219 protein-coding genes, 1 other RNA gene and 2 pseudogenes (1 of these 222 only partly in view) are annotated in these 222,843 nt (G+C 61.2%); 100 read left to right on the plus strand and 122 right to left on the minus strand.

Annotation, left to right across the window (positions count from 1 at the left end):
• Positions 1-406: 406 nt before the first annotated feature.
• The 4 genes from glnK (at position 407) to sutA (ending at position 3,167) form a co-directional block, all read left to right on the plus strand.
• Complete coding sequence (gene glnK / locus BMY45_RS04490; protein ID WP_002555808.1) at positions 407-745, plus strand: P-II family nitrogen regulator; 339 nt, start codon at positions 407-409, stop codon at positions 743-745.
• Positions 746-778: 33 nt separating this feature from the next.
• Entirely contained in the window at positions 779-2,104 is a 1,326-nt protein-coding gene (locus BMY45_RS04495; protein ID WP_092395063.1) for an ammonium transporter, read from the plus strand.
• A 212-nt stretch (positions 2,105-2,316) separates the two neighbouring features.
• Complete coding sequence (locus BMY45_RS04500; RefSeq protein ID WP_092395986.1) at positions 2,317-2,742, plus strand: secondary thiamine-phosphate synthase enzyme YjbQ; 426 nt, start codon at positions 2,317-2,319, stop codon at positions 2,740-2,742.
• 101 nt (positions 2,743-2,843) lie between these two features.
• Positions 2,844-3,167 (plus strand): transcriptional regulator SutA, encoded by a 324-nt coding sequence (sutA, locus tag BMY45_RS04505; protein ID WP_092395066.1) that lies wholly within the window; start codon positions 2,844-2,846, stop codon positions 3,165-3,167.
• A gap of 209 nt (positions 3,168-3,376) precedes the next feature.
• Here sutA and BMY45_RS04510 read toward each other — a convergent pair whose 3' ends face one another.
• The 6 genes from BMY45_RS04510 to BMY45_RS04535 are packed head-to-tail and all read right to left on the minus strand — an operon-like array spanning position 3,377 to position 7,978.
• A complete protein-coding gene (locus BMY45_RS04510; protein WP_092395069.1) occupies positions 3,377-4,081 on the minus strand; it encodes an HAD family hydrolase in 705 nt (234 codons plus the stop codon).
• Complete coding sequence (gene xerC, locus BMY45_RS04515; protein ID WP_076383081.1) at positions 4,078-4,977, minus strand: tyrosine recombinase XerC; 900 nt, start codon at positions 4,975-4,977, stop codon at positions 4,078-4,080. Before xerC ends, BMY45_RS04510 begins: the two co-directional genes overlap by 4 nt.
• A gap of 2 nt (positions 4,978-4,979) precedes the next feature.
• A complete protein-coding gene (locus BMY45_RS04520) occupies positions 4,980-5,702 on the minus strand; it encodes a DUF484 family protein (RefSeq protein WP_092395072.1) in 723 nt (240 codons plus the stop codon).
• A 13-nt stretch (positions 5,703-5,715) separates the two neighbouring features.
• Positions 5,716-6,546 (minus strand): diaminopimelate epimerase, encoded by an 831-nt coding sequence (gene dapF / locus BMY45_RS04525; RefSeq protein WP_092395075.1) that lies wholly within the window; start codon positions 6,544-6,546, stop codon positions 5,716-5,718.
• Between the two features lie 4 nt (positions 6,547-6,550).
• Entirely contained in the window at positions 6,551-7,798 is a 1,248-nt protein-coding gene (gene lysA, locus BMY45_RS04530) for a diaminopimelate decarboxylase (RefSeq protein WP_092395078.1), read from the minus strand.
• Between the two features lie 9 nt (positions 7,799-7,807).
• On the minus strand, positions 7,808-7,978 hold the full coding sequence (locus BMY45_RS04535; protein ID WP_047226132.1) for an LPS translocon maturation chaperone LptM: 171 nt from the start codon (positions 7,976-7,978) through the stop codon (positions 7,808-7,810).
• A 202-nt stretch (positions 7,979-8,180) separates the two neighbouring features.
• Between BMY45_RS04535 and cyaY the strand changes: the two genes are divergently transcribed.
• The 3 genes from cyaY to rnk all read left to right on the plus strand — a co-directional run bounded on the left by cyaY (position 8,181) and on the right by rnk (position 9,365).
• On the plus strand, positions 8,181-8,513 hold the full coding sequence (gene cyaY, locus BMY45_RS04540; protein ID WP_092395081.1) for an iron donor protein CyaY: 333 nt from the start codon (positions 8,181-8,183) through the stop codon (positions 8,511-8,513).
• Positions 8,514-8,517: 4 nt separating this feature from the next.
• On the plus strand, positions 8,518-8,733 hold the full coding sequence (locus BMY45_RS04545) for a DUF1289 domain-containing protein (protein WP_092395084.1): 216 nt from the start codon (positions 8,518-8,520) through the stop codon (positions 8,731-8,733).
• Positions 8,734-8,954: 221 nt separating this feature from the next.
• Positions 8,955-9,365 (plus strand): nucleoside diphosphate kinase regulator, encoded by a 411-nt coding sequence (rnk, locus tag BMY45_RS04550; RefSeq protein ID WP_047226129.1) that lies wholly within the window; start codon positions 8,955-8,957, stop codon positions 9,363-9,365.
• A 5-nt stretch (positions 9,366-9,370) separates the two neighbouring features.
• Here the strand turns inward: rnk and BMY45_RS04555 are convergent, their stop codons facing one another.
• The 3 genes from BMY45_RS04555 to BMY45_RS04565 form a co-directional block, all read right to left on the minus strand.
• Positions 9,371-12,214: a class I adenylate cyclase gene (locus tag BMY45_RS04555; RefSeq protein WP_092395087.1), complete on the minus strand. Its 2,844-nt coding sequence runs from the start codon at positions 12,212-12,214 to the stop codon at positions 9,371-9,373.
• 179 nt (positions 12,215-12,393) lie between these two features.
• Positions 12,394-12,642 (minus strand): TIGR02647 family protein, encoded by a 249-nt coding sequence (locus BMY45_RS04560; RefSeq protein ID WP_047226127.1) that lies wholly within the window; start codon positions 12,640-12,642, stop codon positions 12,394-12,396.
• 279 nt (positions 12,643-12,921) lie between these two features.
• Positions 12,922-13,206, minus strand: coding sequence for a hypothetical protein (locus BMY45_RS04565; protein WP_092395090.1), 285 nt, complete (start codon positions 13,204-13,206; stop codon positions 12,922-12,924).
• 124 nt (positions 13,207-13,330) lie between these two features.
• On the opposite strand from BMY45_RS04565, the gene BMY45_RS04570 reads away from it, so the two are divergent.
• Complete coding sequence (locus tag BMY45_RS04570) at positions 13,331-13,990, plus strand: glutathione S-transferase family protein (RefSeq protein WP_092395093.1); 660 nt, start codon at positions 13,331-13,333, stop codon at positions 13,988-13,990.
• 129 nt (positions 13,991-14,119) lie between these two features.
• Here the strand turns inward: BMY45_RS04570 and argH are convergent, their stop codons facing one another.
• Entirely contained in the window at positions 14,120-15,514 is a 1,395-nt protein-coding gene (gene argH, locus BMY45_RS04575; protein WP_092395096.1) for an argininosuccinate lyase, read from the minus strand.
• Between the two features lie 458 nt (positions 15,515-15,972).
• Between argH and BMY45_RS04585 the strand changes: the two genes are divergently transcribed.
• The 7 genes and pseudogenes from BMY45_RS04585 to BMY45_RS04610 all read left to right on the plus strand — a co-directional run bounded on the left by BMY45_RS04585 (position 15,973) and on the right by BMY45_RS04610 (position 22,393).
• Entirely contained in the window at positions 15,973-16,719 is a 747-nt protein-coding gene (locus BMY45_RS04585; RefSeq protein ID WP_092395102.1) for a LytR/AlgR family response regulator transcription factor, read from the plus strand.
• A 145-nt stretch (positions 16,720-16,864) separates the two neighbouring features.
• Positions 16,865-17,806, plus strand: a complete 942-nt coding sequence (gene hemC, locus BMY45_RS04590) for a hydroxymethylbilane synthase (protein WP_092395105.1) — start codon at positions 16,865-16,867, stop codon at positions 17,804-17,806.
• Positions 17,803-18,549: pseudogene (locus BMY45_RS28315) on the plus strand (uroporphyrinogen-III synthase); the annotation flags it as partial. The gene hemC and the pseudogene BMY45_RS28315, both read left to right, overlap by 4 nt.
• A gap of 36 nt (positions 18,550-18,585) precedes the next feature.
• Positions 18,586-19,716 carry a uroporphyrinogen-III C-methyltransferase gene (locus BMY45_RS28320; protein ID WP_256573627.1) on the plus strand — a complete coding sequence of 377 codons (1,131 nt, stop codon included), beginning with the start codon at positions 18,586-18,588 and terminating at the stop codon, positions 19,714-19,716.
• Positions 19,713-20,960: a heme biosynthesis protein HemY gene (locus tag BMY45_RS04600; RefSeq protein WP_092395111.1), complete on the plus strand. Its 1,248-nt coding sequence runs from the start codon at positions 19,713-19,715 to the stop codon at positions 20,958-20,960. The genes BMY45_RS28320 and BMY45_RS04600 overlap by 4 nt, the downstream gene beginning before the upstream one ends.
• Before the next feature lie 253 nt (positions 20,961-21,213).
• On the plus strand, positions 21,214-21,756 hold the full coding sequence (locus BMY45_RS04605) for a disulfide bond formation protein B (protein ID WP_092395114.1): 543 nt from the start codon (positions 21,214-21,216) through the stop codon (positions 21,754-21,756).
• A 178-nt stretch (positions 21,757-21,934) separates the two neighbouring features.
• Positions 21,935-22,393, plus strand: a complete 459-nt coding sequence (locus BMY45_RS04610; RefSeq protein ID WP_047226119.1) for an Rsd/AlgQ family anti-sigma factor — start codon at positions 21,935-21,937, stop codon at positions 22,391-22,393.
• 61 nt (positions 22,394-22,454) lie between these two features.
• On the opposite strand, the gene BMY45_RS04615 is transcribed toward BMY45_RS04610, so the two are convergent.
• A complete protein-coding gene (locus BMY45_RS04615; protein WP_092395117.1) occupies positions 22,455-23,120 on the minus strand; it encodes an FKBP-type peptidyl-prolyl cis-trans isomerase in 666 nt (221 codons plus the stop codon).
• A gap of 193 nt (positions 23,121-23,313) precedes the next feature.
• Between BMY45_RS04615 and BMY45_RS04625 the strand changes: the two genes are divergently transcribed.
• The gene (locus BMY45_RS04625) at positions 23,314-24,444 is read left to right on the plus strand and encodes an AlgP family protein (protein WP_092395122.1); all 1,131 of its coding nucleotides are present in this window, start codon (positions 23,314-23,316) and stop codon (positions 24,442-24,444) included.
• Here BMY45_RS04625 and BMY45_RS04630 read toward each other — a convergent pair.
• The gene (locus BMY45_RS04630; RefSeq protein ID WP_092395124.1) at positions 24,441-24,905 is read right to left on the minus strand and encodes a TIGR02444 family protein; all 465 of its coding nucleotides are present in this window, start codon (positions 24,903-24,905) and stop codon (positions 24,441-24,443) included. The two genes, BMY45_RS04625 and BMY45_RS04630, sit on opposite strands and share 4 nt — an antisense overlap.
• A 50-nt stretch (positions 24,906-24,955) precedes the next feature.
• Between BMY45_RS04630 and BMY45_RS04635 the strand changes: the two genes are divergently transcribed.
• The 3 genes from BMY45_RS04635 (at position 24,956) to rhtB (ending at position 28,167) form a co-directional block, all read left to right on the plus strand.
• Positions 24,956-26,866, plus strand: coding sequence for an ATP-binding cassette domain-containing protein (locus BMY45_RS04635; RefSeq protein ID WP_092395127.1), 1,911 nt, complete (start codon positions 24,956-24,958; stop codon positions 26,864-26,866).
• A complete protein-coding gene (locus BMY45_RS04640; protein WP_092395129.1) occupies positions 26,866-27,447 on the plus strand; it encodes a mechanosensitive ion channel family protein in 582 nt (193 codons plus the stop codon). Before BMY45_RS04635 ends, BMY45_RS04640 begins: the two co-directional genes overlap by 1 nt.
• A gap of 87 nt (positions 27,448-27,534) precedes the next feature.
• Positions 27,535-28,167 (plus strand): homoserine/homoserine lactone efflux protein, encoded by a 633-nt coding sequence (rhtB, locus tag BMY45_RS04645; protein WP_092395132.1) that lies wholly within the window; start codon positions 27,535-27,537, stop codon positions 28,165-28,167.
• Between the two features lie 58 nt (positions 28,168-28,225).
• Here the strand turns inward: rhtB and BMY45_RS04650 are convergent, their stop codons facing one another.
• From BMY45_RS04650 to BMY45_RS04665, 4 genes are all read right to left on the minus strand, one after another.
• Positions 28,226-28,969, minus strand: coding sequence for a penicillin-binding protein activator LpoB (locus BMY45_RS04650; protein WP_092395135.1), 744 nt, complete (start codon positions 28,967-28,969; stop codon positions 28,226-28,228).
• 3 nt (positions 28,970-28,972) lie between these two features.
• Positions 28,973-29,560 carry a penicillin-binding protein activator LpoB gene (gene lpoB, locus BMY45_RS04655; RefSeq protein ID WP_092395138.1) on the minus strand — a complete coding sequence of 196 codons (588 nt, stop codon included), beginning with the start codon at positions 29,558-29,560 and terminating at the stop codon, positions 28,973-28,975.
• Between the two features lie 197 nt (positions 29,561-29,757).
• On the minus strand, positions 29,758-30,129 hold the full coding sequence (locus BMY45_RS04660) for a YcfL family putative periplasmic lipoprotein (protein ID WP_092395141.1): 372 nt from the start codon (positions 30,127-30,129) through the stop codon (positions 29,758-29,760).
• Positions 30,130-30,147: 18 nt separating this feature from the next.
• Complete coding sequence (locus BMY45_RS04665; protein WP_092395144.1) at positions 30,148-31,545, minus strand: COG3014 family protein; 1,398 nt, start codon at positions 31,543-31,545, stop codon at positions 30,148-30,150.
• A 312-nt stretch (positions 31,546-31,857) separates the two neighbouring features.
• Between BMY45_RS04665 and BMY45_RS04670 the strand changes: the two genes are divergently transcribed.
• Both BMY45_RS04670 and BMY45_RS04675 read left to right on the plus strand, forming a co-directional pair.
• Positions 31,858-33,756, plus strand: coding sequence for an FTR1 family protein (locus BMY45_RS04670; protein WP_092395147.1), 1,899 nt, complete (start codon positions 31,858-31,860; stop codon positions 33,754-33,756).
• 108 nt (positions 33,757-33,864) lie between these two features.
• On the plus strand, positions 33,865-34,320 hold the full coding sequence (locus BMY45_RS04675; RefSeq protein WP_092395150.1) for a YaiI/YqxD family protein: 456 nt from the start codon (positions 33,865-33,867) through the stop codon (positions 34,318-34,320).
• Between the two features lie 126 nt (positions 34,321-34,446).
• On the opposite strand, the gene elbB is transcribed toward BMY45_RS04675, so the two are convergent.
• Positions 34,447-35,115: an isoprenoid biosynthesis glyoxalase ElbB gene (gene elbB, locus BMY45_RS04680; protein ID WP_092395153.1), complete on the minus strand. Its 669-nt coding sequence runs from the start codon at positions 35,113-35,115 to the stop codon at positions 34,447-34,449.
• Positions 35,116-35,238: 123 nt separating this feature from the next.
• On the opposite strand from elbB, the gene BMY45_RS04685 reads away from it, so the two are divergent.
• Positions 35,239-36,474 (plus strand): sterol desaturase family protein, encoded by a 1,236-nt coding sequence (locus tag BMY45_RS04685; RefSeq protein ID WP_092395156.1) that lies wholly within the window; start codon positions 35,239-35,241, stop codon positions 36,472-36,474.
• On the opposite strand, the gene BMY45_RS04690 is transcribed toward BMY45_RS04685, so the two are convergent.
• A complete protein-coding gene (locus BMY45_RS04690; RefSeq protein ID WP_092395159.1) occupies positions 36,455-37,078 on the minus strand; it encodes a DedA family protein in 624 nt (207 codons plus the stop codon). The two genes, BMY45_RS04685 and BMY45_RS04690, sit on opposite strands and share 20 nt — an antisense overlap.
• A gap of 205 nt (positions 37,079-37,283) precedes the next feature.
• Here BMY45_RS04690 and hemB point away from each other — a divergent pair, with 205 nt between their 5' ends.
• Complete coding sequence (gene hemB / locus BMY45_RS04695) at positions 37,284-38,297, plus strand: porphobilinogen synthase (protein WP_092395162.1); 1,014 nt, start codon at positions 37,284-37,286, stop codon at positions 38,295-38,297.
• A 17-nt stretch (positions 38,298-38,314) separates the two neighbouring features.
• Entirely contained in the window at positions 38,315-40,537 is a 2,223-nt protein-coding gene (ppk1, locus tag BMY45_RS04700; protein ID WP_076383067.1) for a polyphosphate kinase 1, read from the plus strand.
• A 191-nt stretch (positions 40,538-40,728) separates the two neighbouring features.
• Here the strand turns inward: ppk1 and ppx are convergent, their stop codons facing one another.
• The 5 genes from ppx to BMY45_RS04725 form a co-directional block, all read right to left on the minus strand.
• Entirely contained in the window at positions 40,729-42,231 is a 1,503-nt protein-coding gene (ppx, locus tag BMY45_RS04705) for an exopolyphosphatase (RefSeq protein ID WP_092395165.1), read from the minus strand.
• A gap of 260 nt (positions 42,232-42,491) precedes the next feature.
• A complete protein-coding gene (locus BMY45_RS04710; protein ID WP_092395170.1) occupies positions 42,492-43,226 on the minus strand; it encodes an amino acid ABC transporter ATP-binding protein in 735 nt (244 codons plus the stop codon).
• Complete coding sequence (locus tag BMY45_RS04715; RefSeq protein WP_092395173.1) at positions 43,213-43,863, minus strand: amino acid ABC transporter permease; 651 nt, start codon at positions 43,861-43,863, stop codon at positions 43,213-43,215. The genes BMY45_RS04710 and BMY45_RS04715 overlap by 14 nt, the downstream gene beginning before the upstream one ends.
• Complete coding sequence (locus BMY45_RS04720; RefSeq protein ID WP_092395176.1) at positions 43,860-44,528, minus strand: amino acid ABC transporter permease; 669 nt, start codon at positions 44,526-44,528, stop codon at positions 43,860-43,862. The genes BMY45_RS04715 and BMY45_RS04720 overlap by 4 nt, the downstream gene beginning before the upstream one ends.
• A 21-nt stretch (positions 44,529-44,549) precedes the next feature.
• Positions 44,550-45,335: a transporter substrate-binding domain-containing protein gene (locus BMY45_RS04725; protein WP_092395179.1), complete on the minus strand. Its 786-nt coding sequence runs from the start codon at positions 45,333-45,335 to the stop codon at positions 44,550-44,552.
• A 255-nt stretch (positions 45,336-45,590) separates the two neighbouring features.
• Between BMY45_RS04725 and BMY45_RS04730 the strand changes: the two genes are divergently transcribed.
• The 6 genes from BMY45_RS04730 to BMY45_RS04755 all read left to right on the plus strand — a co-directional run bounded on the left by BMY45_RS04730 (position 45,591) and on the right by BMY45_RS04755 (position 51,639).
• Positions 45,591-46,298, plus strand: a complete 708-nt coding sequence (locus BMY45_RS04730; RefSeq protein WP_092395182.1) for a FadR/GntR family transcriptional regulator — start codon at positions 45,591-45,593, stop codon at positions 46,296-46,298.
• Positions 46,299-46,419: 121 nt separating this feature from the next.
• Entirely contained in the window at positions 46,420-46,749 is a 330-nt protein-coding gene (gene trxA / locus BMY45_RS04735) for a thioredoxin TrxA (RefSeq protein ID WP_092395185.1), read from the plus strand.
• Positions 46,750-46,991: 242 nt separating this feature from the next.
• Positions 46,992-48,251, plus strand: coding sequence for a transcription termination factor Rho (gene rho / locus BMY45_RS04740; RefSeq protein WP_025216061.1), 1,260 nt, complete (start codon positions 46,992-46,994; stop codon positions 48,249-48,251).
• Positions 48,252-48,372: 121 nt separating this feature from the next.
• The gene (ubiD, locus tag BMY45_RS04745) at positions 48,373-49,839 is read left to right on the plus strand and encodes a 4-hydroxy-3-polyprenylbenzoate decarboxylase (protein WP_092395188.1); all 1,467 of its coding nucleotides are present in this window, start codon (positions 48,373-48,375) and stop codon (positions 49,837-49,839) included.
• A complete protein-coding gene (locus BMY45_RS04750) occupies positions 49,839-50,807 on the plus strand; it encodes a CDP-6-deoxy-delta-3,4-glucoseen reductase (RefSeq protein ID WP_092395192.1) in 969 nt (322 codons plus the stop codon). Before ubiD ends, BMY45_RS04750 begins: the two co-directional genes overlap by 1 nt.
• Positions 50,808-50,970: 163 nt before the next feature.
• Complete coding sequence (locus BMY45_RS04755) at positions 50,971-51,639, plus strand: gamma-glutamylcyclotransferase (protein WP_092395195.1); 669 nt, start codon at positions 50,971-50,973, stop codon at positions 51,637-51,639.
• On the opposite strand, the gene glpT is transcribed toward BMY45_RS04755, so the two are convergent.
• A complete protein-coding gene (gene glpT, locus BMY45_RS04760; protein ID WP_092395198.1) occupies positions 51,615-52,964 on the minus strand; it encodes a glycerol-3-phosphate transporter in 1,350 nt (449 codons plus the stop codon). The genes BMY45_RS04755 and glpT overlap by 25 nt on opposite strands.
• A gap of 243 nt (positions 52,965-53,207) precedes the next feature.
• Positions 53,208-54,185, minus strand: a complete 978-nt coding sequence (locus tag BMY45_RS04765) for an NADPH:quinone oxidoreductase family protein (RefSeq protein WP_092395201.1) — start codon at positions 54,183-54,185, stop codon at positions 53,208-53,210.
• 150 nt (positions 54,186-54,335) lie between these two features.
• Between BMY45_RS04765 and BMY45_RS04770 the strand changes: the two genes are divergently transcribed.
• On the plus strand, positions 54,336-54,743 hold the full coding sequence (locus BMY45_RS04770) for a flagellar basal body-associated protein FliL (protein ID WP_092395988.1): 408 nt from the start codon (positions 54,336-54,338) through the stop codon (positions 54,741-54,743).
• 64 nt (positions 54,744-54,807) lie between these two features.
• Here the strand turns inward: BMY45_RS04770 and BMY45_RS04775 are convergent, their stop codons facing one another.
• The 4 genes from BMY45_RS04775 to BMY45_RS04790 all read right to left on the minus strand — a co-directional run bounded on the left by BMY45_RS04775 (position 54,808) and on the right by BMY45_RS04790 (position 60,142).
• Positions 54,808-55,926: an ABC transporter permease gene (locus BMY45_RS04775; RefSeq protein ID WP_092395206.1), complete on the minus strand. Its 1,119-nt coding sequence runs from the start codon at positions 55,924-55,926 to the stop codon at positions 54,808-54,810.
• Positions 55,926-58,649 carry a ribosome-associated ATPase/putative transporter RbbA gene (gene rbbA, locus BMY45_RS04780; RefSeq protein WP_092395209.1) on the minus strand — a complete coding sequence of 908 codons (2,724 nt, stop codon included), beginning with the start codon at positions 58,647-58,649 and terminating at the stop codon, positions 55,926-55,928. Before rbbA ends, BMY45_RS04775 begins: the two co-directional genes overlap by 1 nt.
• The gene (locus BMY45_RS04785; protein WP_092395211.1) at positions 58,646-59,611 is read right to left on the minus strand and encodes an HlyD family secretion protein; all 966 of its coding nucleotides are present in this window, start codon (positions 59,609-59,611) and stop codon (positions 58,646-58,648) included. The genes rbbA and BMY45_RS04785 overlap by 4 nt, the downstream gene beginning before the upstream one ends.
• Before the next feature lie 81 nt (positions 59,612-59,692).
• A complete protein-coding gene (locus tag BMY45_RS04790; protein ID WP_092395214.1) occupies positions 59,693-60,142 on the minus strand; it encodes an EVE domain-containing protein in 450 nt (149 codons plus the stop codon).
• A gap of 195 nt (positions 60,143-60,337) precedes the next feature.
• Between BMY45_RS04790 and BMY45_RS28110 the strand changes: the two genes are divergently transcribed.
• On the plus strand, positions 60,338-60,484 hold the full coding sequence (locus BMY45_RS28110; protein WP_092395219.1) for a hypothetical protein: 147 nt from the start codon (positions 60,338-60,340) through the stop codon (positions 60,482-60,484).
• Between the two features lie 36 nt (positions 60,485-60,520).
• Here the strand turns inward: BMY45_RS28110 and BMY45_RS04800 are convergent, their stop codons facing one another.
• The 4 genes from BMY45_RS04800 to BMY45_RS04815 form a co-directional block, all read right to left on the minus strand.
• Positions 60,521-61,126 (minus strand): 5-formyltetrahydrofolate cyclo-ligase, encoded by a 606-nt coding sequence (locus BMY45_RS04800; RefSeq protein ID WP_092395222.1) that lies wholly within the window; start codon positions 61,124-61,126, stop codon positions 60,521-60,523.
• Positions 61,127-61,243: 117 nt separating this feature from the next.
• Positions 61,244-61,423, minus strand: a non-coding RNA gene (ssrS, locus tag BMY45_RS04805) — 6S RNA.
• A 30-nt stretch (positions 61,424-61,453) separates the two neighbouring features.
• Entirely contained in the window at positions 61,454-61,771 is a 318-nt protein-coding gene (locus BMY45_RS04810) for a cell division protein ZapA (protein ID WP_047226084.1), read from the minus strand.
• The gene (locus tag BMY45_RS04815) at positions 61,768-61,977 is read right to left on the minus strand and encodes a TIGR02449 family protein (protein WP_030138125.1); all 210 of its coding nucleotides are present in this window, start codon (positions 61,975-61,977) and stop codon (positions 61,768-61,770) included. Before BMY45_RS04815 ends, BMY45_RS04810 begins: the two co-directional genes overlap by 4 nt.
• A 127-nt stretch (positions 61,978-62,104) precedes the next feature.
• Between BMY45_RS04815 and BMY45_RS04820 the strand changes: the two genes are divergently transcribed.
• The 8 genes from BMY45_RS04820 (at position 62,105) to gcvH (ending at position 71,134) form a co-directional block, all read left to right on the plus strand.
• On the plus strand, positions 62,105-62,659 hold the full coding sequence (locus tag BMY45_RS04820; RefSeq protein WP_047226083.1) for a YecA/YgfB family protein: 555 nt from the start codon (positions 62,105-62,107) through the stop codon (positions 62,657-62,659).
• Positions 62,660-62,686: 27 nt separating this feature from the next.
• Entirely contained in the window at positions 62,687-64,021 is a 1,335-nt protein-coding gene (gene pepP, locus BMY45_RS04825) for a Xaa-Pro aminopeptidase (RefSeq protein WP_092395225.1), read from the plus strand.
• The gene (gene ubiH / locus BMY45_RS04830; RefSeq protein ID WP_092395228.1) at positions 64,018-65,205 is read left to right on the plus strand and encodes a 2-octaprenyl-6-methoxyphenyl hydroxylase; all 1,188 of its coding nucleotides are present in this window, start codon (positions 64,018-64,020) and stop codon (positions 65,203-65,205) included. Before pepP ends, ubiH begins: the two co-directional genes overlap by 4 nt.
• Before the next feature lie 67 nt (positions 65,206-65,272).
• Complete coding sequence (locus BMY45_RS04835; protein WP_177193307.1) at positions 65,273-66,490, plus strand: 2-octaprenyl-3-methyl-6-methoxy-1,4-benzoquinol hydroxylase; 1,218 nt, start codon at positions 65,273-65,275, stop codon at positions 66,488-66,490.
• A 225-nt stretch (positions 66,491-66,715) separates the two neighbouring features.
• Complete coding sequence (locus BMY45_RS04840; RefSeq protein WP_092395234.1) at positions 66,716-67,720, plus strand: extracellular solute-binding protein; 1,005 nt, start codon at positions 66,716-66,718, stop codon at positions 67,718-67,720.
• A gap of 129 nt (positions 67,721-67,849) precedes the next feature.
• On the plus strand, positions 67,850-69,466 hold the full coding sequence (locus tag BMY45_RS04845; RefSeq protein ID WP_092395237.1) for an ABC transporter permease: 1,617 nt from the start codon (positions 67,850-67,852) through the stop codon (positions 69,464-69,466).
• 150 nt (positions 69,467-69,616) lie between these two features.
• Positions 69,617-70,699 (plus strand): glycine cleavage system aminomethyltransferase GcvT, encoded by a 1,083-nt coding sequence (gene gcvT / locus BMY45_RS04850; RefSeq protein WP_092395240.1) that lies wholly within the window; start codon positions 69,617-69,619, stop codon positions 70,697-70,699.
• A 51-nt stretch (positions 70,700-70,750) separates the two neighbouring features.
• A complete protein-coding gene (gene gcvH, locus BMY45_RS04855) occupies positions 70,751-71,134 on the plus strand; it encodes a glycine cleavage system protein GcvH (protein WP_092395243.1) in 384 nt (127 codons plus the stop codon).
• Between the two features lie 123 nt (positions 71,135-71,257).
• Here gcvH and BMY45_RS04860 read toward each other — a convergent pair whose 3' ends face one another.
• The 5 genes from BMY45_RS04860 to BMY45_RS04880 form a co-directional block, all read right to left on the minus strand.
• Entirely contained in the window at positions 71,258-71,578 is a 321-nt protein-coding gene (locus tag BMY45_RS04860; protein WP_172436019.1) for a DUF2388 domain-containing protein, read from the minus strand.
• Between the two features lie 65 nt (positions 71,579-71,643).
• Positions 71,644-72,093, minus strand: coding sequence for an NfeD family protein (locus BMY45_RS04865; RefSeq protein WP_092395246.1), 450 nt, complete (start codon positions 72,091-72,093; stop codon positions 71,644-71,646).
• Between the two features lie 9 nt (positions 72,094-72,102).
• Positions 72,103-73,023 carry an SPFH domain-containing protein gene (locus BMY45_RS04870; RefSeq protein ID WP_092395249.1) on the minus strand — a complete coding sequence of 307 codons (921 nt, stop codon included), beginning with the start codon at positions 73,021-73,023 and terminating at the stop codon, positions 72,103-72,105.
• Positions 73,024-73,211: 188 nt separating this feature from the next.
• Positions 73,212-74,996 (minus strand): type IV pilus assembly ATPase TfpB, encoded by a 1,785-nt coding sequence (locus BMY45_RS04875; RefSeq protein ID WP_092395252.1) that lies wholly within the window; start codon positions 74,994-74,996, stop codon positions 73,212-73,214.
• A gap of 144 nt (positions 74,997-75,140) precedes the next feature.
• Positions 75,141-75,473, minus strand: coding sequence for a hypothetical protein (locus tag BMY45_RS04880; RefSeq protein ID WP_092395255.1), 333 nt, complete (start codon positions 75,471-75,473; stop codon positions 75,141-75,143).
• 125 nt (positions 75,474-75,598) lie between these two features.
• Between BMY45_RS04880 and BMY45_RS04885 the strand changes: the two genes are divergently transcribed.
• A complete protein-coding gene (locus tag BMY45_RS04885; RefSeq protein ID WP_092395258.1) occupies positions 75,599-76,069 on the plus strand; it encodes an Lrp/AsnC family transcriptional regulator in 471 nt (156 codons plus the stop codon).
• A 154-nt stretch (positions 76,070-76,223) separates the two neighbouring features.
• Here the strand turns inward: BMY45_RS04885 and BMY45_RS04890 are convergent, their stop codons facing one another.
• Complete coding sequence (locus BMY45_RS04890; protein ID WP_092395261.1) at positions 76,224-77,591, minus strand: CYTH domain-containing protein; 1,368 nt, start codon at positions 77,589-77,591, stop codon at positions 76,224-76,226.
• A 158-nt stretch (positions 77,592-77,749) separates the two neighbouring features.
• On the opposite strand from BMY45_RS04890, the gene argE reads away from it, so the two are divergent.
• From argE to BMY45_RS04905, 3 genes are all read left to right on the plus strand, one after another.
• A complete protein-coding gene (gene argE, locus BMY45_RS04895; protein WP_092395264.1) occupies positions 77,750-78,907 on the plus strand; it encodes an acetylornithine deacetylase in 1,158 nt (385 codons plus the stop codon).
• Positions 78,908-79,039: 132 nt separating this feature from the next.
• Positions 79,040-80,338, plus strand: coding sequence for an amino-acid N-acetyltransferase (argA, locus tag BMY45_RS04900; RefSeq protein WP_092395267.1), 1,299 nt, complete (start codon positions 79,040-79,042; stop codon positions 80,336-80,338).
• Between the two features lie 487 nt (positions 80,339-80,825).
• Positions 80,826-82,154, plus strand: a complete 1,329-nt coding sequence (locus BMY45_RS04905) for an OprD family outer membrane porin (protein WP_092395270.1) — start codon at positions 80,826-80,828, stop codon at positions 82,152-82,154.
• Positions 82,155-82,225: 71 nt separating this feature from the next.
• Here the strand turns inward: BMY45_RS04905 and BMY45_RS04910 are convergent, their stop codons facing one another.
• Both BMY45_RS04910 and BMY45_RS04915 read right to left on the minus strand, forming a co-directional pair.
• Entirely contained in the window at positions 82,226-82,654 is a 429-nt protein-coding gene (locus BMY45_RS04910) for a type VII toxin-antitoxin system HepT family RNase toxin (protein WP_092395272.1), read from the minus strand.
• Entirely contained in the window at positions 82,644-83,039 is a 396-nt protein-coding gene (locus tag BMY45_RS04915) for a type VII toxin-antitoxin system MntA family adenylyltransferase antitoxin (protein WP_092395275.1), read from the minus strand. The genes BMY45_RS04910 and BMY45_RS04915 overlap by 11 nt, the downstream gene beginning before the upstream one ends.
• Before the next feature lie 344 nt (positions 83,040-83,383).
• On the opposite strand from BMY45_RS04915, the gene BMY45_RS04920 reads away from it, so the two are divergent.
• A complete protein-coding gene (locus BMY45_RS04920; RefSeq protein WP_092395278.1) occupies positions 83,384-84,022 on the plus strand; it encodes a peroxiredoxin in 639 nt (212 codons plus the stop codon).
• A 112-nt stretch (positions 84,023-84,134) separates the two neighbouring features.
• Here BMY45_RS04920 and BMY45_RS04925 read toward each other — a convergent pair whose 3' ends face one another.
• Entirely contained in the window at positions 84,135-84,770 is a 636-nt protein-coding gene (locus BMY45_RS04925) for a TetR/AcrR family transcriptional regulator (protein ID WP_092395281.1), read from the minus strand.
• 287 nt (positions 84,771-85,057) lie between these two features.
• A complete protein-coding gene (locus BMY45_RS04930) occupies positions 85,058-86,434 on the minus strand; it encodes a glutamine synthetase family protein (RefSeq protein ID WP_047226058.1) in 1,377 nt (458 codons plus the stop codon).
• A 278-nt stretch (positions 86,435-86,712) separates the two neighbouring features.
• Here BMY45_RS04930 and BMY45_RS04935 point away from each other — a divergent pair, with 278 nt between their 5' ends.
• The 8 genes from BMY45_RS04935 to BMY45_RS04970 all read left to right on the plus strand — a co-directional run bounded on the left by BMY45_RS04935 (position 86,713) and on the right by BMY45_RS04970 (position 95,905).
• Positions 86,713-87,489, plus strand: coding sequence for a gamma-glutamyl-gamma-aminobutyrate hydrolase family protein (locus tag BMY45_RS04935; protein ID WP_092395284.1), 777 nt, complete (start codon positions 86,713-86,715; stop codon positions 87,487-87,489).
• Positions 87,490-87,530: 41 nt separating this feature from the next.
• Entirely contained in the window at positions 87,531-88,889 is a 1,359-nt protein-coding gene (locus tag BMY45_RS04940) for a glutamine synthetase family protein (RefSeq protein WP_047226056.1), read from the plus strand.
• Between the two features lie 60 nt (positions 88,890-88,949).
• Entirely contained in the window at positions 88,950-90,314 is a 1,365-nt protein-coding gene (locus BMY45_RS04945) for an aspartate aminotransferase family protein (RefSeq protein ID WP_092395287.1), read from the plus strand.
• Positions 90,315-90,495: 181 nt separating this feature from the next.
• On the plus strand, positions 90,496-91,608 hold the full coding sequence (locus BMY45_RS04950) for a polyamine ABC transporter substrate-binding protein (RefSeq protein ID WP_076386499.1): 1,113 nt from the start codon (positions 90,496-90,498) through the stop codon (positions 91,606-91,608).
• Positions 91,609-91,822: 214 nt separating this feature from the next.
• Positions 91,823-92,890 (plus strand): polyamine ABC transporter substrate-binding protein, encoded by a 1,068-nt coding sequence (locus tag BMY45_RS04955; RefSeq protein WP_092395990.1) that lies wholly within the window; start codon positions 91,823-91,825, stop codon positions 92,888-92,890.
• Between the two features lie 71 nt (positions 92,891-92,961).
• The gene (locus BMY45_RS04960; protein WP_092395290.1) at positions 92,962-94,104 is read left to right on the plus strand and encodes an ABC transporter ATP-binding protein; all 1,143 of its coding nucleotides are present in this window, start codon (positions 92,962-92,964) and stop codon (positions 94,102-94,104) included.
• Positions 94,101-95,021, plus strand: coding sequence for an ABC transporter permease subunit (locus BMY45_RS04965; RefSeq protein WP_092395293.1), 921 nt, complete (start codon positions 94,101-94,103; stop codon positions 95,019-95,021). Before BMY45_RS04960 ends, BMY45_RS04965 begins: the two co-directional genes overlap by 4 nt.
• Positions 95,018-95,905, plus strand: coding sequence for an ABC transporter permease subunit (locus BMY45_RS04970; protein WP_092395296.1), 888 nt, complete (start codon positions 95,018-95,020; stop codon positions 95,903-95,905). The genes BMY45_RS04965 and BMY45_RS04970 overlap by 4 nt, the downstream gene beginning before the upstream one ends.
• A 345-nt stretch (positions 95,906-96,250) precedes the next feature.
• On the opposite strand, the gene BMY45_RS04975 is transcribed toward BMY45_RS04970, so the two are convergent.
• From BMY45_RS04975 to BMY45_RS04990, 4 genes are all read right to left on the minus strand, one after another.
• The gene (locus tag BMY45_RS04975) at positions 96,251-96,592 is read right to left on the minus strand and encodes a carboxymuconolactone decarboxylase family protein (protein WP_092395299.1); all 342 of its coding nucleotides are present in this window, start codon (positions 96,590-96,592) and stop codon (positions 96,251-96,253) included.
• Between the two features lie 103 nt (positions 96,593-96,695).
• A complete protein-coding gene (locus tag BMY45_RS04980; protein ID WP_092395302.1) occupies positions 96,696-99,104 on the minus strand; it encodes a penicillin acylase family protein in 2,409 nt (802 codons plus the stop codon).
• A 356-nt stretch (positions 99,105-99,460) separates the two neighbouring features.
• Complete coding sequence (locus tag BMY45_RS04985) at positions 99,461-101,581, minus strand: type III effector (protein WP_092395306.1); 2,121 nt, start codon at positions 101,579-101,581, stop codon at positions 99,461-99,463.
• An 11-nt stretch (positions 101,582-101,592) separates the two neighbouring features.
• Positions 101,593-102,081 carry a CesT family type III secretion system chaperone gene (locus BMY45_RS04990; RefSeq protein WP_092395309.1) on the minus strand — a complete coding sequence of 163 codons (489 nt, stop codon included), beginning with the start codon at positions 102,079-102,081 and terminating at the stop codon, positions 101,593-101,595.
• Positions 102,082-102,232: 151 nt separating this feature from the next.
• Between BMY45_RS04990 and BMY45_RS04995 the strand changes: the two genes are divergently transcribed.
• On the plus strand, positions 102,233-103,351 hold the full coding sequence (locus tag BMY45_RS04995; protein WP_092395312.1) for a transglycosylase SLT domain-containing protein: 1,119 nt from the start codon (positions 102,233-102,235) through the stop codon (positions 103,349-103,351).
• Positions 103,352-103,555: 204 nt separating this feature from the next.
• Here the strand turns inward: BMY45_RS04995 and BMY45_RS05000 are convergent, their stop codons facing one another.
• Positions 103,556-104,713 carry a serine hydrolase domain-containing protein gene (locus tag BMY45_RS05000; RefSeq protein WP_092395315.1) on the minus strand — a complete coding sequence of 386 codons (1,158 nt, stop codon included), beginning with the start codon at positions 104,711-104,713 and terminating at the stop codon, positions 103,556-103,558.
• A gap of 144 nt (positions 104,714-104,857) precedes the next feature.
• Between BMY45_RS05000 and BMY45_RS05005 the strand changes: the two genes are divergently transcribed.
• Positions 104,858-106,072: a cytochrome P450 family protein gene (locus BMY45_RS05005; protein ID WP_092395318.1), complete on the plus strand. Its 1,215-nt coding sequence runs from the start codon at positions 104,858-104,860 to the stop codon at positions 106,070-106,072.
• A 98-nt stretch (positions 106,073-106,170) separates the two neighbouring features.
• Here the strand turns inward: BMY45_RS05005 and BMY45_RS05010 are convergent, their stop codons facing one another.
• Positions 106,171-106,767: a GNAT family N-acetyltransferase gene (locus tag BMY45_RS05010; RefSeq protein ID WP_092395321.1), complete on the minus strand. Its 597-nt coding sequence runs from the start codon at positions 106,765-106,767 to the stop codon at positions 106,171-106,173.
• Positions 106,764-107,318, minus strand: coding sequence for an RNA polymerase sigma factor (locus tag BMY45_RS05015; protein ID WP_092395324.1), 555 nt, complete (start codon positions 107,316-107,318; stop codon positions 106,764-106,766). The genes BMY45_RS05010 and BMY45_RS05015 overlap by 4 nt, the downstream gene beginning before the upstream one ends.
• Positions 107,319-107,575: 257 nt before the next feature.
• Here BMY45_RS05015 and BMY45_RS05020 point away from each other — a divergent pair, with 257 nt between their 5' ends.
• From BMY45_RS05020 to BMY45_RS28115, 12 genes are all read left to right on the plus strand, one after another.
• The gene (locus BMY45_RS05020) at positions 107,576-108,766 is read left to right on the plus strand and encodes a TyeA family type III secretion system gatekeeper subunit (protein WP_256573621.1); all 1,191 of its coding nucleotides are present in this window, start codon (positions 107,576-107,578) and stop codon (positions 108,764-108,766) included.
• Positions 108,763-110,850, plus strand: a complete 2,088-nt coding sequence (sctV, locus tag BMY45_RS05025; RefSeq protein WP_092395327.1) for a type III secretion system export apparatus subunit SctV — start codon at positions 108,763-108,765, stop codon at positions 110,848-110,850. The genes BMY45_RS05020 and sctV overlap by 4 nt, the downstream gene beginning before the upstream one ends.
• A gap of 157 nt (positions 110,851-111,007) precedes the next feature.
• Positions 111,008-111,904 (plus strand): FHA domain-containing protein, encoded by an 897-nt coding sequence (locus BMY45_RS05030; RefSeq protein WP_092395329.1) that lies wholly within the window; start codon positions 111,008-111,010, stop codon positions 111,902-111,904.
• Positions 111,904-113,262, plus strand: coding sequence for a FliI/YscN family ATPase (locus BMY45_RS05035; protein WP_092395332.1), 1,359 nt, complete (start codon positions 111,904-111,906; stop codon positions 113,260-113,262). Before BMY45_RS05030 ends, BMY45_RS05035 begins: the two co-directional genes overlap by 1 nt.
• Positions 113,249-113,668: a YscO family type III secretion system apparatus protein gene (locus BMY45_RS05040; protein WP_092395336.1), complete on the plus strand. Its 420-nt coding sequence runs from the start codon at positions 113,249-113,251 to the stop codon at positions 113,666-113,668. The genes BMY45_RS05035 and BMY45_RS05040 overlap by 14 nt, the downstream gene beginning before the upstream one ends.
• Complete coding sequence (locus BMY45_RS05045) at positions 113,661-114,230, plus strand: type III secretion system HrpP C-terminal domain-containing protein (RefSeq protein ID WP_256573622.1); 570 nt, start codon at positions 113,661-113,663, stop codon at positions 114,228-114,230. Before BMY45_RS05040 ends, BMY45_RS05045 begins: the two co-directional genes overlap by 8 nt.
• The gene (gene sctQ / locus BMY45_RS05050) at positions 114,227-115,333 is read left to right on the plus strand and encodes a type III secretion system cytoplasmic ring protein SctQ (protein WP_092395339.1); all 1,107 of its coding nucleotides are present in this window, start codon (positions 114,227-114,229) and stop codon (positions 115,331-115,333) included. The genes BMY45_RS05045 and sctQ overlap by 4 nt, the downstream gene beginning before the upstream one ends.
• Positions 115,330-115,983: a type III secretion system export apparatus subunit SctR gene (sctR, locus tag BMY45_RS05055; protein ID WP_092395342.1), complete on the plus strand. Its 654-nt coding sequence runs from the start codon at positions 115,330-115,332 to the stop codon at positions 115,981-115,983. Before sctQ ends, sctR begins: the two co-directional genes overlap by 4 nt.
• A gap of 9 nt (positions 115,984-115,992) precedes the next feature.
• Positions 115,993-116,247, plus strand: a complete 255-nt coding sequence (sctS, locus tag BMY45_RS05060; protein WP_092395344.1) for a type III secretion system export apparatus subunit SctS — start codon at positions 115,993-115,995, stop codon at positions 116,245-116,247.
• Complete coding sequence (sctT, locus tag BMY45_RS05065; protein WP_092395347.1) at positions 116,247-117,044, plus strand: type III secretion system export apparatus subunit SctT; 798 nt, start codon at positions 116,247-116,249, stop codon at positions 117,042-117,044. Before sctS ends, sctT begins: the two co-directional genes overlap by 1 nt.
• Before the next feature lie 15 nt (positions 117,045-117,059).
• Complete coding sequence (gene sctU, locus BMY45_RS05070; protein WP_092395350.1) at positions 117,060-118,160, plus strand: type III secretion system export apparatus subunit SctU; 1,101 nt, start codon at positions 117,060-117,062, stop codon at positions 118,158-118,160.
• 114 nt (positions 118,161-118,274) lie between these two features.
• Positions 118,275-118,790 (plus strand): type III effector, encoded by a 516-nt coding sequence (locus BMY45_RS28115; RefSeq protein ID WP_177193305.1) that lies wholly within the window; start codon positions 118,275-118,277, stop codon positions 118,788-118,790.
• Positions 118,791-118,914: 124 nt separating this feature from the next.
• On the opposite strand, the gene BMY45_RS05080 is transcribed toward BMY45_RS28115, so the two are convergent.
• From BMY45_RS05080 to BMY45_RS05145, 14 genes are all read right to left on the minus strand, one after another.
• A complete protein-coding gene (locus BMY45_RS05080) occupies positions 118,915-119,364 on the minus strand; it encodes a type III secretion system chaperone (protein ID WP_092395356.1) in 450 nt (149 codons plus the stop codon).
• Positions 119,365-119,376: 12 nt separating this feature from the next.
• Entirely contained in the window at positions 119,377-119,754 is a 378-nt protein-coding gene (locus BMY45_RS05085) for a transcriptional regulator (protein WP_092395359.1), read from the minus strand.
• 5 nt (positions 119,755-119,759) lie between these two features.
• Entirely contained in the window at positions 119,760-119,969 is a 210-nt protein-coding gene (gene hrpT, locus BMY45_RS05090; protein ID WP_092395362.1) for an HrpT family type III secretion system protein, read from the minus strand.
• A complete protein-coding gene (gene sctC, locus BMY45_RS05095; protein ID WP_092395365.1) occupies positions 119,966-122,104 on the minus strand; it encodes a type III secretion system outer membrane ring subunit SctC in 2,139 nt (712 codons plus the stop codon). The genes hrpT and sctC overlap by 4 nt, the downstream gene beginning before the upstream one ends.
• The gene (locus BMY45_RS05100; protein WP_092395368.1) at positions 122,097-122,522 is read right to left on the minus strand and encodes a type III secretion system chaperone; all 426 of its coding nucleotides are present in this window, start codon (positions 122,520-122,522) and stop codon (positions 122,097-122,099) included. Before BMY45_RS05100 ends, sctC begins: the two co-directional genes overlap by 8 nt.
• Positions 122,509-122,733, minus strand: coding sequence for a type III secretion protein (locus tag BMY45_RS05105; protein WP_092395371.1), 225 nt, complete (start codon positions 122,731-122,733; stop codon positions 122,509-122,511). Before BMY45_RS05105 ends, BMY45_RS05100 begins: the two co-directional genes overlap by 14 nt.
• A 112-nt stretch (positions 122,734-122,845) precedes the next feature.
• Positions 122,846-123,418, minus strand: a complete 573-nt coding sequence (sctL, locus tag BMY45_RS05110) for a type III secretion system stator protein SctL (RefSeq protein ID WP_092395374.1) — start codon at positions 123,416-123,418, stop codon at positions 122,846-122,848.
• Positions 123,396-123,986 carry a type III secretion protein gene (locus BMY45_RS05115; RefSeq protein ID WP_092395377.1) on the minus strand — a complete coding sequence of 197 codons (591 nt, stop codon included), beginning with the start codon at positions 123,984-123,986 and terminating at the stop codon, positions 123,396-123,398. The genes sctL and BMY45_RS05115 overlap by 23 nt, the downstream gene beginning before the upstream one ends.
• Positions 123,983-124,858 carry a type III secretion system inner membrane ring lipoprotein SctJ gene (gene sctJ, locus BMY45_RS05120; RefSeq protein WP_092395380.1) on the minus strand — a complete coding sequence of 292 codons (876 nt, stop codon included), beginning with the start codon at positions 124,856-124,858 and terminating at the stop codon, positions 123,983-123,985. Before sctJ ends, BMY45_RS05115 begins: the two co-directional genes overlap by 4 nt.
• 14 nt (positions 124,859-124,872) lie before the next feature.
• Positions 124,873-125,247, minus strand: coding sequence for a type III secretion system inner rod subunit SctI (gene sctI, locus BMY45_RS05125; RefSeq protein WP_092395383.1), 375 nt, complete (start codon positions 125,245-125,247; stop codon positions 124,873-124,875).
• Positions 125,248-125,277: 30 nt separating this feature from the next.
• Positions 125,278-126,222 (minus strand): harpin HrpZ family protein, encoded by a 945-nt coding sequence (locus BMY45_RS05130; protein WP_256573623.1) that lies wholly within the window; start codon positions 126,220-126,222, stop codon positions 125,278-125,280.
• Positions 126,223-126,264: 42 nt separating this feature from the next.
• Entirely contained in the window at positions 126,265-126,474 is a 210-nt protein-coding gene (locus tag BMY45_RS05135; RefSeq protein ID WP_092395386.1) for a type III secretion system major pilin HrpA, read from the minus strand.
• Between the two features lie 92 nt (positions 126,475-126,566).
• Positions 126,567-127,490: a sigma 54-interacting transcriptional regulator gene (locus tag BMY45_RS05140; protein ID WP_092395389.1), complete on the minus strand. Its 924-nt coding sequence runs from the start codon at positions 127,488-127,490 to the stop codon at positions 126,567-126,569.
• A 406-nt stretch (positions 127,491-127,896) separates the two neighbouring features.
• Complete coding sequence (locus BMY45_RS05145; RefSeq protein WP_092395392.1) at positions 127,897-128,472, minus strand: DUF6436 domain-containing protein; 576 nt, start codon at positions 128,470-128,472, stop codon at positions 127,897-127,899.
• Between the two features lie 107 nt (positions 128,473-128,579).
• Between BMY45_RS05145 and BMY45_RS05150 the strand changes: the two genes are divergently transcribed.
• Positions 128,580-129,527: a phospholipase BipL gene (locus tag BMY45_RS05150; protein ID WP_092395394.1), complete on the plus strand. Its 948-nt coding sequence runs from the start codon at positions 128,580-128,582 to the stop codon at positions 129,525-129,527.
• Positions 129,528-129,660: 133 nt separating this feature from the next.
• Here the strand turns inward: BMY45_RS05150 and BMY45_RS05155 are convergent, their stop codons facing one another.
• Positions 129,661-130,404: a DUF2059 domain-containing protein gene (locus BMY45_RS05155; RefSeq protein WP_047226045.1), complete on the minus strand. Its 744-nt coding sequence runs from the start codon at positions 130,402-130,404 to the stop codon at positions 129,661-129,663.
• Positions 130,405-130,544: 140 nt separating this feature from the next.
• Here BMY45_RS05155 and BMY45_RS05160 point away from each other — a divergent pair, with 140 nt between their 5' ends.
• Positions 130,545-131,177 carry a 2OG-Fe(II) oxygenase gene (locus BMY45_RS05160; RefSeq protein WP_092395396.1) on the plus strand — a complete coding sequence of 211 codons (633 nt, stop codon included), beginning with the start codon at positions 130,545-130,547 and terminating at the stop codon, positions 131,175-131,177.
• 2 nt (positions 131,178-131,179) lie between these two features.
• Complete coding sequence (locus BMY45_RS05165) at positions 131,180-131,671, plus strand: 2-thiouracil desulfurase family protein (protein ID WP_092395398.1); 492 nt, start codon at positions 131,180-131,182, stop codon at positions 131,669-131,671.
• Between the two features lie 193 nt (positions 131,672-131,864).
• Here the strand turns inward: BMY45_RS05165 and BMY45_RS05170 are convergent, their stop codons facing one another.
• Together BMY45_RS05170 and BMY45_RS05175 are read right to left on the minus strand one after the other, a co-directional pair.
• Positions 131,865-133,238: a GTPase/DUF3482 domain-containing protein gene (locus BMY45_RS05170; protein ID WP_092395400.1), complete on the minus strand. Its 1,374-nt coding sequence runs from the start codon at positions 133,236-133,238 to the stop codon at positions 131,865-131,867.
• On the minus strand, positions 133,231-134,598 hold the full coding sequence (locus tag BMY45_RS05175) for a DUF2868 domain-containing protein (protein ID WP_092395998.1): 1,368 nt from the start codon (positions 134,596-134,598) through the stop codon (positions 133,231-133,233). The genes BMY45_RS05170 and BMY45_RS05175 overlap by 8 nt, the downstream gene beginning before the upstream one ends.
• Positions 134,599-134,673: 75 nt before the next feature.
• Here BMY45_RS05175 and BMY45_RS05180 point away from each other — a divergent pair, with 75 nt between their 5' ends.
• Positions 134,674-135,186, plus strand: coding sequence for a dihydrofolate reductase (locus BMY45_RS05180; protein WP_092395402.1), 513 nt, complete (start codon positions 134,674-134,676; stop codon positions 135,184-135,186).
• A gap of 107 nt (positions 135,187-135,293) precedes the next feature.
• Here BMY45_RS05180 and BMY45_RS05185 read toward each other — a convergent pair whose 3' ends face one another.
• Positions 135,294-136,685, minus strand: a complete 1,392-nt coding sequence (locus BMY45_RS05185; protein ID WP_092395404.1) for an L-cystine transporter — start codon at positions 136,683-136,685, stop codon at positions 135,294-135,296.
• A 242-nt stretch (positions 136,686-136,927) separates the two neighbouring features.
• Between BMY45_RS05185 and BMY45_RS05190 the strand changes: the two genes are divergently transcribed.
• Entirely contained in the window at positions 136,928-137,983 is a 1,056-nt protein-coding gene (locus BMY45_RS05190; RefSeq protein WP_092395406.1) for an HAD family hydrolase, read from the plus strand.
• Between the two features lie 198 nt (positions 137,984-138,181).
• Here the strand turns inward: BMY45_RS05190 and BMY45_RS05195 are convergent, their stop codons facing one another.
• The 6 genes from BMY45_RS05195 to BMY45_RS05220 form a co-directional block, all read right to left on the minus strand.
• Positions 138,182-138,922: a carbonic anhydrase gene (locus tag BMY45_RS05195; protein WP_092395408.1), complete on the minus strand. Its 741-nt coding sequence runs from the start codon at positions 138,920-138,922 to the stop codon at positions 138,182-138,184.
• 230 nt (positions 138,923-139,152) lie between these two features.
• Positions 139,153-140,994: a dihydroxy-acid dehydratase gene (ilvD, locus tag BMY45_RS05200; protein ID WP_092395410.1), complete on the minus strand. Its 1,842-nt coding sequence runs from the start codon at positions 140,992-140,994 to the stop codon at positions 139,153-139,155.
• A gap of 267 nt (positions 140,995-141,261) precedes the next feature.
• Positions 141,262-142,464, minus strand: coding sequence for an MFS transporter (locus BMY45_RS05205; protein WP_092395412.1), 1,203 nt, complete (start codon positions 142,462-142,464; stop codon positions 141,262-141,264).
• On the minus strand, positions 142,457-143,410 hold the full coding sequence (locus BMY45_RS05210) for a diiron oxygenase (RefSeq protein WP_092395414.1): 954 nt from the start codon (positions 143,408-143,410) through the stop codon (positions 142,457-142,459). The genes BMY45_RS05205 and BMY45_RS05210 overlap by 8 nt, the downstream gene beginning before the upstream one ends.
• A complete protein-coding gene (locus tag BMY45_RS05215; RefSeq protein ID WP_092395416.1) occupies positions 143,407-144,489 on the minus strand; it encodes a SagB family peptide dehydrogenase in 1,083 nt (360 codons plus the stop codon). Before BMY45_RS05215 ends, BMY45_RS05210 begins: the two co-directional genes overlap by 4 nt.
• 440 nt (positions 144,490-144,929) lie before the next feature.
• Positions 144,930-146,126 carry a class I SAM-dependent rRNA methyltransferase gene (locus BMY45_RS05220; RefSeq protein WP_092395418.1) on the minus strand — a complete coding sequence of 399 codons (1,197 nt, stop codon included), beginning with the start codon at positions 146,124-146,126 and terminating at the stop codon, positions 144,930-144,932.
• 199 nt (positions 146,127-146,325) lie between these two features.
• Between BMY45_RS05220 and BMY45_RS05225 the strand changes: the two genes are divergently transcribed.
• The 3 genes from BMY45_RS05225 to BMY45_RS05235 are packed head-to-tail and all read left to right on the plus strand — an operon-like array spanning position 146,326 to position 148,373.
• Positions 146,326-147,141 (plus strand): HDOD domain-containing protein, encoded by an 816-nt coding sequence (locus BMY45_RS05225; protein WP_177193308.1) that lies wholly within the window; start codon positions 146,326-146,328, stop codon positions 147,139-147,141.
• 44 nt (positions 147,142-147,185) lie between these two features.
• The gene (gene mutM, locus BMY45_RS05230; protein WP_047226033.1) at positions 147,186-147,998 is read left to right on the plus strand and encodes a bifunctional DNA-formamidopyrimidine glycosylase/DNA-(apurinic or apyrimidinic site) lyase; all 813 of its coding nucleotides are present in this window, start codon (positions 147,186-147,188) and stop codon (positions 147,996-147,998) included.
• 54 nt (positions 147,999-148,052) lie between these two features.
• Positions 148,053-148,373: a multidrug transporter gene (locus tag BMY45_RS05235; protein WP_092395422.1), complete on the plus strand. Its 321-nt coding sequence runs from the start codon at positions 148,053-148,055 to the stop codon at positions 148,371-148,373.
• A gap of 162 nt (positions 148,374-148,535) precedes the next feature.
• Here BMY45_RS05235 and BMY45_RS05240 read toward each other — a convergent pair whose 3' ends face one another.
• From BMY45_RS05240 to BMY45_RS05260, 5 genes are all read right to left on the minus strand, one after another.
• Positions 148,536-148,787 (minus strand): YfhL family 4Fe-4S dicluster ferredoxin, encoded by a 252-nt coding sequence (locus tag BMY45_RS05240; RefSeq protein WP_003206534.1) that lies wholly within the window; start codon positions 148,785-148,787, stop codon positions 148,536-148,538.
• Between the two features lie 132 nt (positions 148,788-148,919).
• A complete protein-coding gene (coaD, locus tag BMY45_RS05245) occupies positions 148,920-149,399 on the minus strand; it encodes a pantetheine-phosphate adenylyltransferase (RefSeq protein WP_007897855.1) in 480 nt (159 codons plus the stop codon).
• A 118-nt stretch (positions 149,400-149,517) separates the two neighbouring features.
• A complete protein-coding gene (locus tag BMY45_RS05250; protein ID WP_092395424.1) occupies positions 149,518-151,113 on the minus strand; it encodes a GMC family oxidoreductase in 1,596 nt (531 codons plus the stop codon).
• A gap of 143 nt (positions 151,114-151,256) precedes the next feature.
• Positions 151,257-151,802 carry a twin-arginine translocation pathway signal protein gene (locus BMY45_RS05255; RefSeq protein ID WP_092395426.1) on the minus strand — a complete coding sequence of 182 codons (546 nt, stop codon included), beginning with the start codon at positions 151,800-151,802 and terminating at the stop codon, positions 151,257-151,259.
• 27 nt (positions 151,803-151,829) lie between these two features.
• The gene (locus BMY45_RS05260; protein ID WP_092395428.1) at positions 151,830-153,260 is read right to left on the minus strand and encodes a coniferyl aldehyde dehydrogenase; all 1,431 of its coding nucleotides are present in this window, start codon (positions 153,258-153,260) and stop codon (positions 151,830-151,832) included.
• Between the two features lie 148 nt (positions 153,261-153,408).
• Here BMY45_RS05260 and BMY45_RS05265 point away from each other — a divergent pair, with 148 nt between their 5' ends.
• A complete protein-coding gene (locus BMY45_RS05265) occupies positions 153,409-154,080 on the plus strand; it encodes a TetR/AcrR family transcriptional regulator (protein WP_047226027.1) in 672 nt (223 codons plus the stop codon).
• 33 nt (positions 154,081-154,113) lie between these two features.
• Entirely contained in the window at positions 154,114-154,968 is an 855-nt protein-coding gene (locus BMY45_RS05270) for a sulfurtransferase (RefSeq protein ID WP_092395430.1), read from the plus strand.
• A gap of 119 nt (positions 154,969-155,087) precedes the next feature.
• Here BMY45_RS05270 and BMY45_RS05275 read toward each other — a convergent pair whose 3' ends face one another.
• The 4 genes from BMY45_RS05275 to BMY45_RS05290 are packed head-to-tail and all read right to left on the minus strand — an operon-like array spanning position 155,088 to position 159,565.
• Positions 155,088-156,086, minus strand: coding sequence for a hydrolase (locus BMY45_RS05275; RefSeq protein ID WP_092396000.1), 999 nt, complete (start codon positions 156,084-156,086; stop codon positions 155,088-155,090).
• A 29-nt stretch (positions 156,087-156,115) separates the two neighbouring features.
• A complete protein-coding gene (gene rsmD, locus BMY45_RS05280) occupies positions 156,116-156,727 on the minus strand; it encodes a 16S rRNA (guanine(966)-N(2))-methyltransferase RsmD (RefSeq protein ID WP_092395432.1) in 612 nt (203 codons plus the stop codon).
• A complete protein-coding gene (locus BMY45_RS05285; RefSeq protein WP_092395434.1) occupies positions 156,727-158,217 on the minus strand; it encodes a M16 family metallopeptidase in 1,491 nt (496 codons plus the stop codon). Before BMY45_RS05285 ends, rsmD begins: the two co-directional genes overlap by 1 nt.
• Positions 158,210-159,565 (minus strand): M16 family metallopeptidase, encoded by a 1,356-nt coding sequence (locus tag BMY45_RS05290; RefSeq protein WP_092395436.1) that lies wholly within the window; start codon positions 159,563-159,565, stop codon positions 158,210-158,212. The genes BMY45_RS05285 and BMY45_RS05290 overlap by 8 nt, the downstream gene beginning before the upstream one ends.
• A gap of 344 nt (positions 159,566-159,909) precedes the next feature.
• On the opposite strand from BMY45_RS05290, the gene ftsY reads away from it, so the two are divergent.
• The 4 genes from ftsY to rpoH all read left to right on the plus strand — a co-directional run bounded on the left by ftsY (position 159,910) and on the right by rpoH (position 164,006).
• The gene (gene ftsY / locus BMY45_RS05295; protein ID WP_092395438.1) at positions 159,910-161,352 is read left to right on the plus strand and encodes a signal recognition particle-docking protein FtsY; all 1,443 of its coding nucleotides are present in this window, start codon (positions 159,910-159,912) and stop codon (positions 161,350-161,352) included.
• A complete protein-coding gene (gene ftsE, locus BMY45_RS05300; protein WP_030137923.1) occupies positions 161,349-162,020 on the plus strand; it encodes a cell division ATP-binding protein FtsE in 672 nt (223 codons plus the stop codon). Before ftsY ends, ftsE begins: the two co-directional genes overlap by 4 nt.
• Positions 162,017-163,039: a permease-like cell division protein FtsX gene (gene ftsX, locus BMY45_RS05305; protein WP_092395440.1), complete on the plus strand. Its 1,023-nt coding sequence runs from the start codon at positions 162,017-162,019 to the stop codon at positions 163,037-163,039. The genes ftsE and ftsX overlap by 4 nt, the downstream gene beginning before the upstream one ends.
• A 112-nt stretch (positions 163,040-163,151) precedes the next feature.
• Positions 163,152-164,006: an RNA polymerase sigma factor RpoH gene (gene rpoH, locus BMY45_RS05310; protein ID WP_092395442.1), complete on the plus strand. Its 855-nt coding sequence runs from the start codon at positions 163,152-163,154 to the stop codon at positions 164,004-164,006.
• A gap of 181 nt (positions 164,007-164,187) precedes the next feature.
• Here the strand turns inward: rpoH and mtgA are convergent, their stop codons facing one another.
• The gene (gene mtgA / locus BMY45_RS05315; protein WP_092395444.1) at positions 164,188-164,910 is read right to left on the minus strand and encodes a monofunctional biosynthetic peptidoglycan transglycosylase; all 723 of its coding nucleotides are present in this window, start codon (positions 164,908-164,910) and stop codon (positions 164,188-164,190) included.
• A gap of 73 nt (positions 164,911-164,983) precedes the next feature.
• Between mtgA and BMY45_RS05320 the strand changes: the two genes are divergently transcribed.
• The 4 genes from BMY45_RS05320 to trmB all read left to right on the plus strand — a co-directional run bounded on the left by BMY45_RS05320 (position 164,984) and on the right by trmB (position 167,230).
• On the plus strand, positions 164,984-165,355 hold the full coding sequence (locus BMY45_RS05320; protein ID WP_092395446.1) for a DUF423 domain-containing protein: 372 nt from the start codon (positions 164,984-164,986) through the stop codon (positions 165,353-165,355).
• A 90-nt stretch (positions 165,356-165,445) separates the two neighbouring features.
• Positions 165,446-165,646 carry a sulfur carrier protein ThiS gene (gene thiS / locus BMY45_RS05325; RefSeq protein ID WP_160893822.1) on the plus strand — a complete coding sequence of 67 codons (201 nt, stop codon included), beginning with the start codon at positions 165,446-165,448 and terminating at the stop codon, positions 165,644-165,646.
• A 54-nt stretch (positions 165,647-165,700) separates the two neighbouring features.
• On the plus strand, positions 165,701-166,495 hold the full coding sequence (locus BMY45_RS05330; protein ID WP_003177480.1) for a thiazole synthase: 795 nt from the start codon (positions 165,701-165,703) through the stop codon (positions 166,493-166,495).
• A 9-nt stretch (positions 166,496-166,504) separates the two neighbouring features.
• Positions 166,505-167,230 carry a tRNA (guanosine(46)-N7)-methyltransferase TrmB gene (gene trmB, locus BMY45_RS05335; protein ID WP_092395448.1) on the plus strand — a complete coding sequence of 242 codons (726 nt, stop codon included), beginning with the start codon at positions 166,505-166,507 and terminating at the stop codon, positions 167,228-167,230.
• 161 nt (positions 167,231-167,391) lie between these two features.
• On the opposite strand, the gene BMY45_RS05340 is transcribed toward trmB, so the two are convergent.
• The 9 genes from BMY45_RS05340 to BMY45_RS05380 all read right to left on the minus strand — a co-directional run bounded on the left by BMY45_RS05340 (position 167,392) and on the right by BMY45_RS05380 (position 174,136).
• Positions 167,392-167,715 carry a DUF3392 domain-containing protein gene (locus BMY45_RS05340; protein ID WP_092395450.1) on the minus strand — a complete coding sequence of 108 codons (324 nt, stop codon included), beginning with the start codon at positions 167,713-167,715 and terminating at the stop codon, positions 167,392-167,394.
• Positions 167,716-167,732: 17 nt separating this feature from the next.
• A complete protein-coding gene (gene hemW, locus BMY45_RS05345; RefSeq protein ID WP_092395452.1) occupies positions 167,733-168,932 on the minus strand; it encodes a radical SAM family heme chaperone HemW in 1,200 nt (399 codons plus the stop codon).
• The gene (gene rdgB / locus BMY45_RS05350) at positions 168,929-169,525 is read right to left on the minus strand and encodes an RdgB/HAM1 family non-canonical purine NTP pyrophosphatase (RefSeq protein ID WP_092395454.1); all 597 of its coding nucleotides are present in this window, start codon (positions 169,523-169,525) and stop codon (positions 168,929-168,931) included. Before rdgB ends, hemW begins: the two co-directional genes overlap by 4 nt.
• Positions 169,522-169,956, minus strand: coding sequence for a DUF4426 domain-containing protein (locus tag BMY45_RS05355; protein ID WP_092395456.1), 435 nt, complete (start codon positions 169,954-169,956; stop codon positions 169,522-169,524). The genes rdgB and BMY45_RS05355 overlap by 4 nt, the downstream gene beginning before the upstream one ends.
• Positions 169,957-169,981: 25 nt before the next feature.
• Positions 169,982-170,602 (minus strand): methionine biosynthesis protein MetW, encoded by a 621-nt coding sequence (gene metW, locus BMY45_RS05360; protein WP_047226012.1) that lies wholly within the window; start codon positions 170,600-170,602, stop codon positions 169,982-169,984.
• A 7-nt stretch (positions 170,603-170,609) separates the two neighbouring features.
• Entirely contained in the window at positions 170,610-171,749 is a 1,140-nt protein-coding gene (locus tag BMY45_RS05365; protein WP_092395458.1) for a homoserine O-succinyltransferase MetX, read from the minus strand.
• Between the two features lie 238 nt (positions 171,750-171,987).
• On the minus strand, positions 171,988-172,578 hold the full coding sequence (locus BMY45_RS05370) for a YggT family protein (protein ID WP_092395460.1): 591 nt from the start codon (positions 172,576-172,578) through the stop codon (positions 171,988-171,990).
• 10 nt (positions 172,579-172,588) lie between these two features.
• Complete coding sequence (gene proC, locus BMY45_RS05375) at positions 172,589-173,407, minus strand: pyrroline-5-carboxylate reductase (protein WP_092395462.1); 819 nt, start codon at positions 173,405-173,407, stop codon at positions 172,589-172,591.
• Between the two features lie 42 nt (positions 173,408-173,449).
• On the minus strand, positions 173,450-174,136 hold the full coding sequence (locus tag BMY45_RS05380; protein ID WP_047226008.1) for a YggS family pyridoxal phosphate-dependent enzyme: 687 nt from the start codon (positions 174,134-174,136) through the stop codon (positions 173,450-173,452).
• A gap of 53 nt (positions 174,137-174,189) precedes the next feature.
• Between BMY45_RS05380 and BMY45_RS05385 the strand changes: the two genes are divergently transcribed.
• Positions 174,190-175,224, plus strand: coding sequence for a type IV pilus twitching motility protein PilT (locus BMY45_RS05385; protein WP_092395464.1), 1,035 nt, complete (start codon positions 174,190-174,192; stop codon positions 175,222-175,224).
• A 155-nt stretch (positions 175,225-175,379) separates the two neighbouring features.
• Here BMY45_RS05385 and BMY45_RS05390 read toward each other — a convergent pair whose 3' ends face one another.
• Complete coding sequence (locus tag BMY45_RS05390) at positions 175,380-175,991, minus strand: C40 family peptidase (RefSeq protein ID WP_092395466.1); 612 nt, start codon at positions 175,989-175,991, stop codon at positions 175,380-175,382.
• A 249-nt stretch (positions 175,992-176,240) separates the two neighbouring features.
• Here BMY45_RS05390 and BMY45_RS05395 point away from each other — a divergent pair, with 249 nt between their 5' ends.
• On the plus strand, positions 176,241-176,669 hold the full coding sequence (locus BMY45_RS05395) for an NINE protein (RefSeq protein WP_047226005.1): 429 nt from the start codon (positions 176,241-176,243) through the stop codon (positions 176,667-176,669).
• Between the two features lie 129 nt (positions 176,670-176,798).
• On the opposite strand, the gene BMY45_RS05400 is transcribed toward BMY45_RS05395, so the two are convergent.
• From BMY45_RS05400 to gshB, 7 genes are all read right to left on the minus strand, one after another.
• Positions 176,799-178,070 (minus strand): dihydroorotase, encoded by a 1,272-nt coding sequence (locus tag BMY45_RS05400; RefSeq protein ID WP_092395468.1) that lies wholly within the window; start codon positions 178,068-178,070, stop codon positions 176,799-176,801.
• A complete protein-coding gene (locus tag BMY45_RS05405; protein WP_047226003.1) occupies positions 178,067-179,071 on the minus strand; it encodes an aspartate carbamoyltransferase catalytic subunit in 1,005 nt (334 codons plus the stop codon). The genes BMY45_RS05400 and BMY45_RS05405 overlap by 4 nt, the downstream gene beginning before the upstream one ends.
• A gap of 24 nt (positions 179,072-179,095) precedes the next feature.
• Complete coding sequence (gene pyrR, locus BMY45_RS05410) at positions 179,096-179,602, minus strand: bifunctional pyr operon transcriptional regulator/uracil phosphoribosyltransferase PyrR (protein ID WP_047226002.1); 507 nt, start codon at positions 179,600-179,602, stop codon at positions 179,096-179,098.
• Between the two features lie 85 nt (positions 179,603-179,687).
• The gene (gene ruvX / locus BMY45_RS05415) at positions 179,688-180,125 is read right to left on the minus strand and encodes a Holliday junction resolvase RuvX (RefSeq protein ID WP_092395470.1); all 438 of its coding nucleotides are present in this window, start codon (positions 180,123-180,125) and stop codon (positions 179,688-179,690) included.
• A complete protein-coding gene (locus BMY45_RS05420; protein ID WP_047226000.1) occupies positions 180,125-180,694 on the minus strand; it encodes a YqgE/AlgH family protein in 570 nt (189 codons plus the stop codon). Before BMY45_RS05420 ends, ruvX begins: the two co-directional genes overlap by 1 nt.
• 196 nt (positions 180,695-180,890) lie before the next feature.
• Entirely contained in the window at positions 180,891-181,787 is an 897-nt protein-coding gene (locus tag BMY45_RS05425) for an energy transducer TonB (RefSeq protein WP_047225999.1), read from the minus strand.
• Positions 181,788-181,864: 77 nt separating this feature from the next.
• The gene (gene gshB / locus BMY45_RS05430; protein ID WP_092395472.1) at positions 181,865-182,818 is read right to left on the minus strand and encodes a glutathione synthase; all 954 of its coding nucleotides are present in this window, start codon (positions 182,816-182,818) and stop codon (positions 181,865-181,867) included.
• Positions 182,819-183,041: 223 nt separating this feature from the next.
• On the opposite strand from gshB, the gene BMY45_RS05435 reads away from it, so the two are divergent.
• From BMY45_RS05435 to BMY45_RS05460, 6 genes are all read left to right on the plus strand, one after another.
• Complete coding sequence (locus BMY45_RS05435) at positions 183,042-183,470, plus strand: response regulator (RefSeq protein ID WP_047225997.1); 429 nt, start codon at positions 183,042-183,044, stop codon at positions 183,468-183,470.
• A 48-nt stretch (positions 183,471-183,518) separates the two neighbouring features.
• Positions 183,519-183,884, plus strand: a complete 366-nt coding sequence (pilH, locus tag BMY45_RS05440; RefSeq protein ID WP_047226188.1) for a twitching motility response regulator PilH — start codon at positions 183,519-183,521, stop codon at positions 183,882-183,884.
• A gap of 10 nt (positions 183,885-183,894) precedes the next feature.
• Positions 183,895-184,434, plus strand: a complete 540-nt coding sequence (locus BMY45_RS05445) for a chemotaxis protein CheW (RefSeq protein ID WP_092395474.1) — start codon at positions 183,895-183,897, stop codon at positions 184,432-184,434.
• A gap of 172 nt (positions 184,435-184,606) precedes the next feature.
• Positions 184,607-186,667: a methyl-accepting chemotaxis protein gene (locus tag BMY45_RS05450; protein ID WP_092395476.1), complete on the plus strand. Its 2,061-nt coding sequence runs from the start codon at positions 184,607-184,609 to the stop codon at positions 186,665-186,667.
• A 177-nt stretch (positions 186,668-186,844) separates the two neighbouring features.
• Positions 186,845-192,763, plus strand: a complete 5,919-nt coding sequence (locus tag BMY45_RS05455; protein WP_092395478.1) for an Hpt domain-containing protein — start codon at positions 186,845-186,847, stop codon at positions 192,761-192,763.
• Positions 192,756-193,223, plus strand: a complete 468-nt coding sequence (locus tag BMY45_RS05460; RefSeq protein ID WP_092395480.1) for a chemotaxis protein CheW — start codon at positions 192,756-192,758, stop codon at positions 193,221-193,223. The genes BMY45_RS05455 and BMY45_RS05460 overlap by 8 nt, the downstream gene beginning before the upstream one ends.
• Before the next feature lie 162 nt (positions 193,224-193,385).
• Here the strand turns inward: BMY45_RS05460 and BMY45_RS05465 are convergent, their stop codons facing one another.
• The 10 genes and pseudogenes from BMY45_RS05465 to ubiE form a co-directional block, all read right to left on the minus strand.
• Complete coding sequence (locus BMY45_RS05465) at positions 193,386-195,293, minus strand: methyl-accepting chemotaxis protein (RefSeq protein WP_371264089.1); 1,908 nt, start codon at positions 195,291-195,293, stop codon at positions 193,386-193,388.
• Positions 195,294-195,562: 269 nt separating this feature from the next.
• Positions 195,563-196,270, minus strand: a complete 708-nt coding sequence (locus tag BMY45_RS05470; protein ID WP_092395484.1) for a 16S rRNA (uracil(1498)-N(3))-methyltransferase — start codon at positions 196,268-196,270, stop codon at positions 195,563-195,565.
• Complete coding sequence (gene tatC / locus BMY45_RS05475) at positions 196,267-197,061, minus strand: twin-arginine translocase subunit TatC (RefSeq protein ID WP_092395486.1); 795 nt, start codon at positions 197,059-197,061, stop codon at positions 196,267-196,269. Before tatC ends, BMY45_RS05470 begins: the two co-directional genes overlap by 4 nt.
• Positions 197,058-197,477, minus strand: coding sequence for a Sec-independent protein translocase protein TatB (tatB, locus tag BMY45_RS05480; protein ID WP_092395488.1), 420 nt, complete (start codon positions 197,475-197,477; stop codon positions 197,058-197,060). Before tatB ends, tatC begins: the two co-directional genes overlap by 4 nt.
• Before the next feature lie 10 nt (positions 197,478-197,487).
• Positions 197,488-197,775 carry a twin-arginine translocase TatA/TatE family subunit gene (locus BMY45_RS05485; protein ID WP_047225988.1) on the minus strand — a complete coding sequence of 96 codons (288 nt, stop codon included), beginning with the start codon at positions 197,773-197,775 and terminating at the stop codon, positions 197,488-197,490.
• Positions 197,776-197,799: 24 nt separating this feature from the next.
• On the minus strand, positions 197,800-198,132 hold the full coding sequence (locus BMY45_RS05490) for a phosphoribosyl-ATP diphosphatase (protein WP_003186671.1): 333 nt from the start codon (positions 198,130-198,132) through the stop codon (positions 197,800-197,802).
• Positions 198,125-198,523, minus strand: a complete 399-nt coding sequence (gene hisI / locus BMY45_RS05495; protein WP_003196931.1) for a phosphoribosyl-AMP cyclohydrolase — start codon at positions 198,521-198,523, stop codon at positions 198,125-198,127. The genes BMY45_RS05490 and hisI overlap by 8 nt, the downstream gene beginning before the upstream one ends.
• Positions 198,524-198,658: 135 nt before the next feature.
• Positions 198,659-200,263 (minus strand): ubiquinone biosynthesis regulatory protein kinase UbiB, encoded by a 1,605-nt coding sequence (gene ubiB, locus BMY45_RS05500; RefSeq protein ID WP_092395490.1) that lies wholly within the window; start codon positions 200,261-200,263, stop codon positions 198,659-198,661.
• A pseudogene (locus BMY45_RS05505) lies at positions 200,260-200,884 on the minus strand (SCP2 domain-containing protein). Before BMY45_RS05505 ends, ubiB begins: the two are co-directional and overlap by 4 nt.
• Positions 200,884-201,654, minus strand: coding sequence for a bifunctional demethylmenaquinone methyltransferase/2-methoxy-6-polyprenyl-1,4-benzoquinol methylase UbiE (gene ubiE, locus BMY45_RS05510; protein WP_047225985.1), 771 nt, complete (start codon positions 201,652-201,654; stop codon positions 200,884-200,886). Before ubiE ends, BMY45_RS05505 begins: the two are co-directional and overlap by 1 nt.
• Before the next feature lie 155 nt (positions 201,655-201,809).
• On the opposite strand from ubiE, the gene BMY45_RS05515 reads away from it, so the two are divergent.
• The 3 genes from BMY45_RS05515 to BMY45_RS05525 all read left to right on the plus strand — a co-directional run bounded on the left by BMY45_RS05515 (position 201,810) and on the right by BMY45_RS05525 (position 203,594).
• Positions 201,810-202,085: a polyhydroxyalkanoic acid system family protein gene (locus tag BMY45_RS05515; RefSeq protein WP_092395494.1), complete on the plus strand. Its 276-nt coding sequence runs from the start codon at positions 201,810-201,812 to the stop codon at positions 202,083-202,085.
• A gap of 203 nt (positions 202,086-202,288) precedes the next feature.
• The gene (locus BMY45_RS05520) at positions 202,289-202,711 is read left to right on the plus strand and encodes a phasin family protein (protein ID WP_092395496.1); all 423 of its coding nucleotides are present in this window, start codon (positions 202,289-202,291) and stop codon (positions 202,709-202,711) included.
• 10 nt (positions 202,712-202,721) lie between these two features.
• Complete coding sequence (locus tag BMY45_RS05525) at positions 202,722-203,594, plus strand: phasin family protein (RefSeq protein WP_092395498.1); 873 nt, start codon at positions 202,722-202,724, stop codon at positions 203,592-203,594.
• 142 nt (positions 203,595-203,736) lie between these two features.
• On the opposite strand, the gene BMY45_RS05530 is transcribed toward BMY45_RS05525, so the two are convergent.
• The 10 genes from BMY45_RS05530 to BMY45_RS05575 form a co-directional block, all read right to left on the minus strand.
• Positions 203,737-204,354 (minus strand): TetR/AcrR family transcriptional regulator, encoded by a 618-nt coding sequence (locus tag BMY45_RS05530; protein WP_092395500.1) that lies wholly within the window; start codon positions 204,352-204,354, stop codon positions 203,737-203,739.
• 60 nt (positions 204,355-204,414) lie between these two features.
• Complete coding sequence (gene phaC / locus BMY45_RS05535; protein ID WP_092395502.1) at positions 204,415-206,097, minus strand: class II poly(R)-hydroxyalkanoic acid synthase; 1,683 nt, start codon at positions 206,095-206,097, stop codon at positions 204,415-204,417.
• Between the two features lie 112 nt (positions 206,098-206,209).
• Positions 206,210-207,067: a poly(3-hydroxyalkanoate) depolymerase gene (gene phaZ / locus BMY45_RS05540; protein ID WP_047225979.1), complete on the minus strand. Its 858-nt coding sequence runs from the start codon at positions 207,065-207,067 to the stop codon at positions 206,210-206,212.
• A 243-nt stretch (positions 207,068-207,310) separates the two neighbouring features.
• Positions 207,311-208,990: a class II poly(R)-hydroxyalkanoic acid synthase gene (phaC, locus tag BMY45_RS05545; RefSeq protein ID WP_092395504.1), complete on the minus strand. Its 1,680-nt coding sequence runs from the start codon at positions 208,988-208,990 to the stop codon at positions 207,311-207,313.
• 275 nt (positions 208,991-209,265) lie between these two features.
• On the minus strand, positions 209,266-209,643 hold the full coding sequence (locus tag BMY45_RS05550) for a gamma-butyrobetaine hydroxylase family protein (RefSeq protein WP_092395506.1): 378 nt from the start codon (positions 209,641-209,643) through the stop codon (positions 209,266-209,268).
• Positions 209,644-209,871: 228 nt separating this feature from the next.
• Positions 209,872-211,209 (minus strand): ATP-dependent protease ATPase subunit HslU, encoded by a 1,338-nt coding sequence (gene hslU, locus BMY45_RS05555; protein WP_092395508.1) that lies wholly within the window; start codon positions 211,207-211,209, stop codon positions 209,872-209,874.
• A gap of 37 nt (positions 211,210-211,246) precedes the next feature.
• Positions 211,247-211,777: an ATP-dependent protease subunit HslV gene (gene hslV, locus BMY45_RS05560; protein ID WP_003186641.1), complete on the minus strand. Its 531-nt coding sequence runs from the start codon at positions 211,775-211,777 to the stop codon at positions 211,247-211,249.
• A gap of 286 nt (positions 211,778-212,063) precedes the next feature.
• Complete coding sequence (locus BMY45_RS05565; protein ID WP_092395510.1) at positions 212,064-212,759, minus strand: SPOR domain-containing protein; 696 nt, start codon at positions 212,757-212,759, stop codon at positions 212,064-212,066.
• Position 212,760: 1 nt separating this feature from the next.
• Entirely contained in the window at positions 212,761-214,497 is a 1,737-nt protein-coding gene (argS, locus tag BMY45_RS05570; protein ID WP_092395512.1) for an arginine--tRNA ligase, read from the minus strand.
• A 209-nt stretch (positions 214,498-214,706) separates the two neighbouring features.
• Complete coding sequence (locus BMY45_RS05575) at positions 214,707-216,926, minus strand: primosomal protein N' (RefSeq protein WP_092395514.1); 2,220 nt, start codon at positions 216,924-216,926, stop codon at positions 214,707-214,709.
• A gap of 289 nt (positions 216,927-217,215) precedes the next feature.
• On the opposite strand from BMY45_RS05575, the gene rpmE reads away from it, so the two are divergent.
• From rpmE to BMY45_RS05590, 3 genes are all read left to right on the plus strand, one after another.
• Positions 217,216-217,437, plus strand: a complete 222-nt coding sequence (gene rpmE / locus BMY45_RS05580) for a 50S ribosomal protein L31 (protein ID WP_092395516.1) — start codon at positions 217,216-217,218, stop codon at positions 217,435-217,437.
• A 41-nt stretch (positions 217,438-217,478) separates the two neighbouring features.
• Entirely contained in the window at positions 217,479-218,264 is a 786-nt protein-coding gene (locus BMY45_RS05585; RefSeq protein ID WP_092395518.1) for a thermonuclease family protein, read from the plus strand.
• Positions 218,265-218,445: 181 nt separating this feature from the next.
• Positions 218,446-219,714: a malic enzyme-like NAD(P)-binding protein gene (locus BMY45_RS05590; RefSeq protein WP_092395520.1), complete on the plus strand. Its 1,269-nt coding sequence runs from the start codon at positions 218,446-218,448 to the stop codon at positions 219,712-219,714.
• Positions 219,715-219,971: 257 nt separating this feature from the next.
• Here the strand turns inward: BMY45_RS05590 and BMY45_RS05595 are convergent, their stop codons facing one another.
• Positions 219,972-222,416, minus strand: coding sequence for a penicillin-binding protein 1A (locus BMY45_RS05595; protein WP_177193310.1), 2,445 nt, complete (start codon positions 222,414-222,416; stop codon positions 219,972-219,974).
• A gap of 206 nt (positions 222,417-222,622) precedes the next feature.
• On the opposite strand from BMY45_RS05595, the gene BMY45_RS05600 reads away from it, so the two are divergent.
• A protein-coding gene (locus tag BMY45_RS05600; protein ID WP_047225968.1) for a pilus assembly protein PilM crosses the window boundary here: on the plus strand, positions 222,623-222,843 show its 5' end (the start). The gene runs 844 nt beyond the window's last position; the window shows 221 of its 1,065 coding nt (coding positions 1-221); the start codon lies at positions 222,623-222,625; its stop codon lies beyond the right edge, outside the window.

A 222,843-nucleotide genomic window follows, 5' to 3' on the forward strand; every position in this document is an offset into this window, starting at 1 on the left:
GTCCTGAAAACGATGGAGGGCAGTGTATCACGCAGCGTCTATATTCAATTGGCGAGCAAGGAGTGCACGCTTTTCGCGCACGGGACCGGGCATCGCCGCACTGTTGTTGTGCGTATTGTTCCGGTTCGGGGTGCGGCATAAGCCGGCACAGTGGGTAAGAGACTGAAATCAGAAGGTTTGGGCACAGATGGCAAGGTTTCTGCTTAGTGGCTGATGACCCATGCACTGATGCAGTCGCTGTGACGAATGCAGTGCAGCCGACGAGGCGGGGAGCTTCGTCAGAGTGGTTAGCTGGCACCGGTCGGGCAACTTGGGCCGACGATGCGTTACAAAGCCAGGCACTGCGCTTAGACTTGAGTCGGGTTTGTTTTCCTGGGGCAAGTCCACCAATTCGGGAGAAAGTTTCATGAAGCTAGTCACTGCCATCATCAAGCCGTTCAAGTTGGACGACGTGCGCGAGTCGCTGTCCGAAATCGGCGTGCAGGGCATTACCGTTACTGAGGTCAAAGGCTTCGGTCGGCAGAAAGGTCACACCGAGCTGTATCGCGGCGCGGAATACGTGGTTGATTTCCTGCCTAAGGTGAAGATCGATGTCGCCATTGACGACAAGGATCTGGACCGGGTTATCGAGGCGATCACCAAGGCCGCCAATACCGGCAAGATCGGTGACGGCAAGATCTTTGTGGTCAATCTGGAACAGGCTATTCGCATCCGTACCGGCGAAACCGATACCGACGCAATCTAAGCCGCCAAACCCAACGCCCCAGGAGAAAACAATATGACTCTGCGTAAATTCGCAGGGCTAGGAGCCCTGTTGTCCTTCGTAACGCCTGGCCTGGCCATGGCAGAAGAAGCGGCAGCCCCAGTCCTGAACTCCGGCGACACAGCCTGGATGCTCACTGCCACAATTCTTGTACTGTTCATGACCATTCCCGGCCTGGCGCTGTTCTACGGCGGTATGGTTCGGTCGAAAAACATTCTGTCGGTGATGATGCAATGCTTTGCCATTACCGGCCTGATCAGCATCCTGTGGGTCATTTATGGCTACAGCATTGCGTTCGACACCACGGGGATGGAGCAGGGCGTCGTCAACTTCAATTCGTTCGTCGGCGGTCTGAACAAGGCATTCCTGGCGGGTCTCACCCCCGATAGCCTGACGGGCCTGTTCCCTGAAGCGGTGTTCATCACCTTCCAGATGACGTTCGCCATCATCACCCCGGCGCTGATCGTCGGTGCGTTCGCCGAGCGGATGAAGTTTTCCGCGATGCTGATCTTCATGGGCGTGTGGTTCACCCTGGTTTATGCACCGATTGCACACATGGTCTGGTCCGGCAACGGCGGCCTGATGTGGGACTGGGGTGTGCTGGACTTCGCTGGCGGCACGGTGGTGCACATCAACGCCGGTATTGCTGGTCTGGTGGCGTGCCTGGTACTGGGCAAGCGCAAAGGCTTCCCAACTACGCCGATGGCGCCGCATAACCTGGGTTACACCCTGATGGGCGCGGCCATGCTGTGGGTTGGCTGGTTCGGCTTCAACGCCGGTTCTGCCATCGCGGCCAACGGCACCGCCGGTATGGCAATGCTGGTGACCCAGATTGCAACCGCTGCGGCGGCGTTGGGCTGGATGTTCGCCGAGTGGATCACCCACGGTAAGCCAAGCGCACTGGGCATTGCCTCGGGTGTGGTGGCGGGTCTGGTTGCGATTACGCCGGCTGCCGGCACCGTGGGCCCGATGGGCGCCCTGGTCATCGGCTTGGCGGCGGGCGTGGTGTGCTTCTTCTGCGCCACTACCCTCAAGCGCAAAATGGGCTATGACGACTCCCTGGACGCCTTCGGCGTGCACGGCATCGGCGGTATCCTGGGCGCGATCCTGACCGGTGTGTTCGCAGCGCCGGCCCTGGGTGGCTTCGGCACCGTGACTGATATCGGCGCGCAAGTGTGGATTCAGCTCAAGGGTGTAGGCTTCACGGTGATCTACACCGCGATCGTCACCTTCATCATCCTCAAGGTCCTGGACGCTGTCATGGGCCTGCGTGTCTCCGAGGAAGAAGAGGCGGTCGGCCTGGATCTGGCCCAGCACAACGAACGTGGCTACAATCTGTAAGCACACGCAATAAAAAATGCCCGGTTCGCCGGGCATTTTTTTGTCTGGAATTTGTCATTGCTCACAGGATGGGTCGGTTTTTCCGACGTCTTTTGTTATGGACGCGACATGGGTTTTTCTACGGCCATAGGCTTACACCAAAGCAGGCGTATTAGGCCCTTTGTTTTTTCCCAGAGCGCGCTAGAATGCGCGCCGAACGTGCGGAGATCTGTATGTGGCAACAGACGCTGATAACCCTGCGGGCAAGGCCTCGGGGCTTTCATCTGGTAACGGACGAGTTGCTCGCCGGCCTGCCTGAACTCCGGGCATGTCGTGTCGGTCTGTTGCATCTGTGGCTGCAGCATACCTCGGCCTCGTTGACCATCAACGAGAACGCCGATCCGGCGGTACGTCGAGACTTCGAACGATTTTTCAATCGGCTGATCCCACAAGGAACCGCCGATTATGAGCACAACGACGAAGGCCTGGACGACCTCCCGGCGCACTTCAAGGCCAGCGTGCTGGGGTGTCAGCTTAGTCTGCCGGTCACGGCGGGACGGTTGGCATTGGGTACCTGGCAAGGTGTTTATCTGGGCGAGCACCGTGATCATGGCGGTGCTCGTAAGGTCCTCGCCACTTTGTACGGTGATGGGGCGTAACCGCTGATTGCCGGCGGATGTTGAATTTTTTCTGGCAGCCTTCGACAGACGGCGAAGCTGGGCTATAACTAATCTGCTTTTCGCAAGTCATGAGGTAGAACATGAGCGACGATGATCTGGAAAACGACGACCTCGAAGTAGGTGACGAAGACGAGGCCGAAGAAGGCCTGGAAGCGGCGGCTGAAGACGTCGCCGACGATGATGGGGCCGATGTACCGGCGCCAACCGCCAAAGGCAAGGCCAAAGCGGCGGTGTCGGTCGACGAGTTGCCGAGCGTAGAGGCCAAGAACAAGGAGCGTGATGCGCTCGCCAAGGCCATGGAGGAGTTCCTGGCCAGAGGCGGTAAAGTGCAGGAAGTGGAGGCCAACGTTGTTGCGGATCCGCCCAAGAAACCGGACAACAAGTACGGCAGCCGCCCGATCTGAGCATCTGCTTCTTGCTTGCTGAAAAAGCCCGCCGTCGCTGCGGGCTTTTTCATGGGCGTGATTCTATTTCCAAGCCAGACACGGTTCTTGTGGGAGCGAGCCTGCTCGCGATAGCGATCCATCTGTCACATTGATGCTGGATGTGCCATTGCTATCGCGAGCAGGCTCGCTCCCACAATTTGAGTTTTGGTGGCCACAAAACAGGCGGTTCAGGATTGGCTATGCCAGCCCGCCAGCAACCCTGGCAGCTCGGTCAGGCTGCGAATCTCTGCATCCGGTGCATGCTCGGCATCCCAGGCTTTACCCGCCGGGTTGAACCAGATGGCCCGCAAGCCGGCCTGTTGGGCGCCGGCGATGTCGTCACCTGGATGATCGCCAATGTGCACGGCGGTTTGCGCCGTGGCGCCGCCGCGTTGCAAGGCTTCGTGGAACAGCCTGGCGTCAGGCTTGGCGATGCCGATGTCCTCGGCGCACAGGGCGAACTTGAAATAATCCGCCAGTCCCAGGCGGCGTACATCGGCGTTGCCATTGGTGACCACGCCGAGGGCGAAATGGTTGGCCAGAATTTCCAGGGTAGGCTGCACCTCGGGAAAGATTTCCAATTGGTGACGGGCGTGCAGGAATGTTTCGAACGCTTCGTCCGCCAGCTCCGAGGCTTGCCACTGGTCATAACCGGCGTCCTGCAAGGCACGGAACAGCACTCGTCGGCGCAGTGCGCTGATGCGGTGCTTCAGGCCGGGCTCCTCGCGCAACACTTGCTCGCGAATGGTAAAAAGATGCTCCACCGGCACGCTGCCCAGGTTCGGGGCGTTGTCGGTCAGCCACTGGCGTAATATGGCTTCGGCACTGGCGATCACCGGGGCGGTGTCCCATAGGGTGTCGTCGAGGTCGAAAGTGATGAGCTCGATGGTCATGATTCGTCGCCCTTGATTCGTTTGGCCCTGGGGTGGGCACTGTCATAGACCGTCGCCAGGTGCTGGAAGTCCAGGTGGGTATAGATCTGTGTGGTCTTGATGTCCGAGTGGCCGAGCAGTTCCTGGACAGCGCGCAGGTCCTGGGAAGACTCCAGCAGATGGCTGGCGAAGGAATGCCTGAGCATGTGGGGATGCAGGTTCTGTCCCAGCTCGCGTTCTCCGGCGGCCTTGACCCGCACCTGGATCGCCCGCGGGCCGAGGCGCCGGCCTTGCTGGCTGACAAATACCGCGTCGTCGGCCGGGTTGGTCAGCGCCCGCAACGGCAGCCATAGCTCCAGGGCCTCACGGGCTTTGCGGCCAACGGGCAGCAAACGTGTCTTGCTGCCCTTGCCCAGCACCTGGACCATGCCATCGGCCAGGTCCAGTTGATCCAGGTTAAGCCCCGTCAGTTCGGAAAGCCGCAGGCCGGAGGAATAGAACAATTCGAGAATCGCCTGGTCCCTTCGTGCCAGGAAGTCATCCTCGACAGCGCCTTCCAGCAATTGCAGGGCCCGATCGGTGTCCAGGGTCTTGGGCAGCCGGCGTTCGCCCTTGGGCGGTGCCAGGCCGGTGGCCGGGTCGTGATCGCACAGCCCTTCGCGGTTGAGGTAGTGGTACAGGCCTCGCACGGCTGACAACAGTCGCGCCAGGCTGCGGGAAGATTGCCCTTGTTGATGAAGGCGGGCGACCAGGCTGCGCAGGCGCTGGATGTCCAAGGCTGCCCAACTGCCGATGTTTTGCTTCTGGCACCAGGCCAACACTTTTTCCAGGTCGCGGCGATAGGCCGACAGCGTGTGGGGCGACACCTGGCGCTCACTGCGCAGGTGTTCGCAGTAGGCGTCCAGTTGCCGTTCCATCATCAGCGTACCGAGCGCAGCGAACCAGTCATGCGCGGCAGGACCCGGCCGGTGACTTCGGCGATGTAGCTTAAAAACAACGTGCCCACCGAGCTCTTGTAGTGTTGCGGATCGCGACTGGCAATGGCCAGCACGCCATGTACGCCCTGGTGGGCGATGGCGACGACAGCAGTGGAGCCGATCTGCTTGCGCTGTTCTTCGCCGAAGAGGAAGTCCAGCTCATGTTCGCGCAGGCTGCCGCTGACGCTCTTGTTTTCCGTGAGCAAGCCGCCGATGGCTGTCTGTGCGTCGGCGTGGGTGACCCAGCGCCCCACTGGCATGGCGTTATCGCCAAACAGGATCAGGCTGACAAAAGGCACCTGGAAATCCTGACGCAGACTGTCTTCGACACTCATCACCAGGTCTTCAAGGGTGTTGGCATCCATTAGCGCCAGGATCAAGCGACGGGTCTTGTCGAAGAGCCGATCGTTATCCCGGGCTACGTCCATCAGGTGCGAAAGGCGATGACGCATGTCGATGTTGCGCTCGCGCAGAATCTTCATCTGATGCTCGACCAGCGACACGGTATCGCCGCGGCGGTGGGGGATGCGCATTGTCGCCAGCAGTTCTTCATGCTCGACGAAGAAGTCCGGGTGAGCCTCCAGGTACGCAGCCACGGCTGCGGCGTCCGGATGACTGGGGGATTCGTCGGGCTGCGGGGCTGGAACCTGTGGCTTGTCGGTCATGGGTTTGACTCACTCAAAGACGAACTTGTCCTTCGTATACGCGTACTGCCGGGCCGGTCATCAGCACCGGTTGGCCGGGGCCTGCCCATTCGATGGACAAGCGTCCGCCGGGCAGGTCGATCAGCAAAGGTGAATCCATCCATCCCTGACTGATCGCGGCGACGGCCGCTGCGCAGGCGCCGGTGCCGCAAGCCTGGGTTTCCCCGGCACCGCGTTCCCAGACGCGCAATTGCGCACGGTGGCGATCGATGACCTGCAGGAAACCGACATTCACCCGCGCGGGAAAGCGCGGATGATTTTCGATCTTCGGCCCCAGCTCATGCACTGGCGCGCTGTTGATATCGCTGACTCGCAAGACGGCATGGGGGTTGCCCATGGATACTGCCGCCAGTTCCACCGTGGTGCCGTCGACCTCCAACTGATAGCTCAAGGCCTGGGCCGGCGCTTGGAACGGGATGTCCTTCGGTGCCAGGCGCGGGGCGCCCATGTTGACGCCGATCTGGCCGTCGTTGCGCACATCCAGTTCGATGATGCCGCTTTTAGTCTCGACGCGAATCTGCCGTTTGGCGGTCAGGCGCTTGTCCAGCACGAAGCGGGCGAAGCAGCGGGCGCCGTTGCCGCACTGCTCGACTTCCGAACCATCGGCGTTGAAAATCCTGTAGCGGAAGTCCACGTCCGGGTTGTTGGGCGCCTCGACGATCAGCAACTGATCGAAACCGATACCGGTGTGCCGGTCGCCCCATTGTTTGGCATGCTTGGGCAGGATGTGCGCGTGCTGGCTGACCAGGTCGAGGACCATGAAGTCGTTGCCCAGGCCGTGCATCTTGGTAAAACGCAGCAGCATGGTTTTACTCCGGCAGCAGGCTTTCGCCGGCAAACAACTCGGCTACCGTCTCGCGGCGACGCACTTCAAACGCCTGATCACCGTCCACCAACACCTCGGCGCAGCGGCCGCGAGTGTTGTAGTTGGAACTCATGACAAACCCGTAGGCCCCGGCCGAATGCACAGCCAGCAGATCGCCTTCTTCCAGCGCCAGCTCCCGGCCCTTGGCCAGGAAGTCGCCGGTTTCGCAGATAGGGCCGACAATATCGTAGCTGCGGGCGGCGGTATCACGAGGACGCACCGCAGTGACGTCCATCCAGGCCTGGTACAGCGCCGGGCGGATCAGGTCGTTCATCGCCGCATCGACGATGGCGAAATCCTTGTGCTCGGTGTGCTTGAGGTATTCGACCCGGGTCAACAGCACACCGGCATTGGCAACGATGTAGCGGCCCGGCTCGAACATCAGGGCCAGGTCGCGACCGTCGAGGCGTTCACGCACAGCCTTGATGTAGTCGGCCACCAGTGGCGGCTCTTCGTCGCGGTAGCGCACGCCGACGCCGCCGCCCAGGTCGATGTGGCGCAGGTAGATGCCGCAGTCGCCGAGGCGGTCAACCAGCGCCAGCAGGCGGTCAAGGGCATCGATGAAAGGTTCTAGGGTGGTCAGTTGCGAGCCGATGTGGCAATCCACACCCAGCACTTCCAGGTTCGGCAGTTGGGCCGCGCGTACGTACACATCCTCGGCGTCGGCAATGGCGATGCCGAACTTGTTTTCTTTGAGACCGGTGGAAATGTACGGGTGCGTGCCGGCGTCAACGTCCGGGTTCACGCGCAAAGAGATCGGCGCGCGGACACCCATTTCGGCGGCGACCAGTTGCAGGCGCTCCAGCTCATCGGTCGATTCGACGTTGAAGCAGTGCACCCCCACTTCCAGGGCGCGGCGCATGTCTTCACGGGTCTTGCCGACGCCGGAAAAAACGATCTTGTCGGCGCTGCCGCCGGCGGCCAGCACGCGTTCGAGCTCACCACCGGAAACGATGTCAAAGCCGGCGCCCAGGCGTGCCAGGACGTTGAGCACACCGAGGTTGGAGTTGGCTTTTACGGCGAAACACACCAGGTGCGGCATGCCGGCCAGAGCATCGGCGAAGGCCAGATACTGGGCTTCGATGTGTGCACGGGAATAAACGTAGGTTGGCGTGCCGAAACGTTCCGCGAGCGCGGACAAGGCAACTCCTTCCGCGAACAGCTCCCCGCCACGGTAGTTAAAAGCGTCCATGGCGTTCCCTTAATAAGTGGTGTGGGTATCGTGCGCGTGGGACTTGGATTGCGACGATTTGGCCTGTTCTTCAGGGGATTTGCTGTCGTCGGGCAGGTACAGCGGACCTTTTTGACCACAGGCTGTCACAAGGCAAGCAACCGCGACGAGCGCAGCAAGGGAAGAGATCAGGCGCTTCATGGCGAAATCCTTGAAAATGCGTTAATTGCGCCGGAGTATACCGGCCACCCGGCAGCTTGCCTATGCAACGGGGTTCCCGTCCGGCGCCGGGGGGCTTTTCCCAAGGCCGGCTGTCGTCGGTCGGTATATCCTTTGCAATCGCTGGGAAGCGTCCGTATCTTGCGGCGCTTGAGCATGAGCAGACATTTTCGAGGTTGCCGCAATGAGTTTGACTGAAGCCCGTTTCCACGATCTGGTCGATGCGACCCAGCAAACGCTGGAGGATGTATTCGACGAAAGCGAGCTGGACATCGACCTAGAAAGCTCCGCCGGGGTGCTGACCGTCAAGTTCGAAAACGGCAGCCAGTTGATTTTCAGCCGCCAGGAGCCGTTGCGCCAGTTGTGGCTGGCAGCGGTGTCCGGCGGTTTCCACTTCGACTACAACGAGGAAAGCGAGCGCTGGATGTGCGACAAGAGCGAAGAGCAACTGGGTGAGATGCTCGAGCGCATCGTCATGCAGCAGGCCGGGGTGGGACTGGATTTCGAAGGCCTTTGACAGCGTGAGCCAGAACACCCCGGCGCGGCCGGCCAAGCCGCTCTACAGCAACGTCAGCCCCGCCGTGCCGTCGCCTTGCACTGGCGTGTGCAAACTCGATGAGCAGAAAGTCTGCCTCGGCTGTTTCCGACATGTGGAAGATATTCGCCAATGGCGTTCGGCCGATGATGAGCGCAGGCGGGTGATCTGTGCCCAAGCGCTCAAGCGTAGATCCCCGTAGAAGTTGCCGAGGGCTCCGGCCGCGTTCGGATCTTTTGATCTTGACCTTGGGGCTTTCGTTTAAGACTCAATTGCCTGGGGCAAGATCGCAGCCTCGTTGCACTCGTCAGCTCCTACTGATAGTGTCCAGATACGCCTCAACTCATCGAGGCCCGTGAAACCCCGTCTTTTTGTGGCGGGGTTTTGCTTTTTTCGTGCAGAACAAAGGAGTCTGCCTGAATCATGACCGTACCTTCCATCACCCTTACACGTCTGGACGTACAACGTCTGGAGCGCCTGATCGATAGCCTTGATGAAACGCTGCCGGGCGTGATTGCGTTGCAAACCGAACTGGATCGTGCCGACACCGTGGTAGGCCACGATGAAGTGCCCGCCGATGTCGTGACCATGAATTCGCGTGTGCACTGCCGCGAAGAAAGCAGCGGCAAGGACTATCACCTGACCCTGGTTTATCCACAGGACGCGAATGCCGACGAAGGCAAGATCTCCATCCTTGCCCCGGTAGGCAGCGCACTGTTGGGCCTGAAGGTTGGCCAGCACATCGACTGGCCGGCGCCGGGCGGCAAGACGCTGAAACTGACGTTGCTGGCCGTGGAATACCAGCCGGAAGCGGGCGGCGATTTCCACCTCTAAGCGCATCAGACCAAGGCCAGCGCCTCGTTCAGGGCGCGTTCCAGGTCAGCCTTGTAGCGCAGGTACAAATTACTTGAGCAGGCCCCATCACCCACAAGACCCGAGAGATCCAGGTCGGTGATGTAGCAGCGATAGCGTTCGGCCTCACGGCGCTGTTCGACGATCTCCCTGGCGACCACGCGGAACAACTGGTCGCCATGTTCCAACTCCGAAAATTCCCGCTGATCGCAATACAGGGTGACGTGCACCTGCCCATGGGTGGCTTTGCCGATGATTGCCTGCACGTCATAGAACGGCTTGTTCACTGGCGTTTGCGGTGCTTGCCGCGCCTCGATCCGCCGTGCCCGCCCGCTGCCCGAGGGCAGGAGCTGGTAGTACAGGGTTTCCAGGGGCAGTGGCTGGGTGGCATCCATCGGCAGTAACGCGTCGCGGCGGTACAGCACCGATTGCAAGAAGCGCTGCAATGGCACCAGCAGGCTGTGGTCGTCGTGATAGGGCAAGCGCTGTTGCCACAGGGCATTGAGCTCATCGAGCACGTACAGCTCAGCGTCGTCCTCGTTGACCCGGTAGAACACCTGAATGCACTCGGGCTGCCCCATGGGCAGGATCAGCGCCAGGTCATGGTCCTCCAGAGCCATCGGGTCCAGGTGCAGCGGGCTGTAGGCCGTCAGCTCCTCGCCCAGGTAATCCATCAGCGCCGACAGGCTGCCCAGGACCACGTGATTGACCTGGCCCGGCACCAGCTCCAGTACGTGGTAGTGCTGCTGGACCTGGAGCAGATAGCGGTGGTTGAGCCTGCTTAGTAATAAGGTCTGCGCCGTTTCGATGACTTCCTCGACCCGGCGGGCAATGAACTGCGCGCGGTTGTGGCAGAAACAGCGTACCTGCAAACGCGGCTGGCGCTGCGTCACGGGCAAGTCGTTGAGGTAATCGCGCAGACAGTCGAGCAGGGCATGCTCGCCGTCGAAGCGGTTGACCAACACTTCGTTCCAACTGTTGAGCGTGACCTGGTCCAGGGTCAGCACCAGGTTCTCCCGAACCCCGGCGTAGCTCAGGGAGTCCGTGCGCTCGGTGGTCATCAGGATATTGAGGTCGCGATGATGCTTGAGCGGATCGACGCCGACGTTAACCAGTATCAGCACTTCGCTGGGCACGCTGGCGCGCAACAGCTGTTCTTCATCTACCGTGCTCAGCGGCAGGGCGATGGACTGTTGCAGGCTGCCCAGCAGGTTGAACAGTTCGAACTCACTCAGGTCGCTGCTACCAGGGTGCAGCGCCAGGCGCGTACTGCTGTCGATCACACCGTTGCGATGGCACCAGGTCAGCAACTCCAGCAACTCGCGGCAGCGTTTGATCGGTGCGAAGTTTTCCCACTCCAGGGCGTTGAGGCTGCCGTTGTACAGGCCCCACTGGTTCTGCCCAGGTTCTTTCTTGTTCGGTGACTGCACCAGCGTCAGGGTGTCTTCGGCCAGGTCCGGGGCAATGCCGGGGTTGATGAACTCGACTTTGTCGGCCTTGCGCTCGAATGCGGCATACAACCGCCGGCCCAGGACGTTGAGGTCGCGCCTGTTGATCAGGCTGACGGTTTTTTCGGTGCGGGCGAACTGGGTCAGGAAGCGGTAGCTGTAGGTCAGTTCGTTGACCAGCGCACGCCGTTCGTTGCTGACCTGACGCACTTTCCACTGGCTGCGGCTGTCCAGCAGCGCCAGTTGCCGTGGGTCCCAGCCCCATTCCCGGGCCAGACGCTCAAGCAGAACCCGTTGCCAGCCGGAGCTGCGCCCCTGGCCGGTCAGCTTGCGATTGACCTTCAGGTAAAGCGCCCTTCGCACCAGTTCCAGGCGTTCGGATTCACCCCGGGCGTTGAGGTATTCCTCGATGCGACGGTAAACCACCATGTATGGATCGAGCTCTTCCAGGTCCAGGCGGTTGGCGAACACCGCCTGTTTGAAGCGCAGGCTCAGGCAGCGAACGTTCGGGTGTTCGCTGGCGTAGACTTCGATCAATAGCAGCTTGAGCACTGATTTGTAGGGCGACTCGATGCCCTTGAACAATTGCCAGAGGCCGGCGCCGATGAATTCTCCCGGCGGGATATAGGCCAGGTGCCCCAGGTTGAGCGTTTCATCGGCGCGGATGAAGCGTTTGGAAATCAGCGTGTGGGTGTACTGCTCATAGTTTTCTTCTTCATACACCGGCACCAGCCACCAGATCGGCGTGCGTCCGGCCAGCCAGATCGCCGTGCGGTAGAACTCGTCCAGCAGCAGGTAATGCTGGGTTGTACCGCAATCGTCGGAACTGAGCTGAGTGTCCCGATCGCCGCGGACAAAGCGTGCCGGGTCGATCAGGAAAAAATGCGCTTCAGCGCCCTGGGTCGCCGCCCAGGTTTCCAGCAGCAGACATTTTTTGCGCAATTCGGCCAGTTCGTCCTCGCTCAGGTCCGGACCATGGCAGACCCACACATCCATGTCGCTTTGATCCGCTTGGGCGAGGGTGCCGAGGCTGCCCATCAAAAACAGACCCAGAATCGGTCGTGGCGGATTGCTGCCGTGGCGCGGCTTGTAGGAGAACGAGCGGGTCAGCCGCTGGGCTTCAGCGAGGACGCTGGCGTCGGGCTCGTAGTTGGACAGCCCGGCAGGTGTGCTGCCCGAGACATAGCCGGGCAGTAGCGGGTGGTTGACGTGGAAAAACAACGGCAGCAGCGTCAGTACGCTTTGCTGGCGGGTCGACAGACCTTCCAGGGCGCGATCCATCCGTACGCTGTTGAGCTTGAGAAAACGTGCGCGCAACTGGCTCAGGACCTTGCGGTCGATTCCCTCGTCCAGATCGGGGCGTATTTCGTGATTGCGGGTCATGTCAGCTCAAACCGGCTCGCGGCGTCGAACGTGGGAGATCACAGGTGGTGGCAGTTTAGCGCCCGAACCCCGGATTTCTTAAGCTGAAAGTATGTTTTTGACGTCAGAATTTTTACACAGTGCGCCAGGGCGCCTGCGGAAACCTCGATGAAGGAGATTTCCGTGGGCGACGGGAGGAATCAGGCGGCTTCTTTTACGACGTTGAGAATGGTCAGCAGGCTTTGCACATGCTCGGCGGCATCCCGGCCCAGGCTGGTCAGGTAACCACCGTCGGACTGGGTTATCAGGTCTTTTTCGAACAGGCGTTTGGCGGCAGCGATGGCAGAGGGGGCAGCGGTCTGATGGATTTTCAGGCCTTCCTGGGAACTGTCCAGGTTGAAGAGTGCAAGGATTTCCAGTTCGGCAACCAGCTCAGGGGTAAGCGACATAAGGACTCCAGACTTTCTAGGAATTTGGTCGACAGCGTCACTAAAGTGAGCGCACTCGGCCGAGCTGTCCAGTGTCAGCGTCATGCTTTTTTTATTTTGGAGGGGGCAGAGCCACCCTGATCGGTGATGGCCGGTGCAGGCAAGCCCCTGTGGCGAGGGGATTTATCCCCGTTGGACTGCGCAGCAGGCCCAGAAACCACATATCACTACTCTTTTGGGCCGCTTCGCAGCCCAGCGGGGATAAATCCCCTCGCCACAGGAGCAACTTCGCCTCACGGTTTAGTTCTTTTCCGGCGGCAACTCGGGAAGAGCGCGCAACGCCGTTTCGTACCACTGGGTATCGAACGCTCGGTCCTCTTCCAGGATCGCGTCAATTTCCACTGCCAGCACATGGGCCATCAGGTTGAGAATTTCTTCGCGCTCGTAACCCACCAGGGTCAATTTATTGAAAATGGCCTTGGCCGCTGGTGGGTTGTCATTTTCGATCTGGTTTTCGATGGCCTGGATCAGCGTGTTCTCGACGAACTCTTCTTCGTCGTTGTCGATATCGGTTGGCTCGCTCATGGCAGGCTCCTTGGAGAAAGGTTGCCAGTTTACCCGCATTCAGCGCAGTGATGCGTCTGGCAGGAAACGGCTCGACGGTCTATAACGCAAGGCTGCCAACCCCGCACGGCCTGGAGGCTTTGTCATGCTCAAGCTTTATGGTTTTTCCGTCAGCAATTATTACAACATGGTCAAGCTGGCGCTGCTGGAGAAGGGCTTGCCCTTCGAAGAGGTGCCGTTCTACGGCGCTCAGACCCCCGATGTGCTGGCCATCAGTCCGCGGGGCAAGGTGCCGGTGCTCAAGACCGAGCAAGGTTTTATCAACGAAACCAGCGTGATCCTCGAATACATCGAGCAAACCCAACCCGGTAAAGCCCTGCTGCCCAGCGAGCCGTTCGAGCGTGCCCAGGTGCTGGCTTTGTGCAGGGAGATTGAGCTGTACATCGAGCTGCCGGGGCGGGCCTGCTACGCCGAGGCGTTTTTCGGCATGTCGGTACCTGATGCCATCAAGGAAAAGTCCAAGGCCGAATTACTGCTGGGGTTCGCCTCGCTCGGCCGTCACGGCAAATTCTCGCCCTACGTGGCGGGTGAAAGTCTGAGCCTGGCTGATCTGTATTTCCTCTACAGCGTATCGCTGGCGTGCCAGGTGGGCCGGAAGGTGTTCGATATCGACTTGCTGGCGGATATGCCGGCGGCCAAGGGGCTGATGGAGCGACTGGAGCAGAACCCGCACGTGCAGCGGATTGCGGCCGACAAGGAGGCAGAGATGCCAGCGTTTTTGGCGATGATTGCTGCCAAGAAGTGAGTTTTTTGGTGTTTTGAAGTGAGTCATCGCGAGCAGGCTCGCTCCCACATTTGATCTCGATGTGTTCACAAATGTGCGTTCACTGGAGATCCACTGGGGGAGCGAGCCTGCTCGCGATGCTTTCGGCTTTTAGCGGCTGGCGAGCAACGCCTGGCCACGCACCACGGCGGCCTTGACCTGGGCAGGCGCTGTGCCGCCGATGTGGTCGCGGGCATTGACCGAACCTTCCAGAGTCAGCACAGCAAACACGTCCTGCTCGATCTGGTCACTGAACTGGCGTAGTTCGTCCAAGCTCATTTCTGCCAGGTCCTTGCCGTTGTCCACGCCGTACTTCACGGCATGGCCGACGATTTCGTGGCAGTCACGAAACGGCAGGCCACGGCGTACGAGGTAATCAGCGAGGTCGGTGGCGGTGGAGAAGCCGCGCAAGGCCGCTTCGCGCATCACTGCATGCTTGGGCTTGATCGCCGGGATCATGTCGGCAAAGGCCCGCAGCGAATCACGCAGAGTGTCGGCGGCGTCGAACAGCGGCTCCTTGTCTTCCTGGTTGTCCTTGTTGTAGGCCAGCGGCTGGCCTTTCATCAGGGTCAGCAGACCCATCAGCGCGCCGAACACCCGACCACTCTTGCCGCGTACCAGCTCCGGTACGTCGGGGTTTTTCTTTTGCGGCATGATCGAACTGCCGGTGCAGAAGCGATCAGGCAGGTCAATGAACTGGAATTGCGCGCTGGTCCACAGCACCAGTTCTTCGGAGAAGCGCGACAGGTGCATCATCGCAATGCTCGCGGCGGCGCAGAATTCGATGGCGAAATCGCGGTCCGAAACGTTATCCAGCGAGTTGCCGCCCACGGCGTCGAAACCCAGCAACTGTGCGGTGTATTCACGATCGATAGGGTACGTGGTGCCGGCCAGCGCGGCGCTGCCCAGGGGCATGCGGTTGGTGCGCTTGCGGCAGTCCACCAGGCGCTCGTAGTCGCGGCTGAGCATTTCGAACCAGGCCAGCATGTGATGCCCAAACGTTACAGGTTGAGCGGTTTGCAAGTGCGTGAAGCCCGGCATGATGCTCTCGGCTTCGCGCTCGGCCTGTTCCAGCAAGCCTTTTTGCAGGCGGGTGATTTCGCCCAGGATCAGGTCAATTTCATCGCGCAGCCACAGGCGAATGTCGGTGGCCACCTGGTCGTTCCGGCTGCGGCCGGTGTGCAGTTTCTTGCCGGTCACGCCGATGCGATCGGTCAGGCGCGCTTCAATGTTCATGTGCACGTCTTCGAGATCAACGCGCCAGTCGAACTGGCCGGCCTCGATTTCAGTCTGGATGGTCTTCAGGCCATCGATGATGCTGTCGCGCTCGGCATCGGTCAGTACGCCGACCTTGGCCAGCATGGTGGCGTGGGCGATCGAGCCCATGATGTCGTGGCGATACAGGCGCTGGTCGAAGTTGACGGAGGCGGTGAAGCGGGCGACGAAGGCGTCGACGGGTTCACTGAAGCGGCCGCCCCAGGACTGATTGGTCTTGTCAGTGCTCATGAATTCGCTCGTGATCGGCTGTGGAAAAAGTAGCGGTTAAGGCTGCGGCGGATGATAGCAGGGTTGCCGGGACTGGCGCTGGCACTGGTCGGCAGGTTTTTTGCGCACCTCCCGAGTTTTTAATGGGGTTTTCGCACAACGATATTTTCCGATTGAGCAATATCGGCGCGGCAACCGTCTACAGTGGACTGTAGGACTTTTACTTTTTCATCCACGGAGCATTGGACGAATAGAAGAGGGGGGCTCGTATTGGTCAGATGGAGTGTTAACAATTCCTACGACGACGCCGTGCGACAACAGGCCTCGAGCATCGATCGGCAGGCGCGGGTAAAGATAGACAACCGCCTCGCGGCACTTTTTGGCCCTCGAACGAGTCTTAGCGTGGATCGCGGTGACGGATGTCACTTCCCCTGTCTACGCTATCCTTGTGCGAGACTCACGCAGGAATCCAGCGCAATATGAATGTCCTGATCGTTGATGACGAACCACTGGCCCGTGAGCGCCTGAGCCGAATGGTTGGCGAACTCGAGGGTTACAGTGTCCTGGAGCCGAGCGCCACCAATGGCGAAGAGGCGTTGGCCCTTATTGACAGCCACAAGCCGGATGTCGTGCTGCTCGACATTCGCATGCCTGGCCTGGACGGTTTGCAGGTCGCGGCGAAGTTGTGCGAGCGCGAGTCACCGCCCGCGGTGGTGTTCTGCACCACTCGGGACGACTTCCCGCCGGAGGTGCTGCAAGCCGGCGCCGTGGGCTATCTGATCAAACCGGTCAGTGCCGAGGCGCTGGTCGAGGCCTTGCGCAAGGCCGAGCGGCCCAACCGCGTGCAACTGGCGGCGTTGACCCGTCCGGCGGCCGAAAGCGGCAGCGGCCCGCGCAGCCACATCAGTGCGCGCACTCGCAAAGGCATCGAACTGATCCCATTGAATCAGGTGGTCTATTTTATCGCCGACCATAAATACGTGACCTTGCGTCACGAGAGCGGCGAGGTGCTGCTGGACGAGCCACTCAAGGCCCTTGAAGACGAGTTCGGTGAACGCTTCGTGCGCATCCACCGCAACGCCTTGGTGGCTCGCGAGCGTATCGAGCGTTTGCAGCGCACACCCCTTGGGCATTTCCAGCTGTTTCTCAAAGGCCTCAATGGCGACGCGCTGATTGTCAGCCGGCGGCACGTGGCCGGTGTGCGCAAGATGATGCAACAGCTTTAGCTTGAGGTTCCAAGGCGTCCAAGCCGTTAGCGCGTTCATTTCCAGGACATTGACGGCCAGGGAGGCCTTGGGGTCGTGATTCAAGTCAAAGCGAATTTGGCTGAGCTGTTATTATCCGCCGTATCTTTTAAGTACGGATTGATCCATGTCCCCTCGCGAGATCCGCATCGCCACCCGTAAAAGTGCCTTGGCCCTCTGGCAGGCCGAATACGTCAAAGCCCGTTTGGAAGAGGCCCATCCCGGCCTGATCGTGACGCTGGTGCCCATGGTCAGTCGCGGCGACAAGCTGCTGGACTCGCCGCTGTCGAAAATCGGCGGCAAGGGTCTGTTCGTCAAGGAGCTGGAAACCGCGCTGCTGGACAACAAAGCCGATATTGCCGTGCACTCGATGAAAGATGTGCCCATGGACTTTCCGGAAGGTCTGGGCCTGTTTTGCATCTGCGAGCGAGAAGATCCACGCGATGCGTTCGTTTCCAATACGTATGCAAGCCTCGACTCGCTGCCCGCCGGGAGCGTGGTCGGCACCTCCAGCCTGCGTCGTCAGGCGCAGTTGCTGACCCGCCGCCCAGACCTGCAGATCCGCTTTCTGCGGGGCAACGTCAACACCCGCCTGGCCAAACTCGATGCCGGTGAGTACGACGCAATTATCCTTGCCGCCGCCGGCCTGATCCGCCTCGGTTTTGAAGATCGCATCACGTCGGCCATCAGCGTCGATGACAGCCTGCCGGCCGGTGGGCAGGGGGCGGTGGGTATCGAATGTCGCAGCGTCGACAGCGAAATCCATGCCCTGCTGGCGCCACTGCATCACGACGACACCGCCACCCGGGTCTTCGCCGAGCGCGCCCTCAACAAACACCTCAATGGCGGTTGCCAAGTGCCGATCGCCTGTTACGCCGTACTCGAAGGCGATCAGGTCTGGTTGCGCGGTCTGGTGGGTGATCCGAACGGTGGCCGACTGCTCAGTGCCGAGGCCCGGGCGCCGCGCCGCGATGCCGAAGCGCTGGGTGTCCGGGTAGCCGAAGACCTGCTCAACCAGGGCGCTGACGACATTCTCAAGAAGGTCTACGGCGAGGCGGGCCACGCGTGACGGGCTGGCGGCTGCTGCTGACCCGGCCGGTTGACGAGTCGTCGGCCCTGGCGGCTGTCCTGGCCGAGGCCGGGGTGTACAGCAGCAGCCTGCCGTTGCTGGATATCGAGCCGGTCCCCCTGTCCGATTCCGGGCGGGCTATCTTTCAAAGTCTGGACCAGTACTGTGCCGTGATTGTGGTCAGCAAGCCTGCTGCACGTTTGTGTGTGGAACTGCTGCGCCAATATTGGCCTCAGCCCCCAGACCAGCCCTGGTTCAGCGTGGGGGCGGCGACCGGGCAGATTCTTATCGATGCCGGCCTCACTGTGTTTTATCCCGACAACGGCGACGACAGCGAAGCCTTGCTGGAGCATCTGGTGTTACGCCAGGCTATCACCCGACCCAATCCCAAGGTTTTGATTGTGCGCGGCGAGGGCGGGCGCGGTTTGCTGGCGGAGCGCTTGCGCGAGCAAGGTGCTAGTGTCGATTATCTGGAACTGTACCGACGCAGCCTGCCGCATTACCGGGAAGGTGAGTTGGCGGCAAGAGTCAAAGCGGAACGCTTGAACGCGCTGGTGGTCAGCAGTGGGCAGAGCTTCGAGCATCTGCAGCGGTTGGCCGGCGACGCATGGCCTGCGTTGGCACGGTTACCGTTGTTCGTTCCAAGCCCAAGGGTTGCTGAGATGGCCCGTGCCGCCGGAGCCCTGACAGTTGTGGATTGCCGTGGCGCCAGTGCCGCGGCTTTGCTGACGGCGTTACGGAATCAGTCCGTGCCGTTTTCTAATGCAAAGGATGGATACGTGAGCGAAACAGCCTTGCCAAAAGATCAAGACCAACCAGCGATCGATACGCCGGTTGAAACCCCGGCTCCGAAGGCGCCGCGTCGCGGCAACGGGCTGGCCATTGTCGCGTTGTTGTTGGGCGCCGCCGGCGTGGCCGTTGGTGGGTGGGGCGTGTGGCAGGTGCGCCATCTGCAAGCCAATAACCAGCAGCAGTCCACCCAGGTTCAGGCGCTCAACGATCAGGCCCAGGCCCTCAAGCTCAACGAGCAACGCCTCAGTGAGCGTCTGGCGCAGTTGCCACCGGCACAAGAGTTGGAAGAGCGTCGGCGTCAGGTCGCCCAGTTGCAGGGTGATCAACAGCGACTGAACCAGCGCCTGGAAACCGTGCTCGGTGCCAGTCGCAAGGACTGGCGCCTGGCCGAAGCCGAACACCTGCTGCGCCTGGCCAGCCTGCGTCTTTCCGCCCTGCAGGACATCAGCAGTGCCCAGGCGCTGGTGCAGGGCGCTGACGAAATCCTGCGCGAGCAAAACGACCCCGGTTCGTTCGCCGCTCGCGAACAACTGGCCAAGACCCTTGCGGCGTTGCGCAGTACCGAGCAGCCGGATCGCACCGGGCTGTTCCTGCAATTGGGTGCCCTGCGTGACCAGGTGCTGCAACTCACCGAGCTGGCGCCCGAATACAAGGACCGTGGTGAATCCCTGCTGGGCCTGACCGCCGACGGCGATGGTGCCAGTCGCTGGGCACAGTGGTGGGACCAGATATCGCGCTATATCCGTATCGATTTCAACGCGGACGAGAATGTCCGTCCGCTCCTGGCCGGGCAGAGTCTGGTGCAGGTGCGCCTGGCCTTGAGCCTGGCCCTGGAGCAGGCGCAATGGGCCGCTCTCAACGGTCAGGCCCCGGTGTACACCCAGGCACTGGCTCAAGCGCAGGACGTGCTCAAGAACAGCTTCAATCAGGACAATCCGCAAAGCAAAGTCATGCTCGAACGCGTGGCCGAGCTGGCCGAACAGCCGGTGACGGTCGTCACGCCGGACCTGACCGGGACCCTGAGCAGCGTTCAGGCCTATCTGGAACGCCGCAACCTGAACGCCGAAGAGTCGGTCAAGCCGCTGGCCAAACCTGATGAGCAGGAGGCCACGCCATGAAACGCCTCTACGTGATTATGTTCGTGGTCATCGCCGTTGCTGCCGTGCTGGGCGTGGCGATCGCCGAACATTCGGGTTACGTGCTGGTGGCTTATAAAAACTTCCGATACGAGGCCGGCCTTTGGGTCACCCTGGCGCTGGTGGCGGTGCTCTGGCTGGTGTGGCGGGGCATGAGCGCCTTGATCGGGCTGGTGACCACCTCCACTGGCGTGGTCAACCCATGGTCGCGACGCAACCGCAGCCGACGGGTGCAGGTGGCAATCGAGCACGGACAATTGGACCTGGCCGAAGGTCGCTGGGCCAGTGCCCAGCGTCACTTGCATCGCGCGGCCGAAGCCGAGCGCCAACCGCTGCTGTACTACCTCGGCGCTGCCCGTGCGGCCAATGAGCAAGGCCTTTACGAACAGTGCGACAGCCTGTTGGAACGTGCCCTCGAACGCCAGCCTCAGGCCGAGCTGGCGATTGCCCTGACGCACGCACAATTGCAGATGGACCGCGGCGACACTGACGGCGCGCTGAGTACGCTGCAAGCCATGCATGATCGCCATCCACATAACGCCCAGACCCTGCGTCAATTGCAACGTCTGCATCAGCAGCGCGGGGATTGGTCGGCGGTGGTTCGGTTGTTGCCGGAGCTGCGCAAGGACAAAGTCCTGCCGCCGGCTGAGCTGGCTGAACTGGAGCGTCGGGCCTGGGGCGAAAACCTCACCCTGGCAGCCCACCGTGACGAAGACGGCAGTGTCGGGTTGCAATCGCTTAACCGTGCCTGGCAACAACTGTCGTCCGCACAACGCCAGGAATCGGCGCTGGTGCTGGCCTATGCCGAGCAACTGCGGCAACTCGGGGCGCAGGCCGAGGCCGAAGAGGTGCTGCGGGCGGCGCTCAAACGTCACTATGACAGTCACCTGGCGCGCCTGTACGGGTTGGTCCGCGGCAATGATCCAGGCCGCCAACTGCAAGCGGCAGAAGGCTGGCTCAAGGATCACCCGAGCGACCCTGGCCTGTTGCTGACGCTGGGCCGCCTGTGCCTGCAAAACAGTTTGTGGGGCAAGGCACGGGATTATCTGGAAAGCAGTTTGCGCCTGCAGCGCAATCCCGAGGCCTGCGCCGAACTGGCGCGATTGTTGGCGCAATTGGGGGATGCCGAGCGCAGCAACCAGCTCTTCCAGGAAGGGTTGGGGTTACTGGATGAGCGCTTGCTGGCCGCGCCGCTGCCGGTCCCGGCTCAGGTCCTGACCACTTGAGAGAGTGAGTCGTTCTTGAGGGTTGTATGAATCATTGTGGCGAGGGAGCAAGCTCCCTCGCCACGTGTTTATTGACGCCCCTAAAGGCGTTACCAATGCCTTCGGTAAAGTCCTACAGCAAACTGCGCTTAATCTTCTCTTGCTTGTCGGGAATTCCCTACACCCCTGGTGAAGTGTCTGCACGGCCCCGCCTTGAAAGGCCGGCGGGCTTTCCTCTACCGTAACAGCCTGTCTCTTCTGTTACGGAACTGCCATGTCTTTGGCTTGCTCACGCTTCTTGTTTTTCATGGCTTTCATCGCCGCCGCTCTGGTTTTTGGTATCGCCAATTACCTTGAATATGCGGTAGGTCTGACGCCTTGCAGCCTGTGTGTTTTGCAACGGTTGTGCCTGATGCTGTTTTTGATGAACTGTCTCGCCGCATGCCTGCATGGTCCCGCTCAGAAGGGCAGCATCTTCTACGGGGCGATGGGGCTGGTTTTCGCGTCGAGCGGATTGACGTTGGCGTGGCGTCAGGTTCTGGTGCAAGGCGATTCGCTGGAGCAGTTGCCCGATTGTATCGATCACCTCAAGGCAGTGAGTTCGTGGTGGGGCGCTGTACATCGTGTACTCGAGGGTGCGATCGACTGCGCGAGCATCACATGGACCCTGTTCGATCTGAGTCTTCCCGAATGGAGCCTGTTGTTTTTTCTCGCCGTGTCTTTTGTGATGTCCTATCTGCTGCTGCGCCTTGTCTGGAACGCCCTGATACGACCGCTCAGCGGCACAACGTCGCAACTGGTCCGGGTCATGGATTAAACACTTGTATGAACTTTATCTCCTGCGTACCTTGAAGCGGTTGTCGTGCGGGCATAATCTGGCCCGCACGTGTTATCGGATTTATGCCGCTCGATCATGTTGTGTCTGGCCTTGTCCCTGATCATTTCAGGCGGTGCGCAGGCTGCGAGGGGCATGACTCACAAGGGAAGAAATCACCATGCTCGAAAGTTGTCAGAATGCTCAGGAACGCTGGGGTGGGGTGCATCTGCTGATCGACCGCTGGTTGCAGGAGCGTCACGAACTGGTTCGGGCCTATGATGCTCTCGGCGACAGGCCTGAAGCGCTGAGTGAAAGCCGCAAGCCGTTGCAGGAGTTCTGCGGTGTGCTGGTCGACTACGTGTCTGCCGGTCATTTCGAGATATACGAACAACTGACGAGCGAGGCCAAGGCCTTCAACGATAAGCGTGGCCTGGAGCTCGCCGAGCAAATCTACCCGCGTATCGACGTCATCACCGAAAAACTGCTGGCCTTCAATGACCTGTGTGATGAAGGCAAATGCGTCGCGGAAAAATTCAAGGAGCTGGGTGGCTTGCTGCACGAGCGTTTCGAACTGGAAGACTGCCTGATCGAAGTGCTGCACAACTCCCACAAGGAAGAAGCGCCGGCCCAGGCTTGACGTCTTTTGCAGAATCAAAAAAACGGTGCGCATTGCGCACCGTTTTTTTTGGGAGTCAGCTTCAGGTCGTCGCGCCCAGTAACTCGATTTCAAACACCAGCGGCGTGAACGGGGGGATGACATCCCCGGCTCCTTCGGCACCGTAGGCCAGGGTCGAAGGAATTACCAATCGCCATTTTGCGCCTACCGGCATTTGTGGCAATGCACTGCGCCAACCGTCAATCACGCTGTCGAGACTGAACCACTGCGCTTGTCCGTTGGAATCAAATACGGTGCCGTCTGGTAATCGACCGACATACAACACCTGGACCTTGCCGTGAGGGCCGGCCTTGGCGCCATGGCCGGGTTTGAGTTCGGTCAGCAGAATGCCATCTGCCAGCTGTTGCGCGCCGGGCCGGGCTTTTTCCTCATCAAGAAATTTCTGCTCGGTTTTCAGTGCCGCTTCGATTTGCGGCGTCTCCGGTGACGACGTCAGCCGTGCCTGATGGTCGGCCAGTAGCTGTTCGATGCGCTCATCCTTCAGGGCCAGCGGTTTGCCCAGATAGGCCTGTTGCAGACCCTCGACCAACGCCTGGATCTGCAGGTCGGGCACATCCTGGCGCAGGCGTTCACCCAGGCTTGCCCCCAGGCTGTACGCCAGGTCATGAGCGTCGTTTGCGCTGGTTTTTTCTGCGGCCTGAGCCATGGAGCAAACCATGCACAGGAATAAAAACAAGTGACGCGACATGTAGTGTTCTCCGGCCTCGAATCGAGGGGATTATGCCAGTGCCGATATCCGCAAAGCTGGTTTGCCCCGGCAGTGGGGTAGAAGATTTTTCGTACCTTGCAACGCAACGTCTTGTGTACTGTCAACATGCCCTAGCGGCGGTTGCAGCAGAGGTCTAGTATGAGCCGCACTCACGTCAGTCAGGAGGTAAACCATGTCGGCCACCAAGAAGCCAGTAAACACTCCGTTGCACTTGCTCCAACAACTTTCGGGCAGTCTGCTCGAGCATCTGGAAAACGCCTGCTCCCAAGCCCTGGCTGATGCTGAAAAACTGCTCGCCAAACTGGAAAAACAACGCGGCAAAGCGCAGGAAAAACTGCACAAGTCGCGCACCAAACTGCAAGACGCAGCCACCGCTGGCAAGGCCAAGGCACAAGCCAAGGCCAAAGAGGCTGTGAAGGAACTCGAAGACCTGCTCGATGCCTTGAAGGATCGTCAGTCCGAAACCCGCGCCTATATTCTGCAACTCAAGCGTGATGCCCAGGAAAGTCTGAAACTGGCCCAAGGCGTCGGTCGTGTGCAAGAAGCCGTGGGCAAAGCATTGAGCCTTCGTGCTGCCAAGCCTGCCGCTGCCGCTGTATCGGCCAGAAAACCGGCCGCTAAACCTGTCGCGACAAAAACACCGACCAAAGTAGCTGCCAAACCGGCCGCAAAAGCGCCGGCCAAAGCAGCGAGCAAACCAGCTGCTAAACCGGCTGCGAAAAAACCGGTTGCTGCCAGCGCTGCCAAACCCGCTGCGAAAGCAACTGCAGTCAAAGCTGTCGCCAAGCCGGCGGCCAAAGTGGCTGCCAAGCCAGCCGCTAAACCTGTTGCCAAGAGCGTCGCCAAGCCAGCCGCTAAAACCGCCGCCGCCAAACCCGCAGCGACAAAACCCGCCGCGGCTAAACCGGCTGCCAAGCCAGCTGCTACAAAAACGGCGGCTGCCAAGCCCGCCGCTGCCAAAGCGCCCGCTAAAGTTGCAGCTAAACCGGCTGCCAAGCCAGCCGCTGTCAAAGCGCCCGCCAAAGCTGCGGCTAAACCGGCTGCCAAACCGGCTGCTGCCAAACCCGCCGCCAAGCCTGCCGCCGCCAAGCCTGTGGCCAAGCCCGCTGCGAAACCTGCTGCGAAACCCGCCGTGAAAAAGCCTGCTGCCGCAAAACCTTCGACTGCTCCGGCGGCCAAGCCTGCGACATCGACTCCGGCTCCTGCAGCGACCCCTGCGCCAACCGCCAGCACTATGACCCCGGCGCTGAGCCCGAGCGCCACCCCGGCACCGAGCAGCAACACCCCACCCCGCGCTTCCTAAGTGCCGGACGCCGCGACGCGCAGCTGATGCAGCGCGTCGCGGTTCCCTTGGTCGGAGCCCGCCACTAATCCTTGCAGCCATTGCGCTGAATCTTTGGGTTGTTCCCCAGGCCAGTCCTTGGTCGCAGTCTCCAGTCGCTCCAGCAATCTTCGCTCGGCTTCCAGTTCCAGTCGCTTGACCTGCTCGCGAAGGCTATCGAGTGCCGTGTCTTGAAGGGCGCGGACTTTCCATTGGCTACGAAGCGTGCGCAAGGGCTGTACGACGTCCGTGTCCCATGGGCCGACCCATTGCTGAAGTTGTTGCAGTCTTTGTTCCGTGCAGGCAACCCCGCGCTGTTCCAGCCATAGCCCGCAAAGCAGCAGGCAGACATTGGCGCCGGCGCTCTGCAGCGCCAGGCAGGCTTGCTCCACGCCAGGCTTGGCGTAGAGGTCGAGGGAAAAGCTCCATAGATCAGAGGACATCGTGCTACTCGCGCCAGTTGCGAGCGAAGCTGGTAGACTCCGCCGCCATTATGATTCGACTTCAGAACCTGACTTTACAGCGTGGCCCGCAACGTCTGCTAGAAGACGCCGAGCTGACCCTGCACGCCGGCCACAAAGCTGGCCTCATCGGTGCCAACGGCGCTGGCAAATCGAGCCTGTTCGCCCTGCTTCGAGGTGAACTGCACCCCGACTCGGGTGATTGCCTGCTGCCCGCCGATTGGCGTATCGCCCACATGCGCCAGGAGGTCGACACCCTTGAGCGCCTGGCGGTGGATTACGTGCTTGACGGCGACCTGCGCCTTCGTCAGGTCCAACGCGACCTGGCGGCGGCCGAGGCGGCCCACGACGGCGCCGCCCAGGCCCGTCTGCACGCGGAGCTCGACAGCGCCGACGGCTACACCGCCGATGCCCGCGCACGCAAACTGCTGGCAGGCCTTGGGTTTACCAACGAGCAGATGGACCGAGAGGTCGGGGCCTTCTCTGGTGGCTGGCGGATGCGCTTGAACCTGGCTCAGGCCCTGATGTGCCCCTCGGACCTGCTGCTGCTCGATGAGCCCACCAACCACCTGGACCTCGACGCCATCATCTGGCTCGAAGACTGGCTCAAGAGCTATCCCGGCACATTGCTGCTGATTTCCCATGACCGCGATTTCCTCGACGCGGTGGTGGATCATGTCGCCCATGTCGACCAGCGTAAGCTCACCTTGTACCGCGGTGGCTACAGTGCCTTCGAGCGGGCCCGTGCCGAACGTCTGGCCCAGCAACAGCAGGCCTACGAGAAGCAGCAGGCGCAACGTGCGCACATGGAAAGCTACATCGCCCGCTTCAAGGCCCAGGCTACCAAGGCCCGTCAGGCCCAGAGCCGGATCAAGGCACTGGAGCGGATGGAAGAACTGTCTGCGGCCCACGTTGATTCGCCGTTTGATTTTGTTTTCCGCGAGTCGAGCAAGATTTCCAGCCCACTGATCGACCTGTCCGACGCGCGTCTGGGTTATGGCGACAAGACCGTGCTGGAAAAGGTCAAGCTGCAGTTGACCCCTGGCGCGCGCATTGGCCTGTTGGGCCCGAACGGTGCCGGTAAGTCGACCCTGATCAAAAACCTCTCCGGCGAGCTCGAACCCCTGGCCGGGCGTCTGACCCGGGGCGAGAACACCGTGGTCGGTTACTTCGCCCAACATCAGCTCGATTCTCTCGACGCCAAGGCCAGCCCGCTGCTGCATTTGCAGCGTCTGGCACCGAACGAGCGCGAGCAGACCCTGCGTGATTTCCTCGGTGGTTTCGACTTTCGCGGTGCGCGCATCGACGAGCCGGTGCTGAATTTTTCCGGCGGCGAAAAGGCCCGCCTGGCGCTGGCATTGATCGCCTGGGGCCGACCGAACCTGTTGCTGCTCGACGAACCGACCAACCACCTCGATCTGGAAATGCGCCTGGCCCTCACCATGGCCTTGCAGGAATTCAGCGGCGCGGTGCTGGTGGTGTCCCACGACCGGCATTTGCTCAAGAGCACCACGGACAATTTTTTCCTGGTGGCCGACGGCAAGGTCGAAGAGTTCGACGGTGACCTGGAAGACTATGCCCGTTGGCTGGTGGAGTACCGTCAGCGCAACGCACCGGTCAGTACCACGCCGGTTAACCCGGACAAGACCGACAAGAAGGCCCAGCGCCAGGCCGCCGCCGCATTGCGCCAGCAGCTGGCGCCTCACAAGCGCGAGGCCGACAAGCTCGAAGTCGAACTGGGCAAGCTGCATGAAAAACTGCAAAAGATCGAAACCAGCCTCGGCGACAGCGGTCTCTACGAAGCGGCGCGCAAGGATGAGTTGCGCGATCTGCTGGCCGAACAGGCCAGGCTGAAGGTTCGGGAAGCGGAGCTTGAGGAGGCGTGGATGCAAGCCCTGGAACTGCTGGAAAACCTGCAAGCGGAGCTGGAGGCACTGTCCTGATGGAAGCCTTGGCCCTGCCTATACCCGTCATGTGGGTCGAGCCGATCTGGCTCGGTGTGCAAATACTGCTGATCCTGCTGGCCGGCTACATCGCACAGCGTTGCGTGGCGCGGGCCCTCACGGACCTTGCCGAGCGCTACCCATTACCGTCCCAGTTGGTGATCATCCTGAGGGGTGTGCTGCGCTGGCTGATCATGGGCAGCGCGGTGCTGGTGGTGCTCGAACGCCTGGGCGTCTCGGCCACGGTGCTGTGGACCGCGCTGTCGGGGTTCGTCGCGGTGGCGGCGGTGGCGTTCTTCGCCATCTGGAGCGTGCTGTCGAATCTGTTGTGCGCCATCCTGATCTACACCGTCGGGCCGTTTCGTCTGGGCGATGTGGTTGAGCTGGTGGAGTCCACCGACAAGCCCGGCATCAAGGGGCGGGTGGTGGCCATCAACCTGCTTTACACCACCCTGATCGAACCCGAGGAGCTCGGCACGGGCAGTTCCATGGTGCAAGTGCCCAACAGCCTGTTCTTCCAGCGTTCAGTTCGACGCTGGCGCGGCAACGAGGCGTTTCCGGTCGGCGGGTTCGTCGAGTAAGCGGGTCTCGATTGTTAAATATCTGTGGTCAACCGTCCGGCGGCGCATTAGCTTAGTGACTTCAACGAATCTGAGCCGAGGTGTGCAATGCTGCTGGAAACATGGCTGGCGTTTTTCGCCGCTTGCTGGGTGATCAGTCTTTCGCCGGGCGCCGGTGCCATCGCATCGATGTCCAGCGGTCTGCAATACGGTTTCTGGCGCGGCTACTGGAATGCCCTGGGCCTGCAATTGGGCCTGGCGTTGCAAATCGTGATTGTCGCCGCCGGTGTCGGCGCGATCCTCACCGCATCGGCGACCGCGTTTTATGCGATCAAATGGTTTGGTGTGGCCTATCTGGTTTATCTGGGCGTCAAGCAGTGGCGAGCCATCCCGGGCGATCTCAGTGATGACGCGGCCGTGCGGCCTATCGGCAAGCCTCTGGCGCTGGTGTTTCGCGGTTTTCTGGTCAACATCAGCAACCCCAAGGCATTGGTGTTCATGCTTGCGGTGTTGCCTCAATTCATCGACCCCCATGCCCCGCTGATCAAGCAATACCTGATCCTGGGCGTGACTATGGTTTGCGTCGACCTCATCGTCATGGCCGGGTACACCGGGCTGGCATCCAAAGTCCTGCGCCTGCTGCGCACTCCGAAACAGCAGCGTCGAATGAATCGCACCTTTGCCGGGTTGTTCATTGGTGCGGCGGGGTTGCTGGCGACGATTCGCAAAGCCTCGGTGTAACCAGGCTGTTCTGATGTGGCGGGGAAATTCCCTCGCCACACAATAATCGCTGAACCGCTTAGCGCAAAATGACCGGCGCGGTATCCCGTGGCAGGTTGTTGCGCGGCGCCGGCTCGCCGGCTTGTTCGTAGTTAGGCCCGCCAAGTTGTTCGCTCAGTTGCCGTGCCACGTCCTCACCCAGGGCCTTGGACACCTCGCGCACGACCCGCGGGCGGTTGAGGTTGATGCGCACGTCCCGGTGGTTCAGCAGCTTGGTGTCCTGGCCTTCACCCATGGCGGTGAAGGCCGAGGTGATTTCGTAGGTCTTGGTGTTGATCAGGCTGAAGTCCGCCACCAGGGTCAAGGCGAGCACGGCCGAGTAGCTGTTGGTATTGGCCAGTTCATTGATGTCGCGGGTGAAGTCGATGTCCGATACGGTGCCGAACAGCACGTAATCGGCGCCCTTGAAGTGCCCGGCCTTGATTCGCTTGATCACGTCATAGACGTCGCCCGTGGACGAAGCGGTGTGGGGCGTGCCTTGCACGAGCTGGAACATCCCGCTGCGCAGGATTTCGCCCTTGATGTCGCCGGTGAACTTGCGCAGTTCGCCCTGCTCGATGTAGCTGGTGGTGGCTTCCATCTCGTCGTAGCTCGACGAAGCGCTGGCGCTGTAAGGGTTCGCCTGGAAGTTACTCTGGGCCGAAACGATGTGGATGTATTCCTCCACCCGTTGCTGGTACGCGAGGTCAGTGACCGCGACTTTCGGGGCCGCCTGCGCGCTGAACGCGCAGGCCAGGGCCATGATGCCAATCCATGTGCGCATGGCTTAGCGCTCCGTGGTCTTGCGGATTTCTTTCTCGTCCATCCACTCGGCCAGACCGCTTTCGACGTCGATCAATTGCAGGCTGAATTTGTAGAAGACGTCCTTGTAGTCGCTGCTGCGCTTGACGATCGAGCTGATGGAGCCTTCGAGGCGGTATTTGGCGGCAATCATGTTGCCGGTCTTGGCCACGGTGCTTTTCTTGTACAGGCCGCTCTGGTTTTGCAGCTTGAGCTGGTCGACCTGGCTGTCCATGGCGTTGTTGTCGCTGGCGAACCGCGCCGCACCGGTCTTCATCAATTGAGTCTTGATGCTGGTGGTGATCTCGCGGGTATCGATGTACTCGCTGGTCTTGTTCTTCACGTCATAGACCTGAACCACCGGGCGGCCCTGCAAAATGCCGGACTGGGCCAGGGAGCGGGTCATGGATTCGGCGATCATTTGCAGGTCGGTGGAACCGAATTCGTTGGTCACGGTTTCCACGGCCTTGGTGTCGCCGTAGCTGATGTTCTTGTTGCCCAGGACCGGAGAGTTGTTGGCGCAGCCGCTGACCAGCAGGGCGGCCAGGGCGATGGACGAAATGCGTACGAACATGTGGGGACTCTCAAATTGCTGCATAAAGGGTTTTTGTGGCGAGGGGATTTATCCCCTTTGGGCTGCGCACTGTAGGAGCTGCCGAAGGCTGCGATCTTTTGATTTTTCGCTTGCGACTCAATTGTCTAGGACAAGATCGCAGCCTCGTTGCACTCGTCAGCTCCTACATCAGCGTCTATGGCCCAGCGGTGCGTGGCTCAAGGCGTATTGATTTCCAATCGGAAATCCACAGCCTTGGGTGTCGGTGCGATGGCCGGCAGGAAACTGGTTTGTTCGCCATACAGCGTCAGGCTTTTCCAGGTTTCTTCCTCGGCAACCGGAAAGCCTTCCGGTCCTAGCCAGGCAAAGCGGTAGTACATCGTCTTGTTGTTGAAGCTGGTGTTGCTCAACTGCACATTGACGGTCATGTAGCCGTTTTCCCGGGCTACGCGCATGGCGCCGACCACGATGTTTTTCTGTTTGCCCATGGCCACGACTTTGCTGGCGGCGCTGCCCGGCTCCGGCGGCGGTGGGGTGGCGCAACCGGCCAGCAAGGCCAGGACACCGACGGCGATCAGTTTTAAACGCATTTGAACAAGACTCCGTTCTTAAGGTTGCTTGATGCTGGCGACGGCGGTCGGGTGGGTGCTTGGGATCACTTGGGCGGCCAAGCCGCCGGCGAAGACCTGATTGCCCACCGCCCGCAGGCTGATGACCTGGTAGCGCTGATCGACGGTGACCTTGACCACCGAACCGCCTACTGCACTCGGCAAGGTGACCTGGTGTTCACCTTTTTTCAGGCGCAGACGCACCACCTGGGTGTAGTCCGGCAGGGTGCGCCAGGTCCGGGTGTCCGCGCCTTCGAGCACGGCCGAGGTCAGGCCCACCGCGAGGCCGGCCAGGGGGTTGGTTTCGTTGATCTGTTTTTGCGCCACGCCACGGGTGATCGCCCGCACGGTCGTGCGCAGGATGATGCCGGGCATGTCGTCACGCAGGGCGCGGCGGGACATGGCTGTGGTGCTGTTGAGTTGGGTCAGGTCCAATTGACGACCGTCGACACCGATTTGGGTGAACGTAGCAGTGGAGGTGTCAGGCTTGATCAGGGGGAATGAAAGTGGCGTGATCACTACATTGCCGCTGATGGGCAAGGGCAGGGGAATGCGGATCGAGTCCCGGGACGGCGCCAGGCCGCTCTGCACCACAATCAGGATGTCGCTTTCATCCTTCTTGTCGGCAGGCTTGTCGAGATTGATCAGTGCCTGCTCCAGCAAAGGCGTGTTCGGACGCAGCTCGGCGGCTTTGCGATAGCCCGGCGCGGCCAGGTCTTTTTCGCCCAAGGCTTCATAGACGAACCCGGCCAGGTAATGGCTGAACGCACTCTGATAGCTGTTTTTCAGGCTGACCACTTCCGGCGCGTCGAGGCTGGCCACCGGGTAACCCTGCAGGTCCTTGTACTCGGTCTTGACCCCTTGCTTCTCGGCGTCTTCCTCACGCTTGAGGTATTCCTTGTCCCGCAGGTCGGCAATTACCGCTTCGCGCTCGTGGGTTTTCTTGATCTGCATCCGCGCGCCGTCGAAGTCGTTCACGGCCAGCAGGTTCAGGGCCATCTGCGTGGTGAGCATGACCTTTTCGTAGTCATAGCCTTCGTAGCGCCGAACTTTATCGTTGACCAGAAAACTGCCGAACTGTGCGAGATACTTGCCTGTGTCGAGCTTGACCGCATCTTCCCACTGGCCCACTTGCTGGTCAGCGCTGGTCCAAGCCGCCTGGCTGCCGGGCAGATCGCCCTTGGCACGCAACAGCTCACCTTTTTCGAAGAAATACAGCAGGTCTTTGTCTTGGCTGGTGTTGTTCTTCTCCAGCAGGGTCAACGCCGCGTCGACGTTGCCGGAAGCCAGTTGCTGATTGGTCTGGGCCAATTCGCTGTCGTAGTTGCGAAACGCAGAGCAGCCAGACAACAAGGTGATCGCGCCGAGGGCGATCGAAAGAGCGGCGCGGGATGCCATGAATACTTCTTCCCTGAGGTATCAGCCGGGGGGGCGGGTCGGGCTGGGACGATCCACGGACGAGCGCCGGGCGCTGTCGGTTCCTCATAACCGGAGGAGCTTTTATGCCATCGAACAATAAGAGGGCGGCGCGATTATAAACATGGCCGTTCGCTATGTAATGGCTTTTTAATCTCGTAATGCGGTTTTTGTGACATCACTTCCAAAGCGTGAAGATCCGATGAAATCTGCTCCTGAAACACATCAGCCCTTGAGCCCAGGTCATTGGAAGTGAACAATGTGTTACTTCTTATTTCCAACTGAGAGTCATTCATGTCTGCCCCGTACCGTTTTCTGGCCTGGCTTGCACTGCCGTTGTTTGCCCTGTGCAGCGCCAATCTGTTGGCCGAGACCCTTGAGGGCGCCCCCCAGGCGCTGCATTTACTGGATTACATTGGGGCGGATTATCCGGCGACAGTGCAGGCGGGCAAGGTTGTTGACGAGTCTGAATACCGTGAGCAACTGGAATTTACCCAGCTTCTGGAAGGGCTGATCGTTGCGCTGCCAGCCAAACCTGAGAAAGCAGAACTGACACAAGGCGTCGGCGCCTTGCGCAGCGCCATCACCGAGCATCAGGATGGCGATGAGGTCGCTCGCCTGGCGCGGCAACTGGGGGCCAGACTGGCGGTGGCGTATGAGGTCAGTCAGGCGCCGGTCATCACCCCGGACCCGGCCCGCGGAGCGCCACTGTATGCGCAGAATTGCTCGGTGTGCCACGGTGACAGTGGAGCCGGCGACGGTCCCGCCGGTGTCGGTCTGGAACCTGCGCCCGCCAACCTGCGCGATGGGGCGCGGCTGGATCATCTGAGTCTCTACGCGATCTACAACACGCTTGGCATGGGCGTCGAAGGCACTGACATGCCGGCCTTCGCCGATCAGCTCGACGACCGTCAGCGCTGGGACCTGGCGACGTACATTGCCAGCTTCAGCGCCGATCCGGCGGCCGCTAAAAGCGCACAGACCTTCAACCTCGCTGATCTGGCGCGCCAGACTCCGGCCGAAATCCTCGCGGCGCAGGGCCCTGAAGCGGCTGCCACCTTTCGCGCCCAGCGTGCCCAGCCGCCACAGGTGCAGCGTGGCCCGGCGCAGTTGCTCGACTACACCGCCAGCACCCTGGACAAGAGCATCGCGGCGTATCGCGCCGGTGATCACGACCAAGCCTATGACTTGTCGGTAGCGGCTTATCTGGAAGGCTTCGAACTGGTGGAAAGTTCGCTCGATAACGTCGATGCCAATGTGCGCAAGGACACTGAAAAGGCGCTGATGGCCTACCGTCAGTCCTTGCAGGATGGCTTGCCGGTCGAGCAGGCCGTACAGCGCCTGGACGCGGCCAAGGCCAAGCTGACGGAGTCGGCGGGGTTGCTGGGTGGCGACGGTTTGAGCTGGTCGCTGAGCTACATCTCGGGCTTGCTGATTCTGTTGCGCGAAGGGCTGGAAGCGATTCTGGTGCTGGCGGCGATCCTGGCGTTCCTGCGCAATACCGGTCAACAGTCAGCGGTTCGCAGCGTCAACGTCGGTTGGGGGCTGGCGTTGCTGGCTGGCCTGGCGACCTGGGGGCTGGCCGCCTATGTGATTGATGTCAGCGGCGCCCAGCGCGAATTGCTCGAAGGGGCAACGGCATTGTTCGCCAGCGTGATGGTGCTGTGGCTGGGAGTGTGGATGCACGACCGGCGTCACGCGGCGGCCTGGCAGGATTACATCAAGAGCAGTCTGGTGGGCGGCGGCGGACGTTTCGGTTTTGCGATCCTGGCGTTTTTCTCGGTCTATCGCGAGCTGTTCGAAGTGATCCTGTTCTACGAAACACTGTGGCTGCAAGCCGGCCCCGCCGGGCATGATGCCGTGTTGGCGGGCGGTGCCACGGCGCTGGTGCTGTTGGTCGGATTGGCCTGGGTGATTCTGCGCGGCTCGGCAAAACTGCCTCTGGCGCTGTTTTTCAGCATCAATGCCGGCCTGCTCTGCGCGCTGTCGGTGGTTTTCGCCGGTCATGGCGTGAAGGCGCTGCAAGAGGCCGGGATTTTCGGAACCCGTCCGGTGGCGTTCTTCGATTTCGATTGGCTGGGCATTCATGCCGATGCTTATTCCTTGGCCGCCCAAGTGGTGGCGATCGCGGCGATTGTGGTGTTGTACGGGCGCAGTTGGGTGGCGGAGAAGCGTAGGGTCCAGGTTTCCTGAACAGCCTTCGCTGCGCTCATAATCGCGGGCAAGCCATGCTCCCACAGTCAGTATTCGCCTGTGGGAGCAAGGCTTGCCCGCGATGCTTTTAATTAGAGGAAAAACTCAATGCGTGTATGGATCGACGCCGACGCCTGTCCCAAGGCCGCGAAGGAACTGGTGGTCAAGTTCGCTTTGAAACGTCGCTTCGAAGTGGTGCTGGTGGCCGGCCAACCGCAGATCAAGCCGGCCTTGGCCTGCGTGAAGTTGATCGTGGTGCCCAGCGGGCCTGACGCGGCGGACGATTACCTGGTGGAGCATGCCGTACCGGGTGAGCTGGTGATCTGCAGCGACGTACCGTTGGCTGACCGGCTGGTGAAGAAGGGGGTTGCGGCACTGGATCCGCGGGGCAAGGAGTTCGATGCGCAGAACATGGGCGATCGGCTGGCGGTGCGCAACCTGTTCACCGACCTGCGTGAGCAGGGCCACGTGGGCGGCGGGCCGGCAGCGTACAGCGAGCGGGACAAGCAGGGGTTCGCCAATGCGCTGGATCGGATACTGACGCGGTTGGCTCGAACCTCCTGATTCTTGCCCGCACCCCTGTGGGAGCGAGCTTGCTCGCGATGGCGGTGTGTCAGCCAATAGATATGCCAATTGAACCGACGCTATCGCGAGCAGGCTCGCTCCCACATGGGGTGGGCGGTGTTGCGGTTACTCATCGTTTTCGTGAGTCAACTCCAATACCCGGTCCACCAGTTTGTTGATCCCCGAAGCCGCTTCACTGATGTTCTGCGCCAGCATGTAGGCCGGAGTACTGACCAGCTTGCGTGCAGTGTCTTCGACGATATCGGTGACAGCGCAGTCTTCGTGGATGCCGCCCATTTTGGTTACGGCGGCGGCAGTGTCGGTATCTGTGCCAATGGTGCAGGTCACCCCCGGACCATAGATTTTTGCCGCCAGGGCCGGGGAAATGCAGATCAGCCCCACCGGTTTTCCCGCTTCGGCAAAGGCTTCGGTCAGCGCCAGAACCTGCGGCTGGACGGTGCAACCCGCGCCTTCAACGGCAAAGTTGGACAGGTTCTTCGCCGCGCCGAAACCGCCAGGCACGATCAGCGCGTCGAAGTCCTCGACGTTGGCTTCGCGCAAATCTTTTACGTTGCCCCGGGCGATCCGGGCGGACTCCACCAAAACGTTGCGGCTCTCGGGCATTTGCTCGCCGGTCAGGTGATTGATGACCTGCAACTGCGCGATGTCGGGGGCGAAACACTGCACCTGTGCGCCGCGCTGGTCGAGGCGCAGCAAGGTGATCACGCTTTCGTGGATTTCTGCACCGTCATACACGCCACAGCCGGAAAGGATCACTGCAACTTTTTTGCTCATGGGCTTTTCTCCAGATTCATGGCGTTAAATGTCCACTAATTTGTCACTCGTTGCCATAGGGTTATCGAGCAGCTACACCTAATCTGCCGACTATCTCCCTGCTTTGTCTGCTCGGGTTGCGTCATGAATTTCATTCTGTATGCCGTGCCGTTTTTCTTTGTGCTGATTGCCTTGGAGTTGCTGGCCGATCGCTGGCGGGGTGTGAGCCACTACCGCGTGGCAGACGCCATCAACAGCCTGAGCACCGGCGTGCTCTCCACCACCACCGGTTTGCTGACCAAGGGCGTGGGGTTGGTGACCTACGCGTTTGCCTTGGAACATCTGGCCGTTATCCACTTGTCTGCCGACCAGGCCTGGGTCTGGGTATTTGCTTTCGTGTTCTATGACTTCTGTTATTACTGGCTGCACCGCATGGGCCATGAGCGCAACATCCTCTGGGCGGCCCATTCGGTGCATCATCAGAGCGAGGACTACAACCTCTCCACTGCGTTGCGTCAGACCAGCACCGGGTTTGTGTTGAGCTGGGTTTTCTACTTGCCGCTGGCTGTGGCCGGCGTGCCGCTGGTGGTGTTCATCAGCGTGGCGGCGTTGAATCTGCTGTATCAGTTCTGGGTCCACACCCAACACATCCCCAAGCTCGGCTGGCTGGAGTGGTGTTTCGTCACGCCGTCCAATCATCGCGCCCACCATGCACAGAACCCTCTTTACATGGATCGCAATTACGGCGGGGTGTTCATTATTTGGGACCGTCTGTTTCGCACCTTTCAGGAAGAAGACGATAACGAGCCGGTGATTTTTGGCGTGACCACGCCGCTGGCGAGCTGGAATCCGTTGTGGGCCAACCTGCAGTTCTATGCGCAATTGTGGGCGGATGCGCGACGGGCAGAGCGCTGGCCAGACAAGCTGCGGATCTGGTTTATGCCCACCGGTTGGCGGCCGGCGGACGTGGCGGGGCGATACCCACTGAACAAACCGGACCTGAGTCAGTTCCGCAAATTCGAGGTGCCGCTGGACGGCCGCCAGCAGTGGTACGTGGCGTTGCAGTTCTGTACCTACATTGCGTTGGGCAGTTACTTGATGAATCTGGAGAGCAGCCTGTCGGTTGCTGCCTTGGTGTTGGGTTGGGGCGCGGTGGCGCTGGGTTTGTTTGTCTTGGGCGTGGCCCTGGAGAATCGCCCGTGGGCCCTGAGGCTGGAGCTGTTACGGCTGGTCCTGAATTTACCGCTGGTGTGGCTGGCGCCGCTGGCGGGGTTGTGGCCGGCAAGCCCCGTGGCCTGGGTCGGGTTGCTCAGCTACAGCCTGCTCAGTGGCATCGGGCTGTATTGCTGTCGCAGTCGAGTCACTCGGTTGGCGTCGTAGGCTCGTGGGGCCTGGCTTGTTCCAGCCGTTCGGCTTCGAGGACTTTCCTGGCCAAGCGTGCATTCTTGATACGCCGACGCAGCCACAGGCACAGCCCCAGCACCAGCAGGGCACCGAGTACCCACAATTCATATTTCTTGATGCTGCCCAGCATGCCTTCGAGCACCGCGCCGAAGTGGTACGCGGCGGCGGCCAGGGCAGTGGCCCAGATCGCCGCGCCGATGCCATTGAGCAACAGATAGCGGCCCGGTGGATAGCCTGACAGCCCGATGGCCACCGGCATTACTGTGCGCAAGCCGTAGACGAAGCGAAAACTCAGGACCCAGATGTCCGGATGCCGGCGAATGTGTTCCAGCGCCCGATCGCCCATCAACTGCCAGCGAGGTTTTCGCGCCAGTAGCCTGCGGCCGTGCTTGCGCCCCATGAAATACCACAATTGATCGCCCGCATAGCTGCCGCAGAACGCCACCACCACCACCAGATTGATGTCCATGTAGCCACGGAACGCCAGGAAGCCTGCGAGCACGAGGATGGTTTCGCCTTCGAAGAACGTGCCAATAAACAAGGCCAGGTAGCCGAAGTCATGGAGAAATTGCTGGAGCATTGTCTGGGTGCTGGCGAAATGAACGCGCAGCCTACCCCTTCAGGCACATTCAGGAAAGTATCGAGATGTGTCTCGACGTGAACATTTCCTGCAACGACAATGACTGCGACGACGGGACGCAGGTGCACATATCTGTCATCTGTTCGTCATAATGGCCGTCTATAACTGTCACGCTCGCCCGTCAGCGCGGGCTCAGGAGTCTGCCGTGAGCTTTACCCCCGCCAATCGTCTGTTCCCCGCTACCCGTCTGCGTCGCAATCGCCGTGATGAGTTCTCTCGTCGGCTGGTACGTGAAAACGTGCTGACCACCGATGACCTGATCCTGCCGGTGTTCGTGCTGGACGGTGAGAACCGTCGCGAGGCCGTGTCATCGATGCCCGGGGTAGAGCGCCTGACCATCGACCTGTTGCTTGAAGAAGCCGCCAAGTGGGTCGAGCTGGGCATTCCGGCGCTGGCGCTGTTCCCGGTGACGCCTGCCGGGCTCAAGTCCCTGGACGCCGCCGAAGCCTGGAACCCCGATGGCATCGCCCAGCGCGCGACCCGTGCCCTGCGTGCCCGCTTCCCGGAGCTGGGCGTGATCACCGACGTTGCGCTGGACCCGTTCACTACGCATGGGCAGGACGGCATTCTCGATGAAGAAGGCTATGTGCAGAACGACATTACCGTCGATGCCCTGGTCCGGCAGGCGCTGTCTCATGCCGAGGCCGGTGCTCAGGTGGTGGCGCCGTCGGACATGATGGATGGCCGGATCCAGGCGATCCGTGAAGCGCTGGAGGTGGCCGGTCATGTCAATGTGCGGATCATGGCCTACTCGGCCAAGTACGCCAGTGCCTATTACGGCCCGTTCCGTGATGCGGTCGGCTCGGCGCTGAACCTGGGCAAGGCCAACAAGGCCTCTTATCAGATGGACCCGGCCAACAGCGAGGAAGCCTTGCACGAAGTGGCGGCGGACTTGTCAGAAGGGGCTGATATGGTGATGGTCAAGCCGGGCATGCCTTACCTCGACATTCTTTGCCGGGTCAAAGACGAATTCAAAGTCCCGACCTTTGTCTATCAGGTCAGCGGCGAGTACGCCATGCACATGGCGGCCATCCAGAACGGCTGGTTGGGCGAAGGCGTGATCCTTGAGTCCTTGACCGCTTTCAAACGTGCAGGAGCTGATGGCATCCTGACTTACTTTGCTGTGCGCGCCGCCCAATTGTTACGAGAGCAGAAATAGCCTCCCAGGAACTTGCGATGAATACCGAAGGACTTTCTGAAGTTGCCGTAAAAGACGCTCAGCCCGTGGTCGAGCAGGTCGCCGAAACACCGCCGGAGCATGAGGCTGTGCCTACGCCGCCGGTGGTGCCCGAGGCCCCAGTGGCGCCTGCGATTGTCATTCCGAACCTGGATGACAGCAGCCTGTACATCCATCGCGAGCTGTCGCAACTGCAGTTCAACATCCGCGTGCTGGAGCAGGCGCTGGACGAGTCCTACCCGCTGCTGGAGCGGCTCAAGTTCCTGCTGATCTTTTCCAGCAACCTGGACGAGTTCTTCGAAATCCGCGTCGCCGGCTTGAAGAAGCAGATCACCTTTGCCCGCGAGCAGGCCGGTGCCGATGGCTTGCAACCGCATCAGGCCCTGGCACGGATCAGTGAGCTGGTCCACGGTCACGTTGACCGCCAGTACGCGATTCTCAATGACATTCTGTTGCCCGAGCTGGAAAAACATCAGGTTCGCTTCATTCGTCGGCGCAACTGGAACACCAAGCTCAAGACCTGGGTTCGCCGCTATTTCCGCGACGAGATCGCACCGATCATCACCCCGATCGGCCTCGACCCGACGCACCCGTTCCCGCTGCTGGTCAACAAGAGCCTGAACTTCATTGTCGAGCTTGAAGGTATCGACGCCTTCGGTCGCGACTCCGGCCTGGCGATTATCCCCGCGCCGCGCCTGTTGCCGCGCATCATTCGCGTGCCCGAGGACGTCGGCGGCCCCGGTGACAATTATGTGTTCCTGTCGTCGATGATCCACGCCCATGCCGATGACCTGTTCCAGGGCATGAAGGTGAAGGGTTGCTACCAGTTCCGCCTGACCCGCAACGCCGACCTGTCGGTAGACACCGAAGACGTCGAAGACCTGGCCCGCGCCCTGCGCGGCGAGCTGTTCTCGCGCCGCTACGGTGATGCGGTGCGTCTGGAAGTGGCCGACACGTGCCCCAAACACCTGTCCGACTACCTGCTCAAGCAGTTCAACCTGCATGAGACCGAGCTGTATCAGGTCAACGGTCCGGTCAACCTGACCCGACTGTTCAGCATCACCGGTCTGGACAGCCATCCAGAACTGCAATATTTGCCGTTCACGCCGCAGATCCCGAAGTTGCTGCAAAACAGCGAGAACATCTTCAGCGTGATCAGCAAGCAGGACATTCTGCTGCTGCACCCTTTCGAGTCGTTCACGCCGGTGGTCGACCTGCTGCGCCAGGCAGCCAAGGATCCCCACGTATTGGCGGTGCGCCAGACCCTGTATCGCAGCGGCGCCAACTCGGAAATCGTCGACGCCCTGGTGGACGCAGCGCGTAACGGCAAAGAGGTCACGGCGGTGATTGAGTTGCGGGCGCGCTTCGATGAAGAGTCCAACCTGCAACTGGCCAGTCGTCTGCAAGCGGCCGGTGCGGTGGTGATTTATGGTGTGGTCGGCTTCAAGACCCACGCCAAGATGATGCTGATCCTGCGGCGCGAGGCCGGCGAAATCGTGCGTTACGCCCACCTGGGCACCGGCAACTATCACGCCGCCAACGCCCGTCTGTACACCGACTACAGCCTGCTGACCTCCGACGATGCCTTGTGCGAAGACGTCGGCAAACTGTTCAGCCAGTTGATCGGCATGGGCAAGACCCTGCGCATGAAAAAGCTGCTGCACGCTCCCTTCACTTTGAAGAAGGGCATGCTCGACATGATCGCTCGGGAGACGCAGTTCGCCCTGGACGGTAAACCGGCGCACATCATCGCCAAATTCAACTCGCTGACCGATCCGAAGATCATCCGTGCGTTGTACAAGGCCAGCCAGTCGGGCGTGCGTATCGACCTGGTGGTGCGCGGCATGTGCTGCCTGCGGCCGGGCATCCCGGGGGTTTCCCATAACATCCACGTGCGCTCGATCATCGGCCGCTTCCTGGAACATACGCGGGTGTTCTACTTCCTCAACGGTGGGGAGGAGCAGATGTTCCTGTCCAGCGCCGACTGGATGGAGCGCAACCTCGACAAGCGCGTCGAGACCTGCTTCCCGGTGGAAGGCAAGAAGCTGATCCTGCGGGTCAAGAAGGAGCTGGAAAGCTACCTCACCGACAACACCCACAGCTGGAGCCTGCAATCGGACGGTCGCTACATCCGCAACACGCCGACCGGCAACCAGAATGCACGCAGCGCCCAGGCGACATTGCTGGAGCGCTTGGGCAGCCCGTTGCTGACGGTTCGTTAAGAGGGGGAGGCAGGCTCGGCTTTTGTGGCAAATGGGCTTGCTCTCTCTGAGCCCGTAGGAGCTGTCGAGCGAAGCGAGGCTGCGATCTTTTGATTTTCGCTTGATATTCAAACGTCAGGAAAAGATCGCAGCCTCGCTTCGCTCGACAGCTCCTACGGATCCAGCGGGATTGCAGTCACTGCAGCAAACAATCAGTGGATGTTCAGCGCAATCCCGACCCGGGTGAGCCATTCGGCTTCCTGGGCGAAGTCAGCCTGGGTCAGTTGGTTCTCTTGCAGCCAGCCTTCGGGAAACAGCACATCCAGCTCAGCTCCATCGGCGCGCAGGACCACCTGGGGCATTTCCTGGGTACCGCGGATGTGGTGGAACAGAATCGCAAAGCGCAGCAGCACGCACAAACGAATCAGCTTGATGCCGTCATTACCGAACTCAGCGAATTTATCCCTGGGAATATTGCGCCGGTGGCCACGCACCAATAGCGCGAGCATCTGCTGGTCTTCGCGGGAGAAGCCCGCCAGGTCCGAATGTTCGATCAGATAGGCGCCGTGCTTGTGGTAGTGATAGTGGGCGATGTCCAGGCCCACCTCATGCACCTTCGCAGCCCAGCCCAGCAGTTCGCGCCAGACCCCGTCGTTCAGGTCCCAATCGTCGGCCACCTGGTCGAAAGCGTGCAGCGCCTTGCGCTCGACCCGTGCGGCCTGTTCCTGATCGACGTGGTAACGCTCCATGAGCGAGCCCAGGGTGCGCTCACGGACGTCTTCATGGTGATGGCGCCCGAGTAGGTCATAGAGCACGCCTTCGCGCAGGGCGCCCTCGCAGTGGTCCATGCGTTGCAGTTCGAGGGCGTCGAAAATCGCTTCGAGGATCGCCAGGCCCGCCGGGAAAATCGCCCGGCGGTCGGGCTTGATGCCTTCGAAATCGATTTTGTCCGAGTCGCCGAGCTTGAACACCCTGCGCTTGAGCCAGGCCAGGCCTTCGGCGTTGACCTCGCCAGTGCCATGGCCGCCGGCCTTGAGGGCCAGGCCAATGGCGCGAATGGTGCCCGAGGAGCCGATGGCTTCATCCCAGGTCAGGCGGTGCAGGGCATGTTCGATGCTCATGATTTCCAAGCGCGCCGCCGTATAGGCCTGGGCGTAGCGCGCCGGAGTGATCTTGCCGTCGCGGAAATAACGCTGGGTGTAGCTGACACAACCCATTTGCAGGCTTTCGCGCAGCAGCGGCTCGAAGCGCTGGCCAATGATGAATTCGGTACTGCCGCCCCCGATGTCCGCCACCAGGCGTTTGCCCGGGGTGTCGGCCAGCGTATGGGAGACGCCGAGGTAGATCAGACGGGCCTCTTCACGCCCGGAAATGACTTCCACCGGATGGCCGAGGATCTCTTCGGCGCGGTGGATGAATTCGCCCCGGTTGCGCGCCTCGCGCAATGCGTTGGTACCCACGATCCGCACCGCGCCCAGGGGCATGCCGTTGATCAGTTGGGCGAACCGCTTGAGGCAATCGAGCCCGCGCTGGATGGATTCTTCGCTCAGTTGGCGCTCTTCGTCGATGCCAGCGGCCAGTTGGACCTTCTCGCCGAGCCGCTCAAGAATTCGGATTTCCCCGTTCTGGGCCTTGGCGACGACCATGTGGAAGCTGTTGGAGCCCAGGTCTATGGCAGCGATCAGGGACAGATTCTTGGCTTGGGATGGCGGCATGGTCAAAAAGTCTCGGTCGATAACCTCGCCATCCTGCCACGATCAACCGCTTACGCCAACGCACCTGATCCAAACCCTTGAGCCAGAGCAGCTTGCAGGGTGCCCTTGTGGCGAGGGGATTTATCCCCGCTGGGCTGCGCAGCAGCCCTAAAGCTGTGAACTCAATCATCCTGGCACGCCGAGTTGCCTGGTTTGGGGGCCGCTTCGCAGCCCAACGGGGATAAATCCCCTCGCCACAGAGTGTTCCTTGGCTGAGAAAATCAGGCGGGCTCGACCGTCCCAATGAAATTCGCCAGCTCTACGGTCTGCGGATCGGCGAACAACACCTTGGGATCCCCCACCTCGTGCACTTTGCCCTGGTGCATGAACACCAGTTTGTCCCCGACTTCCCGGGCAAAGCGCATTTCGTGGGTGACCATGATCAGGGTCATGCCGTCCTTGGCCAGCTGGCGCACCACGCCGAGCACTTCATTGACCAGTTCCGGGTCCAGGGCGGAGGTGATTTCGTCGCACAGCAGCACCTTTGGCGACATCGCCAGGGCGCGGGCGATGGCGACCCTCTGTTGCTGGCCGCCGGACAGGCGGTCTGGAAAGGCGTCGAATTTCTCCCCGAGTCCGACTCGCTCCAGCATCTGGCGTGCCAGTTCAGCCGCTTTGGCCTTGGGTACTTTTTGAACAACCTGCGGCGCGAGCATCACGTTCTCACCGACGGTCAGGTGCGGGAACAGGTTGAATTGCTGGAACACCATCCCGACTTTCTGCCGCAGGCTGCGCAGGTCGGCGCGGGCGGCGTCGAGGTATTCACCGTCGACTTCAATCACGCCGTCGTTGATCGACTCCAAACCATTGAGGGTGCGCAACAGGGTGGATTTGCCCGAACCGCTGCGGCCGATGATCGCCACGACCTGGCCCTCCTCGACGCTCAGGTCGATGCCTTTAAGCACGTGGTGATCGCCGTAGTATTTATGCAGGGCGGAAATTCTAAGCAGAGGCATGCAGTCTCCTTTCCAGGTAGCGCGCACTGAGGGACAAGGGGTAGCAAAGCAGGAAGTAACCGAGGGCCACCAGGCCATACACCATGAACGGCTCGAACGTGGCGTTGGCGAGCATGCCGCCGGTCTTGGTCAGTTCGGTAAAGCCAATGATCGAGGTCACGGCTGTGCCTTTGACCACCTGCACGGAAAAGCCCACGGTCGGGGCCACGGCGATGCGCAAGGCCTGGGGCAGGATCACGTAGCGCAACTGCTCCAGCGGGCTGAGGGCCAGGCTCGCCGAGGCTTCCCATTGGCCGTTGGAAATCGAGTCGACACAACCGCGCCAGATCTCCGCCAGGTAGGCGCTGGTAAACAGCGTCAAGGCAATCGCCGCGGCCATCCACGGGGAAATCTCCACCCCAGCCAAGGCTACGCCGAAGAACACCAGAAACAGCTGCATCAACAGCGGCGTGCCCTGGAACAGCTCGATGTAAGTACGGGCAATGTTGCGGGGCAGGGCGCTTTTGGAAATGCGCAGCACCATCACCAGCAAGCCGATCACGCCGCCCCCGATAAACGCCACCAGCGACAAGGCCAGGGTCCATTGCAGGCCCGTGAGCAGGTTGCGCACCACGTCCCAGAAAGTGAAATCGCTCATTGGCGGCTCCTGGCAATGTAGCGGCGCCCCACCCAGTTCAGGAACTGGCGGATCAACAGCGCCATGCACAAGTAGATCAGCGTGGTCAGTGCATAGGTCTCGAACGCGCGGAAATTACGCGACTGAATGAAGTTGGCGGCAAAGCTCAGCTCTTCGGTAGCGATCTGCGAGCAGACCGCCGAGCCGAGCATCACGATGATGATCTGGCTGCTCAGGGCCGGCCAGACCTTGCCCAGCGCCGGCAGCAGCACCACATGACGAAAGGCTTCAAAACGGCTCATCGCCAGGGCCGCGGCGGCTTCCAGTTGCCCGCGCGGGATGGCCTGGATGCCGGCGCGGATGATCTCGGTGGAGTAGGCGCCGAGGTTGATCACCATGGCCAGTACCGCTGCCTGCCATTCGGATATCTGCAAACCCAGGGACGGCAGGCCGAAGAAAATGAAAAACAGCTGCACCAGGAATGGCGTGTTGCGGATCAGCTCCACGTACACGCCGAAGATCGCCGCGAACGGACGAATATGCCACGCCCGCACCACGGCCCCGACGATGCCCAGGCCAACCCCGAGCAGCGCGCCGATGGCCGTCAACTCCAAGGTGAACAAGGCACCGCGCAGCAGCAGCTCGGTGTTCTGCACCACCGGCATAAAATCGAACTGATAAGCCATGCTCAACCTCTCAAGCGACGGTCAGAGATCGGCTGGCAGCGGCTGCTTGAGCCAGGTCTGGGAGTTTTTCTCCAGGCTGCCATCGGTTTTGGCAGAGGCCAGGATCTGGTTGACCTTGTCCAGCAGCGCCGGCTCGTTCTTGTTCACGCCCACATACACTGGCGAATCCTTGAGTTTTACTTTCAGCGCCGGGACGCGCTTGGGGTTGCGTTCGCTGATCGCGACCATGACCACGTTGCCGCTGGCGATCAGGTCTACCTGGCCGGCCAGATAGGCGGCGATGGTCGAGTTGTTGTCTTCAAAGCGCTTGATCGTGGCGCCCTGGGGAGCAACCTTGGTCAGCTCGATGTCTTCGATGGAGCCACGGGTGACGCTGATGGTCTTGCCCTTGAGGTCGTCCAAGCCGTTGATGGCGGCGTCGGGCGGGCCGAATACAGCGAGGTAGAACGGCGCGTAGGCACTGGAGAAATCGATGACTTTTTCACGCTCGGGGTTTTTGCCCAGGCTGGAGATCACCAGGTCGACCTTGCCGGTGGTCAGGAACGGAATGCGGTTGGTGCTGTTGACGGGGGTCAGTTCAAGCTTGACCTTGAGCTGGTCGGCCAGCAGCTGCGCGGTGTCGATGTCCAGGCCGCGAGGTTTCATGTCCGGGCCTACCGAGCCGAACGGTGGGAAGTCCTGGGGCACTGCGACCTTGAGGGTGCCGCGCTTGACCACGTCTTCCAGGCCGTCTGCTTGAGCAGGCAGATGAGTGAGCATCAGGCTGGCGAACAGGGCGGTAAGCAGGGCGCTGCAACGCTTAATCATGGCAAATCTCCGCATCGGTGATGTGATTTCTGCGTTCGGACAGAGCACAGGCCATGCCAAGCTGGTTTTTAATCTGCCAAAGCCACGGTTTTACTGGCGGGATGAGGTCTTACTGGTCTGAACAGTTGCGCCGCGTTTCGCACCGTTATCGGGCGTTGCTATTTGCCGCCGAACCCAACTGGAGCACGACTTGCCGGGCGCGGCGTTTAGCTTTACAACTAGCCGCTCACTGGCCCGGTTCATCTGAAAAAAATCATGAATTCCATCGCTCGCGCCGTTCCCGAAGTGGCCCTGCAAGCCATCCGTAAACTGATCGTCGATGAAGGCTTCGCTCCCGGGGATGCGCTGCCGTCACAACGGGACCTGGCGCTGCAACTGGGGGTGAGTCGAGCCTCGTTGCGTGAGGCGCTTTCATCGTTGAGTGCGCTGGGCGTCATCAGCGTACAGCCGGGCAAGGGTGTGTTCGTGCAGTCGGCGGTGGAGGTTTCGCGCAGCGAGCTGGCCCCGGGTTGGCCGTTCGCGGCCCAGGCTTCGCCGGTGGATATCTTCCAGCTGCGTTATGCCCTGGAAGGTTTCGCGGCCGGGTTGGCGGCGGTGACGCTGAGCGCCGATGAACTCGACACACTGGAGGACAACGTCGAGGCCATGCGCCGGGAGCTCAAGTCAGGGGATTTCGATGCCGCAGCGCGGCTGGATTTCGAGTTCCATCGGCGCATCCTGCAGGCCAGCGGTAACCAGGCGATGCTGAGTATTCTCACCGCCAGCGCCGACATCTTTCTGGAAAGCCAGAAACTACCGTTCATCCGAGCGGAACGGGCGATGGAAACGTGGCAGGAGCATCGCAAGATCCTTCGGGCCCTGGCCCGTCGCGCTTCGGCTGGCGCGCAAAAAGCCATGCAGGAACATGTGCGTAACGCCGCGCTGCGCACCGGAATTTCCTTCGTGGCCCCGGCTGCTCCATGAGGCGCGTCATACCCAAATACATCGGACACCATAGCGAGACTCAATCAACTGCGGCTTCCTGAACCCGGTAAGGGCCGCTATGATGGGCCACGTTTTTTTGCTGACAATCCCGGAGATTTCAATGAGCAGCGATCTGATCAAACACGTTACCGACGCTAGCTTCGACGAAGAAGTACTTAAGTCCGAAGGCCCGGTACTGGTCGACTATTGGGCTGAGTGGTGCGGTCCGTGCAAGATGATCGCGCCGGTCCTGGACGAAATTGCCCAGACCTACGAGGGTAAGCTGACCGTCGCCAAGCTGAACATCGACGAGAACCAGGACACCCCGCCCAAGTATGGCGTGCGTGGTATCCCGACGCTGATGCTGTTCAAGAACGGCAACGTCGAAGCCACCAAGGTGGGTGCGCTGTCGAAGTCGCAACTGGCCGCGTTCCTCGACGCCAACATCTAAGCGCCGAATGCTGTTGAAAAAGCCCCGCTAATCGCGGGGCTTTTTTCGTTACTCGGGGCTAGACGCTCGCAAACCCAGGTGTTACATTCGGCCCCGCACTGGTTTCTCCTTTGCCCCCTGCAAGCCGTCGCCGACGCACTCCTTTCGAATAAGTACGCGATCCTGTCGCCTTCTCCGCGGCGCGGCCTCATTAAGCCAAAAGCTTAATTTCCCCCCTCCATAAATGATTACGTCATTCCTATATGAATCTGACTGAACTCAAGCAAAAGCCGATTACCGAACTGCTCGAATTGGCCGAACAGATGGGCATAGAAAATATGGCCCGTTCGCGCAAGCAGGACGTGATTTTCTCCCTGCTCAAAAAGCACGCGAAAAGCGGCGAGGAAATCTCCGGTGATGGCGTGCTGGAGATTCTCCAGGACGGCTTCGGCTTTCTCCGCTCCGCAGACGCTTCCTATCTTGCCGGCCCAGACGATATCTACGTCTCGCCGAGCCAGATCCGTCGTTTCAACTTGCGCACCGGTGACACCATCGTTGGCAAGATCCGCCCTCCGAAGGAAGGCGAGCGTTACTTCGCACTGCTCAAGGTCGACACGATCAACTTCGACCGTCCGGAAAACGCGAAGAACAAGATTCTCTTCGAGAACCTGACCCCGCTGTTCCCGACCGTGCGCATGAAGATGGAGGCCGGTAACGGTTCCACCGAAGACCTCACCGGTCGGGTCATCGATTTGTGCGCACCTATCGGCAAAGGCCAGCGCGGTCTGATCGTGGCGCCGCCGAAAGCGGGCAAGACGATCATGCTGCAGAACATCGCGGCCAACATCGCTCGTAACAACCCTGAAGTTCATCTGATCGTGCTGCTGATCGACGAGCGTCCGGAAGAAGTGACCGAGATGCAGCGCACCGTGCGCGGCGAAGTGGTTGCCTCGACGTTCGACGAGCCGCCGACCCGCCACGTGCAGGTTGCCGAAATGGTGATCGAGAAGGCCAAGCGCCTGGTCGAGCACAAGAAGGACGTGGTGATCCTGCTGGACTCCATCACTCGTCTGGCCCGTGCCTACAACACTGTGATCCCGAGCTCCGGCAAGGTGCTGACCGGTGGTGTCGATGCCCACGCCCTGGAGAAACCGAAACGTTTCTTCGGTGCTGCGCGTAACATCGAAGAAGGCGGCTCGCTGACCATCATCGCCACCGCGCTGGTTGAAACCGGCTCGAAGATGGACGAAGTGATCTACGAGGAATTCAAAGGCACCGGTAACATGGAACTGCCTCTGGATCGCAAGATCGCTGAAAAGCGCGTCTTCCCGGCCATCAACATCAACCGTTCCGGCACCCGCCGCGAAGAGTTGCTGACCGCCGACGACGAGCTGCAGCGTATGTGGATCCTGCGCAAGCTCCTGCATCCTATGGATGAAGTCGCTGCCATCGAGTTTCTGGTCGACAAGTTGAAGCAGACCAAGACCAACGATGAGTTCTTCCTGTCGATGAAACGCAAGTAATCGATCAGGCAGGGCAGCAAAGCCGGGGAAACCCGGCTTTTTGCTATCCGTGCATTCACTATTTTGAACGGGCGGCGTTAAACTCGGGCCCCCGACGCCCCGGCTACCATGAGGCTTTTGCATGCAGTATCGCGACTTGCGCGACTTTATCAGCGGTCTGGAACAGCGCGGCGAACTCAAGCGCATCCAGGTGCCGGTGTCCCCCGTACTGGAAATGACCGAGGTCTGCGACCGTACGCTGCGAGCCAAAGGCCCGGCGCTATTGTTTGAAAACCCGACCGGTTATGACATCCCGGTGCTGGGCAACTTGTTCGGCACGCCACATCGCGTGGCCTTGGGCATGGGCGCCGAAGCCGTCAGCGAATTGCGCGAAATCGGCAAGCTGCTGGCGTTTCTCAAGGAGCCTGAGCCGCCCAAAGGTCTGAAGGATGCGTGGTCCAAGCTGCCGATTTTCCGCAAGATCATTTCCATGGCGCCGAAAGTCGTCAAGGACGCCATCTGCCAGGAAGTGGTGATCGAAGGTGACGATGTCGACCTGGCGATGTTACCGGTGCAGACCTGCTGGCCGGGCGACGTGGGGCCGCTGATTACCTGGGGCCTGACCGTCACCAAAGGTCCGAACAAGGATCGTCAGAACCTCGGTATCTACCGTCAGCAGGTCATTGGCCGGAACAAGGTCATCATGCGCTGGCTGAGCCACCGTGGCGGTGCGCTGGATTACCGGGAATGGTGTGAAAAACATCCTGGGCAACCGTTTCCGGTGTCCGTGGCCCTGGGCGCGGACCCGGCGACCATCCTCGGTGCTGTCACGCCAGTGCCTGACAGCCTTTCCGAATACGCATTCGCCGGGCTGTTGCGCGGCAACCGCACCGAACTGGTGAAATGCCGCGGCAACGATCTGCAAGTCCCGGCCACCGCCGAGATTATTCTTGAAGGCGTGATCCATCCCGGCGAAATGGCCGATGAAGGTCCGTACGGCGACCACACCGGCTACTACAACGAAGTCGACAGCTTTCCGGTGTTCACCGTCGAGCGCATCACCCATCGGATCAAGCCGATTTACCACAGCACCTACACCGGCCGTCCACCTGATGAGCCGGCCATTCTCGGGGTAGCACTGAACGAAGTGTTCGTGCCGATCCTGCAGAAGCAATTTCCCGAAATCACCGACTTCTACCTGCCGCCGGAAGGTTGCTCTTACCGCATGGCCGTGGTGACCATGAAGAAGTCGTACCCAGGGCACGCCAAGCGGGTCATGCTGGGGGTCTGGTCGTTTTTGCGACAGTTCATGTACACCAAGTTCGTTATTGTCACTGACGACGATATCAACGCACGAGACTGGAACGACGTGATCTGGGCCATCACCACGCGCATGGACCCCAAGCGTGACACGGTGATGATCGAGAATACGCCGATCGATTACCTCGACTTCGCCTCGCCGGTGTCCGGCCTGGGCTCGAAGATGGGACTCGATGCCACGCATAAATGGCCCGGTGAAACCACCCGTGAATGGGGCCGGGTGATCGTCAAGGATGAAGCCGTTACCCAACGGATCGATGCCATCTGGAATCAGTTAGGAATAGATTGATGCGTGTAACCTTGCAGCCTTCCGGGGCGGTGTTGGATATCCGGCCCGCCGAGCGGATTCTCGATGGCGCGCGACGCCTGGGCTATGAGTGCCCGCAAAGCTGCCGCAATGGCAACTGCCATGTCTGCGGTGCGCTGTTAGTGGAAGGCCGCGTGGAGCAGGCGGGTGAAGTGCGCGATCACGGTGAGATATTCACCTGCATTGCCGAGCCTCTGGAGGACTGCGTGGTGCTGTGGGATGGCGTGCTGTCACCGGGTGAGTTGCCCGTGCGCAGCCTGGCGTGCCAGGTCACTGAATGCGCAGACGTGGGCGGTGATGTCTGGCGAGTACGCCTGCGCGCACCGGCGGGCAAGCCGCCGCGCTATCACGCGGGGCAGTACCTGATGATCGAGCGGGAGAATGGCGAGAAATCGGCGTTTTCCCTGGCCTCGGCGCCGCATTCGGGGCGCGAGCTGCAATTGCACGTATTAGTGCGCGAAAACAGTGCGCAGACGCTGCTGGAGCAACTTCAGCGTAACCCCAATGTGCGCATCGAAATGCCCTTTGGCGACACCCATTTGTCCGAGTTGCCGGAGGGGCCGCTGGTGTTGATTGCCGCCGGTACTGGCATGGCGCAGATGCACAGCCTGATCGAACATTGCCGCGCAGCGGGTTTCAAGCACCCGGTGCATCTGTATTGGGGCGTGCGGCGCCCGGAAGATTTCTATGAAATCGAACATTGGGACGAGTGGAAAACGCTGCCTAACCTGTTCCTGCACAAAGTCGTCAGCGACTTGTGTGGCTGGGAAGGGCGCTGTGGGATGCTTCACGAAGCCGTGTGCGAGGACATCAGCGATCTCAAGGGCGTGCATGTCTACGCCAGTGGCTCGCCGGCGATGATCTATGCCACCCTCGACGCGTTGGTCGATGCCGGAATGGACGCCCACCAAATGCGCGCCGACGTATTTGCCTATGCGCCGCGGGCGTAGGAGCTGTCGAGCGAAGCTTCGCTCGACAGCTCCTACGCAATATCAGAATTCCCTCGTTCATGGGCATTCATGGCATTTAATTTGCCTTGCTCCTGACAAGCGTCAGTGTCATGACGCGCACCATCCAGCTTCATGAACCGCGAGGAGCCAACCGCTACCGGCCATGACCGCTATCGAATCCGCCTTTACTTGTGCGCCATACCCGCCACGCCTCGACCTGGGGCCGCAGTTGACCCGTGAGCAATTGCTCGCCTCGATGCAATTGACCATGAGCCTGCACCGGGGTGGGCCGGTGTGGCTGTTTGCTTACGGTTCGTTGATCTGGCGGCCGGAGTGCACGGCGGTGGAGCGGGTGCGCGGTCGGGTCCACGGGTACCATCGCGGTTTGTATTTGTGGTCTCACGAGCACCGGGGGACCCCGGAATTACCGGGGTTGGTGTTCGGGTTGGACCGAGGCGGGTCGTGCAGCGGTTTCGCCTATCGATTATCGGAAGAGAATCTGGAGGACTCGCTGTTCGCCCTGTGGCAGCGCGAGATGCCGTTCCCGTCCTATCGTCCGCACTGGCTCAGTTGCCGCCTCGAAGATGGCAGCCGGGTGCAGGCCTTGGGATTCGTGCTGGAGCGGCACCTGCCCAGCTATGCCGGCAACTTGCCGGACCATGTGCTGAGCCAGGTGTTCGAAAACGCCTGTGGGCGCTATGGCACCACTCGCGATTATGTCGAGCAGACCATCCACGCCCTGCGCAGCCACGCCATGCCAGACCGGAATCTGGAGGCGCGGCTCAAACGCTGCAAATCAGCCCTGGATCAGGCCACCGCTTCGCGGCTCTGACTGGCGATTTGCTTGTGCCACAAGGTTGGCGCGAGGAACGCCATCGCCAGCAGGCAAGCACCCACCAGCAATACAAAACCACCGTTCCAGCCGAAATGGTCCACCGTGTAGCCCATCGCAGCACTGGCCGCGACCGAGCCGCCCAGATAGCCAAACAGCCCGGTGAAACCGGCGGCGGTACCGGCGGCCTTTTTCGGTGCCAGTTCCAGGGCCTGCAAACCGATCAGCATGACCGGGCCGTAGATCAGAAAGCCAATGGAAACCAGGGCGACCATGTCCACGGTCGGGTTGCCCGCCGGGTTCAGCCAGTACACCAGCGTCGCCACGGTCACTAGCGCCATGAACACCATGCCCGTCAGGCCCCGGTTGCCGCGGAAGATTTTGTCCGACATCCAGCCGCACAGTAACGTGCCAGGGATGCCTGCCCACTCGTACAAGAAGTACGCCCAGGAGGTTTTATCCACCGTGAAGCCTTTGGCTTCCTTGAGGTAGGTGGGCGCCCAATCCAGCACGCCGTAGCGCAGCAGGTAAACAAAGACGTTTGCCATGGCGATGTACCAGAGCATTTTGTTGCGCAGCACGTACTTGACGAAGATTTCCTTGGCGCTGAACTCGTTCTCGTGACTGGCGTCGTAGCCTTCCGGGTAATCGTTCTTGTATTTTTCGATCGGCGGCAGGCCTACCGATTGCGGGGTGTCGCGCATGGTCGCGAAGGCAAACAGCGCCACCAGTAGCGCCACGGCCGCCGGTACATAAAACGCCGCGTGCCAGTCATTGAACCAGCCCATCCCCAGCAGGAACAACGGCCCAATCAAGCCACCGCCGACGTTATGCGCCACGTTCCAGACCGACACCACACCGCCGCGTTCTTTCTGTGACCACCAGTGCACCATGGTCCGCCCACTGGGCGGCCAGCCCATGCCCTGAGCCCAGCCATTGATGAACAGCAGGATGAACATCATGGTGACGCTGGAGGTTGCCCATGGCGCGAAACCGAAAATGAACATCACCCCCGCCGAGACCAGCAAACCGAATGGCAGGAAATAGCGCGGATTGGAACGGTCGGACACCAGGCCCATCAGGAACTTTGAAAGCCCATAGGCGATGGCAATGGCCGACATGGCCAGGCCCAACTGACCCCGGGTGTAGCCCTCGTCGATCAAGTACGGCATGGCCAGGGAGAAGTTTTTGCGCAGCAGGTAATAACCGGCGTAGCCGATGAAGATGCCGGCGAAAATCTGCCAGCGAAGGCGTCGATAGGTGCTGTCTATTTTTTCTTCAGGCAGGGGCGCCTGATGTACGGCAGGACGAAAGAAAGCAAACATTCAAGGGCTCCAGATTCTTGTTATGACTGCGGATGCGAATGTTACAGTTTCGTTACCGAAAATAGCACCGCTTCTCATTGTCAAAACAGTGGAAATTCCCCTTGATGAATGTTCTTAAATGAACATGTCGCTCAGACATACGCTGATGGCGCTGTCGGAATTGCCTTGTGGCCAGGTTCAACGTGGCCAGGTTCAACAATCATGCGGTCCGCAGCCTCCGGCACCCGGACCGCTTGATTGGCTTCAACGCACCTGCACCACCACCTTCCCCACAGCCTTGCGCTGGCCCAGGTCGTTGATCGCCTGGGCGGCGTTGCTCAGTGGATACACCTGCGAGACCAGCGGCTTGAGCTTGCCTTCGGTAAACCAGTCGAACAATTGCTGGAAGTTGGCGGCGTTGTCCTGGGGTTGGCGTTGGGCGAAGGAGCCCCAGAACACACCCACCACGGCGGCGCCCTTGAGCAAGGCCAGGTTCACGGGCAGCTCGGGGATGCGCCCGCTGGCAAAGCCGACCACCAGCAGCCGGCCATTCCAGGCGATGGCGCGAATGGCCTGGTCGAACAGGTCGCCGCCTACCGGGTCGTAGATCACGTCGGCGCCTTGGCCGTCGGTGAGGCGTTTGATTTCATCCTTGAGGCTGGTTTCGCTGTAGTTGATCAGTTCGTCGGCGCCGGCGGCCTTGGCCACGGCCAGTTTCTCTGCGCTGCTGGCGGCGGCAATCACCCGGGCGCCCATGGCCTTGCCGATCTCCACCGCCGCCAGGCCAACGCCGCCGGATGCGCCGAGCACCAGCAGGGTTTCGCCAGGTTGCAGGTTGGCCCGTTGCTTGAGGGCATGCATCGAGGTGCCATAGGTCATGCTGAAGGCGGCAGCGGTGTTGAAGTCCATGGACGCCGGGATCGGTAACACGTTGTAGCCAGGCACCGCCACCTGTTCGGCAAAGCTGCCCCAACCGGTCAGCGCCATCACCCGGTCACCGACCTTCAGGTGGCTGACTTTTTCACCCACCGCGCTGACCACGCCCGCTGCTTCGCCGCCAGGGGAAAACGGGAAGGGGGGCTTGAATTGATATTTGCCCTCGATGATCAGCGTGTCAGGGAAGTTCACCCCGGCGGCATGCACGTCCAGCAGCACTTCGTTCTTCTTCGCGACGGGGCTGGCGACGTCTTCCAGCACCAGCGATTCGGCAGGACCGAATTCTTTGCACAGCACGGCTTTCATCAGGGCTATTCCTTTGGGAGTGATGGCCGATAAGTGTAGGTGTGAGAGTCAACGGGTCAACGAGCATGCCCCGCCCTGATAGCCGGCCATAAGCTTGTGCTTGAACGGCGGGTCGGTATGCTGGGCCGCAAATCGTATGAGGAGTCGAATGTGAAAGCGTGGATCATGTTGATGCTGGCTCTGTCGTTGTCTGTGACGGCGATGGCCGAGGAAACCAAAGAAGGCGAGGCGCCGAAGGTCAGTTACATCACCCTCAGCCCGCCATTCGTGGGCAATTATGGCCTGGACGGCTCGGCGAAGCTGAGGGTGTACAAGGCCGATGTGGCCCTGCGTGTGACCGGTGACGCAGCCGCTGCGGCAGTCAAGGCCAACGAGCCATTGATCCGCAACCAACTGGTGGCGTTGTTCGCCCAGCAGACCACCGAGGCGATGAACAACCTCGAAGCCAAGGAAAAACTGCGTCAGGAAGCGTTGAAGCAGACCCAGCAAGTGATGAACGACGAGACCGGCAAGCCGATGGTGGATGATCTGTTGTTCAATAACCTGATCATTCAATAAATCGGCTGGATCGTAGCCCCGACAGCGCCACGAATCGGTAGGCGCTGACGAAGGCTGCTTTTTATCAGGACGCCAGGCTTTTGCGAAACCGCCCCAGGGCGATGAAAAAGAACAAGAGCCCGATTGCCGCCAGTGCCAGCAGGTCTGGCCATACCACGCTAACGCTCGCATCCCGGAATAGAATCGCCGCGCTGAGGCTGACGAAATGGGTCGAAGGCGAACCTTGCATCACCCATTGCAACCATTGCGGCATGCTATCGAGCGGCGTGCTGCCGCCCGACAACAGCAGCATCGGTATGATGACCGGGATCGACAGTAGACCGAACTGCGGCGTTGAGCGGGCCAGGGTGGCGAGAAAAATGCCCAGGGCGGTGCTGGCGAACAGGTAGAGCGCGGTCACCAGCAGAAATAGCAATATGGAGCCGGTAAGCGGCACGCCCAAGGCGACCTTGACGATTATTTCCAGCGAGGCCCAGGTGCATAGCACCACCACCAGCATGTTGCTCCAGATTTTCGCCAGCATGATTTCCAGTGCGGTCAGCGGTAGCACCAGCAGGTGATCGAGGGTGCCGTGCTCGCGCTCGCGCAGCAGCGCGGTGCCCGTCAGGATGATGGCCAGGATCGTGATGTTGTTGACGATCTGGATCACGGCCAGAAACCACCCGCCCTCAAGATTGGTGTTAAACAGCGCTCGGGTGGTCAGCTTCACGGGCGTTTGTGCGCTTGCTTGTGCCTGCCCGCTGTAGGTCAGCAGTTCCTGTTGGAAAATCCGCCCGATGTAGCCGGCGCCCATGAACGCCTGGCTCATGGCTGTGGCATCAACGTTGAGTTGCAGCGCAGGCTCTCGTCCGGCGAGCAGATCGGCCTGGAAGTTGGCGGGCACATTGATGACGAAGGTGTAGCGGCCACTGTCCATGACGTTGTCCAGCTCGGCATAGGGCAACGCCACTGGGCTCTGGAATTCCGGCGGTTGCAGCGCCTGGATCAATTGACGTGAGAGATGGCTTTGGTCTTCATCCACCACCGCCACGCTGGCGTTGTGGACGCCGATCACCGAGCCTGCGGCCGGCATGTAGATCGCCACGGTGAATGCGTAGCCTAAAAACAGCAGCAGGACGGAGTCATACCGCAGGCTGGTCAGTTCCTTGAGGCCAAGACGCCAGATATGCGAAAACTTGTGCATCAGGCCTCCTGTTTTTTCAGCATGACCAGGCTGAGCCCGGTGAACGCCAGAAAAAAGCCCAGTAGCGCCAGGCATTGCGGCCATAGCTGGCGCAGGTCCAGGGCCTTGGTGAAAGTGCCGACGGCGATGTCCAGGAAATAACCGGCGGGAAACAACTGGCCCATCACCGAGGCTGCCCCGTCCAGGGATGAGCGCGGCACGATCAACCCCGAGAATTGGATGGTCGGAAGACTGGTGATGATCATGGTGCCGAGGATCGCTGCGATCTGGGTGCGGGTAAACGCCGAGATCAACAACCCCATACTGGTGGTTGCCAGTACGTAGAGCAGCCCGCCCAACGCCAGCGTCAGGCCGCTGCCTTTGAATGGCACGCCGAACAGCCAGCGATTCATCGCCGTCAGCAGGGCCAGATTGATCAGGCTGACCGTCAGATAGGGCGCTTGTTTGCCCAGCAGGAACTCCAGGCGGGTCAACGGTGTGGCGTAGAAATTGGTGATCGAGCCCAACTCCTTTTCCCGCACGATCCCCAGGGCCGTCAACATGGCCGGAATGAACGCGAGGATCAACGCCATCACGCCCGGACCGATAGCGTTCACGCTGACCACGTCCTGGTTGTAGCGGAACCGGGTCTCCAGGCTGGCTGCGCTTTGCTGGTTTAGCGCCGGGCTGCTCTGTTCAACCAGTTGTTCGAGATTGGCCTGATGTACCGCCTGGACGTAGTTGCGACTGGTTTCGGCGCGAAACGGCATGCCGCCGTCCAGCCAGGCGCCAACGGTGGGTTGCCGACCGGCATACAGGTCACGGCCGAAACCGGGTGGGATTTGCAGGGCCAGCTTGATTTCCGAACGTTGCAAGCGCCGATGCAGCGCGTTCGCGTCCTGGATAACCGGCTGCTCCTCGAAATAGCGCGAGCTGCGAAAAGCTTCCAGATAAGCGCGACTTTGCGGGCTTTGATCCTGATCGAACACGGCGAAGGCGAGCTTTTCCACGTCCAATGAAATGCCGTAGCCGAAGATCACCATCATGAACAGGGCTCCCAGCAAGGCGAAGGCCATGCGTACCTTATCTCGCAGCAGCTCCTTGCCTTCCCGACTGGCGACGGCCCACAGGCGCCCGAGGCTGAAGCCGTGCCGGACCTGCGGCGTGCCGGCATTGTCGAGGGGCACGGGGGCGGTGTCTTGCTGTGTTTCCCCCTGGGCCTGTTCCAGGCAGGTGACAAACGCGGCCTCCAGCGTCTGACCGTTGAACTGCGCCTGGAGGGCTGCTGGTGTGTCGCAGGCCAGGACTTTGCCGGCGTGCATCAGCGAAATGCGATCACAGCGTTGGGCTTCGTTCATGAAATGCGTGGAAAGAAATATCGTCACGCCCTGTTCGCGGGACAACTCAATCAGCAGGCGCCAAAAGTCGTCCCGCGCGGCCGGGTCAACGCCTGAGGTCGGTTCATCGAGGATCAGCACTTCCGGGCGATGCAACACCGCCACGGCGAGGGACAAGCGCTGACGCAGGCCCAAGGGGAGCGCGCCGCAAGGTTGGTCGGCGAGGCTCTGGAGATTGAAGCGCTGGATCAGCTCGTTGATGCGCGCGTCGCTTTCGGCCTTGGGCAGATCGAACAGCTTCGCATGCAAGGCCAGGTTCTGGCGCACGCTCAGTTCGCCGTACAGTGAGAAACTCTGAGACATGAAGCCCACCCGTTTGCGGGTGGCCAGGTCCTTGGCGTTGACCGGGTTGCCCAGCAGCCGGGCGCTGCCTTCGCTGGCGGGCATCAGCCCGGTCAACACCTTCATGGTGGTGGTCTTGCCGCAACCGTTGGAGCCCAGAAAGCCAAAGATCTCACCGCGACCGATCGCGAAGCTGACCTTGTCGACTGCGGTGAAATCACCAAAGCGCAAGGTGAGGTCGTGGGCCTGGATGGCAATGTCGGCGTTGTCAGTTCTGGGGGGGATCGTCAGTGGCGCGGTGTTGTGGCGGCTGTCACCCTGGAAATAGGTAAAAGCCGAGTCGAGCTTGCCGTCGGGGGTGACGCCAGCCAGTTCGGCGCTCAAGCCCTTGGCGATCAAACGGCCGTTGTCGAGCATCAGGCAATGCTCGAACTGTTCGGCTTCCTCCATGTAAGCCGTGGCGACCAGCAGGGTCAGTTGCGGTCGTTGCCGGCGCACGTCTTCGATCAGCTCCCAAAAGCGCCGGCGCGACAACGGGTCCACGCCGGTGGTGGGTTCGTCGAGAATCAGCAGGTCCGGCTCGTGGATGAGTGCGCAACACAGGCCGAGCTTTTGTTTCATGCCCCCCGACAGTTTGCCCGCCGGACGTTCGGCAAAACGCTGCAGGTCGGTCGCCAACAGGAGCTTGCCCATGCGCTGTTCGCATTCAGCCCGCGAAAGCCCGAACAGCGTGGCGAAAAACCGGATGTTCTCGCTTATCGACAAATCAGGATAAAGATTGCCCCCTAGCCCTTGGGGCATGAAGGCGATGCGTCGATAAAGCGTATTGCGATGACGTCGATCCTCGATTGCCCCCCCCAGCACCTGTAACTCGCCTGTCTGGTGTTTCTTGACCCCGGCAATCAGCCCCAGCAGGCTGGATTTTCCCGCCCCGTCCGGGCCGATCAGGCCGCAACGAGTGCCGATGGGCAGACTGAACCCGATATCGCTCAAGGCTGTCAGTTGGCCGTAATGGTGCTCAAGGCCCCTGACGTGCAGGACTGGTTCGCCAACGGTGGCGCTCATTGCAAGTTGGCCGGCCAGTCAATGGGGGCCGTGCGCACGTAGCCGGCGCCGGGCATGCCCGGTTTTGCCTGGGGCACTTCGCCGGGCCGCGACAGGCGTATCTTGACGCGGAACACCAGTTTCTGGCGCTCGTCACGGGTTTCGACTTCTTTGGGGGTGAACTGGGATTTGGCCGCGACGAAGCTGACCGTTGCCGGCAATGGTCGATCGGGCAGGGCGTCGAGCAGCAGACGCGCCTGATCGCCCACCGCCAGTTTCCCGGCCACGGACGCCGGCAAATACAGGTTCATGTATTGATCGTTCGGATCGATCATCAGCAATACCCGGCCACCGGCGCCCAGCACTTCGCCCGGCTCGGCCAGGCGTAGCTGAATCACACCGTCAATGGGGGCGCGCAGGCTGCTGTCGTCGATTTCGCTGGTCAGTTGTGCAACCTGGGCCTGGGTCGCACCGATGGCGGCGGCCGCTGCCGACACCTGGGCCTGGGCAGCATTGACCGCGGCGTTAGCCGTGTCGAAACGGGCTTGTTGTTGGTCGATCGCCTGGGCACTGGCGTAACCGCGCCTGAACAGTTCCTGGGTGCGTTTGAGTTCTTGGTGGGCGAGCAATTGTTCGCTCTGGCGCAGTTGCACATTGGCTTGAGCGGCGGACAGGTTTTCCCGGGCGCGCGTTACTTCGGCTTCGGCCTGGTTTCGCTGGGCCTCCAGGGTGCGGGTGTCCATGCGCGCCAGAAGTTGGCCCTTGCTGACGACATCGCCTTCGTCAACATGAACGTCGGCCAGGCGCCCGGGTGTCTTGCTGGCGATCTGGACTTCGGTGGCCTCCAGGCGCCCATTGCCCATGCTTAGGCCTTCGGGCAGGCGATCCTGGCGTGACTTCCAATAGCCAAACCCTCCGGCGGCCAACAACAGAGCCATCAAGGCAAGGGCGAAAAAGCGAGAGCTACGGTGGTTTGTCGACATGTCCGGCATCCTGCGGCTGTAGCGTTGCAGTCTGCTGGATCCGTTACTGGCCCAGCTTGATATCCATCAACTCATGGCGGATCAGCGTAAGGCAATAACCGCCGCCCACTGCTCAGCCGTCACCGGCATCACCGACAGTCGCGAGCCTTTTTGCACCAGCGGCATTTCAGCCAGGGCGGTTTGCTGCTTGAGATAGTCGAGCTTGAGCACGCGGGGAAACGTTTGGACATGGGCCACGTCGATTGCAGTCCAGGGATTTTTATCCGGGCTGGCCTTGGGGTCGAAATAGTGACTGTCGGGCTCCAATGCCGTCGGGTCAGGGTAGGCCGCCCGAATGATTTGTCCAATGCCGGCTATACCCGGCTCCGGGCAACTGGAGTGGTAGAAAAAGAACGAGTCGCCCACCGCCATGGCCCGCAAGAAGTTACGTGCCTGGTAGTTGCGAACCCCGTCCCATCGTGCCTGGCCGAGCTTTTCCAGACCCTGGATGGATAATTCGTCGGGCTCGGATTTCATCAGCCAATAGGCCATGATTTCTACTCCTGGGCGGTAATGATAAAAAAAGTTCAGCGATCTTATGACAAACCGACAGTCGGTTGACGCCAGAGTTTGCGTGTTGATGCCGGTTGCCGCAAAATGCCGGCCTTCCAAGCTTTACGCTGCTGCACGGCCAATAAGAAAACCGCTGCTGTCATCGTGTGTGATATGCCTTGAGGGGGGCAATCGATGAAACGCAAACCGGATTTGTTGTGGATCTTGGTCATTCTGTTCGGCCTGGGGGTCGTTACCACGGGTTACGCCCAGAGTTTGTGGGCCAGCAAGACCGATACACCGATGGAAATCACCCAGCCCGCGCCTTCGCTCAAACGCTGAGCCGGTCTGCAGGACGCCGCTGTTTTCCTGCGGCGTCTACCCCGCGATATACCAGTACCGGTCGCTGACCGTTCCCAGCAGCGGCACGTCCCAGCTCGCCTGCGCCAACCGTTCGACTTTCTGACACTCATGGGCCAGCCCCAACAGCGTCGGTTTACGCCATTGCTTGCGTCGCGCCAGATACCCCAGGCTGCGGTCATAAAAGCCACCGCCCATGCCCAGCCGACCTCCCGCATCGTCAAACCCCACCAGCGGCAATAGCACCAGGTCCAGCGTCCAGACCTTGCGTTGCCGGGCAATGTTCATCCGCGGCTCCAGAATACGAAAACGATTGGGTCGCAGCTTTTCGCCGGGGCGGATGCGTTGGAACACCATCTTGGTCTGCGGCCATGGGCTGAGTACCGGCAGATAAGTAGCCTTGCCCCGGCGCTGAGCGGCGCGCAGCAACAGGCGCGGGTCGATCTCGCCATCGTTGGGCAGGTACAGGGCGATGTGTCTTGCCCGGCGAAACAGCGGGTGCTGGGCCAGTTGCTTATAGAGCCCTCGAGCGGCTTCACGCTGCTGGGCAGCTGTCAGGGCGCGACGAGCCTGGCGTAGCAGGCGGCGGAGTTGCGGGCGCGGCAGCAGCGCTGGTTCGGTCATATGAATATTTCACGCAATCGGTGGCGACAGCACAGCGTAACCGTAAAACAGGGCGCTCAGAAATGCCTGCGCCAGACACAACAATGCCAGTCTTGATGACTGGCATTGTGAGAAATCAGGCTCCCCGGATGAACCGCTGTCGGCTTAGCCCTTGAACCCGAAAGTTCAAGGTGGAAGTTGCAGGGGGCGTTAAGGCTTTCCGTCAAGCGGACATGCACACCGGCCCCAACGTGCAACTCCCGTGGTTGTGCGTATCGGCTCAGGGACATCACCAACTGGCAAGCACCCCAGGGAGTGACGCAAGTATACCCCAGGCAGCCTCGCGAATCAGCCCTTGCTGACGTCCGGGTCGGTGGCCAGTACCAGATCCACCCGATCGAGCAGATCGCGCACCTGTTCACGGGTCGAGCCGCTGACTTGCACGTCCGGCGTATCCTGGCGGTGCAACAGCTCGTGGGTGATGTTCAAGGCAGCCATTACAGCAATGCGGTCGGCGCCGATGACTTTGCCGCTGCTGCGGATCTCGCGCATCTTGCCGTCCAGGTAACGGGCGGCGCTTACCAGGTTGCTGCGCTCTTCCTGGGGGCAGATGATCGAATATTCTTTATCGAGGATCTGCACGGTTACGCTATTGCTTGAACTCATGAGTCTTGCTCCAGGGCCTTGAGGCGCGAAATCATCGATTCGACCTTACGCCGGGCGATTTCGTTTTTTTCAATGAGGTGCGCGCGTTCCTCGCGCCAGGTCTTTTCCTGAGCTAATAGGAGTCCGTTTTGGCTCTTAAGTTGCTCGACCCGCTCAATTAGCAATTCGAGTCTGGCCATCAGCGCTTGCAGGTCGGTGTCTTCCATTGTGTCCACTGAAGATTGTGTCTGATGGGGATAGGGTCGCACAGCCTCTGATAGTCTTGGCGAGTCTGTCGATGTAGGATACAAGGCCTCCATTCTAGACATAGCGCCGTCTGGCGCCTAGCTGCCCATGCCCATTCAGAATTCCCCGTATCAAGCGTTTGCCACCCTGCTGAGCACCAGCGGTCATCCTGTCTCGCCTGCTGAACTGCATGGCCTGTTGCTGGGGCGCAGTTGCGCCGGCGCCGGCTTCGATGCCGACGGCTGGCTGGCTGACGCCGCCGAGTTGCTGGAAGGCGAGCCGGCGGACAACGTGCGCAATGCGCTCATCGGCCTGCAGGAAATGGTCAAGGGTGAGTTGACCAGCGATGACATGACCGTCGTCCTGCTGCTGCCTACCGATGACGCTCCGCTGGCCGAACGCGCCGCTGCGCTGGGCCAGTGGTGCCAGGGCTTCCTCGCCGGCTTCGGCCTGACCCGCCGCGAATATGCGTTGAGTGACGAGGCCAAGGAAGTATTGCAAGACCTGGCGGCGATCTCTCAGGTCCAGGACGCTCTGGAAGAGTCCGATGACGGCGAAAGCGACTACATGGAAGTGATGGAGTACCTGCGGGTCGCGCCATTGCTGCTGTTCACCGAAACCAAGAAAACCGCTGAACCGGCCGCCAAGCCGTCCTTGCACTGATTGCTTGAAAGGGAACACCGTCTGCCCATGATTCATATCCCGAAATCGGAATACAGCCGTCGCCGCAAGGCTCTGATGGCGCAGATGGAACCCAACAGCATCGCAATCCTGCCCGCCGCCGCCGTTGCCATTCGCAACCGCGACGTCGAGCACGTTTACCGCCAGGACAGCGACTTTCAATACCTCAGCGGCTTCCCCGAGCCGCAAGCGGTGATCGTACTGATGCCCGGCCGGGCCCATGGCGAATACATCCTGTTCTGCCGCGAACGCAACGCCGAGCGGGAGTTGTGGGATGGCCTGAGAGCCGGCCAGGAAGGGGCGATGCGTGACTATGGCGCCGATGATGCATTTCCTATCACCGACATCGACGACATCCTGCCGGGCCTGATCGAAGGCCGTGACCGGGTGTACTCGGCCATGGGCAGCAACCCGGAATTCGACCGGCACCTGATGGAGTGGATCAACGTGATTCGCTCCAAAGCCCATCTCGGTGCCCAGCCGCCGAACGAATTCGTTGCCCTGGATCACCTGTTGCACGACATGCGCCTGTATAAATCGGCGGCAGAGGTGAAGGTGATGCGCGAAGCGGCGCGGATTTCCGCCCAGGCGCACATCCGGGCCATGCAGGCCGCGCGCGCGGGGTTGTACGAATACAGCCTGGAGGCCGAGCTCGATTATGAGTTCCGCAAGGGCGGGGCAAAAATGTCGGCCTACGGGTCGATCGTCGCGGCGGGTCGCAACGGCTGCATCCTGCATTACCAGCAGAACGACGCACTGCTCAAGGACGGTGACCTGGTATTGATCGACGCCGGTTGTGAAATCGACTGCTACGCCAGCGATATCACCCGTACCTGGCCGGTCAGCGGCAGGTTTTCGCCCGAACAGAAGGCAATCTACGAAGTGGTGCTGGCCGCCCAGGAGGCGGCGTTTGCCGAAATTGCACCGGACAAACACTGGAACCAGGCCCACGAAGCAACAGTGCGGGTCATTACCGAGGGGCTGGTGCGCCTGGGCCTGTTGGAGGGCGAGGTGGACGAGTTGATCGCCAGCGAAGCCCACAGGGCCTTCTACATGCACCGCGCCGGCCACTGGCTGGGCATGGACGTGCACGACGTTGGCGAGTACCGGGTCGGCGGCGAATGGCGGGTACTGGAAGTCGGCATGACGTTGACCGTTGAGCCGGGCATCTACATCGCCCCGAACAATCGCAACGTAGCGAAAAAATGGCGCGGCATTGGCGTGCGCATCGAGGATGACGTGGTAGTGACCAAAACCGGTTGTGAAATCCTGAGTCACGGCGTACCCAAGACGGTCGCCGAAATCGAGGCCCTGATGGCCGCCGCCCGGGCTGATGCGGCATGAGCCGGGTCAATCTGGCGATCGTCGGCGGTGGCCTGGTAGGCGCGAGCCTGGCCCTGGCCCTGCAAGCCGGTGCCAAGGCGCGGGGTTGGAAGATCATGCTGATCGAGCCCTTCGCCCCCGGCGATGCCTGGCAGCCGAGCTACGATGCCCGTTCCTCGGCATTGTCGTTCGGGTCGCGGCAGATTTATCAACGCCTGGGGATCTGGCAGGAAGTTTCTCGTCGCGCCGAGCCGATCAAGCAGATCCACGTGTCTGATCGCGGACGATTCTCCACGGCGCGGTTGTCGGCCATGGAAGAAGGGGTGCCGGCCCTGGGTTATGTGGTGGAAAACGCCTGGCTCGGCCAGTGCCTGTGGCAAGGGCTGGACACCGAGGTGGTCAGTTGGCACTGTCCGGCACAAGTCACCCGGATGGAGCCCATGGTCGGCGGCTATCGCCTGACGCTCGATGACGAAACCACCTTGGAATGCGACCTTGCCGTGCTGGCTGACGGTGGCCGTTCCAGCCTGCGTGAACAGCTGGGTATTGGCGTGCGCAATCGACCTTACGGCCAGAGCGCGCTGATTGCCAACATCACACCCGGCGAAGCCCACAACGGCATGGCCTTCGAGCGCTTCACCGACGATGGCCCGATGGCCTTGTTGCCGCTGCCGGAGAACCGTTGCGCGCTGGTCTGGACCCGTCAGGGCATGGATGCGCAACGACTGGCGATCCTGGATGAGCGCAGCTTTCTCAGCGAATTGCAGGGCGTGTTCGGTTATCGCCTGGGTACCCTGAAACAGGTAGGCGCTCGACATCTATATCCGTTGGCGCTGGTGGAAGCCGAAGAGCAGGTCCGCCCGCATCTGGCGATCCTGGGCAACGCGGCCCACAGTCTGCATCCGATTGCCGGCCAGGGGTTCAACCTGTCTCTGCGCGATGCCCAGGCCCTGGCCGACGCCTTGCTCGACAGCGACAGCGCGCCGGGGGATTTCGCCGTGCTGCAAGCCTATCGCGAGCGTCAACGGATGGATCAGACCCTGACCGTCGGGTTTTCCGACCAGGTTACGCGTCTGTTCAGCAGCAACCTGCCGCTGGTGTCTCTGGGCCGCAACCTTGGCCTGCTGGGCCTCGACCTGTTGCCGCCGGCCAAGCGCTGGTTCGCCCGCCAGGCCATGGGGTTGGGGACACGTCCCGATGCGTGAGGCTTGTTTCGATCATTTTTCTCATGGGCGACTCATGTCGCCAGCACAACAGGCTTAAAGCATGGAATTGCGTGCAGATCTGCTGATTGTCGGCGCCGGAATGGTCGGCAGCGCCCTGGCGCTGGCGTTGCAGGGCAGTGGCCTGCAAGTGCTGTTGCTCGACGGCAGCCCGATGAGCGTCAAACCCTTCGATCCCCAGGCTGCCTTCGAACCCCGGGTCAGTGCCTTGTCGGCGGCGAGCCAGCGGATCCTTGATCGTCTTGGGGTCTGGGACGGCATTATCGCCCGGCGCGCCAGTCCTTATACCGACATGCACGTCTGGGACGGCAGCGGCACCGGGCAGATCCATTTCTCGGCGGCCAGCCTGCATGCCGAGGTCCTGGGGCACATCGTCGAAAACCGCGTCGTGCAGGATGCCCTGCTGGACCGCCTGCATGACTGCGATCTGGGCCTGCTGGCCAACGCGCGGCTTGAGCAGATGCGCCGCTCCGGCGATGACTGGTTGCTCACCCTGGCCGATGGCCGCACCCTGCGGGCACCGCTGGTGATCGCCGCCGACGGGGCGAACTCCGCCGTGCGTCGCTTGACCGGGGTCGCGACCCGGGAATGGGATTACCTGCACCATGCCATCGTGACCAGTGTGCGCAGCGCTCGGCCTCATCGGATGACCGCATGGCAGCGCTTTACCGATAACGGTCCCTTGGCATTCCTGCCACTGGAGCGCGACGGCCAGCAGGATTGGTGCTCGATCGTCTGGTCCACCACCCCTGGCGAGGCACAGCGGTTGATGGCGCTTGAGGAAGCGGATTTCTGCAACCAACTGGAGCGGGCCTTCGAAGGTCAACTGGGGACGGTGCTGAGTGCCGATCCGCGCTTGTGCGTACCGCTGCGCCAGCGCCATGCCAAGCGCTACGTGGCCGAAGGGCTGGCGCTGATCGGCGATGCGGCCCACACCATCCATCCGCTGGCCGGACAGGGGGTGAACCTGGGTTTCCTGGATGCCGCCGTCCTGGCCGAAGTGCTGCTGCAGGCAGCCGGGCGCGGTGAACGGCTGGCGGACGTGAAGGTATTGAGCCGCTACGAACGCCGACGCATGCCCCATAACCTGGCGCTGATGGCCGCGATGGAAGGGTTTGAGCGGCTGTTCCAGGCCGATCCGTTGCCGGTGCGCTGGCTGCGTAATACCGGGCTGAAACTGGTGGACGGTCTGCCCGAAGCGAAGGCGCTGTTTGTGCGTGAGGCGCTGGGGTTGACTGGGGACCTGCCGGATTTGGCCAAGGCCTAGATTTTTGTCGGGACGAAAGACCTCATCGCGGGTAAGCCATGCTCCCACAGAGGGCAATGTAGGACGACTTTTGTGGGAGCAAGGCTTGCCCGCGATGGCGGACGCAAAAACACAGCACATCTCATAGCTGCAACATTTTGAAACGTGTCTGCGCAGTGTTAGATTGAGAAGCTAAATGTGAGTCCTTATCATTTGCGCACTTATAACAATCGAGAGACCGCCCCCATGTTGGCATCCAAGCGTCTGCTGTCCGTCCTCGCCCTGACCCTGATCGGCGCCACTGCCGCCCAGGCTGCCGATGAGGTGGTGGTCTACTCCTCGCGTATCGATGAACTGATCAAGCCGGTTTTCGATGCGTACACCAAGAAGACTGGCGTCCCGGTGAAGTTCATCACCGACAAGGAAGCGCCATTGATGCAGCGGATCAAGGCCGAGGGTGAAAATGCCACCGCCGACCTGCTGCTCACCGTTGACGCCGGCAACCTCTGGCAGGCCGAGCAGATGGGGATTCTCCAACCGTTCACTTCCAAGGTGATCGACGCCAACATCCCGGCCCAATACCGTGCGTCTTCCCACGCCTGGACCGGCCTGAGCCTGCGGGCGCGGACCATTGTCTACTCCACCGACCGGGTCAAACCGAGCGAACTGACCACCTATGAAGCCCTGGCGGGTAAAGAGTGGGAAGGCCGCCTGTGCCTGCGCACCTCGAAGAAGGTCTACAACCAGTCCCTGACCGCCACCCTGATCGAAACCCACGGCGCGGAAAAAACCGAAGAGATCATCAAGGGTTGGGTCAAGAACCTGTCCACCGATGTGTTCTCCGATGACACGGCATTGCTTGAGGCCATCAATGCCGGGCAGTGCGACGTCGGTATCGTCAACACTTACTACTTCGGGCGCCTGCACCAGCAGAAGCCGGACCTGAAGGTCAAGCTGTTCTGGCCGAACCAGGCCGACCGTGGCGTGCACATCAACCTCTCGGGCATCGGCCTGACCAAGTACGCACCGCACCCGGAAGCGGCGAAGAAACTGGTGGAGTGGATGACCACGCCTGAAGCCCAGAACATTTTTGCCGACGTGAACCAGGAGTTCCCGGCCAACCCGAACGTGGAGCCTTCCAAGGAAGTCGCCGCCTGGGGCAAGTTCAGGGCCGACACCCTGCCGGTGGAAGTGGCGGGTAAACGCCAGGCCGAAGCCATCCGCTTGATGGATCGCGCTGGCTGGAACTAAAAAAACACTCAAGATCGCAGCCTGCGGCAGCTCCTACAGGGATTCGCGTCCCAATGTAGGAACTGTCGCAGGCTGCGATCTTTTTTTTGCGGTTTAATAGGCGTTTGCTGTCAGCCCTGAGACTCCCCCTTGACCCACCCCGTCCAACGCCGCTGGTACCCTCTGGTTTTTGCTATCGCCGCGCTGGTGCTGTTGCCCTTGAGCGTCCTGCTGCTGTCCTGGCAAAACATCGACCAGCAGATATGGTCCCACCTGTGGGATACCCAGATGCCACGCTTGTTGGGCAACACCCTGACGCTGATTGTCGGCGTGGGTGTCGGTGTAACCTTGCTGGGCGTCAGCCTCGCTTGGCTCACCAGCCTGTGTGAGTTCCCCGGCCGACGCTGGCTCGACTGGGCGTTGATGTTGCCGTTTGCGATTCCGGCCTACGTGCTGGCGTTTGTCTTCGTCGGCCTGCTGGACTTTGCCGGACCGGTGCAGACATTGATGCGCGAATGGTTCGGCAGCAACCTGCGCCTGCCCCGGGTTCGCTCCACCGGCGGGGTGATCCTGGTGTTGGTCCTGGTTTTTTACCCGTACGTTTATTTGCTGGCGCGAAGTGCATTCCTGGCCCAAGGCAAGGGCTTGATGGAAGCGGCCCGGGTGCTGGGGCAGTCGCCCTGGCAGGCGTTCTGGCGAGTGGCGTTGCCGGTCGCCAGGCCGGCCATTGGTGCCGGCGTGGCGCTGGCGTTGATGGAAACCCTGGCGGATTTCGGCGCGGTCTCGGTGTTCAACTTCGACACCTTCACCACGGCCATCTACAAAACCTGGTACGGCTTCTTCAGCCTCTCCAGCGCCGCGCAACTGGCCAGTCTGTTGTTGCTGGCGGTGATGCTGGTGCTTTACGGCGAACGCCGCGCCCGAGGCGCCCAGCGGGCGAGCAACGAGCGACCCCGGGTCAAGGCGCTTTATCACTTGCGCGGCCTCAAGGCTGCGGCGGCCAGCGGCTGGTGCGCCCTGGTATTTGCCTGTGCTTTTGTTATTCCGATGCTGCAACTGCTGGTGTGGTTCTGGCAGCGCGGCCGGTTCGATCTGGACGAACGTTATGCCGGGCTGATCGTCCACACGCTCTATCTGGGTGGGCTGGCGGCCCTGGTCACCGTTTGCGTCGCCTTGCTGTTGGCGTTCGCCCGCCGTCTGGCGCCGACCCGTCCCATTCGCGCCGGTGTCGGCCTGGCGAACCTGGGCTACGCCTTGCCCGGTTCGGTGCTGGCGGTATCGATCATGCTTGCCTTCAGTTATCTGGACCGCGAACTGGTCATCCCCCTGTCAACGCTACTGGGCGGTGCCGGCAAACCGTTGCTGTTGGGCAGCCTGTCGGCCCTGCTGCTGGCCTATCTGGTGCGCTTTTTGGCCGTGGCCTACGGTCCACTGGAAAGCAGCCTCGCGCGAATCCGCCCTTCTTTGCCTGAAGCGGCACGTAGTCTTGGGGTCAGTGGGCCGCGACTGTTTTTCAAAGTGTATCTGCCGTTGCTGTTGCCGGGCACCCTGAGTGCGGCGTTGCTGGTGTTCGTCGATGTGCTCAAGGAAATGCCCGCGACCCTGCTGATGCGCCCGTTCGGCTGGGACACGCTGGCGGTGCGGATCTTCGAAATGACCAGTGAAGGGGAGTGGGCCCGGGCCGCGTTACCGGCGCTGACCCTGGTGCTGGTGGGGTTGTTGCCGGTCATCGGATTGATACGACGCTCTGCCCATCGAAACAGCTAGGTGTCAGTCCTACATCATGCGGCTACAATGCGCGGCATTCGGTGCGGTCCGTCTGTCGGACCGGGCAACTGATAGCGTCTGAAAACGTTTTTGGCGTTCACGCTGTGCAGTGCTCGTCCGCACCTTCGCCAAGCCCGGAAGGAGACACCCATGGGACAGCGTACGCCTCTGTATGACCTTCATCTCGCCCTCGGCGCGAAGATGGTCGATTTTGGCGGTTGGGATATGCCTTTGCATTACGGCTCGCAGGTTGAGGAGCACCATCAGGTGCGTCGCGACTGCGGTGTGTTCGATGTATCCCACATGACCGTTATCGATGTCGCCGGTCCCCAGGCCAAGGCCTGGTTGCAGCGCTTGCTGGCCAACGATGTCGATCGCTTGCAGGACACGGGACGTGCCTTGTACAGCACCATGCTTAACGAGCGCGGCGGCATCGTCGACGACATGATCATTTATCGGGTCGAACACGGCTATCGGCTGGTCTTCAACGCCTCGACCCGCGACCAGGACCTGGCCTGGATGCAGGCGCAGCTTGGTGAATACGATGTGCGCCTGCTTGAGCGCCCCGAACTGGCAATGCTGGCTATCCAGGGCCCCCAGGCCCGTCACAAGATTGCCGAACTGGTCTCGCAATCGCGCGGCCAACTGATCCAGCAACTCAAGCCTTTCGAAGGCCGTGCCGACGGTGACTGGTTCATCGCCCGCACCGGCTACACTGGCGAAGATGGCCTGGAAATCGTCCTGCCTGCCCACGAAGCCCCGAGTTTTTTCAATGATCTGGTGGGCGCCGGCATTTCTCCCATCGGCCTTGGCGCTCGCGATACCTTGCGCCTGGAAGCCGGCATGAACCTGTATGGCCAGGATATCCACCAGGAGGTTTCGCCGCTGGCCTCGAACATGGCCTGGAGCATCGCCTGGGAACCGGCGAGCCGTCAGTTCATCGGTCGCAGTGCTCTGGAAGCCGAACTGGCCGGCGGCGTACAGCAAAAGCTGGTAGGCCTGGTGTTGGAGGAGCGCGGCGTTCTGCGCGCTCATCAGGTGGTCCGCATCGCCGATGTTGGCGAAGGGGAGATCACCAGTGGTAGTTTTTCTCCTACGCTTAGCAAGTCAATTGCCTTGGCACGCGTTCCGATGGCCACCGCCGATCGTGCCGAGGTGGAAATTCGTGGTAAGTGGTACCCGGTACGAGTGGTCAAGCCGACCTTCGTCCGCCATGGCAAAACCCTGATCTAACCTTTTGCGGCGGGCCGCTGGCCGCTGACACTACTCTTGAGGACACAGAATATGAGTGATATCCCTGCCGAACTGCGTTTTGCCAAAAGCCACGAGTGGGCGCGTCTGGAAGCTGACGGTACGGTCACCGTGGGCATTAGCGATTATGCGCAGGAAGCTCTGGGTGATGTGGTGTATATCGAACTGACCGAGGCCGGTACGGTTTTTTCCGCCGGTGACCAGGCCGGTGTGGTGGAGTCGGTCAAGGCTGCTTCCGACATCTACTCACCGATCAGTGGCGAAGTGATTGCGGTCAACGAAGACCTGGGCGGTTCACCGCAACTGCTGAACTCCGATCCTTACGGCGCGTGGATTTTCAAGCTCAAGCCAAGCGACAAGACCGAGCTGGACAAGCTGCTTGATGCGGCAGGCTACAAGGCTGCTATCGGCGAGTAACCCGGATCTAATGTGGGAGCGAGCAAGCCCGCTCCCACGCGGGATACTGCGTACAGCCTGATAATATTCTCGGGCAAAAAAATGCCGCTCCCATCGAGCGGCATTTTGTTTATGGGTCTGGAATCAGTCCTGGGCGACGGCGTTTTTCGCCAGGATCGCGTTGGCCAATTCCATGTCGGTGGCCTGCAGGCCTGGGTTGTCGGCACGGACTTTCTGCATCGCAGCTTCCAGGTAAGGACCACGGATACCGCCGTCGCTGGCAACGAAACTGCCGGCATCGTCCTGAGCGGCGACGATCAGCTTGTTGTCCTTGAAGGTCAGGTAGGTGGAACCGGTGGTTGCACCGGATGAAATGACGTTACGCCAAAATGTGTCGGCCATTGCCGAGCCGACAGGAAGAGACAGCAAGGCCAGGGTCGCGACAGCAAGTTTGAGACGCATGATAGGTGACTCCACAGGGTTAACTATAGGTTTTGAGCGTCAATGCCCGCGTTCAGTTCCGTGACCCTTCAGTCATCCCGTTCCACGCTCAATACCGCCCCTTCCTGTGCAACCACCCGGACCCGCGTACCCACGGGCGATTCGGGGCCTTTGACCAGCCACACCCCGTCGGCCACCTTGATCTTGCCGCGCCCGTCGATGATTGCTTCGTGCACCTGGAAAGTCTTGCCGATCAGTTCCTGTCCACGCAGGTTCAGCAGAGGCTGATCGCTTTCACGGACGGCACTGCGTTGACGTCGCCACCAGTACAACGCTGTCGCCATGGCGAACAGCCCGAACAGCAGGAACTGCATCTCCCATGACAACTGCGGCAGGATGAATGTCAGCACGCCGACCGCAGCTGCGGCCATGCCGATCCATAGCAGGTAGCCACCGGCACCGAACACCTCCAGGATCAACAGGATGACGCCCAGCGCCAGCCAGTCCCAATACGACATCTGTTGCAGGAAAGCCCACATACCCGAGCCTCAGCTTTTCTTGCTGTCGAAAGTGGCCTTGACGATCTCACCGATGCCACCGACTGCCCCGATCACCTGGCTGGCCTCCAATGGCATCAGGATGACCTTGCTGTTGTTGGCCGAGGCCAGACGACCCAGGGCGTCGATATATTTTTGTGCGACGAAGTAGTTCACCGCCTGGACATTGCCGGCGGCAATCGCTTCGGATACTACTTTGGTGGCCAGGGCTTCGGCTTCTGCCTGGCGCTCGCGGGCTTCGGATTCCAGGAACGCGGCCTGACGGCTGCCTTCGGCCTCGAGGATCTGCGCCTGTTTCTTGCCTTCGGCGGTCAGAATCGCTGAGGCGCGCAGGCCTTCAGCTTCCAGGATCTGGGCACGCTTGATCCGTTCGGCTTTCATTTGTCCCGACATGGCAGCCATGAGATCCGCCGGCGGGCTGATGTCCTTGATCTCGATCCGGGTGATCTTGATACCCCACGGCGCCGTGGCTTCGTCGACAGTGCGCAGCAGCTTTTCGTTGATCCCATCACGCTGGCTCAGCATCGCATCCAGCTCCATGGAGCCAAGCACGGTACGGATGTTGGTTTGCAGCAGGTTGCGGATGGCGTGTTCGAGGTTGTTGACCTCATAGGCTGCCTGGGCCGTGTTCACCACCTGAAAGAAGCACACCGCGTCTATCTGCACCGTGGCGTTGTCGGCGGTAATGACTTCCTGTGGCGGAATGTCCAGTACGCTTTCCATGACGTTGATCTTGCGACCGATACGGTCCATCACGGGAATGATGATGTTCAGACCGGGCTTGAGGGTGTTGGTGTAGCGCCCGAACCGCTCGACGGTCCATTGGTACCCCTGAGGCACGACCTTGAAGCCCATGAACAGGATGGCGACCACCAGCCCGATAAAAAGTAAAAGTACGCTACCGATCTGCATAACTGTTCCTTGTTTAAATGAGATGATCCGTGAGTGTAAGGCAAGCGGCCATTATCTGTGGCGAGTGAATTTATCCCCGCTGGGCTGCGAAGCAGGCCTCAACTGACAACGTGGTGTTTCAGACCGATTGTGTTGTCTGTAATTGGGCTTGCTCCGCAAGCCAACGGGGAGAAATCCCCTCGCCACAACTACTTCTGCTCACTCTGTGGCGTCACCCGCAACACCTCCTCGACAGTGGTCAAGCCCGCCGCCACCTTTTGCGCCCCCGACAGCCGCAAGCTGCGCATCCCTTCCTTGAACGCCTGGCGACGCACTGCCAGCAGGTCGGTGTCGGGGTGAATCAAGCTTTTGACGCTGTCGGTCAATTGCATGATTTCGTAGACCCCGGCACGGCCGCGATAGCCGGTGTCACGACACTCCAGGCAGCCGACGGCCTGTTGGGCATTGCCCGGCAACGGGGCCTGCCAGGGGCGTGTCAGGGTTTGCCAATCGTCGTCATCCAGGGTCAGGGGGGCCTTGCAGTGCGGGCATAGCGTGCGTACCAGGCGCTGGGCCATGACACCGAGCACCGTGGCTTTGATCAGGTAATGGGGCACGCCGAGTTCCAGCAAACGACTGATGGCGCTCGGTGCATCGTTGGTGTGCAGGGTCGAGAGGACGAGGTGTCCGGTGAGCGCCGCCTGGATCGCCATTTCGGCGGTTTCCAGGTCGCGGATCTCGCCGATCATGATGATGTCCGGGTCTTGCCGCATCAGCGCCCGTACTCCGGCGGCGAAAGTCAGGTCGATGTTGTGCTGCACCTGCATCTGGTTGAAGGACGCTTCGACCATTTCAATTGGGTCTTCGATGGTGCAGAGGTTTACCTCCGGCGTCGCCAGCTTCTTGAGGGTGGTGTAGAGGGTGGTGGTCTTGCCCGAACCGGTGGGGCCGGTCACCAGGATGATGCCGTTGGGCTGACGGGTCATGTCTTGCCAGCGGCGCAAGTCATCGGCGGAGAAACCGAGCTGGTCGAAGTCCTTGAGCAGTACTTCGGGATCGAAGATCCGCATGACCATTTTTTCGCCAAACGCCGTGGGCAGCGTCGACAGGCGTAATTCCACTTCGCCGCCATCTGGGGTCTTGGTCTTGACGCGACCGTCCTGGGGCTTGCGCTTTTCCGCGACGTTCATCCGCCCCAGGCTCTTGAGGCGACTGATGATTGCCATCGTCACCTGCGGCGGGAACTGATAGACGGTGTGCAGCACCCCGTCGATGCGAAAGCGCACCGTACCCTGCTCGCGACGCGGTTCGATGTGGATATCGCTGGCGCGTTGCTGGAAGGCGTACTGGAACAGCCAGTCGACAATATTGACGATATGGGCGTCGTTGGCGTCCGGCTCCTGATCGCTGGCGCCCAGGTTGAGCAGTTGTTCGAAATTGCTCAGGTTGCTCGGTTGCTGGTCGACCGTCGTGGCGCCGCTGACCGATTTAGCCAGGCGATAGAACTCCACGCTCAAGCGCTGGATATCGACCGGGTTGGCAACGACTCGCTGGATCGGCAGCTTGAGCACATGGGTCAAGTCTGCTTCCCAACTGCGGACGTAAGGCTGCGCGCTGGCCACCGTGACCGCGTCGCGGTCCACAGCCACCGCGAGAATCTTGTGGCGCTGGGCAAAGGCGTAGGACATCAGCGGCGTGACGGCCGCCACGTTGATTTTCAGCGGGTCGATGCGCAGGTAGGGCTGGCCGGCCTGCTGCGACAGCCAGAGGGTCAGGCTTTCCAGGTCCAGGCGCTTGCCGGGGCGGCTGAGGTCGTCCAGATGCTGGTTGGCGATGAACTCCAGTGGGTGCAGCTGGGCGCTGGCGCTATGGCGCCGGCGCGCATTGAGTGCGGTTTCGGCACAGTCCTGGCTGATGAAGCCTTGGGCGACCAATTGGCGCAGCAGATCATTGAGGTCCAGCCAGCGGTCCTGAGTGGCGTGTTTGGTGGACATGCGGGTTCCTATTGGACAATTGCAGCAAAGCCGCGATACAGACGCTTCGGCGTCCTCGCTCGGTCTGCAAAAGAATAGTCCCGACACTATGGACCGTTGGGCCACTACCCGACCAATGCGTTTCGAATTCTTGCCGACAGCCTTTCAGCCTGCCGCCTGGGCCGGCTCAAGGCGCGCACTGTCAGCGTCTTGCAGGTCCACGGAACACACGCTGATCAGGTTACGTAATTTTTCAGCGAGCACTTGGGCACGGTGCCAGCTCAAGCCGTCCATGAGGAGTTCCATCGACAGCAGATCGTCGTGGCGTTCGACGCGGACCTGCCGGGGTGTCAGGCCCTGCAAGGCAAACAGATTCAGCGCCCGGCACAGCAGATCCGGTTCAGCTTCGGCCAGCAGATGGTAGCGGGCGCGACAATGGGCGTTATGAGCGTGCCAGACATCGGTGCGGGTGGGGGTGACGGCTTCGAGAGGGGGCATGGACAGTCTCCGGGGATATGGAGAAATGTTTACATGCGCGAAGGGGTATTTCTTATCTAATATGGATGATTATCCAGATATTAAGAATAATTCTATTCAGAATTTAACATAAAAAGGGTTTATTTATGCACGGTGAACTGGACGGCTACGACCGCAGGATTCTGGCGCTGCTGCAAGAGGATGCTTCGCTGTCCAGTGCGCAGATCGCCGAGCAGGTGGGCTTGTCCCAATCCCCCTGTTGGCGGCGAATTCAACGGATGAAGGAGGAAGGGATTATCCGCGGTCAGGTGACCTTGCTCGATCGCAAGAAAATCGGCCTCAACACGCAGATATTCGCCGAAATCAAACTCAACGCGCACGGACGTTCAAATTTCACGGAGTTCACCGAAGCCATTCGCGGCTTTCCCGAGGTACTGGAATGCTACGTGCTGATGGGGTCGGTGGATTTCATGCTGCGCATCGTCACGGCGGACATCGAGGCATATGAACGCTTCTTCTTCGAAAAGCTGTCGATGGTGCCTGGGATCCAGGAAGTGAACTCGATCGTGGCGCTGTCGGAGATCAAGTCGACGACGAGTTTGCCGGTACTGCGCTGAGCTGGCATTTGCGGTGAATGTGCTGATCCCTTCGCGAGCAAGCCCGCTCCCACATGGGGTCTCTGTCGTACACACATTTTGTGTTCGCTGAAGATCCAGTGTGGGAGCGGGCTTGCTCGCGAAGGCGATATTCCAGACGCCGACGATATCTCGGTTACAGTCGCAGCAAAGTCTTCCAGGCCCGATTCTGATAGACCGCAATCGCCTGTTGCTTGCGCGCCTCCAGGGCTTCGTCGGTAATCGGTTCGTTGGCCAGTTGCGCCAGTTTGTTCAGCTCCCCGTAGAGGCGGTCCATTTCCGGGATTTCCAGCACCTGGCGAGCGTGGTGCAGCCAGGCCTGGATGCGTTCGATGCGCGGCAGCTGTTCGGCCAGGTCTTCCGGCTGTTGTTGATAGCGTTGCAGTTGCAGCGACGACGATTCCTCGCCCAGCAGGCGGGGCAGCCAGCTACCCAGTTGGGCTGCGCCCTGGCGATTGCCGCGGGTGTTGCGCTCGGCAGCCCAGCTACGGGCCAGCAGCCAGCGCGAAGTGTTGAGGGAGAATTGGCCCCAGCGCGGGTCTTGCAGCTCTTCAAGGAACTGTTCCGGCGCGGCCTTGCGCACGTCTTCGTCATCCAGGCCGGCCTGGACCAACGGGCGCCAGTCTTCCAGCAGTGCGTCCAGGGCGACGCGCAGGTCATGGGTCGATTGGCGTGGTGCGGCCTGGCCAAGGCTGCTGAGCAGGGCGCGCAGTTCGGCCAGGTTTTCCACCCAGTCCTGCAGCAGGCGCCAGTGGCCGTTAAAGCGATACTGTTCGGCCAGACGCTGGCTGCTGCCCAGCAAATGCCAGCTCAGCGCGGCAAAGGCATCATCGAGTGGCATCTCGGCGGTCAATTGCGGGGCCGGCAGACTCAGGGCATAGCTGTTCGCATCATGCAGGCGATAGCCACGCTCGGCCTTGCTGATATCACACGGCATCAGGGGCAGGGTCGCGGCCAGCTCGGCCGCCAGTTCCAGCAGGGCGGCGGGTTCGCCTTCGCGCAATTCCAGCTCCAGCTCGCAGATTTCTTCCTTCTGCTTGCCGACCACGACGTGGCCCAGGTCCAGCGCGGCCTCGATGACCACTTTGCTTTTGCCACGGCCCCAGGCGATTTCCGCGCGTTCACGAACGAAGTCGGTGGTGAAGATGGCCTTGAGGTTTTTTTTGTCCAGCTCGGCCAACGCCTCTGGCCAGCATTCGCCATCGAGTTTCTTCAGGTCGAGCTTGGCTTTGGGCAGGTGCCAGTCGTACTCGTTGCGCTCGGACAGGCCGGCGATGCTCTGGCCGCGCGTTTTGAGGGTCTGGATCACCTCTTCGCCGTCGCGACGCAGGCGCAGGGCGACCTTGGCCCCGGCCAGGTCACGCTCTGGCGTGTCGAAATACTGGTTCATCAGTTCGTGGCGTTCCCAGCCGCTTTTGTTGCGTTTCTTGAGCAATGGGTGCTCGCGCAAGGCTGCCAGGGTCTCGCGGCTGACGCGGAGTTTGATTTCGGTTTCTTTCTGCATGGCCGGAAAATCCAGGGATCGAGTGCGCAGCCGGGGGAAGGTGTGGCTGCCAAGGTCGTGCAGTGTACAGGACTCATCCGTCCTACGCGCCGCGACGGTTTCTTCCTTGCGCCGGATGGTTCTATGATGAACGTCAATTTGTAAGTCCGGAGCCAGCGATGCCTTTGCCATCCATGAAAGATCAGTTCGCTGCCCTGGTCGCCACGCCTTCGGTCAGTTGTACCCAGCCTGGGCTGGACCAGTCCAACAGTGCCGTGATCGAACTGCTGGCGGGCTGGCTCGCCGACCTGGGGTTCTCCTGTGATATCCAGCAGGTCAACCCCGGCAAGTTCAATTTACTGGCCAGTTTCGGCAGCGGTCCCGGAGGCCTGGTGCTGGCCGGGCACAGCGACACGGTGCCGTTCGACGGTGCGTTATGGCAGACCGACCCGCTGAAACTTACCGAGGTTGATGGTCGTTGGGTGGGCCTGGGCAGTTGCGACATGAAGGGTTTTTTCGCCCTGGCCATCGAAGCGGTCAAGCCCCTGCTGGACCAGCCGTTCAAGCAACCCCTGCTGATTCTCGCCACCTGCGACGAAGAAAGCTCGATGTCCGGGGCCCGGGCCCTGGCCGATGCCGGCCGGCCCTTGGGGCGCGCGGCGGTGATCGGCGAGCCGACTGGCCTCAAGCCGATCCGGATGCACAAAGGCATCATGATGGAGCGCATCGATATCCTTGGGCGCAGCGGCCATTCCTCCGACCCGAGCCTGGGTCACAGCGCCCTTGAAGCGATGCACGACGCCATGGGCGAATTGCGTGGCCTGCGCCTGCAATGGCAGCGCGAATTTCGTAACCCGCAATTCACCGTGCCACAGCCAACCCTGAATTTCGGCTGCATCCACGGCGGCGACAACCCCAACCGGATTTGCGGCCAGTGCTCCATGGAGTTCGACCTGCGGCCATTGCCTGGCATGGACCCGAATGTCTTGCGGGCTGCGATCCAGCAGAAGCTCAATCCCATCGCCGAGCGCCATAAAGTCAAGATCGACTACGCACCGCTGTTTCCCGAGGTGCCGCCCTTCGAGCAGGCCGAAGACTGCGAACTGGTGCGAGTGGCCGAGCGACTCACCGGCCATCGTGCCGAAGCAGTGGCGTTTGGCACCGAAGCGCCTTATCTTCAGCGTCTTGGCTGCGAAACCCTGGTACTTGGCCCCGGCGATATCGCCTGTGCCCACCAACCGGGCGAGTACCTTGAAATGTCACGTTTGCAACCTACCGTGCAGCTATTGCGGCAACTGATCGAACATTACTGCCTGACACCGGCCACGGCCGGCTAAATTGCCCACATCCGGGCCCGTATTCATGAGGAGAGCGCGCGTGTCGCCAAGCCTGTTCCGACGATAACCATCAGCCCGCTGTGCGTTCCGTTTCGTCTTTTTTCGGCTGCTATTTATTACAGGCCCAGGTTCATGCCCGAATACGTCAATTGGCTTCGTCACGCTTCGCCCTACATCAACGCCCACCGCGATTGCACCTTCATCGTCATGCTGCCCGGCGATGGTGTGGAACATCCGAACTTCGGCAACATCGTCCATGACCTGGTGTTGCTGCACAGCCTGGGTGTGCGCCTGGTATTGGTTCATGGTTCGCGCCCACAGATCGAAACCCGCCTCGCCGCGCGGGGCCTGACGCCCCATTACCACCACGGTATGCGCATCACCGACGCTGCAACCCTGGAGTGCGTGATCGACGCTGTCGGCCAGTTGCGCATTGCTATCGAAGCGCGGCTGTCGATGGACATGGCGTCCTCGCCGATGCAGGGTTCGCGCCTGCGTGTCGCCAGCGGCAACCTGGTGACGGCACGGCCCATCGGCGTACTGGAAGGCGTGGATTATCACCACACCGGCGAAGTCCGTCGGGTCGATCGCAAGGGCATCAATCGCCTTCTGGACGAGCGCTCCATCGTCCTGCTGTCACCATTGGGCTATTCGCCGACCGGGGAGATTTTCAACCTCGCCTGCGAAGACGTCGCGACCCGGGCGGCCATTGATCTGGCAGCCGACAAACTGCTGCTGTTCGGTGCCGAGCAGGGGCTGATCGGCGAAGATGGTCGGTTGGTACGCGAGTTGCGCCCGCAACAGGTCCCGGCCCACATGCAACGGCTGGGCGGCGACTATCAGGCCGAGCTGCTGGATGCGGCGGCCCAGGCCTGTCGCGGTGGTGTGGCGCGCAGTCATATCGTCAGCTACGTCGAAGACGGTGCGTTGCTGGCCGAACTGTTTACCCGCGATGGCAGCGGTACGCTGGTGGCCCAGGAACAATTCGAGGTGGTGCGCGAAGCGGCCATCGAGGATGTCGGCGGTTTGCTGGACCTGATCAGCCCGCTGGAAGAGCAGGGGATTCTGGTGCGTCGTTCCCGCGAAGTGCTGGAGCGTGAGATTGAGCAGTTCAGCGTGGTCGAACGCGAAGGCATGATCATCGCCTGCGCGGCGCTTTACCAAATCGCCGACTCGGATGCCGGGGAGCTGGCGTGCCTGGCGGTGAATCCGGAATACCGCCACGGCGGTCGTGGCGATGAGCTGCTGGAGCGGATTGAAAGCCGGGCTCGGGCCAAAGGACTCAAGACGCTGTTCGTACTCACCACCCGTACGGCCCATTGGTTCCGCGAGCGGGGCTTTGAGCCCAGCAGTGTCGAGCGTCTGCCAGCGGCGCGGGCATCGCTGTACAACTATCAGCGCAATTCGAAAATCTTCGAAAAAGCCCTCTAAGTGCCCTGCCTGGGGGAGCCGCCCATCGGAGTGAACCGCGTAGCTGCGACCTTCTTGATTCCAGACAATGATCCGTCAGGCTGGAATCTATCAAGATCGCAGCTACGCTGTTTTGTCCATGAGTGCTGCAGTTGGAATGCTTGGGAGCCTGCTGCGTTTCCCAGGATCGCCACACTGCAGAACCGCTATCAATAAAAACATTCAGTAATCCCCAGACTGGCCGATATGCCATGTCACGGTTGGATGACGCTTTGATGGCGGTGATATTTCCAAATGAGCTGAAAAATGATGAAACAATTCTTTTTAGATTTATAAACAACCCATTATTCTGCGGGCCGGTGTCGCAGGGTTAGACCTTGGTCGTAATCACAAATGGTTACGATTGACTTGCCAGTCACAGACTGGCGCTAATCAAGCATCCGCGGATTCCGGGCGTTCGACCGGAAACCAAAGACACACAAGAATTAGAAAACGAGAGGAGCGAAGCATGAACAAGTCCACCTTGGCCCTGGCTGTGGCCGTTGGGGTTCTGGCGCAGCAGGCAGGCGCCGCCGGTTTTATCGAGGACAGCAAGGCGTCTGTCAGTTCCCGTACGCTGTACTTCGATAACGATAACCGCGAGCGAGGCGGTTCGGACCAGCGCGAAACGGCCACTGGCCTGAAGTTTGATTACAAGTCTGGCTTCACCCAGGGTGTTGTCGGTTTTGGTATCGACGCCCAGGCACTGGTCGGTATCCACCTTGGTGGCGGCGCGGATCACCACCCGGATAACAACTCCTTCATACCAAGCGATACTGACGGTACGGCCGTGCATAACTGGAGCCGTCTGTCGGGCAACGTCAAAGCGCTTTTCTCGAAGACCGAAGCACACGTAGGTGGGGCGTTGATGCCGAACCTGCCGATCCTGATCGCCAGCGATGGCCGTCTGCTGCCGCAGACCTTTGAAGGTGGCACCATCACCTCCAAGGAAATCGACGGCGTGACCTTTAACGCCGGTCAACTGGAACACGCCGTTGGCCGTGCAGGGACTAACAGCACCGGTCTGGCAGTGAATGGCGGTACTCAGGACAGCAACCAGTTCCGTTACGGTGGCGCCGACTGGAAAGTCACCAAGGACCTGACCCTGCAGTACTACTACGCCAACCTGCAAGACTATTACAAGCAGCACTTCCTGGGCGCGGTGCACGTTTTTCCGATCAGCGAAAACCAGTCGTTCAAGACTGACCTGCGTTACTTCGACAGCAGCTCGGATGGCCGCAACGGCGATGCCGGTTATCGGTTCAACAACAACGGTGGTTATGCCAAGACCCCGGGCGAGGTCGATAACAAGACTTGGAGCGCCATGTTCACCTACACCTTGGGTGGCAGCGCATTCCTGTTGGGTCACCAGCAAATCGGTGATGACGGTGGTTTCGTCTATCTGAATCAGGGCAGCCTGCTCAATGACAGCGGTCGTAACGAAGGGGCTGGCGGCTCTAGCTTCTACCTGTTCTCCGATAGCATGATTCACCAGTTCGTCCGCGCAGGTGAAAACACCACGTTCGGTCAATACTCGTACGACTTCACCGGTCTGGGCGTTCCTGGCCTGAAAGCAGCCGTTTCCTACCTGCATGGTGATGACATTAAGTCCTCTACCGGCGGAAGCGATTCGTCCGAGTGGGAACGCGACATGCGCCTGGACTACGTTGTCCAGCAAGGTCCTCTGAAGGGCTTCGGCACTACCCTGCGTCACGGCACCTACCGTGGCAGCAGCACTGGTATCGCCGACCAGGATCAGACTCGCGTGATCTTCAACTACACTTACAACTTCATGTAAGACGTAGAGCCATAAAAAAAGCCCCGCCCGGCAACACACCGGACAGGGCTTTTTGCGTTTTCGGGGCAGCGCTATGGTGCTGACTGGGTGGCGTCTTTACGCAGGATGAACGCGCTGAATGCCAGAAAGTCGTCCAGGTGCCGGGTAATGATGGCAACCATGATTGGCAGTTGCAGGGCTTGATAGTCATGCACGGCGATATTTCTGAAACCCACCATGTTTTTCAGATTTTTCACCAAGCCTTCTTCCACCCAGCCACCTTGAAAAAGCAACTCGAAGACATCCCGGGCACTTTGCGGGACGCCCAATCGCTCGCGGCGAATCAAATGTTGGCCCATATCCAGTGCCGCTTCACACGCACGCTGAATATTCAGAACAGCCGAATCCTGGCGAGTGAAATCAGTCGCGAAGGTGGCTGGATCCTTGTCGTATTCCTCCCGCACCCTGGCGACGCAGCGCTCAATGCTCGCCGCTTTGTTGACCAATACATCATCGACCATACACATTGCCTTCTGTGTGAATGTCCTTGAGCAGGCCGGCCCGAGCGGCGTCGAAAGCGGTTTTTTCACTGAGAATAAAACTTTCGAACAGCCCCGCCTGGACGTCCCTGGCCCACAGTCGCCGACCTCGGGTCACGATCTGGTATTGCATGACGGTCGTTGCCGCGCCTAAATCAATCAGGTCCACCGGACTCCCGGCGATATCCGCCAAGTCTCCTGAAAGCTGCCATAACAACACAGGGTCGACCCGGCCAGGCAAGAGCACTGCCATATCGACATCACTGTCGGGGCCTGCGGTCCCCTGTGCATGGCTGCCGAACAGGTAGACCGCGAGTAGATCAGGCAAATGGTTTTGCAGATGAGTCAACAAGGCTTGAGTGTTCATGCTGCCTATCCTAGCCGGTCGTCCAGACAGCGGGCCAATAATTTACTTATCAAAGGCGCAAACAAAGCCGATAAGAAAAAGCCCCGCTCGGCAACACACCGGACGGGGCTTTTTGCGTTTTCGAGTCGGGCCCACCCCTGTAGCCTTTCTCGAAGCTTCTCCTCTTTCAGCAAATCGAGGCTTTCTCGAACCTCAGGGCAATCCTGGCTCCGATGGTGCTCCGGCGCCAGTGAACAGTTTTTTAATATTTGAAAACGTTATAAACAAATCGACATTCGGTCTTTCTAAGCCGAGTCAAACGCAGGCACAGTTGGGCTCCCCAAGCACCCCATCAGGAGCTGCACATGAGTCTCAGACTGGGCGACATCGCCCCCGACTTCGAACAGGATTCCAGCGCGGGCAAGATCCGCTTCCACCAATGGCTCGGCGATAGCTGGGGTGTGCTGTTTTCCCACCCGGCGGATTTCACCCCGGTATGCACCACCGAGCTGGGCTTGACCGCCAACCTCAAGGGTGAATTCGACAAACGCGGCGTCAAGGCCATCGCGCTATCGGTGGACCCGGTGGACTCGCACCAGAAATGGATCGAGGACATCAACGAAACTCAGAACGCGGTCGTCAATTTCCCGATCCTGGCTGACGCTGACCGCAAGGTCTCGGACCTGTATGACCTGATTCACCCCAACGCCAGCGACACCCTGACCGTGCGTTCTCTGTTCATAATCGACCCGAACAAGAAGATTCGCCTGACCATCACCTATCCGGCCAGCACCGGGCGCAATTTCAACGAGATCCTGCGGGTGATCGACTCATTGCAACTGACCGACAACTACAAAGTCGCCACCCCGGCCAATTGGCAGGAGGGCGATGAAGTAGTGATTGTGCCGTCGCTCAAGGATGAAGACGAAATCAAACAGCGTTTCCCTAAAGGCTATCGCGCGGTGAAGCCCTACCTGCGCCTCACCCCACAGCCCAATCGCTAAGGCAAACGCAAAACCTGTGGGAGCGAGCCTGCTCGCGATAGCGGTCTATCAGCCATCAATGCTGCTGGATCCGACGCTATCGCGAGGGCGCCCACCGCATGATGAGGTTGCGTCAGACGCTCTCACGTTTGGGCAAATACGGTGGCAGATACAACCCCAGGTAAGCATCGAACACCCGCATGCCTTCTTCGGCCATGCGCGGGGTGATCTGGCCGTGTTGCTGCACCGAGCGGGCGTAGACGCGGTCGCCCAGTTCCATGGCCAGGGCAAACACATCAACATCATGGGGCAGTGCTGGCAGCTCGAAATGGCGAGCGAAGAGCTTGTGCAACAATTCGCCGAGTTCGAGATCGTGCTGGCGGTCGGCCTGGATGACTTCGGTCAGGCCATGTTGGGCCAGGATCAGTTGGCGGGCGGCGGCGTCCTGGCTGTAGATGGTGAGCATGCGTTGCTCCACCAACCGCGACAGGTCGTGCCAGTGGTTCAGTCGCGCATGATCGATCGGCACTTGCAGGCAGGCGCGAAAGGCCGCGTGGACGTCGGCGGTCAGCCCTTGCAGCAGGGCCGGGACGCTGGCGAAGAAGTGATACACCGAGGAGGGCGGGATGCCGGCGCGTTCGGCGACGCTGTAGATCGACAGGCTGGCCACGCCTTCGGCAGCAAGCAGCGTGCGGGCGGCATCGAGAATCGAGTCGATCCGGGCCTGGCTGCGGGCGCGAGGCTTGCGAGGGGTGGCGGTGCGAGTCATCGGTGTCTCCTGCGGGGCTGCCGGGCATTGTACGCAGAGCGGGCGGTGGGTCCATAGCTTGTGCTTGTGGGGAAAGGAATTCCTGTGGCAAGGGAGCTTGCTCCCGCTGGGCTGCGAAGCAGCCCCGAAGTCAGTCACTGCGGTGCTTCAGGTTGACCGATTTAGCTTTTTTGGGGCTGCTGCGCAGCCCAGCGGGAGCAAGCTCCCTCACCACAATGGGTGTTGTGAACAGCCAAAAAAAACGCCGCAGCCTTTAAGGGCCGCGGCGTCATTTTTACTGCAACCGCTTACACGGTATGCAGGTACCAGTTGTACTCAAGGTCGGAGATGGAATGTTCGAACTCCTCCAGCTCGCTTTCCTTGCAGGCCACGAAGATATCGATGTATTTCGGATCGATGTACTTGGCCATGACTTCGCTGTCGTCCAGCTCGCGCAGGGCATCGCGCAGGTTGTTCGGCAGGCTTTGCTCGTTCTGCTCGTAGCTGTTGCCTTCCACCGGCGCACCGGGCTCGATCTTGTTGACCAGGCCATGGTGCACGCCAGCCAGTACGGCGGCCATCAGCAGATACGGGTTGGCGTCGGCGCCGGCCACGCGGTGTTCCAGGCGCACCGCATCGGCGGAGCCGGTGGGTACGCGCAGGGCCACGGTGCGGTTGTCCAGGCCCCAGGTCGGCGAGTTCGGCACGTAGAACTGTGCGCCGAAACGACGGTAGGAGTTCACGTTCGGGCAGAGGAAAGCCATCTGCGCCGGTAGGGTCTCGAGCACACCGCCGATCGCGTGACGCAGTGCGGCGTTCTGCTCGGGATCCTCGCTGGCAAAAATATTCTTGCCATCCTTGTCCAGAATCGAAATGTGAACGTGCAGACCGTTGCCCGCCTGGCCTGGATACGGCTTGGCCATGAAGGTGGTGTCCATTTCATGGTCGTAGGCGATGTTCTTGATCAGGCGCTTGAGCAGTACCGCGTAGTCGCAGGCCTTGATCGGGTCGGCCACGTGGTGCAGGTTCACTTCGAACTGCGCCGGGGCACTTTCCTTGACGATGGCATCGGCGGGAATGCCTTGCTCCTTGGCTCCCTCCAGAATGTCCTGGAGGCAATCGACGTATTCGTCGAGGTCGTCGATCAGGTAGACCTGTGTCGAGTGCGGGCGTTTGCCGGAGATCGGCGAGCGGGGCGGCTGTGGGCGTCCATTCACGTTCTCCTGGTCGATCAGGTAGAACTCCAGCTCGAATGCCGCGCAAATGGTCAGGCCCAGCTCATCGAACTTGGTCACGACTTGGCGCAGCACTTCGCGAGGGTCGGCAAAGAAAGGGTCACCTTCAAGTTCGTGCATGGTCATTAACAGTTGCGCGGTAGGACGCTTCTGCCAGGGCTCGTTGCACAGGGTGTCAGGGATTGGATAACAGATCCGGTCAGCGTCGCCGATGTCCAGGCCCAGGCCGGTGCTTTCCACCGTGGAGCCATTGATATCCAGGGCAAATAAAGAGGCCGGCAGGTTGATGCCTTTCTCGTAAACCTTGTGGAGGCTGGTGCGTTCAATGCGCTTGCCGCGCACCACACCATTCATATCCGCAATCAGAAGGTCAACGTACAGAACCTCAGGATGTTCCTTAAGGAACGCGTTCGCTTCGTTAAGCTGAACGGCACGCGGGGGTACCGACATGATGCAACACCTTTGTTGTTAAAAATATCAATCATTGATCTCTTCTAAACCCAGTCAACCCGAACGGCATGCCGAAGTCAAGCTGGGCCTTTTTTGCTCTAAAAAAGCACCTGCGGGGCTTTTTTGAGGCAATTTGGGGCGTTTTTTTCCCTTTGGAGGAGACGACGCCCGCAGGCTTGAGCGGGCCGTGTTGTATTTTTTACGGGGGTGTTGTGTAAAAAAATGAACAAGGCTAAGCTCGATTCAAACCCATAACAGCAATAATACCGGGGTGCTTCATGTCTCGCCTGCCGTTAATCGGCGTCACCACCTGCTCCAAGCAGATCGGTCTGCATGCTTATCACATCAGTGGCGATAAATATTCCCGGGCTGTCGCGACAGCCGCCAAGGGTCTGCCCATGATGATCCCGTCCCTGGCGGATCTGTTCTCGCCGTCCGATATTCTGGACGCCCTGGACGGCATTCTTTTTACCGGCTCTCCTTCCAATGTAGAACCTTTTCATTATCAGGGCCCCGCCAGCGCGCCGGGCACTGCACATGATCCTGCACGCGATGCCACCACCCTACCGTTGATCCGCGCCGCTGTAGCTGCCGGCATCCCGGTGCTGGGTATCTGTCGTGGGTTCCAGGAGATGAACGTAGCCTTTGGCGGCAGCCTGCATCAGAAAGTTCATGAAGTCGGAACGTTCATTGATCATCGTGAAGACGACACTCAAGCGGTGGATGTCCAATACGGTCCTGCCCACGCCGTGCATACCCAGCCTGGCGGCATCCTGGCAGGTCTGGGGCTGCCGCAGGTGATTCAGGTCAATTCGATCCACAGCCAGGGTATCGAGCGTCTGGCACCGGGGTTGCGGGCCGAAGCGGTGGCGCCGGATGGCCTGATCGAGGCTGTGTCGGTGCCAGGAGGCAAGGCTTTTGCTTTAGGTGTGCAATGGCACCCTGAATGGGAGGTAAGCTCCCATCCGCACTACCTTGCGATTTTCCAGGCATTTGGCGATGCCTGCCGGGCAAGGGCAACACAACGCGACGCCGATGCGTCAAACAACGCCTGACTACTAAATGGCAGCCAGGAAACTCACGCCTAGAGGCATTTATGAGTAACAACCTCGACCAGCTCACCGATTGGTTGAAAGACCATAAGATCACAGAAGTCGAATGCATGATTGGCGACTTGACCGGTATCACCCGGGGCAAGATTTCGCCGACCAACAAGTTCATTGCCGAAAAAGGCATGCGCCTGCCCGAGAGCGTTCTGCTCCAGACCGTTACGGGCGACTATGTCGAAGACGACATCTATTACGAACTGCTCGACCCTGCCGACATCGACATGATGTGCCGCCCGGACGAAAACGCAGTGTTTCTTGTGCCCTGGGCCATTGAGCCCACCGCCCAGGTTATCCACGACTCCTACGACAAGCATGGCAACCCGATCGAACTGTCGCCGCGCAACGTGCTCAAGAAAGTGCTCAAGCTCTATGCCGACAAGGGCTGGCAACCGATCGTCGCGCCGGAAATGGAGTTCTACCTGACCAAGCGCAGCGACGACCCGGACTTCCCGTTGCAGCCGCCCATTGGCCGCTCCGGTCGCCCGGAAACCGGTCGTCAGTCGTTCTCGATCGAAGCGGCCAACGAATTCGACCCGTTGTTCGAGGACGTCTACGACTGGTGTGAACTGCAGGAGCTGGACCTCGACACGCTGATCCATGAGGACGGCACGGCGCAGATGGAGATCAATTTCCGTCACGGCGACGCCTTGTCCCTGGCCGACCAGATCCTGGTGTTTAAGCGCACCATGCGCGAGGCGGCGCTCAAGCACAACGTAGCCGCCACCTTCATGGCCAAGCCCATGACCGGCGAGCCCGGCAGTGCGATGCACCTGCACCAGAGCATCATCGACAAAGACACCGGCAAGAACGTCTTTTCCAATGAAGACGGGACCATGAGCACGCTGTTCCTGAATCACATCGGGGGGCTGCAGAAGTTCATCCCCGAACTGCTGCCGCTGTTCGCCCCCAACGTGAACTCGTTCCGCCGCTTCCTGCCGGATACATCGGCGCCGGTGAATGTGGAATGGGGTGAAGAGAACCGCACCGTGGGCCTGCGTGTGCCGGAAGCCGGGCCGCAGAACCGTCGGGTGGAAAACCGTTTGCCGGGCGCCGACGCCAACCCGTACCTGGCGATCGCCGCCAGCCTGTTGTGCGGCTACATCGGCATGGTCGAAGGCATCAACCCGAGCGCGCCGGTGGTGGGGCGAGGGTATGAACGTCGCAACCTGCGCCTGCCACTGACCATCGAAGATGCCCTCGAGCGCATGGAAAACAGCGCCACCATCGAGAAATACCTGGGCAAGAAATTCATCACAGGCTACGTCGCGGTCAAGCGGGCCGAGCATGAAAACTTCAAGCGCGTCATCAGTTCGTGGGAGCGGGAATTCCTGCTCTTTGCCGTCTGAAGCGCCGGGCGGGGCTGCTTCAGGCAGCTGCGCCCCCACCGATCTACAAGGAGAATTCGCATGACCGGCAACAATCCGCAAACCCGTAAATGGCAGGCCCTGAGCAACGATCACCACCTGGCGCCATTCAGCGACTTCAAGCAGCTCAAAGAGAAAGGCCCGCGCATCATCACCCACGCCAAGGGCGTTTATCTCTGGGACAGTGAAGGCAACAAGATCCTCGATGGCATGGCCGGCCTCTGGTGCGTGGCCGTCGGCTACGGCCGCGACGAACTGGCCGACGCCGCCAGCCAGCAGATGCGCGAGCTGCCGTACTACAACCTGTTCTTCCAGACCGCTCACCCGCCGGTACTGGAATTGTCCAAAGCCATCGCCGACATCGCCCCTGAAGGCATGAACCACGTGTTCTTCACCGGCTCCGGCTCCGAAGGCAACGACACCATGCTGCGTATGGTCCGCCACTACTGGGCGATCAAGGGCCAGCCGAACAAAAAAGTCATCATCAGCCGCAAGAACGGTTATCACGGTTCGACCGTGGCCGGCGCGAGCCTGGGCGGCATGACGTACATGCACGAGCAGGGCGACCTGCCGATCCCCGGCATTGTCCACATCGCCCAACCTTACTGGTTCGGCGAGGGCGGCGACATGAGCCCGGAAGAGTTCGGCGTATGGGCCGCGAACCAGTTGGAAGAAAAGATCCTGGAGATCGGCGTGGACAACGTCGGTGCCTTCATCGCTGAGCCGATCCAGGGCGCGGGCGGAGTCATCGTGCCGCCGGACAGCTACTGGCCGCGCATGAAGGAAATCCTCGCCAAGTACGACATCCTGTTCGTGGCCGATGAAGTGATCTGTGGTTTCGGTCGCACCGGTGAGTGGTTCGGTACCGATCATTACGGGTTGAAACCCCACATGATGACCATCGCCAAGGGCCTGACCTCCGGTTATATCCCCATGGGCGGCCTGATCGTGCGCGACGATGTGGTGGCGGTGCTCAACGAAGGCGGCGACTTCAACCACGGTTTTACCTATTCCGGTCACCCGGTTGCCGCGGCGGTGGCCCTGGAAAACATCCGCATCCTGCGCGACGAAAAGATCATCGAGCGCGTTCACGGCGAAACGGCACCCTATTTGCAGCAACGCCTGCGGGAACTGAACGATCATCCCTTGGTGGGTGAGGTGCGCGGGGTCGGTTTGCTGGGGGCGATCGAACTGGTCCAGGACAAGGCCACGCGCAAACGCTACGAAGGCAAGGGTGTGGGCATGATCTGCCGGCAGTTCTGTTTTGATAACGGGCTGATCATGCGCGCCGTGGGTGACACCATGATCATTGCGCCGCCGCTGGTGATCAGCAAGGACGAGATCGATGAGCTGGTGACCAAGGCGCGGCACTGCCTGGACCTGACGCTCAGTGCGCTGCAAGGCTAAGTGCTAGGCTCTGAGCGAGGCGCCCGTACGGGCCTCGTCCGGCGTAAACAAAAGGCTGGGCTTTTGTTGAAAGGCTGGCCTGTAACTTGCCAGACTACCGGCGGTTCAAGTTGCCCGCGATCCGGCTGCTGAACGACGGCTAAGAAGAATAACTGGAGCATTTTTCATGAAGGCATTAGGCATGAAGACATTAGGTATGAAGATGGCTGGCAAGACCCTCCTCGCCATGTCCCTGACGGGCGTGATGGCGAGTGCTGTTCAGGCGGACGACAAAGTGCTGCACGTCTATAACTGGTCCGATTACATTGCACCGGACACGGTCGCCAAGTTCGAGAAAGAGACGGGGATCAAGGTCGTCTACGACGTCTTCGACAGCAACGAGACCCTGGAAGCCAAGTTGCTGGCGGGCAAGTCCGGCTATGACATCGTGGTGCCGTCGAACAACTTCCTGGCCAAGCAGATCAAGGCTGGCGTTTATCAGGAGCTGGACAAGTCCAAGCTGCCGGACTGGAAGAACCTGGACACGGACTTGCTCAAGGCCGTGGGCGACGCCAGCGACAAGGGCAACAAATACGCCTTCCCCTACATGTGGGGCTCCATCGGTATTGGCTACAACCCGGAGAAGGTCAAGGCCGCACTGGGTATCGACAAGATCGATTCGTGGGACGTGGTGTTCAAACCGGAAAACATGGCCAAGCTCAAGAGCTGCGGCGTGAGCTTCCTCGATGCTCCGACCGAGATGATCCCGGCGGCCCTGCATTACCTGGGCAAGCCGACCGACAGCAAGGACAAGGCCGACCTGAAGGCCGCTGAAGACCTGTTCCTGAAGATTCGTCCTTCGGTTGCCTATTTCCACTCCTCCAAATACATCTCGGACCTGGCCAACGGCAACATCTGCGTGGCCGTGGGTTACTCCGGTGATCTGGAGCAGTCCAAGGAGCGCGCCAAGGAAGCGGGAGACAAGGTCAAGCTCAGCTACGTCATTCCCAAAGAAGGCGCCGGCACTTTCTACGACATGGTCGCCATTCCCAAGGACGCCGAGAACGTCGAATCCGCCTACAAGTTCATGAACTTCCTGATGCAGCCGCAGATCATGGCTGAAATCACCAACGCCGTGCGTTTCCCGAACGGCAACAAGGCGGCCACGCCTCTGGTGGACAAGGACATCACCAGCGATCCGAGCATCTACCCGTCTGACGAAGTGAAGAAGCAGCTGTATGCAATCAGTGATCTGGATGCCGGTACGTTGCGTTTGATCACCCGCAGCTGGACCAAGATCAAGTCCGGTAAATAAGCCGGTCTGAAGCATCTTCCTGTTGCCGCCGGCATCGCGGCGGCGGCAACGGGAACAATTAAATGACTAAAAGTTTTGCTGGATCGGTTTATCGAGGGTAAGTTGCGCGCCGGTTTTGTTGCAGGGCACATCGCTGCCAGGTAACGGGGGCAACTTGGGCCCAACTATTTAAGAGGACCTCCACGTGCCTGTTTTTTCTTTGTTACGCAATGCCATGCTGATCGGTGCCGGACTGACGCTTGCCGTCAGCGTCCAGGCTGCCTCCACCGTGCATATTTATAACTGGTCGGACTACATCGGCGAGACCACCCTGGCGGACTTTGAAAAGGCCACCGGGATCAAGCCGGTGTATGACGTGTTCGATTCCAACGAAACCCTGGAGGGCAAATTGCTGGCCGGTCGTACCGGTTATGACGTGGTCGTGCCGTCCAACCACTTCCTGGGCAAGCAGATCAAAGCCGGGGCGTTCCAGAAGCTCGACAAGTCGCAGTTGCCCGAATACGCCAACCTGGACCCGGTGCTGCTCAAGCGCCTGGACAAGAACGATCCGGGCAACCAGTACGCCGTGCCTTATCTGTGGGGCACCAACGGCATCGGCTACAACGTCGAGAAGGTCAAGGCTGCGCTGGGCGTCGACAAGATCGACTCGTGGGCCATGCTGTTCGAACCGGAAAACATCAAAAAGCTGTCCAGCTGTGGCGTTTCGTTTCTCGATTCGGGCGACGAGATGATTCCGGCGATGCTCAATTACCTGGGCCTGGACCCCAACAGCCAGAACCCTGAAGACTACAAGAAGGCCGAGGCCCAGCTGCTCAAGATCCGGCCTTACGTGACCTACTTCAACTCCTCCAAATACATCTCCGATCTGGCCAATGGCGAGATCTGCGTGGCCGCCGGTTTCTCCGGTGACATCTTCCAGGCTCGCGAACGTGCTGAAGAAGCGAAAAAGGGCATCGAGATCGCTTATGTGATCCCTAAAGAGGGCGCCAACCTCTGGTTCGACATGCTTGCGATCCCGCGCGACGCCTCCAATGCCAAAGAAGCCCACGCCTTCATCAATTACTTGCTCAAGCCCGAGGTGATCGCCAAGGTCAGTGATTACGTCGGCTATGCGAACCCGAACCCCAAGGCCGGCGAGCTGATGGACCAGGATGTGCGCACCGATGAAGCGGTTTACCCACCGCAAGCAGTCGTCGACAAGCTTTACGTCAATTCCGAGCTGCCACCCAATATCCAGCGCGTCATGACCCGCAGTTGGACCAGGGTCAAGTCAGGCAAATAGCGCCAAGCGCTTTAACTATTCCAAGGCTCGTCCGCGCAGGGCGAGCTGCAAATTTTGTGGGAGTTTCGTAAATGGCAGTTGCCTCCGGCGCCTATAAGAAAGCCCTTGAGGGCGACCAGACACCCAAGCAGGTGTTGGTCAAAATCGACCGGGTCACGAAAAAGTTCGACGAGACGATTGCCGTGGACGATGTGTCCCTGGAAATCAAGAAAGGCGAAATCTTCGCCCTGCTCGGCGGTTCGGGATCGGGCAAATCCACCTTGCTACGCATGCTGGCGGGTTTCGAACGGCCCACGGAGGGGCGCATTTTCCTCGACGGTGTAGACATCACCGACATGCCGCCCTATGAGCGGCCGATCAACATGATGTTCCAGTCCTACGCCTTGTTCCCCCACATGACCGTGGCGCAGAACATTGCTTTCGGCCTGCAGCAGGACAAAATCCCGAAAGCCGAGATCGACGCCCGGGTGGCCGAAATGCTCAAGCTGGTGCAGATGAGCCAGTACGCCAAGCGCAAGCCGCATCAGCTCTCCGGCGGCCAGCGTCAACGTGTGGCCCTGGCCCGTTCCCTGGCCAAGCGGCCCAAGCTGTTGCTGCTCGACGAACCGATGGGTGCCTTGGACAAGAAGCTGCGTTCGCAAATGCAGCTTGAGCTGGTCGAGATCATCGAGCGGGTTGGCGTAACCTGCGTCATGGTGACTCACGATCAAGAAGAGGCCATGACCATGGCCGAGCGCATCGCGATCATGCATCTGGGTTGGATCGCCCAGATCGGCAGCCCGATCGACATCTACGAAACACCCACCAGCCGGCTGGTCTGCGAGTTCATCGGCAACGTCAACATCTTCGAGACCGAAGTGGTGGACGACGCCGAAGGCCATGCGGTGCTGACCTGCAAGGACCTGGACCGCCATATCTACGTGGGCCACGGCATCAGCACCTCGGTGCAGGACAAGTCCGTCACCTACGCCATCCGCCCGGAAAAGCTGTTGGTCACCGCCGAGCAGCCAGACTGCGAGCACAACTGGTCCAGCGGCAAGGTCCATGACATCGCCTACCTGGGTGGCCATTCGGTGTTCTACGTCGAGTTGCCGAGCGGCAAGCTGGTGCAGTCCTTCGTCGCCAACGCCGAGCGCCGTGGTCAGCGCCCGACCTGGGGCGACCAGGTATTTGTCTGGTGGGAAGACGACAGCGGCGTGGTGCTTCGCTCATGAACATGCGCAAATTCAAACGCCGACTCGACCGAATAACGCCCGGTGGCCGTCAACTGGTCATCGGGGTGCCCTTCATCTGGCTGTTCCTGTTCTTCATGCTGCCGTTCTTCATCGTCCTGAAGATCAGTTTTGCCGAAGCCGACGTGGCCATTCCGCCGTACACCGAGATCTACAGCTACATCGACCAGAAGCTGCAGGTGCTGCTCAATTTCAGTAACTATGTGCTGCTCAGCGAAGATGATCTGTACATCGCCGCCTACCTCGGCTCGCTGAAGATGGCCTTGATCAGCACCGTCTTGTGCCTGCTGATCGGCTACCCGATGGCCTACGCCATCGCCAAGGCCCGCCCGGAACTGCAAACGGTGCTCCTGCTGCTGATCATGATGCCGACCTGGACCGCGATCCTGATCCGCGTCTACGCCTGGATGGGCATCCTCAGCAACAACGGTCTGCTCAACGGCTTTTTGATGAGCATGGGCTGGATCAGCGAACCGCTGCAGATCCTCAACACCAACCTGGCGGTGTACATCGGCATCGTCTACTCGTACCTGCCGTTCATGATCCTGCCGCTCTATGCCAACCTGGTGAAGCACGATCCCAGTCTGCTGGAAGCGGCGTCGGACCTAGGGTCGAGCACCTTCAACAGCTTCTGGAAAATCACCGTGCCGCTGTCCAAGAACGGCATCATCGCCGGCTGCATGTTGGTGTTCATCCCGGTGGTGGGCGAGTTCGTGATCCCGGAACTGCTGGGCGGCCCGGAAACCCTGATGATCGGCAAAGTGCTGTGGCAGGAATTCTTCAACAACCGTGACTGGCCGGTGGCGTCCGCGCTGGCAGTGGTGATGCTGGCGATCCTGATCGTGCCCATCATCCTGTTCAACCGCAGTCAGGCCAAAGAAATGGAGGGCAAGGAATGAAGCGCTTCAGTTTTTCAAGCCTGATGCTGGTGCTGGGTCTGCTGTTCATCTATGCGCCGATGCTGATCCTGGTGATTTACTCTTTCAACGCCTCGAAACTGGTGACGGTGTGGGGCGGCTGGTCGATCAAGTGGTACGTCGGTCTGCTGGACAACAGCCAGTTGATGGGTTCGGTAGTGCGTTCCCTGGAAATCGCCTGCTATACGGCAATCGCCGCGGTGGCCCTGGGTACACTGGCGGCCTTCGTGCTGACCCGCATCACCCATTTCAAGGGCCGCACGCTGTTCGGCGGCCTGGTGACCGCACCGTTGGTGATGCCGGAAGTGATCACCGGTCTGTCGCTGTTGCTGCTGTTCGTGGCGATGGCGCAGATGATCGGCTGGCCCCAGGAGCGTGGCCTCGTCACGATCTGGATTGCCCACACCACGTTCTGCTCGGCCTATGTGGCGGTGGTGGTCTCGGCACGCTTGCGTGAACTGGACCTGTCCATAGAAGAAGCGGCCATGGACCTGGGGGCGCGGCCGTGGAAGGTGTTCTTTCTGATCACCATCCCGATGATCGCGCCATCGTTGGCGGCGGGGGGCATGATGTCGTTCGCCTTGTCGCTGGACGACCTGGTGCTGGCGAGTTTCGTCTCCGGTCCGGGCTCGACCACCTTGCCGATGGAAGTGTTCTCGGCGGTACGCCTGGGGGTCAAGCCGGAAATCAACGCCGTGGCGAGCCTGATCCTGCTGGCCGTATCGTTGGTAACGTTCCTGGTCTGGTACTTCAGCCGCCGCGCCGAAGAAAACCGCAAGCGGGCGATCCAGCAAGCCATCGAAGAAAGCGCTGCCGACTCCTGGAAACAGCCAGACCCGCGCCGGGCCGAGACCGCGCCGGTCTGACCGGACGCTGAGTCACTGTGGGGGCGGGCTTGCTCGCGATAGCGGTGTGACAGTCGACGAAGATGTTGAATGTCAGTCGCCTTCGCGAGCAAGCCCGCTCCCACAGGTCTTTTGGTTGCCCACAAATCCGGGGGCAAGGCCCCAATCCAATGTGGGAGCGAGCCTGCTCGCGATAGCGGCGTAACAGTCAACCTTGATGTGTCTGACAGACCGCCTTCGCGAGCAAGCCCGCTCCCACAGGGGGGCTGCGGACCGAATATCGCCGGTCGCCCCCCAATCCAATGTGGGAGCGAGCCTGCTCGCGATAGCGGCGTAGCAGTCAATGAAGATGTCAGTGATCGCCTCTCACTTCTTCAACGCATCATGCGCTTCCAGCGCCCGCAGGGAGTAGATATACGCCGCGCCGGCATTCAGCGAAACCGCAGTGGCCAGGGTGGCGGCGATCTCTTCGCGGGTGGCGCCAGCCTTGATGGCCGCATCGGTATGCACGCCGATGCAGCCGTCACACCGGGTCGTGATCGCCACGGCGATGGAGATCAGCTCCCGGGTCTTGGCATCCAGCACGTTGTTATCGGCCGCGGCTTCATCCAGGGCCATGTAGGCCTTGACCATTTTCGGATTGCTTTTGCCCAGGGCGCCGAAGGCAGTTTTGATGGTGGGCAGCAGCTCGGACCAGTTGATGAACATGGGGGGACTCCATAAAGAGGGGTAGTTGTTAAACCCGTTCAGTCTTGACCATAAATAGCGTCCAAGCCTGTTAATTGATGAAAAGCGCTGCCCGCCATTGGACTCAGGGTTCGGCTCCGACCGGCAGCAGCTTCAAGGTGCTGCGGGTATTGGCCATCACTTCTATTTCGGCCAGATGCGCCTGGTAGTACAGCCCTTCGATGTAAGCCTCGGCTTGATCCGCGTAATGCGCGTCGAACGGCACGCCGCTTTGGCCGACGGGGTTGACGGTGACGCTGTGGGTCGGATCGGCGAAGTCGATAATGCGCCGGGTGGAAGGACCATAGGTCACTGGCCAGGGCGCCGGGCCGATTTTGGCCGAGAGGTTGTTGGGCACTTCATGGGTGCCGGGTGCAGCAAAGGGGCCGACGTTGAAGATCCGGTCCAGTGGCTTTTGCAGGCCCAGCGGATGACCATGGGTCAGGGTGTGTGCCTTGCCCCATTGCCATTGGCTGGCATCGTCACCCAGGGTGGCCCTCAGGTGCACCAGGCTCTTGCCCCAGGCGCTCATCACCGTGTCGGCACGGGTCTCCTTGCCCGGGGTGGTGCGATCGTCCCACCAGGGCGAATCCTCTGAGGCCGCCAGGCGTGGCAGCGCGGCGTCGATCACTCGGGTCGACAGCGCGGTTTCGAAGAGCCCGTCGCCCAATTCATCGTGCAGCGCGGCGTCGGCCAGGTTGAAGAGGAACTGGTTGAACAGCGTGGCGCTGATGGAGTCCAGCGGATAGTCGCCCTGCCATTGGGCCAGTTGCTCCACCCATTTGCGCTCCCGGGGGGCGCTGACCCCATTACGCAGCACCGCCAGCAAAGGCGCGAGCAGACGCGGGCCGTAGGCGGTGGTGGTGCCCAGTTGCAGTTTCTGGGTGGTTTGAAGGTCCCACTTCGCTTGCTTGTCGCTGAGCTGGAGATTGAGTTGCTGGCCGCGGTCGGCGAGGTTGTAGTAGCCCGGTATCTCAATGCCGCTGGCCGGTACCGGCTGGAAGTTGGCCGAGACGATGTAGCCCCGCGCCGGATTTTCTTCCTGGGGGTTGCTGCTGAACGGGTAGAAGCCTTCCTTTTCCGCTTCCGGGCTGCTGCCATCGAGGATGAACCCGGGTTTCACGCCGGCCGGCCGCTTGGGCAACTGCGCGGCGGCCCACCAGCCGATATCGCCCTTGGCGTTGGCCCACACGACGTTCAGGCCCGGCGCGTGGATCTTGGCCGAGGCACTGCGGGCCTTGGCCAGGGTATCGGCGCGGTTGAGCTGGTAAAAGGCGTCGAGGATCGGGTTGCGGCTTTCCAGAAAACCCCACCACATGGCGATCGGTGTCTTGCCGGCGTTGGCGCCGAGAGCATCGTTGACGATCGGGCCGTGGGGCGACTGGCGTAGCACCAGCGTCACCGGCGCCTGGCCCTTGACCGCGATCTGTTGTTCGCTGCGGGTCATGTCCACCCATTGGTCGCGATACCAGACCTGTTGGGGATTCTCAGGGTTGACCCTCTCGGCGATCAGATCCAGGTCGTCGTTCTGAAACATGGTGATGTTCCAGCCAAAATCCTTGTTCATGCCCAGCGTCGCAAACGGCATCAATGCCTGGTAGTGCCCGTAGAGCTCGAAACCCGGCGCGGACAGATGCGCTTCGTACCACACCGATGGCGCGGAAAAGCGGATGTGCGGATCACCCGCCAGCAACGGCTTGCCGCTGAGGGTGCGGTTGCCGGAAACCGCCCAGGCGTTGCTGCCTTCGAACTGCGGCAGGCCGTTCTCGGTCAGGGTCTGTTCACTCAGGCGGGCCAGGGCGTTGAGGTCTTTCCAGTCGGCGGCGGCCAGGGGCAGGCCGCTCTTGCGAGTCTCGACCAGCACGCCCTTGGGCTGCCAGTCGAGGTCGAAAATGTTCAGGTAGTCGCTGCCCAGCTGATCGCGCACATAAGTCAAAAGCGGCTCGGTGCGAAACGCTGCCGCAAAACTGTAGGCCATGTAGCCGGTAATGCTCACGGTATCTTCGGCGGTGAAGGGACGCTTGGGGATGCCCAGCACATCGAATTCCACCGGCCTGGCGTGGGTTTCCTGGTAGCGGTTGATGCCATCCAGGTACGCCTGCATCGCGATCCAGGCCGGGGATTGTGGGTCTTGTTCGGTCACATAGGTCGCGGCGCGCTCGCGGATGCGCAGGCTGCGCATTAGTTTGTCGGTGTCGAGCAGCTTCGGCCCCAGCACCTCGGCCAGTTCGCCACGGGCGAGACGGCGCATGATCTCCATTTGAAACAGCCGGTCCTGGGCATGGACATAACCCAGAGCGCGGTACAGATCGGTTTCGTTTTCAGCACGGATATGCGGCACGCCGCGCTCGTCATAGCGCACGGTCACCGAGCCCTGTAACCCCTGCAGTTGCACCGTGCCCTGGCGGGTGGGCTGCTTGCTGTAGAGGTAGCCGCCCGCGACGATGATGGCGGTGACGACCAATGACAGGAAGGCGATGAGGGTGCGTTTCATGGTGATTCCTTATTCTGGTGACAGCGGTCCCATGGTCTCGCTGTTGATTCCCTGTTTAGCATACGGCCGCTTCCCGGCGCATCGTCCGTCGGAGGGATTTTCTCCAAGCTGCTTCATGGGCCGGAGTATAAGCGGCGCAAGATATCGGGCGGCGGCTGGGCTGGCGGGGCTGGCGCCGAAAATCGCAAGGCTATCGTTGATCGGCACAACAATCACGTCTGCCGTCGTCGAAGTGCAAGGGCTGTAAGTCGGCGTGTGTCAGGGGGGCCGGCCGCAGGAAGCTCCTGCGGCCGGTGATGGGAGGGGAGGTTTAAGCCGGTGACCGTCGAGCCATCAAAGAATGGTCCGACGGGTCATCAGCTTGGCCGGGTAGCCGGCGCCGGTTCGGTGGACGGCCCGCCCTGGGGTGGCGCTTCGCCTCGTTCGGCCAACTCCATCGTGTTGCCAGCCGCCGTATCCTTAGGCCGTACTACCACGCTCTTGACCCACTCGGCACCCAGGTTGAGCCCAGCGACCGTGGCTTGCGGAACCAGTTGAGAAGCACCTCGAGTGCCGTGATAGAGGTTCTCGCCTGCGCGCCTCCAACCGGGGGGCTGGGTATGGGGCAGGCTGTCCCGATTTGCATTCGTGAGGTTCTGCCATGGAACGTTGGCGCGTGCGGTCAGGTCGTCCTTGCCGTCGTTCAACGCTTTGTTTTCCAGTGGTGCCGCTACGCTGTTGGCGAAGAACGGAAGCAGGGTCAGGCCCGAGGAGAAGAAGGTCGTGATGATCTGCTGCATTTTTTCCAGTGTCTCGGCATCTTCGCCTGGCGCGGCGGCGTCTCCCACTGCGGTGCGCATGGTAATACCTGCACCGACGCCAATGATTCGGTTGGCATAGTCACTGATATTGGCCATGTTGGTCGGGAGTACTTTGCTTGATTCGGCAAATGCCTTGGGCAGGAGCTCTTTCCATTCGCGCGTTTCGTTTTTGACCCGGTAGGTTGGGATCTTCTCGTCACCGTGGGTTTGAGAGTATTTGAACACTGCCTGACCGCCGGCCATAAGCGTGCCACCGACAGCGGACGCCAGGCTGCGGGCGCCGATGCCCGAAGCGTTCACGCTGGTGAATTGATTCAGGACTTCTCGTACCGCATGAGCCGCACCGAAAGCGATGTAACCGGTGAAGTCGCCGCTGATGGTGCCAAAGTTATTGGCGTTTTGTTTAAGCAGGAAATCGGTGCGCTTGTCTTCCTGCGTCTTGTCGAGCGCCTCGCGGTTAGGATTGGCAACCCGCCGCCCATTCATCGTCACCTCTTGCAGGGCCTTGGGGTACACCGACAGCGGATCGACCTTCTCCAGGCCACTGCCGATGGTTTTATCGACGATGGTCTGGATGATGGGGCGGGCGCTGTCGCTGACCACTTTATGGGCGGCCCCCAGGACGGCCGAGGTCCCAGCAGCGTGGGCTGCAAGGTGCGTACCGGCCAGCTCATCGTCGATTGCCGCGGTGCTGGCGCCGAAGTGAGTCGAGGAGGCGAAGCCTTGCGGGATGCCCGCATCGGCAAATACCGCCAGCCCCGTCCGGAATCCACTGTGGGTCTTGAGGTCAGCGACATAGTCCTGGCGACCGACGTTTTTGAGTGCCGTGTCCAGCACCTCGTTTTTCTTCGTCGCCTTCGTCAGCTCGCTGGGGGTGTCGTCCTCCTTGTCCACTAACTCCTCAAACTCCACCTGAACCTTGATCAGTTGGTTCAGTTCAGAGGTCGCCTGGTCTCGTTCGGGCTGGGAAAGGCTCTTGTTGTTCATCACACTGCGTGCGTGCTCGATGCGGCTTTCCATAAAGGTATTCAAGCGATCGGGCAGCTCTTGCGTCATGGCTTGCATGACGCCTTTGGCGTAGCCGCGGAAGGCTGCATGACTGCTTTGCAGTGACTTCAGGTCATCTCCCTCGGGGGTGTTGTCGATGACCTCCTGGCACAACGAATGATAGGCGCCGAGGGTGTTACCCACGCGCCCGCAATGTTTATCCCAGACGGCTGCGAAACCGCCGCTTTCTTTTCTGGCTTCCTTGCTCATGCCCAGGTATTCATTGAAATCCTTGGCGAATGCCTCGGTTTCCTCCTGGCCCGACAGCATCGGATGGGGCGCGCTGCCCAGGCCGGCCAGGTGCTTGCGTACCTCTTGATAGTGGGTGCCCGGCGCGTAGTCCAATGCCTTGCCTTCCAACGCCATGTGCGCCCGAGCGAAGCCGATAGGGTCGCTCTCGGGGTCCATTTTGCCGAGCTTTTTGATATCCGCCGTCAGACGACTCTGCAGGGTGGTGAATTTTTCCGCCGTCGCATTGCTTGCCTTACCGGCGAAATGGTAAGGCACCAATGATGCGGTGGAAGGGCGAACCTGCTCGGACAGGCGGGTGCCTATCGGTCTGATTTCATCGTCCTGTTGTTGACGCAACGCCGCCGCGCTGGTGCTTTGGCCTACTGATAAATCTGGCATGTCATGGTCTCCTAGAGCGACAGGGTGCTGGTGAGCCCTGCGCTACGCGGGGTGGGTTTGTGCTGGACGGTGCTGGCGGCCTGGCCTGGGCTGGCGCCATCGAAGAAGTAGCCGTTTCGCCAGATGAGCGCCATGTCGGCGGCACCGCCCATCACCCCGAGCAGGCGCTCGGCCGTGAGGGTTTCCAGGGGGACGTGGCCGATCAGGATCACCTGTTGGCTGTCACGGTTGTACGACAGCGAAGGGCAGAACGCCCCGCTCAGCAGGTACAGGTTGGTTTCCAGCAATCGCTGCAGGACCGCTTCGCGATTCGCCTCGGGCAGCGCCCCAAAGCTGCAGTAGATGAAAACATCCCCCTCGCCCACACCCGGCGTGTGCTTCAGGGAAAAGTCGACTTCCTTGACCGACAGGTTGGCCTGTTCGTAGAACGCTGACGGGGTTGGAATCATCGTGAGTTCGCACAGCTGATCGATCAGCTTGCAATAGGTGGGTGACGTCATGATTGACCTCGCATTGTCATCCAGGCACCGATGAGCGCCTGCTGCCCCTGATGAGTGACAACTGCGCCATTTCGGTTCCACCCCACCGCGTGGAACCGCTGGCGGGTGATCCGCCACCCAATGGCGCCACCTCATTCAAGGTTGACCGCCCATGCCCCGATCACTTGCACCTTTGCCGGCCCTGCGATTCGTCCCCAAAGGGTTGTCCATGCTGGCCATGGGGACCTTGCTGTACGGATGCCAGCACCTCGAACCGCAGCTGACCATCGGCGATCGTTTCGCCAACGAGCCCTACCGTGCCCAGCCGCGCTGGCTCGAGCCGGTGCCCACGGACACGCTCATCGAGATTGGCGAGTCATCCCCGCAAAGCGGCGGCAGCCTGTGGGCACGCATGCGCCAGGGATTTTCCTTGCAGGGAAAAACCCAGGGCGTGGCGCGCATCGACGAACAGCGTCGCTGGTTGATGCAGCGCCCGGCTTTTCTCACCCAGACCGGACGCGCCGGCAGTCGTTACTTGCATTTCATCGTGGGCGAGTTGAACAAGCGCAACATGCCGCTTGAGCTGGCGTTGCTGCCGGCGATCGAGAGCGGGTTCAATCCCAATGCACAGTCGCCTGCCCAGGCCTTGGGACTCTGGCAGTTCATTCCAGCCACCGGTCGCCGTTACCAGTTGCAACAGCGAGGCGACTACGACGAACGTCGGGACATTCCGTCATCCACCCGGGCCGCCCTGGATTATCTCTCCTACCTCCACGAATACTTCGACGGTGACTGGCTGCTGGCGCTGGCCGCCTACAACGCCGGGGAAGGGCGGGTACGCGAGGCCATTACGCGTAATCGTGCTCGTGGCCTGGCGACCAACTATTGGAACCTGGCGTTGCCCGGCGAAACCCAGAACTACGTGCCACGGTTGCTGGCGTTATCGCAACTGGTCAATACACCCGAGCACTACGGGGTGAGCCTGGCGCCCATCGCAGACCAACCCTATTTCCAGATGGTCGCGCTGGCACAGCCGGTGGACCTGTCGCAGTTGGCGCAATTGTCGGGTGTTCATGAACGGGAGTTGCGCATGCTCAATCCAGCCGGGCGTGGCCGGGTCAGGGGACGCTTGCTGATGCCCGTGGAAGCGTCGCGCAGGCTCCTGGCGCAACCGGACATGATCGCCAAAGCGGCGCTGCCCCGCGTGAGCCCAGGCGAAGAGCAAGTGGTCGCTTCGCCGGATACGGTCGAGCCGCAGGTCGCCGAGGCGGCAGTGCCGCCTGGGGTGTGAGTGGACTGGCCGGGATGCGATTTATCTCAAAAAGTAAATGTATTTGTGGCGAGGGGATTTATCCCCGTCGGTTGCGCAGCAACCCAGAACGTTGAACGCGACCAACCTGGCACACTGCTGTGGCAGGCTCCAGGGTCGCTTCGCAACCCAGCGGGGATAAATCCCCCCGTCACAAGGTTCAAATACCCTGGCGACTAGCCGGTTCTACAAACAACCCATCGCGACGTCCGCCAAACCTCGTGCGCGAGGGTCCATCAGGACGTAGGAACCAATGGTGTTGCAGGCGAAGCCGAACGCTACGCCGCGCTCGGGGTCGGCAAAACCGATGGTGCCGCCGGCGCCCATGTGGCCGAAGGCATCGGTTCCCATGCCGTAACTGCCATTCGCCACGTCCGATTGGTTGAGCATGATACCCAGGCCGAAACGTGTGTGGGTCTGGAGGGTCGGGTCGTATTCAGCGCTGTGCTCGCGCAGCATTTCGTTAAGCAGGGGCGATTCCAGTAAACATCCGTCGAGCAGCCCGGCATAGAACTTCGCCAGGCTGCGCGCGTTGCCGTGGCCGTTGGCCGCTGGCTGGGTCATGCGCTTCCAGCCCGTCTCGTTACTGCGCCCCAACGCCATCGGTGGATTGGCGAAGGCCAGTGAACTCATGGCGGTGGGATCGTTGAGCACGTACTGCAGGACCCGACCAAAGGCCTCATCGTCAACTTCATCCTTCGTCCGTGCCATGTAGGCGCATCGAGCAATAGTCGCGTCGTCCAGACCCAGGTGGAAATCCAGCCCGAGCGGCGCCGCCACCCGTTGGTGGATGCTTTGCGCCGGCGTCAGGCCGTCCACCCGGCGCAGCAATTCACCCAGGATCCAGCCGAACAGCAACGGCGAATACGTCTGCTGATGTCCCGCGTCGGCCCACGGCTGCTCCTCGGCGATCAGGGCGGTCATGGTCTCCCAGTCGTAAAGGGTTTCCGGTGCCAGGGGCGTGCGCAGTGCCGGCAGCCCGGCGCGGTGGCACAGTACTTGGCGCAGGGTAATGGACGCTTTGCCTGCGTTGGCGAATTCGGGCCAGTAGCGGCAGACCGGTGCGTCCAGGTCCAGGCGCCCTTCGCCGACCAACTGCATGATCGCCACCGCCGTGAAAGGCTTGGTACACGAGAACAGGTTGAGCAAGGTGTCGCGTTGCCAATGCCTGTCCGGTTCCGGCCCGGCTATGCCAGACCACAGGTCGATCACCGTTTCCCCGTCGATCTGGATGCAAAGGGCTGCGCCGCGTTCGAAAGGGCTTTGCATCAGCCCGATAAACGCCTCTTTGACCGGCTCGAAGCGAGGGTCACAGTGGCCGTGGATGGAAAGTGCATGCGTCATGTCGGCTCCACACAAGGTTGAGGTTTCCCCTTGAGTGACGGTGGCCGGGCAAACGGTTCACCCCGTCATTCAGTGCGTCCGATGGAATCTTTTCGCCGGGCTCCGCCACTCAGGAGCAACGATGCCTACCCCCGGAGAGTATTCATGGCTTACGAGCGTACCCTTGATTTGAACAGTGACGCGTTTCGCGGCGAGGCGTATCGGCATTACGCGGCGCTGCGCCAGGCTTCTCCGGTGTTTTTCAGCCAGCCCGAAGGACAGTTGCCGATGTGGTACGTCACCGGTGCCCGGGAAGTCGAGGAGGTGTTGCTGGACAACGAGCGCTTCGCCCGCGACCCATCACGGATCAACCCGCAGTTCGCGGCGATGCTCGGTGGCGAGCAGTCCATCGCATTTCTCAATGAGCACATGCTCAACCGCGACGGGGAGCGTCATCGTCGGCTGCGTCGCCTGGTCAACAAGGCCTTCACTTTGAAAGCGGTGAACGCCATGCGACCGCGTGTCGAACAGATCGCCGAGTCGTTGTTGGACGCCGTACAGGCGGGCGGACACATGGACGTGGCAAGCCAGTATGCCTTCCCTTTGTCGATCACCGTCATCGCCGAACTGCTCGGCGTCCCCGCCCGGGACCATGGGGATTTCCGGCGCTGGTCCCATATGATCGTCCGGCAGGTGGGCCACGACCTGAGTGAGTTGCAGCGCTGCTACAGCGAATTCGCCGACTACATGCTCGCCTTGATCGACCAGCGTCGGGCACACCCGGTCGACGACCTGGTGTCGGCGCTGGCCCAGGTCGAGGAAGAGGGCAGCATGCTCAGTCGCAGTGAGCTGTGCAGCATGATCGCGTTGCTGATCATCGCCGGGCACGAGACATCGGCTTCGATGATCGGCAACGCCGTGCATACGCTCCTCCAGCACCCAGAGGCGCTGATCCGGCTGCGCGATGAGCCGGCGCTGATGGCCGACGCCGTCGAGGAGTTCTTGCGTTATGACTCGTCGGTGGAACGGGCGATGGTCCGCTTCGTCACCCGGGACACAGAGTTGGCCGGGCAGCGTTTGCAGCGTGGGCAATTGATCGTGGCGGTGGTGGGCTCGGCCAATCGTGACGAGACGCTCTGCGCCAACGCCGACACGCTCGACATCACTCGCCCGGCCTGCCCGCACATGTCGTTCGGCAAAGGCGCTCACTACTGCCTCGGGGCTTCGTTGGCCCGGCAGGAGCTGGAAATAGCATTGAATACGCTGCTTCGGCGCTGTCCGCGATTGCGATTGGCGGTTGATCCCGGCGCGATACGCTGGCGCTATGTGCCTAACTTCAGGGGGCCGGATGTGTTGCCGGTGTGCTGGTCGGTGGATTGAGGCGGGTCGTGCAAAAAATGGCATGACCCGAAACGCAGAGGATCATGCCCGATAAAAGAGACGGCTCGCCCGACATTCCTGGCGAGCGAGCCGTGAACTCACGCCAGGCTGGCCTCCATGGCCTGCGTTGGCGCCAATGCGCGGGGAGATGCCGTTTCGATGGGCAGCAGGTGCAGCCCATAGAGCACGACATCCGCACGCTTGTCAGCGAAGCGGGCGATACCCGGGAAACGTCCCCATTGCGTCGCCCCCAATCCTTGCACGCCGCGTTTACTCGCCTCGTTGTGCTCGATGATCCAGGCCACCAGCGTCTCGAAACCATATCGCCTGGCCAATACCACTGCGGCCTGGCCCAGGCGAATGCCCACGCCGCTGCCGATGTGGTCGTTGCGAACGTAGATCGACACTTCGCCGGTCAACCGGCAGGCCTGGGCACCCCAACAGAAGCGATTGACGATCAACCAGGCAACGACTTCGCCGCCGCGTTCGAGCACATAGATCGGATCGCCTTCCTTGACGAAGCAGTCGACGAAGAACGTCATTTCCTTCAGGGAAAACGCTCTGAGCACGGGAGAACTGGTGCCCCCCAGAGCGCTTTCGTTGAAGATATCCGTCATCACAGGCAAGTCATCGGGGGTAAACCGGCGTACGCCGCGTGGCAGGTCGGGTCGGCTGTTCAAACGATTATGGGTCATGGCCGGGCTTCTCCATAAACGCTTCGCTTGAGTTGTTCACGAGCACGGAACAACCGTGAGCGCACGGTGCCAATGGGTACGCCCAGCCGTTCGGCGGCATCGCGGTAGCTGCTCTCGGTGTCCACGGCGGTCCACAGGGTTTCACGCATGTCCTTGGGCAGCGCGTCCATGGCCAGCAACGTGCGGTCCAGCAACCGCCGGTTATCGCACTGTTCGCTCAAGTCGATGTCATCGCTCGATTGGTTGAAATCGCTTTCGTCGAAAGTGCTCAGCGGTGGCTGCGCATAGAAGCGTCGAAAATGATTGCGGATGAGGTTCAGAGCGATGCCGCACAACCAGGTGTCCGGCTTGGCCAGGCCCTTGAATTTCTCCTGGTTGCGCCAGGCTTCCAGATACGTGAGTTGGATGATGTCGTCGGCGTCGTCTTGATTGAGCACACGCTTCTGCACAAACAGACGCAGCTTGCGCTCTTCGCCGAAGCTGGCGCCGGGTGCGCCTGGGCGGGTCGTTGAGGTTCGCGGCGGGAGCAGCATTACGTTCAGGCTGTTCATCAATAAATCCCTCTGGATGGGTTCCATGGCGTCGACCCGTATGTCGACGTTTTCCCCTTCAGCAGGACCTGTGCCAAACCGAATTTATCTATTATCTATTTGATATATAAGGATTTATATCTAGTGTTTTTACTCTATTCGTGCAAGGACGTGCACGGCTTTCACGGACTTCACTGCATGAAATTGCACCGGTCGTGCCGTTGAAGAACGGCGCGTCAGGGGGGCCGCCGGATGTTTGAAAAAGGACGCGATCGGCAATGGAACCGAACGGCGTATCACCGCCACCCATTGAGCGTCCGAAACCACGCCCTTTGGTCATCATGAAAGTAGAAGCCCCGACAAACGCACACATTGCCGTCAATCTCGCCCAGGCCGCTTCGGCCGTCGCGGGCATCGGCAGGCCTGTGGAAGCGTCGCAGGCCGTGCAGTCCAATTCGATGGAAGAGGTCGGCATGACTTTCAGCCATCATGTGGAACGCAATACCAAGGCGCTGAGCCAGCGACGGATTCGCAGCGCCCGCAGTGAAGTGGGTCGCACGCGAGTCGAGACCCGTGAGCAACTGGAGGAGTGGTACGACCAGCTCGGCCATCCAGGCAAGCAAAGCCTGGGGGCAATGGCGGCCCAGGCTGGCGTGTTGCTCTGCGGCCAGCCGCGGCTTGAAGAGGTCGTGCAGTCCACGGGCGATGATCCGGCCCGGACCGACCTGATCTTGCAGCAAGTCTTGCTGGATGCCGATGAGCAAGGCCGTCGCGTCGAAGCCAAGCGTGCCCGCGACTATCTGCAGCTATTGCGCGAGCGTTATGGGGCGCAGATTCAAGCCGGGATGAACATCGCCGAGGCTCTGCGTGCTTCGGGCGGCGATCCGGAACTACGCCAGGCGGTACGGCGGCTCTATTACGACACCGTCGTCCTCAAGCAGTCGTTGCCCACCATGATGCAAGCGTTGCTTGGCTTGTTCGGCGAAGCCGCGTTCGTGTCGGGACTGGACATGATGCGCCGCGCGCTGGCCGACGACATCGCCGCCCATACGCCCTCGCGCCCTACCGCCCTGCTGCGCACGCTGTTGATCGGCCTGGCCGCCTCGACGCAACTGGGCAGTGTCCTGCAAAGCTGTCGCGGTTTGCTTGAGCAACTGGCCTACAGTTGCCCGGCCAACCAACTCACGGCCGTGTTGCTGCTGCAGCGGATGCTGGGGTTCGTCAGCAGTGGCCTGTCTTCGGCGGAGGTGCGCCGCATCGGCCGGGAGCTGGGCGGAGACCAGGAGCGCGATCAGTTGGTCTCTCTCAATGGTTTATATCCCTTGCTCAAGCGCTTGCCACTGGCACTCTGGCGTGATGCCAAAAGTCGCCAGGCCGCCCTGAAGAACCTGCTGGTGCTGCTGGATGAGCGTTCCCGTGGGGAGACCCGCGCACAGACCGCCGAACCGGTCATTGGAGCGCGCCCATGATTGCGCTGCTGAACAAGGTTGCCAGTGCGGCGGTGAGCCGTATCGAGGTGGCCGGTGCGTTCGTGGTACTCGGCATTGTGTTCATGCTGATCCTGCCGTTGCCGACATCGGTGGTCGATGCGCTGATCGCCATCAACATCTGCATTTCCTGCCTGCTGATCGTACTTTCGCTGTACCTCCCACGGCCGTTGGCGTTTTCCTCGTTTCCAGCGGTGCTGCTGCTGACCACGTTGTTCCGGCTGGCACTGTCGGTGGCGACCACTCGATTGATCCTGCTCCAAGGCGATGCCGGTCATATCGTCCAGGCGTTCGGCAACTTCGTGGTGGGAGGAAATCTTGCGGTGGGGCTGGTCATTTTCCTCATCCTGACGGTGGTCAATTTCCTGGTGATCACCAAAGGCTCCGAGCGCGTGGCCGAAGTTGCTGCGCGGTTCACACTGGACGCGCTGCCGGGCAAGCAGATGTCCATCGACAGCGACCTGCGCGCCAACCTGATCGATGTCAGCGAGGCCCGCCGCCGTCGCGAGGAACTGAACAAGGAAAGCCAATTGTTCGGGGCGATGGACGGGGCGATGAAGTTCGTCAAAGGCGATGCTATCGCCGGGCTGGTGATCGTGGTGATCAACCTCATCGGCGGCTTTTCGGTCGGCATGGTCCAGCATGATATGAGCGCGTCCGAATCGATGCACTTGTATGCCGTATTGACCATCGGCGACGGTCTGATCGCGCAGATTCCGGCCCTGCTGATCTCCCTCACCGCCGGCATGATCATCACCCGCGTGTCGCCGGAAGGACAGCCGGCCGGCAGCAGCGTTGGCAAGGAAATCGCCAAGCAATTGACCGCCGAACCCAAGGCCTGGGTGATCGCTTCGGTGGGAATGCTCGGCTTCGCCGCGTTGCCCGGCATGCCCACGCTGGTGTTCATTGTCATCGCCTTGATCACCGGCACGGCCGGCCTCCTCCAGTTGTACGGCCGTGCCCGACAGGCCCGTCAGGGCGAGCAGCCAGAGGTGGTTGTGACCCCCGAGCAGAACGGCGCCGAGGACCTGCGCAGCTTCGACCCGACCCGTGCCTATCTGTTGCAGTTTTCCAGGTCGATGGAAGGCAACCCGGCCGCCGAAGCGGCCATCCAGGCGATCCGCAAAAAACGCAATGGGCTGGTGGCGGGCTTTGGCCTGACCTTGCCGCCCTTCGAGATCGAGTACAGCGCGCTCCTGGAGGACGACGAGTTCCGTTTCTGTGTGCACGAGGTGCCGATGTTGCGGGCGACCTTCGGTGAGCGCATCGCCGTAGCGCGCGGTCCGTTGCCGTTTGAACCGCAGGACGCGCAGGTAGGCAGTGAAGTCCGTGATGAGCATCAGTGGCTGTGGCTGGCACCCGATGATCCGCTGCTGGCGGACGAGCGAGTGGAAGCGGTGCCCGCGGGGGAGTTGCTGGTGGAGCGCATGAGCCGCGCCATGTTTGCCACGGGCCCGCAGTTCCTTGGATTGCAGGAGAGCAAGTCGATTCTCAGTTGGCTCGAAGCGGGCCAGCCAGAATTGGTCCAAGAGCTGCAAAGAACCATGCCCCTGGCCCGTTTTGCCGCGGTGCTGCAACGCCTGGCCGGCGAAGGCGTGCCGCTGCGGGCGGTGCGATTGATCGCCGAATCGTTGATCGAGCATGGGCAGCACGAGCGCGATGTCGGCGCGCTGACCGACTACGCGCGCATCGCCTTGAAGTCGCAGATCTATCACCAGTATCGCGACGAAGACGGCCTGCACGTGTGGCTGTTGACACCGGAAACCGAAGGGCTGCTGCGCGACGCGCTGCGTCAGACCCAGACGGAAACGTTTTTTGCCCTGGAAAGCGTGCATACCCGCGCCCTGGTCTTGCAGCTGCGCGAAGGTTTTCCGTTGCGGGCCAAGCGCGTGGCCGTGCTGCTGGTGGCCCAGGATCTGCGCGCGCCGCTGCGTGATTTGCTGCGCGACGAGTTCAATCACGTGCCCGTGCTCGCCTTCAGCGAGCTGCACAGCAACGCCCAGGTCACCGTGCTGGGGCGTTTTGATCTCGAGCAGGAAAACCTGCGGATCGAGGATGCCGCATGACGGGTTTTTCGCCTGGCGCCCGATGTGACGCCACGCGTAACGATGTAAATCCAGGCGCGTTCCATGGCCTGGCTGTGACAGTGGATGAGGGCCGCCCGGACCTCGTCGTTCAACCGGATCGTGGGCGCACACCTGCCGCGCCTTGAGGAAATTGGCCATGTTCGAGCTGCGTGTATTGAGTGGTCTGCACCGAGGTGCGGCATTGCCGCTGGTAGGTGAGCGATGGGTGGTCGGGGCGGCGGAAGACGCCGACCTGGCGTTATACGATCCAGGCATTTGTGGGCGCCACGTAGCCCTCAGGCAAGTCGAGGGACAATGGCTGCTGGACGCGCTGGAGGGCGCGGTTTGCGATGGACAAGGCCAGCCCTGGGCGTCGACCGAGCCTTTGCCGAACAATGCGCCCTTTGCCATCGCTGGCGTCTGGTTGTGCCTGGCTCCGGCCGATCAGCCTTGGCCCGATGACGCGGCGCTGGATGCTGCTGCGCACCTCACGGCGGAGGAACGCGAGGGCGGCCGGCCTGCGGCGCGGCCGTCATGGCTCAAGCGCCTGGGAATCGCCGCGGCAGTGGTCACTGTCGCTTCCAGCGCCTGGGCCTTCACCAGCCAACCGGCGCCGACCGTGGCGCCCGACCCGGCGCAACCGTTAAAGCACGCCAAGGCGGCATTGAATACAGTCGAGGCGGTCCGCCTGGAGCTGGACCGGATGCTTCAGGAGCGCGACCTGGGAGCCGCCGTGCGGGTCGAGTCCCAGGACGACCGACTGGTCCTGGTGGGCGAGCTGCCGCGCCAACGCCTGGCGGTGGTGGAACGGCTGATCGAGCGCTTCCATGCTCGCTACGATACGTCGATCAGGGTCAGCACCAGTGTCAAGGAACGGTTGACACAACTGCCGTTTCAGATCGCCCAGATTGTCGGAGGCAAACGTGGGCACGTGGTTACATCCGACGGCCGTCGGTTGTTCCTGGGCGACCAGATCGATGGCCTGCGCTTGACCGCGATCGACAGTGGCAAAGTCACTTTCGAAGGCGAGCAAAGCTACGAGGTCACCTGGTAATGACACAGGCGGCCATCGCACGATTGTACGCCTGGGAGGCTGGGCAGCGGGCACGCCTGCGCCGATTTGCGCCGGTCATGGTGCGCGGGCGTGTGCAGCGGGTCAGCGGTATCTTGATGCAATGCCGGCTGCCGGGGGCGCAGATCGGCGACCTCTGCCAGGTCGAGCGTGACGCGCGCGAGCCGTTGCTCGCCGAGATCGTCGGATTCGACCGACACGATGCCTTGCTCAGCGCCCTGGGTGGCCTGGAAGGCATCCGTGTTGGCGCGGCGGTGGAGCCGCTGGGCATGCCTCATCGGGTGACTGTCGGGCCGCAGTTGCTCGGCCAGGTGTTGGACGGTTTTGGCCGGCCCCTGTTGGAGGGCGGCGTGGGCGCGTTCGCCGGACCGCAGGTGTTGCATGCCTCGCAGGTGATTGGCGAGGCGCCCGCGCCGACAGCGCGACCACGCATTCAACGACCCCTGATCACCGGCGTGCGCGCCATCGATGGTCCGCTGACGCTCGGCGAAGGCCAGCGTGTCGGATTGTTCGCGGGTGCCGGTTGCGGAAAGACCACCTTGTTGGCGGAGATCGCTCGCAATGTCGATTGCGATGTCATCGTCTTCGGCTTGATCGGTGAACGCGGGCGCGAGCTGCGCGAATTCCTCGACCATGAACTGGACGATGAATTGCGGGCCCGTGCAGTCCTGGTGTGTGCCACGTCGGACCGTTCCAGCATGGAACGTGCCCGCGCGGCCTTCACCGCCACGGCATTGGCCGAGGGCTTCCGGGCCCGCGGCCAGCGGGTCCTGCTGCTCATCGATTCGCTGACCCGGTTTGCCCGGGCCCAACGGGAAATTGGCCTGGCCGCGGGCGAACCGTTGGGTCGCGGCGGCTTGCCCCCATCGGTGTACAGCCTGCTGCCGCGTCTGGTCGAACGGGCCGGGCTGAGCAACGAGGGCGCGATCACCGCGCTTTATACCGTGCTCATCGAACAGGATTCCATGAACGATCCGGTGGCGGACGAAGTCCGTTCGCTGCTCGACGGCCATATCGTGCTCGCGCGCAAGCTCGCCGAACGCGGCCATTACCCGGCTATCGACGTGTTGGCCAGCTTGTCGCGAACCCTGGCCAATGTCGCCGAAACCGATCATTTGCGGGCGGGTATCAATCTGCGTCGGTTGTTGTCGGCCTACGACCAGATCGAGCTGATGCTGCGCTTGGGCGAGTATCAGGCCGGCGCCGACCCCGTGACCGACCTGGCAGTGGAGTCACGCGGTGCCCTGGACGCTTTCCTGCGCCAGGACCTGCACGAGCCTGAGCTTTTCGCGTCGACGCTCGCCCACATCCAACAGTTGACCGCCTATGTCCCGGGCTGATCTGGACGCTCTGGCGCCGGTGCGCCGACACCGCGAAGCGCAGGCCGAAAGGGCCTGGCGCCTGCAGCGCGATCTTTTGCGCGAGCATGAAGCGGCGGTCGCCGCCGCGCGGGCGCGCTGGCAGACGGCGTGCGAACAGCAGGCGGTGCAGCGCGAGGCGCTGTACGGCGAGCACCGTGGCCGTGGGCTGAGCGTTTGCGAACTCAATGCCTGGAGCACCGAGGAACGGCGCTTGATCGGCGAGCTGGCGGAGCAAGCGCGGGCGTTGCAGGCGCTCGACGAGCAGCAGGCGCAACAGGCACGGAACACCGAAGCCGCCCAGCAGCGGCTGCAAGGGCGCAGGCGTGACCTGGAAAAGCTCAGCGCCATGATGGAGTACCTGATGGAGGCCCCAAGTGATGAATGAACGCACCGTACGCGGCGGACTCTCGCCGCATGACCCCTCTGCGGCTGCACCCGTTCACCACACGCCGCGGGCCTATGAGCAACCAGCGGTGCAGGTGAACCGGACCAGCCGTCCGCTGGCCCGTGAGCCCATGCCCGCACTCGAGCGCGATCCTGAGGTGACGGCCGAGCGCACTGACGGCTACTGGTTTCGCCAGTGGGTGGATGCGCCACGGGGCGGCTCCGAGGACGACACGGCGGGCACCGGTTTCCTGTCAGGGCTGGTGAGCCAGGAGCGTGGCGAAGTGGAGGCTTTTGTCGATCAGCTTTCGCCACGCTTGCGCGCCACGCTCGACCAGCAATTGGATCTGTTGCTGCACCTTCCTCACCTGGGGCGGATCAGGGTGTCTGCGCAGCGTCGGGGCGAGGCGTCCGGCTGGGACATTGGCCTGAGTGGCGAAAATGAAGACGTCCAGGCGCGGCTATCGAGTCGATCCGGTCGCCTTGAGGAAGCTCTGGCCCAAAACCTGGGCCAGCCGGTGACCGTGCGTGTGGAACGCGAAGAAGGAGCAAGCGTGACATGACGATACGTGCATTGAAGCTGCCCCAGGTTTGCAGCGAAGACGTCAGCGCCCGTCGGCTATTGGGCGCGGGTGTCAGCTTGCCCTTCCAGGTGGCGGGCGAAACGGGCCTGCTGGAATTCATGCCGTGCAGCGGCGCAGCTCGAGGCACGCCCTGCGTGCTCGAGTGCGCGCATGGTGCCCTGGCTCTCGACGAGCCGGGCCCGGTATTGAGCCTGTTCGGCGAATGTCCGGTGGTCCTGCCGGCCGAGCCAGGCCTGGACGATGCCTGGTTCTGGGCTCTGTTTCATCAAAGCCTGAGCGAGTCCCTGCGCCAGGCATTCGGCTTTCTCAAACCGCTGGCCGGGCCAGCGGTCAGGGGCATTGCTTGCCGAGTCGAAGTGAACGTGGGCGTGGCTCGCGTCACGAGTCATCTGGAAATGCCCGGTGCGACGTTGCTGGGGCTGCTTCGCGCGGCGCCCTGGCAGCGCCGGACGGGGCCCTGGCGCGAGGATCATGTGCTGAACGTTCCACTGCCGTTGGGACACCTGGCGCTGACTGGCGGACAACTGGCCGCGCTGCGTCCCGGTGACGTGTTGGTGCCGGAAACCGCCTTGTTCGATTCATCCGGCCAAGGCCTGATTCGCCTGGGCCGGCATTGGTTGCAGGTGCGGGTACACAGCCGTGCCGCGCCGTTGCGCCTGACCCTGCTTGCTCTGGAGGAGACCGCTATGAGCACCACCGCCGATACCGACATCCTGGTGCCCGACTGGGACGATGCCAGCCGTTACGAACCAGACATCCAGGCGCCCGAGGCCATCGCCCCTCCGGCACCTGCCGATGCAGAGCCTGAAGTGCCGGAGGTGGCGATGGCCGAGTCAGGCGCGGCTCACATCGCCGAGCGTTTCGACGACCTGCCCTTGGCGCTGACGATACGCTGCGGTCACTTGAGTCTGACCTTGGGCGAGCTGCGCAACCTGGCGCCGGGGGCTGTGCTCGAGGTACAGGGCGTGGCCCCGGGCACGGCGGCCTTGTTTCATGGCGAACGAGCCCTGGCCCAAGGCGAGCTGGTGGAGATCGATGGCCGGCTGGGTCTGCAGATCACTCGCCTGGATGTGGCTGGATGAGCTTCCAGGGGGTCGACCCCTTTCTGCTGGCGCTGTTCATCGGTGGGATTTCGTTGGTTCCCCTGTTGCTGATCATTTGCAGCGCCTTCCTGAAGATCGCCATCGTATTGACGATCACCCGCAATGCCATCGGCGTGCAGCAGGTTCCGCCCAACATGGCGCTGTATGCCATTGCGCTGGCCGCGACGCTGTTCATCATGGCGCCGGTCGGCCACGACATCGCCGCAGAGTTGAAGGAGCGGCCCTTGGATTTCAGCAGTACCGAGGCGTTGCAGGGTTCGGCCTTGAACGCGGTCAAACCGCTGCAAGCCTTCATGTCCCGCAACACCAATCCGGACATCCTCACCCACCTCCTGGAAAACACCCGGCGCATGTGGCCAAAGGAGCGCGCCGAGCAAGCCAGCCGGGACGACCTGATGCTGCTCATCCCGGCGTTCATGCTGTCGGAGCTCGAAGCCGGCTTTCAGATGGGATTCCTGATCTATATCCCGTTCATCGTCATCGACCTGATCGTGTCCAATCTGCTGCTGGCGCTCGGCATGCAGATGGTCGCGCCGATGACCATTTCCTTGCCGCTCAAGCTGCTGGTCTTCGTCCTGGTGCAAGGTTGGACGCAACTGCTCGACAGCCTTTTCTATTCCTATCTTTGAGGGCAAGCGATGGACGCGCTGACATTATTCAAGGAAGGCATGTTGCTGGTGGTCCTGCTTTCCGCGCCGCCCCTGATCGTGGCGGTGATCATTGGCGTGCTGACCTCGCTGGTGCAGGCCCTGATGCAGATCCAGGATCAGACCCTGCCTTTCGGCCTCAAGCTGGTGGCAGTGGGGCTGACCCTGCTGGTTACTGGCCGCTGGATCGGCGGAGAGTTGCTGGGACTGCTGCGCCGGGCCTTTGAAATGATGGCCAACACCTGATGACGGCCCAGGCATTCGTTCCGTACTTCGACCTGTTGCTATCGATTGCCCTCGGCATGGCGCGCATTTACCCGGTGGCCTATCTGGTCCCGGTGTTCTGCTTCCAGCACCTGCGAGGCTTGCCGCGCCATGCCGTGGTGTTCGCCTTGGCCATGTTGCCGGCGCCGGGCATCCGCCAGGCCTTGATCGATGCCCAGGTGAACTGGCTGACGCTGGGTGCTCTGATGTTCAAGGAGGTGGTGCTGGGCCTGCTGCTCGGAGTGCTGCTGGCAATGCCGTTCTGGCTGTACGAGTCGGTGGGGGCCTTGCTCGACAACCAGAGGGGTGCGCTTATCGGTGGCCAGTTGAACCCGGCACTCGGTACCGATACGACGCCCTTGGGCCACCTGTTCAAGGAAATGACGATTCTGCTGCTGGTCGCCACCCTGGGCATCGGCACACTGACGCAGGTGATCTGGGACAGCTACCTGGTGTGGTCGCCGACGGTTTGGTTGCCGTTGCCCGGCGCGGATGGCTTCGGGGTGTTTCTGGGACTGCTCGCCGAAATGTTCATGCACATGATTCTCTACGCCGCGCCTTTTATCGGCCTGCTGTTGCTGGTGGAGTTCGCCTTGGCCTTGCTCAGCTTGTACAGCCCCCAATTGCAGGTGTTCGTCCTTGCCATGCCCGCCAAGAGCCTGGTTGGGCTGGGCTTCCTGCTGTTCTACCTGCCCACGCTGTGGGACGCGATGGCGGGGCGTCTCGGGCGATACGGGGAAATCCGGCACCTGCTTCACCAACTGTTGCAGGCGCCCTGAAGGAGAGGCTCGTTCATGAGCGAGGACAGCGGTGAGAAGACCAAGCGTGCGACACCGAAGAAAATCCGCGACGCACGCAAGAAAGGCCAGGTTGGCCAAAGCCAGGACCTGAGCAGCCTGCTGGTGCTCACGGCTATCACCGAAGTGGCTTTGACCCAGGCTGATAACAGCATGCAGGTGTTGGGAGAATTGGTTGCGTTCCCGCTGCATCGGCTGGATGTCGACTTCGTGCGTGCCTTCGAGGAAACCCTGGCCCATGCCGGTGGCGTGCTGTTGAGTTTCACCTTGATGACCGTGGGGCTGGCGATTGCCACGCGCCTGATCGCCGGTTGGGTGCAGTTCGGCTTCCTCTTCGCACCTGAGGCCCTTCACCCCGACCCCAATCGCTTGAATCCGTTGAATCAGGCCCAGCAGATGTTTTCCGCCCAGGCGCTGATCCAACTGTTCATGGGGCTGGTCAAGGCGGTGTTTATTGCCAGCGTGCTTTATCTGGTGACCATGCCCGCCCTCGGGTCATTGATCAGCCTGGTCAACGGTGACCTCAACACCTATTGGCGCGGGCTCGCCGGCTTGTTCCGACACATCATGCATATCTGCCTGGGTGTGTTGCTGGTGCTGGCGATTCTCGATTTTGGCTTGCAGAAGTATTTCTTCGCCAAGCGCCTGCGCATGAGTGAGGAGGAGGTGCGCAAAGAGTTCAAGGAAATGGAAGGCGACCCGCACGTCAAGATGCACCGCCGCAGCCTGGCCCGGCAATTGATTGACCAACCCGCCAGCAAGGACACCCAACTGGTGGAGGAGGCCGACATGGTGGTGGTCAACCCGACTCACTTCGCCGTCGCGCTGCTTTACCGCCCCGAGGAGACCCCGTTGCCGCAGCTGATCGTCAAAGGTGTCGATGCCGACGCCCGCGCGCTGATCGAGCGAGCCAAGGCTGCGCGAGTCCCGGTCATCCAATGCATCTGGCTGGCGCGGACGATCTATCGCGAAGACGTCGGTGCCTATATCCCCAGGGAAACGCTCCAGGCGGTTGCGCATATCTATCGGGTGTTGCGCGAGTTGGATGATGAGGCCAAGACCGATGTGCTCGAAATCCCGGAATTGAACCTGCGTTGAGTCGATGGAACCGGCGTGCGAGGGAATACCACTCAACGAGTGAGCCAGGCTCGCCCGGCTGATACCGGCTTGTCGACCTGGCACCGTATACACAGTCAATCGTGGAGATTTCCCATGCCTGAACCTAGCTCGCTATCCAGCTCCATCAGGGGCACGGGTGCCCTGCATGGCACCGAAGGCCTGCACTCGTCACGTTCACCCTCATTGAGCCAACAGCCTCGCGAGGCGCAGCAGCGCACCGGCACTCAAAGTTTGCATGGGCGAGGACGCTCGTCCTCGACGCCCCCTGCGGTGCATCAGCGCGGTCGGACCCGAACCCGGGACTCTCAGCGCCCGGCTGCACCGTCCGGCGATCGGCCGTTGGATGAAGCGCAGAGCTCCAGCCCCACTCCGGAACCGCGCACGCCGGACTCGTTCATGAGTGAAATGGAAACCCGTCAAAAGCAGTTGATGGAAAAGCAGTTCGACATGCAGATGCGTATGGAGGAGCGCCAGAGCGCCATGACGCTCGTCAGAAGCTCTGCCGATATGGCCAAGTTGATGAGCGACACGGTGACGGAGATCACCAAGGGTTTCATGGACACTGCAAGGAAAGTACAGGAGAGTGGCGAAGCGATGAAGCTTCGATAAAGCGATGAGCCTGCGTAAAACTCTGTAGGAGCTGTCGAGTGCAACGAGGCTGCGATCTTTCCCCAGCCACTTGAACCTCAAGCGAAAGATCAAAAGATCGCAGGCTTCGCCAGCTCCTACAGCGCTATCCCAGTCGGGCGCGGCGGGTATTGAGCGAGGCCGGACGAGGGGCACTGGGCGTCGCAGGCAACGCCAAGTGTGTCCGAACTTCACCGACCTGGGCGACGAAGCCTACGATCCAATGGCAGAACCGCGGCTCATCGAGCATCGACAACGGACAATGAGCACACAAGCGAACGCTGCCCTTATCGTCCAGGGCCAGCCAGCTGCCGCCGAGCAAATCCAATCGAAAGTTGAGTTCCAGCAGGCGTTTTTGCAGACCGGGCGTGTGGGAAGGTACGTCGAGCGAGCAATGGAGAATCGCGACATCGCCGTGATCGGGCAGCTCAATGATCACGGCTTCCCGGTTGCTCGCGTCATACAGCGCGCATACGCCGCCTTCCAGCTGCAGAACCGCGTGCAAATGTTCCGCGAGAGCCTGGATCAGGCGCTGGGCAAACGGTGTGACGGACATGGGGAATCTCCCTCAGTAAGTTACCGAATAGTCATCGAGGTCTTCCAGGCCCAGCAGCGACAACTGCCGGGACTGGATTTCATTGAGCATCTGCGAAGAGATGGGTGGCTCAGGCAGAGCCTGCCAGACCACCAGCGCCCGCTGCGGATCAAGAAACAAGAACAGCTGAGCGAAGTCACTCGGATGGGCAAAGCGCCGTTCGAGCGCGCGCTGGATCTGGTTGAGGCCCAGCGCCTGGCTTTGTACCTGTAGCGCCAGCCCCACGCTGTGAGGTTCCCGGCGCAGACAGAACTCAATGCCCGGGGCAATTTCCCAATACGTCGCGATGCCGGCGATGATGTTTTTCTGAAAGGCCTGGCGCGTGCTTACGCTGTGTACCGAAAAAGACATACCGTTCAGTCCTCCAATGGGACGATCGAATGGTCGAGCGGGTGTTCGGGGGAGCCCAGGCCGCCGCGCATGCCAGGCGACCACCAGATCACCAATCGGCCGTTGTCGGGTTCGGCGCGGCTACAGGCGTCGCCCTGGCAGCCCCAGCGACTTGCACAGCCGGCGAACACCGGCAGACTCAGCAGTAAGACGAGCAGCATCGGCGTGCGACTCATGGTGCGATCCTCGCGCTGGTTTGCAGAAGAGACGAGCGTGCGCCGCCTGGCGTGCGCTTGGGTTGTTTCATGACGACGAACACTTCCGTTTCCTCGCCGGGTTCGAGCCACACCTTCGGCCAGGCGGATGTGGCCAGGGTCCAGCGGCTGCTGCAGCTCGCTTCGTCGAAGCGCAGCCGATTCGCGCCGTCGTTGTGCACCACGCCCACGGCAATGCCATAGTCGGGGCCGGCGAACCATTGCGCTCGGGAGGCGTCGAGCGACAGACCGGGCGGCAACGCGCACAGGGTATCGGGCGAGTAGGGAATCGAGGCGGCCTGTTTGAATGTCGCGGGAATGTTGCCGTCGGCAAGTTGCGCGAGAACATCGCTGATTTCGAGGCGCCCGATGGGGCGAGTGCCGTTGCGACGTTCTTCGAGGCGTGCCATGGCGCTGTCGACCTGTTCACGATCAAGGGCGGAGATATAGCGGGCCGGGTCGACCTGATCACCGATCAGGCGGGGCGTCAGGATGAATACCCGTTCGCGGCGGCTGGTTTCGCGCGTGGTCGAGGAAAACAGCAGCGGCCCGACCAACGGGATGCGTCCCAGCCACGGCACCCGTTCGAGGTTGTCGCCGGTTTCTTCGGTATGAAACCCGCCCACCACCAACGACCGGCTTTCCCCCATCACTGCTTGGGTGCTGACCACGCCCCGCCGGACGCTGGGCGTCTGCTGGCCCACTTCGGAGGGTTCGATGCGGCCATCTTCGATGTCCAGGAACATCTGGATCTGATTACGGCCTCCGGTCTCGATGGTATGGGGCACGACCTGCAGGCTGGTGCCTGCCGTGATGGGCTCGACGGTGGCCACGCGTTCACCGATGGCGGAGATGTACTCGGTCCGGCTGAAGTCAATGACCGCGGGTTGGTTCTCCAAGGTCAGCACCGATGGATTCGCTACCACCGAGGCCAGGCCGCGACCTTCCAGGGCACGAAGCTGCGCGGAAAAGTCGCCGTAGTCCTGGATGAACACCGTCGAACTGGCGCCGGGGCGAATCATTGAGGCGCCGCCGATCAGATCGCCGCTTTCGACGTTCCAGTTCGAGGCCAGCTCGGCCAGTTGGGTGCGGTCGATGTCGAGGATGATTGCGTCGATCTCCACCAGTTTGCGCGGTACGTCCACATCACGAATCAACGGTGTGTAGAGTTCCCGCCGTTTGGGTGAGTCGTAGATCAGCACGGCGTTGTTGCGCACGTCGGCTTCGACACGGATCCGTCCCCGTCCGCCCTTGCCGCCGCTTTCTCCGGCCTGTACACGGTGGGTGTTGGGGCGTCCCATGCCATTCAATGCCAATTGCTCGATATTGCCCATGGTCATGGCCTGCTGGGCCTCCATGTTCTGGAACGACGCTTGCGGCGAAGTGGTCTGCATGCCTTGGGACACGGCGCTGCGGCTTTCCAGTAGGCCTTTGAGAATGCTGGCGACTCCGGGAATGACCAGCGTATCGCCTCGGTACTTGACACTGCGGTCGGCGGCGGTGGCGTAGCGCAGTGGAAAGCTCATCACTTCCTGCTTCTCTTCGGGCGTTTTGCGCGCTTCGGCAAATTGCGCCACCAGGCGCACGTAGCGTTCCGGGCCGGAGACCAATACCACGCCTTCGTCGGGCAACTCACCCCAACCGAAACGCGGATCCAGCAGGCCGATATCGGTCAAGGCTTGCTTCATGTCCGGCGCGGCATCGGCAGAGACCTCCAGGCGCGTGGAGTCTTGGTTCTGCAAAGGGCTGACGTACAAAGAGTTGCCATACGTGAACCATTGGAAGCGATTCTCCAGCCCGAGCCGGTCGAGGAACGCCTGGGGGCTATCGGCGCGCATCCGACCATCGACGGTCCCTTTTACGGTCCCGTCGAGCACCAGTTGCACCCCGAAGGTGTTGGCGAAGTCACCCAGCACCTTGGGTAGGGGAGTGTTCTGGGCATCGTAGGCGTATGGCGTGTTCTTCCAGTCGGTCGGTATCGCTGCCTCCAGCGGCATGCCCGCGCCAAGTGCGCCGGCCAATGCCAGCGCGAGCAACGAAGATTTCTTCCAGCAGCGCGCGATCGACAAGTTGCCCGCGAGCATCGAGCGGTACGGTGCAAGCCACCTGTTAGGCATGACGGATTCCTGTTCCGAGCGGGTGAAAGCGCGTGGGGCGTCGAGCCCCGGCACGTTGGTCTTTATTGAGGATCGATTGCCAGGTGTCGCGCTGGTTGAGCAGCGCTTCCAGCACTTCGAACACGTCGTCGATGTGCGCGGCTGGCGCCAGCTGTGCCAGTAGCCATAACCGCTCGTCCTGCGGCGAGCGGGCCAGTGCACCGGGGAATCGCGAGAGGCTTGGGTGCGCCAGTCGAAGCAGGTCTTCCACAGACGTCTCCTGTGCTGGAGCAACGGTCAGCTCGACCGATACCAGCAGGCCGTCGTCGAGTTTGTTGAAGATCGCTTCGCCATCGTCGATGACAATGGCGAAATGCTCCGGGCCGTCGGCGCTGGCGTTCCAGCGGGCGAGCTGTGTTCGCAGCTCATGGCATTGCATCGATGATAGCCTTGGCGAGGTTGTGGTGGGCGGCGGTTTGTTGAGTCGCCGCGTTCACTGCGACCGACATGCCGTTCATGCTGGTCACGAACGAATGCATATCGTCGAGAGACTGGCTCTCTGCCGCGTTCATCGCAGAGTTGTTGACGTTGTCCGTCGCGCGCTGGAAGTAGGTGTCGAGGCGGCGTTGGACGGCTTCGATAGAAGACATGGGCGGTTCCTCCGAGGTAGGCGTATTCACCGGATGAGTGGTGACTATGCCGACGGCGGTTCCGCAAAAAATGAGGAAAAGGTCACGGGTTCCGGGTCGTTGGGGCTTACCACTACGGCTCAGGCAGGCGCAACGCCTCGACAGCCGTGGCCCAGTCGAGCAGAAACGTGCCACCTGGTGTCTCCAGCAGCAGCTGATGCACCGCCATGTCGGCGTCTGCCACCGCCGTCCAAGGACGTTCGCTGACGGTCAGGCTTCGGGTCAGGTTCGCCAGGTCATCGGGATGACAGCGAAGGGTGGCACTGACCGGTTCGTCCTGTCGCGACGCAAGCTGACGGACAAGCGCATCGATGCGTGTCTGGTCCGGAACATCATGCAAAAGCGTCCCCAGCGCCTCGTTGACCAACTGGGCGGCGCTCGTTTCGATCCGCTGCCACATGTCCTGGCGCTGGGCTTCCCAGGCAGCGAGCACGGTTTCGGCTTGCTCCCAGAACTGCGCTTGAGCCGCGATCACCGCCGCGTCTGCTTGTTCGGCGGCTTGCTCGATCAACCGCGCGGCTCGCACTTGGGCCTGTTCAAGAACGGCCTGCGCCCGGCCGCAGTCAACCAGGGTTTCGCGAGCAACATAAGACTGCAACAGGCCTTGGCCATCGGGGCGCAGTTCAAGCGAACGCCGAGCGAACATCATGCATCTCCATTCGGGTGGGCGCCGGGGCCGCCAGGCTTTGCTCGGCTTTCCAGCTCGCGGACTGCCAAAGCATGTTGAGTTTGGCGGCGGGAGGTTGGGGGGCGGGCAACGACTCGATGGCGTCAATTCTGCTGCGTGGAAATGCCAGGCGAGCACGTTCCCAGGTCCGAACGTCCAGCCAGGCGCGCAGCAGTACAAGGGGATCCTGGCCTAGCTCGAGCCAGTGGCCGGGACGCAACGCTTTGGCGGTGCGCTCGCACCAGGCTCGGTCCTGTGCCGACAGCGTCCCCGTCGTCGTTGACGGCGAGCACGTGTTTGCCACCAGTTGGCAGGCAAGGCTCAAGGTCCGGGGCGTGCCGCAACACAGCGATTGTACTGACGGAGTCGGCTTCGGCGCAGTACAAGGGGTCATGCCGAAACTGCGGGCAAGCGCAGCATGATGCCCTCGGGCCAAGGCGTCGATTTGTCGTTCGGTCAACAGGCGAAGTATTGGCGGATACCAGTCACGGTCCGCTTCGCGCCACGCATGATTCCACCAGCGAGCCCATTCAAGCGCCACGCTCATGCGGCGCTCCCATTGCTATCTGGCTTGGCTCCCGGGCTTTTTACCGCAAACAGCGAAGGCGTCGGGTGGCTGGGCGGTGCGGCGGGGGCTGCGGTCTTGCGGTCGATAAATCGTGGCAGCACCAATACGCCTTTGCGCCATAACCTGTAGAGGCCGTACAAGACGCCCATGAGCATGGCAAGCAAGGCAACGCTGACCGACACGGTCACCGCCCTCCAGAAGCCGACATCGTCGGCCCGCATGAGGAAAGGCCCGAAGTACGCCATCTTGCGCCGTTCCTGATACGCCGCGGCGGGAACGAATACCACCGACAGCTTGGTCGCATTCTGGGCCGCATCGGCCATGCCCGGGATCCCGCTAGCGACCAGATTGCGTACTCGCGGCGTAATGCTGTCCGGGTCCAGGGCGCTGGTGTGCTTGATGAATACCGACGCCGATGCGGGTTGGACCGGCTCACCCGGGGCCACCCGTTCCGGCAGCACCACATGGACCCGGGCAAGCACCACGCCGTCAATCTGTGACAGTGTCGATTCGAGTTCCTGGGACAGTGCATAGATGTAGCGGGCACGCTCTTCCATCGGCGTGGAGATCACCCCTTCCTTGCGGAAAATCTCACCCAGGCTGGAGCGCGCCCGACGCGGCAGCCCGGCCGCTTCGAGTACCTGCACGGCGCTGTTCATGTCGGCCGGCTCGACCAGCACGGTCAGTCCGTCCTTGTCGACCTGCTTGCTGGCCTCGACGTTTTTATCCGCCAACGCGGCAATCACTTCATTGGCATCCTGCTCGGAGAGGTGGCTGTGCAGCGCGGTCCTTTCGTCGCAACCGGCGAGCAGCAGGCACAGCACAATGGGTGAGAAGACGCGCATGCACATAGCCGGATTTCCCTTTACTGGAGATTGGTGAGCTTCTCGATCGCCTGGGAACCCTTGCTGACGATTTTCGCAGTCATCAGACTTTCCAGGTGGAAGGAAGACAACGATCGGTTCGACTGCAACATGTCCTGCGGGTCGGCGGTTCGGATGGCTTTGAGCATGTCCCGGTTGGCGCGATCATTCAGCCGCTGCAACTCGCCGGAGCGGTTGGATAACGAATCGATGATTTTGGCCGCGACATTGTTTTCGCTGTCCGGAGCGGGGGCTTTTTCACGCATTTGCGCATTGAACCAGCTGACGTCGCTGGTCTCGGCACCCGTGCTTGGCCTGGCGCCGGTTCTAGCAGTGGAGGGGGCTGCACTGGTAGGGTCGATAGCCTGTATGTTCATGGAGTCTCTCCAATTCAGAAAATGGGCTCTTCAGGCGCACATCAGCCTCAAGAAATTGCGAGCGCTACCCGTAACGCTCAGGTGAAACTCGATTTCCTCCCGGCTACGCCTGCCGCGCCGCGGCGTCGGGAGGTGCTGGCCGGCCAAGCGAGCCAGGGCGAAGTCCAGGTCTTCAAGGGCGAGTTGGAACAGCCGCGTTTCGCGAGCGTCCAGCCATGTGCCGCAGGCAATACGTTCGGTCCAGGTCCACGTTGTTGCCTCCGGGCTCGCCGGAGGGGGATATCGCGCCGGGTGTTGGTCCATGAAACCCGCAACCTCGAACAGCAGGTCCAGGTCTTCCTGCTCATAACGCGCCTCGCCCTCGTCTTCGTCGATGTCCAGCAACGTCAACAGCTTCCTTCGGCCCAGGACCGCGATGATCTTGAGGAGCAACAACAGGCTCGTGTCATGACGACCACGCCGCCTGGCACGGTCGCCTTCCATCTCCCAGGCGCCGAACAGTGCGCCGCAGAATGGGTTGTTGGCGTTGCCGAAGTCGCTCTGGTTGCCGACATCGTTGTCGCCGATGGGCTGCCGACGGTGGGCGATCATCTGCGCCAGATCGTTGAACAGGTCTTCATTGGAATACGCATCGTCGCTATCGGCGTCGAGCGTGGAGCCGGTACCGCCATTGATCTCTTCGATAATGTCTTCGAGGACCAGGTGCAAGGGGGCTTCGGTCTGCGCGGCCTGCCTGTCTTGTGGGCTCGGCAAACCAGGTCGCGAATGCCCGTCGACCGACCCATGTTCACTGCCCCATTGGATGAGCGACTCGCGTAGCCGGCTACCCGCGCCATGCAGCGTCAGGTGCTCGGCGACCCGATTCGCCAGGCCGACCGGGGTCGAGGGCTGGCGCTGCGTCGAATCCTCGCTGGGCCGTTCCCTGGGAATATAAAGGCTGTCTGGCGCATGAATCTGCATAGGGCTCGCTCTCATGACGCTTGAGGTTCCCCGCCGGAGCGGGGCTGAAGCGAGAGGTCAGAATCGTATGCCTTTCGACGCCTCCCCCATGGCGGTGATGGCCTTGGTTGCAGAGTCCATCGAGCCCGCCGCAATCGCGTTCATGGTATCGGCGACCAGTTTTTTCTGGTCGAATTGGGATTTCATGGTTGTCATCGCAGCTGAGGTCGCGTCCATCTGCTGCATGGCAGCCATGGAAGCGGCGAGAGAAGCTCCACCAAAACTCATAGTCGTATCTCCGGATTGTGGAAGGGCGAGACGATCGCGAGCGTCTCGACCCATAAGTGGTGACCGTTGCGAAAACGGTTCCACCGATCCACTCAACTCGTCGATATTTGCAGGCATTTCATCCGGTAATACAGCGTCCGTCGGGCGATGCCCAGCTCGGCGATGACTTTGTCGATGCAGTGGTGGTGACGGCGCATGCAGTCTTCGATCAGGATCTTTTCGAACTGTTGCAGATGCTCTTTCAACTTGAGTGTCGAGCTGTTCTGCTCCAACTGCTCGGCGCGGGGCAATGGCGGCAGGCCCAGCACGTAGCGCTTGGCGGCGGATTGCAGCTCGCGGATGTTTCCAGGCCAGGCGTAGCCGAGCAGCTGGCGCAACAGCGCTGGCGACGGAGCGATATAGGGCCGATCGAGCGCCAGGGCTTCCCGGTGCACGAGGGACTGGAACAGCGGCACGATGCGTTCCTTGCGGCTGCGCAATGGCGGCAATTTGAGGCTGATGATGTTCAGCCGAAAATAAAGGTCCCGGCGAAACTCGCCGCGTTCGACCATTTCCGCCAACGGGCTTTGAGCCGAGGCAATGACCCGCATGTCCACCGGGATATTCTGGGTCGAGCCCAGCCGCTGCACGGTCCGGGACTCCAAGACACGCAGCAGCTTGGCCTGCAGCCCCAACGGCATGCTGTCGATTTCATCCAGGTACAGCGTGCCGTTGTGTGCTGCTTCGACGAATCCTGCGCGATTCTGGCTGGCTCCGGTAAACGCGCCGGTGTTGGCTCCGAAAAGCTGACTCTCCGCCAGGGATTCGGGAATGGCGGCGCAGTTGATGGCCACGAACTTGCCGGCGCGACCGGACATACGATGGATCTTCTCCGCCAAGGTATCCTTGCCGGTGCCGGTTTCGCCGCGCAACAGCAAGTCGACCCCAAGTGGGGCCACGCACTGGGCAAACGCCTCAAGGTTGAGAACATCCTCTTTGTTGGAAGCGGAAAGTGCAGCGCATAGCAACTTTTGCATCACTGACGATTCCATTTTTTGTTTGGTTTAGGAGGGTCGACAAGTAGAACGATGAAAAGGCGTGTACAACTTCCTCGCTATATAGGGCCGCCATGCAACGTAGGAGAAACCACCAATTGCTGTACGAGGTTTAGAGAACCGATTAAAGAAAAGTTCACGTTACGCGGGCGGATATTAAACGATTCAGCTTGCCGGTCAGGACGCCCCGAAAACCCCTCTGATACCCGTCTGGCACGGGGTACAGGGAAAAAAAACGGGCGCATCGAGCGCCTCTGGAAAAATTGGATCCGACAAACGGTTCAGCAAATGAGGCCGCTTCGAGCAATGACTCTAGAAAGCAAGCAAGCGCTCCAACTTGCAGGGCCCAGGACGGTAAGTTGAAAATACGTATCGTAGTTTGACTGGATCAGTTCGAAGTCGACCAGGGACAATAACAACCCACTGCCAGTGTATGCGTGGCATTAACTTCCCGGTTAACACTTAGTGCCTCGAGAATCGGCTCGATAAAGCTGTTGCTCGAATTGCAGGTCAAGCCTTCGCTGTAGGGACCGAAATACGCCAGCTTGCCGCTACGGTCCCAGATCGCCACGGCGGGGCTGGCGGGAATCTGCCCGGAGCCTGGCAACGCCGCGAGGGGTTTGAGTCGGTTGAGGGTGGCAGGCAGATGACCTTGGCTGCCGGTCTTTTGCACTGCGTAGAACTCGACGCCTTGCGATGCATATTTATCGACCAGTTCGGCCAGGTGCTGCTGGTTGCCGACATTGCAAGGGCAGGCGGGATCCCAGAAATGCACCAGGCGGATCGGGCCGGGGCCGGCCAGGTCGGGGGGCAGGCCCAAAGGGTCGCCGGAAAATACCGCCGTGTGTTCGCTGAACGCTCGCAGAAAACGTCCCTGGAACCAGTCGTAGGCGATCCACAACACGACGGCGCATCCGAGGGCAAGCAGGCTGGCAAGCAAGGTCGTGCGGTGGGACGGGCGCATGGAGTCGATCCTCTGAGGCCGCGTAGCTTGCCATGCCTGGCGCGACAGATGAATATCGCAGGCCTACAAAGTCTGTTTCGCGCGTTGCGCTTTTGCCTGGAAATCCTATGCCCGTCAGTTTCGACCCCGATCACCTGCGTGCCAGCCTGCAACCTCTGGCTCAGTGGCAGCCGTTGTCTGCGCAGGCGCTGGCTTATCAGCGGTTCTACGGCCTGGATTTTCCCCACCGCACAATGCGCAAGGGCCTGGGGCGTTTCGAGATAGACGGATATGAGCTGGTCGGTCAGGTCTGGTTGCCGGAAAAAGCTGTAGCGACGCTGTTTCTGTTCCACGGCTATTACGACCATATGGGGTTGTACCGGCACTTGATCGAGTGGGCGCTGGAGCAGAAATTCGCCGTGATCGCCTGCGACTTGCCGGGTCACGGCCTGTCCAGTGGCGAACGCGCCAGCATCGGTGATTTCGCCGAGTACCAGGCCACGTTGCAAGGGCTGCTGACCGAGGCCGGGACGCTGGAGCTGCCGCAACCCTGGCATCTGTGCGGACAAAGCACCGGAGGGGCCATCGTGGTTGATCACGTGCTCAATCAGGGCCAGCACAGCCCTGCCCAAGGTCAGGTCATACTGCTGTCGCCCTTGGTGCGGCCGCGGGCCTGGGGCTGGTCGCGCTTGAGTTACTACTTGCTCAAACCCTTTGTAACCGGCATCGCCCGGCGTTTCAGCGAGAACTCCACCGACCCGGACTTCCTGCCATTCCTGCAAGCCGACCCGTTGCAACCGTTGCGCCTGCCTACCGCGTGGGTCGGAGCGTTGGGGCAATGGATCAAGCGAATCGAAGCTGCCCCGAGCAGCCCGCGCCAGCCCTTGATCGTGCAGGGCCAGGCGGACATGACGGTGGATTGGGCGCATAACCTGCAGGTGTTGCGCAGCAAGTTCGATCGGCCCCAGGTGCTGATGTTGCCCGAAGGCCGGCATCACTTGGCGAATGAATCGCTGGCGATGCGTCAGGAGATGTTTGGGTTTCTGACGAAGCGGATGAGCCGGGTTCGGCGGTGACCGTGCTATTGCTATCGCGAGCAGGCTCGCTCCCACACTGGTTTTTCGACGATCACAAAATCCGAGTTCACTCAAACACCCTGTGGGAGCGAGCCTGCTCGCGATAGCGGTGTCAGGGGCGCTGAAGATCTATCTATTGCCCCAGAGTCTGCCCCACCGCCAACCCCGCCCGAATCGCTGCCAAGGCCGCTTGATAATAGGCCTGGCCCTCCGCCGACTCGGCGAAGGTGGCGAACTCTTCCAGCTCGGTGTCCGTGAGGTCGCGGTAGACATACAGCAGCGTGTTGTTCAGGTCTGCGCCGATCTGCTCCATCAGACGCTGGCGCTGACCGTTCAGCATGCCCTGGGCCTGGCCGGCACCCAGCAGGCCGGGGATCATCGAGCTCAGGCTGTCCGCCGCCACGCCGGCGATCGCCAGGCTGACTTCGGCGCCGGCCTCGCGGGCGGGCAGGGACTGGGCCAGATGGCCGATGATCAACAGGCGGTTGTCGCTGACTTGCATCTTCGGCAGGCCCTTGGCGTTCTTCGCCAATTGATCGCGACGGGTCGCCAGCAGCTCGGCTGCCACGACTTTGCGGCCCAGGGGCGACTGAAAAAAACTCAGGGCCGGGGCTGGGTCGGTGAGGTTCTTGCGCAATTGCGCCTCGGCCCGCTGGTCCATGGCCTGGGGGGCAAAGCGTTGATTGCTGTTGTTCACCAGTGCCTGGAACACTGCCGGTGGCAGGCTGCTCTGGTAACGCTGCTGCGCGGCGCTCAAGGCGTCATTGAAATGCGCCCGTTGTTCCGGCCAGCCGGCGACCTTGTACAACTGGTCGTAGCTGTCTGCCCAGGCGGGCAACGCACAGAACATCAACAATGAGAAAAGCAAACGGCGCATAGGGACTCCTGTCAGCAGCCGACTATTCTCCGTGGGGTGTGGGGACTTGTCGAGAATTCGTATCAAGTTCCTGCGCCTGCGCCATGAAGCGTGACAAACCCGCTGCGCGGCGCTGTCGGTTTTGCAGGCACAGGAATACTATGCGCGCCATGCAAATACCTTCTGATCACCCGCTGCTGTTACGTATCGTCGACGACCTGGCCGAGCGCGGCTGGTCGCAGCAGAATATCTTCCTGCCGGATGCGCTGACCCGCGCGTTGGCAGCCGAATGTCGCCAGCGCGCCGCCGAAGGCGAACTGGCCCCGGCCGCGGTCGGGCGCGGGCCGTTTTCGGAGATTCGTGAAGGGATTCGGGGTGATCATATCCAATGGATCGAGCCCGGCCAGGCGCAAGCGTGTGACCGTTACCTGGGCTTGATGGACAGCCTGCGGGAGGCGATCAATCGCGGATTGTTCCTGGGGCTGGAGGATTTTGAAAGTCACTTCGCGCTGTACCCTCCCGGCGCCTTCTACCTCAAACACGTCGACCGCTTTCGCGATGACGATCGACGCATGGTGTCGGCGGTGCTTTACCTCAACGACGCCTGGTTGCCGGAGCATGGCGGCCAGTTACGCATGTACCTGGACGATGGCGTGGAGCACGATGTGGTGCCTACCGGCGGTTGTCTGGTGGTGTTCCTGTCGGGGGACATCCCCCATGAAGTCCTGCCGGCTACGCGCGATCGCCTGTCCTTGACCGGCTGGTTCCGGCGCCGCGGCACTGAGTTGTTCTGATCATGGAAAAGATTCTGGTCAGTCGTTGCCTGCTTGGGCACCGCGTGCGCTACGACGGCGGTGCCAGCGGCCCGTTCGATCAGCTTCAACGCTGGCTCGATGAAGGTCGGGTCGTGCCGCTGTGCCCGGAAGTGGCCGGCGGCTTGCCCACGCCTCGGGCGGCGGCGGAGATTCCCGGCGGGCAGGGTGGGCAAGTGCTCGATGGCCTCGCATCAGTAATCACTGCCGACGGCGAAGAGGTCAGTGCGCAGTTTTTGTCAGGTGCGCATCAGGCGCTGGCGTTGGTGCGTGAGCACGGCATCCGGGTCGCCGTGCTCAAGGCCAACAGCCCATCGTGCGGCAATCTGTTGACCTATGACGGGACGTTCAGTGGCGTGAAAGTCAGTGGCGAAGGCGTGACGGCGGCCTTGCTCAAGCGCCATGGTGTGAGGGTGTTCAGTGAGTTGGAGTTGCCTGAAGCGGCTTTGGCGCTCAAGGGATTGATCAACGACTGACGATTGGCGGCGCTGCCTTTTGTGGCGAGGGGATTTATCCCCGCTGGGCTGCGTAGCCGCCCCAAAACCTGACACCCCGGTTCCTCAGATTAATAGCGTTCAACCATTTTGGGGGCGCTTCGCACCCCCAACGGGGATAAATCCCCTCACCACAAACTGTGTCCACCCTATCCTCGGTTCAGGTAGGGGGTGTCTAGAACTCCTCGGCCAACCGCTCAATCTGCTCCTGCCGCTCCGCCTGGCTCAATCGTGACTTGGGATTAAGCGACGACCACTGCGGATACGCCCTAGCCCTGTTCAAGGCTTCGGGCAGCTTACCCTCGCGCCAGGCCTTGTCCTGGGACGGGGCGATGTGGATGCTGTCCATTGCCGCATGGCCGCGCTGGTTGAGGGCTTGCAGCAGTTGCCGTTGGCGCAGGGCCAACAGGCGCAGCACGCTGTCGTCCACGGTCAGCTCCCGTTGACCCTTGAGCTTGCCCATCAACCGATTGCCATAGCTGCGGGCGGTTTGCAGGGCGCCACCGGCAATGGCGCCGGCCAGGGCGGCGGCGCCGAGGGTCAGACCGCCCACCAGCAAATCTACGCCGGCACCGGCCGCTGCGCCCGCCGCGATCCCGCCACCCACACGCACGCCCAGCTGTTTGAGGGTGTCGGGATTGAACAGGTCGTCGCCCCAGCGGCCGTCGAGTAGAGGTAAATCGCTGGCCGCGGCATCCTGGGGGCGGAAGGCGTAGAGCTTGAGCAAGGCTTCGACGCAGCGCTGCTCCCGCTGACGCACTGCGTTGCGCAGCTCGCTGATGGCCTGTCGTTCCAGCTCGGCATCGCTGGCTACGCTGCGTCGGCAAGCGGCACAATCGATCAGCAGTTCGGCGATCAAGCGCTTCGCGCTCTGCTGACGGGCCAGGCGTTGGGCCTGTTGATCGGCGACCAGTCGTTCCAATTGCCCACGGGCGCTTTCCAATAACAGCGCGAGGCTTTCATACAGGCGTCGCTCGCCATCCTCGGGCGGGGCGACGCTGTCGAAACGCACCAGAGCGTGCAGCCCCAACCGTGCCAGGGCTTCTCGCCAGTCGGGCTCGCGGTGGCTGGCGCTGCTGACGAAATTCAACACCGGCAGCAGCGGTTTGCCGCAGCTGGCGAGCACTTGAAGCTCATCCCGGTACTTGGCCAGCACCGGCTCTCGCGCATCGATCACATAGAGTCCGGCATCGCTGGCGAGTAATTGCCGCAGCACTTTGGCTTCCTGTTCGAAGCGTTGTCGTGCTTCGCTGCCGTCCAGGAATCGCGCCAGGCGTGCCGGCCCGTCCAGGCGTTCACCAGGACGCTCCAGGCGCTCGAGATAATCGAGCAGGGCGATGGCGTCTTCCAGGCCAGGCGTGTCGTACAGTTCCAGCAGGGCTTCGCCGTCCACCGACAGCCGCGCGCCCTCGACGTGTCGGGTCGTACTGGGGCGGTGGGAAACTTCGCCAAAGCCGACATCCCGGGTCAGGGTGCGCAGCAAAGAGGTTTTGCCCACATTGGTGTGGCCAACCACGGCCAGTTTCAGCGGCTTGCTGGGTTCAGTCATGGCCGGTCTCCAGCCAGTTTAAAGGCGCGCAGTCCGCGAAGGGTAATTGCAACTGTTGCAGCGCGTTGTGCCAATCGCCCAGGCGTTCAGCGTCCAGCGCTTGCCCAGGCGGTGCCTGCAACAGCCAGATACGGGTGGCACTGGCGCTGCGGGCCAGCTCGGCAATCAGCGCCAGGCTGCCACGATCCGGTGAACGTCGTGGGTCGCAGGCAATCGCCAGGCGTGCGGGAGGAAAGCGTGACAGTTGCTCAAGAAGTTTGTGGCGGGATTCGCGGCTGTCGAGCACCCCGGCATTTTTCACCGTGCCTGGCAATTTCGGTGGCCAAGGCCGGTCGTCCAGTTCGATCGCCACCAGCAGCGCACCGTCGCTTTGCAGCGCGCCGACGTTACTTTCAATTTGATGCAATTGCGCGGGCGCGGCATCGCTGATGCCCAGGCGCTCGCTACTGGGCATCAGCCGCTCCCGCAGTTGGGCATAACCTGGCAGATTCAAGTCCAGGCGCAGCGTGGCGCGGCCGCGACGCCAGCGCCACAGGCACAACAGCGCCAGACACAGGCGCGGCAACACGCCGTAGACCAGCGTCACGCCCACCAGCCAGGCGGCCCAGGCCTGGCGGGCGCTTTCGATATTCAGCGCAGCGTCGCCACTGGCGCGAATCATCTCTTCGGTTGGCCCGCTCAAGCCCAGCAGGGCGGGCAGGGCGCCGAGGGCCTGGGTCATGACGACGAAGGTCTCACCGCCGAGAATGGTGGTTTCCCATACAAAACCGTAGCGCCGGGTGGCCATCAGCATCAGTACGATGACCAGCGCGCTGAGCATCGCCAGCAGCCACAAACCATTGACCAGCGCACCGAGGGCCCAGCGATTGAGCTTGTGCCGTTGCAATAACAGCAGCAGGGCTGGCGCCAGTTGCGCAGCCTTGGCATCGCGGGCGAGTTTTTCGCTGAGCCACAACCACAGGCGCCCCAGCGCTGCTCCTTGCTCACCCGCAAAGAACAGGCCCAGGACCCAGCCGATAAGCAAGATCAGGTTCAATGCCAACAGGCTGCCCAGGGCCCAGAACACATTGACCGGCGTTTGTCCGTCGCCGAGTGCGGCAAACCCTAGGCCAGCGCCACTGATGATGGCGAGTACAGCCATTATGATCAGCGCCAGGCGCGCCCCTTGCAGCCAGTGATGCAAGGCCTGGCTGAGGCCGTCGCGCTCGGCCAGCCAGCGGGCGCGGTGGCGGATACGGCTGGATAAATCGCCGCCCGCCGCGCGGGCCAGGCGATTGGCTTCCTGATCTTCGAGCGGGCCGGCGTGTTCTTCACGCAGGCGTACCGTCTCGGTCAACCAGAGGTCGTGCAGCTTTGTCAGGGGTTCAGACACGGGCGTTTCCGTTGCAAATGAGGGTTGAGCATAACCGCTGTGGCCTCTGGTATCCTCGCTGTCATGAAAAAAACACTTCCCTTAAGCCTGATCGCAGCCCTCGGTGAAAACCGTGTGATCGGCGTCGACAACAGCATGCCCTGGCACTTGCCAGGGGACTTTAAATACTTCAAGGCCACCACCTTGGGCAAGCCGATCATCATGGGCCGCAAGACCTGGGATTCCCTGGGGCGGCCGCTGCCGGGGCGCTTGAACATCGTGGTCAGTCGTCAGTCTGGCCTCGTGCTGGAGGGCGCGGAAGTCTTTTCCACGCTGGAGGCCGCGGTGGAGCGGGCCGAGGCGTGGGCGCTGGAACAGGGCGTCGATGAGTTGATGTTGATTGGCGGCGCCCAACTGTACGCCCAGGCCCTGGAACAGGCGGATCGGCTGTACCTGACCCGTGTGGCGTTGAGCCCGGATGGCGATGCCTGGTTTCCGGCGTTCGATTCGAGCCAGTGGAAATTGGTGTCGACCCAGCCGAATCCGGCAGAAGGAGACAAGCCGGCCTACAGCTTTGAGGTGTGGGAAAAGCTGTAAGTCATGTGGGAGCAAAGCTTGCTCGCGATTCAGACGACGCGGCGCTTCAGTCGAACCGCATCACCGTTCTTCGCGAGCAAGCTTTGCTCCCACAAGTTATCGAGCAATCAAGCCTGCACCAACTCCCCATGCTCCTCGGCATCCAGCAAAGCCTTGTCGGTCTGCTGCATCACCTGGCTGGTGATGGCCCCGGCGGTGATCGAGCCGCTGACGTTCAACGCCGTGCGGCCCATGTCGATCAGCGGCTCGACGGAAATCAGCAGCGCCACCAGGGAAACCGGCAAGCCCATGGCCGGTAGCACGATCAACGCGGCAAACGTTGCGCCGCCACCGACGCCGGCCACCCCGGCCGAGCTCAAGGTCACAATCGCTACCAGCGTTGCGAGCCACACCGGATCCAGCGGGTTGATGCCCACGGTCGGCGCGACCATCACCGCCAGCATGGCCGGGTAGAGCCCGGCGCAGCCGTTCTGGCCGATGGTGGCGCCGAACGACGCGCTGAAGCTGGCAATGGCCCGTGGAATGCCGAGGCGGCTGGTCTGGGCTTCGATACTCAGCGGGATGGTCGCGGCGCTGGAGCGGCTGGTGAAGGCGAAGGTCAGGACCGGCCATATCTTGCGGAAGAAGCGCAACGGATTGATTCCGGCGGCGGACACCAGCAGACCGTGGACCACGAACATCAGGCCCAGCCCCAGGTACGACACCACCACGAAACTGCCAAGCTTTATGATGTCCTGCACGTTGGAGCCGGCCACCACTTTGGTCATCAGCGCCAGCACGCCGTACGGGGTCAGCTTCATCACCAGCCGCACCAGACGTGTCACCCAGCTTTGCAGGGTGTCGATGGCGTTGACCACTTTCTGACCTTTTTCCACGTCATCCTTGAGCAATTGCAGCGCCGCGACACCCAGGAAGGCCGCGAATATCACCACGCTGATGATGGAGGTCGGCTTGGCCCGGGCCAGGTCGGCAAAGGGGTTTTGCGGAACGAATGAGAGCAGCAGTTGCGGGATATTCAGGTCAGCGACCTTGCCGGCATAGTCGCTCTGGATCACCTGCAGGCGCGCGATTTCCTGAGTGCCGGCCACCAGGCCTTCGGCGGTGAGACCGAACAGGTTGGTCAGGCCGATACCAATAAGCGCGGCGATGGCGGTGGTGAACAGCAGCGTGCCGATGGTCAGGAAGCTGATCTTGCCCAGGGAGGAGGCGTTATGCAGGCGCGCTACCGCGCTGAGAATTGAAGCGAAGACCAGCGGAATCACGATCATCTGCAGCAACTGCACGTAGCCGTTGCCCACCAGGTCAAACCAGTTGATCGAGGCTTTCAACACCGGGTTGTCGGCGCCGTAAATCGTGTGCAGGACGGTGCCGAACAGCACGCCCAGCACCAGTGCCAGCAGCACTTTTTTGGCCAGGCTCCAGGTGCTGTGACGGGTTTGCGCCAGACCGAACAGCAAGGCGAGGAACACCAGCAGATTGAGGATCAGCGGCAGATTCATCAAAAAACTCCGATAGAACGTGTGCCAGTCGCCTGAAGCCGCGACTGCGAGGCGGGAAGCCTAACAGCCTGATATCTAATGAATTAATAATAAAAAGGTATGTAGATTGTCGTTTATGGAATAAGGCAATGACGTTTATGGGCATGCCGCTGGCGGTATCAAGACGCAAGCGGTCGCGGGCAGGAGAGAAACGTCACAAGCATTTGTTAGCGTCGAGTTCTTTGAACCTTGGAGAAACGCCGATGAAGCTTGCACCTCACCTTCTCGTTGTCGCCTTGGGCCTGGGTCTCGTTGGCCAGGCGCTCGCTACTGAGCTCAAGCACTGGCCAGCGGAACAGGCCAAGGCGCTGGATGCGATGATTGCGGCCAACGCCAACAAAGGTAACTACGCGGTGTTCGACATGGACAACACCAGTTACCGCTACGACCTGGAAGAGTCGTTGCTGCCGTTCATGGAGAACAAGGGCCTCATCACCCGCGAAACCCTCGACCCATCTCTGAAGCTGATGCCGTTCAAAGACACGGCCGAACACAAGGAAAGCCTGTTCAGCTACTACTACCGTTTGTGCGAAGTGGACGACATGGTTTGCTACCCCTGGGTCGCCCAGGTGTTTTCCGGCTTTACCCTCAAAGAACTCAAAGGCTACGTCGACGAACTGATGGCTTCTGGCAAGCCGGTCCCGACCACGTATTACGACGGCGACAAGGTGGTCAACTACAACGTCAACCCGCCGAAGATTTTCACCGGTCAGGTCGAGCTGTACAACAAACTGGTGGAAAACGGCATCGAGGTCTATGTCATGACCGCGGCTTCGGAAGAGTTGGTGCGCATGGTCGCCGCGGATCCGAAGTACGGCTACAACCTCAAGCCGCAGAACATCATCGGTGTGACCACGCTGCTCAAGGACCGCAAGACGGGCGAACTGACCACGGCCCGCAAGCAGATCATCAATGGCAAATATGACGAGAAGGCCAACCTGAGTCTTGAGTACACACCGTATCTGTGGACCCCGGCGACCTGGATGGCCGGCAAGCATGCGGCAATCCTGACGTACATCGACGAATGGAAAAAACCGGTGCTAGTGGCTGGCGACACGCCCAGCAGCGACGGCTACATGTTGTTCCACGATGTGAACGTGGCCAAAGGCGGCATTCACTTGTGGGTCAATCGCAAAGATAAGTACATGGACCAGATCAACGGCATGATGGCCAAGCACGCAGCGGCCCAGGCCAAGGAAGGACTGCCGGTGACGGCGGACAAGAACTGGGTAATCGTCAAGCCGGAAGATATCCAGTAGGCGCTGGCGAAGCCTGCGATCTTTTCATCTATCGCTTGAAATTCGAGCGGTAGGGAAAAGATCGCCTTGCCTGATCGCGGCTCGGCGACTTTTCGTATAAGCCTGGAAATGGGTTATCAAAATCAAAAATGCAGGGCAAAGCAAAATCATGAATTCTTTGTTTTGATTACGGGGAGAAATGACAATCGGTTCGCCCGACTATCCCCCACCTACCTCCACTATCCGATTGTTCAATGGCTGAAGCGGCCGAGCATTCATTTTGTAATGCGTTTTAAAAGCTTGTATCTGCTCTTTGGAAATCTCAACAGGCTCCGTCATAATCCGCCAAGTAACACCATCGCTACACGGAGGTGTTGTGAGTGAGCCCGTGTATTTATAGTATTCCCTGCCCTGGGGAAATAGGCTGTGCAGATTGTAATAGGCGACTTTGTTGACTTGGCCGGCTGTTGGGAATGCATTAAAAATTTGCGTAACTCCAAAATTTTCATGCCCTTCTTTAAATAGAACAGCCGTCACCGAAATCCTGCCATCACGAGTCACGTGAACAAAGTGGGCATCTAACGGGTAGGCCACTCCATCAATCTGTTCTTCACTGGGAGAATGGAAATGAAACTGTTTAAGATCCGCTTCTTCCCCGCCCACGTATAGTTTGCTGCCTGGTGCGACGTTTACTTGTATCGTATGTTCATTGTTTATGATCTCAACATGGTCTGCGATGTAGTACATATCTAGCTTTGGTAGAGCGACCCTCTGAGCAAGACCTGACTCAATGTTAATAGGGGATTGTTGATAGCTTGTCATGCAGGTCGCATACTCTGGAGTTAAATTTCCCCAGTGCTCTGGTCCGTGACTGCCGTCATAAGTCCATGAGGCGCTGAAACAACTTTCATATGCACCCAAAGCTGCCAAAAAGATGAAGGTATCAATTTTTCTGTTCATCACCGTTTCTCCTTGTGAGTGAGGAAAAATATCAATCTCCGGGTACTTTCAGACACTGTTATAACTGACAGTTTTTTATGCTTGTTAGAGATAGGTCTTGCTACTTATTGAAATAAGTAATCAGGCATAAAAAATCCGATGCCAGGGCCTGGCATCGGATCTCGGTAAGCCCGCCGATGACGTCAATGCTTACGTAACAGTAGGCGGGCATTGTGATTGAGATGTTTGACTTACAGCCCGTCCAACATCGCCTTGTTCCGCACTGCGCCCTTGTCGGCGCTGGTGGCGAGCAGGGCGTAGGCCTTGAGGGCGGTGGTGACTTTACGCGGACGCACTTCTACCGGCTTCCAGCCTTTGTTGTTCTGTTCAACACGGCGCCCGGCCAGTTCTTCATCGCTGATCAGCAGGTTGATCGAGCGGTTCGGAATGTCGATCAGGACTTTGTCACCGTCGCGCACCAGACCGATGGCCCCGCCAGCAGCGGCTTCCGGTGAAGCATGGCCGATGGACAAGCCTGAGGTGCCGCCGGAGAAGCGTCCATCGGTCAGCAGGGCGCAGTCTTTGCCCAGGCCTTTGGATTTCAGGTAGGACGTGGGGTAAAGCATTTCCTGCATGCCCGGACCGCCTTTTGGCCCTTCGTAGCGGATGATCACGATATCGCCGGCCTTCACTTCGTCGGCGAGGATCCCGCGCACGGCGCTGTCCTGGCTCTCGAAAATCTTGGCGTTGCCCTCGAACACATGGATCGATTCGTCGACGCCGGCGGTTTTTACTACGCAGCCATCCAGAGCGATGTTGCCGTACAGCACGGCCAGGCCACCTTCTTTGGAGTACGCGTGCTCGACGCTGCGGATGCAGCCGTTTTCACGGTCATCGTCCAGGGTTTCCCAGCGGGTCGATTGGCTGAACGCCGTTTGCGTCGGAATGCCTGCCGGGCCGGCCTTGAAGAAATGATGCACAGCTTCGTCAGTGGTCTGGGTGATGTCCCACTTGGCGATGGCCTCGGCCATGGTTTTGCTGTGTACGGTCGGCAGATCGGTGTGCAACAGACCACCACGGGCCAGGGAGCCGAGGATGCTGAAGATCCCGCCAGCGCGGTGTACGTCTTCCATGTGGTACTTCTGGATGTTCGGCGCGACCTTGCACAACTGCGGCACGTGCCGGGACAAACGGTCGATGTCGCGCAGGTCGAAATCGATCTCGGCTTCCTGGGCGGCGGCCAGCAAATGCAGGATGGTGTTGGTGGAACCGCCCATGGCGATGTCCAGGGTCATGGCGTTTTCGAACGCCTTGAAGTTAGCGATGTTACGCGGCAGCACCGACTCGTCGTTCTCGCCGTAGTAGCGTTTGCAGAGCTCGACGATGGTCCGGCCGGCCTGCAGGAACAGCTGTTCGCGATCGCTGTGGGTGGCGAGGGTCGAACCGTTACCCGGTAGAGCAAGGCCCAAGGCTTCGGTCAGGCAGTTCATCGAGTTGGCGGTGAACATGCCGGAGCACGAACCGCAGGTCGGACAGGCGCTACGCTCGTACTCCGCGACCTTCTCGTCAGAGGCGCTGGAGTCGGCGGCGATCACCATGGCGTCGACCAGGTCAAGGCCATGACTGGCGAGTTTGGTCTTGCCGGCTTCCATCGGGCCGCCGGAAACGAAGATCACCGGGATGTTCAGGCGCAAGGCAGCCATGAGCATGCCAGGGGTGATCTTGTCGCAGTTGGAAATACATACGATGGCATCGGCGCAATGGGCATTGACCATGTATTCGACCGAGTCGGCGATGATCTCGCGACTGGGCAGCGAATAGAGCATGCCGTCGTGGCCCATGGCGATACCGTCATCCACGGCAATGGTGTTGAACTCTTTGGCTACGCCACCTACGCGTTCGATTTCCCGGGCAACCAGTTGGCCCAGGTCCTTGAGATGGACATGGCCTGGCACGAACTGGGTGAAGGAGTTGGCAATGGCGATGATCGGCTTCTTGAAGTCGTCATCCTTCATCCCCGTGGCGCGCCACAATGCACGGGCGCCGGCCATGTTGCGGCCATGGGTGGATGTTTTCGAGCGGTAATCAGGCATGGAGCACTCCGGGCGGCAAATCAGGTACGTATCAGGTATCAATGGGAAGTGAGCTTCTGTCGACGTCTGGAACACTCGGTTTTGGCCGTGTGTCCGGAAGTGGCCGATGACTTTGCAGGATCACTGCGCGCCTGGGCATGAGCTCATAAACCCGCCGGGGATGAATGGCGATGAATCTCGCGATTCTACACCGCTGGCGTCAGGATGAAATGACGCAAAGCGCTGATCGGGCGCCAATGTCGCGCTCGGGATGACGACTGGCAACGTTCAGCCTGCCAACAGCTCCCTGTGACGATGCCGGAGCAGACCATTGAGTGCCAGCCCCAGGAGGCTGAGCAATATCAGGCACAGGGCCAGGGTGGTTTGCAGGTCCAGCGGCGTGAGGCTGAGCGCAGCACTGGTCAAACCGCCAACAATGAAGATCAGCACGCTGCCTGCCGAGGCCGATGTACCGGCTTGCTCGGGGAATATGTTCATCGCCCGGGTGTGGGCAGCCGCACGGGCAATGGTTGTTCCGGCGGTGCATACGATCATGGGCAGCAACAGGGTAGTGATCGACAAACCGCGCTGGCTGGAGAGCCCAAGCATCAATACGCCCGCCGTCAGGATCAGGCACAGCCCCGTGAGGATTTGCGTCTGTGGGTCGATCCTGTTGCTCAGCACGGTCGCGACCGCGCCCCCGCCGATATAGGCCAGCCCGTAACCGAGCATCGACAGCGCAAATGCCTCGGGCGACAGCTGCAACTGATCGATGAGAACCAGCGGCGAGATGACGATGAAAGAAAAATGGCAGGAAAAAGCCAGCGCCGACGTCAGCCAGTACGCCATGAAGTTGAAGTCACTGCATACCTTCCGGTAGGACGCAATGAAGTCCGGGCGCCTGGGTTGGCAATCCGCTGGCAAAGGCTTGAGTAGAAGGCTGGCGCTCAAGAACACACTGACAGCCAGGGCAATGAATACCAGGAAGCTGCCGCGCCAGCCCATCCAGCTTTGCAGGCCGGTGCCGGCCAAGGGCGAAACGGAAATGAAAATGCCGCCGCAGGTGACCAGGAAAATTCGTAATCGCTGCTGCTCCTGGCCTGTAAACAGGTCCTGGATCAGTGCCTGAGAAAGCACGAAACAGCCGCATCCCACGGCTTGGATGACCCGGAAAAGCAAGAAGGACCAGTAATCATTGGCAACGACGCACCCGGTTGCGCCAATGGCCGAGACGATGATTCCGATCAGCAGCAGGTTCTTTCGGCCCATGGCGTCGGAAAGCGGGCCGACCAGCAGTTGGGATACTGCGATCCCCACTGCGAACAGGCTGATGGACAAGGCAATATCGGACGAAGGACGCTCGAAGTGTTCGGACATTGCCGGAAACGAGGGAAGCACCACATCGATGGGAAATACGCCGAGCAAGGTCAGCGTCAACAGTAAACCGACAGTGGCCGCTTTGCGTGTGGCGAGATCGTGAGTGTCAGTCATCGATAAACCCTGCCTGGAAGAACATCTGCCGATTGGCGCCGTCGTCGAAGAAACCTGCCTGTTGCATGGTCGTGAAGGTCGATACTGCCCCCGAGCGAACCCGTCGGGCGTGAGCGTCCGGTTGCAGGAGGTTTGCAACGATCTTCAAAGCGTCCTGTTCGTCGAAGCCGACGCTGGCGAGGCTGCGCATTAACCAGGGGATGTCGGGCTCGAAGTAAAGGCCGATGATGTCCAGCAGCAACCTTGCGGCCAGGGCGCGCTGCTCAGGGGCCAGGGCGGACCATAGATACTGGAACACTTCGCTGAAATAGCGACTATGGCGTGCCTCATCCTCGAGATGATTCCTGAGCATCTGGTAAACCGTAGAAACCAGGGTTTCGCGGGTAATGGACAGCAGCTCCTTGGCGATGATCGTTTCGGAGACGAACCCCAGCAGAAACCAGGCCAGGGGGCGATCCGCAAGGCTTGTGGCGTCGATCACGCCCAGCAGTCGGTCGATGCGCCTGGGCAGCGACCGGTCGCGGATGTCGTACAGGACGACGATCTGTTCGGCCACTTCATTGGAAAACAGCGCGTGATAACCCTCGTCGGTGTAGAGCTGCAGGGCGGCGGTTTTCATCTGGCCGGGGATGGGGGCGACCAATTCGCCATGGACGATGGTTTCCACCGCGCGATTGACCACTCGGTGTTCGAGCAAGGTGGTGTAGTCGAGGAAATACACCAGGTGATTGGCCGCCAGGCGTTGGGCAATGGCGCGCCCCGCCTTATCGATCAGTGGATGTTCGATATAGGGTATGAAGGCTGGCGCAAACCAGTTCCGAGTGGCGAGTTGCTGCTCCAGATCGTCGGGTAGGCGGTAGTCGTTTTTGCGCACGCGCACCGCAGCTTTGTTATCCCAGTCGCCCAAGGTGTAGCGAGGCCTCTGCGTGAAGGTCGGGCCGGTCATGGTGCAGAGTCCTGGCCATTGACCAGCGCCATCAGTTCCTGGCAGTGAACCTGCCCATCGCCATGACCGCAGCCGACAAAAAACAATGGCTGTTCGGGAGTGTCTTCAAGGTCAAGCAGCCGTTCTACCTGGCGGTCGCTCAATGCCCCGGTCAGCCAGGTCTTGAGGCCCAGCGCAGTCGCCACCATTAAAAAGGTCTGGGACACGTGGCCTGTTTCGACAAAAGCCATTCGATAGGCGCGCGAGTGTTCGTACTTCCACCAGAGCTTGTCGAAGCGCGAAGTGATGAATAGCCCGAACGGCAACGGATTGATGAAATGCTGTCCGGCTAGCAATTGGCCCAGGGGTTCATCCGGAAGCGACCGGATCAGGCTCAAGGCATGTTCGGCCGGATGGTAGGCGTAGATTCCCGGTTCCAGCCCGGCAACATGACGCACGTACAGGTAGCCTTCGCAGGCATTCAGGCCGCCGCCCGAGGGGCTGCTGCGTCGCGCGCCCAGCGTTTCGGCATGGCCGGTCTCGTGAGTCAAAGGGCGCTCGTTCAGGTAACCCAGGGTCAGGTAGAGGAGGGTGCTGACCTGCTCGATTGAAATGGCTCGTTCGCTGAATGAGCGAGAGGTGCTTCGACTCACAAGCGCCTGTCCCAGCGAAACATCCTCGATGTCGACCAGGGAGCAGGGCGTCAAGGCAATCCGGTCAACCGGACACGGTTTTATACGGCAGGCCGGCGGCGGTGATGATAGAACCTCTTGGCAATGCTGCAGATACAGGGTTGCCCATTCATCGACATCTTGGGGAACACTTTCGCAAGGAATATTTTTTGTGCCGATGTGAAATATTCTGGATAACTCGTCCCACCGCCATTCGAGGGCTTTTTTGGGTTCTGCAGTCAATATGCCGGCATTCAGGAATTCAATGTCGATGGGGTTGCAAGTGTCGAAGTGTGAAGGGTTGTGAATAAGTTGTGCCAGTCGCGTTGAATAATGTAGGTCGAGCTCGAACTGCGTGTGCTGCTCATAGTTCCATACAATCTGGTGCGGCGGGCGCGCAAGTATGAAAACGCACGGATTTATATGCATTAAGGTTTTTCCGCTGAAGGGGCGAGCATGGATGGGCTGAGGCGCCGGCACTCCTCAGCACCACCCTTTACTGACTTAGCGGCCTGTTGGAACGATCAGACCGGCCAGGTTTGCGATTTTGTTTGCTTCCAGATGGATTGCTTTCATGATGCAGCTCCTTTGCTTGAACAATTGGATTGAGTAAGTGTTGTATTTTTCGATAATCATCACTTGCGAAGTGACAGTTCAATCATAGTTTTTAATGAGTGCTTGGCAAGAGGATATTGAGTAGGAAAGTTCCAGTAATAATGTGGGATGACTCATACAAAAAAGTTGTTTTGTAGGCTTTTGCTTAAGCGCTTGGTAACTTTTCGCACGTGCAAAAAAAAACGCAGCCAGGGCTGCGTTTAATAAAGGTCCGTGTGAAGGGCAGGAGCTTTGGCTCCAGCCCTGCAAATGATTCAGCTGTTGGGCAACAACCGGCAGGTGATGCTCTTGATATAGCGGGTTTCGGCGATGGCAGGGTGTACCGGATGATCCGGTCCCTGGCCCCCGCGTTCGAGCAGCTGGATGTTGCGGTCCAGGTGCCGGGCGCTGGTCAGCAGGATGTTTTGCAGGTCGTCTTCGGGCAGGTGCATCGAGCACGAAGCGCTGACCAGGATGCCATCCTTGCTGAGCAGGCGCATGGCCTGTTCGTTGAGGCGGCGATAGGCGCCTTCACCGTTTTTCAGGTCTTTCTTGCGTTTGATGAACGCTGGCGGGTCGGCAACGATGACATCGAAACGTTCCTCGCTGGCCTTGAGTTCTTTCAGGGCTTCGAACACGTCGCCTTCAATGCAGGTCAGCTTTTCAGCAAAGCCATTCAGCGCCGCGTTGCGCTCTACGCCATCGAGGGCGAAGGCGGAGGCGTCGACGCAGAATACTTCGCTGGCACCGAACGCCGCGGCTTGCACGCCCCAACCGCCGATGTAGCTGAACAGGTCCAGTACGCGCTTGCCCTTGGCATACGGTGCCAGGCGTGCGCGGTTCATGCGGTGGTCGTAGAACCAGCCGGTTTTCTGACCGGCCATGACTGGAGCTTCGAACTTCACACCGTTCTCTTCCAGGGCGACCCACTCCGGTACGAGGCCGAACACCGTCTCGACGTAGCGGTTCAGGCCCTCGGCGTCGCGGGCGGCGGAATCGTTCTTGAACAGAATGCCGCTGGGCTTGAGGACCTGGGTCAGGGCGGCGATCACGTCTTCTTTATGGGCTTCCATGGTGGCGGAGGCGATCTGCACCACCAGAATGTCGCCGAAACGGTCGACCACCAGGCCGGGCAACAGGTCGGAGTCGCCGTAGACCAGGCGATAGAACGGTTTGTCGAACAGGCGTTCACGCAACGACAACGCCACGTTGAGACGATGCACCAGCAGGGATTTGTCCAATGGCAGTTTCACGTCACGGGATAGCAGGCGGGCGCAGATCAGGTTGTTGGGGCTCATCGCGACGATGCCCAACGGCTTGCCGCCAGCGGCTTCGAGGATGGCCTGGTCGCCGGCCTTGAAACCGTGCAGCGGGGTAGCGGCTACATCGATTTCGTTGCTGTAGACCCACAGGTGGCCGGCGCGCAGGCGACGGTCGGCGTTGGCTTTGAGGCGCAGGCTGGGCAGGGACATGACGTCGCTCCGGAAAAAAGAGCGGGAGTATAGCGTGTTGCAGCCCGTGGGGGGCTTGTGATGGACATGTGGCGTGATTTGCCCAACGGTGTATCGGATCCATCTTTAAGGGTTAGAATCGCCGCCTGACCCAGAGTGTATGCCCATGTCCCAAGAGCTTTCCGCCGAACAGATCCAACAGTCCCTGCAAGGCATCAGTGTGCCGCCCCAGCCGCAGATCATGGTGGATCTGCAGATGGAGCAGTACATGCCTGATCCGGACCTGGAGACCATTGCCAAGCTGATCTCCCATGACCCGGGCCTCTCGGGTGCGCTGCTCAAGATCGTCAATTCGCCGTACTACGGCCTGCGCAACAAGATCACTTCGATCCAGCGCGCGGTGAACCTGCTGGGCAGCCGTTCGATCATCAACCTGATCAACGCGCAGTCGATCAAGGGCGAGTTGCACGATGATGCCATCGTCACCCTCAATCGCTTCTGGGATACGGCCCAGGACGTGGCGATGACCTGCCTGACCCTGGCCAAGCGCGTCGGCCTGGAAAACGGTGATGAAGCCTACGCTTTGGGGCTGTTCCACGATTGTGGCGTGCCGTTGATGCTCAAGCAGTTCCCCAACTACATGAGTGTGCTGGAGCAGGCCTACGCCAATGCCAGCGCCGAGTGCCGGGTGGTGGACACCGAGAACCGCGAATTCAACACCAACCATGCGGTGGTCGGGTATTACACTTCCAAATCCTGGCGCCTGCCGGACCATGTCAGCCAGGCCATCGCCAACCACCACAACGCCCTGGCGATTTTCAGCGATGAGACGTCACGCAACAACAGTCAGCTGAAAAACCTGCTGGCGATCCTGAAGATGTCCGAAAACATCTGCGCATCGCACCGGGTCCTGGGCAATCAGCCGATCGATCATGAGTGGGCCTGTGTCGGCGCTCTGGTGCTCGATTACATCGGTTTGTCGGAATACGATTTTCAGACCCAGAAACAGGAAATTCGCGACCTCGCCACGCGCTAAGCATCGAAAACCAGCACCAGGCCTTCACCTTATTCGAGAACCCCATGCCAGAACTGCCGGAAGTCGAAACCACCCGCCGCGGAATTGCGCCCCACTTGGAAGGGCAGCGGGTCAGCCGCGTGGTCGTGCGCGACCGGCGCTTGCGCTGGCCGATTCCCGAAGACCTTGACGTGCGACTGTCGGGGCAGCGGATCGTGTTGGTGGAACGACGGGCCAAGTACCTGCTGATCAACGCCGAAGTCGGCACCTTGATCAGCCACTTGGGCATGTCCGGTAACCTGCGCTTGGTGGAAGTCGGCATGCCCGCCGCCAAGCATGAGCATGTGGACATCGAACTGGAATCCGGCCTGGCCTTGCGCTACACCGACCCGCGCCGCTTCGGGGCGATGCTCTGGAGCCTCGACCCGCTCAACCACGAACTGCTGATTCGCCTCGGGCCGGAACCGTTGACCGATCTCTTCGATGGCGAGCGTCTGTTCCAGCTTTCGCGAGGACGCTCCATGGCGGTCAAGCCGTTCATCATGGATAACGCGGTGGTGGTTGGGGTGGGCAATATTTATGCGACCGAAGCGCTGTTCGCTGCCGGGATCGACCCGCGTCGCGAGGCCGGGGGCATTTCCCGGGCGCGCTACCTGAAACTGGCGATCGAGATCAAACGCATCCTTGCCCATGCCATCGAGCGCGGCGGTACAACCCTGCGTGATTTCATCGGGGGAGACGGCCAGCCGGGTTACTTTCAGCAGGAACTGTTCGTGTATGGCCGGGGCGGTGAGTCCTGTAAGGTCTGCGGCACGGGGCTGCGGGAAATCCGCCTGGGTCAGCGAGCCAGTGTCTGGTGCCCACGCTGCCAGAGCTGATCCGTCCTACGGTCTATAGTCAGTAGTCATACTGCTAGCCCGAAGGATCGCCCCATGAATCTGCTTCGACCTGTCGTCCTCGCGCTGCTGTTGTGTCTCGGTTTGCCTGCCCAGGCAAACAGCGGCAGCGGCGACCCGCGCTACACCATCCAGAATCCACCTGCCTACGCCATGATCGGCGACCTGCTGATCGCCCGCCCATTGCTGCTCGCCGCCACGGTGATCGGTACCGGGGCATTCGTGCTGTCGTTACCCTTCACTGCGTTGGGCGGTGGCGTCGGTGATGCGGGGAAGGCGTTGGTGGTGGACCCGGCGAAGGCCACGTTTGTGCGGTGCCTGGGATGCGTTGGCGAGGGGTTTGAGCGGCAGGAGTGAGGCCGGCAGTTGAATCTCTGGGGTTGCTGATGGCCCCTTCGCGAGCAAGCCCGCTCCCACAAGGGATTTGCTTAAGACACAGATACTGTGGACATAGCCGATCCCTGTGGGAGCGGGCTTGCTCGCGAAGAGGCCCGCACAAGCGCTACAGAGTCTTCTGGCTCAAGCCTTGCCAGTAATCTTGCGATACTTCGCCATCAACTGTTCTTCCGTTTCCGGATGGGCCTCGTCCAGCGGAATGCAATCCACCGGGCAGACCTGCTGGCACTGGGGTTCGTCGTAGTGGCCGACGCACTGGGTGCACAGGTTCGGGTCGATGACGTAGATCTCTTCGCCTTGGGAGATGGCCTCGTTCGGGCACTCAGGTTCGCAGACGTCGCAATTGATGCAGTCGTCGGTGATGATCAGGGACATGCAGGCTCCTGCCGGGGCATTGAGCCCGGGCATCTGAAAACGAATGCGCAATTGTGCCGCATTGGCGAGCGCAGTGCACGCGGGTGCGATGGACTGCGCCTGTGTCAGCTGCGACGGATCGCAGCCGGCGGGTTATTTCTTGAAGCGTAGGGTCAACGCATCGGCCACGGCCGGGTGGACGAACTTGGTGATATCTCCGCCCAGGGCCGCAATCTCCCGCACCAGGGTCGAAGAAATGAAGGAGTAGCGCTCCGACGGCGTCAGGAACAGGCTCTCGACGTCCGGCGCCAACTGGCGGTTCATGTTGGCCAGTTGGAACTCGTATTCGAAGTCCGAGACCGCACGCAGGCCACGCAGGAACACATTGGCGTTCTTTTCCTTGGCAAAGTGCGCCAGCAGCGTCGAAAAGCCGACCACTTCCACGTTGGGCAGATGTTTGGTGACCTCGCGGGCCAGCTCCACACGTTGCTCCAGCGGGAACAGCGGGTTTTTCTTCGGGCTGGCGGCGACGGCGATGATCACATGGTCGAACAGGCGCGAGGCGCGTTCGACCAGATCGCCATGGCCCTTGGTAATAGGGTCGAAGGTACCTGGGTACAACACTCGGTTCATCGCGTCGTCGTCCTGGCGGGTGTCCGTTGGGGAGTCGGATGGTATCGCAGCCTACTCGGTCGGCCAAGTCGGCTGTAAGGTAAGTAAGCACTATAGACAGTGCGAATAATCCATATCTTCATGATTTTTTCAGACGTTCGGCCAGCGCTGTCGCCAGTTGAGCGGTCAGGCCGTACACCGATAACTGGGGGTTGGCGCCGATGCTGGTGGGAAACAGCGAGCCGTCATGGATGGAAAGATTACTCAATTGATGATGGCGCCCAAGGCTGTCGGTGACGGCGCTTTTCGGATCTTCGCCCATGGCGCAACCACCCATCACGTGGGCGCTGCCCAGGCGTGTGCGGTACAGGGCGAGGTCCAGGCCGTCGATCAGCGTACGGGCCTGGGCCAGGGTTTTCACGTAACCGGCGTCGCTGTGCATCGGCATGACCGCCCTGGCGCCGCCGGCAAACTGAATCTCGGCCATGCTGTGAAACGCTCGGCGCAAACCGTCCCAGGCGTAGGGTGACACCGCGTAGTCGAGCACAGGTGTGCCGTCGCTGCGCAACTGAACGTTGCCGCCGCTGCTGTCCGGGTGAAAACCGTCACGCATCAGCGCCAGCATGGCGTGGGTGTGGGGCAGTTGCGCCATATGTTCGGCATTCTCGCTGCCAAACCCGCCCAGTAGCGCGGCGGCGAGGGCCGGGTGCAGGGGTGGGACTTCCAGTTTGTAGGACATCTTGCCGGTGGCACCGTCCTGCCACTGGAAATGATCTGAATAAATCGATTGTGGTGCGCCGTAGAACGGATTGATCACTTCGTCGAATTGCCCGGCCGACATGTTCACCAGGTGCAGGAAGGTGCGTTTCCCCAGGCGCTCGTGCGGGTCCGGCGCTTCGGAGCGCAACAGCAAGGCCGGGCTGTTGATGCCGCCGCCGGCCAGCACGTAATGCCGCGCCTTGACTGTGACGTGTCGCCCTGTCGGCGCCACGCAGCGCTCGTCCATGGCCAGGCATTCCAGGCTGACAACCGCATCGTTTTTGATCATTAGTCGTTCGGCCCGTGCCAGGTAAAGCAGCGCGCCGCCCTTGTCCAACGTGGCCGGAATGGTGGTGACCAGCATCGACTGCTTGGCGTTGGTCGGGCAGCCCATGCCGCAATAGCCCAGGTTCCAGCAACCGCGCACATTGCGCGGGATGACGTGCCAGCTATAGCCCAACTGTTCGCAGCCTTTGCGGATCACGTCGTTGTTGGCATTGGGCGGGACCAGCCAGGGCGCCACACCCAGGCGTCGCTCCATCTGTTCAAACCAAGGCGCCATTTCTGCGGGGCTGTGACCCTTGACGTTGTGCTCGGTCGCCCAGTGGTCGAGGGTCTGGTTGGGCGTGCGGAAGCAGGAGGTCCAGTTGATCAATGTCGTGCCACCCACCGCGCGACCCTGGAGAATGGTGATGGCACCGTCCTTGCTCATGCGTCCGAGGCCTTCCTGGTAAAGACTGGTGTAGGCCTGGTCTTCGAGCAGCTTGAAGTCATGGCTGGTCTTGAGCGGCCCCTCCTCGATCAACACCACCTTGTAGCCGGCGGCGCTGAGGATTTCGGCCGTGGTGCCCCCGCCGGCGCCGCTGCCGATGATCGCAACGTCCGCTTCCAGGGTCAGGTCCTGGGTCAACTGCGCACCGTTGTAGGTGGTCCAGCCGCGGGCCAGGCCTTCGCGGAAGGGGTCGAGTACGGGCATGTTCGGGTTCTCTTGTTGTTATGAGTATGTGATGCCCCCGGTGGGAGCGAGCCTGCTCGCGATAGAAGTGTGCCAGTCAACTTCAATGCTGCTGATCCACCGCAATCGCGAGCAGGCTCGCTCCCACAGGGTTTGGATGACTGTTAAACCGTTGGCGGCCCTGGGTATCCGCAATGCGCCCAGGCCTCAGCCCGGCTGTACCACGCCATCATGACCATTTGCAGCAGTGAGCTGTGGCCCTGGCGGAGCAGATCCAGCGAGCTGTTTTCCCACCGACCGAGAAATTTCTGGATGTCATCGGCGCTGGCGTTTTCCCACGAGCTCCAGATTCCGGTTAGTGGCCCACGGGTAACGCCCAGCGTGAGCACGTCGAATAGCTGGTGCGTGAGCTTGAGCATGGGCGGGGACAGATGAGCCAGGGTCGTGTCCAGGCTTTTCAAGGTCGCTTCAGCGGCGCCAGGAAGCTTTTCAGCGACCACGGAGCCGTCCAGCATCACGGGAATGACGGCGCGCAAAAACGGCAGGTCGTTGTCACGCAAGGCTACAAGACCGCTGGCCGAACGGCTGGGGCCGCAACCGCTCAGGCTGGCACCCAACCCGACGGTGACCAGAAAGGCGCTGGCGCCGAGGCTGAACTGCAACAGGCCGCGTCGTGACAGGGTAGGAATATCGGTCAGGCTTGGGTTCATTATTGTTATTACCCGGAAAGACTGCTGCTAACGGACAAACAACTTCTGGATCAGTTTCTGGAGTGGCTTGCCGTAAGGTGGATAAATCAGTTTCGCCGCGTTGAACCGCTGTTTGCTCAGTACGCCCTTGGCCTTGCTGAACGTCAGGAAGCCTTCGTGACCGTGGTAGTGCCCCATCCCCGAGGCGCCAATGCCGCCGAAGGGCAGGTCATCCTGGGCGACGTGCAGCAGGGTGTCGTTCAGGCAAACACCACCGGAATGGGTCTCGTTGAGCACGCGATGGTGTTCGGCCTTGTTGTAGCCAAAGTAGTAGAGCGCCAGCGGGCGAGGCCGCTGATTGATGTAGGCAAATGCCTGGTCCAGGTCCTGATAGGGCACGATGGGCAACAGCGGGCCGAAGATTTCGTCCTGCATGACGGTCATGTCATCGCTGACGTTGAGCAACAGGCTGTGGGCCATGCGTCGCCCCTGACCTCGATCGAACAACTCGATCAGCAATGCGCCCTTGCTGGTGGCATCGCCTATGTAGCCGTTGAGTCGCGCCAATTGTCGCTCGTTGATGATCGCGGTGTAGTCCGGATTGTCAGTCAGGGTCGGATAAAACCCGCGAACCGCTTCGCGATACGCTTCAACGAATTCCCCGACACGGTTCTGCGGCACCAGTACGTAGTCCGGTGCGACACAGGTTTGTCCGGCATTCAGGGTTTTGCCGAATGCAATGCGCTCGGCGGCGTCCTTGAGGGGCACGTCCGCGGACACGATGGCGGGCGATTTGCCTCCCAGTTCGAGCGTGACCGGGGTCAGGTTCTCGGCGGCGGCGCGCATCACGTGCTTGCCAATGCTGGTGGCGCCGGTGAACAGCAAGTGGTCGAAGGGCAACCTGGAAAACGCCATGCCGACCTCAGCCTCACCGAGCACCACGCACACCAGATCCTGAGGGAAAATGCGCGTCAGCAGTTGTTTGAGCAGCAACCCGGTGGCAGGGGTCGATTCGCTCAGCTTGAGCATCACCCTGTTGCCCGCCGACAATGCCCCCACCAGCGGCCCGATGGCCAGGAACAGTGGGTAGTTCCAAGGCACGATGACCCCGACCACGCCCAGCGGTTGGTACACCACTTTGGCTGACGCCGGTTGGAAGGCCACGCCCACCTTGCGGCGGGAAGGTTTCATCCAGCCCTTGAGGTGTCGGCTGGCGTAATGGATGCCGTGCAGGCTCGGCATGAGCTCGGCCAGCAGCGTTTCGTCCGCGCTGCGGTGGCTGAAGTCCTGGCTGATGGCGTCGATCAGTGCTTGTCGCTCGTCGCTCAGTAACTCGCGCAACGCCTTGAGCCATTGCCGCCGCTGCTCGGCAGGTGGCATGGGGTGGGCGGCATAGGCTTGGCGCTGGGTGTCGAAAAGCGCTTGCAGTTCGCCCAGGTGCTGTTGAGATTCGCGCAGGTAAGCAACGTCGGCAGGCATGGGCGGGCACCGATAGTATTAGAGTGAGTGTTTTCTAGAGCTTGTGCTCTAAAAAGTCAACCGACATCCGTGACGCCTTTGGGTTTGTCCTGTGACCGATAGGTCGTAAGATGCCGTTCAATGCTTTCGTCGAATTAAAGCTCAAGCCATGGCCATACGAATAAAAACCAGCGAGCGCATCGTGCAAAACAGCCTTGAGCTGTTCAATCAGCAGGGTGAGCGCAGCGTCAGCACCAACCATATCGCCGCCCACATGGACATGTCCCCGGGCAATCTCTACTACCACTTCCCCAACAAGCAGGCGATCATCGCCGTATTGTTCAGTGAGTACGAAAACCTGGTGGACAGTTTCCTGCGTCCGCCCCAAGGCCGTGCGGCCACTGTCGAAGACAAGCGCTTCTATCTGCAGGAGTTGCTCTCGGCGATGTGGCGCTACCGCTTCCTGCACCGCGACCTGGAGCATCTGCTGGACAGCGACCCGGACCTTGCCGCGCGCTATCGTCGGTTTTCCCAACGTAGCCTGATTCACGGCACGGCTATCTACGAGGGCTTTGTGGCCGCCGGTATCCTGAAAATGGACCGGGTGCAAATCGAGTCCCTGACCCTCAATGCCTGGATCATTCTCACGTCCTGGGTCCGTTTCCTCTGCACCACACGGGAAAATTCCAACCATTTGAGCGAGCAGGCCATCAAGCGAGGGGTCTATCAAGTGCTGGTGCTGGAGGCCGGTTTCGTGACTGAGCAGGCCCGCGAAGCGGTGGATGCGCTGTTCAAAGAGTTCTATGTCCCCCTGGCCCAGACTCTGGAAGAAGGGGCGTAGGATTCAAATTCGATCGAGCCACAGGAGCCCGTTATGCCCATTGCGCAACTCATCAGTCCTCAAGCCCTGGAACACAGGCGGTCGCAGCCCGGACTGGTGATCCTTGATTGTCGTTTTGCCCTGGAGGACCCGGACTACGGCCAGCGCAGTTACGCCGAAGGCCATATTGCCGGGGCATCCTTCGCTGACCTCGAACGGGACCTGAGTGGGCCAGTCACCAAAGGCGTGACCGGCCGCCATCCTCTGCCGGAGCCTGAGGCCTTGATGAAGCGTTTGCGGGCCTGGGGGATCGGCAACGACAGCGACATCGTTCTGTACGATGACGGCCCTGGCGCCTATGCCGCCCGGGCCTGGTGGTTGCTGGCCTGGCTGGGTAAGCGCGATGGCGTTTACATCCTCGATGGCGGGCTCAAGGCTTGGCATGCTGCCGGTTTGCCCTTGAGTCTCGATCCACCGGTCAACGGTCCCGGGACCTTCAGTGGTTCGCCGGACGCGACCCTGCTGCTGAGTGTCGAGGCGCTTGAGCAGCGCCTCGGTGAGCCGGACATGACCCTGCTCGATGCCCGGGCGTTGCCGCGTTTCAAGGGCGAAGTCGAACCGATCGATCCGGTGGCTGGACATATTCCGGGCGCGCAGTGCGCAGCGTTCACCGAGAACCTGGGTGCTGACGGGCGCTTCCTGCCAGTCGACCAGCTCAAGCAGCGCTTTGCCGAGAAATTGGGAGAGCGCTCGCCGACGGAGCTGGTGGCCTATTGCGGCTCCGGCGTGACGGCATGCCATAACCTGTTTGCCTTGTGCCTGGCGGGATATCCGTTGGGGAGGTTGTACGCCGGTTCGTGGAGTGAGTGGATCACCGATCCGCAGCGGGGCGTGGCGAAGGGCGAATAGCGGTCAATGTGGGAGCGAGCCTGCTCGCGATAGCGGTGGGTCAGCTTGCATCGATGCCAAATGTTCCACCGTAATCGCGAGCAGGCTCGCTCCCACAGGGATTTGGTGTTTAACCACAGTCATCCCTGGCCCAGGCTGGCCAGCCAGTGGGGAATCCGCCGCTCCAGATAATACCCCGGGCGGCGCAAGCTCCCGTCGACAAAACCCACATGCCCGCCTTGTGCATGCAGTTCCAGCTGGGTAGAGGCTGACAACTCGCCAGGTTCGGGCAAGCTGTGGGGAAACACGAAAGGGTCGTCGGCGGCTTGGATGACCAGGGTCGGCGTGCTGATCTCGCCAAGAAAGTAACGACTGGAGGCGCGACGGTAATAGTCGGCGGCGTCAGAGAAACCGTGCAGCGGCGCCGTCACCCGCCCATCGAAGTCCCAGAAGGTGCGCATGTTTTCCAGAGGGCCCAGTGCCGTGAGGGTCGCCAGCCCTTCGTGGCGTCCGTCGTGCTGGAACTGGCGTTGCTTGTTGCGCACATAGGCCACCATCTCGCGCATGAAATGGGCCTGATAAAACCTGGAAAACCCCTGTCCGATGCGATCGGCACACTGGTCGAGGCGAAACGGTACCGACACCGCGACCGCCCCTTGCAGCTGACTGTCGCCGCCCGTTTCCCCCAGGTGCTTGAGCAGCACGTTGCCGCCCAGTGAATAGCCCACTGCAAACAGCGGTGCCAAGGGGCGGCGGGCCCGCAGATGGGCGATGGCGGCGGCGAGGTCTTCGCTGGCCCCCGAGTGATAGCTGCGGGGTAACAGGTTGGGTTCTCCCGAGCAACCACGCCAGTTCAGCGCCACGCTGGCCCAGCCCTGTCTGCCAAGAGCCTGTTGCAGGCCGGCCACGTAGGGCGAGTTGGAAGACCCGGTAAGCCCGTGAAGTACCAGCACCAGTGGCGCATCGACTCGGTGGGGGCCATGCCAGTCGAGATCGAGAAAGTCGCCGTCTTCCAACCACAGACGCTCACGTTCCCGAGCGATGTGCAAGGTCTTGCGCCACAGCGGTCCCCACAAGGTTTGCAAGTGCGGGTTGCCAAGGCCCAGGGCCGGGACGAAGCGTTCAGTTGCAACAGACACGATCATTTCTCGATGCACTGGCCAGCCGTTCAGCCAACGGCCTCTGCCACACGTTGCCACAACGCGTAATACACCCGTCCGGATTTCTGTTCACGATGCAGGCGCCAGTTGCCTGGCAACCCCAGGGTGGACGGGGCGGCTTCGCTTTCAGTGTAGACCCAGGCATCGTCGGCCAGCCAATGACGTTCTTCGAGCAAGGTGCAAACGGCTGGCAGCAGGTTCTGGTTGAACGGTGGGTCGAGGAACACCAGGTCGAAGGGGGTCGCCGGCTGGCTGTCCAGGTAGCGCAACGCGTCGGCGGTCTGCACCTGACCGACGGTGCAACGCAGTGTGCCCAGGTGCTCTTTCAGGCTGGAGACCGCCAGGCTGCTGGCGTCCAGCGCCTGGCCCATGGCGGCGCCACGGGACAACGCCTCAAGAAACAATGCCCCGCTGCCGGCAAACGGGTCGAGTACCCGAGCGCCGGCCACGTAGGGCGCGAGCCAATTGAACAGGGTTTCGCGCACCCGGTCCGGGGTTGGGCGCAGGCCCGGCGCGTCGGGGAAGCTCAAGCGCCGGCTGCGCCATTCGCCGCCGATGATGCGCAACTGGTTCACACCGTTGTGCACGGGTTTCTTGCTGGAATTGGATGGGCGGGCCATTAGTGCTCCGGAACCCCGAGCGGTTGCTCGGCAGGTTTTTCAGTGGGGGCCGGCAGCGGCTGTTGCGGCACGGTCGGGCCGGCGGTGACGATGACCATTTTATCCGTGCTCAGGTGTTTGTTCAGCGCGGTCTTGACCTGTTCGACGGTCAGTTCCTGGGACTGACGCATAAAGTCTTCCAGGTAGCTGAGCGGCAAGTCATAGAAACCCATGGCGCCGAGCTGGCCGACAATGTCCTCGTTGCTGGCGGTGGACAGCGGGAAACTGCCGGCCAGCTCACGCTTGGCATCATCGAGTTCTTTTTGGGTCGGGCCGTTCTTCAGATAATCGGCGAACACATCCTGCACCAGTTTCAGCGTGCCTTCGCTCATTTCGGCGCGTGTCTGCAGGTTGATCATGAACGGGCCACGGGCCTGCATCGGCGAGAAGCCAGAATACACGCCGTAGGTCAGGCCACGCTTTTCCCGGACTTCGGTCATCAACCGCGTGCCGAAACCGCCGCCGCCGAGGATCTGGTTGCCCAGGGATACGGCCGCATAGTCCGGGTCGTCCCGATCGATGCCCAGTTGCGCAAGCATCAGGTTGGTCTGCTTGGACGGGAACTCGATGTGACCGATGCTCGCCTTCGGTTCAACCGGTTGCACGGTCTTCGCCAGCGCTGGGCCCTTCGGCAGCGCGGCGGACACCTGATTGGCAATGGCTTCGGCTTCGGCACGGGACAGGTCCCCGACCAGCGCAATCACCGCGTTGCCGGCGGCATAGGCCCTGGCGTGGAAAGCCTGGACCTGGGCCAGCGTGATCGGTGGAATGCTTTGGGCGGTACCGTCACTGGAATGGGCATACGGATGATCACCGTACAGGCGCTTCATCAGTTCCAGCCCCGCCAGCTTGCCGGGGTTCTGCTTCTGGTACTCGAAACCGGCCAGCAACTGATTCTTGATGCGCGCAAAGGAGTCGGCGGGGAAGGTCGGTTTGCCAACGACGTCGGCGAACAGCTTCAGCGCCGGCTCACGCTTGTCCACCGCGCTGAGGCTGCGCAGTGACGCCAGGGCCATGTCCCGCAGGGCACCGTTGCCAAAATCGGCGCCGAGGCTTTCGAACCCTTGGGCAATCGCGCTGACATCCTTACCGGCTACGCCCTCATTGAGCATGGCGTTGGTCAACAGCGCCAGACCGGGTGTATCGCCGTCCTGGCTGCTGCCGGCTGCGAAAGTCAGGCGCAGGTCGAACATCGGTAATTCCCGGGCTTCGACGAACAACACCTTGGCGCCGTCAGCGGTTGTCCAGGTTTTTACGTCGAGCTGGCGACGGCTGGGTGCCTTGCCGTCCAGCTCGGCCAAAGATTGCAGCTTGTTGCTGGCCTTGGCTTTGTCCAGCGCCTGGCTGGCGTTGGTGTCATTGGATGGCGACAGGTAAAAGGCCAAGGCGCTGACCAGGGCGATCAACACCACACCGATCAGCACCAGACGCGGTGATTTGCGCTCACTCATGAGCTTTCTCCTCGGGCAGGACGTGCGCGACGCTCAGGCGCGAGCGGGTGAAATACAGCTGGGCTGCCTTCTGGATATCTTGCGGGGTCACGCTTTGCAGTTCGGCGAGTTCGGTGTCCATCAGTTTCCAGGACAAGCCGACCGTTTCCAGTTGGCCGATGGCGGTGGCCTGGCTGGTGATCGAATCGCGCTCGTACACCAGGCCGGCGATGACCTGGGCGCGGACGCGCTCCAGTTCCTCGGCGGTCGGGGCGGTGGTTTTCAACTGTTCGAGCAAGCGCCACAAACCGGCTTCGGCCTGGGCCATGGTTTTGTTTTTCTGGGTGTTGGGCGTGGCCGACAGGGTGAACAGCGTGTCGCCACGGGTAAAGGCGTCGTAGCTCGACGAACCGCCGGACACCAGCTCTTCGCCGCGTTCTAGCTGGGTCGGGATCCGCCCGCTGTAGCCGCCGTCCAGCAAGGCCGAAATCAGCCGAAGGGCATTGACCGAGCGTTTGTCGGTCGCGGTGGCGATACTCGGCACGTTGAAGGCCAGCATCAGGCTTGGCAGTTGGGTCTGCACATGCAGGGTAATCTGCCGCTCGCCAGGTTCGGCCAGTTCCAGGGGGATCTTCGCCGGCGGCACGTCGCGCCGGGCAACCGGGCCAAAGTAACGCTGGGCCAACGTCTTGACCTCGTCGGGCGTGACATCGCCGACCACCACCAGGGTTGCGTTATTCGGCGCGTACCAGGATTCGTACCAGTGGCGCAGTTCCTGGACTTTCATCCGCTCCAGGTCGGCCATCCAGCCGATGGTCGGGGTGTGGTAGCCGCTGGCCGGGTAAGCCATGGCCTTGAAGCGCTCATAAGCCTTGGACATCGGCTTGTCGTCGGTGCGCATGCGGCGCTCTTCCTTGATCACCTCGATCTCGCGACTGAACTCCTCCGGTGGCAGGCGCAGGCTGGCCATACGGTCGGCTTCCAGCTCGAAGGCCACGCCCAGGCGATCGCGGGCCAGTACCTGGTAGTAAGCGGTAAAGTCATCGCTGGTGAAGGCGTTTTCTTCGGCGCCAAGGTCGCGCAGGATCAGCGAAGCTTCGCCGGGGCCGACTTTCGAGCTGCCCTTGAACATCATGTGTTCCAGGGCGTGGGACAAACCGGTCTGGCCCGGGGTTTCATAACTGGAGCCAACCTTGTACCAAACCTGGGACACCACCACCGGTGCGCGATGATCTTCGCGCACCACGACCTTCAGGCCGTTGTCGAGGGTAAATTCATGGGTGGGTTGTGGATCGGCAGCCAAGGCTGAAAAAGGCAGACAAACTGTGCTGAGCAGCAGGCCTGCAGCACGGCGGGCAAGAGCATTCATTCGTGTTTAAACCTGTTGGGCTGCCCGCTAGGTCTTAGCGTCGGCGGGCGAGAGGGTGCTAGGATACTGATCCGTTTTACTGGCGGCCACGCCTATCGGGCCTTTTCGCGGTCCGGGGTTGTTTGGGTTCTCGGAAGAAACCCTGGGTTTGTTCGTTGATCCCAGCGTTTTCGCCGATGATGTCGCGCCAGTCCTTCGAAAAAATCGACCTTGAGCTGTCCTGGGGACAACTCGACAAAATGTTGCGCGTGAACAAGCTGGGTGAAACGCAGTCTGTTCAGCATCGAATATTTATCACCGAGGCGCCCTGATGGCGCGTCGCTACCGTGAGATAGCCGTCCTCCATGTTTGGTTCCAACGACGACAAGAAGACCCCAGCTGCGGCTGGCGAGAAAAAAGGCCTGTTCGGATGGCTGCGCAAGAAGCCGCAGGAAACCGTCGTCGAACAGCCGCAACCGCTGCCTGAGCCCGACGCCGAGGCGGTGGCCGAAGAAGCTGCCCCCATTCTCCTGCCGATTGCCGAGCCGGTGTTGCAACCGGCCGAGCCTGCGCCTGACTCGGCCGCGGAGCCGGTGGCCGAGCAACCGCTGACCCCGCCCGAAGGGCAAACCCCCTGGCTGACCTTACCCGTGGCGGAAGAGCCGGTAGCGTTGGTGGAGGACGCACAGGCGTCGCAGGTCGCTCCGCCGATTCCGGCACTCACCCCCTCCGTCGCGGCCCCGGCCGTGGAGCCGACCGTCGAAGTGCCGGTGCCTGCCATCACGCCTGTCGCAGCCCCAGCCGCCCCTGAACCGGAGCCCGTTGCAGTTGAGTTGCCAGCTCTCGCAGAGCCCGCGCCTGCCGCCGAAGAGAACAAGGTCGGTTTCTTCGCCCGCCTCAAGCAAGGCCTGTCCAAGACCAGCGCCAGCATCGGCGAAGGCATGGCCAGCCTGTTCCTGGGCAAGAAAGTCATCGACGACGAATTGCTGGAAGACATCGAAACCCGCTTGCTGACCGCCGATGTGGGCGTCGAGGCGACGTCGGTGATCATCCAGAGCCTGACTCAAAAGGTGGCGCGCAAGCAGCTCACCGACGCCGACGCTTTGTACAAGTCTTTGCAGGGCGAGTTGACCAACATGCTCAAGCCGGTGGAACAGCCGCTGGTGATTGCCGCGCAGAACAAGCCGTTCGTGATCCTGGTGGTGGGCGTCAACGGCGCCGGCAAGACCACGACCATCGGCAAACTGGCGAAGAAGCTGCAGTTGGAGGGCAAGAAAGTCATGCTCGCCGCCGGCGATACCTTCCGCGCCGCTGCGGTCGAACAGCTGCAAGTGTGGGGCGAGCGCAACAAGATTCCGGTAATCGCCCAGCATACCGGCGCCGACTCCGCTTCAGTGATTTTCGACGCCGTGCAGGCCGCCAAGGCCCGTGGCATCGATGTGCTGATTGCCGACACGGCCGGTCGCCTGCATACCAAAGACAACCTGATGGAAGAGTTGAAGAAGGTTCGCCGGGTGATCGGCAAGCTCGATGCCGACGCGCCCCATGAGGTGCTGTTGGTGCTGGACGCCGGCACCGGCCAGAACGCTATCAACCAGGCCAAGCAGTTCAACCAGACCGTCCAACTGACCGGACTGGCCCTGACCAAGCTCGACGGGACCGCCAAGGGCGGGGTGATTTTCGCCTTGGCCAAGCAGTTCGGTCTGCCGATTCGCTACATCGGCGTGGGTGAAGGCATCGACGATCTGCGCACCTTTGAAGCCGAGCCCTTTGTCCAGGCACTGTTTGCCGAGCGGGAGCACTCATGATTCGTTTCGAACAGGTCGGTAAACGCTATCCGAACGGACACGTCGGCTTGCATGAGCTGAGCTTTCGGGTCCGTCGTGGCGAGTTTCTGTTTGTCACCGGCCATTCTGGCGCCGGTAAAAGTACCTTGCTGCGCCTGCTGCTGGCGATGGAGCGGCCCACCACCGGCAAACTGCTGTTGGCCGGCCAGGACCTGAGCACCATCAGCAATGCCCAGATTCCTTTTTTGCGTCGGCAGATCGGCGTGGTGTTCCAGAATCACCAGTTGCTGTTCGATCGCACGGTGTTCAACAACGTGGCGTTGCCCTTGCAGATCCTTGGCCTGTCCAAGGCCGAGATCAACAAGCGCGTGGATTCGGCCCTGGAGCGTGTGGCGCTGTCGGACAAGACCGATCTGTACCCCGGCGACCTGTCCACCGGCCAGCAACAGCGCGTGGGCATCGCCCGCGCCATCGTTCATCGCCCCGCCTTGCTGCTGGCGGATGAACCTACCGGTAACCTGGACCCGCGTCTGGCGGCGGAAATCATGGGCGTATTCGAAGACATCAATCGCTTGGGCACCAGCGTGCTGATTGCCAGTCACGACCTGGCCCTGATCGCGCGCATGCGTCACCGCATGCTCACCTTGCAGCGCGGTCGACTGATCGGTGACGGGGAGGCTGGCGTATGAGTGCGACCCGTAGCCCCAAGGTAGCCGAGCGCGTGGCTCCGAAAGCCTCCGATCCGCAGCCGCCAAAGAAGAAGCGCGACGATGACGACGGCCCGGATTTCGCGACACTGTTTCACGCCTGGGTCGAAAGCCACCGCGCGAGCCTGCTGGACAGCCTCAAGCGCCTGGGCAAGCAACCGATCGGCAGCTTTTTTACCTGCATGGTGATGGCGGTGGCTCTGAGTTTGCCCATGGGCCTGTCATTATTGCTAAGTAATGTGGAGCGCCTGGGTGGCTCCTGGCAGCGTGCGGCGCAGATTTCCTTGTATCTGCAGTTGGAAGCGAGCCCTGCCGAAGGCCAGGCGTTGCGCGAGCAGATCAAGGCCATGCCGGGCGTGGCCGACGCCGAATACATTGGTCGCGAACAGGCGCTGGAGGAATTCCAGCAGCAGTCCGGCCTGGGCGATGCCCTCAAGGAACTGCCGGAAAACCCGCTGCCGGGTGTGGTACTGGTGACACCCGAGGAAGTCGACAAGCCAACCCTTGAAGCATTAAGACAAAGACTTTCCGAGTTGCCGAAGGTACAACAGGCGCAACTTGATCTAGTCTGGGTCGAGCGTCTTGCGGCGATCCTCAAGCTTGGCGACCGGTTTGTCTTCGGTCTGACGGTGCTTCTGGTTTCTGCATTACTTTTGGTGATAGGCAATACCATTCGTCTTCATATTGAAAACCGCCGCACCGAGATAGAAGTGATTAAACTCGTCGGCGGTACGGACAGTTATGTGCGCAGGCCCTTCCTTTACATGGGGGCGCTATATGGCTTCGGTGCCGGGATTCTGTCCTGGGGCGTATTGGCATTTGGCCTGGACTGGCTGAATGACGCGGTGGTGGGGCTGGCTGGTTTGTACGGCAGTGATTTTTCCCTGGCCGGAGTGCCAGCCGCCGACGGTCTGTCGCTCTTGCTTGGCGCGGTGCTGTTGGGTTATATCGGTGCATGGATTGCGGTAGCACGCCACTTGCGTGAGCTTGCTCCAAAATAGTGTTTTTTGCGCGTATTGACCTTTCGGTTTTTGTGGGAACTTGTCCTACGGTTCCCGGTCAATTTTCGCAGTGCTGAACTGCACGAGTTATGTGAGTCGGAGGTTTTTTCGTATGACCACTTCTTTGCAACCTGCTTATGCTCTGGTCCCGGGTGCGAACCTGGAGGCTTATGTGCACACGGTGAACAGCATCCCTTTGCTGACGCCCGAGCAGGAGCGTGAACTGGCCGAGAGTCTCTATTATGAGCAGGATCTTGAGGCGGCTCGGCAGATGGTGCTCGCCCACCTGCGTTTTGTTGTACATATCGCCCGCAGCTATTCCGGCTACGGGCTGGCCCAGGCCGACCTGATCCAGGAAGGCAACGTCGGCCTGATGAAGGCGGTCAAGCGTTTCAACCCGGAAATGGGTGTGCGCCTGGTGTCGTTTGCAGTGCACTGGATCAAGGCGGAAATCCACGAGTTCATCCTGCGCAACTGGCGCATCGTGAAAGTCGCGACCACCAAGGCCCAGCGCAAGCTGTTCTTCAACCTGCGCAGCCAGAAGAAACGTCTGGCCTGGCTGAACAATGAAGAAGTCCATCGCGTGGCCGAGAGCCTGGGCGTCGAGCCGCGGGAAGTGCGCGAGATGGAAAGTCGTCTGACCGGCCATGACATGGCCTTCGACCCGGCCGCCGAAGCGGACGACGACAGCGCTTTCCAGTCGCCGGCCAACTATCTGGAAGACCACCGGTACGACCCGGCGCGTCAACTGGAAGACGCCGACTGGAGTGACAACTCCAACACCAACCTGCACGAAGCCCTGGAAGTGCTGGACGAGCGCAGTCGTGACATTCTCTACCAGCGCTGGCTGGCCGAGGAAAAAGCCACGTTGCACGACCTGGCACAGAAGTACAACGTGTCGGCCGAGCGAATTCGCCAGCTTGAGAAAAGCGCGATGAACAAGCTCAAGACGTCGATTGCTGCCTGACCTGCGCAACAGCCATAAAAAACGCCCCGATCAGTGATGATTGGGGCGTTTTTGTTCGGGCGGGCAAAATCCCTGTGGGAGCGGGCTTGCTCGCGAATGCGGTGTACCGGATACATTGATGTGGACTGACACACCGCATTCGCGAGCAGGCTCGCTCCCACAGGGATCTGTTGTGCCCCGGCTATTGCGCCCAAGGCGCCCGCCGCGAATCATTCAGGCCCAGCAGGTAGCTGTCGCCCCCCAACTGGCTCATCTGTCGGCGAATCCAGTTCGCGCGCCGCAGCACATAAGGGCTCGGGCGTGCGGCGTTCCATACCCGGGGGTTGGGCAGGACCGCCGCCAGCAGGCTGGCCTGTTGCCGGGACAATGCATCGGCGCTTACCCGAAAGTGATGCCGCGCCGCGGCTTCGGCGCCGAACACACCGTCATCCCACTCGACGCTGTTGAGGTACACCTCGAGAATCCGCTGCTTGGGCCAGAGTATTTCGATCAGCGCGGTAAACCAGGCTTCCAGGCCCTTGCGCAGCCAGCTACGGCCCGGCCACAGGAACAAGTTCTTGGACACTTGCTGGCTGAGGGTGCTGGCGCCGCGAATCGAGCCGCCACGTCCGTTATGGGTAAGCGCGGCCTGGATCGCACCGAAGTCGAAGCCCCAGTGCTCAGGAAATTTCTGGTCCTCACCCGCGATTACCGCGATTTTGAGGTTGTCGGAAATCTGATCCCAGGGTTGCCAGGTACGCTGCAGGTCGATCGGCTCGCCACCGAACCAGGATTCAACCTTGCGCTCGATCATCAGCGCGGTGAACGGCGGCGGCACCACGCGAAACAGCAGCACCAGCACAACGCTGCCGACGGCGAACCAGAGCAGGGCTTTAACGAATCGTCGAAACAATGAACGCAACATAGAGATGGCTTGGCCGAACCCGTCGAGCGGGCCATTATACAGACCCTGTCCACCGAGTCTGACTGGAGTTCTCATGCTGCGTAGTTTTCTGATGCTGGCTGCTTTTTTCGGCTTCACAGGCGTGGCACTGGGAGCGTTTGCCGCCCACGGCCTGAAAAACCGCCTGAGCGCCGATTACCTGGCGATCTTTCATACCGGCGTCACCTATCAGTTGGTGCACACCCTGGCGTTGCTGGGCGTCGCGCTGCTGGCCACGCACATCCCCGGTCGCATCGTCACCTGGGCCGGGATTTCGTTTGTCATCGGTATCCTGCTGTTCTCCGGGAGTCTTTATCTGCTAACCCTCACGGGGATCGGCAAACTGGGCATTATCACGCCGTTCGGTGGCGTAGCGTTTCTGATCGGTTGGCTGTGCCTGGGGCTTGCCGCCTGGCGGTTGGGCTGACCGCACGGTCCAATTCATGACGAATGGCTTGGGTCGTCCAGACTGATCGGGCTAGAATGCCAGCCCCTAAAAATGATGGCGGCATCCGGCATGCGCATTCAGTTGAACGGCGAACCCCTTGATCTGCCTGACGGTGAAACCGTTGCGGCCCTGCTGACCCGTCTGGAACTAACCGGACGCCGCGTCGCGGTGGAGCTCAATCTGGATATCGTCCCGCGCAGCCAGCACGCCGACACCACGTTGAACGACGGCGACAGCGTCGAAGTGGTCCACGCCATCGGCGGCGGCTAGTCCCTGCGGTTTTACAGTATTTCGCAAGAACCTCACCCCAACAGAGGATTTCCCATGAGCATCGTTCGTAGCGACAAGCCCTTCGTCCTGGCCGGTCGTACCTACCAGTCGCGTTTGCTGGTTGGCACCGGCAAATACCGCGACATGGAAGAAACCCGCCTGGCCATCGAAGCCTCGGGCGCTGAAATCGTGACCGTTGCCGTGCGCCGGACCAACATCGGCCAGAACCCGGGCGAACCGAATCTGCTGGATATCCTGCCGCCGGATCGCTACACCATCCTGCCCAACACCGCCGGTTGCTTCGACGCCATCGAGGCCGTGCGCACCTGCCGCCTGGCCCGTGAACTGCTCGACGGCCACAATCTGGTGAAGCTGGAAGTGCTGGCGGACCAGAAAACCCTGTTCCCCAACGTGATCGAAACCCTCAAGGCCGCCGAAACCCTGGTCAAGGAAGGTTTCGACGTGATGGTCTACACCAGCGATGACCCGATCATCGCCCGTCAACTGGCGGAAATTGGCTGCATCGCGGTGATGCCGCTGGCTGGCCTGATCGGCACAGGCCTGGGGATCTGCAACCCGTACAACCTGCAGATCATCCTGGAAGAGGCCAAGATTCCGGTGTTGGTGGATGCCGGTGTCGGTACTGCGTCCGACGCCACTATCGCCATGGAACTGGGCTGTGAAGCCGTGCTGATGAACTCCGCTATTGCCCATGCCCAGCAACCGATCCTGATGGCCGAAGCCATGAAGCACGCCATTGTCGCTGGGCGTTTGGCGTACCTCGCCGGCCGCATGCCGAAAAAACTTTACGCCAGCGCCTCTTCGCCGCTGGATGGTCTGATCAAGTAAGAGCCATTGATGACTGAATCGAACGACACGCCTGTCCTCCCGGAAGAAGGCGAAGAGCGCCAACATCGCCGCATCAAGAGTTTCGTGATGCGCGCCGGGCGCATGACCGAAGGCCAGCAACGTGGTCTTGAGCAGGGCGCGTCGCGGTTCGTCCTGCCCCTGGCCGATGCGCCGGTGGATTTTGACCAGGTGTTCGGCCGCTCGGCGCCGCGCTCGCTGGAAATCGGCTTTGGCATGGGCCACTCGCTGCTGGAAATGGCCGCCGCGGCGCCGGAGCAGGATTTCATCGGTGTGGAAGTTCATCGTCCCGGTGTGGGCGCGCTGCTCAACGGCGTGTTGACCCAAGGGCTGACCAACCTGCGGGTCTACGACTGCGACGCCATCGAAGTGCTTAACCGCTGCGTGGCCGACAACAGTCTCGACCGGCTGATGCTGTTCTTCCCGGACCCATGGCACAAAAGCCGTCACCACAAGCGCCGCATCGTCCAGGCGTCGTTCGCGGAGCTGGTGCGCAGCAAGCTGAAGGTCGGCGGTGTGCTGCACATGGCCACCGACTGGGAGCCTTACGCCGAATACATGCTGGAAGTGATGAACGTCGCCCCGGGCTACCGCAACCTGGCCGAAGACGGCAAGTGCGTGCCGCGCCCGGCCGAACGACCGATCACCAAGTTCGAACGCCGTGGCGAACGCTTGGGGCATGGGGTTTGGGATTTGAAGTTCGAGAAGGTGGATTAAGCATCACGCAATACCCAATGTGGGAGCGAGCTTCTGTGGGAGCAAGGCTTGCCCGCGATAGCAGCGCCTCGGTGCAACTTGAACCTCGAGTTGCCTGCATCGCGAGCAAGCTTTGCTCCCACAAATCCTTGCTCCCACAGTTGTTTTAGGTTGTGGCCGGATCAGCGACGATCCGCCACCACGCCAATCAACACCAGCACCACCAACAGCACCGGCGCCAGGCTGTAGTTGTTGAACTGGCTCAAGCCCCGGACAATCCACGGCGTGGCGTAGATCAGCGCCGCGCCGCTGCCGATCATGCACAGCAGGGCGATCAGCGGGACGCGCAAGGCGCCGGCGATATTGCCAAGGCGTTGTTCGACCCAACCCTTGATGTCGGCACCAAACAGCACCAGCAGACACCCTACCAATGCCAGAGAGATTTCCGACAGGTTGCTGCGGCTCCAGCGGGACACGGTGGCGAGCAGGTCGAGTACCAGATCCATGGGGTTTCCTTGTGTGATTAGCTCAAAAATTTCTGCAACAGGTCGTTGAGAAACAACTGTCCGCGCTCGGTGGCTGCCAGACGTGCCGGTTCGACCTGCAACAACCCGCTTTGTTCGGCCTCGCGTCGGCCTTCAGCCAGGCTTTGCAAGGGCAAGCCGGTGCGCTCGGGGTAAAGCTGCGCTTCCACGCCTTCGGTCAGGCGCAGCGCGTTCATCAGGAACTCGAAGGGCAGCTCTTCATTGCTCAGGGTCTTCTCGCCGGCCAGGAAGCGTTTGGCTGGGTTGAGGTAGTCCTTGGGCAGGCGGGTTTTCCAGGTGCGCACAATACGCCCGTCCGGATGGCTGAGCTTGCCGTGGGCACCGGCGCCGATGCCGATGAAGTCGCCGAAACCCCAGTAGTTGAGGTTATGCCGCGCCGGCCGGCCGGGTTGGGCGTAGGCCGAGACTTCGTATTGGCTGTAGCCATGTTCGGCCAGCAACGCTTGCCCGGCTTCCTGGATGTCCCACAGGGTGTCGTCTTCCGGCAAGGTCGGCGGCTGGTTCCAGAACACCGTGTTTGGCTCCAGGGTCAACTGATACCAGGACAGATGCGTGGGCTTCAACGCAATGGCCTGGCGCAAATCGCTCAAGGCGTCGTCCAGGGACTGATCGGGCAGGCCATGCATCAGGTCCAGGTTGAAGTTGTCGAACCCGGCCTGACGGGCCATGCCGGCGGCACGCACAGCTTCGTCACCGTTATGGATCCGGCCCAAAGCCTTGAGCTTGTCTTGCTGAAAGCTCTGGATGCCAATGGACAGGCGATTGATGCCCAGTGCCCGGTAAGCGACAAATTTCTCTTGCTCGAAGGTGCCAGGGTTGGCTTCCAGGGTGATTTCAATGTCATGGGCAAAGGGGATTCGCGCCTCGACACCTTTGAGCAGCCGCCCCAGGGCCTGGGCGCTGAACAGGCTTGGCGTGCCGCCGCCGAAGAAGATCGAGCTCAGTTCCCGGCCATACACCGCCTGCAAGTCCTGGTCGAGATCGGCCAGCAAGGCGTCGACGTACTCTTCCTCCGGCAACTGCGGGCTGGCGGTATGGGAGTTGAAATCGCAATACGGGCATTTGCGTACACACCACGGAATGTGGATGTACAACGCCAGGGGCGGCAGCACTGGCAGCGGCGCCCGAGGCGTTTGCGCACCGCCATGGATCAGGGGTGCAGGGGACTCATCGATCATTGCAGACCCAGGCGTTGACGCAGCAGCGCCATGGCGCGGGCGCGATGGCTCAACTGGTTCTTTTCCACCGGGCCCAGCTCGGCGCTGGAGCAGTTGCGCTCCGGCACCCAGAACAGCGGATCGTAGCCAAAGCCGTGTTCGCCGCTGGCTTCAGTGAGAATGCGCCCGTGCCACAAGCCCTCGCAGAGGATCGGCAGTGGATCGTCGGCATGACGGACCAGGGCCAGCACGCAAACGAACTGCGCGCCGCGCTCGGCTTCGGGCACATCCTTGAGGGTCTCGAGCAGCTTGGCGTTGTTCGCCGCATCGCCTTTGCCATCTGCGTAGCGGGCTGAATAGATGCCCGGCGCACCGCCGAGAACGTCCACCGCCAGCCCGGAATCGTCGGCCAACGCCGGCAGGCCCGAAATGCGCGCGGCGTTGCGGGCCTTGAGGATGGCGTTCTCGACGAACGACAGGCCGGTTTCTTCAGGTTCTACCTGACTGAACTCGCCAATCGAGCGCAACTGCACCGAGCCACCGAGCATGGCCTGGAGTTCCTTGAGTTTGCCGGCGTTGTGGCTGGCCAATACGAGCTGAGTGAGGTTCATCATTGTCCGGGGTACAGTCTCTGGTTGAAGCTGATGGTGTTGATCTTGTCACCCGTTTGCACCTTGATCTCGAAGGTGCGGGTTTCCTCTTGGGGCACCGGATATTGGGCGATGTAGTAGATCGCGTTTTCTTCGGTCACCTGCTTGAAGTTCAGCGCGATACTCTGGCTGGTGAGGTCTTTCACTGTGCCGCTGACCTGGGCCATCAGAGGCTTGCCATCCTTGATGACCGAGACGTTGATCACGCCCTGGCCCTTGCTGCGGATCAGCTCGGCATTCTTGGCGATGTCCGGCGTCAGGAAGGTCGAGTTGAAGGTGTTGTAGTGCACGGTGATGTCACCGAACACTTCCTTGCGCTCGGCCTTGATGACGTCGGCGGCCATGGCGCCGACGCTCAGGCAGGCGGTGATGAGAAACAACGCTAGACGTTTCATGTCGTGCTCCTGGTAAGGCCGGGGTTCACACCGCGACCTGATGATCGGCAAGGCCTGGGCTGCTGACCCGATAAATGCCTATTTCACCTAACAGATTAGGCCATAGCTTGCTGGCCCACCCGTGGCGGTGTTGCTGGTCCACCGCCAGGCGATCGATGACCTTGGCTTGGCGTTCGCGGCACAGCGCCTCGAAATCCTCGAAGGTGCAGAAGTGGATGTTCGGCGTGTTGTACCAGGTATAGGGCAGGAACTCCGACACCGGCATGCGCCCCTTGCTCGCCAGGTACCAGCGGCAGCGCCAGTGCCCGAAGTTGGGGAAGGTGATGATGCACTGGCGCCCGACCCGCAGCATTTCGTCGAGGATCTTGTCCGGGTAGTGCACCGCTTGCAGCGCCTGGGTCATGACCACGATGTCGAAGCTGTTGCTGGCGAAGTTGCCCAGGCCCTTGTCCAGGTCCTGCTCGATCACGTTGATGCCCTTGGCCACGCACTCGGCGATGTTGTCCGGGTCGTTTTCCAGGCCGTAGCCGGTGACTTGCTTGTGGTCGCGCAGCCAGGTCAGCAGTTCGCCGTTGCCGCAGCCCAGGTCGAGCACGCGGCTGCCGGCGGGGATCCATTCCTGGATGATGTCCAGATCGGCTCTCATGGCGTCCTCACAGCGTTATACGGTTCATGTAGTTGCCGAACGCCTGCAGGTAGCGCGGGATCGGGATCAAAAAGGCGTCGTGACCCTGGGGCGCGTCGATTTCCAGGTAGCAGACGTCCTTGCGGGCAGCCATCAGCGCGTCCACCAGCTCCCGAGAGCGGGCCGGGGAGAAACGCCAGTCGGTGGTGAATGACATCACGCAGAACCTGGCGGTGGCGCCTGCAAAGGTTTTTGCCAGGTCATCGTCGAAGTTCGCCGCCGGATCGAAGTAGTCCAGGGCTTTCGTCATCAACAGGTAGGTGTTGGCATCGAAGCGTCCGGAGAATTCTTCGCCCTGGTAGCGCAGGTAGCTTTCCACCTGGAATTCGACGCTGTGGAAGTCGTAGTTGAGCTTTTCGCTCTTGAGACCGCGGCCGAATTTCTCACCCATGGAATCATCGGACAGGTAGGTGATATGCCCGACCATCCGCGCCAGCATCAGCCCGCGCTTGGGGATCACGCCGTGTTCCTGGAACGAACCGCCGTGGAATTCCGGATCGGTGAGAATCGCCTGGCGCGCCACTTCGTTGAAGGCGATGTTCTGCGCCGACAGCTTGGGGGCCGAGGCGATTGCCAGGCAGTGGCGCACGCGGTCCGGGTAGGTGATGGTCCATTGCAGGGCTTGCATGCCGCCCAGGCTGCCGCCGATCACTGCGGCCCACTGGGTGATACCAAGGCGGTCCGCCAGGCGTGCCTGACTGTGGACCCAGTCTTCTACGGTCAGTACCGGAAAGTCGGCGCCGAAGGGCCTGCCGGTGTCCGGATTGACGCTGCTGGGGCCGGTGGAGCCGTTGCAACCGCCGAGGTTGTTCAGGCTGACCACGAAGAACTTGTTGGTGTCGATGGGCTTGCCCGGGCCGATGCAACTGTCCCACCAGCCCGGCTTGCGGTCGTCGACACTGTGATAGCCGGCGGCGTGGTGATGCCCCGACAGGGCGTGGCAAATCAGCACGGCATTGCTCGCCGTGGCATTGAGGGTGCCGTAGGTTTCGAAAATCAGGTCATAGGCTGGCAACGAACGGCCGCAGGCCAGGGCCAGGGGCTCGCTGAAATGCGCCATTTGCGGCGTCACCAGACCAACGGAATCGGGGGGAAAGGCAGCTGGCATCGACCCTGCTCTCGTTGAAATGAGGCGTAAGTCTAAAGACCGCTGTGGCAAGCGGCAAGCAAAGGCCGGAGCTGATTGTCCGCCCGCTGCAAACCCTGTGGGAGCAAGGCTTGCCCGCGATGAGGACGATGCGGTCCTGTAGGAGCTGTCGAGTGCAACGAGGCTGCGATCTTTCCCCGGACAATTGAGTCGCAAGCGAAAGATCAAAAGATCGCAGCCTTCGGCAGCTCCTACAGGGTTAGATCAGCAGCCGCAGGATTTCCGGCATCATGGTCATCGCCGCGAGGTTGTTGATCACCAGCATGTCGATCAGCTTGAGCACCAGGAACGCCAGGATCGGCGAGATATCCAGGCCCCCCAGGTTCGGCACGATGCGGCGGAACGGTGCCAGCGCCGGCTCGCAGATCTGGTTCACCAGCTCGGCGCCCGGGTTGTGGCTGCCGGGAGCGACCCAGGACAGGATTACGCTGATGATCAGGGCGAAGAAGAAAATCTTCAGGAACAGCGCGGTCACGCCAATGATCGACCAGATCAGCAGTTGCAGCGGGTTGCCGGTGGTGCCGTAGGTCAGCAGCAGGGTCAGGGCCATCAGCGCCAGTTGCACGATGGTCGCCAGTACCAGCGACGACATGTCCAGGCCGAACACGCTCGGAATGATCCGGCGCAGTGGCTTGAGCAATGGCTGGGTGGCCTTGACGATGAACTGGCACAGCGGGTTGTAGAAGTTGGCGCGCACCAGTTGCAACACAAAGCGCAGCAGTACGATCAGCAGGTACAGGCTGCCGAGGGTTTGCAGCACGTAGACCGCTGCAGTGTTCAATCCGATCATGAATGGCTCCTTATTGGCCCAGTTGTTCGGCCATTTCGGCCGAGCGGTGCGCGGCGGCGCCGAGTGCTTTTTCTACCAGGGCTTCGAAGCCCCCGGCCTGGAACGATTTAATGGCGGCTTCCGTGGTGCCGGCTGGCGAGGTCACCCGGCGACGCAGTTCGGCCGCATCGACATCGCTGGACACGGCCATGTGCGCGGCGCCCAGGGCGGTCTGCAACGTCAGCTTGGCGGCGGTTTCGCGCGGCAGGCCGAGTTTTTCACCGGCGGCGGTCATGGCTTCGATCAGCAGGAAGAAGTAGGCCGGGCCCGAGCCGGACACGGCCGTCACCGCATCCAGTTGCTGCTCGGTTTCCAGCCACAGTGCCAGGCCGACGGCCGATAGCAGTTGTTCGGCCTGCTGGCGCTGTTCGGCGGTCACGTGTGCGGTCGCGAACAGCCCACTGACGCCCTGGCGCAGCAGCGCCGGAGTATTGGGCATGCAACGCACGATTGGCTGGGCACCGAGCCAGTTATTCATGCTGGCGCAGGTGATGCCGGCGGCGATCGACACTACCAGTTGATGGGGTTTGAGGCTCGGGCGAAGGGCTTCGCACACGGCTTTCATCGCCTGTGGCTTGACCGCCAGCACGACGACGTCCGCGCCCTCGATGGCCTGGACGTTGTCGGCGAACGTGTCGATGCCGTGCTCTGTGCCCACCCGGGCGCGGGTCTCGGCCCCCGGATCGCTGGCGCGGATCTGCGAAGCGTCCAGACCCTTGGCCCGCAGGCCGCCGATCAGGCTGGCGGCCATGTTGCCGGCGCCGATGAAGGCAATACGTGTGTTGCTCATGACAGGTCCTTGATTAGAGAGTTGAGTCAGCATGGCTTACGGCTAGCTACGGCTATAGTCGCGCGCGCCAAACAGCGCTGTACCGATCCGCACCCAGGTGGCGCCCTGGGCAATGGCCGACTCGAGGTCGTGGCTCATGCCCATGGAAAGGGTGTCCAACGGTAGCTTCAGATCGGCTTGCAAGCGTTGAACCGCTGCGAAGGCGGCATCTTGGGCGGCACGCTCCTCGGTGGGTTCGGGAATCGCCATCAACCCACGCAGCTTCAGGCGTGGCAACGCGCTGATGGCGCTGGCCAGAGCGGGCAGGTCCGCCGCGGTGCAGCCGGATTTGCTGTCTTCACCGCTGACGTTGACCTGGATGCAGATGTTCAGCGGCGGCAGGTCGGCCGGGCGCTGCTCGGACAGGCGTTGTGCAATTTTCAAACGATCCACGGAATGCACCCAGTCGAAATGTTCGGCGATAGCGCGCGTCTTGTTCGATTGAATGGGGCCGATGAAGTGCCAGATCAAGGGCAGGTCGGTCAGTTCGGCCTGTTTGCCCAGCGCCTCCTGCAGATAGTTCTCGCCAAAATCCCGCAGGCCGGCGGCATAGGCTTCACGCAGGGCCTGGGCGGGCTTGGTCTTGCTCACCGCCAGCAGCTGCACGCTGTGTTCGTCGCGGTGGGCGGCTTGTTCGGCTGCGCGGATACGCGATCTAACCTGAGCAATGTTGTCTGCTATCGTGGACATAAAGAAGCGCCAGCGGTGAGGTTCGCGGCATTCTACTGGAATTGAGGAGCGCTATGGATATCACTGAGTTACTGGCGTTCAGCGCCAAACAGGGCGCATCGGACCTGCACTTGTCCGCCGGGCTGCCGCCGATGATCCGTGTCGATGGCGATGTGAGGCGGATCAACCTGCCGGCCCTGGACCACAAGCAGGTCCATGAGCTGATCTACGACATCATGAACGACCGGCAGCGGGTGGATTACGAGAAGTTTCTGGAAACCGACTTTTCCTTCGACGTGCCGGGCGTCGCACGGTTCCGGGTCAATGCGTTCAACCAGAATCGCGGTGCAGGTGCGGTGTTCCGAACCATCCCGTCGAAAGTCCTGACCATGGAAGACCTGGGGATGGGCGATGTGTTTCGCAAAGTGACCGAGGCGCCTCGCGGGCTGGTGTTGGTGACTGGGCCGACCGGCTCCGGCAAGTCCACCACCCTGGCGGCGATGATCGACTACCTCAACACCCACAAACACCATCACATCCTCACCATCGAAGACCCCATCGAGTTTGTCCACGAGCCGCGCAAATGCCTGATCAACCAGCGCGAAGTGCACCGCGACACCCAAAGTTTCTCCACGGCCCTACGCTCAGCCCTGCGCGAAGACCCAGACGTGATTCTTGTGGGGGAGATGCGGGACCTGGAGACCATCCGCCTGGCCCTGACCGCCGCCGAAACCGGTCACCTGGTGTTCGGCACCTTGCACACCACCTCGGCGGCCAAGACCATCGACCGGGTGGTGGACGTGTTCCCGGGGGACGAGAAATCCATGGTTCGTTCGATGTTGTCCGAATCCTTGCAGGCGGTGATTTCACAGACGCTGGTCAAGAAGATCGGCGGCGGCCGGGTCGCGGCGCATGAAATCATGCTGGGAACGTCGGCGATCCGTAACCTGATCCGCGAAGACAAAATCGCCCAGATGTACTCGTCGATCCAGACCGGTGGCTCGCTAGGGATGCAGACGCTGGATATGTGTTTGAAGGATTTGGTGAGCAAAGGCTTGATCAGCCGCGAGCATGCGCGGGAGAAGGCGCGTACGCCGGATAACTTCTGAGAAGAAATTTCTGTGGCGTTTTCGAGGACCTCTTCGCGAGCAAGCCCGCTCCCACATTGGGTCCGAGGTGTTCACAAGTTATGTGACCACTGGAGATCCAATGTGGGAGCGGGCTTGCTCGCGAAGGGGTAATCAGCCGCGACACAAATACCGGATCAGCGCTGAACCACCTGCATCCCTTTCGGCTCTTTGGGCTGGACCCGTTTGGCAACCACGTAATGTTTGTTCCAGTACGGCTTGTTCAACGTGTCGATGGAGACCGACTTTCCACGACGTGGAGCGTGGATGAAGCGGTCGTTGCCCAGGTAGATGGCCACGTGGTTGACCCGGCGGCTCTTGAGCTTGAAGAAAATCAGGTCGCCGGGCTTGAGGTCCTTGCGATCGACTTTCTGCCCATGACCGCTGGCCATTGCATTGGAGGTGCGCGGCAGGTCGAAGGAGGCATCGTTAAAGGCGTACTTCACCAGGCCGCTGCAATCGAAACCTTTGCTTGGGCTGCTGCCGCCCCAACGGTAAGGTGTGCCCAGGACATTCACGGCACGACTCAACACATTGCTGGTCGCCTTGGTCGCCATGGGCGGAACCAGCTTGCTGTTGGCAGTGCGCACGCGCTGGGCGTATTGCTTGTTCTTGCTCGAAGGAGCAGAAACATGGGATTTAGGGGTGTAGCCGTTGACGTTGGGAAGACGTTGCTCACGATTGGTGGCGTGGGCGGCCAAGGGCAATAATAGGCAAATGGTTAGCCATGTCTTAAAAAATGGACGCATTAGGCAGGGCTCTTGAAGGTAAGCGCGCAACTTTATAACAGCTTTTTTTACGGTTCCGAGGCCGTTTGTCGAATCGCAACCCTAGGTGAAACCCGCATAATTGCGACATATTGACCCAATTGTCCGACAGAACCCAGACAGCACGGGGGTTTACCGGGTTCCTGAGGCTGGAGACCGCTTGTCGGCAATCCATAAAAAAGTCACAAATAATCCGAACAAATTTATCTATCGAGGCAAAAGAGGCGATTCATGAACAGCTATCAGCAGGACGCTTTACGCGATACCCACAGCAAAGTGATCGGCTATCTCTTGTGGATTTTCGGCTTTACCGGCGCCCACCGCTTCTATTACGGCAAGCCGGTCACCGGCACGATCTGGTTTTTCACCTTTGGCTTGTTGGGCATCGGCTGGCTGATCGACCTGTTCCTGATTCCGGCCATGGATCGGGAGGCCGATCTGCGCTTCACCCCGGGTCCACTCGAGTACAGCGTGGCGTGGATTCTGCTGACGTTTCTCGGTGTGCTGGGTGTGCACCGCATGTACCAGGGCAAATGGCTCACCGGCATCCTTTACCTGCTGACCGGCGGGGTGTTTTTCCTGGGGGTGCTGTATGACTTCTGGACGCTGAACGATCAGGTCTCGATTCGTAATGCGCAGAAGCGCGGGGCTTTTCACTAAGTCAATTAGACCGAGTCGCCTTCATCGCGAGCAGGCTCGCTCCCACATTGGATCGAGGTGTTCACAGGTTATGTGTTCACCGAAGATCCCTGTGGGAGCGAGCCTGCTCGCGATAAGGGCGACGCGGTGTCAGGCCTGGTGAGTCATCCGCCCATCCATCAGCGTATAACGCACCACCCCCGGCAAACTGTGGCCAAGGAACGGGCAGTTGTCGCCCTTGGAGCGCCAGGCTTCACCAGCCACGGTGGACGCGGCTGGGTCGAACAGCACCAGGTCCGCCGCCGCGCCCACCGCCAGTTTACCCACCGGTAGTTGCAGCGCGTCGGCCGGGCCGTTGCTCAGGCGTGCCAGCAAGGTCGGCAGGTCCAGCAATCCGTCTTCCACCAGCGTCATGGCCAGCGGCAGCAACAGCTCGACGCTGCTGATGCCCGGTTCCGTGGCGCCGAAGGGTGCCAGCTTGGCATCGCGCTCGTGGGGCTGATGATGGCTGGAGATGGCCGAGATCACCCCGGATTTCACGGCTTCGCGCAAGCCATCGCGGTCGGCGCGGGTGCGCAGCGGCGGCTGGACGTGATAGACGCTGTTGAAGTCGATCAGCGCTTCGTCGGTCAGGATCAGTTGGTACAGCGCCACATCGGCGGTGACGGGCAGGCCGCGAGCTTGGGCCTGGGCGATCAGTGCGGCACCGCGGGCGCTGGTCAGCTGGCTGAAGTGTGCGCGCACGCCGCTTTGTTCCACCAGCAGCAGGTCCCGGGCCAGGGCCACGGTTTCGGCGGTTTCCGGAATGCCCGGCAGGCCGAGGAAACTGGCGGTCGGGCCTTCGTGGGCCAGCCCACCTTCAGCCAGATCGTGATCCTGGGAGTTGAAGATCACCGTCAGGCCGAAAGTTGCCGCGTATTCCAGGGCGCGGCACAGGGTGCGGGTGTTGCGGAAGCTGTTGAGGCCGTTGCCGAACGCCACGCAACCAGCGTCGCGCAGCGCAATGAGTTCTGCCAGTTGCTCGCCATCGAGGCCTTTGCTCAAGGCGCCGATCGGGAACACCTTGGTATTGCCGGCTTCGCGGGCGCGATCGAGGATCAACTCGGCCACGGCCGAGGTGTCCAGTACCGGCTTGGTCTGCGGCGGGCAGCACAAGCTGGTCACGCCACCGGCGGCGGCGGCCCGGGTTTCGCTGACGATACTGCCTTTGCGGCTGTAACCGGGTTCGCGCAGGGCGACATTCAGGTCCACCAGCCCCGGAGCGGCCACCAGGCCTTGGGCGTTGAGGGTGTCGACGGCGGTAAAACCGGCCGGAGCGGCGCCAAGGGCGACAATTTTGCAGGCGTCGATATGGATGTCAGTCACTTGATCCAGGCCGCTGGCCGGATCGATCACGCGTGCGCCGAGAATGCTGAGCTTCACTGGGCGTTCTCCTGGTCGAATTGGCGCTGGGCCGTTTGCCCGCTCATGGCCATGGACAGCACGGCCATGCGGATGGCGATGCCGTAGGTCACTTGGTTGAGGATCACCGAATGCGGCCCGTCAGCCACTGCCGACTCGATCTCCACCCCGCGGTTGATCGGCCCCGGGTGCATGACGATGGCGTCCGGCTTGGCCCCGGCCAGGCGAGCGGTGGTCAGGCCGAACAGGCGGTAGAACTCGCCTTCGCTGGGCAGCAGGCCGCCGGTCATGCGTTCGCGCTGCAGGCGCAGCATGATCACCACGTCCACATCCTTGAGACCTTCGGTCATGTCGGTGTAGACCTTCACCCCGTATTGCTCGACGCCAATGGGTAGCAGGGTTTTCGGCGCGATCACGCGGATGTCCGGGCAGCCGAGGGTCTTGAGGGCCAGCATGTTCGAGCGGGCCACCCGCGAGTGCAGGATGTCGCCGACGATGGCCACCGAGAGATTCTCGAAGCTGCCCTTGTGCCGACGGATGGTCAGCATGTCCAGCATGCCCTGGGTCGGGTGGGCGTGACGGCCGTCGCCGCCGTTGATAATTGCCACTTGCGGGCACACATGCTCGGCAATGAAATGCGCGGCGCCGGAATCACCGTGACGCACGACGAACATGTCGGCCGCCATGGCCTCGAGGTTGCGCAAGGTGTCGAGCAGGGTTTCGCCCTTGCTCGCCGAGGAGGTGGAGACGTTCAGGGTGATCACGTCCGCCGACAGGCGCTGGGCTGCGAGTTCGAAGGTGGTGCGGGTGCGCGTGGAGTTTTCGAAGAACACGTTGCACACGGTCTTGCCGCGCAGCAACGGGACTTTCTTCACCGCCCGGGCCCCGACTTCGAGGAATGAGTCGGCGGTATCGAGGATTTCCGTCAGCAGCTCGCGGCGCAGGCCGTCGAGGGACAGGAAGTGCCGCAGCTGGCCCTGATCGTTGAGCTGTAGCGCTCGCTTGGTTTCGAGAGGCGTCATCGCAATGGACTCTTACAAGGGCAGTTAAAGGGCAAGGTCTTGCAGTTCGAGTTGCAGCGGCGCGGGGCCGGACAGCTTGACTCGCTCGTGGGCGGCCAGCGTCAGCGTCGCGCCGACCACGTTCGGGCGGATCGGCAGCTCGGCGGCGTCCAGGTCCAGCAGGCACACCAGGGTCACGCTGGCGGGGCGGCCATAATCGAACAGTTCGTTCATGGCGGCGCGGATGGTCCGGCCGCTCATCAGCACATCGTCGATCAATACCAGATGCTGGCCTTCAATCTCGAATGGCAGGGCCGAAGGGCGTACTTGCGGGTGCAGGCCGTTCTGGCTGAAGTCGTCGCGGTAGAACGACACATCGAGGGTGCCCAGCGGCGCATCGCTGCCCAGTTCTTCGAGCAAGGCCTGGGCGACCCAGACGCCACCGGTGCGAATGCCGATGTAGCGCGGTTCGCTGATGCCGCGTTGTTCCAGGTGCGCCGTGAGACGAATCGCCATCTGGCTGATCAGTTCGGCGGGATTGGGCAGGCTCATGCTGGCTCCTTCAGGTTCCCGGGCCGGTGGTCAGAGGCCCGGTTTATCGCTAAAAGAAAGCGCCCTGTCGGCGCTTTCAAAAAAATCAGGTTTCGAACAGGGCGGCGTTGGCGTCGAGCCAGCCTTGCAGCAGCAGGGCGGCCGCGATGGCGTCCACCGGGTTGTCGCGGTAACTGCCTTTCTGCCCGCCACGCACCAGGCGCTCGCCCTTGGCCTCGAACGTGGTCAGACGTTCGTCGTGGGTATAGAAAGGCAGGTTGTAGCGGCCGTTGAGCCTGCGGGCGAATTTCTCTGCACGAACGCACATGTCGCTGGGCGTGCCGTCCATGTTCAGCGGCAGGCCGACCACCACGGCGTCGGGTTTCCACTCCTTGATCAGCGCTTCGACCTGGTTCCAGTCGGGAACGCCGTTCTGCGCCTTCAGGGTGCACAGTTCGCGGGCCTGGCCGGTAATCACCTGGCCGACCGCCACGCCGATCTGTTTGGTGCCGTAATCGAAGCCCAGCAGCAAGCGCAGGGCCATCAGGCGTGTCCTGCCTGGCTGGTGAGCAGGCTGAGGTTGACCCCCAGCCGGCTGGCCGCCGCTTCCAGGCGCAGTTCGCTGCTGGTATTGAACAGAATGTCGGCGTCAAACGGACAGGTCAGCCAGGCGTTATCGGCCAGTTCGGCCTCCAGTTGCCCGGCTTCCCAACCGGCATAGCCGAGGGCGATCAGGCTTTTTTCCGGGCCTACGCCGTCGGCGATGGCGAACAGTACGTCCTGGGAGGTAGACAGCGATACGCCATCCAGGTCCACGGTGGCCTGGTAGGACGGCCCCGTCGGGTGGAGCACGAAGCCTCGGTCGGTCTGCACCGGGCCGCCGATGAAAATCGGGACGTGCTGGCACAAGAGTGGCGGTTCTACATCCGGGCGCAACTGCTCAAGAATGTCCGCCAGGTTCAGTTCCTGCGGCCGATTGATCACCAGCCCCATGGCCCCATTGGCCGTGTGCTCGACGATGTAGGTCAAGGTGTGGGCAAAGTTCGGATCGGCCATGTGCGGCATGGCAATCAGGAAGTGATGCTTGAGGTAGGTGGGGCTGACGTTTTTCATAGGCGCTAGTGTGGCGGCGCAGGGGCGAACTGACAAGCTGGGGATGTGCAGCAAATGCCTCGAACTGGCTGGTGACACCGATCAAATGTGGGAGCGGGCTAGCTCGCGAAGGGGGCAGTACATCCGACAGATCTCTTGTGGCAGGACCGCCGTCTTCGCGAGCAAGCCCGCTCCCACCAGGGATTTGGGTGGGGAATCAGTTGCTGGAGAGACGATCGCCCCGGGCGAACTTCCAGGTGCGGATGATTTCCAGGCGGTCGATGTCCGAAAGGTCCCCGGTAAACGGTGCGAACGGCGCGGCCAGGCGCACGATCCGCTGGGCGGCCTGATCCAGCAATGGCTGGCCGGAGGACTCCAGCACCAGCACTTCATACAACGAGCCGTCGCGGTTGATCGAGACCAGCAGCCGCAGGTTGCCATAGATCTGCTTGCGCCGGGCTTCGTCGGGGTAGTTGAGATTGCCGATGCGCTCGACCTTCTTGCGCCACTCGTCTTTGTACCAGGCGCCCTTGTCGCGCATGGTCGAGGCGGCGCTCAGGCGGTGGATGCGCGGGCGTTTGGCATATAGCTGCTGTTCCTGGGCCAGCTCGGCTTCCAGGCTGGCGATGTCGCTGGACAGTTGGGCGCTGTCGAAGGTGGGCACCGGGGCCTTGGGTTTGGGGTCGGGCCTGACCTCTTCTTTAACCGGGGCTTTTTTCGGCTTCGGCGCCACGGTGGTTACGGCTGCCTTGGGCGCCGTCTCCCGGACCTCGGGCTTGGCCGCTGGCGGCGGTGTGACCTTCTGCACTTTATTGTCCTGGAACGGCGCGATCTGGGTGGTTTTGGGCGTCGCCTTTTTTTCCAGGGTGCCACTTCCTTGCTGGTTTTCCTGGGCGAGGAAGTCCGCTTTCTGTGGCTTGGCTTCGCTTTTGAAGGTGGCCAGGGTGATTTCCAGGGTCTGGCTGATCTGTTTGGGTTCTACCGTGGCAAACCCGACGCCCAGCAGCAGTGCCAAGTGGATCAATGCCGCCAGGAACAGGGTAAAACCGAGACGATCAGCCGGGCGCACGCCGCGATGGGCGAGCTCTTGGGGCAGATCGGACGGGAGGGTCATGGCAAGGAAACCAACATCGCGTTTTTTTCAGGCCGGGCATGATAACGCAATGTGGGTTTCCTTCAGCAGGATCTGGATCAACGAGCCTTGAGCTTCTGATCGATGGCATCCATCAGCATCGCGCCGATATCGGTGCCGAAGGCGTTGTCGATCTCGCGGATGCAGGTCGGGCTGGTGACGTTGATTTCCGTCAGGTGCTCGCCGATCACGTCCAGGCCGACGAACAACAGGCCCTTCTCCCGCAGGGTCGGGCCGACTTGGGCGGCGATCCAGCGGTCCTTCTCAGTCAACGGACGCGCCTCGCCACGCCCGCCGGCCGCCAGGTTGCCGCGGGTTTCGCCGGCCGCGGGAATGCGCGCCAGGCAATAGTCCACCGGTTCGCCGTCGATCATCAGGATGCGCTTGTCGCCATCGACGATGGCCGGCAGGTAACCCTGGATCATGATCTGCTGCTGACCGTGCAAGGTCAGGGTTTCCAGGATCACCGACAGGTTGGGGTGGCCGGCGGTGTGACGGAAAATCGAGGAGCCGCCCATGCCGTCCAGGGGCTTGAGGATCACGTCGCCGTGGTGGTCGGCGAACTCACGCAGCACGTCCGGACGACGGCTGACGATAGTGGGCGGTGTGCATTGCGGGAACAGCGTGGCGAACAGCTTTTCGTTGCAGTCGCGCAGGCTCTGGGGTTTGTTGACCACCAGCACACCGGCGCTTTCGGCCTGCTCCAGCAGGTAGGTGGAATACACGAACTCCATGTCGAAGGGCGGATCCTTGCGCATGAGGATCACGTCCAGGTCGCTGAGCAGCGCATCGCGTTCGTCGCCCAGCTCAAACCATTTTTCGGGGTTGGCGAAGACGTTCAGCGGCTTCATCCGCGCCCGTGCCTGCCCTTCGGCCTGGTAGAGGTCGCGCTGCTCCATGTAGAACAGCTCCCAGCCGCGCTTCTGAGCGGCCAGCAGCATGGCCAGCGAGCTATCCTTTTTATAGGAAATGCTGGCGATAGGGTCCATGACAATGCCGACGCGTACGCTCATGGCTTGGTTCCTCGAAAATTGATGGGCACAAATGGTGTGAAAAAGTGGCGTCAGAGTGGCGCCCGGAAGATTGGCGGTCAAGGAAAAACCACTGTACCGAGCGGCCGATAGATCGGCGATGGAGACTGTGCTAAAAAGGCTGGCATGTGACGTGCGGGCCTTGAACATCAAGGGTTTGCGCTGTCGTTCACACTTACGCGTTAAAAACCGGTTTGCAGTGGCAATGGCAGAGCATCTTACGCAGCAGCAACCCAGCGCCTTGAAGGTCATGGTCATCGACGACTCGAAGACCATCCGCCGCACCGCCGAGACCTTGTTGCGCAACGTGGGTTGCGAGGTCATCACGGCTGTCGACGGCTTCGATGCCCTGGCCAAGATCGCCGACCATCATCCGGGCATTATCTTTGTCGACATCATGATGCCGCGCCTGGACGGTTACCAGACTTGTGCCCTGATCAAGAACAACAGCGTTTTCAAGGCTACGCCGGTGATCATGTTGTCGTCTCGGGACGGTTTGTTCGACAAGGCCAAGGGGCGCATCGTCGGCTCCGATCAGTTTTTGACCAAGCCTTTCAGCAAGGAAGAACTGCTGGGCGCGATACGGGCTCATGTTCCGGGCTTTGCCGCTGTCCAGCCGCACCAGGCACATTAATGACACTCGGCCATCGGGCCTGGGGTCAACGAAAAAATGGGGAACACCATGGCACGAATTCTGATCGTCGATGATTCGCCGACTGAAATGTACAAACTGACTGGCATGCTGGAAAAGCACGGCCACCAGGTCCTGAAGGCCGAAAACGGCGCCGACGGCGTGGCCCTGGCTCGCCAGGAAAAACCCGACGCGGTCCTGATGGATATCGTCATGCCCGGCCTCAACGGTTTCCAGGCCACACGCCAGCTGACCAAGGATCCGGACACCGGGCACATCCCGGTGATCATCATCACCACCAAGGACCAGGACACCGACAAGGTCTGGGGCACTCGCCAAGGCGCGAAGGACTACCTGACCAAACCGGTGGACGAAGAAACCCTGATCAAGACCCTGAACAACGTGCTGGCGGGTTGATGACGCGGCCATGAGCCAATCCCTGACCGCTTTCGAACTGCTCCTGCAGATCGACCGGCGTTGCCGGCTACTGGGGGCGGACCTGCCGTCACAGCCGACCCACGGTGACAGCTGGAGCGGCATCGGTTTTCGCCTCGGCGAACACTGGTACGTGGCGCCCATGGGCGAAGTCAGCGAAGTGCTGCACGAGCCGCGCTACACACATTTGCCCGGGGTCAAGCCGTGGGTTCGTGGTGTGGCTAATCTGCGCGGGCGCTTATTGCCGTTGATGGATTTGTGCGGTTTCTTCGGCCATGAGCTGTCCAGTGTGCGCAAGCAGCGGCGGGTGCTGGTGGTGGATCACGACGAGGTCTTTACCGGGTTGCTGGTGGATGAAGTCCTCGGATTGCAGCATTTTGCCCAGGACAGCCTGGAGCCGACGCTGATGGACGACCTTGACGGCCCGGAGTCGGCCTTCGTCAAGGGCCTGTTTCGCGGTGAACGGCAGTGGCTGGTGTTCAGCCCGTTTGCGCTGACGCGCTCGCCGGGGTTCATGGATGTGGCGATTTAGGTGACTGCACAACTCAGGGTAGGAGCTGCCGAAGGCTGCGATCTTTTGATCTTTCCAACAGACAGCTTGCTTTGACATAAGACCCTGGGATCAAAAGATCGCAGCCTTCGGCAGCTCCTACAGGGAATCCGGTCGGGCTTGGAATTGTGGATAGCAGTACAGGCGAAAATCGATGATCAAAGCAAAAACAGGCAAGCCTCTGGAAGCGTCGCGCAGTCGTTCGCAGATCATCGTGCTGTTCGTCGCGCTGATTGTCTTCATCATGCTGCTGTTCGCCAACTTCGCTTACCTCAACACCCAGTCCAACTACGACAAGCAGTACATCGGCCACGCCGGTGAGTTGCGGGTGCTGTCCCAGCGCATTGCCAAGAACGCCACCGAGGCGGCCGCCGGCAAGGCCGCGGCGTTCAAGTTGCTGAGCGAGGCGCGCAATGATTTCGCCCAGCGTTGGGGCTACCTGAAGCAAGGCAACCCGGTGACCGGCCTGCCACCGGCACCTGCTGCCCTGCGCCCGCAGATGCGTGCCGTACAGCTGGACTGGGAACGCCTGCTCAAGAACACCGATGCCATCCTGTCCAGCGAACAGACTGTGCTGTCGCTGCATCAGGTGGCGGCGACCCTCGCCGAAACCGTGCCGCAATTGCAGGTCGAGTACGAAAAAGTCGTCGAAATTCTCCTGCAGCGCGGCGCGCCCGCCGCACAGGTCGCCATGGCTCAGCGCCAGTCGTTGCTGGCCGAACGGATTCTCGGGGCGGTGAACACCGTGCTGGCGGGGGATGAAAACGCCAGTCAGGCCGCCGATACCTTTGGCCGCGATGCCGCACGTTTTGGTCAGGTGCTCAATGGCATGTCGCAAGGTGACTCGGTCTTGAAGATCTCCCAAGTACAGGATCGCGATGCCCGGGCCCGCCTGAGTGAGATCAGCGAACTCTTCGAATTCGTCTCCGGCTCGGTGGACGAAATCCTCGAAACCTCTCCTGAGCTGTTCAAGGTCCGCGAGTCGGCAGGCAACATCTTCAACCTTTCGCAAACCTTGCTGGACGAAGCTTCGCACCTGGCCACCGCGTTCGAAAACCTGGCCGGCGGGCGTTCCGCAAACGCCATCGGTGGTTATGTGCTGGGCCTGTTGGCGCTGATGTCGATCATCCTGATCGGGCTGGTGATGGTCCGCGAAACCAACCGTCAGTTGCGTGAAACCGCAGAAAAGAATGAGCGTAACCAGAACGCGATCATGCGTCTGCTGGACGAGATCGAAGACTTGGCCGATGGCGACCTGACCGTGACCGCCTCGGTGACCGAAGAATTCACCGGCACCATCGCCGATTCCATCAACTATTCGGTGGACCAATTGCGTGACCTTGTGGCCACCATCAACCTCACCGCCGGCCAGGTCGCCGCTGCGGTGCAGGAAACCCAGGCTACGGCCATGCACCTGGCGCAGGCTTCCGAGCATCAGGCCCAGCAGATATCCGAAGCTTCGACTTCAATCAATGAAATGGCCCAGTCCATCGATCAGGTCTCGGCCAATGCCGCCGAGTCGTCGGCGGTGGCCGAGCGCTCCGTGGAGATCGCCAACAAAGGCAACGAGGTGGTGCACAACACCATTCATGGCATGGACAACATTCGCGAGCAGATCCAGGACACGGCCAAGCGCATCAAGCGTCTGGGTGAGTCGTCCCAGGAAATCGGCGACATTGTCAGCCTGATCGATGACATTGCCGACCAGACCAATATTCTGGCCCTCAATGCCGCCATCCAGGCGTCCATGGCCGGTGACGCCGGGCGCGGGTTCGCGGTGGTGGCCGATGAAGTGCAGCGGCTGGCGGAGCGCTCTTCGGCGGCGACCCGGCAGATCGAGACCCTGGTGCGGGCGATTCAGGCGGACACCAACGAAGCGGTGATTTCCATGGAACAGACCACCACCGAAGTGGTACGCGGCGCCCGACTGGCCCAGGATGCCGGGGTGGCCCTGGAGGAGATCGAAGGCGTGTCCAAGACCCTGGCGGCGCTGATCCAGAGCATCTCCAATGCGGCGCAGCAACAGACCACCTCGGCGGGGCAGATTTCCTTGACCATGAACGTGATCCAGCAGATCACCACGCAAACCTCTTCCGGCTCCACCGCCACCGCCGAGAGCATCGGCAACCTGGCGAAAATGGCCAGTCAGCTGCGTCGTTCGGTGTCGGGGTTTACTTTGCCGGCAGCGCCTGTGGCGGATGAGGAAAAAGGGTGACGGGTTTGACTTGTCTGGCGCTGAAGACTCTTTGTGGCGAGGGGATTTATCCCCGCTGGACTGCGAAGCAGTCCCAAAATAGCCAGTCAGGGGCATAAATGTTGGATTCAGCATTTTTGGGGGCCGCTTCGCGCCCCAGCGGGGATAAATCCCCTCGCCACAGGATTTGGAGTGGTTATGGGTGATCGGCACGACTATGTGGCCCTGGAGTGGGTCAAGGGCGAGATTGCCGAAACGCTGAAGCAGGCCCATCTGGCGCTCAATCGCCTGGTGGACGACCCGCAGGCGGCGGATGCCCTCGCGCATTGCCTGGCGTGCATTCATCAGGTGCACGGCGGCCTGCAGATGGTCGAGTTCTATGGTGCCGCGCTGCTGGCCGAGGAGATGGAACAGCTATGCGTCGCCCTGCAGGACAACCGCATCGCCCATCGCGACGAAGCCATCAGTCTGTTGAGCCAGGCCCTTGGGCAGTTGCCGATCTATCTGGACCGCATACAAGGCGCCCGCCGCGACCTGCCGTTGGTGGTGCTGCCATTGATCAATGATTTGCGCAGCGCCCGGGGCGAGAGTCTGTTGTCGGAGACCAGCCTGTTCAGTCCAGAGTTACCGCTGATCGCGCCGCTCAGTGACGAGGCCTTGAAGCGGCTCGAACCGCCTGACCTGCCAAACACCTTGCGCAAACTGCGCCAGACCCTGCAAGTGGCCCTGGTGGGGCTGTTGCGCGAACAGGACGACGCCACCCATCTCGGTTATCTGGCCAAAGTCTTCCACCGTCTGGAAGGGCTGTGCGCCGCAGCACCGCTCAATGCGTTGTGGCAGGTGGCGTCGGCCCTGGTCGAAGGCATGCGCGAGGGGCGTATCGCCAATAGCCCGGCGCTGCGCAGCTTGTTCAAGGAAGCGGACAAGGAACTCAAGCGACTGTTGGACCAGGGCCTGCAGGGCATCAATCAACCGGCGCCGCCACAGTTGCTGACGAGTTTGTTGTTCTATATTGCCAAGGCCGAACATCCCAGCGGGCAGATGCAGATCATGAAAGAACGCTACTCACTGGACGACGCGCTGCCCGACAGCGCCATGGTCGACGAAGAACGCGCACGCCTGGCCGGACCGGACCGCGATGCCATGCGCTCGGTGCTCGCCGCACTCTGCGAAGAGCTGGTGCGGGTCAAGGAACGGCTCGACCTGTTCGTGCGCAGTGACCGCCAGCACGCCTCGGAGCTGGACAGCCTGCTGGCGCCCCTGCGACAGATCGCCGACACCCTGGCGGTGCTCGGCTTCGGTCAGCCGCGAAAAGTGATCATCGATCAATTGGCGGTGGTCCTGAGCCTCGCCCAGGGTCATCGCGAGCCGGATGACGCGACGCTCATGGATGTCGCCGGGGCCTTGCTCTACGTCGAGGCCACCCTGGCCGGCATGGTCGGCACTGTCGAGCCTGAGAGCCCTGAAGACAGTCACCTGCCCACCACAGACCTGACCCAGATCCATCAGATCGTCATCAAGGAAGCCCACACCTGCCTGCAACAGGCCAAGGACATGATCGTCGACTACATCGACGCCGACTGGAACAGCGAGCAACTGCAAGCGCTACCGGCGTTGCTGACCCAGGTGCGCGGTGCCCTGGCGATGATCCCCTTGAGCCGCGCCGCCAGCCTTGTGGAGGCGTGCAATGGTTTCATTCGCGAGCATCTGCTGTTGGAGCACGCCCAGCCGGGTTGGGAAGAACTCGATCACCTGGCCGACGTCATCACCGGCCTCGAATACTATTTGGAGCGTTTGAGCGAAGACCCGGAAACGCCCGGCGAACCCTTGTTGGACGTGGTCGAGCGCAGCCTGGGTGCCCTCGGTTATTTCCCCGACGAAGCCCGGGTGCCGTTGCTTGACGATGTGCTGAGCCCTAACGAGGCTCAGGTCATGCAAGACTTGCAGGAGCTCGATGACCCGCAGACCGTGCAGTCCTTGGCCCAAGTGCTGGCCAGCCCGGTCTCGGCGGTCAACCCGCCGGCCCGGAGCACGCCGGGTAGCCTGCTGCCGCCGCCGCTGGACGAGCATCCGGTGGACGACGAGCTGCGCGAGGTCTTCCTTGAAGAAGCCGACGAGGTGCTCGACGTTCTGCGCGAATACCTGCCGCGCTGGGCCGCTCACCCTGACGACCATGGCGCCCTGGCCGAACTGCGCAGGGCCTTCCATACCCTCAAGGGCAGCGGTCGGATGGTGCGGGCGTTGGTCTTGGGTGAGCTGGCCTGGGCCGTGGAAAACCTGCTTAACCGGGTGCTGGAGCGCAGTGTTGAGCCGGGTTCTGCGGTCCGGCAGTTGCTCGATGACACGGTGCAGTTGCTACCGGCCCTGGTGAGCGAGTTTGCAGACAACCGTCAGCGTCAGCGCGACGATGTCGACCGTCTGGCCGCCCGTGCCCATGCACTGGCAAAGGGCGTCGATGAGGATGAAGACGCCCAGGATGTCGCCGCCCTCGACCCGTTGTTGCTGAAGATATTCGACAACGAAGCCCAGGGTCACCTTGCCAGCCTCTATCGCTTTCTCGATCAGGCCGCCGAACACTTGCCGCTGCAGGCCAACGACGAATTGCAGCGAGCCTTGCATACCCTCAAAGGCAGCGCATCAATGGCCGGCGTGTTGCCGATTGCCGAGCTGGCCGGCGCGATGGACCAGTTGGCCCGGGAATACAAGGCGCACCTGATCGCCCTCGATCTTGATGAAATTGAATTGCTGCTGGAGGCCGAGGGTCTGTTGCGTCTGGGTTTGCGTCAGTTGCATGGTGACCCCCTGGCGCCGATTCCCGGCGCCGAAGCGCTGATCCAGCGAACCCAAACGCTGTTGACCGAGCGCCTGCAAACGGCCCTCAGTGCACCGGACAAAGGCTTGCGGACCAAGCGCGATCCACAACTGATCAACAACTTCCTCGCACAGGGCATGGATATCCTGCTCGACGCCGAAAACCTGTTGCGCCGTTGGCAGCAGCACCCCGGCGAAGGCCAGGAGCTCAGTGCACTGCTGGACGAGCTGACCACCCTCGGCGAAGGCGCGCACCTGGCCGACTTGCACCCGGTGGACGAGCTCTGTGAGGCCTTGCTCGATCTCTACGGTGCGGTGGAAGAAAGCAGCCTGGCAGTCAGCGACGTGTTTTTCCAGGAAGCGCAGCGCGCCCATGAAGCCTTGATCGACATGCTCGATGAACTGGCCGCCGGGCAACATGTGCATTCACAGCCCGAACGGGTGCAGGCCCTGCGCGGCTTGCTCCAGGAGAGCCTGGACCCATCCGCCACCGGACTGATCCGCAGCGACGGCAGCCGCACCCTGAGCATCCGCGAACTGGGTAACGCGACAGCTGAACTGCAGCGCAGCGCCCCTGCTGAGACCTCAGTGGACGACGACATTGCCTCGATCTTCCTCGAAGAGGCACAGGACATCCTCGAAAGCGCCGCCCAAGCCCTGCAACGATGGCTGTCCGACCCGGACAACGCGGCGCCGCTGTCTTCGTTACAACGGGACTTGCACACCCTCAAGGGCGGCGCACGAATGGCCGATATCCGGCCGGTGAGCGACCTGGCCCAGGAGCTGGAAAATCTCTACGAAGGGCTGGTGGACCGCCGTTACAGCCACAGCGAGGAACTCGAGCAACTGCTCAGCAGCAGTCACGAACGCCTCGACCTGCTGCTCGGGCAGTTGCAGCAGGGCCAGCCGTTGGGCGATCCCGTTGCGCTGATCGACGCCATTCGCCGGTTCCGTCAGGACAAGCCGAACGCAATCGAAACGGGCGGTTCGCCCTCCGGCGACGTGGCCGGGCATGATCCTGAATTACTGGAAATCTTCCTCGAAGAAGGTTTCGACATTCTCGACAGCGCAGGCTCAGCGCTGCTGCGCTGGCAGGACGAACCGTCGAACCGCCAAGCCCTGGAAACGCTGTTGCGCGATTTGCACACCCTCAAGGGGGGGGCGCGGATGGTGGAAATCGTACCCATCGGCGACCTGGCCCATGAGCTGGAAAATCTTTATGAAGGCTTGTCGGCGGGGCTGCTCCAACCGACGCCAGCGCTGTTCGCCTTGTTGCAAAGCAGCCATGACCGGCTGGCGCAGATGCTCGATGCGGTACGCGCCGGCCACCCATGCCCCCTTGCCGACCGGCTGATCGCGCAGATCCAGGCGGTGAATCATCCGCAGGACAGCGAGGCGCCCAAAGTCGTCTCCGCGCCGGAACCGGCCCCGACCCCACCGCCTGCCCCCACAAGGCCTGAGGCTGGCAGCCCGAGCGACGGCGCGGACATGGTCAAGGTCTCCGCCGAACTGCTCGACGATCTGGTGAACCTGGCTGGGGAAACCTCGATTTTCCGTGGGCGTATCGAACAGCAGGTCAACGACGCGCGCGTGGCCTTGGGCGAAATGGAAACCACCATCGAGCGCATGCGCGACCAGTTGCGCCGTCTTGATACCGAAACCCAGGGCCGGATCCTCAGTCGCCAGCAGGTCGAGGCCGAGCGCCTGGGCTACGAAGAGTTCGACCCGCTGGAGATGGACCGGCATTCCCAGTTGCAGCAATTGTCCCGGGCGCTGTTCGAATCGGCCTCGGACTTGCTCGATCTCAAGGAAACCCTCGAACGCAGTAATCACGACGCTGAGAACCTGCTGCAACAGCAGGGGCGCGTCAACACCGTCCTCCAGGAAGGTCTGATGCGCACGCGCATGGTGCCGTTCGAGCGCATGTTGCCGCGCCTCAAGCGCATCGTGCGGCAAGTGGCGCAGGAGTTGGGCAAGGACGTGGAGTTCGTGGTTGGCAATGCTGAAGGCGAAATGGACCGTAGCGTGCTGGAGCGCATGGTCGCGCCCTTGGAGCACATGCTGCGCAACGCCGTCGACCACGGCCTGGAGCCGGCCGACGTGCGCATCGCTGCCGGCAAACCGGCCCGGGGGCGCATCAGCCTAGACCTGTCCCGGGAAGGTAGCGACATCATTTTCGACATTCGCGACGACGGCGCCGGCGTGCCTCTGGATGCGGTGCGTAGCAAAGCGATCAAGCGTGGCCTGCTGGCACCGGACAGCGACATCAGCGACCGCGACGTACTGCAATTCATCTTGCAGCCGGGCTTTTCCACCGCCGAAAAAATCACCCAGATTTCCGGGCGCGGCGTCGGCATGGACGTGGTCCATGAAGAGGTACGGCAACTGGGCGGCAGCATGGTCATCGACTCCACGCCAGGGCAGGGCGTGCATTTCCGCATTCGCCTGCCGCTTACCGTGGCGGTGAACCGGGCGTTGATGGTGCAATGTCATGAAGATCAGTACGCGATCCCACTGAACACCATCGAAAGTATCGTCCGGGTGTTGCCCGCTGAACTGGATGGCTATTACCAGCTCGACCCGCCGACCTACACCTACGCCGGGCAACGCTATGAGCTGTGCTACCTGGGTGAGCTATTGAAAACCGGCGCTCGCCCGAAACTGTTGGGTCAGAGCCAACCGTTGCCGGTGCTGCTGATGCAATGCAACGAGCGGCATATCGCGGTGCAAGTGGACGCTACCGCCGGGACCCGGGAGATCGTGGTCAAGAGCCTCGGCCCGCAATTTTCGGCGGTGCAGGGCTTGTCGGGGGCGACGATTCTGGGCGATGGCCGGGTGGTGTTGATTCTCGACTTGTTGGCGCCGATCCGCGCCTTGCCTCATCAGGTCCCACGCCGCCCGGCAGCGGCGCAAGACGAGGGCGAGCACTCGCGACCATTGCTGGTGCTGGTGGTGGACGACTCGGTGACGGTCCGCAAGGTCACCAGTCGCCTGCTGGAGCGCCACGGCATGCACGTGCTCACCGCCAAGGACGGCGTGGATGCCATGGCGCTGCTGGCCGAACACTCCCCCGATCTGATGTTGCTGGACATCGAAATGCCGCGCATGGACGGCTTCGAAGTGGCCACGCAAGTACGCAATGACCCGCGCCTGGCCCACCTGCCGATCATCATGATCACCTCCCGCACGGGCCAGAAACACCGCGACCGCGCCATGGCCATCGGCGTCAACGACTACCTGGGCAAGCCGTACCAGGAATCGGTGCTGCTCGACAGCATCGCCCGCTGGAGCAAAACCCATGCATGACCTTCACCCGCGCACCGGGCACATCACCGGGTTGCTGCTACCCCTGGCCGACCGGCACCTGATTTTGCCCAACGTGGCCGTGGCCGAGCTGATCGACTACCAGAGCAGCACGTTCGATATCGACACTCCGCCGTGGTTTCTGGGTTGGGTGAGCTGGCGCGAACGGCAAATCCCGTTGCTGAGCTTCGAGTCGGCCTGCGGCCAGAAAACCGTGATCGGCGAGCGTGCGCGCATCGTCGTGCTCAATGCCCTGGGTGGGCGCCCGGAGTTGCGTTTCATTGCGTTGCTGGTCCAGGGTATCCCGCGGTCCTACAAACTCGACACCCAACTGAGCTACGTCGATGTACCGCTGTGTGGGCTGGAACAGGCGGCGGTGCAAGTGGGCGAGCATGTGGCGAAGGTGCCGGACTTGTTGGCGTTGGAAGAGTTGGTCGTGGCCTCTGGATTGGCAAAAAACTAGGTCAGACAGGGTACTTGTGGGGGCGGGCTTGCTCGCGAAGTCGGCCTGATAGCCGGCCAGGGTTTTGTTGACTGAGTACATATCCATTGCTGCGGAACCGTCAGCAACCGTTACCGCAGCAACGGATATACACACAAAACTTAAGTAAGCAGCCCCAAGGCATTAAACCCTGAACCGCCCCACCAACGTCTGTAAATGAACCCCCAACCGCGCCAGTTCAGCGCTCGAAGCGGCCGTCTCTTCACTGGACGACGCAGTTTGCTCCGACACATCGCGCACATTCAGCACACTGCGGTTGATCTCTTCGGCCACGGCACTCTGCTGCTCGGCCGCAGCGGCGATCTGCTGGTTCATCGACTGAATGGCCGAGACCGTGCGGGTGATGTTTTCCAGGGATCCACCGGCGCGGCGGGTCAGTTCGACGCTGTTGTCGGTCAGGCTGCGGCTGTTGTCCATGATGGTCGCGACCTGCTCGGTGCCCGACTGCAGGCCGACGATCAGTTCTTCAATTTCTTCAGTGGACTTCTGAGTGCGCTGGGCCAGGCTACGGACCTCGTCAGCCACCACCGCGAAGCCACGTCCGGCCTCGCCTGCACGGGCCGCTTCGATGGCTGCGTTGAGGGCCAGCAGGTTGGTTTGCTGGGCTACGGATTTGATCACGTCCAGCACGCTGCCGATCTTGTCGCTCTCACGCTTGAGGTCGCCCATGGCTGCGGTGGAGTTACCCACTTCGAGGGCCAGGCGTTCGATCTGGGCGATGGCTTCACCGACCACTTTTTCACCCTCGCGTGCCTGCTGGTCAGCCGCGACGGCCGCTTCGGAGGCTTCCTCGGCATTGCGCGCCACTTCCTGCACCGTGGCGGTCATTTCGTGCATGGCGGTGGCGACCTGGTCGGTTTCCACTTTCTGGCTGTTGACCCCGGCGCTGGTCTGTTCGGTCACGGCCGAGAGTTGTTCGGCGGCGCTGGCGATTTGCGTCACGCCGTCGCTGATACCGCCGATCAATTGCCGCAGGCCCACGGTCATGCTCTGCATGGCGCGCTGTAGCTGGCCCAGTTCGTCGCGGCGCTCGGAGGTGAGGTTGTGGGTCAGGTCGCCCGCGGCAATGCGCTCAGCGACTTTGAGGGTCTGGTCCAGCGGGCCGACGATCTGCCGGGTGATGACCAATGCGGCGATCACGCCGAACAACATGGCCAGCACGGCAGCCGACACCAGAACGGTCTTGGCCTGGGCGGCGTCGTGATCGCGCACGGCGGTCTGGGACACGGTCAGGCTTTTGCTGGACTCAAGCAATACTTCGCCCTGCTCGGTCATGCGCTTGAGCGCCGCGGCGGTATCAAGCTGGGAATCGCGGAACTGGCTGACCGCTGAACGGTAGGCGTTGATCGAATCGCTGGCCTGCTGCAGGTTGGCGGAGTGCTCCTCAGGCAACTGCGCCGGCAGGCGTGCGAGAAGTTTGAGGGCATCGGTAATGGCGTCAAGGGCCGGTTGCTGGGCTTCGTTCTTGCCGCTGTAGGTGTAGCCGCGAACCTGATAGCGCGCTTGCTGAATCGCCTTGCTCAGGGAGACCACGTTGTTGAATTGGGCGATGTTCTCGCTTTGCAGCATCGCTTTCTCCACGTCGGCGATCCGTGCCACGGCGTTGTCGGCACTGGCGCCGAGTTTGCTGCGGGCATCTTCGCGGCTGACGGTGGCATTGGCCATCTCGGCGAAGGCGCTCTTGTACTCGGCCACTGCGGCCAGTTGTTTGTCGATCAGCGCCACGTCGGCCGGCTGCTCGATCATCTGGCGAGCGGCAGTCAGGCCTGCCTCGAGTTTGGCGAGCAGATCGTTGACTTCCTGCGGACCGTTCTCGCCCCGCGTGGTGTAGTAGTCCAGGCGCGCCAGGCGCAGGTCCTTGCTCAATTCGTTCAGGCTGGAAATGTAGCCCAGCTTGTCGCCGCGGCTGATGACATTACCCAGGCCGCTCCAGCCGGTGAAAGCGATCATCAAGGTTAGAAACAGCACCAGACCGAAGCCGAAGCCGAGTTTGCGATTGACGCTTACATTTCCCAGACCCTGGGTAAGCATTCGGAACATGCTGATTTTCTCCCTTGCTGTGTTGAATTGGTTTTATGGGAGCTGTATCGGCGGCACGGGAGGGATCTATAGAAAATAGGAGTCGTTTGGTCGGCGTGGCGAGGGAGCTTGCTCCCGTTCGGCTGTAGGCGCTGTCGAGTACAACGAGGCTGCGCTCTTGTTCCGGACAGTTAAGTCGCAAGCGAACGATTAAATCAAAAGATCGTCCGAACGCGGCCCGAGGCTTCGCCAGCTCCTACCAAGCGCTCTCGCCACAGACCTCAGAACAGCCGGGCAAGCAACGCGGTGACGGCGGTTTCGACACGCAGGATACGTTCGCCCAGTTGTACCGGTTGCAGTCCGGCCTTGGCCAGCAGGTCAATTTCGTAAGGAATCCAGCCGCCTTCGGGGCCGATGGCCAGGGTCACGGGTTCGTTCAGCGCGCGAGGGCAGGGGGGGTAGTTCCCTGGATGACCGACCAGACCGCGGGTGCCGTTCGCCATGGCCGGCAGACGGTCTTCAACGAAGGGCTTGAAGCGCTTTTCGATGATGATCTCTGGCAGCACACTGTCGCGCGCCTGTTCCAGGCCAAGGATCAGTTGTTCGCGAATCGCCTCGGGCTCCAGGAACGGGGTCTGCCAGAAGCTCTTTTCCACGCGGTAGCTGTTGACCAGCACCACGCGCGGCACGCCCATGCTGGCGATGGTCTGGAACACCCGCCGGAGCATCTTCGGTCGAGGCAGGGCCAGCACCAGTGTCAGCGGCAGCTTGGCCGGCGCAGGTTGGTCGAGTGTCACTTGCAGTTCGGCTTCGCGGGCTTCCAGGCGCAGTACCTGGGCCGTGCCCATCAACCCGCCGATGCGCCCGACCCGCAGGCTGTCACCGACGGCGCTGCGGTGCACTTGCTGCATGTGGGTCAAGCGGCGATCGCTCAGCACGACGCGGTCAGGCCCGATGAAGTCGGCCTCTTCAAGCAGCAGCAGGTTCACGCTTGGGTCGCTGGCGGCTGGTCGTTATGGTCGTCGACCGGCTGATCGTCTGCGTCTTCCCGGCGCTTGCGCACCAGACCGCCGAACAGGATGCCGATCTCGAACAGCAGCCACATCGGCACGGCCAGCAGGGTCTGGGAGAAGATGTCCGGCGGGGTCAGGATCATGCCGACCACGAAGCAGCCGATGATCACGTACGGACGGATTTTCTTCAGGTACGCAACGTTGACCACGCCGATCCACACCAGCAGCACTACCGCCACCGGGATCTCGAACGCCACGCCGAAGGCGAAGAACAGCGTCATGACGAAATCCAGGTAGCTGGCGATGTCGGTCATCATTTCCACGCCCGCGGGAGTGGCGGCGGCAAAGAACTTGAAGATCAACGGGAATACGAAGAAGTAGGCGAAAGCCATGCCGGTGTAGAACAGCAGAATGCTGGACACCAGCAGCGGCACGGCGATGCGTTTTTCATGCTTGTACAGGCCTGGCGCGATGAAGCCCCAGATCTGGTGCAGGATCACCGGGATCGCCAGGAACAACGAGACCATCATTGTCAGCTTGAGCGGCGTCAGGAACGGTGACGATACGTCGGTGGCGATCATCGTCGCGCCTTCCGGCAGGTACTGGCGCAGCGGAGTGGAAACGAAGGTGTAGATCTGTTGGGTGAAGGCAAACAGCCCGGCGAAGATGACGAAAATCGCCGCCACGCAACGCAACAGGCGGGTGCGCAACTCGGTGAGGTGCGATACCAGCGGCATCGGCTGGTCGTTTTCAGGAATATCGCTCATGGGGCTCGCGGCGGCAAAGTAGGGTCGTTAGGAACGGCTGGTGCTGCCACTGTCGGGGCGGGCTCCACGGGTTTCGCGGGCGCAGATACCACAGGCGGCGCGTCATCCACTGGCGCCTGGGGGGCAATCGTCGGCTCGACCGCCGGCTGAACCGGTGTCGGCTCCTGCTGGGTCGGGGTGAAGATTTTCCGCGCTTCCTGCTCCAAAGACAGAATGTGTTCGTTGTGCAGTTGCCGACGAATGTCGTCGGCCCCGATTTCACGTTCAACTTCCTGTTTGATCGCATTGAAGCTGCGCTTGAGCCGCCCGACCCAAAGGCCGGCGGTGCGCGCAGCGCCCGGCAGCCGCTCGGGGCCCAGCACCAGCAGGGCGACGAGGCCGACGAGCAGCAGTTCAGTGAAGCTGATCCCAAACATTAGTCAGTGCTCACGAGTCTTTGCGGGCCGGCTCTTCGACTTTCTGTGCCTGCACATCGATGGTGTGCGGGGCATTCACAGGTTGAGTGGCCTGTGGGTGTACCGGTTGGCTCGGCTGCGCTGGTTGAGCGGGCGTCGCTGCCGGGTCGGCGGGTTTTTCGTCGTCATTCATGGCCTTGCGGAAGCCCTTGATCGACTCGCCAACATCAGTGCCCAGGTTCTTGAGTTTCTTGGTGCCGAATACCAGTACCACGACCACCAGAATGACGACCCAGTGTTTCCAGTCAAAAATACCCATGTGGCTATTCCTCTCGTAAGTTGATCAGGCGGACGGACGCGAGGCTTTCTCGACGTGCCCGGACAGACCGAAGCGACGGTCCAGTTCATCCAGTACAGCCTGCGGGTGCTGCCCCAGCTGGGCAAGCATGACCAGGCTATGGAACCACAGGTCGGCGGTCTCGTAGATCACGTCACTGCAGTCACCGCTGATGGCGGCGTCCTTGGCGGCGATGATGGTCTCGACCGACTCTTCACCGACCTTTTCCAGAATCTTGTTCAAACCCTTGTGGTACAGGCTGGCGACATAGGAGCTGTCGGCCGCTGCGCCTTTGCGCTCTTCCAGCACCTGGGCCAGGCGGGTCAGGGTGTCACTCATGGGTATGTCCTGAATAAATGGCATGCGGGTCCTTGAGCACCGGGTCGACGGTTTTCCAGTCGCCGTTCTCGAAGACGCGATAGAAGCAGCTTTGACGGCCGGTGTGGCAGGCGATCTCACCGACCTGCTCGACCATCAGGATGATGACGTCGCCGTCGCAGTCCAGGCGCATCTCGTGCAGGTGCTGCACGTGCCCGGACTCTTCACCCTTGCGCCACAGCTTGCCACGGGAACGTGACCAATAGATGGCGCGGTTCTCGGCGGCGGTCAGGGCCAGCGCTTCGCGGTTCATCCAGGCCATCATCAGCACGCGCCCGGTCTTGTGATCCTGGGCGATGGCCGGCACCAGGCCGTCCGCGTCCCATTTGATCTCGTCCTGCCAGTTTTTCATCTTGGGTCCTGGAGCAGCGGCAAGCTTTGAGCTTCAAGCTGCAAGTAAAAGCAATTCTGTGTTGTGTTGTGTTGCGTTGATAGGTTCAACCCATGAACTTGCGGCTTGCAGCTTATCGCTTGTGGCTGATTCCTGCTATCGACGTACGACCAGATACAAACCAACGATGACCATGACCCCGGCGGGCCAGTGACCCAACTGGCTCAGCGGGCCCCCGCTCGCCAGCACTGCACCACCCCCCAGGTGAGCGGCGCCGAGCAGGCGCAGGAACCAGTCGTCCTTGCGCTGCTTCCACGGTGGCGCGGGGTCGTGGGCGTGAGGTTGGGACATGCGTTCGAGCAGGTCGCGGGTCATGTTGGCCAGGTGCGGGATCTGCTCGAACTGGCTCTGCACGTTGCCCAGCAGGGTCTTGGGGCTCACGCGTTCGCGCATCCAGCGTTCGAGGAAGGGCTGGGCGGTGTTCCACAGGTCCAGGTCCGGGTACAACTGGCGACCGAGGCCTTCGATGTTCAGCAAGGTTTTCTGCAACAGTACCAGCTGCGGCTGGACCTCCATGTTGAAGCGACGCGCGGTCTGGAACAGGCGCATCAGCACCTGGCCGAATGAAATATCTTTTAACGGTTTTTCGAAGATCGGTTCGCATACCGTGCGGATCGCCGCTTCGAATTCGTTGAGCTTGGTCTCCGCCGGCACCCAGCCAGAGTCGATGTGTAGTTGCGCGACGCGGCGGTAGTCGCGCTTGAAGAAGGCGAACAGGTTGCGGGCCAGGTAGTCTTGGTCTTCAGGGGTCAGGCTGCCGACGATGCCGCAGTCGATGGCAATGTATTGCGGGCTCCACGGTTGCACGGTGCTGACGAAGATGTTGCCCGGGTGCATGTCGGCGTGGAAGAAGCTGTCGCGGAACACTTGGGTGAAGAAAATTTCCACGCCGCGTTCGGCCAGCAGTTTCATGTCGGTGCGCTGGTCGGCCAGGGTGTCCAGGTCGGTCACCTGGATGCCGTAGATGCGCTCCATCACCAACACTTTCGGACGACACCAGTCCCAATAGACTTGCGGCACGTAGAGCAGCGGCGAGCCTTCGAAGTTACGCCGCAGTTGGCTGGCGTTGGCAGCCTCGCGCAGCAGGTCGAGTTCGTCATAGATGGTTTTTTCGTAGTCCTGGACCACGTCCACCGGGTGCAACAGGCGCGCATCGGCCGACAGCCGCTCGGCGGCCCGGGCGAGGATGAACAGCCACGCCAGGTCCTGGGCAATGATCGGCTTGAGGCCCGGGCGGATAACTTTCACCACCACTTCTTCGCCGCTTTTGAGCTGCGCAGCGTGAACCTGGGCCACGGAGGCCGAGGCCAACGGCTCGACGTCGAAACGGCTGAACACTTCGCTGATCTTCTTGCCCAGTTGCTCTTCGATCAGGGCCACCGACACCTTGGAATCGAACGGCGGCACGCGGTCTTGAAGCCTCATCAATTCATCGGCGATGTCTTCGGGCAGCAGATCGCGACGAGTCGAGAGGATCTGCCCGAACTTGATGAAGATCGGTCCCAGGTCCTGCAAGGCCAGGCGCAGGCGTGCGCCGCGACTCAGGTCCAGCGTTCGCCGGGGAAACCAGCGCCACGGCAGCACGAAGCGCAGCGCCAGTAAAAACCAGGGCAGCGGCAGGGCGAACAGCAGGTCATCGAGGCGATAGCGGATCACGACGCGCTGGATGCGCAACAAACGGCGGACGGCAAGCAGCTTCATGCGTTATCGCTTGGTTTCAAGGGAGCGGGAAAGGCGCTCGAAACGCGCCTCGAGACGTTCCAGGTCAAGTTTGATCTGGTCCAGTTCATTAAAGCGGGCGTCGGCTTCGCGTTGGCCTACGAGCGTACGCGATTCCTCGGCCAGGTATTCACTCAGATTCTGCCCCAGGCTGGCGAAGCCTTGGCGATACCAGCGAGTGCGGCTGCGCAGATGGCCACTGAGTAACTGAGTGGCCACCGGACCGAGCCAGCGGGAGACTTCATATTCCCAGTCCAGCTCCAGGTCCTGGAGAATCGCCGCCAGCTCCAGCAGTACGCCGCTGTCGCCGTCCAGTTCCACCTCAGGGCCATGCAGCACGGCGGTCTTGTCCTTGCTCAGGGCCAGGTTCACCAGGCTCGATGCCGGGGCGCGCAGGGTGCAGTGTGCCTCGGCTTCCCAGTGTGCGGCGAGCATCAGGCCTTCGTCGCTGGGCAGGATGAACAGCCGCAACGCCGGGCTGCGGCAATCCACAGCAATCACCTTGCCGCTCAAGTGCGCCAGGCGCGCAAGCACCGTACTGTCCAGGCGCAGGACGCGATTGACGCCGAGTTCGACGCTGGCGAGCAGGCCGGTGAGCAGCATCAGGGTTTGATACCGCGGTGCAGGGCCACGATGCCCGAGGTCATGTTGTGATAGGTCACACGATCGAAGCCTGCTTCGACCATCATCGACTTCAGGGTTTCCTGATCCGGGTGCATGCGGATCGATTCGGCCAGGTAGCGATAGCTTTCCGAGTCGTTGGTGATCAGCTTGCCCATCAGCGGCATGAAGGCGAACGAGTAGGCGTCGTAGGCCTTGGACATCAGCGCGTTGGTCGGTTTGGAGAATTCCAGCACCAGCAGGCGGCCGCCGGGCTTGAGTACGCGTAGCATCGAGCGCAGGGCGTCTTCCTTGTGGGTGACGTTACGCAGGCCGAAGGCGATGGTGACGCAGTCGAAATGGTTGTCAGGGAAGGGCAGCTTCTCGGCGTCGGCCTGGACGAACTCGACATTGCCGGCCACACCCAGGTCCAGCAGGCGGTCACGACCGACTTTGAGCATGGACTCGTTGATGTCGGCGAGCACCACCTGACCGGTCGGCCCGACAATGTGAGAGAACTTCTTCGTCAGGTCGCCCGTGCCGCCGGCGATGTCCAGCACCCGATTGCCGCTGCGCACACCCGACAGTTCGATCGCGAAACGCTTCCACAGACGGTGCATGCCACCCGAGAGCAGATCGTTCATCAAGTCATATTTGGCGGCTACCGAGTGGAAAACCTCAGCGACTTTTTCCGCCTTCTGGCTTTCCGGCACGTTCTTGAAGCCGAAGTGAGTGGTGGGTTCGGCATCGCTGCCTTTGCGCTGATCAGTCATATCGCTGTCACCAAAAAAGAATGCGGGACATTCTAATCCCGGTGGAGGGCTTTGTCTTGGCAAGCCTGAAGGTAAGATGAGCGACCGCCGGGACGTTTTGACGCAGCCAGGGTCAGAAACGTGCAGGCAAGTCCCGATAAAACAGGAGTCATCAGATGGCCCGTATAACAGTTGAGCGTGCCCATGGCCTGGGCAAGGAAGCGGCCCGCGCGAAAGCCGACCAGTTGGCGCAGAAACTGTCCGACAGCTATGGCCTGGAGCCGCAGTGGTCGGGCGACACGCTGAAGCTCAAGCGCTCCGGGGTCAAAGGCGAGGTGCATGTGGGCGAGGACTCGATCCGCGTCGATGTCGAACTGGGCCTGTTGATGTCGGCCATGAGCGGCACGATCAAGACGGAAATCGAAAAGGCGCTGGATAAGGCGTTGGCCTGAATTTAAAAGATCGCAGCCTGCGGCAGCGCCTACAGATGTACTCATTCCAATGTAGGAGCTGCCGCAGGCTGCGATCTTTCCCCAAGGCACCGCCGATTCATGTCAGTTGTTAGGGTGCCGTTTCTAATTATTGTCACTACTTTGTGCCTGAGCCCGACCGTGTACGGGCAGTTCCTCAAACCTGTTATCGAGTGAGGTGCACCATGGCCAAAGTTATTTTGAAGAAAAAAACCGACGTTGAATCTTCCACGCTCAGCGAGGTGAAAACGTACGCGCGCAAGATCTGGCTGGCGGGCCTGGGCGCCTACACCAAGGTCGGCCAGGAAGGCAGCGAGTACTTCCAGGAGTTGGTAAAAGCCGGTGAAGTTATTGAAACCAAAGGCAAAAAGAACATTGCCGGGAAACTTGAAGCGGCCAACAGCGAACTGATTGAAGCCAAGACCGACGTCAATACTTTCAAGGCGCGGGTTGAAGTACAACTCGATAAAGTCGAGAAGGTATTCGACGCCCGTGTTGCAAGTGCCTTGAATCGTATCGGCATTCCGTCTAAACATGACGTTGAGACACTCTCTGCTAAGCTCGATGAGCTGACGGCATTGCTTGAACGTGTCGCGCGTAAACATTAAGGAGAACGGGATGGCTGGCAAAAAAATCACCGAAAAAGAAGGCAGCTCGTGGGCCGGGAAGATTGAAAAATACTCCCGCAAAATCTGGCTTGCTGGTTTAGGCGTGTACTCGAAGATTGACACTGACGGCAGCAAACTCTTCGAGTCCCTGGTTAAGGACGGCGAGAAGGCCGAAAAACTCACCAAGACGGCGGTCGGCAAACAAGTCGATGCTGCCAAGGGCTCTGCCGAGTCCGCCAAGTCGCGAATCGGCGGCGTAAAAGATCGGGCGATGGGCAAATGGGACGAACTGGAAGGGGCTTTCGACAAGCGCCTGAACAGCGCGATCTCTCGTCTGGGCGTGCCGAGCCGCAATGAAGTCAAGGCGCTGCACAGCAAGGTCGACACCCTGACCAAGCAGATCGAAAAACTCACCGGTGCTAAGGTCGCGCCAGTGGCGGCCAAGACTGCGGCAGCCAAACCTGCCACCAAGACGGCAGCCAAGCCATTGGTCAAGGCCGCGGCGAAAGCCGTCGCTAAACCTGCGGCAAAAGCAGCGGCCAAGCCGGCGGCGAAAACCGCGGCAGCCAAACCTGCCGCCAAGGCAGCGGCCAAGCCGGTAGCAGCCAAACCCGCGACCAAAGCAGCCGCCAAGCCGGCTGCCAAAACCGCGGCCGCCAAACCTGCTGCCAAGCCTGCGGCAAAAGCGGCGGCCAAACCTGCCGCGGCGAAAAAGCCAGCGGTGAAAAAACCGGCCGCGGCAAAAGCTGCCGCACCGAAGGCACCGACTGCTGCCGCCAAACCGGCCACCCCGACGAGCCCAGCGAACTCCGCTTCGGCTCCGACCCCGGCGGCTACCCCGACCGCTGCGCCGGCTCCATCGACGCCTACCACCCAGTCCTGATTTTGGAGGACATGCAAAAACGCCCGGCCTGAGAAGGTCGGGCGTTTTTGTTTGGAAGCAGAAAAGATCGCAGCCTTCGGCAGCTCCTACAGGGGATCGTCTAGCACCTGTAGGAGCTGCCGAAGGCTGCGATCTTTTGATCTTAATGCTCTTCCAGGTAGCGCAACGCCAGTTGCTCGGTCGCAACCTTTGCCGCCAGCGGCAGGTGCGGGGCCACCAGCATCATGACCTGATAGACCACCAATCGAACTTCACCCTCGCGGTCGAGGATGCGCTGATAGTCCAGCGAGAACAGTAAGGTCATGGTGATCTGTTCCACCAGTTGCCCCAATGCCTGGGTGTCGCTGACCAGCATCCCCTGGGCTTTGAGTTGCGCGAGCAGCGAGGCCAGGGTGCGTTTCAGGGCGTTGAGCAACTGGCGGATGCCCTTGGCCAGTTTTGGCAGGCGTCCGGCCAGGTTCGACAGGTCCTGAAACAGAAACCGGTATTGAGCCAGCCGTTCGACGATCAGGTGCAGGAACAGCCAATAATCTTCCGGCGCCAGTTGTACATCTGCCGGTGGGTCCAGCAGCGGTGCCAGTTCGCCCTGGAAGCGCTCGAACAATCCGAGGATCAGGGGCTCCTTGCCATGAAAGTGGTAATAGAGATTGCCTGGGCTGATGCCTATTTCGTTGGCGATTTCCATGGTGGAAACGTTCGGTTCGCCCTTCTCATTGAACAACTGCAGGGCGCATTCAAGAATGCGGTCGCGGGTCTTCATCCGGTCTTCTTAGTGATGGAAATCGTGCCACGGCCCAGTGCCTGGCCGTGGAGTGAACGTTCAGCGCACGCGCACATAGGTTCCCGGCGCCGCGTCCAGGGGCGGGTAGTTTGCGTTGCCCAGGGTCATCTGTGTTTCGCGTTGAGCGCCGGAGCGTTCCTGGACCCAACTCAGCCACGGGGCCCACCAACTGCCCTCGACGTGCTTGGCGTCGTAATACCAGGCTCGTGGGTCGCTGCTCAGTTTCGGGTTTTCAACGTAATTGGCCTTAGGGTTGCCCGGCGGGTTGAGAATGCTCTGGACGTGGCCGCTGTTGGACAGCACGAAGCGTCGTTCACCCCCGAGCAACAGCGTTGAGCGATAGACCGCATCCCATGGCGTGATGTGGTCATTGATGCCCGCCACGCTGAAGCTGTCGACCGTCACTTTGCGCAGGTCGATCGGCGTACCGCAGACTTCCAGGCCGCCGGGGTGGGTCAGGGGGTTGTGCTTGAAAAAGTCCAGCAGGTCGCCGTGGAAAGCTGCCGGCAGTCGGGTGCAGTCGTTGTTCCAGTAGAGGATGTCGAACGCCGGCGGCTCCTTGCCCAGCAGGTAGTTATTGATGAAATAAGTCCAGATCAGGTCGTTGGGGCGCATCCAGGCAAACACCCGGGCCATGTCGCGACCATCGAGGATGCCTTTCTGGTAGGAACGGCGCTTGGCGGCTTCCAGAGTCTGTTCGTCCGTGAACAGCGTGGCGGGGCTGTCTATCTGGCTGTCCATCAGGCTCACCAGGTACGTGGCGCTGGCGACCCGGCGCAGTTGGCGCTTGGCCTGCAGATGGCCTTGCAGGGCCGCGATGGTCATGCCGCCGGCGCAGGCCCCCATCAGGTTGACCTCACGGGCGCCGGTGATCGCCCGGCAGACGTTCATGGCTTCTTCCGTCGCCTCGACATAGCTGGACAGGCCCCATTCGCGGTGACGCACGTCGGGGTTGCGCCAACTGATGATGAACACCTGCAAACCGTTTTTCAGGGCGTACTGGACGAAGCTGTTGGAGGGGCTCAGGTCGAAGATGTAGAACTTGTTGATCTGCGGCGGCACGATCAGCAACGGCTTGGCATATTGCTTTTCGCTCATGGATTTGTACTGGATCAGCTCCAGCATTTCGTTGCGAAACACCACTGCACCCGGTGTGGTCGCCAGGGTCTTGCCGACCTCGAAGGCATGGGGTGTGACTTGCCGCGGCAACCCGTCGTTGTGCAGCAGGTCGTCCACCAGGTGGCTGATGCCCCGAAGCAGGCTGGTACCGCCGGAGTTGAACAGCTCTTTGACCGCCAGTGGGTTGAGCAAGGTATTGGAAGGCGATACGGCGTCGTTGAGCAGGGCGAAAGCGAAGTGTGCCCTGGCACGGTCATCCGGACTCATGTCGCATTCGTCAATCCAGCTCCTCATCTGTTTCTGCCAGCTCAGGTAGGCCTGCAGGCTACGACGATAGAACGGATTGAGCTCCCAGGTGGGATCGGCGAAGCGCTTGTCGTTGGGGTTGGTGGGGTGCAGGGTTTCCCCTAGCAACACGCGGCCCAACTGGCTGCCCAGTTTCAACGCATGCCGGGCGCTGTGCACCGGATTGCGCAAGCCGTGTGCGGCTACGCTGCGCAGGGTGGAAAGCAGGTCCCTGCCCCGCAGGCCGGTGACCGCACTTTGTGCGTTGATGAAGTTGGCAGGGGCGGGCATGGAACCCTTCGCCGGTTTGTCGCGCATGAGTCAACTCCTTCGTCATCAGGCTAAAAACAAACACACCGAACCAGACAACATAGTCGCTGTTTCGGGTAGTTGCGCGATCCGGCGTCCTGCCAGGCGCTTTTGGGCGGTGTCAGCCGCCACCCAGCGGCGCGGGATGCGGGTGCATGACCGCGCGCTGACGTTCTTCCTCCAGAAACTTCATGATGATCGGCGCCACCGCCTCGGCCCGGGTGATCAGGAACAGATGGCCGTCGTCGATGATGTGCAACTGGGCGTTGGGGATGCGCCAGGCCAGCATGCGCATGTTGATCAACGGGATCAGTGGATCGTCGTCGCCGGCCAGCACCAGGGTCGGCTGGTGGATCTTGTGCAGCCAGTGGATGCTGGTCCAGCCCAGGCCGGCGAACAGTTGCCAGTAATAACCCAGCTTGCCAGCCGAACGCACCTTGGCCGCATGACTGGCCGCCAGGCTGGGGTCGCGGCGGAACGAGCCGCCGTAGATCAGCGGGGCGATACGCATCACGTGGGACGGCTGCACGTAGCGTCGGGGGCTTGCCATCATCCACAGCACTTTCGGTTTGCCCGGCACCATCACCGCGCCAGCGGCGGTGGCCGCCAGCACCAGCTTTTTGCAGCGCTCAGGGTAGTCATGGGCAAATTGCTGGGCCAGGGCGCCGCCCCAGGACACGCCGATCACGTTGACCTGCCCGTAATCGAGGTAATCGAGCATCCGCGCGGTGAGTTTTGCCAGACCGGGAAAGCGATAAGGCCGGCTGGGCGTCGACGAGCCACCGACGCCGGGAACGTCAAAGGCGATGACTTCCAGGTCCGGGTCCAGGGCCTGGATGAACGGGAATACCAGCTCAAGGTTGGCGCCGATGCCGTTGAAAATCAGCAGCGGCGTCAAATGAGGCTTGCCGGGGCGTACCGCGGTGCGCAAGGTCTGGCCATCCAGATCGACGGTACGGAAGATGTACGGTTGCGGCATGCTTCAAGCCCTGGGGTTCATGTCTCGGTTTACCTGGGTTCGGTCTGTCAGACCGAGTCGCGGCCTTCGCGAGCAAGCCCGCTTCCACATTGGATCGATTGCGAACCTGAAACTCACGTTCACAACTGAACCCCATGTGGGAGCGGGCTTGCTCGCGAAGACGGCCTTACATCCAATATTAATGTCGGCTGCCAGAGTGCTTTCGTGAGCAAGCCCACCCCCGCAGCAGACGAACTGCCCCCCTTACCGCTCATGCACATACGTGCCGGGCGCCGCCTCACCGGCCGGATAGGCCTTGTTGCCAAGGACGGTCGGGGCCTTTTTCAGTTTGCCCGAGCGCTCTGCCTGCCACGCCTGCCAATGCAGCCACCAGGAATCGGTGTGCTTGGTGGAGTTTTCCTGCCAGTCCTCGGCCTTGGCCGGCATGTCCTCGCTGGTCATGTAGCGCGACTTGGGGTTACCCGGCGGGTTGAGGATACTTTGGATGTGACCGCTGCTCGACAACACGAACTCCACCTTGCCGCCAAACAGCTGCGCGGATTTGTAGCAGGACTTCCAGGGGGTAATGTGATCGTTGGTTCCGGCCAGGGAGAAGATGTCGGCGGTGACCTGCTTGAGGTCGATCGGTGTTCCGCACACTTCCAGTGCATTGGGCCGGATCAGCGGGTTGTTCTTGAACATCTCGATGAGGTCGCCGTGGAACGCCGCCGGTAGCCGGGTGGTGTCGTTGTTCCAGAACAGGATGTCGAACACTGGCGGCTCGTTGCCCAGCAGATAGTTGTTGACCCAGTAGTTCCAGATCAGGTCGTTGGGGCGCATCCAGGCGAAGACCTTGGCCATGTCGCGACCTTCAAGCACGCCGGCCTGGTAGGAGTGACGTTTGGCAGCCTCCAGGGTCTGCTCGTCGACGAACAGCGCTACGTCGGTGTCCAGGGTGGTGTCGAGCACGCTCACCAGCAGGGTCAGGGCATTGACCTTTTTCTCACCCAGGGCGGCGTAGTGCCCCAGCAGCGCGGTGCAGGTGATGCCGCCCGAGCAGGCACCGAGCATGTTCACATCCTTGCTGCCGGTGATGGCCGTGACCACGTCCACCGCTTCCTTGAGCGCCTCAATGTAGGTCGACAGGCCCCACTCGCGCTGCTCCTTGGTGGGGTTGCGCCAGCTGACAATGAACGTCTGCACATTGCTGCGCAGGCAGAAGCGCGCCAGGCTCTTGTCCGGGCTCAGGTCGAAGACGTAGAACTTGTTGATCTGCGGCGGCACCACCAGCAGTGGGCGCTCGTGAACCTGTTCGGTGATGGGTCGGTACTGGATCAACTCCAGCACGTCGTTGCGAAACACCACAGCGCCTTCCGTCACGCCCAGGCTCTTGCCGACTTCGAAGGCGCCCATGTCGACCTGGCTCGGCATCCCGCCGTTGTTCACCAGGTCCTTGGCCAGATGGGAAAGGCCATCCAGCAGGCTCTTGCCGCCGGTTTCGAAAAAGCGTTTGACCGCCGCCGGGTTGGCTGCCGAATTGGTCGGGGCCATGGCTTCGGTCATCAGGTTGATCACGAAATGACCGCGACTGATGTCCTGGGGCGAGAGGCTGCTGTCGTCGATCCAGGCGTGCAGCTCCTTGCGCCACGCCAGGTAGGTTTGCAGATAGCGTTTGTAGAGCGGGTTCTGGCTCCAGGCCGGGTCATTGAAGCGGCGGTCATCGCCCGCAGGTTGCAGCTCGGATCTGCCGAACAGGACGTTCTTGAGTTCGACGCCGAAATGGGCGACGTGCTTGACGCTGTGCAGCGGTTGTTTGATGGCCTGGGTCAGCACCATTCGGGCAGAGGCCAGCAGATCTTTTCTGCGCAAGCCGACGACAGGATTCAACCCCAGGGTATTTTCCGAGGCCTGGTACTTCAGGTCATCGTTGTTCTTGTTGCTCATCTACGACGCTCCATTGTCCTTCAGACGAGTACCTGGGCCATGCCAGAAAGCCCACGGCCAATGCCAGGTACGCTGCTCGGGTTACCGTTGATTCCGCATCGAGGCAATGAGGAAACGTGTGCAAGGAACTCGGCGATTCCTTTGCAGGGAACTTGCCAGCTCCATTGGTTACCCGAGTTTAATTTTTTTCGCAAGCAGGCCAGTCATTGACGTTGCCGCGGGGGCATTCAAGCAGATGAGTCTAGAAAATTCGCCCTAAAGCGCCAGCCCTTGAGTTAGAGCATCAGCTTGACGACCGACTCGTTCGGGTCGCGGGTTTTTCCGGCCGCCTTGAGTTCGGCAAGATAATCGTTCCACAGGTCCTCCTGGCGTACCGCCAGTTGGTACAGATAGTCCCAAGTGAACAGTCCGCTGTCGTGGCCATCGTCGAAGGTCAATTTCAGTGCGTACTGGCCGGCCGGTTCGACCTTGGTCAGGCCGACGCCGAGCTTTCCATGTTGCAGGATCGGTTTGCCGTGGCCCTGGACCTCGGCGGACGGCGAGTGCACCCGCAGGAATTCGGCGGGCAGGTGATATTCCTCGTCCGGCGCGTATTTGAGCGTCAGGGTCTTGGAGGCTTTGTGCAGGTTGATGGCGCTGGGGAGTTTGGTCATGGGGTTGTCAGTCTCTTGCAGCCTTGCGTGAACGATATGTGGCGAGGGAGCTTGCTTCCGCTGGATTCTGTAGGAGCTGTCGAGCGAAGCGAGGCTGCGATCTTTCCGCTGCCAATTGAGTCGAGAGCAAAAGGCCAAGATTAAAAGATCGCAGGCTTCGCCAGCTCCTACAGAGCCCAGCGGGAGCAAGCTCCCTCGCCACAGGAGCCCACTCACATAGCGTGTGGCTTACAGGATATACCGCGACAGGTCTTCGTTCTCTGCCAGTTCACCCAGGTGGCTGTTGACGTACTCGGCATCGATGAGGATCGGTGCTTCGTTGTGGGCGCTGGCCAGGTCGCCGGCGCTGAACGACACCTCTTCGAGCAGGCGTTCGAGCAGCGTGTGCAGGCGACGGGCACCGATGTTCTCGGTCTTCTCGTTGACCTGCCAGGCGATCTGCGCCAGGCGCTTGATGCCCTCTGGGGCGAACTCGATGTTCAGCCCTTCGGTCTTGAGCAGGGCGCAATACTGTTCGGTCAGGGACGCGTGGGGTTCGCTCAGGATGCGTTCGAAGTCTTCCGGCGTCAGAGCCTTGAGCTCGACACGGATCGGCAGGCGACCCTGCAGCTCGGGCACCAGGTCGCTGGGTTTGCTCAGGTGGAACGCACCGGAGGCGATGAACAGGATGTGGTCGGTCTTGACCATGCCCAGCTTGGTGTTGACCGTGCAGCCTTCGATCAGCGGCAGCAGGTCGCGTTGCACGCCTTCGCGGGACACATCGGCGCCGCCGACATTGCCGCGCTTGGCGACCTTGTCGATTTCGTCGATGAACACAATGCCGTGCTGCTCGACGGCCTCCAGGGCCTTGGCCTTCAACTCTTCTTCGTTGACCAGGCGGCTGGCTTCTTCATCGCGAACCAGCTTCAGCGCTTCCTTGACCTTGAGCTTGCGGTTTTTCTTTTTGCCCTTGCCCATATTGGCGAACAAGCTTTGCAACTGGTTGGTCATTTCTTCCATGCCGGGCGGTGCGGAGATGTCGACGCCGGCCATTTCGGCCACTTCGATCTCGATTTCCTTGTCGTCCAGCTGGCCTTCGCGCAGGCGCTTGCGGAACAGCTGGCGGGTGTTGGAATCCTGGGTCGCAGCAGACTCAGCGTTGAAGCCCATGCGCGCCGGCGGCAGCAGTGCGTCGAGGATGCGCTCTTCGGCGGCATCTTCGGCACGGTGGCGGACCTTGGTGATTTCCTGTTCGCGCAGCAGCTTGATGGCGGCATCGGCCAGGTCACGGATGATCGACTCGACGTCGCGACCGACATAACCGACTTCGGTGAACTTGGTGGCTTCGACCTTGATGAACGGCGCGTTGGCCAGTTTGGCCAGGCGCCGGGCGATCTCGGTTTTACCGACACCCGTCGGGCCGATCATCAGGATGTTCTTGGGGGTCACTTCGACGCGCAGCTCTTCAGGCAGCTGCATCCGACGCCAGCGGTTACGCAGGGCGATGGCGACGGCGCGCTTGGCATCGTCCTGGCCGATGATATGACGGTTGAGTTCGTGGACGATTTCGCGGGGAGTCATGGACATAATTATTGGCGGTCCTCAAGCAAGAATAAGCTGTGGCTTATTCCGCGAGATCCTGCTCCTCAATGGTTTGGGTGTGGTTGGTGAAGACACAGATGTCGCCGGCGATGCCCAGGGCGGTCTCGACGATTTCGCGGGCCGACAGATCGGTCTTTTTCAACAGAGCGCTGGCCGCGGCCTGGGCGTAGGCGCCGCCGGAACCCATGGCGATCAGGCCGTCCTCGGGCTCAACGACATCACCGTTACCGGTGATGATCAGCGAGGCGTCCTTGTTGGCGACCGCGAGCATGGCTTCGAGGCGACTCAGGGAACGGTCGGTGCGCCATTCCTTGGCCAGTTCCACGGCGGCACGCACCAGGTGGCCCTGATGTTTCTCAAGCTGGCCTTCGAAACGCTCGAACAGGGTGAACGCATCGGCAGTGGCCCCGGCGAAGCCGGCAATGACTTGGCCGTGGTACAGGCGGCGGACTTTCTTCGCGTTGCCTTTCATCACGGTGTTGCCCAGTGAAACCTGGCCGTCGCCGCCCATGACGACTTTGCCATGACGGCGGACTGAAACGATGGTGGTCAAGGGAAGAGTCTCCACGCAGCGGGGCGAAAATGCCCGGATGGAACTCATATGGGGGTGGCGTGGTTTTTTTCAACTGCGGGGTGGGAGAGGGGACGAGTGGTGCGAGGCGCGTAGGAGCTGTCGAGCGGAGCGAGGCTGCGATCTTTTGATCTTTCGCTTGAGACTCAATTGTCTGGGGAAAGATCAAAAGATCGCAGCCTCGCTTCGCTCGACAGCTCCTACAGGCCCAGCGGGAGCAAGCGCCCTCGCCACAAAAGCCCCACAGCCACAGGTGTTCTTGACGAGATCAGCGATTCTGGCGCTGTTGTAACAACAGGTTGCTGAAACCGCTGCCGGCCAGTTGTTTTTGGGCCTTGGTCAGTTCTTCGCGGTTGCTGAACGGGCCGACCAGCACCCGATACCAGGTTTCTTCCTTCACCGTGCCGGACTCCACCGCCACGGACTGGCCCAGCAGAATGATCTGCGCCCGTACCTTGTCGGCGTCGGCTTCCTTGCGGAACGAGCCGGCCTGCAGGAAGAACTTCGTCACCGGCGCGGCTTTCTGTACAGGCGGTGCCGGCGGCGGCGTGATGCCGGCCAGGGCTGCCTGAGCGCGAGCGGTGTCGATCTTCGCCGCTTCGGCCGGAGTGACCGGCGTGGTGGGGACCTGTGGCGTCGGCAGGGTTTTCTCCGGCACGGCATCGGGCGGCACGATGACTTCCGATTCCGGCAGCAGGGTGTAGAAGTCGTACTTGGGCTTGACCGGTTGCGTCGGGCTCGGCGGGGTCTTGTTGGCCTCGGCGATGCGCGTGGCTTTCTGTTGCTCTTGGCGCACGCGCTTGACGTCATCGCCCTGGCCCGGCTCCAGTTTCATCAGAAACACAATGAAAGCGCCGACGGTCAGGCCGATAGCCATCCACAACCAGCCGGGAATCGGCTGTTTGGCTGGGGGCTGGTAACGACTGGCGCCGCGTTTGGGTGCAGGTTTTTTCTTGGCGGCCAACTTACATGCGCTCCAGCGTTTCCAGGCCCAGCAGTTCCAGGCCTTGCTTGAGGGTGCGCCCGGTCAGTGCGGCGAGGCGCAGGCGGCTCTGCATTTGCTCTGGCGTTTGTGCGTTGAGGATCGGGCAGTTCTCGTAGAAGCTGGAGAACAGACCGGCCACATCGTACAGGTACGCGCACAGGGTGTGGGGGGTGCCTTTGTCAGCGACGTTGTTCAACACTTCGCCGAACTGCGCCAGTTTCGCCGCCAGCTCGTGTTCTTGAGCGGCTTCAAGGACGATCTGCCCGTCCACCTCATCGAAACCCTTGCCGAGTTTGCGGAACACCCCGGCCACGCGGGTGTAGGCGTACAACAGGTACGGCGCGGTGTTTCCCTCGAAATTGAGCATCAGGTCGAAGTTGAAGCTGTAGTCGCTGGTGCGGTGCTTGGACAGGTCGGCGTATTTCACCGCGTCGATACCCACGACCTTGGCGATCTGGCGCAGTTCGTCTTCGGCCAGGTCCGGGTTCTTGCCCTTGACCAGGGTGTAGGCGCGGTCCTGGGCTTCGCTCAGCAGGTCGATGAGCTTGACCGTGCCGCCGTCGCGGGTCTTGAACGGCCGGCCGTCGGCGCCGTTCATGGTGCCGAAGCCCATGTGCTCCATCTCCATCGGATGGGTCACGAAACCGGCCAGGCGCGCCACTTCGAACACTTGCTGGAAGTGCAGGGCCTGGCGCTGGTCGACAAAATACAGGACCCGGTCCGCCTTGAGCACGCGGTTGCGGTAGCGCACGGCCGCCAGGTCGGTGGTGGCGTAGAGGTAGCCGCCGTCAGCCTTGACGATGATCACCGGCAGCGGCTCGCCGTCAGCGGTCTTGAACTGCTCGAGGAACACGCACTGGGCGCCGTTGCTTTCCACCAGCATGCCCTTGGCCTTCAGGTCGTTGACCACGTTGATCAGGTCGTCGTTGTAGGCGCTTTCGCCCATCACGTCAGCCATGGTCAATTTGACGTTCAGCAACTCGTAGATTTTCTGGCAGTGGGACAGGGAGATGTCTTTGAACTTGGTCCACAGCGTCAGGCACTCGGCATCGCCGGCCTGCAGCTTGACCACCAGGCCGCGGGCGCGGTCAGCGAATTCGGGCGACTCGTCGAAGCGTTGCTTGGCGGCGCGGTAGAAGTTCTCCAGGTCCGACAGTTCGTCGCTGGTGACCGGGTTTTCCTGCAAATAGGCCATCAGCATGCCGAACTGGGTGCCCCAGTCGCCGACGTGGTTCTGGCGGATTACCGTGTCGCCGAGAAACTCCAGTACCCGTGCCACGCCGTCACCAATGATGGTCGAGCGCAGGTGGCCGACGTGCATTTCCTTGGCGAGGTTGGGGGCCGACAGGTCAACCACGGTGCGTTGCAACGGGCCGGCCTTGCGCACGCCGATACGTTCGTCAGCCAGGGCCGCGTCCAAACGGGAGGCCAAGGCCTGGGTGTTCTGGAAGAAGTTGATGAAACCTGGGCCGGCAATGTCAGCCTTGCTGACGTTTTCGTCAGCCGGCAGCGCGGCGATGATTTTTTCGGCCAGGTCCCGCGGTTTCATGCCGGCCGGCTTGGCGAGCATCATTGCGATGTTGCTGGCGAAGTCGCCGTGGGTCTTGTCACGGGTATTTTCGACCTGAATCGCCGGCGACAGGCCTTCTGGCAGCACACCTTCTGTGACGAGTTGGGCGATGGCTTGCTGGATGAGCTGGCGAATGGTGTCTTTCATGGTCTTCTCTTTCAACCGCAGGCGCGGCGGCGCTTCGATGCGCTGGTGGAAAAACTGGGCATTATCCGTGGCCCGGACGAGCTTGCCAACTGTAGCGGGTCGGTTGGGGATATGTGGTGAGTATTCGGGCGCCATCGCGAGCAGGCTCGCTCCCACAGGAAATTGCATTCAATGTGGGAGCGAGCCTGCTCGCGATGGCGATCTCACATTCAATACAAATCCACCGGATCCACATCCAGCGACCAGCGCACCGCCCGCCCGCTGGGCATCTGCTCCAGCGCCAGCAACCAGGCACTTAATAGCCGATGCAACGGGGCCCGGGCATTGGCCTGTAACAGCAGTTGAGCCCTATAACGCCCTGCCCGCCGTTCCATTGGAGCCGGCACCGGGCCCAAGAGTTCGATCCCGGTGAGGTTCTGTTGCCCCAGCAAGCGCTCGGCTTCGCTGCAGGCTTCGTCAAGGAATGCTTCGGCCTGCCCCGGCTTATGGGCTTCGGCCCGCAACAGCGCCAGGTGAGCAAACGGCGGCAGGCCGGCGCTGCGACGTTCGCTCAAGGCCTGCTCGGCGAAGGCGAAGTAACCTTGTTCGGTCAGCTGTATCAGCAGCGGATGGTCGGCCAGGTGGGTCTGGATAATGACCTTGCCCGGTTCCTCGGCCCTTCCGGCCCGGCCTGCGACCTGAACGATCAACTGCGCCATGCGCTCGCTGGCACGGAAGTCACCGGAGAACAGTCCGCCGTCGGCATCCAGGATCGACACCAGCGTGACCCGGGGAAAGTGATGCCCCTTGGCGAGCATCTGCGTACCCACCAGGATGCACGGCTGGCCTTTCTGAATCGTGGCGAACAACTGATTCATCGCGTCCTTGCGTGAAGTGCTGTCGCGATCGACTCGCAGTACCGGGTAATCGGGAAACAGGATGCCCAGCCGTTCTTCGGCGCGTTCGGTACCGGCCCCCACCGGGCGCAAGTCCACTTTGCCGCACTGCGGGCAGTGCCTCGGCACTCGTTCGGCATGGCCGCAATGATGGCAGCGCAGCTCGCCGTGGCGTTGGTGCACGGTCATGCGTGCGTCGCAGCGTTCGCAGCCCGACATCCAGCCGCAGTCATGGCACAGCAGGGTCGGGGCGAAACCCCGGCGGTTGAGGAACACCAAGACCTGTTGCCCGGCGGCCAGGGTCTGGCCGATGGCTTGTTGCATGGGCCCGGAAATGCCGCTGTCCAGCGGACGACTTTTCACATCCAGGCGCAGAAAGCGCGGCTGCTTGGCGCCGCCGGCCCGTTCGTTCAGGCGCAGGAGTCCGTAACGTCCGGTATAGGCGTTGTGCAGGCTTTCCAGGGACGGCGTGGCTGAACCCAGAACAATGGGAATGTTTTCCTGGCGCGCCCGCACCAGTGCCAGATCGCGGGCGTGGTAGCGCAGGCCTTCCTGCTGTTTATAAGAGCCGTCATGCTCTTCGTCGATGATGATCAGGCCGGGGTTTTTCATCGGTGTGAACAGGGCCGAACGAGTGCCGATGATGATGTCCGCCTCACCGTCCCGGGCGGCGAGCCAGGCTTCCAGGCGTTCACGGTCGTTGACCGCCGAATGCACCAGGGCGATTCGCGCGTTGAAGCGTTGTTCGAAGCGCGCCAGGGTCTGTGGCCCAAGGTTGATTTCCGGAATCAGCACCAGGGCCTGTTTGCCGGCTTCCAGGGTCTGGCGGATCAGTTGCAGATAGACCTCGGTCTTGCCGCTGCCGGTGACGCCGGCCAGCAAGAAGGCGTGATAGCTGTCGAAACCGGCGCGAATCGCCTCGCAGGCGGCCCGCTGTTCGGTATTGAGCGGCAGTTCCGGCTGGGCCAGCCAATGCTCATGGCGAACACCCGGAGCGTGCCGGCGGATGTCTACCTGGACCAGGTCCTTGGCCAGCAGCAGGTCGAGGCTGTCCTTGCTGAGCATCAGTTTGCTCAATAGCTGATGGGCCACGCCGTGGGGATGCTGGGCCAGGGTCGCCAGGGCCTCACGCTGACGCGGGGCGCGGGCGATGCGCGGGTCGTCCAGCGAGGCGCCCGGCGTTACCGACCAGAACCGCTCCTGGCGTGCCTCGGCCGGTTCGCCCTGGCGCAACAATACCGGCAGCGCCCAGCTCAGGGTGTCGCCGAGGCTGTGTTGATAGTACTGGGAGGTCCACAGGCACAGCTTGAACAGCGAGGCCGGCAGCGGCGGCGTCGCATCGAGCAAGGCCAGGGCCGGCTTCAGCTTGTCGGCCGGGACTTCGCTGTGGTCGGCGACCTCCACCAGAATCCCGATCATCTCCCGTCGGCCGAACGGCACCCGCAGGCGCATGCCCGGATGCAACTGCTCACGCAGGACCCCGGCCGGGGCCCGGTAGTCGAACAGGCGGCGCAGAGGCGAAGGCAGGGCGAGGCGCAGGATGGCGTCGGGCACGCGGGAGGGTCTCGATAAATGGACAAGTTCAGAAACTTGAGCGCAGCCCTTGTGGGAGCGAGCCTGCTCGCGATGGCGGTGGATCAGCCGCATGAGTATTGGCTGACCCGCCGCCATCGCGAGCAGGCTCGCTCCCACAGGGATTGTGCTTGAGGGCGCGAGCCTAGCAGACGGTTGGTACAAGTCATAGCTTGCGTGATTGATGTTGTCTGGTAGAATCCGCGGCCTAATTACGTGCGGTATTCAACAATAGTGTTGGGTGGCGGCACGCTAGCCTGAGGAAAACACCATGAAAACCGATATCCATCCGGAATACCCAGCAATTGCCGTGACCTGCAGCTGCGGCAATAAGTTCGAAACTCGTTCGACCTACGGCAAAGCCCTGTCGATCGACGTTTGCAACGAATGCCACCCGTTCTACACCGGTAAGCAAAAGACTCTGGATACCGGCGGCCGCGTTCAGAAGTTCGCCGATCGTTTCGGTGCTTTTGGCGCTACCAAAAAAGCCTGAGGCTAATCATTTTGGATGGTCGTTTCGGCTGCTCCAGACTGATGAAGAAGGCGTCCCTTGCGGGCGCCTTTTTTGTGTCCGCGATTTGGCTGAGCGGCGCCCAGGCCTTCTGCCCGGCGCCATCTGATCTGGCCCAGGTGACGGTCCAGCGGGTGGTGGACGGCGATACCTTGCGCCTGGCTGATGGCCGTAGCGTGCGCATGATCGGTCTCAACAGTCCTGAACTGGGTCGTCGGGGGCGTTCCGATGAGCCGTTCGCCGTCGCTGCACGCCGGCGCCTTGAGGCATTGGTGGACGCCAGTGCGGGACGTGTGGGGTTGGTGCCTGGCAAGGAAGGCAAGGATCGCTACGGTCGCACGCTGGCCCATCTCTACAGCGCCGACGGTCGGAATCTGGAAGCGCAGTTGCTCGCCGAGGGCTTGGGATTTCAGGTGGTGGTCGCGCCGAATGTCGATCTGGCGCACTGCCAGCGCGCTGCCGAACGCCAGGCGCGGGAAGCGGGCGTCGGGGTGTGGAAGCGTTCGCCTGTGCTTGAGGCGCACAATATCAAGGCATCAGGCTTTGCCGTGCTCACTGGCCGCGTGATCGACGTCTCGCGCAATCGCGGCGGTATTTGGCTCCAGTTGGAGGGGCCGGTTGTATTGCGCGTTGCCCCCAATCTGGTGAGTCGCTTCGATATGGCGTCGCTCGAGAGACTTAAAGGCAAGCGGATCGAAGCGCGTGGCTGGGTGGTCGACCGTTCGCGTCGCGGTGGGCTTGAGCCGGGGCAGGCGCGCTGGTTATTGCCGTTGACCGATCCGGGGATGCTGAGTCGCGTGTCTCGATAAAAAATTGTAGACATTTAAGGGTCGGATTGTATGCATGTAGGCCTTGTGTTCTGCGGCTCTTGGCCCAAAGTCGTAGGGCGGTGCGCTTGACAGGGGTGACTGGTCAGTCTTGTAGGGACTTTACGAGGCGCGTATCCTCGGCGGTCCGTCTGTCCAACACAGTAAAAAGCGGAATGCCCACATGTCTGATCTGAAAACTGCCGCTCTCGAATATCACGCTAATCCTCGTCCAGGGAAGCTGAGTGTCGAGCTCACCAAGGCCACCGCTACTGCCCGCGATCTGTCGCTGGCCTACAGCCCCGGCGTAGCCGAACCAGTACGCGAAATCGCTCGCGACCCTGAGCTGGCCTACAAATACACCGGCAAGGGCAACCTGGTGGCAGTCATTTCCGACGGCACCGCGATTCTCGGCCTGGGCAACCTCGGCCCATTGGCCTCCAAGCCGGTCATGGAAGGCAAGGGCGTTTTGTTCAAGCGTTTCGCCGGTATTGACGTGTTCGACATCGAAGTCGACTCCGAAAGCCCGCAAGCCTTTATCGACACCGTCAAGCGTATCTCCATTACCTTCGGTGGCATCAACCTGGAAGACATCAAGGCACCTGAGTGCTTTGAGATCGAACGTGCCCTGATCGAGCAGTGCGACATTCCAGTGTTCCACGATGACCAGCACGGTACCGCGATCGTGACCGCGGCCGGCATGATCAATGCCCTGGAAATCGCTGGCAAAACCCTGCCGCAAGCCAAGATCGTCTGCCTGGGCGCCGGCGCTGCGGCCATCTCCTGCATGAAGTTGCTGGTGAGCATGGGCGCCAAGATCGAAAACATCTTCATGGTTGACCGTACCGGCGTGATCCATTCTGGCCGTGACGACCTGAACCAGTACAAGGCCGTGTTTGCCCACGCCACTGACAAGCGCTCCCTGGCCGACGCGCTGGACGGTGCCGACGTATTCGTTGGCCTGTCGGGTCCGAACCTGCTGAGCCCGGAAAACCTGCTGCGCATGGCGCCGAACCCGATCGTGTTCGCGTGCTCGAACCCGGACCCGGAAATTTCCCCGGAGCTGGCCCACGCCACCCGCAACGATGTGATCATGGCCACTGGCCGTTCGGACTACCCGAACCAGGTCAACAACGTACTGGGCTTCCCGTTCATTTTCCGTGGTGCCCTGGACGTTCGCGCCAAGCGCATCAACGAAGAAATGAAAGTCGCGGCCGCCAACGCCCTGCGCGAACTGGCCAAGCTGCCAGTGCCTCAGGAAGTGTGCGATGCCTACGGTGGCATCAAGCTGGAATTTGGTCGTGAGTACATCATTCCCAAGCCAATGGACGCCCGCCTGATCACCCTGATCTCCGATGCCGTGGCCAAGGCCGCGATCGAGACCGGCGTGGCTACCCTGCCGTATCCGAAGAACTACCCGCTCAAGAGCGTGGATGACGTGTTCAACGGTTAAGCCGTTGTAGCGTTTAATAAAAAGCCCCGGCTCTCTTTGAGTCGGGGCTTTTTGTACCTGCCGATTTTGTGTGATCACCGCAAATCCCTGTGGGAGCCGAGCTGGCGCGCGATTGCAGCCTGGTACTCAACATGGACGCAAGCTGACCCACCGCCATCGCGAGCAAGCTCGGCTCCCACAGGGATGTGTGTAATTTGAGGGCCTGAAAAAAAGCCCCGCGCTTCTTTCAAAGGCGGGGCTTTTTGCGCGATGCCCGGTCAGAACAAGTCGATCGGCGCCGCCTCATCCGCCGGTAGCGGGCTGCCTGGCGCTACGCCGTTGCCCAGCTCGTTGACTGACGGTGGGGTGTCTTCGCTCTTGAACAGCTCGAAGTACGCTCCAGGAGTGCCTGGGGTGGCTGCGCGGCCGCTGACCGGGTCAATCCGCAGGCTGAGGATGCCTTCGGGTTCCGGTTGGGTGTGTGGCGGTTTGTCCTTGAGGGCAGCGCCCATGAAACTCATCCAGATCGGCAGCGCCACGGTGCCGCCGTATTCGCGCCGGCCCAGGCTTTCAGGCTGGTCGAACCCGGTCCAGACGGTGGTGACGTAATCGCCGTTGTAGCCCGAGAACCAGGCGTCCTTGGATTCGTTGGTGGTACCGGTCTTGCCGGCCAGGTCGGTACGGCCCAGGGCCAGGGCGCGGCGGCCGGTGCCGAGCTTGATCACGTCCTGCAGCATGCTGTTGAGAATGTAGGTGGTACGGCCATCGATGATGCGCTCGGCAATGACCGGCGCTTGCGGCACGGCTGGCGCGGTCGTGGCTTCGCCCGGTGTCGCCTCTACCGTGAACGTCTCGCTGGCCGGTGCGGCGACGCCGTCGCTGGCCTGCTCGCCTGAAGGCACCCGTGGCGGGTTGGCGAGGAACAACGTGTCGCCGTTGCGGCTTTCGATCTTGTCGATGAGGTACGGGGTGACTTTGTATCCGCCATTGGCGAACGTGCTCCAGCCCGTGGCGATTTCCATCGGGGTCAGGGTTGCCGTGCCCAGGGCCAGGGACAGGTTGCGCGGCAAGTCCTGCTTGTTGAAGCCGAACTTGCTGATGTAGTCGATGGTGCGGTCCACACCCAGCGCCTGCAGCAAGCGGATCGATACCAGGTTACGCGACTTGTACAGCGCTTCGCGCATGCGGATCGGACCCAGGAAGGTGTTGGTGTCGTTCTTCGGGCGCCAGACCTTGTCCAGGTATTCGTCGACAAACACGATCGGTGCGTCGTTCACCAGGCTGGCGGCGGTGTAGCCGTTATCCAGGGCGGCGCTGTACACGAACGGTTTGAAGCTTGAACCCGGCTGGCGCTTGGCCTGCATCGCGCGATTGTAATTGCTCTGCTCGAAGGCGAAGCCCCCCACCAAGGAGCGGATGGCGCCGTCCTGCGGGTCAAGAGACACCAGGGCGCCTTGGGCGGCCGGGATCTGGCTGAACTTGAGGGTGTTGTCCGGTTGGCGCTGTACCCGGATCAGGTCACCCACTTGAGCGACGTCCGATGGTTGTCGGGGGTTGGCGCCCATGCTGTTGGTGTTGAGGAATGGGCGGGCCCATTTCATGGTCTCCCAACTCACATGTTCTTCCTGCTCGCCATTGCGAGTCAGCACCATGATGCCGTCTTTGTCCACCTGGGTGACGATCGCCGGTTCCAGGCTGCTGATGGTGCGCTGCTTGGTCAATTCCTCGGCCCAGGCTTCTTTGGTCTTGCCTGGCAGGCGCGATTCAGGCCCGCGGTAGCCGTGGCGCTGATCGTAGGTGATCAGGCCCTCATGCAGCGCGGTGTTGGCCATCTCCTGCAGATTGCTCGGCACCGTGGTGACCACGCGGAAACCCTCGGTGTAGGCGTCGCTGCCATAACGCCCGACCATCTCGGCACGGGCCATTTCGGCAATGTACGGCGCGTTCACCTCGGGGGTCGGCACGTGGTAACTGGCGTTCAGAGGCTCGTTGACCGCAGCGGTGTATTCGGCCTCGCTGATCTTGCCCAGCTTGTACATGCGCCCCAGGATCCAGTCGCGACGTTCCTTGCTGCGCGCCGGATTGGCCAGTGGATTGAAGCGTGACGGTGCCTTGGGCAGGCCGGCGATCATCGCCATTTGCGCCAGGCTCACATCACGAATCGACTTGCCGTAATACACCTGCGCTGCCGCCTCGATACCGTAGGCACGGTTGCCCAGGTAGATCTTGTTGACGTACAGCTCGAGGATCTCGTCCTTGGTCAGCTGTCGCTCGATTTGCAGGGCCAGGAGGATCTCGGTGGTCTTGCGCGAGAAGCTGCGTTCACTGGTCAGGAAGAAGTTTTTCGCTACCTGCATGGTGATGGTGCTGCCACCGGACTGGATGTGGCCGCTTTTGATCAGTTGGCTCGCCGCCCGCATCAGGCTGCCCGGATCGACGCCGTAGTGATTGGCGAAGTTGTCGTCTTCAGCACTTAGTAACGCATTGATGAAATTGGGGGGAATGTCGGCGAAACGGATCGGCGTGCGGCGCATTTCGCCAAACTCTGCGATCAACTTGTCGTCGCTGCTGTACACCCGCAGCGGAATCTGCAACTGAATACTTCTCAGCGCCTCCACGGACGGCAATCCCGGACTAAGGTAAAGAAACGCACCGCTCAGACCCAGGAGCAGTCCGCAGAAAACGGCGAGGATGGACCATCCGAAAAATTTCAGCAGACGAATCAAGGCTTTTGGATATCCAGGCAAAGAATGAAAAGGCGCCAGGTGCAGGGAAGGACCCGTGCTTGCAACAAAGCGAAAAAAACGCTGGGCATTATAAGCATTTTTTTTCGTCGGTAACGCCACCCGGACGTCCGTCGGGCCGGAGTGATTGAACGCAACGCATATTAGAGAGTCCGTAACTCACGGATAGTCATAGGGAATTGGTAGTGCTACGACTCTTCAATAAAAAAGCCCATACGCTTTTGGGGATAGACATCAGTTCCACGTCGGTGAAGCTGCTCGAGTTGAGCCGCCAGGGTGACCGCTACCGTGTCGAGTCTTACGCGGTCGAGCCGTTGCCGGCCAATGCCGTGGTTGAAAAGAACATCGCCGAGCTCGAGGGCGTGGGCCAGGCATTGTCACGGGTGCTCGCCAAGGCCAGAACACC

Source organism: Pseudomonas sp. NFACC39-1 (assembly GCF_900110355.1).
Lineage (GTDB): Bacteria > Pseudomonadota > Gammaproteobacteria > Pseudomonadales > Pseudomonadaceae > Aquipseudomonas > Aquipseudomonas tehranensis.

Bases quoted from the DNA above. Each gene is read 5' to 3' on its own strand.
- BMY45_RS05010 (WP_092395321.1), bottom strand. From the start codon at position 106,767: ATGACCCATAATCGTTTGAACAGCCGACCCGACCTGCCACGCGGCGTA.
- BMY45_RS05585 (WP_092395518.1), top strand. From the start codon at position 217,479: ATGAAGAAGGCGTCCCTTGCGGGCGCCTTTTTTGTGTCCGCGATTTGG.
- BMY45_RS05140 (WP_092395389.1), bottom strand. From the start codon at position 127,490: ATGCAAAAGTTGCTATGCGCTGCACTTTCCGCTTCCAACAAAGAGGAT.
- BMY45_RS05190 (WP_092395406.1), top strand. From the start codon at position 136,928: ATGAAGCTTGCACCTCACCTTCTCGTTGTCGCCTTGGGCCTGGGTCTC.
- BMY45_RS05240 (WP_003206534.1), bottom strand. From the start codon at position 148,787: ATGTCCCTGATCATCACCGACGACTGCATCAATTGCGACGTCTGCGAA.
- BMY45_RS05340 (WP_092395450.1), bottom strand. From the start codon at position 167,715: ATGGATCTGGTACTCGACCTGCTCGCCACCGTGTCCCGCTGGAGCCGC.
- BMY45_RS05395 (WP_047226005.1), top strand. From the start codon at position 176,241: ATGAACAGCTATCAGCAGGACGCTTTACGCGATACCCACAGCAAAGTG.
- BMY45_RS04615 (WP_092395117.1), bottom strand. From the start codon at position 23,120: ATGTCGCGTCACTTGTTTTTATTCCTGTGCATGGTTTGCTCCATGGCT.
- BMY45_RS04605 (WP_092395114.1), top strand. From the start codon at position 21,214: ATGTCTTTGGCTTGCTCACGCTTCTTGTTTTTCATGGCTTTCATCGCC.
- BMY45_RS05260 (WP_092395428.1), bottom strand. From the start codon at position 153,260: ATGCCTGCCGACGTTGCTTACCTGCGCGAATCTCAACAGCACCTGGGC.
- BMY45_RS04930 (WP_047226058.1), bottom strand. From the start codon at position 86,434: ATGTCGGTACCCCCGCGTGCCGTTCAGCTTAACGAAGCGAACGCGTTC.
- BMY45_RS05285 (WP_092395434.1), bottom strand. From the start codon at position 158,217: ATGAGTGAGCGCAAATCACCGCGTCTGGTGCTGATCGGTGTGGTGTTG.
- BMY45_RS05135 (WP_092395386.1), bottom strand. From the start codon at position 126,474: ATGAGTTTTGGTGGAGCTTCTCTCGCCGCTTCCATGGCTGCCATGCAG.
- BMY45_RS05165 (WP_092395398.1), top strand. From the start codon at position 131,180: ATGGAAAAGATTCTGGTCAGTCGTTGCCTGCTTGGGCACCGCGTGCGC.
- hemC (WP_092395105.1), top strand. From the start codon at position 16,865: ATGTCCCCTCGCGAGATCCGCATCGCCACCCGTAAAAGTGCCTTGGCC.
- BMY45_RS05530 (WP_092395500.1), bottom strand. From the start codon at position 204,354: ATGAAGACCCGCGACCGCATTCTTGAATGCGCCCTGCAGTTGTTCAAT.
- dapF (WP_092395075.1), bottom strand. From the start codon at position 6,546: ATGCTGCTGCGTTTTACCAAGATGCACGGCCTGGGCAACGACTTCATG.
- BMY45_RS04520 (WP_092395072.1), bottom strand. From the start codon at position 5,702: ATGACCGACAAGCCACAGGTTCCAGCCCCGCAGCCCGACGAATCCCCC.
- phaZ (WP_047225979.1), bottom strand. From the start codon at position 207,067: ATGCCGCAACCGTACATCTTCCGTACCGTCGATCTGGATGGCCAGACC.
- BMY45_RS05005 (WP_092395318.1), top strand. From the start codon at position 104,858: ATGGCTTACGAGCGTACCCTTGATTTGAACAGTGACGCGTTTCGCGGC.
- BMY45_RS05220 (WP_092395418.1), bottom strand. From the start codon at position 146,126: ATGTCCCTGCCCAGCCTGCGCCTCAAAGCCAACGCCGACCGTCGCCTG.
- ruvX (WP_092395470.1), bottom strand. From the start codon at position 180,125: ATGGCCCTGCGCTTGCTGCTGGGCTTCGATTACGGCACCAAACAGATC.
- BMY45_RS04730 (WP_092395182.1), top strand. From the start codon at position 45,591: ATGAATTCCATCGCTCGCGCCGTTCCCGAAGTGGCCCTGCAAGCCATC.
- glnK (WP_002555808.1), top strand. From the start codon at position 407: ATGAAGCTAGTCACTGCCATCATCAAGCCGTTCAAGTTGGACGACGTG.
- BMY45_RS05085 (WP_092395359.1), bottom strand. From the start codon at position 119,754: ATGTCTTTTTCGGTACACAGCGTAAGCACGCGCCAGGCCTTTCAGAAA.
- ftsY (WP_092395438.1), top strand. From the start codon at position 159,910: ATGTTTGGTTCCAACGACGACAAGAAGACCCCAGCTGCGGCTGGCGAG.
- BMY45_RS05250 (WP_092395424.1), bottom strand. From the start codon at position 151,113: ATGCCCGTACTCGACCCCTTCCGCGAAGGCCTGGCCCGCGGCTGGACC.
- hrpT (WP_092395362.1), bottom strand. From the start codon at position 119,969: ATGAGTCGCACGCCGATGCTGCTCGTCTTACTGCTGAGTCTGCCGGTG.
- BMY45_RS04925 (WP_092395281.1), bottom strand. From the start codon at position 84,770: ATGACTCGCACCGCCACCCCTCGCAAGCCTCGCGCCCGCAGCCAGGCC.
- BMY45_RS04685 (WP_092395156.1), top strand. From the start codon at position 35,239: ATGAATTTCATTCTGTATGCCGTGCCGTTTTTCTTTGTGCTGATTGCC.
- BMY45_RS05210 (WP_092395414.1), bottom strand. From the start codon at position 143,410: ATGACCGGCCCGACCTTCACGCAGAGGCCTCGCTACACCTTGGGCGAC.
- rnk (WP_047226129.1), top strand. From the start codon at position 8,955: ATGACCGTACCTTCCATCACCCTTACACGTCTGGACGTACAACGTCTG.
- sctR (WP_092395342.1), top strand. From the start codon at position 115,330: ATGAGCTTCCAGGGGGTCGACCCCTTTCTGCTGGCGCTGTTCATCGGT.
- BMY45_RS04940 (WP_047226056.1), top strand. From the start codon at position 87,531: ATGAGTAACAACCTCGACCAGCTCACCGATTGGTTGAAAGACCATAAG.
- BMY45_RS28115 (WP_177193305.1), top strand. From the start codon at position 118,275: ATGCCTGAACCTAGCTCGCTATCCAGCTCCATCAGGGGCACGGGTGCC.
- argE (WP_092395264.1), top strand. From the start codon at position 77,750: ATGCCTTTGCCATCCATGAAAGATCAGTTCGCTGCCCTGGTCGCCACG.
- BMY45_RS04635 (WP_092395127.1), top strand. From the start codon at position 24,956: ATGATTCGACTTCAGAACCTGACTTTACAGCGTGGCCCGCAACGTCTG.
- hemW (WP_092395452.1), bottom strand. From the start codon at position 168,932: ATGATCGATGAGTCCCCTGCACCCCTGATCCATGGCGGTGCGCAAACG.
- BMY45_RS05380 (WP_047226008.1), bottom strand. From the start codon at position 174,136: ATGTCCACGATAGCAGACAACATTGCTCAGGTTAGATCGCGTATCCGC.
- BMY45_RS05390 (WP_092395466.1), bottom strand. From the start codon at position 175,991: ATGCGTCCATTTTTTAAGACATGGCTAACCATTTGCCTATTATTGCCC.
- BMY45_RS04565 (WP_092395090.1), bottom strand. From the start codon at position 13,206: ATGAGCGAGCCAACCGATATCGACAACGACGAAGAAGAGTTCGTCGAG.
- BMY45_RS04970 (WP_092395296.1), top strand. From the start codon at position 95,018: ATGAAGCGCTTCAGTTTTTCAAGCCTGATGCTGGTGCTGGGTCTGCTG.
- BMY45_RS04710 (WP_092395170.1), bottom strand. From the start codon at position 43,226: ATGCCTCTGCTTAGAATTTCCGCCCTGCATAAATACTACGGCGATCAC.
- BMY45_RS04650 (WP_092395135.1), bottom strand. From the start codon at position 28,969: ATGCGCACATGGATTGGCATCATGGCCCTGGCCTGCGCGTTCAGCGCG.
- BMY45_RS05045 (WP_256573622.1), top strand. From the start codon at position 113,661: ATGAATGAACGCACCGTACGCGGCGGACTCTCGCCGCATGACCCCTCT.
- ilvD (WP_092395410.1), bottom strand. From the start codon at position 140,994: ATGCCTGATTACCGCTCGAAAACATCCACCCATGGCCGCAACATGGCC.
- BMY45_RS04585 (WP_092395102.1), top strand. From the start codon at position 15,973: ATGAATGTCCTGATCGTTGATGACGAACCACTGGCCCGTGAGCGCCTG.
- rdgB (WP_092395454.1), bottom strand. From the start codon at position 169,525: ATGATGAACCTCACTCAGCTCGTATTGGCCAGCCACAACGCCGGCAAA.
- BMY45_RS04790 (WP_092395214.1), bottom strand. From the start codon at position 60,142: ATGGCCTATTGGCTGATGAAATCCGAGCCCGACGAATTATCCATCCAG.
- gcvH (WP_092395243.1), top strand. From the start codon at position 70,751: ATGAGTGATATCCCTGCCGAACTGCGTTTTGCCAAAAGCCACGAGTGG.
- BMY45_RS05330 (WP_003177480.1), top strand. From the start codon at position 165,701: ATGAGCATCGTTCGTAGCGACAAGCCCTTCGTCCTGGCCGGTCGTACC.
- rsmD (WP_092395432.1), bottom strand. From the start codon at position 156,727: ATGGCCCGCCCATCCAATTCCAGCAAGAAACCCGTGCACAACGGTGTG.
- BMY45_RS05150 (WP_092395394.1), top strand. From the start codon at position 128,580: ATGCCCGTCAGTTTCGACCCCGATCACCTGCGTGCCAGCCTGCAACCT.
- BMY45_RS04990 (WP_092395309.1), bottom strand. From the start codon at position 102,081: ATGACGTCACCCACCTATTGCAAGCTGATCGATCAGCTGTGCGAACTC.
- ppk1 (WP_076383067.1), top strand. From the start codon at position 38,315: ATGAATACCGAAGGACTTTCTGAAGTTGCCGTAAAAGACGCTCAGCCC.
- BMY45_RS05195 (WP_092395408.1), bottom strand. From the start codon at position 138,922: ATGAACAGAAAAATTGATACCTTCATCTTTTTGGCAGCTTTGGGTGCA.
- BMY45_RS04495 (WP_092395063.1), top strand. From the start codon at position 779: ATGACTCTGCGTAAATTCGCAGGGCTAGGAGCCCTGTTGTCCTTCGTA.
- BMY45_RS05145 (WP_092395392.1), bottom strand. From the start codon at position 128,472: ATGCGCCCGTCCCACCGCACGACCTTGCTTGCCAGCCTGCTTGCCCTC.
- metW (WP_047226012.1), bottom strand. From the start codon at position 170,602: ATGAGAGCCGATCTGGACATCATCCAGGAATGGATCCCCGCCGGCAGC.
- gcvT (WP_092395240.1), top strand. From the start codon at position 69,617: ATGGGACAGCGTACGCCTCTGTATGACCTTCATCTCGCCCTCGGCGCG.
- ftsE (WP_030137923.1), top strand. From the start codon at position 161,349: ATGATTCGTTTCGAACAGGTCGGTAAACGCTATCCGAACGGACACGTC.
- BMY45_RS04810 (WP_047226084.1), bottom strand. From the start codon at position 61,771: ATGAGTTCAAGCAATAGCGTAACCGTGCAGATCCTCGATAAAGAATAT.
- BMY45_RS05455 (WP_092395478.1), top strand. From the start codon at position 186,845: ATGGGTGATCGGCACGACTATGTGGCCCTGGAGTGGGTCAAGGGCGAG.
- BMY45_RS05115 (WP_092395377.1), bottom strand. From the start codon at position 123,986: ATGAGCGTGGCGCTTGAATGGGCTCGCTGGTGGAATCATGCGTGGCGC.
- BMY45_RS04690 (WP_092395159.1), bottom strand. From the start codon at position 37,078: ATGCTCCAGCAATTTCTCCATGACTTCGGCTACCTGGCCTTGTTTATT.
- BMY45_RS04510 (WP_092395069.1), bottom strand. From the start codon at position 4,081: ATGACCATCGAGCTCATCACTTTCGACCTCGACGACACCCTATGGGAC.
- BMY45_RS05445 (WP_092395474.1), top strand. From the start codon at position 183,895: ATGAGCCAATCCCTGACCGCTTTCGAACTGCTCCTGCAGATCGACCGG.
- sctT (WP_092395347.1), top strand. From the start codon at position 116,247: ATGACGGCCCAGGCATTCGTTCCGTACTTCGACCTGTTGCTATCGATT.
- BMY45_RS04500 (WP_092395986.1), top strand. From the start codon at position 2,317: ATGTGGCAACAGACGCTGATAACCCTGCGGGCAAGGCCTCGGGGCTTT.
- BMY45_RS05040 (WP_092395336.1), top strand. From the start codon at position 113,249: ATGTCCCGGGCTGATCTGGACGCTCTGGCGCCGGTGCGCCGACACCGC.
- BMY45_RS05265 (WP_047226027.1), top strand. From the start codon at position 153,409: ATGGCCATACGAATAAAAACCAGCGAGCGCATCGTGCAAAACAGCCTT.
- BMY45_RS05035 (WP_092395332.1), top strand. From the start codon at position 111,904: ATGACACAGGCGGCCATCGCACGATTGTACGCCTGGGAGGCTGGGCAG.
- BMY45_RS04665 (WP_092395144.1), bottom strand. From the start codon at position 31,545: ATGGCATCCCGCGCCGCTCTTTCGATCGCCCTCGGCGCGATCACCTTG.
- BMY45_RS05365 (WP_092395458.1), bottom strand. From the start codon at position 171,749: ATGCCAGCTGCCTTTCCCCCCGATTCCGTTGGTCTGGTGACGCCGCAA.
- BMY45_RS04720 (WP_092395176.1), bottom strand. From the start codon at position 44,528: ATGGCTTATCAGTTCGATTTTATGCCGGTGGTGCAGAACACCGAGCTG.
- BMY45_RS04570 (WP_092395093.1), top strand. From the start codon at position 13,331: ATGCTCAAGCTTTATGGTTTTTCCGTCAGCAATTATTACAACATGGTC.
- lpoB (WP_092395138.1), bottom strand. From the start codon at position 29,560: ATGTTCGTACGCATTTCGTCCATCGCCCTGGCCGCCCTGCTGGTCAGC.
- BMY45_RS04905 (WP_092395270.1), top strand. From the start codon at position 80,826: ATGAACAAGTCCACCTTGGCCCTGGCTGTGGCCGTTGGGGTTCTGGCG.
- BMY45_RS05130 (WP_256573623.1), bottom strand. From the start codon at position 126,222: ATGAGAGCGAGCCCTATGCAGATTCATGCGCCAGACAGCCTTTATATT.
- glpT (WP_092395198.1), bottom strand. From the start codon at position 52,964: ATGTTTGCTTTCTTTCGTCCTGCCGTACATCAGGCGCCCCTGCCTGAA.
- BMY45_RS05105 (WP_092395371.1), bottom strand. From the start codon at position 122,733: ATGTCTTCTATCGAAGCCGTCCAACGCCGCCTCGACACCTACTTCCAG.
- trxA (WP_092395185.1), top strand. From the start codon at position 46,420: ATGAGCAGCGATCTGATCAAACACGTTACCGACGCTAGCTTCGACGAA.
- pyrR (WP_047226002.1), bottom strand. From the start codon at position 179,602: ATGAGCCTGCCCAATCCCGCCGAACTGATCAGCCAGATGGCGATTCGT.
- BMY45_RS04765 (WP_092395201.1), bottom strand. From the start codon at position 54,185: ATGAAAGCCGTGCTGTGCAAAGAATTCGGTCCTGCCGAATCGCTGGTG.
- BMY45_RS05465 (WP_371264089.1), bottom strand. From the start codon at position 195,293: ATGCTTACCCAGGGTCTGGGAAATGTAAGCGTCAATCGCAAACTCGGC.
- BMY45_RS04945 (WP_092395287.1), top strand. From the start codon at position 88,950: ATGACCGGCAACAATCCGCAAACCCGTAAATGGCAGGCCCTGAGCAAC.
- BMY45_RS05370 (WP_092395460.1), bottom strand. From the start codon at position 172,578: ATGATCGGATTGAACACTGCAGCGGTCTACGTGCTGCAAACCCTCGGC.
- BMY45_RS04815 (WP_030138125.1), bottom strand. From the start codon at position 61,977: ATGGAAGACACCGACCTGCAAGCGCTGATGGCCAGACTCGAATTGCTA.
- proC (WP_092395462.1), bottom strand. From the start codon at position 173,407: ATGAGCAACACACGTATTGCCTTCATCGGCGCCGGCAACATGGCCGCC.
- lysA (WP_092395078.1), bottom strand. From the start codon at position 7,798: ATGGACGCTTTTAACTACCGTGGCGGGGAGCTGTTCGCGGAAGGAGTT.
- argH (WP_092395096.1), bottom strand. From the start codon at position 15,514: ATGAGCACTGACAAGACCAATCAGTCCTGGGGCGGCCGCTTCAGTGAA.
- BMY45_RS04625 (WP_092395122.1), top strand. From the start codon at position 23,314: ATGTCGGCCACCAAGAAGCCAGTAAACACTCCGTTGCACTTGCTCCAA.
- mtgA (WP_092395444.1), bottom strand. From the start codon at position 164,910: ATGTTGCGTTCATTGTTTCGACGATTCGTTAAAGCCCTGCTCTGGTTC.
- ubiB (WP_092395490.1), bottom strand. From the start codon at position 200,263: ATGAAGCTGCTTGCCGTCCGCCGTTTGTTGCGCATCCAGCGCGTCGTG.
- BMY45_RS04965 (WP_092395293.1), top strand. From the start codon at position 94,101: ATGAACATGCGCAAATTCAAACGCCGACTCGACCGAATAACGCCCGGT.
- phaC (WP_092395502.1), bottom strand. From the start codon at position 206,097: ATGCGCGACAAACCGGCGAAGGGTTCCATGCCCGCCCCTGCCAACTTC.
- BMY45_RS05590 (WP_092395520.1), top strand. From the start codon at position 218,446: ATGTCTGATCTGAAAACTGCCGCTCTCGAATATCACGCTAATCCTCGT.
- thiS (WP_160893822.1), top strand. From the start codon at position 165,446: ATGCGCATTCAGTTGAACGGCGAACCCCTTGATCTGCCTGACGGTGAA.
- BMY45_RS05490 (WP_003186671.1), bottom strand. From the start codon at position 198,132: ATGAGTGACACCCTGACCCGCCTGGCCCAGGTGCTGGAAGAGCGCAAA.
- phaC (WP_092395504.1), bottom strand. From the start codon at position 208,990: ATGAGCAACAAGAACAACGATGACCTGAAGTACCAGGCCTCGGAAAAT.
- BMY45_RS04910 (WP_092395272.1), bottom strand. From the start codon at position 82,654: ATGGTCGATGATGTATTGGTCAACAAAGCGGCGAGCATTGAGCGCTGC.
- trmB (WP_092395448.1), top strand. From the start codon at position 166,505: ATGACTGAATCGAACGACACGCCTGTCCTCCCGGAAGAAGGCGAAGAG.
- BMY45_RS05270 (WP_092395430.1), top strand. From the start codon at position 154,114: ATGCCCATTGCGCAACTCATCAGTCCTCAAGCCCTGGAACACAGGCGG.
- BMY45_RS04600 (WP_092395111.1), top strand. From the start codon at position 19,713: ATGAAACGCCTCTACGTGATTATGTTCGTGGTCATCGCCGTTGCTGCC.
- sctQ (WP_092395339.1), top strand. From the start codon at position 114,227: ATGACGATACGTGCATTGAAGCTGCCCCAGGTTTGCAGCGAAGACGTC.
- BMY45_RS05385 (WP_092395464.1), top strand. From the start codon at position 174,190: ATGGATATCACTGAGTTACTGGCGTTCAGCGCCAAACAGGGCGCATCG.
- tatC (WP_092395486.1), bottom strand. From the start codon at position 197,061: ATGAGCGATATTCCTGAAAACGACCAGCCGATGCCGCTGGTATCGCAC.
- BMY45_RS04715 (WP_092395173.1), bottom strand. From the start codon at position 43,863: ATGAGCGATTTCACTTTCTGGGACGTGGTGCGCAACCTGCTCACGGGC.
- BMY45_RS05205 (WP_092395412.1), bottom strand. From the start codon at position 142,464: ATGACTGACACTCACGATCTCGCCACACGCAAAGCGGCCACTGTCGGT.
- BMY45_RS05030 (WP_092395329.1), top strand. From the start codon at position 111,008: ATGTTCGAGCTGCGTGTATTGAGTGGTCTGCACCGAGGTGCGGCATTG.
- BMY45_RS04725 (WP_092395179.1), bottom strand. From the start codon at position 45,335: ATGATTAAGCGTTGCAGCGCCCTGCTTACCGCCCTGTTCGCCAGCCTG.
- tatB (WP_092395488.1), bottom strand. From the start codon at position 197,477: ATGTTTGGGATCAGCTTCACTGAACTGCTGCTCGTCGGCCTCGTCGCC.
- BMY45_RS04840 (WP_092395234.1), top strand. From the start codon at position 66,716: ATGTTGGCATCCAAGCGTCTGCTGTCCGTCCTCGCCCTGACCCTGATC.
- BMY45_RS05425 (WP_047225999.1), bottom strand. From the start codon at position 181,787: ATGACCCTCCCGTCCGATCTGCCCCAAGAGCTCGCCCATCGCGGCGTG.
- BMY45_RS04820 (WP_047226083.1), top strand. From the start codon at position 62,105: ATGCCCATTCAGAATTCCCCGTATCAAGCGTTTGCCACCCTGCTGAGC.
- BMY45_RS05015 (WP_092395324.1), bottom strand. From the start codon at position 107,318: ATGAACAGCCTGAACGTAATGCTGCTCCCGCCGCGAACCTCAACGACC.
- BMY45_RS05525 (WP_092395498.1), top strand. From the start codon at position 202,722: ATGGCTGGCAAAAAAATCACCGAAAAAGAAGGCAGCTCGTGGGCCGGG.
- gshB (WP_092395472.1), bottom strand. From the start codon at position 182,818: ATGAGCGTACGCGTCGGCATTGTCATGGACCCTATCGCCAGCATTTCC.
- BMY45_RS05255 (WP_092395426.1), bottom strand. From the start codon at position 151,802: ATGAACCCAAGCCTGACCGATATTCCTACCCTGTCACGACGCGGCCTG.
- ppx (WP_092395165.1), bottom strand. From the start codon at position 42,231: ATGCCGCCATCCCAAGCCAAGAATCTGTCCCTGATCGCTGCCATAGAC.
- BMY45_RS05100 (WP_092395368.1), bottom strand. From the start codon at position 122,522: ATGCAATGCCATGAGCTGCGAACACAGCTCGCCCGCTGGAACGCCAGC.
- BMY45_RS04985 (WP_092395306.1), bottom strand. From the start codon at position 101,581: ATGCCAGATTTATCAGTAGGCCAAAGCACCAGCGCGGCGGCGTTGCGT.
- BMY45_RS05405 (WP_047226003.1), bottom strand. From the start codon at position 179,071: ATGACGCCTCTCGAAACCAAGCGAGCGCTACAGCTCAACGATCAGGGC.
- BMY45_RS04535 (WP_047226132.1), bottom strand. From the start codon at position 7,978: ATGAAGCGCCTGATCTCTTCCCTTGCTGCGCTCGTCGCGGTTGCTTGC.
- sctU (WP_092395350.1), top strand. From the start codon at position 117,060: ATGAGCGAGGACAGCGGTGAGAAGACCAAGCGTGCGACACCGAAGAAA.
- BMY45_RS04785 (WP_092395211.1), bottom strand. From the start codon at position 59,611: ATGTCGACAAACCACCGTAGCTCTCGCTTTTTCGCCCTTGCCTTGATG.
- BMY45_RS05215 (WP_092395416.1), bottom strand. From the start codon at position 144,489: ATGCATATAAATCCGTGCGTTTTCATACTTGCGCGCCCGCCGCACCAG.
- BMY45_RS05520 (WP_092395496.1), top strand. From the start codon at position 202,289: ATGGCCAAAGTTATTTTGAAGAAAAAAACCGACGTTGAATCTTCCACG.
- rpoH (WP_092395442.1), top strand. From the start codon at position 163,152: ATGACCACTTCTTTGCAACCTGCTTATGCTCTGGTCCCGGGTGCGAAC.
- sctI (WP_092395383.1), bottom strand. From the start codon at position 125,247: ATGAACATACAGGCTATCGACCCTACCAGTGCAGCCCCCTCCACTGCT.
- ubiE (WP_047225985.1), bottom strand. From the start codon at position 201,654: ATGACTGATCAGCGCAAAGGCAGCGATGCCGAACCCACCACTCACTTC.
- BMY45_RS04555 (WP_092395087.1), bottom strand. From the start codon at position 12,214: ATGACCCGCAATCACGAAATACGCCCCGATCTGGACGAGGGAATCGAC.
- BMY45_RS05420 (WP_047226000.1), bottom strand. From the start codon at position 180,694: ATGAAAAACGTCAGCCCCACCTACCTCAAGCATCACTTCCTGATTGCC.
- sctS (WP_092395344.1), top strand. From the start codon at position 115,993: ATGGACGCGCTGACATTATTCAAGGAAGGCATGTTGCTGGTGGTCCTG.
- pilH (WP_047226188.1), top strand. From the start codon at position 183,519: ATGGCACGAATTCTGATCGTCGATGATTCGCCGACTGAAATGTACAAA.
- BMY45_RS05020 (WP_256573621.1), top strand. From the start codon at position 107,576: ATGGAACCGAACGGCGTATCACCGCCACCCATTGAGCGTCCGAAACCA.
- BMY45_RS04675 (WP_092395150.1), top strand. From the start codon at position 33,865: ATGCGTGTATGGATCGACGCCGACGCCTGTCCCAAGGCCGCGAAGGAA.
- argA (WP_092395267.1), top strand. From the start codon at position 79,040: ATGCCCGAATACGTCAATTGGCTTCGTCACGCTTCGCCCTACATCAAC.
- BMY45_RS04670 (WP_092395147.1), top strand. From the start codon at position 31,858: ATGTCTGCCCCGTACCGTTTTCTGGCCTGGCTTGCACTGCCGTTGTTT.
- BMY45_RS05460 (WP_092395480.1), top strand. From the start codon at position 192,756: ATGCATGACCTTCACCCGCGCACCGGGCACATCACCGGGTTGCTGCTA.
- BMY45_RS05450 (WP_092395476.1), top strand. From the start codon at position 184,607: ATGATCAAAGCAAAAACAGGCAAGCCTCTGGAAGCGTCGCGCAGTCGT.
- BMY45_RS04880 (WP_092395255.1), bottom strand. From the start codon at position 75,473: ATGCCCCCTCTCGAAGCCGTCACCCCCACCCGCACCGATGTCTGGCAC.
- BMY45_RS04995 (WP_092395312.1), top strand. From the start codon at position 102,233: ATGCCCCGATCACTTGCACCTTTGCCGGCCCTGCGATTCGTCCCCAAA.
- sctV (WP_092395327.1), top strand. From the start codon at position 108,763: ATGATTGCGCTGCTGAACAAGGTTGCCAGTGCGGCGGTGAGCCGTATC.
- BMY45_RS04955 (WP_092395990.1), top strand. From the start codon at position 91,823: ATGCTGATCGGTGCCGGACTGACGCTTGCCGTCAGCGTCCAGGCTGCC.
- BMY45_RS04660 (WP_092395141.1), bottom strand. From the start codon at position 30,129: ATGCGTTTAAAACTGATCGCCGTCGGTGTCCTGGCCTTGCTGGCCGGT.
- BMY45_RS05235 (WP_092395422.1), top strand. From the start codon at position 148,053: ATGAATCTGCTTCGACCTGTCGTCCTCGCGCTGCTGTTGTGTCTCGGT.
- hslU (WP_092395508.1), bottom strand. From the start codon at position 211,209: ATGTCCATGACTCCCCGCGAAATCGTCCACGAACTCAACCGTCATATC.
- argS (WP_092395512.1), bottom strand. From the start codon at position 214,497: ATGAAAGACACCATTCGCCAGCTCATCCAGCAAGCCATCGCCCAACTC.
- BMY45_RS05160 (WP_092395396.1), top strand. From the start codon at position 130,545: ATGCGCGCCATGCAAATACCTTCTGATCACCCGCTGCTGTTACGTATC.
- rbbA (WP_092395209.1), bottom strand. From the start codon at position 58,649: ATGAGCGCCACCGTTGGCGAACCAGTCCTGCACGTCAGGGGCCTTGAG.
- BMY45_RS04630 (WP_092395124.1), bottom strand. From the start codon at position 24,905: ATGTCCTCTGATCTATGGAGCTTTTCCCTCGACCTCTACGCCAAGCCT.
- BMY45_RS05000 (WP_092395315.1), bottom strand. From the start codon at position 104,713: ATGACGCATGCACTTTCCATCCACGGCCACTGTGACCCTCGCTTCGAG.
- BMY45_RS04920 (WP_092395278.1), top strand. From the start codon at position 83,384: ATGAGTCTCAGACTGGGCGACATCGCCCCCGACTTCGAACAGGATTCC.
- sutA (WP_092395066.1), top strand. From the start codon at position 2,844: ATGAGCGACGATGATCTGGAAAACGACGACCTCGAAGTAGGTGACGAA.
- BMY45_RS04875 (WP_092395252.1), bottom strand. From the start codon at position 74,996: ATGTCCACCAAACACGCCACTCAGGACCGCTGGCTGGACCTCAATGAT.
- sctC (WP_092395365.1), bottom strand. From the start codon at position 122,104: ATGCCTAACAGGTGGCTTGCACCGTACCGCTCGATGCTCGCGGGCAAC.
- BMY45_RS05550 (WP_092395506.1), bottom strand. From the start codon at position 209,643: ATGACCAAACTCCCCAGCGCCATCAACCTGCACAAAGCCTCCAAGACC.
- sctJ (WP_092395380.1), bottom strand. From the start codon at position 124,858: ATGTGCATGCGCGTCTTCTCACCCATTGTGCTGTGCCTGCTGCTCGCC.
- BMY45_RS04915 (WP_092395275.1), bottom strand. From the start codon at position 83,039: ATGAACACTCAAGCCTTGTTGACTCATCTGCAAAACCATTTGCCTGAT.
- BMY45_RS05515 (WP_092395494.1), top strand. From the start codon at position 201,810: ATGGCCCGTATAACAGTTGAGCGTGCCCATGGCCTGGGCAAGGAAGCG.
- BMY45_RS04870 (WP_092395249.1), bottom strand. From the start codon at position 73,023: ATGCAGATCGGTAGCGTACTTTTACTTTTTATCGGGCTGGTGGTCGCC.
- BMY45_RS04560 (WP_047226127.1), bottom strand. From the start codon at position 12,642: ATGTCGCTTACCCCTGAGCTGGTTGCCGAACTGGAAATCCTTGCACTC.
- BMY45_RS04935 (WP_092395284.1), top strand. From the start codon at position 86,713: ATGTCTCGCCTGCCGTTAATCGGCGTCACCACCTGCTCCAAGCAGATC.
- BMY45_RS04980 (WP_092395302.1), bottom strand. From the start codon at position 99,104: ATGAAACGCACCCTCATCGCCTTCCTGTCATTGGTCGTCACCGCCATC.
- BMY45_RS04950 (WP_076386499.1), top strand. From the start codon at position 90,496: ATGAAGACATTAGGTATGAAGATGGCTGGCAAGACCCTCCTCGCCATG.
- BMY45_RS05080 (WP_092395356.1), bottom strand. From the start codon at position 119,364: ATGTCCGTCACACCGTTTGCCCAGCGCCTGATCCAGGCTCTCGCGGAA.
- BMY45_RS05155 (WP_047226045.1), bottom strand. From the start codon at position 130,404: ATGCGCCGTTTGCTTTTCTCATTGTTGATGTTCTGTGCGTTGCCCGCC.
- xerC (WP_076383081.1), bottom strand. From the start codon at position 4,977: ATGGAACGGCAACTGGACGCCTACTGCGAACACCTGCGCAGTGAGCGC.
- BMY45_RS05180 (WP_092395402.1), top strand. From the start codon at position 134,674: ATGAAAAAAACACTTCCCTTAAGCCTGATCGCAGCCCTCGGTGAAAAC.
- BMY45_RS04975 (WP_092395299.1), bottom strand. From the start codon at position 96,592: ATGTTCATCAACTGGTCCGAGCTGCTGCCCACCATCAAAACTGCCTTC.
- sctL (WP_092395374.1), bottom strand. From the start codon at position 123,418: ATGTTCGCTCGGCGTTCGCTTGAACTGCGCCCCGATGGCCAAGGCCTG.
- ubiD (WP_092395188.1), top strand. From the start codon at position 48,373: ATGCAGTATCGCGACTTGCGCGACTTTATCAGCGGTCTGGAACAGCGC.
- rpmE (WP_092395516.1), top strand. From the start codon at position 217,216: ATGAAAACCGATATCCATCCGGAATACCCAGCAATTGCCGTGACCTGC.
- BMY45_RS28110 (WP_092395219.1), top strand. From the start codon at position 60,338: ATGAAACGCAAACCGGATTTGTTGTGGATCTTGGTCATTCTGTTCGGC.
- BMY45_RS04890 (WP_092395261.1), bottom strand. From the start codon at position 77,591: ATGCAGAAAGAAACCGAAATCAAACTCCGCGTCAGCCGCGAGACCCTG.
- pepP (WP_092395225.1), top strand. From the start codon at position 62,687: ATGATTCATATCCCGAAATCGGAATACAGCCGTCGCCGCAAGGCTCTG.
- cyaY (WP_092395081.1), top strand. From the start codon at position 8,181: ATGAGTTTGACTGAAGCCCGTTTCCACGATCTGGTCGATGCGACCCAG.
- elbB (WP_092395153.1), bottom strand. From the start codon at position 35,115: ATGAGCAAAAAAGTTGCAGTGATCCTTTCCGGCTGTGGCGTGTATGAC.
- rho (WP_025216061.1), top strand. From the start codon at position 46,992: ATGAATCTGACTGAACTCAAGCAAAAGCCGATTACCGAACTGCTCGAA.
- BMY45_RS05290 (WP_092395436.1), bottom strand. From the start codon at position 159,565: ATGAATGCTCTTGCCCGCCGTGCTGCAGGCCTGCTGCTCAGCACAGTT.
- BMY45_RS04755 (WP_092395195.1), top strand. From the start codon at position 50,971: ATGACCGCTATCGAATCCGCCTTTACTTGTGCGCCATACCCGCCACGC.
- BMY45_RS04960 (WP_092395290.1), top strand. From the start codon at position 92,962: ATGGCAGTTGCCTCCGGCGCCTATAAGAAAGCCCTTGAGGGCGACCAG.
- BMY45_RS04885 (WP_092395258.1), top strand. From the start codon at position 75,599: ATGCACGGTGAACTGGACGGCTACGACCGCAGGATTCTGGCGCTGCTG.
- BMY45_RS05355 (WP_092395456.1), bottom strand. From the start codon at position 169,956: ATGAAACGTCTAGCGTTGTTTCTCATCACCGCCTGCCTGAGCGTCGGC.
- BMY45_RS04640 (WP_092395129.1), top strand. From the start codon at position 26,866: ATGGAAGCCTTGGCCCTGCCTATACCCGTCATGTGGGTCGAGCCGATC.
- coaD (WP_007897855.1), bottom strand. From the start codon at position 149,399: ATGAACCGAGTGTTGTACCCAGGTACCTTCGACCCTATTACCAAGGGC.
- BMY45_RS04865 (WP_092395246.1), bottom strand. From the start codon at position 72,093: ATGTGGGCTTTCCTGCAACAGATGTCGTATTGGGACTGGCTGGCGCTG.
- mutM (WP_047226033.1), top strand. From the start codon at position 147,186: ATGCCAGAACTGCCGGAAGTCGAAACCACCCGCCGCGGAATTGCGCCC.
- BMY45_RS04775 (WP_092395206.1), bottom strand. From the start codon at position 55,926: ATGCACAAGTTTTCGCATATCTGGCGTCTTGGCCTCAAGGAACTGACC.
- ubiH (WP_092395228.1), top strand. From the start codon at position 64,018: ATGAGCCGGGTCAATCTGGCGATCGTCGGCGGTGGCCTGGTAGGCGCG.
- hisI (WP_003196931.1), bottom strand. From the start codon at position 198,523: ATGAAAAACTGGCAGGACGAGATCAAATGGGACGCGGACGGCCTGGTG.
- BMY45_RS04610 (WP_047226119.1), top strand. From the start codon at position 21,935: ATGCTCGAAAGTTGTCAGAATGCTCAGGAACGCTGGGGTGGGGTGCAT.
- BMY45_RS04750 (WP_092395192.1), top strand. From the start codon at position 49,839: ATGCGTGTAACCTTGCAGCCTTCCGGGGCGGTGTTGGATATCCGGCCC.
- BMY45_RS05185 (WP_092395404.1), bottom strand. From the start codon at position 136,685: ATGAATCTGCCGCTGATCCTCAATCTGCTGGTGTTCCTCGCCTTGCTG.
- BMY45_RS05170 (WP_092395400.1), bottom strand. From the start codon at position 133,238: ATGACTGAACCCAGCAAGCCGCTGAAACTGGCCGTGGTTGGCCACACC.
- ftsX (WP_092395440.1), top strand. From the start codon at position 162,017: ATGAGTGCGACCCGTAGCCCCAAGGTAGCCGAGCGCGTGGCTCCGAAA.
- BMY45_RS04800 (WP_092395222.1), bottom strand. From the start codon at position 61,126: ATGACCGAACCAGCGCTGCTGCCGCGCCCGCAACTCCGCCGCCTGCTA.
- rhtB (WP_092395132.1), top strand. From the start codon at position 27,535: ATGCTGCTGGAAACATGGCTGGCGTTTTTCGCCGCTTGCTGGGTGATC.
- BMY45_RS05320 (WP_092395446.1), top strand. From the start codon at position 164,984: ATGCTGCGTAGTTTTCTGATGCTGGCTGCTTTTTTCGGCTTCACAGGC.
- BMY45_RS05435 (WP_047225997.1), top strand. From the start codon at position 183,042: ATGGCAGAGCATCTTACGCAGCAGCAACCCAGCGCCTTGAAGGTCATG.
- BMY45_RS05485 (WP_047225988.1), bottom strand. From the start codon at position 197,775: ATGGGTATTTTTGACTGGAAACACTGGGTCGTCATTCTGGTGGTCGTG.